This is a genomic window from Pseudomonas sp. P39-UII1 (genome assembly GCF_039672635.1).
Classification (GTDB): Bacteria; Pseudomonadota; Gammaproteobacteria; order Pseudomonadales; family Pseudomonadaceae; genus Aquipseudomonas.
Genome location: NZ_JBDFPP010000001.1, coordinates 395,644 through 563,750 on the forward strand (window position 1 = coordinate 395,644; position 168,107 = coordinate 563,750).

General features: G+C 63.3%; 147 protein-coding genes, 1 tRNA gene and 1 pseudogene (1 of these 149 running past the window's edge). 62 read left to right on the forward strand and 87 right to left on the reverse strand.

The window, feature by feature from the left end; translation table 11 throughout:
• From gcvP to ABEH27_RS01895, 5 genes are all read left to right on the forward strand, one after another.
• Window positions 1-1,789, forward strand: the 3' portion of a protein-coding gene (gene gcvP / locus ABEH27_RS01875; RefSeq protein WP_346611929.1) for an aminomethyl-transferring glycine dehydrogenase. 1,067 nt of this gene lie to the left of the window's left edge; the window shows 1,789 of its 2,856 coding nt (coding positions 1,068-2,856); the start codon falls outside the window, past its left edge; its stop codon occupies window positions 1,787-1,789.
• Between the two features lie 142 nt (window positions 1,790-1,931).
• On the forward strand, window positions 1,932-3,308 hold the full coding sequence (locus tag ABEH27_RS01880; protein WP_346611930.1) for an L-serine ammonia-lyase: 1,377 nt from the start codon (window positions 1,932-1,934) through the stop codon (window positions 3,306-3,308).
• Between the two features lie 27 nt (window positions 3,309-3,335).
• Window positions 3,336-4,457, forward strand: a complete 1,122-nt coding sequence (gcvT, locus tag ABEH27_RS01885) for a glycine cleavage system aminomethyltransferase GcvT (protein WP_346611931.1) — start codon at window positions 3,336-3,338, stop codon at window positions 4,455-4,457.
• Between the two features lie 357 nt (window positions 4,458-4,814).
• Window positions 4,815-5,027, forward strand: a complete 213-nt coding sequence (locus ABEH27_RS01890) for a cold-shock protein (protein WP_012316046.1) — start codon at window positions 4,815-4,817, stop codon at window positions 5,025-5,027.
• Between the two features lie 89 nt (window positions 5,028-5,116).
• Window positions 5,117-5,605, forward strand: coding sequence for an RDD family protein (locus ABEH27_RS01895; RefSeq protein ID WP_346611932.1), 489 nt, complete (start codon window positions 5,117-5,119; stop codon window positions 5,603-5,605).
• A 52-nt stretch (window positions 5,606-5,657) separates the two neighbouring features.
• Here ABEH27_RS01895 and lptG read toward each other — a convergent pair whose 3' ends face one another.
• On the reverse strand, window positions 5,658-6,719 hold the full coding sequence (gene lptG, locus ABEH27_RS01900) for an LPS export ABC transporter permease LptG (protein ID WP_346611933.1): 1,062 nt from the start codon (window positions 6,717-6,719) through the stop codon (window positions 5,658-5,660).
• On the reverse strand, window positions 6,712-7,827 hold the full coding sequence (gene lptF / locus ABEH27_RS01905) for an LPS export ABC transporter permease LptF (protein ID WP_346611934.1): 1,116 nt from the start codon (window positions 7,825-7,827) through the stop codon (window positions 6,712-6,714). The genes lptG and lptF overlap by 8 nt, the downstream gene beginning before the upstream one ends.
• A gap of 289 nt (window positions 7,828-8,116) precedes the next feature.
• On the opposite strand from lptF, the gene ABEH27_RS01910 reads away from it, so the two are divergent.
• The 5 genes from ABEH27_RS01910 (at window position 8,117) to rlmF (ending at window position 14,629) form a co-directional block, all read left to right on the forward strand.
• Complete coding sequence (locus ABEH27_RS01910) at window positions 8,117-9,610, forward strand: leucyl aminopeptidase (protein WP_346611935.1); 1,494 nt, start codon at window positions 8,117-8,119, stop codon at window positions 9,608-9,610.
• Window positions 9,611-9,660: 50 nt separating this feature from the next.
• A complete protein-coding gene (locus tag ABEH27_RS01915) occupies window positions 9,661-10,092 on the forward strand; it encodes a DNA polymerase III subunit chi (protein ID WP_346611936.1) in 432 nt (143 codons plus the stop codon).
• A 5-nt stretch (window positions 10,093-10,097) separates the two neighbouring features.
• Window positions 10,098-10,475, forward strand: a complete 378-nt coding sequence (locus ABEH27_RS01920; protein ID WP_346611937.1) for a DNA polymerase III subunit chi — start codon at window positions 10,098-10,100, stop codon at window positions 10,473-10,475.
• A gap of 185 nt (window positions 10,476-10,660) precedes the next feature.
• Window positions 10,661-13,507, forward strand: a complete 2,847-nt coding sequence (locus tag ABEH27_RS01925) for a valine--tRNA ligase (protein ID WP_346611938.1) — start codon at window positions 10,661-10,663, stop codon at window positions 13,505-13,507.
• Between the two features lie 171 nt (window positions 13,508-13,678).
• Window positions 13,679-14,629 carry a 23S rRNA (adenine(1618)-N(6))-methyltransferase RlmF gene (gene rlmF, locus ABEH27_RS01930; RefSeq protein ID WP_346611939.1) on the forward strand — a complete coding sequence of 317 codons (951 nt, stop codon included), beginning with the start codon at window positions 13,679-13,681 and terminating at the stop codon, window positions 14,627-14,629.
• 51 nt (window positions 14,630-14,680) lie between these two features.
• Here rlmF and ABEH27_RS01935 read toward each other — a convergent pair whose 3' ends face one another.
• Window positions 14,681-14,962, reverse strand: coding sequence for an HU family DNA-binding protein (locus ABEH27_RS01935; RefSeq protein WP_346611940.1), 282 nt, complete (start codon window positions 14,960-14,962; stop codon window positions 14,681-14,683).
• A 392-nt stretch (window positions 14,963-15,354) separates the two neighbouring features.
• On the opposite strand from ABEH27_RS01935, the gene yejK reads away from it, so the two are divergent.
• Window positions 15,355-16,362 (forward strand): nucleoid-associated protein YejK, encoded by a 1,008-nt coding sequence (gene yejK / locus ABEH27_RS01940; protein WP_346611941.1) that lies wholly within the window; start codon window positions 15,355-15,357, stop codon window positions 16,360-16,362.
• Here yejK and ABEH27_RS01945 read toward each other — a convergent pair whose 3' ends face one another.
• From ABEH27_RS01945 to ABEH27_RS01960, 4 genes are all read right to left on the reverse strand, one after another.
• A complete protein-coding gene (locus tag ABEH27_RS01945) occupies window positions 16,363-16,647 on the reverse strand; it encodes a GIY-YIG nuclease family protein (RefSeq protein WP_346611942.1) in 285 nt (94 codons plus the stop codon).
• Window positions 16,648-16,686: 39 nt separating this feature from the next.
• On the reverse strand, window positions 16,687-17,157 hold the full coding sequence (locus ABEH27_RS01950; protein WP_346611943.1) for a nuclear transport factor 2 family protein: 471 nt from the start codon (window positions 17,155-17,157) through the stop codon (window positions 16,687-16,689).
• Between the two features lie 79 nt (window positions 17,158-17,236).
• Window positions 17,237-18,514, reverse strand: coding sequence for an MFS transporter (locus tag ABEH27_RS01955; RefSeq protein WP_346611944.1), 1,278 nt, complete (start codon window positions 18,512-18,514; stop codon window positions 17,237-17,239).
• A gap of 13 nt (window positions 18,515-18,527) precedes the next feature.
• Window positions 18,528-19,178, reverse strand: a complete 651-nt coding sequence (locus ABEH27_RS01960; RefSeq protein ID WP_346611945.1) for a FadR/GntR family transcriptional regulator — start codon at window positions 19,176-19,178, stop codon at window positions 18,528-18,530.
• Between the two features lie 141 nt (window positions 19,179-19,319).
• Here ABEH27_RS01960 and ABEH27_RS01965 point away from each other — a divergent pair.
• Window positions 19,320-20,144 (forward strand): annotated as a pseudogene (locus ABEH27_RS01965) (alkaline phosphatase family protein); the annotation flags it as partial.
• A gap of 72 nt (window positions 20,145-20,216) precedes the next feature.
• Here the strand turns inward: ABEH27_RS01965 and hisC are convergent.
• The 10 genes from hisC to ABEH27_RS02015 all read right to left on the reverse strand — a co-directional run bounded on the left by hisC (window position 20,217) and on the right by ABEH27_RS02015 (window position 28,169).
• Window positions 20,217-21,263 carry a histidinol-phosphate transaminase gene (hisC, locus tag ABEH27_RS01970; RefSeq protein WP_346611946.1) on the reverse strand — a complete coding sequence of 349 codons (1,047 nt, stop codon included), beginning with the start codon at window positions 21,261-21,263 and terminating at the stop codon, window positions 20,217-20,219.
• A 2-nt stretch (window positions 21,264-21,265) separates the two neighbouring features.
• Window positions 21,266-22,591, reverse strand: coding sequence for a histidinol dehydrogenase (gene hisD / locus ABEH27_RS01975; protein ID WP_346611947.1), 1,326 nt, complete (start codon window positions 22,589-22,591; stop codon window positions 21,266-21,268).
• Between the two features lie 130 nt (window positions 22,592-22,721).
• On the reverse strand, window positions 22,722-23,357 hold the full coding sequence (gene hisG / locus ABEH27_RS01980) for an ATP phosphoribosyltransferase (RefSeq protein ID WP_346611948.1): 636 nt from the start codon (window positions 23,355-23,357) through the stop codon (window positions 22,722-22,724).
• A 117-nt stretch (window positions 23,358-23,474) separates the two neighbouring features.
• Window positions 23,475-24,740: a UDP-N-acetylglucosamine 1-carboxyvinyltransferase gene (murA, locus tag ABEH27_RS01985; protein ID WP_346611949.1), complete on the reverse strand. Its 1,266-nt coding sequence runs from the start codon at window positions 24,738-24,740 to the stop codon at window positions 23,475-23,477.
• A 23-nt stretch (window positions 24,741-24,763) separates the two neighbouring features.
• Window positions 24,764-25,003, reverse strand: a complete 240-nt coding sequence (locus ABEH27_RS01990; protein ID WP_019471361.1) for a BolA family protein — start codon at window positions 25,001-25,003, stop codon at window positions 24,764-24,766.
• Window positions 25,004-25,121: 118 nt separating this feature from the next.
• Window positions 25,122-25,424, reverse strand: a complete 303-nt coding sequence (locus ABEH27_RS01995) for an STAS domain-containing protein (RefSeq protein WP_346611950.1) — start codon at window positions 25,422-25,424, stop codon at window positions 25,122-25,124.
• The gene (locus tag ABEH27_RS02000) at window positions 25,421-26,068 is read right to left on the reverse strand and encodes an ABC transporter substrate-binding protein (RefSeq protein ID WP_346611951.1); all 648 of its coding nucleotides are present in this window, start codon (window positions 26,066-26,068) and stop codon (window positions 25,421-25,423) included. The genes ABEH27_RS01995 and ABEH27_RS02000 overlap by 4 nt, the downstream gene beginning before the upstream one ends.
• A gap of 9 nt (window positions 26,069-26,077) precedes the next feature.
• A complete protein-coding gene (gene mlaD / locus ABEH27_RS02005; RefSeq protein WP_346611952.1) occupies window positions 26,078-26,563 on the reverse strand; it encodes an outer membrane lipid asymmetry maintenance protein MlaD in 486 nt (161 codons plus the stop codon).
• Entirely contained in the window at window positions 26,563-27,360 is a 798-nt protein-coding gene (mlaE, locus tag ABEH27_RS02010; RefSeq protein WP_346611953.1) for a lipid asymmetry maintenance ABC transporter permease subunit MlaE, read from the reverse strand. Before mlaE ends, mlaD begins: the two co-directional genes overlap by 1 nt.
• Window positions 27,360-28,169: an ATP-binding cassette domain-containing protein gene (locus ABEH27_RS02015; RefSeq protein ID WP_043213285.1), complete on the reverse strand. Its 810-nt coding sequence runs from the start codon at window positions 28,167-28,169 to the stop codon at window positions 27,360-27,362. Before ABEH27_RS02015 ends, mlaE begins: the two co-directional genes overlap by 1 nt.
• A 247-nt stretch (window positions 28,170-28,416) precedes the next feature.
• On the opposite strand from ABEH27_RS02015, the gene ABEH27_RS02020 reads away from it, so the two are divergent.
• From ABEH27_RS02020 to ABEH27_RS02075, 12 genes are all read left to right on the forward strand, one after another.
• Entirely contained in the window at window positions 28,417-29,391 is a 975-nt protein-coding gene (locus ABEH27_RS02020; RefSeq protein WP_346611954.1) for a KpsF/GutQ family sugar-phosphate isomerase, read from the forward strand.
• Between the two features lie 15 nt (window positions 29,392-29,406).
• On the forward strand, window positions 29,407-29,931 hold the full coding sequence (locus ABEH27_RS02025; protein WP_346611955.1) for an HAD family hydrolase: 525 nt from the start codon (window positions 29,407-29,409) through the stop codon (window positions 29,929-29,931).
• Between the two features lie 8 nt (window positions 29,932-29,939).
• Window positions 29,940-30,512: an LPS export ABC transporter periplasmic protein LptC gene (gene lptC / locus ABEH27_RS02030; protein ID WP_346611956.1), complete on the forward strand. Its 573-nt coding sequence runs from the start codon at window positions 29,940-29,942 to the stop codon at window positions 30,510-30,512.
• The gene (lptA, locus tag ABEH27_RS02035; protein WP_346611957.1) at window positions 30,499-31,023 is read left to right on the forward strand and encodes a lipopolysaccharide transport periplasmic protein LptA; all 525 of its coding nucleotides are present in this window, start codon (window positions 30,499-30,501) and stop codon (window positions 31,021-31,023) included. Before lptC ends, lptA begins: the two co-directional genes overlap by 14 nt.
• Window positions 31,024-31,749, forward strand: coding sequence for an LPS export ABC transporter ATP-binding protein (lptB, locus tag ABEH27_RS02040; protein ID WP_346611958.1), 726 nt, complete (start codon window positions 31,024-31,026; stop codon window positions 31,747-31,749).
• Between the two features lie 174 nt (window positions 31,750-31,923).
• On the forward strand, window positions 31,924-33,417 hold the full coding sequence (locus ABEH27_RS02045) for an RNA polymerase factor sigma-54 (protein WP_346611959.1): 1,494 nt from the start codon (window positions 31,924-31,926) through the stop codon (window positions 33,415-33,417).
• Window positions 33,418-33,496: 79 nt separating this feature from the next.
• Window positions 33,497-33,805, forward strand: coding sequence for a ribosome-associated translation inhibitor RaiA (raiA, locus tag ABEH27_RS02050; RefSeq protein ID WP_016485037.1), 309 nt, complete (start codon window positions 33,497-33,499; stop codon window positions 33,803-33,805).
• A gap of 12 nt (window positions 33,806-33,817) precedes the next feature.
• Window positions 33,818-34,282, forward strand: a complete 465-nt coding sequence (gene ptsN / locus ABEH27_RS02055; RefSeq protein WP_346611960.1) for a PTS IIA-like nitrogen regulatory protein PtsN — start codon at window positions 33,818-33,820, stop codon at window positions 34,280-34,282.
• A gap of 2 nt (window positions 34,283-34,284) precedes the next feature.
• The gene (gene rapZ, locus ABEH27_RS02060) at window positions 34,285-35,139 is read left to right on the forward strand and encodes an RNase adapter RapZ (RefSeq protein ID WP_346611961.1); all 855 of its coding nucleotides are present in this window, start codon (window positions 34,285-34,287) and stop codon (window positions 35,137-35,139) included.
• A gap of 20 nt (window positions 35,140-35,159) precedes the next feature.
• Window positions 35,160-35,432 (forward strand): HPr family phosphocarrier protein, encoded by a 273-nt coding sequence (locus ABEH27_RS02065; RefSeq protein ID WP_046784446.1) that lies wholly within the window; start codon window positions 35,160-35,162, stop codon window positions 35,430-35,432.
• A gap of 89 nt (window positions 35,433-35,521) precedes the next feature.
• Entirely contained in the window at window positions 35,522-35,893 is a 372-nt protein-coding gene (locus ABEH27_RS02070; protein WP_346611962.1) for a type II toxin-antitoxin system RelE/ParE family toxin, read from the forward strand.
• Window positions 35,886-36,206 carry a helix-turn-helix transcriptional regulator gene (locus ABEH27_RS02075; RefSeq protein ID WP_346611963.1) on the forward strand — a complete coding sequence of 107 codons (321 nt, stop codon included), beginning with the start codon at window positions 35,886-35,888 and terminating at the stop codon, window positions 36,204-36,206. Before ABEH27_RS02070 ends, ABEH27_RS02075 begins: the two co-directional genes overlap by 8 nt.
• Window positions 36,207-36,248: 42 nt before the next feature.
• On the opposite strand, the gene ABEH27_RS02080 is transcribed toward ABEH27_RS02075, so the two are convergent.
• The 6 genes from ABEH27_RS02080 to pmbA all read right to left on the reverse strand — a co-directional run bounded on the left by ABEH27_RS02080 (window position 36,249) and on the right by pmbA (window position 41,501).
• Entirely contained in the window at window positions 36,249-37,142 is an 894-nt protein-coding gene (locus tag ABEH27_RS02080; RefSeq protein ID WP_346611964.1) for a ZIP family metal transporter, read from the reverse strand.
• 11 nt (window positions 37,143-37,153) lie between these two features.
• A complete protein-coding gene (locus tag ABEH27_RS02085) occupies window positions 37,154-37,765 on the reverse strand; it encodes a superoxide dismutase (RefSeq protein ID WP_346611965.1) in 612 nt (203 codons plus the stop codon).
• Between the two features lies 1 nt (window position 37,766).
• The gene (locus tag ABEH27_RS02090; protein WP_346611966.1) at window positions 37,767-38,228 is read right to left on the reverse strand and encodes a hypothetical protein; all 462 of its coding nucleotides are present in this window, start codon (window positions 38,226-38,228) and stop codon (window positions 37,767-37,769) included.
• A 27-nt stretch (window positions 38,229-38,255) separates the two neighbouring features.
• Window positions 38,256-39,632 (reverse strand): class II fumarate hydratase, encoded by a 1,377-nt coding sequence (locus tag ABEH27_RS02095; RefSeq protein ID WP_346611967.1) that lies wholly within the window; start codon window positions 39,630-39,632, stop codon window positions 38,256-38,258.
• A complete protein-coding gene (locus ABEH27_RS02100) occupies window positions 39,625-40,026 on the reverse strand; it encodes a FagA protein (protein ID WP_346611968.1) in 402 nt (133 codons plus the stop codon). Before ABEH27_RS02100 ends, ABEH27_RS02095 begins: the two co-directional genes overlap by 8 nt.
• A gap of 128 nt (window positions 40,027-40,154) precedes the next feature.
• Window positions 40,155-41,501, reverse strand: a complete 1,347-nt coding sequence (gene pmbA, locus ABEH27_RS02105) for a metalloprotease PmbA (protein ID WP_346611969.1) — start codon at window positions 41,499-41,501, stop codon at window positions 40,155-40,157.
• A 108-nt stretch (window positions 41,502-41,609) separates the two neighbouring features.
• Between pmbA and yjgA the strand changes: the two genes are divergently transcribed.
• The gene (gene yjgA / locus ABEH27_RS02110; RefSeq protein WP_346611970.1) at window positions 41,610-42,131 is read left to right on the forward strand and encodes a ribosome biogenesis factor YjgA; all 522 of its coding nucleotides are present in this window, start codon (window positions 41,610-41,612) and stop codon (window positions 42,129-42,131) included.
• Between the two features lie 125 nt (window positions 42,132-42,256).
• On the opposite strand, the gene tldD is transcribed toward yjgA, so the two are convergent.
• The 8 genes from tldD to mreB form a co-directional block, all read right to left on the reverse strand.
• Window positions 42,257-43,696, reverse strand: a complete 1,440-nt coding sequence (gene tldD, locus ABEH27_RS02115; protein WP_346611971.1) for a metalloprotease TldD — start codon at window positions 43,694-43,696, stop codon at window positions 42,257-42,259.
• 2 nt (window positions 43,697-43,698) lie between these two features.
• Window positions 43,699-44,550: a carbon-nitrogen hydrolase family protein gene (locus tag ABEH27_RS02120; RefSeq protein ID WP_346611972.1), complete on the reverse strand. Its 852-nt coding sequence runs from the start codon at window positions 44,548-44,550 to the stop codon at window positions 43,699-43,701.
• Window positions 44,551-44,562: 12 nt separating this feature from the next.
• A complete protein-coding gene (locus tag ABEH27_RS02125) occupies window positions 44,563-48,372 on the reverse strand; it encodes a YhdP family protein (RefSeq protein ID WP_346611973.1) in 3,810 nt (1,269 codons plus the stop codon).
• Window positions 48,373-48,460: 88 nt separating this feature from the next.
• A complete protein-coding gene (gene rng, locus ABEH27_RS02130) occupies window positions 48,461-49,918 on the reverse strand; it encodes a ribonuclease G (RefSeq protein WP_346611974.1) in 1,458 nt (485 codons plus the stop codon).
• 54 nt (window positions 49,919-49,972) lie between these two features.
• Window positions 49,973-50,584: a Maf family protein gene (locus ABEH27_RS02135; RefSeq protein ID WP_346611975.1), complete on the reverse strand. Its 612-nt coding sequence runs from the start codon at window positions 50,582-50,584 to the stop codon at window positions 49,973-49,975.
• A 33-nt stretch (window positions 50,585-50,617) separates the two neighbouring features.
• Window positions 50,618-51,106: a rod shape-determining protein MreD gene (gene mreD, locus ABEH27_RS02140; protein WP_346611976.1), complete on the reverse strand. Its 489-nt coding sequence runs from the start codon at window positions 51,104-51,106 to the stop codon at window positions 50,618-50,620.
• On the reverse strand, window positions 51,106-52,146 hold the full coding sequence (mreC, locus tag ABEH27_RS02145; protein WP_346612069.1) for a rod shape-determining protein MreC: 1,041 nt from the start codon (window positions 52,144-52,146) through the stop codon (window positions 51,106-51,108). The genes mreD and mreC overlap by 1 nt, the downstream gene beginning before the upstream one ends.
• A gap of 162 nt (window positions 52,147-52,308) precedes the next feature.
• Window positions 52,309-53,346, reverse strand: a complete 1,038-nt coding sequence (mreB, locus tag ABEH27_RS02150; protein WP_003255163.1) for a rod shape-determining protein MreB — start codon at window positions 53,344-53,346, stop codon at window positions 52,309-52,311.
• A 204-nt stretch (window positions 53,347-53,550) separates the two neighbouring features.
• Here mreB and gatC point away from each other — a divergent pair, with 204 nt between their 5' ends.
• The 5 genes from gatC (at window position 53,551) to ABEH27_RS02175 (ending at window position 58,370) form a co-directional block, all read left to right on the forward strand.
• Window positions 53,551-53,838: an Asp-tRNA(Asn)/Glu-tRNA(Gln) amidotransferase subunit GatC gene (gene gatC / locus ABEH27_RS02155; protein WP_346611977.1), complete on the forward strand. Its 288-nt coding sequence runs from the start codon at window positions 53,551-53,553 to the stop codon at window positions 53,836-53,838.
• A gap of 15 nt (window positions 53,839-53,853) precedes the next feature.
• Window positions 53,854-55,305, forward strand: coding sequence for an Asp-tRNA(Asn)/Glu-tRNA(Gln) amidotransferase subunit GatA (gene gatA / locus ABEH27_RS02160; protein WP_346611978.1), 1,452 nt, complete (start codon window positions 53,854-53,856; stop codon window positions 55,303-55,305).
• Between the two features lie 11 nt (window positions 55,306-55,316).
• A complete protein-coding gene (gene gatB / locus ABEH27_RS02165; RefSeq protein WP_346611979.1) occupies window positions 55,317-56,762 on the forward strand; it encodes an Asp-tRNA(Asn)/Glu-tRNA(Gln) amidotransferase subunit GatB in 1,446 nt (481 codons plus the stop codon).
• A 128-nt stretch (window positions 56,763-56,890) separates the two neighbouring features.
• The gene (locus ABEH27_RS02170; RefSeq protein WP_346611980.1) at window positions 56,891-57,265 is read left to right on the forward strand and encodes a septal ring lytic transglycosylase RlpA family protein; all 375 of its coding nucleotides are present in this window, start codon (window positions 56,891-56,893) and stop codon (window positions 57,263-57,265) included.
• 61 nt (window positions 57,266-57,326) lie between these two features.
• Window positions 57,327-58,370, forward strand: a complete 1,044-nt coding sequence (locus ABEH27_RS02175; RefSeq protein ID WP_346612070.1) for a calcium/sodium antiporter — start codon at window positions 57,327-57,329, stop codon at window positions 58,368-58,370.
• A gap of 138 nt (window positions 58,371-58,508) precedes the next feature.
• Here ABEH27_RS02175 and ABEH27_RS02180 read toward each other — a convergent pair whose 3' ends face one another.
• From ABEH27_RS02180 to ABEH27_RS02195, 4 genes are all read right to left on the reverse strand, one after another.
• Window positions 58,509-59,864, reverse strand: a complete 1,356-nt coding sequence (locus ABEH27_RS02180; protein WP_346611981.1) for an amino acid permease — start codon at window positions 59,862-59,864, stop codon at window positions 58,509-58,511.
• Between the two features lie 56 nt (window positions 59,865-59,920).
• Window positions 59,921-60,862 (reverse strand): AEC family transporter, encoded by a 942-nt coding sequence (locus tag ABEH27_RS02185; RefSeq protein ID WP_346611982.1) that lies wholly within the window; start codon window positions 60,860-60,862, stop codon window positions 59,921-59,923.
• 216 nt (window positions 60,863-61,078) lie between these two features.
• Complete coding sequence (locus ABEH27_RS02190) at window positions 61,079-61,639, reverse strand: response regulator transcription factor (protein ID WP_346611983.1); 561 nt, start codon at window positions 61,637-61,639, stop codon at window positions 61,079-61,081.
• Window positions 61,639-62,895, reverse strand: coding sequence for an ATP-binding protein (locus ABEH27_RS02195; protein ID WP_346611984.1), 1,257 nt, complete (start codon window positions 62,893-62,895; stop codon window positions 61,639-61,641). Before ABEH27_RS02195 ends, ABEH27_RS02190 begins: the two co-directional genes overlap by 1 nt.
• 202 nt (window positions 62,896-63,097) lie before the next feature.
• On the opposite strand from ABEH27_RS02195, the gene ABEH27_RS02200 reads away from it, so the two are divergent.
• From ABEH27_RS02200 to ABEH27_RS02240, 9 genes are all read left to right on the forward strand, one after another.
• Window positions 63,098-63,814: an SIMPL domain-containing protein gene (locus ABEH27_RS02200; RefSeq protein WP_346611985.1), complete on the forward strand. Its 717-nt coding sequence runs from the start codon at window positions 63,098-63,100 to the stop codon at window positions 63,812-63,814.
• A 303-nt stretch (window positions 63,815-64,117) separates the two neighbouring features.
• Window positions 64,118-65,743 (forward strand): ABC transporter substrate-binding protein, encoded by a 1,626-nt coding sequence (locus tag ABEH27_RS02205; protein ID WP_346611986.1) that lies wholly within the window; start codon window positions 64,118-64,120, stop codon window positions 65,741-65,743.
• Between the two features lie 125 nt (window positions 65,744-65,868).
• Window positions 65,869-67,461 (forward strand): ABC transporter substrate-binding protein, encoded by a 1,593-nt coding sequence (locus tag ABEH27_RS02210; protein WP_346611987.1) that lies wholly within the window; start codon window positions 65,869-65,871, stop codon window positions 67,459-67,461.
• 149 nt (window positions 67,462-67,610) lie between these two features.
• Window positions 67,611-68,990: an OprD family porin gene (locus tag ABEH27_RS02215; RefSeq protein WP_346611988.1), complete on the forward strand. Its 1,380-nt coding sequence runs from the start codon at window positions 67,611-67,613 to the stop codon at window positions 68,988-68,990.
• 73 nt (window positions 68,991-69,063) lie between these two features.
• The gene (locus ABEH27_RS02220; RefSeq protein ID WP_346611989.1) at window positions 69,064-70,659 is read left to right on the forward strand and encodes an ABC transporter substrate-binding protein; all 1,596 of its coding nucleotides are present in this window, start codon (window positions 69,064-69,066) and stop codon (window positions 70,657-70,659) included.
• A 76-nt stretch (window positions 70,660-70,735) separates the two neighbouring features.
• Window positions 70,736-71,746 carry an ABC transporter permease subunit gene (locus ABEH27_RS02225; protein WP_016485006.1) on the forward strand — a complete coding sequence of 337 codons (1,011 nt, stop codon included), beginning with the start codon at window positions 70,736-70,738 and terminating at the stop codon, window positions 71,744-71,746.
• 10 nt (window positions 71,747-71,756) lie between these two features.
• A complete protein-coding gene (locus ABEH27_RS02230) occupies window positions 71,757-72,683 on the forward strand; it encodes an ABC transporter permease subunit (RefSeq protein WP_346611990.1) in 927 nt (308 codons plus the stop codon).
• Between the two features lie 10 nt (window positions 72,684-72,693).
• The gene (locus ABEH27_RS02235) at window positions 72,694-73,662 is read left to right on the forward strand and encodes an ABC transporter ATP-binding protein (RefSeq protein ID WP_346611991.1); all 969 of its coding nucleotides are present in this window, start codon (window positions 72,694-72,696) and stop codon (window positions 73,660-73,662) included.
• Window positions 73,662-74,630 (forward strand): peptide ABC transporter ATP-binding protein, encoded by a 969-nt coding sequence (locus ABEH27_RS02240; RefSeq protein WP_346611992.1) that lies wholly within the window; start codon window positions 73,662-73,664, stop codon window positions 74,628-74,630. Before ABEH27_RS02235 ends, ABEH27_RS02240 begins: the two co-directional genes overlap by 1 nt.
• Window positions 74,631-74,819: 189 nt before the next feature.
• Here ABEH27_RS02240 and ABEH27_RS02245 read toward each other — a convergent pair whose 3' ends face one another.
• Together ABEH27_RS02245 and ABEH27_RS02250 are read right to left on the reverse strand one after the other, a co-directional pair.
• Window positions 74,820-75,707: a hypothetical protein gene (locus ABEH27_RS02245; RefSeq protein WP_346611993.1), complete on the reverse strand. Its 888-nt coding sequence runs from the start codon at window positions 75,705-75,707 to the stop codon at window positions 74,820-74,822.
• Window positions 75,708-76,559: 852 nt separating this feature from the next.
• Window positions 76,560-77,087: a hypothetical protein gene (locus ABEH27_RS02250; protein ID WP_346611994.1), complete on the reverse strand. Its 528-nt coding sequence runs from the start codon at window positions 77,085-77,087 to the stop codon at window positions 76,560-76,562.
• 239 nt (window positions 77,088-77,326) lie between these two features.
• On the opposite strand from ABEH27_RS02250, the gene ABEH27_RS02255 reads away from it, so the two are divergent.
• From ABEH27_RS02255 to ABEH27_RS02270, 4 genes are all read left to right on the forward strand, one after another.
• Window positions 77,327-78,127, forward strand: a complete 801-nt coding sequence (locus ABEH27_RS02255) for a nuclear transport factor 2 family protein (RefSeq protein ID WP_346611995.1) — start codon at window positions 77,327-77,329, stop codon at window positions 78,125-78,127.
• 65 nt (window positions 78,128-78,192) lie between these two features.
• Complete coding sequence (locus tag ABEH27_RS02260) at window positions 78,193-79,599, forward strand: FAD-dependent oxidoreductase (protein WP_346611996.1); 1,407 nt, start codon at window positions 78,193-78,195, stop codon at window positions 79,597-79,599.
• Window positions 79,600-79,631: 32 nt separating this feature from the next.
• Window positions 79,632-79,973, forward strand: a complete 342-nt coding sequence (locus tag ABEH27_RS02265; protein ID WP_346611997.1) for a cupin domain-containing protein — start codon at window positions 79,632-79,634, stop codon at window positions 79,971-79,973.
• 52 nt (window positions 79,974-80,025) lie between these two features.
• Window positions 80,026-81,105 carry a polyamine ABC transporter substrate-binding protein gene (locus ABEH27_RS02270; RefSeq protein WP_346611998.1) on the forward strand — a complete coding sequence of 360 codons (1,080 nt, stop codon included), beginning with the start codon at window positions 80,026-80,028 and terminating at the stop codon, window positions 81,103-81,105.
• Between the two features lie 153 nt (window positions 81,106-81,258).
• Here ABEH27_RS02270 and ABEH27_RS02275 read toward each other — a convergent pair whose 3' ends face one another.
• On the reverse strand, window positions 81,259-82,842 hold the full coding sequence (locus tag ABEH27_RS02275; RefSeq protein ID WP_346611999.1) for a peptide chain release factor 3: 1,584 nt from the start codon (window positions 82,840-82,842) through the stop codon (window positions 81,259-81,261).
• Window positions 82,843-83,319: 477 nt separating this feature from the next.
• Here ABEH27_RS02275 and ABEH27_RS02280 point away from each other — a divergent pair, with 477 nt between their 5' ends.
• Genes ABEH27_RS02280 through ABEH27_RS02295 form a run of 4 tightly spaced genes read left to right on the forward strand, consistent with a single transcriptional unit; the run spans window position 83,320 to window position 86,761 of the window.
• The gene (locus tag ABEH27_RS02280) at window positions 83,320-84,033 is read left to right on the forward strand and encodes an ABC transporter permease (RefSeq protein WP_346612000.1); all 714 of its coding nucleotides are present in this window, start codon (window positions 83,320-83,322) and stop codon (window positions 84,031-84,033) included.
• A 12-nt stretch (window positions 84,034-84,045) separates the two neighbouring features.
• Entirely contained in the window at window positions 84,046-84,957 is a 912-nt protein-coding gene (locus tag ABEH27_RS02285; RefSeq protein ID WP_346612001.1) for a glycine betaine ABC transporter substrate-binding protein, read from the forward strand.
• Window positions 84,954-85,607 carry an ABC transporter permease gene (locus ABEH27_RS02290; protein ID WP_008090677.1) on the forward strand — a complete coding sequence of 218 codons (654 nt, stop codon included), beginning with the start codon at window positions 84,954-84,956 and terminating at the stop codon, window positions 85,605-85,607. The genes ABEH27_RS02285 and ABEH27_RS02290 overlap by 4 nt, the downstream gene beginning before the upstream one ends.
• Complete coding sequence (locus tag ABEH27_RS02295) at window positions 85,604-86,761, forward strand: ABC transporter ATP-binding protein (protein WP_346612002.1); 1,158 nt, start codon at window positions 85,604-85,606, stop codon at window positions 86,759-86,761. The genes ABEH27_RS02290 and ABEH27_RS02295 overlap by 4 nt, the downstream gene beginning before the upstream one ends.
• 121 nt (window positions 86,762-86,882) lie before the next feature.
• Here ABEH27_RS02295 and ABEH27_RS02300 read toward each other — a convergent pair whose 3' ends face one another.
• The 3 genes from ABEH27_RS02300 to ABEH27_RS02310 form a co-directional block, all read right to left on the reverse strand.
• Window positions 86,883-89,312, reverse strand: a complete 2,430-nt coding sequence (locus ABEH27_RS02300) for a TonB-dependent siderophore receptor (protein WP_346612003.1) — start codon at window positions 89,310-89,312, stop codon at window positions 86,883-86,885.
• A 108-nt stretch (window positions 89,313-89,420) separates the two neighbouring features.
• A complete protein-coding gene (locus tag ABEH27_RS02305; protein ID WP_346612004.1) occupies window positions 89,421-90,383 on the reverse strand; it encodes a FecR family protein in 963 nt (320 codons plus the stop codon).
• 17 nt (window positions 90,384-90,400) lie between these two features.
• Window positions 90,401-90,889, reverse strand: a complete 489-nt coding sequence (locus tag ABEH27_RS02310; protein WP_346612005.1) for a sigma-70 family RNA polymerase sigma factor — start codon at window positions 90,887-90,889, stop codon at window positions 90,401-90,403.
• A 504-nt stretch (window positions 90,890-91,393) separates the two neighbouring features.
• Here ABEH27_RS02310 and ABEH27_RS02315 point away from each other — a divergent pair.
• A complete protein-coding gene (locus ABEH27_RS02315) occupies window positions 91,394-92,557 on the forward strand; it encodes a type III PLP-dependent enzyme (protein WP_346612006.1) in 1,164 nt (387 codons plus the stop codon).
• A 151-nt stretch (window positions 92,558-92,708) separates the two neighbouring features.
• Here ABEH27_RS02315 and ABEH27_RS02320 read toward each other — a convergent pair whose 3' ends face one another.
• Together ABEH27_RS02320 and ABEH27_RS02325 are read right to left on the reverse strand one after the other, a co-directional pair.
• Window positions 92,709-93,458: a tetratricopeptide repeat protein gene (locus ABEH27_RS02320; RefSeq protein WP_346612007.1), complete on the reverse strand. Its 750-nt coding sequence runs from the start codon at window positions 93,456-93,458 to the stop codon at window positions 92,709-92,711.
• A gap of 3 nt (window positions 93,459-93,461) precedes the next feature.
• Entirely contained in the window at window positions 93,462-94,142 is a 681-nt protein-coding gene (locus ABEH27_RS02325; RefSeq protein ID WP_346612009.1) for a Fe2+-dependent dioxygenase, read from the reverse strand.
• Window positions 94,143-94,363: 221 nt separating this feature from the next.
• Between ABEH27_RS02325 and ABEH27_RS02330 the strand changes: the two genes are divergently transcribed.
• A complete protein-coding gene (locus tag ABEH27_RS02330) occupies window positions 94,364-96,676 on the forward strand; it encodes a TonB-dependent siderophore receptor (RefSeq protein WP_346612010.1) in 2,313 nt (770 codons plus the stop codon).
• 102 nt (window positions 96,677-96,778) lie between these two features.
• Window positions 96,779-99,334, forward strand: coding sequence for a sulfite reductase flavoprotein subunit alpha (locus ABEH27_RS02335; protein ID WP_346612011.1), 2,556 nt, complete (start codon window positions 96,779-96,781; stop codon window positions 99,332-99,334).
• 118 nt (window positions 99,335-99,452) lie between these two features.
• Here ABEH27_RS02335 and ABEH27_RS02340 read toward each other — a convergent pair whose 3' ends face one another.
• From ABEH27_RS02340 to trmJ, 21 genes are all read right to left on the reverse strand, one after another.
• The gene (locus ABEH27_RS02340) at window positions 99,453-100,244 is read right to left on the reverse strand and encodes an amidohydrolase (protein WP_346612012.1); all 792 of its coding nucleotides are present in this window, start codon (window positions 100,242-100,244) and stop codon (window positions 99,453-99,455) included.
• Window positions 100,232-101,380, reverse strand: a complete 1,149-nt coding sequence (locus ABEH27_RS02345; protein WP_346612013.1) for a pyridoxal phosphate-dependent aminotransferase — start codon at window positions 101,378-101,380, stop codon at window positions 100,232-100,234. The genes ABEH27_RS02340 and ABEH27_RS02345 overlap by 13 nt, the downstream gene beginning before the upstream one ends.
• A 209-nt stretch (window positions 101,381-101,589) precedes the next feature.
• Window positions 101,590-103,053 (reverse strand): ribosome biogenesis GTPase Der, encoded by a 1,464-nt coding sequence (der, locus tag ABEH27_RS02350; RefSeq protein ID WP_346612014.1) that lies wholly within the window; start codon window positions 103,051-103,053, stop codon window positions 101,590-101,592.
• 117 nt (window positions 103,054-103,170) lie between these two features.
• Complete coding sequence (gene bamB, locus ABEH27_RS02355) at window positions 103,171-104,313, reverse strand: outer membrane protein assembly factor BamB (protein ID WP_346612015.1); 1,143 nt, start codon at window positions 104,311-104,313, stop codon at window positions 103,171-103,173.
• A 1-nt stretch (window position 104,314) separates the two neighbouring features.
• Window positions 104,315-104,956, reverse strand: a complete 642-nt coding sequence (locus ABEH27_RS02360) for a tetratricopeptide repeat protein (protein ID WP_346612016.1) — start codon at window positions 104,954-104,956, stop codon at window positions 104,315-104,317.
• 39 nt (window positions 104,957-104,995) lie between these two features.
• Window positions 104,996-106,285, reverse strand: coding sequence for a histidine--tRNA ligase (hisS, locus tag ABEH27_RS02365; RefSeq protein ID WP_346612017.1), 1,290 nt, complete (start codon window positions 106,283-106,285; stop codon window positions 104,996-104,998).
• A gap of 24 nt (window positions 106,286-106,309) precedes the next feature.
• Window positions 106,310-107,419 carry a flavodoxin-dependent (E)-4-hydroxy-3-methylbut-2-enyl-diphosphate synthase gene (gene ispG / locus ABEH27_RS02370; protein WP_346612019.1) on the reverse strand — a complete coding sequence of 370 codons (1,110 nt, stop codon included), beginning with the start codon at window positions 107,417-107,419 and terminating at the stop codon, window positions 106,310-106,312.
• A 3-nt stretch (window positions 107,420-107,422) separates the two neighbouring features.
• Window positions 107,423-108,430, reverse strand: coding sequence for a RodZ domain-containing protein (locus ABEH27_RS02375; protein ID WP_346612020.1), 1,008 nt, complete (start codon window positions 108,428-108,430; stop codon window positions 107,423-107,425).
• A complete protein-coding gene (pilW, locus tag ABEH27_RS02380) occupies window positions 108,427-109,188 on the reverse strand; it encodes a type IV pilus biogenesis/stability protein PilW (protein ID WP_346612021.1) in 762 nt (253 codons plus the stop codon). Before pilW ends, ABEH27_RS02375 begins: the two co-directional genes overlap by 4 nt.
• Window positions 109,189-109,201: 13 nt before the next feature.
• On the reverse strand, window positions 109,202-110,347 hold the full coding sequence (rlmN, locus tag ABEH27_RS02385; RefSeq protein WP_346612022.1) for a 23S rRNA (adenine(2503)-C(2))-methyltransferase RlmN: 1,146 nt from the start codon (window positions 110,345-110,347) through the stop codon (window positions 109,202-109,204).
• A 28-nt stretch (window positions 110,348-110,375) separates the two neighbouring features.
• Window positions 110,376-110,801, reverse strand: a complete 426-nt coding sequence (gene ndk, locus ABEH27_RS02390) for a nucleoside-diphosphate kinase (protein WP_033701183.1) — start codon at window positions 110,799-110,801, stop codon at window positions 110,376-110,378.
• A gap of 89 nt (window positions 110,802-110,890) precedes the next feature.
• The gene (iscX, locus tag ABEH27_RS02395; RefSeq protein WP_016713204.1) at window positions 110,891-111,091 is read right to left on the reverse strand and encodes a Fe-S cluster assembly protein IscX; all 201 of its coding nucleotides are present in this window, start codon (window positions 111,089-111,091) and stop codon (window positions 110,891-110,893) included.
• Between the two features lie 10 nt (window positions 111,092-111,101).
• Complete coding sequence (gene fdx / locus ABEH27_RS02400; RefSeq protein ID WP_346612023.1) at window positions 111,102-111,443, reverse strand: ISC system 2Fe-2S type ferredoxin; 342 nt, start codon at window positions 111,441-111,443, stop codon at window positions 111,102-111,104.
• 3 nt (window positions 111,444-111,446) lie between these two features.
• Window positions 111,447-113,309, reverse strand: a complete 1,863-nt coding sequence (hscA, locus tag ABEH27_RS02405) for a Fe-S protein assembly chaperone HscA (RefSeq protein WP_346612024.1) — start codon at window positions 113,307-113,309, stop codon at window positions 111,447-111,449.
• Between the two features lie 42 nt (window positions 113,310-113,351).
• The gene (gene hscB / locus ABEH27_RS02410; RefSeq protein ID WP_016501398.1) at window positions 113,352-113,873 is read right to left on the reverse strand and encodes a co-chaperone HscB; all 522 of its coding nucleotides are present in this window, start codon (window positions 113,871-113,873) and stop codon (window positions 113,352-113,354) included.
• A gap of 8 nt (window positions 113,874-113,881) precedes the next feature.
• The gene (iscA, locus tag ABEH27_RS02415) at window positions 113,882-114,205 is read right to left on the reverse strand and encodes an iron-sulfur cluster assembly protein IscA (protein WP_346612025.1); all 324 of its coding nucleotides are present in this window, start codon (window positions 114,203-114,205) and stop codon (window positions 113,882-113,884) included.
• 32 nt (window positions 114,206-114,237) lie between these two features.
• The gene (iscU, locus tag ABEH27_RS02420; RefSeq protein ID WP_003248539.1) at window positions 114,238-114,624 is read right to left on the reverse strand and encodes a Fe-S cluster assembly scaffold IscU; all 387 of its coding nucleotides are present in this window, start codon (window positions 114,622-114,624) and stop codon (window positions 114,238-114,240) included.
• Window positions 114,625-114,670: 46 nt separating this feature from the next.
• Window positions 114,671-115,885, reverse strand: coding sequence for an IscS subfamily cysteine desulfurase (locus ABEH27_RS02425; RefSeq protein WP_346612026.1), 1,215 nt, complete (start codon window positions 115,883-115,885; stop codon window positions 114,671-114,673).
• Between the two features lie 49 nt (window positions 115,886-115,934).
• The gene (iscR, locus tag ABEH27_RS02430) at window positions 115,935-116,426 is read right to left on the reverse strand and encodes a Fe-S cluster assembly transcriptional regulator IscR (RefSeq protein WP_042111731.1); all 492 of its coding nucleotides are present in this window, start codon (window positions 116,424-116,426) and stop codon (window positions 115,935-115,937) included.
• A 180-nt stretch (window positions 116,427-116,606) separates the two neighbouring features.
• On the reverse strand, window positions 116,607-117,392 hold the full coding sequence (gene cysE, locus ABEH27_RS02435; RefSeq protein ID WP_346612027.1) for a serine O-acetyltransferase: 786 nt from the start codon (window positions 117,390-117,392) through the stop codon (window positions 116,607-116,609).
• Between the two features lie 3 nt (window positions 117,393-117,395).
• A complete protein-coding gene (gene trmJ, locus ABEH27_RS02440) occupies window positions 117,396-118,151 on the reverse strand; it encodes a tRNA (cytosine(32)/uridine(32)-2'-O)-methyltransferase TrmJ (protein WP_346612028.1) in 756 nt (251 codons plus the stop codon).
• Between the two features lie 151 nt (window positions 118,152-118,302).
• On the opposite strand from trmJ, the gene suhB reads away from it, so the two are divergent.
• Window positions 118,303-119,121, forward strand: a complete 819-nt coding sequence (suhB, locus tag ABEH27_RS02445; RefSeq protein WP_346612029.1) for an inositol-phosphate phosphatase — start codon at window positions 118,303-118,305, stop codon at window positions 119,119-119,121.
• 171 nt (window positions 119,122-119,292) lie between these two features.
• Here the strand turns inward: suhB and ABEH27_RS02450 are convergent, their stop codons facing one another.
• The 6 genes from ABEH27_RS02450 to queA form a co-directional block, all read right to left on the reverse strand.
• The gene (locus ABEH27_RS02450; RefSeq protein ID WP_346612030.1) at window positions 119,293-119,835 is read right to left on the reverse strand and encodes a glycine zipper 2TM domain-containing protein; all 543 of its coding nucleotides are present in this window, start codon (window positions 119,833-119,835) and stop codon (window positions 119,293-119,295) included.
• 121 nt (window positions 119,836-119,956) lie between these two features.
• Complete coding sequence (gene secF, locus ABEH27_RS02455; RefSeq protein ID WP_346612031.1) at window positions 119,957-120,865, reverse strand: protein translocase subunit SecF; 909 nt, start codon at window positions 120,863-120,865, stop codon at window positions 119,957-119,959.
• A 10-nt stretch (window positions 120,866-120,875) separates the two neighbouring features.
• Complete coding sequence (gene secD / locus ABEH27_RS02460; RefSeq protein WP_346612032.1) at window positions 120,876-122,738, reverse strand: protein translocase subunit SecD; 1,863 nt, start codon at window positions 122,736-122,738, stop codon at window positions 120,876-120,878.
• A 63-nt stretch (window positions 122,739-122,801) separates the two neighbouring features.
• Window positions 122,802-123,137 (reverse strand): preprotein translocase subunit YajC, encoded by a 336-nt coding sequence (yajC, locus tag ABEH27_RS02465; protein ID WP_056795769.1) that lies wholly within the window; start codon window positions 123,135-123,137, stop codon window positions 122,802-122,804.
• A 45-nt stretch (window positions 123,138-123,182) separates the two neighbouring features.
• Entirely contained in the window at window positions 123,183-124,298 is a 1,116-nt protein-coding gene (tgt, locus tag ABEH27_RS02470; RefSeq protein ID WP_346612071.1) for a tRNA guanosine(34) transglycosylase Tgt, read from the reverse strand.
• 14 nt (window positions 124,299-124,312) lie between these two features.
• A complete protein-coding gene (gene queA, locus ABEH27_RS02475) occupies window positions 124,313-125,362 on the reverse strand; it encodes a tRNA preQ1(34) S-adenosylmethionine ribosyltransferase-isomerase QueA (RefSeq protein WP_346612033.1) in 1,050 nt (349 codons plus the stop codon).
• Window positions 125,363-125,470: 108 nt separating this feature from the next.
• Here queA and ABEH27_RS02480 point away from each other — a divergent pair.
• Window positions 125,471-125,555 (forward strand) — tRNA-Leu (locus ABEH27_RS02480).
• Window positions 125,556-125,724: 169 nt separating this feature from the next.
• Window positions 125,725-126,789: a hypothetical protein gene (locus tag ABEH27_RS02485; RefSeq protein ID WP_346612034.1), complete on the forward strand. Its 1,065-nt coding sequence runs from the start codon at window positions 125,725-125,727 to the stop codon at window positions 126,787-126,789.
• 2 nt (window positions 126,790-126,791) lie between these two features.
• Here ABEH27_RS02485 and ABEH27_RS02490 read toward each other — a convergent pair whose 3' ends face one another.
• Window positions 126,792-126,899, reverse strand: a complete 108-nt coding sequence (locus tag ABEH27_RS02490; protein WP_346612035.1) for a winged helix-turn-helix domain-containing protein — start codon at window positions 126,897-126,899, stop codon at window positions 126,792-126,794.
• A gap of 304 nt (window positions 126,900-127,203) precedes the next feature.
• Here ABEH27_RS02490 and ABEH27_RS02495 point away from each other — a divergent pair, with 304 nt between their 5' ends.
• Both ABEH27_RS02495 and ABEH27_RS02500 read left to right on the forward strand, forming a co-directional pair.
• Window positions 127,204-127,851 (forward strand): trypsin-like peptidase domain-containing protein, encoded by a 648-nt coding sequence (locus ABEH27_RS02495; RefSeq protein ID WP_346612072.1) that lies wholly within the window; start codon window positions 127,204-127,206, stop codon window positions 127,849-127,851.
• Window positions 127,852-128,050: 199 nt separating this feature from the next.
• The gene (locus ABEH27_RS02500; RefSeq protein WP_346612036.1) at window positions 128,051-128,983 is read left to right on the forward strand and encodes a bestrophin family ion channel; all 933 of its coding nucleotides are present in this window, start codon (window positions 128,051-128,053) and stop codon (window positions 128,981-128,983) included.
• Here ABEH27_RS02500 and phnE read toward each other — a convergent pair.
• The 4 genes from phnE to ABEH27_RS02520 are packed head-to-tail and all read right to left on the reverse strand — an operon-like array spanning window position 128,946 to window position 132,176.
• Window positions 128,946-129,713 (reverse strand): phosphonate ABC transporter, permease protein PhnE, encoded by a 768-nt coding sequence (gene phnE, locus ABEH27_RS02505; RefSeq protein WP_346612037.1) that lies wholly within the window; start codon window positions 129,711-129,713, stop codon window positions 128,946-128,948. The genes ABEH27_RS02500 and phnE overlap by 38 nt on opposite strands.
• Entirely contained in the window at window positions 129,710-130,537 is an 828-nt protein-coding gene (locus ABEH27_RS02510; protein WP_346612038.1) for an ABC transporter permease, read from the reverse strand. The genes phnE and ABEH27_RS02510 overlap by 4 nt, the downstream gene beginning before the upstream one ends.
• Window positions 130,531-131,325, reverse strand: a complete 795-nt coding sequence (locus ABEH27_RS02515) for an ATP-binding cassette domain-containing protein (RefSeq protein WP_346612039.1) — start codon at window positions 131,323-131,325, stop codon at window positions 130,531-130,533. Before ABEH27_RS02515 ends, ABEH27_RS02510 begins: the two co-directional genes overlap by 7 nt.
• A complete protein-coding gene (locus tag ABEH27_RS02520) occupies window positions 131,322-132,176 on the reverse strand; it encodes a putative selenate ABC transporter substrate-binding protein (protein WP_346612040.1) in 855 nt (284 codons plus the stop codon). Before ABEH27_RS02520 ends, ABEH27_RS02515 begins: the two co-directional genes overlap by 4 nt.
• A 129-nt stretch (window positions 132,177-132,305) precedes the next feature.
• On the opposite strand from ABEH27_RS02520, the gene selD reads away from it, so the two are divergent.
• Together selD and mnmH are read left to right on the forward strand one after the other, a co-directional pair.
• A complete protein-coding gene (selD, locus tag ABEH27_RS02525) occupies window positions 132,306-133,340 on the forward strand; it encodes a selenide, water dikinase SelD (protein ID WP_346612042.1) in 1,035 nt (344 codons plus the stop codon).
• Complete coding sequence (gene mnmH, locus ABEH27_RS02530; protein ID WP_346612043.1) at window positions 133,340-134,458, forward strand: tRNA 2-selenouridine(34) synthase MnmH; 1,119 nt, start codon at window positions 133,340-133,342, stop codon at window positions 134,456-134,458. The genes selD and mnmH overlap by 1 nt, the downstream gene beginning before the upstream one ends.
• Window positions 134,459-134,557: 99 nt before the next feature.
• On the opposite strand, the gene ABEH27_RS02535 is transcribed toward mnmH, so the two are convergent.
• The 12 genes from ABEH27_RS02535 to hmpA all read right to left on the reverse strand — a co-directional run bounded on the left by ABEH27_RS02535 (window position 134,558) and on the right by hmpA (window position 145,748).
• Window positions 134,558-134,944, reverse strand: a complete 387-nt coding sequence (locus ABEH27_RS02535) for a lysozyme inhibitor LprI family protein (protein ID WP_346612044.1) — start codon at window positions 134,942-134,944, stop codon at window positions 134,558-134,560.
• Window positions 134,945-134,964: 20 nt separating this feature from the next.
• Window positions 134,965-135,504 (reverse strand): hypothetical protein, encoded by a 540-nt coding sequence (locus tag ABEH27_RS02540; RefSeq protein ID WP_346612046.1) that lies wholly within the window; start codon window positions 135,502-135,504, stop codon window positions 134,965-134,967.
• Window positions 135,501-136,064, reverse strand: coding sequence for a GNAT family N-acetyltransferase (locus ABEH27_RS02545; protein WP_258655312.1), 564 nt, complete (start codon window positions 136,062-136,064; stop codon window positions 135,501-135,503). The genes ABEH27_RS02540 and ABEH27_RS02545 overlap by 4 nt, the downstream gene beginning before the upstream one ends.
• 280 nt (window positions 136,065-136,344) lie before the next feature.
• The gene (locus ABEH27_RS02550) at window positions 136,345-136,728 is read right to left on the reverse strand and encodes a YkgJ family cysteine cluster protein (RefSeq protein WP_012316177.1); all 384 of its coding nucleotides are present in this window, start codon (window positions 136,726-136,728) and stop codon (window positions 136,345-136,347) included.
• A 150-nt stretch (window positions 136,729-136,878) separates the two neighbouring features.
• Window positions 136,879-138,087 carry an alanine transaminase gene (gene alaC, locus ABEH27_RS02555; protein WP_346612047.1) on the reverse strand — a complete coding sequence of 403 codons (1,209 nt, stop codon included), beginning with the start codon at window positions 138,085-138,087 and terminating at the stop codon, window positions 136,879-136,881.
• Between the two features lie 235 nt (window positions 138,088-138,322).
• A complete protein-coding gene (gene cyoE / locus ABEH27_RS02560) occupies window positions 138,323-139,210 on the reverse strand; it encodes a heme o synthase (RefSeq protein WP_346612048.1) in 888 nt (295 codons plus the stop codon).
• An 11-nt stretch (window positions 139,211-139,221) separates the two neighbouring features.
• A complete protein-coding gene (gene cyoD / locus ABEH27_RS02565; RefSeq protein ID WP_346612049.1) occupies window positions 139,222-139,554 on the reverse strand; it encodes a cytochrome o ubiquinol oxidase subunit IV in 333 nt (110 codons plus the stop codon).
• Window positions 139,554-140,177 carry a cytochrome o ubiquinol oxidase subunit III gene (gene cyoC / locus ABEH27_RS02570; RefSeq protein WP_346612050.1) on the reverse strand — a complete coding sequence of 208 codons (624 nt, stop codon included), beginning with the start codon at window positions 140,175-140,177 and terminating at the stop codon, window positions 139,554-139,556. The genes cyoD and cyoC overlap by 1 nt, the downstream gene beginning before the upstream one ends.
• 3 nt (window positions 140,178-140,180) lie before the next feature.
• Window positions 140,181-142,199 carry a cytochrome o ubiquinol oxidase subunit I gene (gene cyoB / locus ABEH27_RS02575; protein ID WP_346612051.1) on the reverse strand — a complete coding sequence of 673 codons (2,019 nt, stop codon included), beginning with the start codon at window positions 142,197-142,199 and terminating at the stop codon, window positions 140,181-140,183.
• A 3-nt stretch (window positions 142,200-142,202) separates the two neighbouring features.
• Complete coding sequence (gene cyoA / locus ABEH27_RS02580) at window positions 142,203-143,147, reverse strand: ubiquinol oxidase subunit II (RefSeq protein ID WP_346612052.1); 945 nt, start codon at window positions 143,145-143,147, stop codon at window positions 142,203-142,205.
• A gap of 558 nt (window positions 143,148-143,705) precedes the next feature.
• Window positions 143,706-144,212 carry a disulfide bond formation protein B gene (locus tag ABEH27_RS02585; protein WP_346612053.1) on the reverse strand — a complete coding sequence of 169 codons (507 nt, stop codon included), beginning with the start codon at window positions 144,210-144,212 and terminating at the stop codon, window positions 143,706-143,708.
• A gap of 357 nt (window positions 144,213-144,569) precedes the next feature.
• On the reverse strand, window positions 144,570-145,748 hold the full coding sequence (hmpA, locus tag ABEH27_RS02590) for an NO-inducible flavohemoprotein (RefSeq protein WP_346612054.1): 1,179 nt from the start codon (window positions 145,746-145,748) through the stop codon (window positions 144,570-144,572).
• 154 nt (window positions 145,749-145,902) lie between these two features.
• Here hmpA and norR point away from each other — a divergent pair, with 154 nt between their 5' ends.
• The 5 genes from norR to ABEH27_RS02615 all read left to right on the forward strand — a co-directional run bounded on the left by norR (window position 145,903) and on the right by ABEH27_RS02615 (window position 167,832).
• Entirely contained in the window at window positions 145,903-147,453 is a 1,551-nt protein-coding gene (gene norR / locus ABEH27_RS02595) for a nitric oxide reductase transcriptional regulator NorR (RefSeq protein WP_346612055.1), read from the forward strand.
• Window positions 147,454-147,647: 194 nt separating this feature from the next.
• Window positions 147,648-162,989, forward strand: coding sequence for a BapA/Bap/LapF family large adhesin (locus tag ABEH27_RS02600; protein WP_346612056.1), 15,342 nt, complete (start codon window positions 147,648-147,650; stop codon window positions 162,987-162,989).
• A gap of 63 nt (window positions 162,990-163,052) precedes the next feature.
• The gene (locus tag ABEH27_RS02605; RefSeq protein ID WP_346612057.1) at window positions 163,053-164,486 is read left to right on the forward strand and encodes a TolC family outer membrane protein; all 1,434 of its coding nucleotides are present in this window, start codon (window positions 163,053-163,055) and stop codon (window positions 164,484-164,486) included.
• Window positions 164,483-166,651: a type I secretion system permease/ATPase gene (locus tag ABEH27_RS02610; RefSeq protein WP_346612058.1), complete on the forward strand. Its 2,169-nt coding sequence runs from the start codon at window positions 164,483-164,485 to the stop codon at window positions 166,649-166,651. The genes ABEH27_RS02605 and ABEH27_RS02610 overlap by 4 nt, the downstream gene beginning before the upstream one ends.
• Window positions 166,648-167,832, forward strand: a complete 1,185-nt coding sequence (locus tag ABEH27_RS02615) for an HlyD family type I secretion periplasmic adaptor subunit (RefSeq protein ID WP_346612059.1) — start codon at window positions 166,648-166,650, stop codon at window positions 167,830-167,832. Before ABEH27_RS02610 ends, ABEH27_RS02615 begins: the two co-directional genes overlap by 4 nt.
• Window positions 167,833-168,107: the final 275 nt, after the last annotated feature.

Genomic DNA, 168,107 nt, shown 5'->3' on the forward strand with positions numbered 1-168,107 from the left:
CATCGCCGAGCGCACCCACGCGCTGACCGCCATTCTCGCCGCCGGCCTGAAAACCCTGGGCGTGGAGATGATCGGCGACACCGCTTTCGACACCCTGACCCTGGCCACCGGCAGCGCCACTGCCAGCCTGCACGACAAGGCTCGCGCTCAGCGCATCAACCTGCGCCAGGTCGACGCCGCCCACCTGGGCCTGTCGCTCGACGAAACCAGCACCCAGGCCGATGTCGAGGCGCTGTGGCAGCTGTTCGCAGGCGAACAGGCGCAACCCGACTTCGCCGCCCTGGCCGCCAGCACCGGCTCGCGCCTGCCGGCCACCCTGCTGCGCCAGTCGGCGATCCTCGAACACCCGGTGTTCAACCGCTACCACAGCGAAACCGAGCTGATGCGCTACCTGCGCCGCCTGGCCGACAAGGACCTGGCGCTGGACCGCAGCATGATCCCGCTGGGTTCGTGCACCATGAAGCTCAATGCCGCCAGCGAAATGATCCCGGTGACCTGGGCCGAATTCGGCAACCTGCACCCGTTCGCCCCGGCTGAGCAAAGCCAGGGCTACCAGCAGCTGACCACCGAGCTGGAAGCCATGCTGTGCGCCGCCACCGGCTATGATGCCGTGTCGCTGCAGCCCAACGCCGGTTCACAGGGCGAGTACGCGGGCCTTCTGGCCATCCGTGCCTACCACCGCAGCCGCGGCGACAGCCATCGCGACATCTGCCTGATCCCTTCTTCGGCCCACGGCACCAACCCGGCGACTGCGCACATGGCGGGCATGCGTGTGGTGGTCACCGCTTGTGACGCGCGTGGCAACGTCGATGTGGAGGACCTGCGCGCCAAGGCCATCGAGCACCGCGAACGCCTGGCCGCGATCATGATCACCTACCCGTCCACCCACGGCGTGTTCGAGGAGGCGATCGGCGAGATCTGCGCGATCATCCATGACAACGGCGGCCAGGTGTACATCGACGGCGCCAACATGAATGCCATGGTCGGCCTGTGCGCCCCGGGCAAGTTCGGCGGCGACGTTTCCCACCTGAACCTGCACAAGACCTTCTGCATCCCCCACGGCGGTGGCGGCCCGGGCGTTGGCCCGATTGGCGTCAAGTCGCACCTGGCACCGTTCCTGCCGGGCCACGCGCAGCTGGAAAACCGTGAGGGCGCCGTCTGCGCCGCGCCGTTCGGCAGTGCCAGCATCTTGCCGATCACCTGGATGTACATCCGCATGATGGGCGGTGCCGGCCTCAAGCGCGCCTCGCAGATGGCGATCCTCAACGCCAACTACATCGCCCGCCGGCTGGAAGAGCACTATCCTGTTCTGTATACCGGTGGCAATGGCCTGGTCGCCCACGAGTGCATCCTCGACCTGCGCCCGCTCAAGGACACCAGCGGCATCAGCGTCGATGACGTTGCCAAGCGCCTGATCGACTTCGGCTTCCACGCCCCGACCATGTCCTTCCCGGTGGCCGGTACGCTGATGATCGAACCGACCGAAAGCGAAGCCAAGGAAGAGCTGGACCGCTTCTGCGACGCGATGATCCAGATCCGCGAAGAGATTCGCGCCGTGGAAAACGGCAGCCTGGACAAGGACGACAACCCATTGAAGAACGCGCCGCATACCGCAGCCGAGCTGGTGGGCGAGTGGGCACATGGCTACAGCCGCGAACAGGCCGTCTACCCGCTGGCGAGTCTGGTGGAAAGCAAGTACTGGCCGCCGGTGGGCCGGGTAGACAACGTGTTTGGTGACCGCAACCTGGTGTGCGCCTGCCCGTCGATCGAGAGCTATCAGGACGCCTGACCAGGCTCTGCGGCCTCATCGCCGGCAAGCCGGCTCCCACAGGGTCTCCAGTGCTTCCCAGACTGGTGCAGTACCTGTAGGAGCTGGCTTGCCAGCGATCGAGTGCGCAGCACTCGCCTTTACTCTCCGGAGGGAACAAGCAATGTCCCTGAGCGTCTTCGACCTGTTCAAGATCGGCATCGGCCCCTCCAGTTCCCATACGGTCGGCCCGATGCGCGCCGCCGCGCGTTTTGCCGAAGGCCTGCGCCGTGACGGCCTGCTGGCCAGCACTGTCAGCGTCAAGGCCGAGCTGTATGGCTCGCTGGGCGCCACCGGCAAGGGCCACGGCAGCGACAAGGCGGTGTTGCTCGGCCTTGAAGGCGAGCACCCCGACACCGTCGATACCGAATCCATCCCCGCCCGCCTGCAGGCCATCCGCAGCAGCGGCCAGCTGCACCTGCTCGGCGAACACCAGATCGCCTTCGTCGAGAAGCAGCACCTGGCGATGATCCGCAAACCGCTGGCGTATCACCCCAACGGCATGATCTTCCGCGCCTTCGACGCCGCCGGATTGCAAATCCGCAGCCGCGAGTACTACTCGGTCGGCGGTGGTTTCGTGGTCGACCAAGATGCCGCCGGGCAGGACCGCATCGTCGAGGACAGCACCGTATTGACCTACCCGTTCACCACGGCCAAGGCGCTGCTCGGGCATTGCACCGCGCAGCACTTGTCGGTGAGCCAGGTGATGCTGGCCAACGAGGCCGCCTGGCGCCCGGAGGCCGAAACACGTGCTGGCCTGCTGCGGATCTGGCAGGTGATGCAGGACTGCGTCGAGGCCGGCTACCGGCATGAGGGCATCCTGCCCGGGGGGCTCAAGGTCAAGCGCCGCGCGCCGGCCCTGTACCGCCAACTCAGCCAGCACCCGGAAGCCAACCTGCGCGATGCGTTGTCGGTACTGGACTGGGTCAACCTGTACGCCCTCGCGGTAAACGAGGAAAACGCCTACGGCGGGCGCGTGGTCACCGCACCGACCAACGGGGCGGCGGGCATCGTCCCGGCCGTGCTGCACTACTACATGCGCTTCGTCCCGGGTGCCAGTGAGGACGGCGTGGTGCGCTTTCTGCTCACCGCTGCGGCGATCGGCATCCTGTACAAGGAAAACGCCTCGATTTCCGGGGCCGAGGTCGGCTGCCAGGGCGAGGTCGGCGTGGCCTGCTCGATGGCCGCCGGGGCCTTGTGCGAAGTGATGGGCGGCAGTGTGCAACAAGTGGAGAACGCCGCCGAGATTGGCATGGAACACAACCTCGGCCTGACCTGCGACCCCATTGGCGGGCTGGTCCAGGTGCCCTGCATCGAGCGCAACGCCATGGGTTCGGTGAAGGCCATCAATGCGGTGCGCATGGCCTTGCGCGGCGACGGGCAGCATTACGTGTCGCTCGACAAGGTCATCCGCACCATGCGCCAGACCGGCGCCGACATGAAAAGCAAATACAAGGAGACCGCCCGCGGCGGTCTGGCCGTCAACATCATCGAATGTTGACCCGACACTAAACCTGAGGAGTCACCGATGTCCGAAACACTGCACAAGACCCCGCTGCACGCCCTGCACCTGGAACTGGGCGCGCGCATGGTGCCATTCGCCGGCTTCGACATGCCGGTGCAGTACCCGCTGGGCGTGCTCAAGGAACACCTGCACACCCGCGAGCACGCCGGGCTGTTCGATGTCTCGCACATGGGCCAGATCATCCTGCGCGGCCGGGACGCAGCCCTGGCCCTGGAAAGCCTGGTGCCGGTGGATATCGTCGACTTGCCGGTAGGCATGCAGCGCTATGCCATGTTCACCAACGAGCATGGCGGTATCCTCGACGACCTGATGGTCGCCAACCTGGGTGACGACACGCTGTTCCTGGTTGTAAACGCCGCCTGCAAGGACCAGGACCTGGCCCACCTGCAGCAGCACATCGCTGGCCGGTGCGAGATTCAACCGCTGTTCGAGGAACGGGCGCTGCTCGCCCTGCAAGGCCCGGCAGCGGTCAAGGTGCTGGAGCGCCTGGCACCGGAAGTGGCTGGCATGACGTTCATGCAGTTCCGGCCTGTGACCCTGCTGGGTGAAGACTGCTTTGTCAGCCGTTCGGGCTACACCGGCGAAGACGGCTACGAGATTTCGGTACCGGTTGGCGCGGCCGAGGCCTTGGCCCGGCGCCTGCTGGCCGAGCCAGAAGTGCAGCCGATCGGCCTGGGCGCCCGCGACTCCTTGCGCCTTGAAGCGGGCCTGTGCCTGTATGGCCATGACATGAACACCGAGACCACGCCGGTCGAGGCCAGCCTGCTCTGGGCCGTTTCCAAGGTGCGTCGCGCCGACGGCGCACGTGCGGGCGGCTTCCCCGGTGCCGAGGCGATCTTTGCCCAGCAGCAAGCCGGCGTGGCGCGTAAGCGTGTAGGCCTGCTGCCGCAAGAACGCACGCCAGTGCGCGAAGGTGCAGAGATTGTCGACGCGTCGGATAAACCCGTTGGCAAAGTGTGCAGTGGCGGCTTTGGCCCGACACTTGGCGCGCCGGTTGCAATGGGTTATGTCGATATCGAACATGCCGCGCTCGACACCCCCTTGTTTGCACTCGTGCGCGGCAAGAAGGTTGCCTTGAAAGTCAGTAAAATGCCTTTTGTGGCGCAACGTTACTACCGCGGCTGAAGACATGACATGAGGTTTGCGGGAAGGTTCTACTTATTCGATTTCGAACCTTCCCAATAACTTTTGAACATGCCGCCAGGCCAGGCACCATGCCGTTTGCGACGTGCCAGCCGCTAGTCGAAAAAAGCGCGATTTTCCAGCTGACCCAGGGCTTGTTTTTTTCTTGGGAGTTGGCGTAGAGTCACAGCACTGTGTTTGCATGGGTCGCAACAGTTCGTGACCTGGGCCAGTAGCCGCAATTTGCTACAACCCGTTCGACGTGACTTACTTTCCTGCAACCCAGCCCAGTGATCTTTCACTTCTAAATAACGTGAAAGAAACTGTCATTAAAATTTAAGCTTCATAGGAAATAAGACAATGGCTGAGCGTCAGAACGGTACCGTCAAGTGGTTCAATGACGAAAAAGGTTACGGCTTCATCACCCCAGAAAGCGGTGCTGATCTGTTCGTGCACTTCCGTGCTATCGAAGGTAACGGCTTCAAGAGCCTGAAAGAAGGCCAGAAGGTCACTTTCGAAGCCGTCCAGGGCCAGAAAGGCCTGCAGGCTGACAAGGTTCAAGTCCTCGGCTAAGCCGCACGACTTCGAAGAAAGCCCCTGCCCCGTGCAGGGGCTTTTTTTTGCCCGTAGAATGGCGGCTTCGCCACTCGGAGCCGTCCTGCATGTCCAAACCTCTGCTGTCACCCCAGGGTGAATTCCCCCCGGTCGGCCTCGGCCGGCGCCTGGCGGCGATGTTCTACGATTTTCTGCTGTGCACGGCGCTGCTGATCGTCACCGCAGGCGCGTACAAGATGATCCAGATGACGGTCATCGGTGAGGCCCGCATGCGTGAGTTGACCGATGCCGGCGCATTGGATGGCGACCCGCTGCTGTCGACGATCCTGCTCTTTGCACTGTTCGGTTTTTTTGCCAAGTTCTGGACCCATGGCGGACAGACCCTGGGTATGCAGGTATGGGGCGTGCGTGTGCAGAACGCCGATGGCAGCGCAATCAGCCTGTGGCAGGCGCTGTTACGGTTTATCGTGTCGATTGCGTCGTGGCTGTGCCTGGGGCTGGGCTTCTTCTGGTCGTTGATCGACAAGCGCAAGCGCGGCTGGCATGACATCTACTCGGACACGCAACTGGTGAGGGTGCCGAAGCAGAAAAAATGACACTCACAAAAAAGCCGACCTCAAGGTCGGCTTTCGTGTATCGCTCAGGCTGTCATCCCGCCCGGCGCAATAACCAGACACCCGCCAGGGCACAGATGCCCGCCGGGATCAGCACCGCCAACAGGGGCGGGAAGCCGAACACCTGGCTTGAAGGGCCAAGCAGGTCGCCGGCAATACGGAACACGAAGCCCACCAGCACACCGGTGAACACGCGTTGGCCGAGCGTCACTGAACGCAGCGGGCCGAAGATGAAGGAAATCGCCATCAGCACCAATGCAGCGGTAACTGCCGGCTGCAGCACCTTGGTCCAGAACGCCAGCCAGTAACGGGCATTGTTCAGCCCCTGATCGGACAGGTAGTGGATATAGTCCCACAGGCCGGTGATCGACAGCGACTCCGGCGCCAGCACCACGGTGTTGAGCAGTTGTGGGGTGACCGAGACATCCCACTGCTCTTCCGGGCTTTTGATCACTTCGGTGTGGTCGCCACGGAAGTAAGTGGTGCTGACATCGTTGAGCACCCAGTGATCGTTCTCGTAGCGGGCGCGGCGGGCGAAGCTGGAGGTGACGATCTTGCGCTCGTCGTCGAAGCGATAGCGGGTCACACCCAACAGCAGGCCATTTGGCTGCACCGAGTTGATGTGCACGAATTCGTCGCCCTGGCGGTGCCACATGCCACGCTTGGAGCTCTGTGCCTCACCGCCACCCTGGGCCAGCGAACGGTCGGCCTGGGCCTTGTTCTCGCTGACCGGTGCCACGTATTCGCCGATCAGCAGGCCGACCAGCATCAGCACCAGCATCGGCTTCATTACCGCCCAGACGATACGCCCGATGGAGACGCCGGCGGCACGCATGATGGTCAGCTCGCTGTTGCTGGCCAGGCTGCCCAGGCCGATCAGGCAGCCGATCAGGGCCGCCATTGGCAACATGTCATAGAGCCGACGGGGCGCGGTGAGCAGCGTGAACCAGCCGGCATCCAGCACGGTGTAGGTGTCGCTCAGGTCGCTCATTTCATCGATGAAGGCGAACAGCGACGCCAACCCGAGAATAATGCCGAGCACGGCCAGAATGGCTACCAGCACACTCATGCCGATATAGCGGTCGAGCTTAACCATGGGCCACCTCCGCACGGCGGGCGGCGCGCTTGAGGCGCAGCGGCTCCCAGTACATCAGCGCAAGGCCGATGAGCAGGAACAGGCCATGCACCCACCACATGCCCAGGGCGATCGGCAGTTTGCCTTTCTCCAGGGCGCCACGAACGGAAATGAGCATCGTCAGGTAGGCCATGTACAGAAGAATCGCCGGCAGCAGCTTGAGGAAGCGGCCCTGGCGTGGGTTGACCCTGGCCAGCGGCACGGCCAGCAGGGTCACGATGAATACCAGGATCGGCAGCGAAATACGCCATTGCAGCTCGGCACGTTCGCGCAGCCCTTCCTGGCCGATGAGTTGCGAGGTGGGGATGGCTTCGCGCTCGGTCACTTCCTCGCTCACTTCCGGCTTGGGCAGCAGCACGCCGTAGGTGTCGTACTTGATCGCACGGTAGTCGGCCTGGCCCGGGTTGCCGTCATAGCGGTAGCCGTTCTGCAGGACCAGGTAGCGGTTGCCGTCGGCCTGTACTTCCTGGTGGCCCTTTTCGGCCACCAGCACAGACGGTGCACGGTCCTTGGTCTTGTCCTGGTTGAAGCGTTTTTCGGAGATGAACACACCGGTGAGGTTGCTGCGGTCATCGGTCAGCTGCTCGGTGTAGGTCACCCTGGAACCATCGCGCAAGGTCTGGAAGCGGCCCGGCACCAGGGTGTCGAACTCGGTCAGGGCGTCCTGCTGGCCAATGATCTTCTGCACCTGGGCAACACCCAGCGGCGCCAGGCTCAGGCTCAGCCACGCCACCAGCAGCGCGACCAGCGCAGCGGGTGCCATGGTCATGCCGAGCAGGCGTTGCTGGCTCATGCCAGTGGCCGAGAGCACGGTCATTTCGCTTTCCAGGTACAGCCGGCCGTAGGCCAGCAGAATGCCAAGGAACAGCCCCAGTGGCAGGATCAGTTGCAAGAAGCCAGGCAGGCGGAAGCCCATGATCAGGAACAGCACGCTCGGGTCGAGCACGCCCTGGGCCGCCTGGGCCAGGTACTTGATGAAGCGCCCGCTCATGATGATCACCAGCAGCACAGCGCTGACGGCGCTCAAGGTCACGAGGACCTCGCGGGACAGATAACGAAAGACGATCAAACCAGACACTCCTGGGTTGTCAGGGGCGGACTGCCTAACAAAGGCTTACGACAGCCAAGACCAATGCCGGTTCGCCGGGGGCGAACCTCCATGTAAAGTGCGCGCATTATCCTGTGATTGACTGCGCCTGTCACTTGGCCTCGCATGAACGCGGACAACGGGGTTGTCAGCACACTTGCCAGAGGCTCAAACTGGCAGCTTTTCCACTGGTACGCGACCACGCGGCCAGGCCCGCCCAGAGCGCGAGCGTTCAAAGCGCCAACTGCACAGATCATTCGGGGACCCTGACATGGAACTGGTTGTAAAAAGCGTAGCTGCTGCATCCGTAAAAACCGCCACTCTGGTCGTAGCGGTCGGTGAAGGGCGCAAGCTCGGCGCCGTGGCCAAAGCCGTCGACCAGGCTGCCGACGGCGCCATCAGCGCCGTACTCAAGCGTGGCGACCTGGCCGGCAAGCCCGGCCAGACCCTGCTGCTGCAAGGCCTGCCGGGCCTCAAGGCCGAGCGCGTGCTGCTGGTAGGCAGCGGCAAGGACGAAGCGCTCGGTGACCGCGCCTGGCGCAAACTGGTCGGCAGCGTCGCGGGCGTGCTCAAAGGCCTGAACGGCGCCGACGCCGTGCTGGCGCTGGACGACATCGCCGTCAACAACCGCGATGCCCATTACGGCAAATACCGCCTGCTGGCCGAAACCCTGCTCGACGGCGAATACGTGTTCGACCGTTTCAAGAGCCAGAAGGCCGAACCACGCGCCTTGAAAAAAATCACCCTGCTGGCCGAAAAAGCCGGCCTGGCCGAGGTCGAGCGTGCGGTCAAGCATGCCAGCGCCATCGCCACCGGCATGGCATTCACCCGCGACCTGGGCAACCTGCCGCCGAACCTGTGCCACCCAAGCTTCCTCGCCGAACAGGCCAAAGAGCTGGGCAAGGCCCACAAAGGCCTGAAGGTCGACGTGCTGGACGACAAGAAGATCAAGGACCTGGGCATGGGCGCGTTCTACGCGGTGGGCCAGGGCAGCGACCAGCCACCGCGCCTGATCGTGCTCAACTATCAGGGCGGCAAGAAGGCGGACAAGCCGTTCGTGCTGGTGGGCAAGGGCATTACCTTCGATACCGGCGGCATCAGCCTCAAGCCAGGCGCCGGCATGGACGAAATGAAGTACGACATGTGCGGCGCTGCCAGCGTGTTCGGCACCCTGCGCGCGGTCCTCGAGCTGCAACTGCCGATCAACCTGGTGTGCCTGCTGGCCTGTGCCGAGAACATGCCAAGCGGCGGCGCCACCCGCCCGGGCGACATCGTCACCACCATGAGCGGGCAGACCGTCGAAATTCTCAACACCGACGCCGAAGGCCGGCTGGTGCTGTGCGACACCCTGACCTACGCCGAGCGCTTCAAGCCGCAGGCGGTGATCGACATCGCCACCCTGACCGGCGCCTGCATCGTCGCCCTGGGCAGCCACACTTCGGGCCTGATGGGCAACAACGATGACCTGGTCAGCCAACTGCTCGACGCCGGCAAGCGTGCCGACGACCGCGCCTGGCAACTGCCGCTGTTCGACGAGTATCAGGAGCAGCTGGACAGCCCGTTCGCCGACATGGGCAACATCGGTGGGCCCAAGGCCGGCACCATCACAGCAGGCTGCTTCCTGTCGCGCTTCGCCAAGGCCTACAACTGGGCGCACCTGGACATCGCCGGCACCGCATGGGTTAGCGGTGGCAAGGACAAAGGCGCCACTGGCCGCCCGGTACCGCTGCTGACCCAGTACCTGCTCGATCGCGCCAGCGCGTGATGCCATAAGGCCGGTGGTGCCCCAGGCACTACCGGCCGGCAGACCGAACCATGAGCAAAGTCGATTTCTACATTCTGCCCACCGATGCGTTGTCGGCGCGGCTGGATTTCGCCTGCAAGCTGTGCGAGAAGGCCTGGCGCCTCGGCCACCGGGTCTATCTGCACTGCCAGGACGCCGAGCAGCGCAGCGAGCTAGACCTGCGCCTGTGGCGTTTCAAGGGTGAAGCCTTCGTGCCACATGACCTCGCCGAGCTGCATGCCGATGCGCCGGTGGCGCTGGGCCTGAGCGCCGAGAGTGCCGGCGAACACCGCGACCTGCTGATCAACCTGGGCGCCGATGTGCCCATCTTTGTCGGGCAGTTCGAGCGGGTGGCCGAGATCGTCGTCGAGGAGGCGACCATCCGCCAATCAGCCCGCGAACGATTCCGTTTCTACCGCGAACAGGGCTATGCTCTGCAAGACCACCGCTTACAGCGACTTTAACGACGATGGACAAGCCTTCCGCCCTACCCGATTCCGCCCATCTGCTCGACGACCTGGAGTCCATTCGCCAGCTGCTGGGCGATTCAGACCTGCAGCCGCCGCTACTGACCGAGACCGTGGAGCAGATCCCGCTGTTGCTGGACACACCGGCCGGCAACACCTTGCCAGCGCCTGAACCGATCGCCGCGCCCGCCGAGGCGGCGCCCGAAGAAGATTCGCAGACCCGCCGCCAGGACACCCTGCTGCACCTGGAAGCCGAGCTGCGCGCCGCAGCGCAATTGATCATGCAGGACGTGATCAATGACTTTACCCCGCATATCGAGACCGAGATCAAACGCCGCCTCGATGCCCGCATCGAGCGGTTGATCAAGCGCTCCGAGTAAGCCTATACCGGCCCCATCGCCGGCAAGCCGGTTCCCACAGGATTTGCCGCGCTGCAACCCGTGTGGGAGCCGGCTTGCCCGCGATGGGGCCAGGGCAGGCAACACAAGCACAGCTGTCGCCTCAGACCCCCACCTTGGTTATACTTCCCGGCTTTCCCGAATAAATGCACAGGGTCCCGCCGCGCATGGATAAGACCTACCAGCCGCACGCCATCGAAACTTCCTGGTACAACACCTGGGAGTCCGAGAACTATTTCGCTCCACAAGGTGCAGGCGAGTCCTACACCATCATGATCCCGCCACCGAACGTGACGGGTAGCCTGCACATGGGCCACGGTTTCAACAACGCGATCATGGACGCCCTGATCCGTTTCCGTCGCATGCAAGGCCGCGACACCCTGTGGCAGCCAGGCACCGACCACGCCGGTATCGCTACCCAGATGCTGGTCGAGCGTCAGCTCGAGGCCAAAGGCCAGAACCGTCACGACCTCGGCCGTGAAGCCTTCCTGGACAAGGTCTGGGAATGGAAGGAGCAGTCCGGCGGCAACATCAGCCGTCAGATCCGTCGCCTGGGCTCGTCGGTAGACTGGAGCCGCGAACGCTTCACCATGGATGACGGCTTGTCCGACGCCGTCAAGGAAGCCTTCGTGCGCCTGCACGAAGACGGCCTGATCTACCGCGGCAAGCGCCTGGTCAACTGGGACACCAAACTGCACACGGCCATCTCCGACCTCGAAGTGGAAAACCATGACGAGAAGGGCCACCTGTGGAACCTGCGCTACCCGCTGGCCGACGGCGCCAAAACCGCCGAAGGCAAAGACTACCTGGTAGTGGCCACCACCCGTCCGGAAACCCTGCTGGGTGACGCTGCGGTAGCCGTCAACCCGAACGATGAGCGCTACCAGGCGCTGATCGGCAAGTTCGTCGAACTGCCGCTGGTCGGCCGTCGCATCCCGATCATCGCCGATGATTACTGCGACCCTGAGTTCGGCACCGGCTGCGTGAAGATCACCCCGGCCCACGACTTCAACGACTATGAAGTCGGCAAGCGCCACAACCTGCCGCTGCTCAACATCTTCGACAAGAACGCCCTGGTGCTGCCTGCCGCCCAGGCCTTCAACCTCGACGGCAGCGTCAACGAGCAGGCCGACACCCGCCTGCCCGCCCAGTACGCTGGCCTCGACCGTTTCGTCGCGCGCAAGCAGATCGTCGCCGACATGGACGCCCAGGGCTTGCTGGTCAGCATCGACGACCACGCCCTGAAAGTGCCCAAAGGCGACCGCTCCGGTACCATCATCGAGCCGTGGCTGACCGACCAGTGGTACGTGTCCACCAAGCCGCTGGCCGAGCCTGCGATTGCGGCCGTGGAAGATGGCCGCATCCAGTTCGTGCCCAAGCAATACGAAAACATGTACTTCTCGTGGATGCGTGACATCCAGGACTGGTGCATCAGCCGTCAGCTGTGGTGGGGCCACCGTATCCCGGCCTGGTACGACGAGGCCGGCCAGGTCTATGTCGGCCGCGACGAAGCCGAAGTGCGCGCCAAGCACAACCTGGGTGCGGATGTGGTGCTGCGCCAGGACGACGACGTGCTCGACACGTGGTTCAGCTCGGGGCTGTGGACTTTCTCCACCCTCGGCTGGCCTGAGCAGACCGAATTCCTCAAGAAATTCCACTCCACCGACGTGCTGGTCACCGGCTTCGACATCATCTTCTTCTGGGTTGCCCGGATGATCATGCTGACGATGCACCTGATCAAGAACGAAGATGGCACCCCGCAGGTCCCGTTCAAGACCGTGTACGTGCACGGCCTGGTCCGTGACGGCCAGGGCCAGAAGATGTCCAAGTCCAAGGGCAACGTGCTGGACCCGCTGGACATCGTCGACGGCATCACCCTGGACGCCCTGCTGGAAAAACGCACCAGCGGCATGATGCAGCCAAAGCTTGCCGAGAAGATCGCCAAGCAGACCAAGGCCGAGTTCCCCGAAGGCATTGCCAGCTACGGTACCGACGCCCTGCGCTTCACCTTCTGCTCGCTGGCCTCTACCGGCCGCGACATCAAGTTCGACATGGGCCGCGTCGAAGGCTACCGCAACTTCTGCAACAAGATCTGGAACGCCGCCCGCTACGTGCTGGACAAGGGCGAGGACTGCGGCCAGAACGGCGAAGCCTACGAGCTGTCGCTGGCCGACCGCTGGATCATTTCGCAGCTGCAGCGCACCGAGGCCGAAGTGACCCGCCAGCTCGAGCAGTTCCGCTTCGACCTGGCCAGCCAGGCGCTGTACGAGTTCATCTGGAACCAGTACTGCGACTGGTACCTGGAGTTGTCCAAGCCGGTACTGTGGGACGAAAACGCCCCGGTCGAACGCGCCCGCGGCACCCGTCGCACCCTGGTGCGCGTACTGGAAGTGGCGCTGCGCCTGGCGCACCCGTTCATGCCGTTCATCACCGAAGAAATCTGGCAGCGCATCGCGCCGCTGGCCGGCATCGACGGCAAGACCATCATGCTGCAGCCGTGGCCGGTGGCGAACGACAGCCGCATCGACGCCGCCGCCGAAGGCGACATCGAATGGCTCAAGGAGCTGATGGTGGGCCTGCGCAACATTCGCGCCGAGATGAACATCGGGCCTGGCAAGCCATTGCCGCTGTTCCTGAAGAACGCCAACGCCGACGACCAGCGTCGCCTGCAGGAAAACGAAGCCCTGTTGAAGAAGCTGGCCAAGGTCGAGTCGTTCACCGTGCTCGGTGATGCCGACGAAGCCCCGCTGTCCGCTACCGCCCTGGTCGGCGACCTGCAGGTACTGGTGCCGATGGCTGGCCTGATCGACAAGGACGCCGAGCTGGCTCGCCTGAACAAGGAAATCCAGCGCCTGCAAGGCGAAGTGCAACGCGTGGGCGGCAAGCTGTCCAACGCCGCCTTCGTCGACAAGGCACCGCCTGCGGTGATCGAGAAGGAGCGCGCCAAGCTGGCTGAGGCCGAGCAGGCCCTGGCCAACTTCACCGAACAGCATGCGCGGATTGCGGCGCTGTAACCTGATATTGCTGATCTGACCGGCGAGGGCTTCGCCCTCGTTCGCGGCACAAGGCCGCTCCCACAGGATAGTGGTGCTATCGCCAACATCACTATCCTGTGGGAGCGGCCTTGTGCCGCGAATGGGCCGCACAGCGGCCCCACGGCCAGCGATGCTCATTTGGATTCAAGCATGACCCAGAAACCCACCCTGCACCCGCGCAACCGCCACCAGGGCCGCTACGACTTCCCCAGCCTGATCAAGGCGCACCCTGACCTGGCCCGCTTCACCATCACCAACCCCCACGGCAAACCCAGTATCGATTTCGCCAACCCTGAAGCCGTACGGGTGTTCAACCGTGCGCTGCTCAAGGCGCAGTACGGCATTCAGCACTGGGACATTCCCGCCGACTACCTGTGCCCGCCCATCCCTGGCCGCGCCGACTACCTGCACGTCGCCGCCGACCTGCTGGCCGAGGACAACGCCGGCGAGGTGCCCAGGGGTGCCCAGATACGCGCCCTGGACATCGGTGTGGGTGCCAACTGCATCTACCCCCTGCTCGGCCACAGCGATTACCGCTGGCGCTTCCTCGGCTCGGACATCGACCCGGTGGCCCTGGCCTCGGCCAAGGCGATCGTTCAGGCCAATGGCCTGAGCAAAGGCATAGCGCTGCGCCAGCAGGCCAACCCCAGGCACATCCTCGCAGGCTTGCTGCAAGCGGAGGAACGCTTCGACCTGACCCTGTGCAACCCACCCTTCCATGCCTCACGCGAGGAAGCCACCCGTGGCAGCCAGCGCAAGTGGAAGAACCTCGGCAAACAGGACCCCAAGCGCAAGCTGCCTGTGCTCAACTTCGGCGGGCAAAATAACGAGCTGTGGTGTGAGGGTGGCGAGATTCGTTTCGTCAGCCAACTGGTCGGCGAAAGCGTGCAATACGCGCAGCAGGTGCTGTGGTTCACCAGCCTGGTGTCCAAGGCCAGTAACCTGCCCGGCATCGAAGCGGCGCTGAAGAAGGCCGGCGCCAAGGCTGTGCGCATCATCGAGATGGGCCAGGGGCAGAAGCAGAGCCGCATGGTCGCCTGGAGCTTCCATGACACGGGCGCGCGCCAGGCCTGGCACGCCGCGCGTAAATCACAGGCATGAAAAAACCGCGCCCGGGCAAGCCGGGCGCGGTTTTGTCAAAGCTTCAACAAATTACTTGTTGACGGCGTCGGTCAGCGATTTGGCTGGGACGAACTTGACGACTTTCTTGGCAGCAATTTCGATGGCAGCGCCAGTCGAAGGGTTGCGGCCGGTACGGGCAGGACGCTCGGAGACTTTCAGCTTGCCGATGCCTGGCAGGGTGATTTCAGCGCCGTTTTCCAGTTGGTCGGCAACGATCTGGCCCAGTTGCTCCAGAGCGTTTTTGGCGGTGGCTTTCGGCTGAGCGATCGACTCGGCGATATCGGCAATCAGTTGGTCTTTGGTCAATGCCATGGTGGTGTTCCTTCCCTATCAAATTCAGTGGTTATGCAGCGCTCTACGACGTTATCGGGCCAGCCCCTGAATTCTGGAGGGCCGCGCCAATCGGGCATGTAGATGCGTAAATCGGCGTTTGGTTCGACACGGCGCAAGCACGCTGCCAGCAATGCGCCACCCGAGGTGCGCAAGACCGCGCAAAGCTACCACAGGAATGGATAAATATCCGCTGCCCGCATCAATTTAGTGCAGGTTTTTCGGGGGTTTTAGCCAAAATCGCAAAAAATTGAACAAAAAATCAACAACCGGCATTTCTGCCAACATCCGGCCACTGCATCACCTGCCGTCTGAGTTAAACTTGACGACTTTTGCAGCGCGGCGCCTGGCCGCCCCGACTCACCGAGAATTCCATGCCAATCCGTCACTGCATCGTTCACCTGATCGACAAGAAGCCCGATGGCAGCCCCGCCGTGCTCCATGCACGGGATACCGAGCTGGGCGCATCGGACGCTATCGAAAACCTGTTGGCCGACCTCAACGACAGCTACAACGCCAAGCAGGGCAAAGCCTGGGGGTTCTTCCACGGCGAATCCGGCGCCTACCCGCTGAGCGGCTGGCTGAAGCAGTACCTGGATGCGGAAAAGGACTTTGCGGCGTTCAGCCGCGTGGCCGTTGAACACCTGCAAAAGCTGATGGAAGAATCCAACCTCTCCACCGGCGGCCACGTCCTGTTCGCCCACTACCAGCAAGGCATGACCGATTACCTGGCCATCGCCCTGCTGCACCACAGTGAGGGCGTGGCCGTGAACGCCGAACTGGACGTGACGCCGTCGCGGCACCTGGACCTGGGCCAGCTGCACCTGGCGGCGCGCATCAACCTGTCGGAGTGGAAGAACAACCAGAACTCCAAACAGTACATCTCGTTCATCAAGGGCAAGAACGGCAAGAAGGTCTCGGACTACTTCCGCGACTTCATCGGCTGCCAGGAAGGCGTCGACGGCCCGGGTGAAACCCGCACCCTGCTCAAGGCCTTCAGCGATTTCGTCGAAAGCGAAGACCTGCCCGAAGAAGCCGCCCGCGAGAAGACCCAGACCCTGGTCGAGTACGCCACCAGCCAGACCAAACTGGGTGAGCCGGTGGCCCTGGATGAGCTGTCCAGCCTGATCGACGAAGACCGCCCCAAGGCGTTCTACGACCACATCCGCAACAAGGACTACGGCCTGTCGCCGGAGATTCCGGCGGACAAACGCACCCTCAACCAGTTCCGCCGCTTCACTGGCCGGGCCGAAGGCCTGTCGATCAGCTTCGAGGCGCACCTGCTGGGGGACAAGGTTGAATATGACGAGGTGGCCGGTACCTTGATCATCAAGGGCCTGCCAACGCAGCTGGTCGATCAGCTCAAGCGCCGCAAGGACTGATCAGCTGCCGGCATAGGAGGCGACCAACGCCTCCTTGGCCGACTTGCGCAGCTTCTTCACCAGCCGCTCCTGGCGCAATGCCTCGCCTTTGTCCGGCCATCGCTCCACATAGACCAGCGCCTGCGCCGGGCTGGTCTTGAAATACCGCGCCCCCTGCCCTTTCTGATGCGCCACGAACCGCCGCTGCGGGTCGTCACTAATGCCGCAGTACAGCGAACCATTGGCGGCACGCACCAGGTACACATACCAAGGTTTGCAAGTGGGGGTTTCGGCGGCTTCGCTCACGGGGCTTCTGACTGATCGCAAAGCCGACAGCTTAACCGCTCAGCGCGACTGCTGGAACGTGCGCAGCCCTTTGAACGCCTGCTGGCGCACCTTGTTCTGCAGCATCGGCGACCAGCCCAGCAGCACGCCCGGCACGCCCAGCGCCTGCCGCGACCAGCGCCACAGGTCGAAGTGGTCGTCATGCTGGCAGATCAGCCCGTCGCGGATGACGAACCGCGCCTGGATATCGTTGACCACCGTGCGGCCTGTCTGGCTGAACAGGTAAGTCGCCACCCAATGTGCCCCGGCGCTGCGCTCGTCGGCGCGAACCTGGTCGAAGGCCAGGGAAAAGTCCCTGGCGCGGGCGGTGAGCATCCGCCACATGTCGCCCGCATCGCGGCCGCGCAAGGTGCCGAACACGGGGTCGCTGAAAACGATGTCGTCGCTGTAGCAGGCCACCATGGCTTCGGCGTCCAGGCGCTGGAAGGCTTGATAGAAGCGGGTGATCAGATCGCGGTTGGCATCGCTCATGGGCTGGTGCGTCCTGGGATTGAAGGTTGCACGATAATCTGCCCCGATTGCTTTAGCCAGTGGCACTGGCTAAACAGTCTCAGACCTTCTCGCTGCTCACCTGCACATGCAGCGCCCGCCCTGCCCCCAACCCGAACACGATGGCGCCCACCCCCAGTACGGCGAAAATCCACCCCACCGCCGCCCAGCCACCGGTCAAGTCATGCACCAGGCCTACCGCAAACGGCCCCATGGACGCCAGGGTGTAACCCACACCCTGGGCCATGCTCGACAGGTTCGCAGCCACGTGGGCGTCCCTGGAACGCAGCACGATCAGCGTCAACGCCAGGGCAAACGTGCCGCCCTGCCCCAAGCCCAACAACACTGCCCAGCCCCACAGCCCTGAAAGCGGCGCGTACAGGCACCCGAACAGGCCAGCCAGGGTGATCAGCATGACCATGACGATCGCCAGTCGCTGGTCCTTGCCACGGGTAGCCAGCCAGGGTGCACTGAGCGAGCTGACCAGCTGCACGATCACCGAGCCGGACAACACCAGGCCAGCCTCGGTCGGGCTCAGGCCGCGGCCGATGAGAATCGACGGCAACCAGCCGAACACGATATACGCCAGCGACGATTGCAGCCCCATGTACAGGGTGACCTGCCAGGCCAGCGGATCACGCCACAAGCCACGCACCCTGTAGGCCACCTTGTGCAGGCCATGGCCCTGGCGCGCCTGGGGCAGCCAGACCAGCATTGCCAGCAGTGCCGGGACCATCCAGAAGCCCAGGCCGAGCGCCCAGCTGCCGTCAAAGTGCTGGGTCAACGGCACCGTGGCGCCAGCCGCCATGGCGGCCCCAAGGCACAGGGCCATGGTGTAGACACCGGTCAAGGTTCCCGCATGCCTGGGGAAGTCGCGCTTGACGATACCTGGCAACAGCACGCCGATGATGCCGATACTGGCGCCGGCCATCACACTGCCAATGAACACCCCGGTCTCGCCCAGCGTGCTGCGTACCACGATGCCCAGCGCCAGGGTCAGCAGAATGCCCAGGATCACCCGTTCGCTGCCAAAGCGCCGAGCAAGGATCGGCGCCAACGGGGCAAACAGCCCCAGGCACAGCACGGGCAATGTCGTCAGCAGACCCGCCTGCGAAGCACTCAGGCCAAGGCCTTCACTGACCAGGCCGAGCACAGGCGCCATGCTCGACAACGCCGGCCGCAGGTTCAGCGCCACCAGCACCAACCCCAGCAGTAGCAACCAGGGCCGCTTCAACAGCACAGGCTGCTGAACCTGGGCATCGTCGGCTTCGGCATCGATCAGCAGTTCATCGAATTCCCGCTCGGGGGCGGGGGTTTGGCGGGTCATTGGTTCGGCCATGGCCTTCTCGTTCTCAGGATTCGATGAGGGTCCGGCTCAGGCGCTTGGCCCGCTCCGGATCGCGTTGTTCGATGGCGTCGAGGATCTGCCCATGCAGGTCGAAGGTCGCCTGACAGCGCGGCACGCTGGTCATGTTGTGCTGCAGCGCGGTCGCCACTACACCCGAGAAATAGCGGTACAGCTCGCTAAGCGCCGGGTTGTGCGCCGCGTCGATCAGGCATTGGTGAAACACCAGGTCGCAGCTGACGTAGGCATCGACATCGCCATGAAAATGCTCGGCGCTACCCTCCAGGGCCGCGCGCAGGCGTTGCAGGTCGTCATCGGTGCGGCGTAGTGCTGCCAGGCCGATGGCCTCGGTTTCCAGGATGTGCCGGGTTTCCCGCGCCTGTTCCAGTGTGCAGCGCGACATCGCTTGCACAGCCTGCAGCGGGTCTTGGGACGTACGCAGATAACTGCCGTCACCCTGGCGGATTTCCACCAGCCCACTGAAGGCCAGAACGCGCATGGCTTCACGCACGGTATTACGGCTGATGCCCAACTGCAGGGCCAGTTCAGGCTCGGTGGGCAGGCGCTGCCCCACCTGCCAGTCGCCTTGAAGGATGCGCTCACGCATGCGCTCCACGGCGAGTTCGACCAGCGACCGTCTGGTCAATTCGCTGTTCATGTCCATTCAACCAATCATCCGATGAATACCCGTAGCTTAAGGGAGCACAGGCCGCGGATCAAATCACCTGGCAGTTTTACCAGTTGTGGGTGGGGCGCCCTGCTGCAACGCTGAGGTCATGTGAACTCAGGATGCCAAGCGATGCCTCGTTACCGAACGCTCTTGCTGCTCTGTGCCTTGCTGGTGGGTTGCGAGCCGACACCCCAGGCGCTTCAGCCCAAAACACTGATCGTGGGCCTGGATGGCGTGCAACTGAGCGAGTACGAAAAGCTGGGCGAGGCAAGCAACCTCAAGCGGCTGCATTATCGCAAGGCGTTCACCGGCGGTATTGCCGGCAGTGCGAGCGAGCAGCAGACGATAAGCGGGCCTGGGTGGATGACGCTGCTCACGGGGGAATGGGCCAACAAGCACGGTGTGACCTCCAACGCACTGCACCTGCGCGTCAGCCCTGACTACCCTAGCCTGTTCAAACAGCTGCGACGCGCGATGCCCAATGCCTACCTGGCCAGCGTGGTTAACTGGTCACCCATCAATACGGCTTTCCTGCTGGAAGACGCCCAGGATAGCAACGTGCGCGAAAGCGGCTTGTCCGACGAACTCGTCACGCAACGCGCCCTGGAAATCCTTGGCAATACCCCGGCCGACTTCACTTTCATTCAACTGGACGATCCCGATGCTGCGGGCCACCAGCACGGCTTCGGCCCCGACTATCAGCAAGCCTTGCGTAATGCTGACGCGCAGCTGGGCCGCTTGCTGGACAAAGTGGCCGAGCGCCAGCAACAGTACCCGCGCGAAGGCTGGCTGGTGATCGTCAGTACCGACCACGGGCGTGATGCATCAGGTGTTGGCCATGGAGGCCAGTCAGAAGGGGAAAGAACCATCTTCATCGCCAGCAACAAGCCGCTGGATGAAGCGCTTGGGGCACAGACATCGGTCGCCCCGATCGTGCTCCGTCACATGGGCATCAACCCAAATGCCGAGCAGCAATAGCCCACCCGACAATTGAGCGTTGGGGCCGCCGTGCGGCCCCAAAGGGTTTCAGCCCAGCGCGTCGATCAGCGCCTGGTTCATTTCCGGCGTACCAATGGTGATACGCAGGAACTGGGCGATACGCTGCTGTTTGAAGTGGCGCACGATCACCCCCTGTTCACGCAGGCGTGCGGCCAACTGCGCAGCATCTTCCTGCGGGTGGCGGGCGAAGATGAAGTTGGCGGCCGAGGGCAAGACTTCAAAGCCCTTGGCCGTCAGTTGCGCGACCAGCGCCTCACGGCTGTCGATCACCTTGCGGCAGGTCTCTTCGAAATAGGCCTGATCTTCGAAGGCTGCCGCTGCACCGACAATGGCCATGCGGTCCAGCGGGTAGGAGTTGAAGCTGTTCTTGATCCGCTCCAGCGCCTCGATCAGGTCCGGGTGGCCAACCGCCAGGCCAACGCGCAGGCCCGCCAGCGAGCGCGACTTCGACAGGGTCTGAGTCACCAGCAGGTTGTCGTAGCGGTCCACCAGGCTGATGGCCGTTTCGCCGCCAAAGTCGATGTAGGCTTCATCCACCACCACTACCGAGTCAGGGTTGGCTTGCAACAGCTGCTCGATCGCCTGCAGCGGCAACAGGCAGCCGGTTGGCGCATTGGGGTTGGGGAAGATGATCCCGGCATTGGGCTTGGCGTAGTCCTCGACACGGATCTGGAACTGCTCGTCCAGCGCCACCTGCTCGAACGCAATGCCGTACAGGCCGCAGTACACCGGGTAGAAGCTGTAGCTGACGTCCGGGAACAGCAGCGGGCCACCGTGTTGGAACAGGCCGTGGAAGATGTGCGCCAGCACCTCGTCCGAGCCGTTGCCGACAAACACCTGGCCGGTGGTTACACCGTAATATTCGGCCACTGCCTGCTTGAGCCGGTCACCGTTCGGGTCCGGGTACAAGCGCAGGTTGTCGTTGAGTTCGCCCCGCATGGCTTCCAGCGCCTTGGGCGACGGGCCATAGGGGTTCTCGTTGGTGTTCAGCTTGACCAACCGCGCCAGCTTGGGCTGCTCGCCCGGCACGTAAGGCACCAGGCCCTTGACGAAGGGGCTCCAGAATCGACTCATGCTCAGTTCCCCTTGTCTTGGGTCAGGATACGGTATTCGGCACTGCGGGCGTGGGCGGTCAGCGATTCACCACGGGCCAGAACCGAGGCGGTGTGGCCCAGTTCGGAGGCACCCTGCTCGGAGCAGAAGATGATCGACGAACGCTTCTGGAAGTCATACACCCCCAGTGGCGACGAGAAACGCGCCGTTCCGGAGGTGGGCAGCACGTGGTTGGGGCCGGCGCAGTAGTCGCCGAGCGCTTCGCTGGTGTGGCGGCCCATGAAGATCGCGCCGGCGTGGCGGATCTGCGGCAGCCAGGCCTGCGGGTCGGCGACCGACAGCTCAAGGTGCTCAGGCGCAATCCGGTTGGCCACCTCGATGGCTTGCTGCATGTCGCGCACCTGGATCAGCGCGCCACGGCCGTTGATGGATTTCTCGATGATCTCGGCGCGTTCCATGGTCGGCATCAGCTTGTCGATGCTAGCGGCGACGCGGTCGAGGAACTGGGCGTCCGGGCTTACCAGGATGGCCTGGGCATCTTCGTCATGCTCGGCCTGGGAGAACAGGTCCATGGCAATCCAGTCCGGATCGGTCTGGCCATCGCATACCACGAGGATTTCCGAAGGGCCGGCGATCATGTCGATACCGACCTGGCCAAACACGTGGCGCTTGGCGGTAGCCACGTAGATGTTGCCCGGGCCGACGATCTTGTCTACCTGCGGCACGCTTTCGGTGCCATAGGCCAGGGCGGCGACGGCCTGGGCACCGCCCACGGTGAACACCCGGTCGACACCGGCGATGCAGGCTGCGGCCAGCACCAGTTCGTTGACCTCACCCCGTGGGGTCGGTACCACCATGACCACCTCGGTCACGCCAGCGACCTTGGCTGGGATGGCGTTCATCAGTACCGACGAGGGGTACGACGCCTTGCCGCCCGGCACATACAGGCCGGCGCGGTCCAGCGGGGTGACCTTCTGGCCCAGCACGGTGCCATCGGCCTCGGTGTACTGCCAGGAGTCCTGTTTCTGCCGCTCGTGGTAGATGCGCACACGTTCGGCGGCTTTTTCCAGGGCGGCACGCTGGGTGTCGGTAATGCGGGTCAGGGCCAGTTCCAGGCGCTCACGGCCAAGGATGAGGTCGTCGATGGACGTGGCGTCGACGCCATCGAAACGCTGGGTGAATTCCACCAGCGCCGCATCGCCGCGTTCGCGCACGGCCTTGATGATGTCGAGCACGCGCTGGTTGACCGCATCATCGGACACACTTTCCCAGCTCAGCAGATGATCAAGATGTCGGGCGAAATCCGGATCAGCGGCGTTGAGACGGGCAATTGCAGTGGACACGGTCATGGCGAGGGCCTCGATTATTAGCGAATGCTCAGGCGCCCTAGGCTACCAGTCCATCCGCACGGGCACCCGAGAAAGTGGCTATGACGCGGATAGACGGGCGCGACAGCGAAGGCCGCGCGCAGAAAGAGTCTTAGCCGCGGTGTCGCGATTCAACAGCCTGACGCAGGGTGTCGATCAGGTTCTGGATGCGGGCGTGCTGCATCTTCATGGACGCCTTGTTGACCACCAGGCGCGAGCTGATCGTGGCGATCAGGTCCTGAGGCTCCAGGCCGTTGGCGCGCAGGGTGTTGCCGGTGTCGACCACGTCGATGATCTTGTCGGCGAGGTTGATCAGCGGCGCCAGCTCCATCGAGCCGTACAGCTTGATGATGTCGACCTGACGGCCCTGTTCGGCATAGTAACGTTTGGCTACGTTGACGAACTTGGTGGCGACGCGCAGACGGCCCTTGGGCTCGGGGGCGCCGGTGACACCTGCGGTCATCAGCTTGCATTGAGCGATCTGCAGGTCCAGGGGCTCGTACAGGCCCTGGCCGCCGTACTCCATCAACACGTCCTTGCCAGCCACACCGAGGTCGGCGGCACCATGCTCGACATAGGTCGGCACGTCAGTGGCGCGCACGATCAGCAGGCGCACGTCTTCCTGGGTGGTCGGGATGATCAGCTTGCGGCTCTTGTCCGGGTTCTCGGTCGGCACGATACCGGCCTCGGCCAGCAATGGCAGGGTATCGTCGAGGATGCGGCCTTTGGAAAGCGCGATGGTCAACATTGGAAACGTCGGTCCTTAAGCAGCTACTGCCGGCCGGGCGTTGGCCCGACCGCATTCAATTCGTGTGCGGGAGCAGGCTTGTCGAAGCCCGCCCCCACACGTGCGCCTGCGGCGCGACTAGCCCGGTACGCGACGGATTTTCGCGCCCAGCATCTGCAGTTTCTCTTCGATGCACTCGTAACCACGGTCGATGTGGTAGATGCGATCGATCAGGGTATCGCCTTCGGCGACCAGCGCCGACAGCACCAGGCTGGCGGAGGCACGCAGGTCGGTGGCCATGACCGGGGCACCCTTGAGCGCTGGCACGCCAGTGACGATGGCGGTGTTGCCCTCGACCTGGATCTGCGCGCCCATGCGGTGCATTTCGTACACGTGCATGAAGCGGTTTTCGAAGATCGTCTCGATCACAGCGCCGGTGCCTTCGGCAATGGCGTTCAGCGAAATGAACTGCGCCTGCATGTCGGTCGGGAACGCCGGGTACGGGGCGGTACGCAGGTTGACGGCTTTCGGCCGCTTGCCATGCATGTCCAGCTCGATCCAGTCTTCACCGGTAGTCAGGTCGGCACCGGCTTCCTTGAGCTTCTCCAGCACAGCCTCAAGGATGGTCGGGTCGGTGTCCTTGACCTTGACGCGGCCGCCGGTCACGGCAGCGGCGACCAGGTAGGTGCCGGTCTCGATACGGTCGGGCATGACGCGGTAGCTGGCCGAGTGCAGACGCTCGACGCCATCGATGGTGATGGTGTCGGTGCCGGCGCCCTGAACCTTGCCGCCCATGGCATTGATGAAGTTGGCCAGGTCGACCACTTCCGGCTCACGCGCGGCGTTTTGCAGCACGCTGCGGCCTTTGGCCAGGGCAGCGGCCATCATGATGTTCTCGGTACCGGTCACGCTGACGGTGTCGAAGAAGAAGTGTGCGCCGCGCAGGCCGCCTTCCGGGGCCTTGGCCTTGATGTAGCCACCTTCGACTTCGATCTTCGCGCCCATGGCTTCCAGGCCGCGGATGTGCAGGTCGACTGGGCGCGAACCAATGGCGCAACCGCCCGGCAGGGCCACTTCGGCCTCACCGAAACGGGCGACCATCGGGCCAAGCACCAGGATCGAAGCGCGCATGGTCTTGACCAGCTCGTACGGCGCGACCAGGGTCTTGATGGTGCGTGGGTCGATTTCCACCGCGAGCTTTTCGTCGATCACAGGCTCGATGCCCATGCGGCCGAACAGCTCGATCATGGTGGTGATGTCGTGCAGGTGCGGCAGGTTGCCTACGGTAACCGGGCCGTCAGCCAGCAGGGTCGCCGCCAGAATTGGCAGGGCTGCGTTTTTAGCACCCGAAATGCGGATCTCGCCGTCAAGGCGAGCGCCGCCAGTAATAATCAGTTTGTCCATTGGAGTCTCGCCGCCAAGTTGGCTCAGGTGCGCTCAGCCCAGGCTGCGCTGCTGAAAAATTTCATGGTTACCGCATGGATGCTGCCATTGGCGATCCAGGGATTAAGGTGAGCATAGATCGCCTGCTGACGTTTGACCGGGCTCAGGCCAGCCAACTCGTCGCTGATCACGTTCAACTGGAAGTTGCAGCCTTCGCCTTCAACTTCTACCCGGGATCCCGGCAATTTTTCTTCAAGGAAGCTCTTAACTTCTAGGGCCTGCATGCTCAACCTCAATCGGCGCCCGATGCGCACGGGTCGGCCATCATACAAAAAAGCCCCTCGCCTGCGAAGCCCAACGAGGGCGTACGCTGACCGAGGGGCCTCCATCAATGGCGAGCCATCAGCTCGCCAGCACTTCATCCAGGTCATAGACCCCGGCGATTTCCCGCATGTCCTCGGGCATGTCGCGTACCTCGCAAGCCTTGCCGGCGGCCTGACCATCACGAATGAACGCCAGCAACAGCGACAGGCCGACACTCGACGACTTTTCGACAGCCGAGCAATCGAGCACCAGGCGAGGCTCGCCAGAGGCGTCGATCAGCGCCTTGCCCTGCTTGCGCAAGGCCGGGCCGCTGCGGTAGTCCAGCACGCCGGCCAGGCGCATCACGCCCGGCTCGGCCATGCTTACGCCAGCCTCACTCATTTCACTTCCTTGTCCGGCGAGCTGTCGGCGGTCTGCTTGGCCTTGGCCACTTCACCCGCCCAACCGTCGATGGTCTTGTCCAGGTTGTTGCCGTTACGCTGCATGGCATCGGCGAACTGGTCACGGAACAGCTTGCCGATGTTGATGCCATTGACGATGACGTTACGCACCTTCCACTCGCCACCGAGGTTTTCCAGGGTGTACTGCACCGGGTACACGGCGCCGTTGTTGCCGGTCACCTTCATGCCGACGCTGGCGCGCTTGCCGTCATCGGCCTTGGCCGGGTCGACCACGATGCCCTGGTTGTTGTACTCGAGCAGGGCGTTGCCATAGAACTGCATCAGGCTGCGCTTGAAGTTTTCCTGGAAGCGCTGCATCTGCTCAGGCGTGGCCTTGCGCGAGTACTTGACGGTCATGATGCTCTTGGAGATGCCGTCGGCGTCCACCACCGGCCCAAGGATGCGGTTGAGGGCATCGTAGAACGCCTGTGGGTTGGACTTGTACTGTTCCTTGTTGGCCTTCAGGTCACCCAGCAGTTCGTTGGTCGTGCTCTGCACCACGTCATGGGGCGATTGCGCAGCCATCGTCAACAGGGGAAAGGCCGCCAGCAGGACCAGCAAGCCACGTCGCAGGATCGAAATCATGGAAACTCCTTAATTAGCCGGTTGCGCTTCTTTCGGTTCCTTGCCAACGGTGTTGAGCAGGAACTTGCCAATCAGATCTTCCAGCACCAGCGCCGACTGGGTGTCATGGATGGTCGCGCCATCCTTGAGCACCTGGTCTTCACCGCCCACGCTGATGCCGATGTACTTCTCGCCAAGCAAGCCGGCGGTCAGGATCGAGGCAGTGGAATCGGTCGGCAGGTTGTCGACCTTGCTGTCCAGCTGCAGCGTCACCCGACCGGTGTAGGAATCACGGTCCAGATCGATGGCGGTGACCTTGCCGATGGTCACACCGGCCATGGTCACTTTAGCTCTGACCGTCAAACCGGCGATATTGTCGAAGTACGCATAAACTTTATAGGTATCGCTGCTCGGGCTGGCAGACAGCCCGCTGACACGCAGGGCCAGCAGCAGCAACGCCAGGATCCCGGCCAGGAGGAACAGGCCGACACCGATTTCCAGGGTGCGGTTTTGCATCAGAAATCTCCAAACATCAAGGCGGTCAGAATAAAGTCCAGACCTAGAACTGCCAACGAGGCATAGACCACGGTCTTGGTGGTGGCACGGCTGATCCCCTCTGAGGTGGGCTCGCAGTCATACCCCTGGAATACGGCGATCCAGGTGGTGACGAAGGCGAACACCAGGCTCTTGACCAGCCCGTTGAGCACGTCGTCGGTAAAGGAAACGCTGTTCTGCATGTTGGCCCAGAACGAGCCTTCGTAGACGCCCAGCCAGTCCACCGCGACCCACGAGCCACCCCAGATGCCGACCACGCTGAAAATCAGTGCCAGCAGCGGCAACGAAATGAAACCGGCCCACAGGCGCGGCGCGACGATGTACTTGAGCGGGTCGACCCCGATCATCTCAAGGCTCGACAGCTGCTCGGTGGACTTCATGTTGCCGATTTCGGCAGTCAGGGCCGAACCTGCGCGGCCGGCGAACAGCAGCGCGGTGACCACCGGGCCGAGCTCGCGCAGCAGGGTCAGGGCAACCATCTGCCCGACCGCCTGTTCGGAGCCGTACTTGGCCAGGATGCTGTAGCCCTGCAGCGCCAGCACCATGCCGATGAACACCCCGGATACGGTGACGATCGCCAGCGACAGCACACCCACCGAATACAGCTGCTTGGTCAGCAGCTGGAAGCCACCGCCAATACCGCCGCGACCGACCAGCGCATGGAACAGGAACAGGCACGAGCGCCCGAGCACCGCCAGCACATCGATCGCCGAGCGACCGAACAGCCGGACACGTTCGAGTAAGGATTTTCTGCGCATCAACGCGCCCCCAGCAGATCGGCGCGGTAGTCTGGCGCAGGAAAGTGGAATGGCACCGGGCCGTCCGGGTCGCCCTTCATGAACTGGCGAATGCGCGGATTGTCCGAGCCCATCAGTTCGTCAGGCGTACCCTGCCCCAGCACCTGGCCGTCACCCACCACGTAGATGTAGTCGGCGATGCTGGCGGTTTCAGCCAGGTCGTGGGAGACGACGATACTGGTGATGCCCAACGCATCGTTGAGCAGGCGGATCAAGCGCACCAGAACGCCCATGGCGATCGGGTCCTGGCCGACGAACGGCTCGTCATACATGAGGATCTGCGGGTCCAGCGCAATCGCCCGGGCCAGCGCCACGCGGCGTTTCATGCCGCCGGACAGCTCGTCGGGCATCAGGTCGATGGCACCACGCAGGCCCACGGCCTGCAGTTTCATCAGCACGATGTCGCGGATCATTTCATCCGACAGCTGGGTGTGCACGCGCAGCGGGAACGCCACGTTCTCGAACACATCGAGGTCGGTGAACAGTGCGCCGCTCTGGAACAGCACGCCCATCTGCTTGCGCGCGTCGAACAGGTCGCTGCGCGACAGGCTCGGCAGGTTCTGCCCGGCCACCCACACCTCGCCGCTCGACGGACGCAGCTGCGCGCCCATCAGGCGCAACAGCGTGGTCTTGCCGCAACCCGACGGCCCCATGATGCCAGTGACCTTGCCTCGCGGGATACGTATGTCGACGTTGCTGAAAATGCTGCGCGAACCGCGCTTGAAGGTGACGCCCTTCAACTCGACCGCGTAGGCGCTATCCACACTCATCTAGACTCCTTGCTAGTGCAGCCTCGTCCTAGTTGACGCCGGCCCTCATCTTGAAGGCACACACGCCCCTGGCGGGCCGAATAGCGGCGAACTATAGCACCGCTGGCAGTGCCGCCCCAAGGGCATGGCAGCAGTCGTTCAGGCCAACGACAGGCTTTGATGACATTTCCCAGGGCAATCGAAAAGATGAGGCTTTCTTCCATTGCGGCTATAATCGCCGCCTTTTCATCAGGCATCGTTATTCGACATGAGCCAATCGAGTGAGCTGATCCAGTCCGCCCAGCGCACCCTGCGCCTGGAGATCGAGGCCGTTCAAGGCTTGACGGCCAGTATCGACGCCAACTTCGTCAAGGCCTGCGAGCTGATTCTGGCAAGCAAGGGCCGGGTCGTGGTGGTCGGCATGGGCAAGTCGGGCCACATCGGCAACAAGATTGCCGCCACGCTGGCCAGCACCGGCACGCCTGCGTTTTTCGTGCACCCGGCCGAGGCCAGCCACGGCGACATGGGCATGATCACCCGTGACGACGTGATTCTTGCCCTGTCCAACTCGGGCAGCACGGCCGAGATCATCACCTTGCTGCCGCTGATCAAACGCCTCGGCATTCAGTTGATCAGCCTGACCGGCAACCCGGATTCGCCGCTGGCCCAGGCTGCCGAAGTCAATCTTGACGCCCGCGTCGCCCAGGAAGCCTGCCCGCTGAACCTGGCACCCACCTCATCGACCACCGCGGCCCTGGTACTGGGCGACGCCCTGGCCATTGCGCTGCTGGAAGCCCGCGGCTTCACTGCCGAAGACTTCGCTTTCTCGCACCCTGGCGGCGCCCTCGGCCGTCGCCTGCTGCTGAAGGTGGAGAACGTCATGCACGCCGGCGACGAACTGCCGCAGGTAGTGCGCGGAACACTGCTCAAGGACGCGCTGCTGGAAATGTCCCGCAAAGGTTTGGGCATGACCGTGGTCCTTGAAGCAGACGGCAAGCTGGCCGGTATTTTCACTGACGGCGACCTGCGCCGCAGCCTGGATCGCAACATCGACATGCACACCACCCTCATCGATCAGGTGATGACCGTGCACGGCAAGACAGCCCGCGCCGAGATGCTCGCCGCCGAGGCGCTGAAAATCATGGAAGACCACAAGATCAATGCACTGGTGGTCGTGGACCACGACGATCGCCCCACCGGGGCGCTTAACATGCACGACCTGCTGCGCGCCGGGGTGATGTAAATGAGGACGACGCACATGAGCCAGGAATTGATGCAACGCGGCAAAGCCATCAAGCTCGCCGTATTCGATGTCGACGGCGTACTGACCGACGGTCGCCTGTACTTCCTTGAGGACGGCAGCGAGTTCAAGACCTTCAACACACTCGACGGCCAAGGCATCAAGATGCTCATGGCCTCGGGCGTGACCACCGCAATCATCAGCGGGCGCAAGACCCCCGTCGTTGAGCGCCGCGCCAAAAACCTTGGCATCCCGCACCTGTTTCAGGGCCGCGAGGACAAATTGGTGGTGCTCGACGGCCTGCTGGCCGAACTGGGCCTAAGCTATGAGCAGGTCGCTTATCTCGGTGACGACTTGCCCGACCTGCCGGTGATTCGCCGGGTGGGCCTGGGCATGGCGGTGGCCAGCGCCGCGCCTTTCGTCCGCCAGCACGCCCATGGCGTGACCCAGGCGCGCGGCGGTGAAGGTGCCGCGCGTGAATTCTGTGAACTGATCATGCAGGCCCAGGGCACCCTGGACGCTGCCAACGCCAACTATCTGTAAGGCTGCCCATGCTCAGCAAGAAAGTCCGCAATATCGTGCTGCTCGGGGCCATCGCCGCCCTGCTGGTGGCGGTCGGCTACTGGAATGTCAGCCCCGAGAGCTTCCTCGACCAGCCCGTGGCCCAGGTCGACGAAAGCGCCATCGACTACTACGCGATCAACGCCCACAGTGTGCAGTTCCTGCCCGATGGCAAGCTGCAATACGAAATGACTGCCGACAAGGTCGAACACCTCAAGGCCACCGAGGTCACACTGGTGACCACGCCCGACCTGCACATGTACCGCGGCACCGAATACCCCTGGCACGTGCAGAGCGTGCGCGCCGAGGTCAACCCGGATGGCACCGAGGTCGAACTGATCGACAACGTTCGCGTGGCGCGCACCGACGAAAAACAGCGTGAAACCATCATTACCAGCTCGCGCATGACCGTATTCCCACAGAAGCAATATGCGCAGACCGAGCAAGCCGTTAGAATCGACGGCGCCGGTGGTACAACCACGGGCAAGGGAATGAAAGCGTATTTGAAAGAAGGCAGGATGGACCTGCTCTCTAACGTAAGAGGACAGTATGAGGCTCGTTAAAACCCTCCCCCTTTTGCTCAGCCTGAGCGCAGCACTGGGAAGCGCGAGCGCCTTCGCCCTGCCGACCGACCGTGACCAGCCTATCCGCATCCAGGCCGACAACGCGCACCTGGACGACAAGCAAGGCGTGGCCACCTATACCGGTGACGTGATCATCACCCAAGGTTCGATGATGATCAAAGGCAACACCGTGACCATGACCCGCGCCGCCAACGGCGACATCGACGTGGTGACCTCGGTGGGCAACCTGGCCTACTTCGAGCAACAGCAGAGCGCCGCCAAGCCCGACAAGATGAAAGGCTGGGCCGTGACCATCCAGTACCAGGCACAGAAAGACACGGTGATCCTTACCGACCGTGCCAAGGTCGAGAACGAAGGCAACACCACCGAAGGCGAGAAGATCGTCTACAACACCAAGTCCCAGGTGGCGACCGCCGGTCGTGGCGGCAATGTCACTGCACCGCGTCAGCGCATCGACATGGTGATCCAGCCGAAGAAGAAGGCCGAGTAAATGGCAACCCTCAAAGCCCAGCACCTGGCCAAGAGCTACAAAGGGCGGCAAGTCGTGCGCGACGTCAGCCTTTCGATCGACAGCGGCCAGATCGTCGGCCTGCTCGGCCCCAACGGCGCCGGCAAGACCACCTGCTTCTACATGATCGTCGGCCTGGTCCAGGCCGACCAGGGCCGCGTTCTCATCGACAACCTGGATGTCAGCCACCAGCCCATGCACGGTCGCGCACGCGCCGGCATCGGCTATCTGCCGCAGGAAGCCTCGATCTTCCGCAAGCTGTCGGTGGCCGACAACATCATGGCCATCCTCGAGACCCGCAAGGAGCTCGACCGTGACGGCCGCCGCAAAGAGCTGGAAAGCCTGTTGCAGGAATTTCACATCAGCCACATCCGCGACAACCTCGGGATGAGCCTGTCCGGTGGCGAACGCCGCCGTGTCGAGATTGCCCGCGCCCTGGCGACCGCACCAAAGTTCATCCTGCTGGACGAACCTTTCGCCGGTGTCGACCCGATTTCGGTAGGCGACATCAAGCAGATCATCCACCACCTCAAGGCCAAAGGTATCGGGGTACTGATCACTGACCACAACGTCCGTGAAACCCTGGATATCTGCGAAACCGCCTACATCGTCAACGATGGCCAACTGATCGCAGAAGGCGACGCAGAGACCATCCTGGCCAACGAGCTGGTCAAGGAGGTTTACCTGGGGCACGAGTTCCGACTCTGATCTCCAGGCCGTGCCCGGAGCACTGCTTTGCGGCTTGACAGGGTTTAAGTTGTTACAGTGCTCTAGGCAAACGCTACAATTTAAGGCATAAAACTTGCTTGAATTTGGTGCTTCGGCGCCCTCGTGTAGTGGATGGCGCATGCGCGCCGGCGAACAAGGTATTAAGCCCCTGCCATGAAACCATCGCTCGTCCTAAAAATGGGCCAGCAACTGACGATGACACCGCAGTTGCAACAGGCCATCCGCCTACTTCAGCTCTCTACCCTGGACCTTCAGCAGGAAATCCAGGAAGCGCTGGAGTCCAATCCGATGCTCGAACGTCAGGAAGACGGCGACGACTTCGACAACAGCGACCCGATGGCGGACAACGCCGAGAACAAACCGGCCGCCGAAGTCCAGGACAACAGCTTCCAGGAAAGCACCGCGAGTGCCGAAAACCTGGAAGACGGTGAGTGGAACGAGCGAATCCCCAATGAGCTTCCGGTCGACACGGCCTGGGAAGACATCTACCAGACCAGCGCCAGCAGCCTGCCCAGCAACGATGACGACGAATGGGACTTCACCACCCGCACGTCGGCCGGCGAGAGCCTGCAAAGCCACCTGCTATGGCAGCTGAACCTGGCACCGATGTCCGATACCGACCGCCTGATCGCGGTTACCCTGATCGACAGCATCAACGGCCAGGGCTACCTGGAAGACACCCTCGAGGAAATCTGCGTCGGCTTCGATCCAGAGCTGGATATCGAACTCGACGAAGTGGAAGCGGTGCTGCATCGCATCCAGCAGTTCGAACCTGCCGGCATCGCGGCGCGCAACCTCGGCGAATGCCTGCTGCTGCAACTGCGCCAGCTGCCGGCCAGCACACCCTGGATGGCCGAGGCCAAGCGCCTGGTCACCGACTTCATCGACTTACTGGGTGGCCGCGACTACAGCCAGCTGATGCGGCGCATGAAGCTCAAGGAAGATGAACTGCGCCAGGTCATCGAGCTGGTGCAGAGCCTCAACCCGCGGCCTGGCTCGCAGATCGAGTCCAGCGAACCGGAATACGTGGTGCCCGATGTCATCGTGCGCAAGGACAGCGACCGCTGGCTGGTCGAACTGAACCAGGAGGCGATCCCGCGCCTGCGCGTCAACCCGCAGTACGCAGGCTTCGTGCGCCGCGCCGACACCAGCGCCGACAACACGTTCATGCGCAACCAGTTGCAGGAGGCGCGCTGGTTCATCAAGAGCCTGCAGAGCCGCAACGAGACGCTGATGAAGGTGGCCACGCAGATCGTCGAGCATCAACGCGGCTTTCTTGATCACGGTGACGAGGCGATGAAGCCCCTGGTGCTGCACGACATCGCCGAGGCGGTGGGCATGCACGAGTCGACCATTTCGCGGGTGACCACGCAGAAGTTCATGCACACGCCCCGCGGGATCTACGAACTGAAATACTTTTTCTCGAGCCACGTCAGCACCTCCGAAGGCGGAGAATGCTCGTCTACGGCGATCCGCGCGATCATCAAGAAACTGGTTGCGGCGGAAAATCAGAAAAAGCCATTGAGTGACAGCAAGATCGCTGGTTTACTGGAGGCACAAGGCATCCAGGTAGCCCGTCGCACCGTCGCCAAGTACCGCGAGTCCCTCGGCATAGCACCGTCGAGCGAGCGCAAGCGATTGATGTAGCGCCTGAGATGTGCCACAGCGTTTGTGGGGCAGGTGCAAGACCTGCCTCTTTATGCACGGGCAACAAAGGAGAAGCTGTATGCAAGTCAATATCAGTGGACAGCATGTAGAAGTCACCCAGCCGCTGCGCGATTACGTGCTTGAAAAGCTCGCCCGGGTGGAGAGTCACTTCGACAAGATCACCAACGTGCAGGTCATCATGAAGGTCGAGAAGCTGCAGCAGAAGGTCGAGGCGACCTTGCAGATTCCTGGCGGTGAAGTGGTTGCCAACGCCGAAGACCAAGACATGTATGCAGCGATCGACGCCCTGGCCGACAAGCTCGACCGCCAACTGAAAAAACACAAGGAAAAACAGCAAAGCCTGCTGCAAGGTGCAGCTGCCCGCTGATCCCCCTCATCCATGATCCGACTTGAAACCATCCTGACCCCCGGCCGTTCCCTCGTGAACGTGCCGGGCGGCAGCAAGAAGCGCGCCCTTGAAATGGTCGCCACCCTGATTGCCAAGCAAGTACCCGAGCTGGCGATGCAAGACGTCTTCGACAAGCTCATCGCTCGTGAAAAGCTCGGCTCCACCGGTTTCGGCAATGGCATCGCCATTCCCCATTGCCGGATCCAGGGATGCACTGCCCCTGTCAGCGCCCTGTTGCACCTGGACGCCCCGATCGACTACGACGCCATCGATGGTGCTCCGGTCGACCTGCTGTTCGTCCTGCTGGTGCCAGAGGCGGCCACTGACGCCCATCTCGAATTGCTGCGCCAGATTGCCAGCATGTTGGATCGCAAGGAGGTTCGCGATCGCCTGCGTGGCGCCGCCAGCAGCGAGGCCCTGTACCAGGTTGTCCTGGACGTACAGAACGAGCACTGAACATGCGCCTGATCATCGTCAGCGGCCGGTCCGGCTCCGGCAAGAGCACCGCCCTCGATGTACTGGAAGACAACGGCTTTTATTGCATCGATAACCTGCCCGCCGGCTTGCTGCCGCAGTTGGCGGAAAACGCACTGATCAATACCGAGCTGCTGCAGCCCAAAGTGGCGGTGTCAATCGACGCGCGCAACCTGCCAAGCCACTTGTCGCGCTTCCCCGAACTGCTCGCGGAAGCCCGTGGCCGTCATATCCAGTGCGATGTGCTATTCCTGGATGCCGACGAAGACACGCTGCTCAAGCGTTTCTCCGAAACCCGTCGCCGCCACCCGCTGACCAACGCCGACCGCTCGCTTGCTGAAGCGATACGCGTTGAAAGCGAACTACTGGGGCCGATCTCCGACCTTGCTGACCTGAAGATCGACACCACCAGCCTGAACCTCTATCAACTGCGCGACTCGATCAAGCTACGCCTGCTCAACCAGCCCGAGCCCGGCACCGCATTTCTGGTCGAGTCGTTCGGCTTCAAGCGTGGCATGCCGGTCGATGCCGACCTGGTGTTCGATGTACGCTGCCTGCCCAACCCGTATTGGAAGCCCGAGTTGCGCGAGCATTCCGGGCTGGAGCAGCCGGTCATCGACTACCTGGCCGCACAGCCGGATGTCGAGGAAATGTTCACGGACATTTCCACCTACCTGCTCAAGTGGCTGCCCCGCTTCGCCGCCAGCAATCGCGCCTACGTCACCATCGCCATTGGCTGCACGGGTGGCCACCACCGGTCGGTGTACATCACCGAACGCCTCGGTCAGTTGCTGCAACAGTCTCTGAAAAACGTCCAGGTCCGCCACCGCGACCTCTAGCCCACAGGATCCGCCCCACGATGCCCGCCCGCGAAATTACCATCATCAACAAGTTGGGCCTGCATGCCCGGGCGGCAGCCAAGTTCGTCGGCGTCGCCGGGCGCTTCCCCTGCCAGGTACGGGTCGGCCGCGCGCCCGACAAGCTGGTAGACGGCAAGAGCATCATGGCGGTGATGATGCTGGCGGCGGGCAAAGGTACTCAGGTGCACCTGCATACCGAGGGTGAGCAGGACAACGATGCGCTGGAGGCGCTGGTGGCGCTGATCAACAACTACTTCGACGAAGGCGAGTAAGCCCTCAAGTAACATCCCCTGCCAATTGTCAGGATGCAATCCGGGTTGATTGTCTTTATACCTAGATAGGTATAAATTGAGGCGATGTCATGGATGCTCCAAGACGAATCAAAGCGCTGTACTGGGTAGGGAGCAGCAAAAAAGATCTTCAGACACTCCCTGATGATGTTCAGGACATTTTCGGCTTTGCACTGCATCAGGCGCAGGAAGGTGGCAGGCATCAGCAAGCAAAGAGTCTCAAGGGATTCACCGGTGCGGGTGTACTGGAAGTGGTGGAAGACTTCAACCGCAGTACCTATCGCGCGGTGTACACCGTCAGCTTTGGCAGCGCGGTCTATGTTCTGCATTGCTTCCAGAAAAAGTCTACCACTGGGATCAAGACCTCCAGCTACGACATGGACATGATCAAGTCGCGGCTCAAGCTGGCTCAGGCGCATTCAAGAGGTGAAAAAGATGATTGAGATTGAAGAAGGTAGCGGCAACGTATACGCCGACCTGAACACTGCAGATGCAGGTGAAATGCTGGTGAAAGCACACTTGGCCAGCAAGATCTGCAGCATTCTCAAGGCGCGCCACCTGACCCAGATGCAGGCTGCGGCAGTACTTGGCCTCCCCCAACCCAAAGTGTCCGATATGATGCGAGGCAAGTTCCGCGGCATCAGTGAAACCAAGATGATCGATTGCCTTGCTCGCCTTGGCCGCGACGTTCAGATCGTGGTCAAAGCTGCACCTCGCTCCCGCCGAGAAGGACGAGTGGAAGTCATCTTCGCTTGAGCAAGGCCATAATGGCAAAGCGGCTCCTGCCACCTAAGCACTTCAAGACATCGCGGTGTCCATCACCATCATCAGGCAGAAGCCGACACACAGCCCCAGGCTCGCCAAGCGGTGATGCCCATTGCTGCGCGATTCGGGAATGATCTCCTGGGTTACCACCAGCAACATCGCACCTGCCGCACAGGCCAGGCCCAGCGGTAGCAGCAACTCAGCGACGTTCACCAACCATGCGCAGATTACCGCTGCCAGCGGCTCCACCAGCCCAGAGGCGGCACCGATCAGGAACGCCTTGAACCGCGGCATCCCCGCCCCTGCCAGTACCAGCGCAATGACCAAGCCCTCGGGCACGTCCTGCAAGGCTATGCCCATCGCCAGGCTGTCGGCATCGGCCATGCCGCCACCGGCCGACACGCCGATTGCCATGCCTTCGGGAATGTTGTGGGCGATGATGGCAATCACGAATAACCAGATCCGCGCAGCGATCACCGGCTGGTGTTCGCTGCCAGCCAACGCCTCGGGCGAAGCGCCCGACACTTTCAGATCGACAACGAACAGGCACAGCGCGCCGAACAGCAGGCCAAAACTGATCAGGCCGCCCGCCCCCCATGGGCTGAAGCCCAGGGACTGAGCGGCATTCAGCCCCGGTATGATCAGCGAGAACGCCGTCGCCGCCAGCATCACCCCGGCACCGAAACCCAGGAGGGTGTCGGCCAGGGCGACTGGCATGTTACGGATCACCAGCACCGGTACTGCGCCCAGCGCCGTACCCAGCGCGCACAATGCGCCCCCCTCAAGGGCGCGCAACATGCGCGGTTCCAGGTCCAGCCAGGCGATGCCCCGGGCCACCAGCAGGGCCGTACCGACCAAAAGCAGCAAAGTGCCTACCGCCAGCCGAAACAGGCGCACACTGCTGACAGACATCACCTCAGAACGCATACCGGGTCGACTCACTTGCTGGCTTCGAGATAACGGCGTTCCACTTGCGCCCAATCGATGACGTTATAGAACGCACCGATGTATTCCGGGCGACGATTCTGGTACTTCAGGTAGTAGGCATGTTCCCAGACGTCCAGGCCGAGAATCGGCGTATTGCCGTGCATCAGCGGGCTGTCCTGATTGCCGCTGCTTTCCACCAGCAGTTTTTTCTCAGGGGTGACGCTGAGCCATGCCCAGCCGCTACCGAAGCGGGTCAGCGCCGCTTTGGTGAAAGCTTCCTTGAACGCCTCGAAACCGCCCAGCTCGGCCTCGATGGCCTTGGCCACCTGGCCCTGTGGCTGGCCGCCGCCCTGTGGCGACATGACTTTCCAGAACAGCGAATGATTGGCATGACCACCACCATGGTTGGTCACCGCGCCACGCAGGTTTTCCGGCAACTGCTTGACCGCGCCGACCAGCTTTTCAACCGGCCATTCGGCCCACTCGGTACCTTCGACAGCCGCATTCAGGCCGTTGACGTAGGTCTGGTGGTGCTTGGTGTGGTGGATTTCCATGGTCTGGGTATCGATGTGCGGCTCGAGCGCATCGTAGGCATAGGGCAACGCAGGCAAGGTATGGGGCATATCAATGGATTCCGTAAGTTGGGGTACTGGACGACAGGTCCGTCTGCGCAGCCAGTTCGCTGGCTGCGGGCGCCTGGCGATTGAGCAGGCGCTCGGTGCGTGGATACTGGCCGTACTCGGCGATGAAACTCAGCAACTCGGTATAGGTGCGCCCGCTGTGGCGCAGCGCGGCATCCCGCAGCGCCTGGGGCAAGCGTGCCTCCTGGCTGGCCTGAAGCAGGCGCTGATGAGCGGCGCACAGGTAATCGGCGCTTTCCTGCGGCTGGTTCAGCCGCAGGTGCAGATCGGCCAGGTTGTGGTGGGCGATGACGAACGCCGCCACCGCTTCGTCGATGTCATGCCAGCGCTCGAACAGCACCTGGGCCAGGGCCAGGGCTTGCAGGTAGTACTCCCTCGCATCGACCAGCTCGCCTTGCTCAAACAAGCGGTTGGCGATTTCCGTGGTGCGTTTCCAGTGCTGCATGACTTGCCTCCTGCGCGCTGGCGCGGATCAGATGCCGCCAGCGGTGAGTTTTTCCGGGTCCAGCAGCGCCTCTAGCTGGTCGCGCGACAGGTCGGTGTGCTCCAGCGCCACGTCGATGATCGGCCGGCCCTGCTTGTAGGCGGTATTGGCGATTTCGGCGGCCTTGAGGTAGCCGATGATCGGGTTCAGCGCGGTGACCAGGATCGGGTTGCGGGCCAGTGCTTCCTTGAGCTTGCCTTCGTTGACCTTGAAGGTGGCAATGGCCTTGTCGGCCAGCAGGCGGCTGGCGTTGGCCATCAGCTCGATACTCTCAAGCAGGTTGCGGGCGATGACCGGCAGCATCACATTGAGCTCGAAGTTGCCCGACTGCCCCGCTACAGCGATGGTCGCGTCGTTCCCGATCACTTGCGCGGCGACCATGGCAGTGGCTTCCGGGATTACCGGGTTGACCTTGCCTGGCATGATCGATGAGCCCGGCTGCAGGCCTTGCAGTTCGATTTCCCCCAGGCCTGCGAGCGGGCCGGAGTTCATCCAGCGCAGGTCGTTGGCAATCTTCATCAACGCCACGGCAGTGGTCTTGAGCTGGCCAGACAGCGCAACAGCGGTGTCCTGCGAGCCGATCAGGGCGAACAGGTTCTGCCCTGGGGTGAATTCGACCCGGGTCAAGGCGCTCAGCTGACGGGCGAAACCGGCGGCGAACTGTGGGTGGGCGTTGATCCCGGTACCTACGGCAGTGCCGCCCTGGGCCAGGGCCTGCAGGCTCGGCAAGGTCGCTTCGATATGTGCCTTGGCGGCGTTGACCTGCGCAGCCCAACCGTCGAGCACCTGGCTCATGCGCACCGGCATGGCGTCCATCAGGTGGGTGCGGCCGGTCTTGACGTACTGATGCACCTGCACCGACTTGGCCTCGATCACCTGCACCAGGTGACCCAGTGCCGGCAGCAGCTGTTCATGAAGTGCCAGCGCGGCACTGACGTGAATGGTGGTCGGGATGATGTCATTGCTGCTCTGGCCACAGTTGACGTGGTCGTTGGCATTGACCGGCTCACTGTGCAGGCGGCTGGCAAGCGTCGCGATCACCTCGTTGGCATTCATGTTCGAGCTGGTGCCGGAGCCGGTCTGGTACACGTCGACCGGGAAGTGCTGGATGAAATCGCCAGCCAGCAGTTGTTCGACCGCCTTGACGATAGCCTGGCCCTGCCCTGCGCTGATCTGCTCCAGTTCGATGTTGGCCTTGGCCGCTGCGGCCTTGGCCAGCAGCAGGGCACGGATGAACTGGGCCGGCATGCGCTGGCCGCTGATCGGGAAGTTGTCGACCGCGCGCTGGGTCTGGGCGCCGTACAGGGCCTGGGCCGGCACCTGCAGTTCACCCATGCTGTCACGCTCGATACGGGTATCACTCATCATCAAATCCTTGCATCAGTTCATCGGGAGAAATCGATGGCAGCAACCGGCAGTTGGCCAGTTGCAGGGCGTAGGTCTGCCAGCGAAGGTTCTGTTCGCGGCGGTCGAGGTTGCGCAGGTCGAGCAACGGGCGCCAGGCCTGGTCCAGGCACAGGCAGCGCCAATGCCACGGCAACATGCGGTCGCAGGCGGTATCCAGCAGCAGGCGGAAAGAGGTCAGCGCCACCGTCCATGGCGAGGTTTCGGTACAGCACACCAGGTAGCGGCCTTCGGCCAGGTAGTGCTCGATCAGACGCGGCTCGTCAGGTTCGAGCGCGCAGCGGATGCGCCGGCTGAGCCAGCGCCAGTTTTCCAGGTAGGGCAGTTCGTGGAGGACGGTTTTCATGAACATCATCGCCGGAGTTACTGGATAATGATATTCATTATTAAGTGATAAACAGAATCACTTCAAGTGTGGATTGATGAAAGAAAAAACCCGGCGCGATGGCCGGGTTTCTGGAGCATGCTCGTAACGCCGAGTGTTCAGCTACCTGCAACGGTCATCCGCTCGATCAGCACCGAGCCCGTATGAATATTGCTACGGGTTTCAAGATCGCTGCCGATTGCGACAATTTGCTGGAACATATCCTTCATGTTGCCGGCGATGGTGACTTCCTGCACAGCGTGCTGGATCTCGCCATTCTCGACCCAGAAGCCCGCAGCACCGCGGGAATAATCGCCAGTAACCATGTTCAGGCCGTGGCCCATCAGCTCGGTGACCAACAAGCCGCGACCCATGCGCCGAATCAGCGCTGCCTGGTCCTCGACGCCGTGGGTGACGTACAGGTTGTGCACCCCACCCGAGTTGGCCGTGCTCGGCAGCCCCAGCTTGCGACCGGAGTAAGTGCCCAGCAGGTACGAGACCAATTCGCCTTTGTCGACGAACGGTTTGGCATAAGTCGCCAGGCCATCACCGTCGAACGCGGCACTGCCCAAGGCACGCGGGATGTGTGGGCGCTCATCGAGGGTCAGCCAGGTAGGGAACAGGCGCTGGCCCATGGCCCCCTCGAGGAAGGACGATTTGCGGTACAGATTGCCGCCGGAAATAGCCGACAGGAAGCTGCCGAACAGGCCGCCGGCCAGCTCGGCAGAGAACAGCACAGGTACTTCACAGGTTTTCACCGGGCGCGCACCCAGGCGGCTGGCGGCGCGCGCTGCAGCGCGCTGGCCAATGCTGCGCGGGTCGGCCAACAGGTTGCCCTGGCGGTTCACGTCATACCAGTAATCGCGCTGCATCTGCCCCTCGCCTTCGGCGATCATCACGCAGCTCAGGCTGTGCCGGGTCGATGCGTAGCCACCGATAAAACCATGGCTGTTGCCGTACACGCGGCACCCCTGGTGCGTATTGAGGGTAGTGCCATCGGCGTTGAGGATGCGCGGGTCGGCATCGAATGCTGCCGCCTCGCAGGCCAGCGCCATCTCGATGGCTTTCTCAGGCTCGATGTCCCAGTCATGGTAGAGGTCCAGGTCGGGGATATCGCGGGCCATCAGCGCCGCATCAGCCAGGCCCGAGCACTCGTCTTCGGAGGTGTGCTTGGCAATGGCCAAGGCAGCGGCAACGGTTTCGCGAATGGCGTCCGGGCCGCTGGCCGAGGTGCTGGCCGAGCCTTTGCGCTGGCCAACATAGAGGGTTATGCCAAAGCCTTGGTCGCGGTTGAATTCGACCGTCTCGACCTCGCGCTGACGCACCGTGGTGGACAGGCCCTGCTCCAGCGATACCGCCACTTCGCAGGCACTGGCGCCTTGCCGGCGCGCCTCGGCGATGATCGCTTCGACCTGCTCCTGCAACGCTGGCAGGTCTTTCGGGCCTACGCTCTGGACTGCACTCATGGTTTTCTCCACTCAAATTCTGCGTTCGGCGGGGGTCATTCTACGACCGGGCCGGACAAGCGGCCCCCGACTGGTTATCATGGCGGCGATTTCTAGCGGACTGCCACCATGGTTGATTCATACGACGACGCCTTCGACGGCGAAAAAAGCAAAACCCAGATCAAGCGCGAGCTGCATGCGCTGGTCGAACTCGGCGAACGCCTGACCACGGTCAAGGCCGATACCCTGGCACGCCTGCCGTTGACCGACGAGCTGCGCAAGGCCCTGGCCGAAGCCTGCAAGCACACCGCCCATGGCGCACGCAAACGGCACATGTCGTTTGTCGGCAAGCTGATGCGCGACCAGGACCTGGACGCCATCCACGCGGTGCTCGACCAGATCGACAGCTCCAGCCGCCAGTACAACGAGCGCTTCCACAGCCTGGAACGCTGGCGCGACCGCCTGATCGACGGTAACGACGAAGACCTCGAACGCTTCGTCAACGAGTACCCCGACACTGACCGTCAGCAGCTGCGCTCGCTGATCCGTCACGCCCAGCACGAAAAAGCGCGGAACAAACCGCCTGCCGCTGCGCGCAAGGTGTTCAAGTACATCCGCGACCTCGACGAGCTTCAGCGCGGCCTGCGCTGACGCCTGGCAAGTGGGGGCCTGTGGGAGCGGGCTTGCCCCGCGAACACCGGCGAAGCCGGTGCCAGCCACTACCGCGTGAGCTTCTTCGCGGGGCAAGCCCGCTCCCACAAAGCCCCCCAGCGCCATCAAGCCCCCGTGCCGCCCACAGTGATCGCGTCCAGCTTCAGCGTCGGCTGGCCAACGCCCACCGGCACCGACTGCCCATCCTTCCCGCATGTGCCCACGCCACTGTCCAGTGCCAGGTCGTTACCGACCATCGATACCCGGCTCATGGCCTCAGGCCCGTTGCCGATCAGCGTGGCGCCCTTCACCGGTGCAGTGATCTTGCCGTCTTCGATCAGGTAGGCTTCGCTGGTCGAGAACACGAACTTGCCGCTGGTGATATCCACCTGGCCGCCGCCCAGGTTGGCGCAGTAGATGCCTTTTTTCACCGAGGCGATGATTTCCTGCGGGTCGCTTTCGCCGGCACGCATGTAAGTGTTGGTCATGCGGGGCATCGGCAAGTGGGCGTAGGATTCGCGCCGGCCATTGCCGGTCACGGCCATGCCCATCAGGCGTGCATTGAGCTTGTCCTGCATGTAGCCCTTGAGCACACCGTTCTCGATCAGCGTGGTGCATTCGGTTGGGGTACCTTCGTCGTCGACACTCAACGAGCCACGGCGGCCTTCGAGGGTGCCATCGTCGACGATGGTGCACAGGCTCGAAGCGACCTTCTCGCCAATTCGGCCACTGAACGCCGAACTGCCTTTGCGGTTGAAATCGCCTTCCAGGCCATGCCCGACCGCTTCGTGCAGCAGCACGCCCGACCACCCCGAACCTAGCACCACCGGCAAGGTGCCGGCCGGCGCGGGGATCGCCTCAAGGTTCACCAGCGCCTGACGTAGCGCCTCACGGGCATAACCCATGACCCGCTCCTCGGTGAAGAAGCGGTAGTCGGTACGCCCGCCACCGCCCTGCCCGCCGCGCTCCCGGCGGCCATTCTGTTCAACGATGACGCTGACGTTGAAGCGCACCAGCGGCCGTACATCGGCAGCCAGGCTACCGTCGGCGGCGGCAATCAGAATGCGCTCCCAGACCCCGGCCATGCTCACGCTGACCTGCTGGATACGCGGGTCCAGCGCGCGCGTAGCAGCATCGACACGCTTGAGCAGTTCGACCTTTTCGGCGCGGCTGAGCACGTCCAGCGGGTTGTCCGGGGCATACAGGGCCGTGACGTCCTGGCTGCGGAAAGCCTGAACCGTGCCATTCTGGCCCGCGCGGGAAATCGACCGGGCGGCACGGGCAGCGGAGGTCAGCGCCTCGAGGTTGATCGCGTTGCTGTAGGCAAAACCGGTTTTTTCACCCGACTGGGCACGTACCCCGACGCCCTGGTCGAGGTTGAAGCTGCCCTCTTTGACGATGCCGTCCTCCAGCGCCCAGGTCTCCGAGATCTGGCCCTGGAAATACAGGTCGGCGGCATCGATGCCGGGGCCTGCCAGCTCGCCCAGCACAGCCTGCAGGCTGTCCAGGGTCAGTCCGCCTGGGGCCAGGAGCTGATCGCTGACGGTGGATAACATCTGGCTCATAGTCACTCCGAGGTGTGCGCAGGCCGCAAGGCGTCCTGCGAGAAAAAGCGCCGGTGCGAGGCAACCGGCATGCGCGCCCGAATGGACGCTTGTTCATTACTGTCGCGCTCGGTGAGCAATACCGCTTCGCCTTGCGCCTGTTCGGCGACAATCCGCCCCCAGGGGTCGATGATCGCCGCGTGGCCGTGGGTGTCCCGCGGGCCTGGATGGGTGCCGCCCTGGGCTGCAGCCAACACATAGCACTGGGTCTCGATGGCCCGGGCGCGAATCAGCACTTCCCAATGCGCAGCCCCTGTGACCGCAGTAAACGCGGCCGGTGCCGTGATCAGCTCCGCGCCGGCAGCGCGCAAGGCGCTGTACAACTCGGGAAAGCGCAGGTCATAGCATACGGTCAAACCCAGACGCCCGACCGGGGTATCGGCCACCACTACCTGAGCGCCATGGGCGTAGTCGTCGGACTCGCGGTAACGGCCACGGTTATCAGCCACATCCACGTCGAACAGGTGCAGCTTGTCGTAGCGCGCCACCACATCGCCGTGCTCATCGATCAGCAGCGAGCAGGCATGCGCCTTGGCCTCGGGCTGGTGCGCAGGCGGCAGCGGCAAGGTGCCGGCCACTATCCATAACCTGAGGTCGCGGGCCGTGCGTTTCAACCATGGCAGGATCGGGCCTTCACCCAGTGCTTCGGCACGGCCGATCGCGGCAGCGTCCTTTCGGCCCATCGCCGCGAAGTTCTCGGGCAGCACCGCCAACCGCGCACCACCAAGTGCCGCCTGCTCGAGCAGGGCACCCGCACGCTGCAGGTTGGCCAGCACATCGTCCTGGCTGACCATCTGGATGACCGCTACCTTCATGGGCACTCCTGACTACTTGTTGAAGGGTTTCACAAAGGTGATTCTAGGCTCTTTCCACGGCCCTTCGACGCGATAGTGCACGCTGGCGAAGCGCGAAACGCGGTCACCGATCAGCCGATCAACCAGGAACAGCGCGCCACCGACCGCTGGCGCGCCCACAATCAGGGCAGCGAGCGGCAGGTTATTGGTGACCGGCAGGGACACCTGCAGGTTGGCATTGACCCGGTCGCGAACCATGTCCAGGGTGCCGTCGAGCTCAAAGTTGCTCGAAGGGCCGGTCACGCTGATCGGCTCGCGGGTGACATAAACGCCGTCACTGGCCACCAGCAGGCCCTTGACCCGGTCATAGGCCAGGCCCTTGTCGAACAGGTCGGAAAAGTCCAGCCGCAGGCGCCGGCCGATGGAGTTGAAGTTGAGCAGGCCGAACACGCGCAAGGCCTGGGCTCCGCCCTCCACCTCAACGAACTGGCCAGTGCGCAGGGCCGCATCCATGCTCCCCGAGAAGCGCTTGAGGCCAACCCAGGCCGGCGAGCCCGGCCAACGGCCATCCACGTCCAGGCGGAAGTCACGGCTGGTCACGGTGGGCGCGAAGCCCCAAGCCTTGAGTACATCGGCCAGGTTCTTGCCATCCAGGCGGCCCTTGTACCAACTGCTGGTGGCACCCGTTTGCCCTTCCCACCCGCCGCTGCCGTCGATGTGCAGGCCTTTGAAGTCGAGGTCGATGTCCTGCGCCGCCACACCGCGAGCCGTCGGGCGCAGCTTCAGCGCCACGTTGCCGTACAGGTCGTCACCGCGGTATAGCTTGTCGATGGTCAGGTCCAGCGCCGGCACCTTGCGCGGGTCGAACGAGGCCAGCGGGTCGGGGCCTTCTTCGGCCTGTGCTTCTGCCGGGTCGGCTGCCGGCAGGCGCAGGGTTTGCAGGCGCACGGTCATCGCTGCGGCCTTGGCATCCGGCAGGCGTGCGTTACCGATGACTTCCTTGCTGTCCAGGCGCAGGTCCCACGCGGGGCCGCCACGGGCAAGGCGCACCACGGCCTGGTTGAGGTCCATGCCGAAGGCTTTCAGTTGGCCGATGCTCAGGTCGACGCTCTGCAGATTCTGTCGGGCATTACCGCCAGGGTCGTCACCCGCAAACCGAGCCATCTGCGCCTGCCACGGTTCCAGGTCCAGGCTTTCGAGGCGCCCGCGTACGCGCAAGCCCTGGCCCGCTGGCACCTGCGCTTCACCGGTGCCCAGCAGCAACTCGCCACGGCCCTGGTCCAGCTTGTCGCCCGGTGCTGCATAGGCAAAGCGGGCAAGGTTGGCATACGCCGCATCGAAACGCCGCTCCGTGCCCTGCAGGTTCATGCTGAAACGGCTGTCGCGGGTATCGGCCGCTGCCTTGCCGAACGGTGCCGGCAAGTCAATGGCCAGGCCCTTGAGCGATGAATTGACGCTGAGGCTGTTGTCGCGGCTGCCCAGGTTGATTTGCAACTGGTACGGAATATCGCCGGAAGCTGGCAAGTTCTGCTTGAACTTCAACCAGTCGGTAAGGGCCTGTAGCGACACCTGGCCACTGGCGTTGATGCGTGTCTGCATCTGGCCGGGCTGGCCTTCGGCGCTGATTTGCGCGGTGACAGGCTTGCCGAATGCCTGCAGGGCGATGTTCTTGCCACTCAACCCCTTGTCGATATCAAAGCTGAAGTCGCCTTTCAGGCGGTTCAGCTCAAGGCTCGGCGGTGCCACCTTGAGCCGGGCATCGGCGGTGGCGAAGTCGACCAGCACCTTCGGCTTCTCACCATGCGCCAACGGGATATCGAGTTTGACCTTGCCCTTGAGCGGCCCCTCGCCTTCCCAGCCGGCGAAGATCTCACCCGTACCGATCGGCGCTTCCTTGAGAATTTTCAGGCCATCGCCAAGCTTGCCGTCGAAATTGCCATCGAGATACAGGTGGCTGTGCTGCTCGCCCTCGACATGGGGGATATTCACGCTCACATCGCTGACCTGGGTATCCAGCAACAGCCCTTTGCTGGCCTTGATGCGCACGCCGCTGTCCTCGATCAGCACATCACCGTCCACATGCTGCACCTGCGGCCAGCCAGGCTGGAAGTCCAGTGCGGCATCGTGCACCTTGAAGAACAGGCTAATGCTGCGGGCTTCAGGGCTGGCACCGTGGTTCAGCGAGCCCTGATACTGGAAGTAGCCTTGATCGACGTTACCTTTGACGATGGCGCTGCGCAGCCACTCGTCGAGCGCCGGGCTGAGCACCTCGGGCAGGTATTTGGCGGTATAGCGGCCATCCCCCTCGGTCATGCCGACGCGCAAGTCCATGTAGCTCTCGCTGCCCTCCTTGAACAGCAGGCGGATCAGAAAATCGCCGGCGATCTTGCCCTCCTCGCCGAGTACCTTGAGGTAAGGGGCGACCAGGGTGAAGCCTTCTTTGTCCAGGGCATAGGTCAAGCGTGCGTTGGCTTTCTGGTAATGCCAGGGTTTGGCGAAGATCGGGTACAGGTGCAGCATGAATGCGTCAGTATCCAGGCGCAGCTCGCCATGCCCCAGGTCGCCGCTGATGCTGCCGCTCACATTGCCTGCCGCCGGGGCACCGTGATAGGCGTCAAAGCCGACCTTCTCTAGGTTGGCGGCGAACTGCAGCCGCTCGTTGCCTTCAGCCTTGGGGCGGATATCCAGGCGCACATTGCGCACGGCACCGGTCACCTTCAAGGCATCGACTACGGCCATGAGCTTGTCAGGCAACGGCGCCAAGGCATTGATCAGCGGGGTGAGCGGTGTGAGGTCGAGGCGGTCCGCCTGCACCTGCCAGGTCTCCCCTGCGGGGTCTTCGCCGGGGCGCTGACGCAGCTGCAGGTGAGACTCCCAACGGTCTTTGTCGATGCTGGCGGCAAGCGAGTCGACGACCACATCGAAGCCTTGCTCACGGCGCTGGAACCAGGCCGACACGGCCAGGTTGTCCAGGGTGACCGCCTTGCGTTCAGCATACGCTCCCCGCAGTTGAGGCGCATTGAGGCGGACCACCGCCTGTTCAAGTTGGCCTTTGCGCCAGTCGACCCAGAACTCGCCACCAGCACGCAGCGCCTCAGCCTGCCACTGGCCCAGCACGCGTGGCGGCAGCCAGCGTGCCCAGTCGCTTTGCGGCAGGCTCAGGTACGCTTCGACCTGGGCGTCACGCCACGCCTTGGCGGTGGCGCGGCTGCGCAGGTTGATCGCCAGTGGCTGGCCGTCTGGCAAGGTCGCGCGCAGGTCCAGCGCCTGGCGCGAGGCACCGGCCTGCAGGCCAAGGCTGACATAAGTCAGGGTCAGCGGTTCACGCTGCCAGGGCTGCAGGGTGACCTGGCTGTCGAAGACATCGATGCGCCCCAACTGGCGCAGTTGCTGCAGCAACGCTTCAGGGTCCAGTGGCGCGTCGTCCTTTCTCGGCAACCCTTCGAGGGCCCAGCCGCCCTGCTCGTCTTCACGAAGGATCAGTTGCAAGCCAGCCAACTGGATATGCGCCAGGCGCACTTCGCGAGACGTCAGGCTGGCCCACAGGTCGGGCACCAGCTTGACGTCATCCAGGCGCAGCGCCGAGGCGCCCTCGCCCAACTGCAGGTCACGCACACGCAGCATCGGCGCCAGGCCACTCCAGCGCCCTTCGAGTGCACCCACATGCACCGGCAGGCCCAACGCCTGCTCGGCCTTGCTTTCAAGGTCGGCGCGGTACTCGGCCACCAGTGGCACCAGCTCGCGCCCAAGGCTCACGTACAGCGCCACCAACACGGCCAGCAGTGCACAGATACCCAGGCCCCAGCGGGTCAAGGCGACAAGAACGCGGTTCAGACGTCCCATGGCCACTGCCCTCCAGGTCGTTTATCCATGATGGCTGGTAGTGCCGCTTTTGCCAGCCCGACCCACCTATGCCGCGAATCGAAAAGCCTCAGAGCAACACCACATCGTATTGTTCCTGCGAGTACATCGACTCGACCTGGAAGCGAATGGTTCGACCGATGAAGGCTTCCAGCTCGGCTACGTTCCCGGATTCCTCATCGAGCAGCCGGTCAACCACCTTCTGGTTGGCCAGTACCCGGTAGCCTTCAGCCTGATAAGCGCGGGCTTCGCGGAGGATTTCGCGGAAGATTTCATAACAGATGGTTTCGGGGGTCTTCAGCTTGCCCCGGCCCTGGCAGGCCACGCACGGCTCGCACAGCACCTGCTCGAGGCTCTCGCGGGTGCGCTTGCGGGTCATCTGCACCAAACCCAGCTCGGTGATGCCGATGATGTTGGTCTTGGCGTGATCGCGCTCGAGCTGCTTCTCCAGGGTACGCAGCACCTGGCGCTGATGCTCCTCGTCCTCCATGTCGATGAAGTCGATGATGATGATGCCGCCGATATTGCGCAGGCGCAGCTGCCGGGCAATGGCCGTGGCTGCTTCCAGGTTGGTCTTGAAGATGGTCTCTTCGAGGTTGCGGTGGCCGACGAAGGCGCCGGTGTTGACGTCGATGGTGGTCATCGCTTCGGCGGGGTCGACCACTAGGTAGCCACCGGACTTGAGCGGGACCTTGCGGTCCAGCGCCCGCTGGATTTCATCTTCGACGCCGTACAGGTCGAAAATCGGCCGCTCGCCAGGGTAATGTTCCAGACGGTCGGCGATCTCCGGCATCAGCTCGCCGACGAACTGCGTGGTTTTCTGGAAGGTTTCCCGCGAATCGATGCGGATTTTCTCGATCTTAGGGTTGACCAGGTCACGCAGGGTGCGCAGGGCCAGGCCAAGGTCTTCGTAGATGACCGTGGGCGCGCCGCAGGTCTGGATCTGGCTGCCGATCTGCTCCCACAGGCGGCGCAGGTAGCGGATGTCCTGCAGGATCTCTTCGGCACGCGCGCCTTCGGCTGCGGTCCGCAGGATGAAACCACCGGCATTCTTGATATCTTCACTGTCCATGCAGTCGCTGACCACCTGCTTGAGGCGGTCACGTTCGGCTTCATCTTCGATCTTCAGCGAAATGCCGACATGGCTGCTGCGCGGCATGTACACCAGGTAGCGCGACGGGATTGACAGCTGGGTGGTCAGGCGCGCGCCCTTGGTACCGATCGGGTCCTTGGTCACCTGCACCACCAGGGCCTGGCCCTCGTGCACCAGGGCGGTGATGGTCTCGACGGCAGAGCCTTCGCGCTGGGAAATTTCCGAGGCATGGATGAACGCAGCGCGCTCCAGGCCGATATCGACGAACGCCGCCTGCATGCCCGGCAGCACTCGCACCACCTTGCCCTTGTAGATATTGCCGACGATGCCGCGGCGCTGGGTACGCTCGACGTGCACTTCCTGCAACACCCCGTTTTCCACCACCGCCACACGTGACTCCATCGGGGTGATGTTGATCAGGATCTCTTCACTCATGGCAGGCTCTCGTCAAAGGTCTTCGGTAATGATGGATCGCGGGTGCCGGGCTGGCTACTGCTGCTTTGTTACCTCTGGCGAAAGCGCCGGTACCTGCCAGCAGGCAATACCGAATTGGGCGAGCAGTTCGGCCGTTTCGCTCAAGGGCAAACCGACCACTGCCGAATAGCTTCCCTGCAGGCCGGTCACGAATACCGCGCCCAGGCCCTGGATGGCATAGCCGCCGGCTTTATCCGCCGGTTCGCCGCTAGCCCAGTAGCGCGCGGCCTCTTCAGCGGTGATGGCGCGAAAACGCACGGTGCTGGTGACGCAGACGCTCAGGCTGCACTGGCCGTCGCTCAGCGCCACGGCAGTGAGCACCTGATGCTCACGGTTCGCCAGGTCAGCCAGCATGGCCAAGGCATCTTCGCGGTTTTCCGGCTTGCCGAGAATACGACCATCGAGCACCACTGCCGTATCTGCCCCAAGTACCACAGCCGCGCCGTCGAGCTGGGCCAGGCCAGCTTCGGCCTTGGCCTTGGCCAGGCGCTCGACATACGCCACGGCGCTTTCAGCGGGCAGCGGGGTTTCATCGATGGGGGCGCTGGTGACGGTGAACGGCACGCCGATCTGGGTCAGCAGTTCACGTCGACGGGGCGAGCCGGAGGCCAGGTAAAGTGGTTTCATGCAGACATCTCCCTGTCAGTGGTGGCAGCGCCGTCAGTTGATATGCAAGCGCCGGCGCAGATCGCGCAGGGCGAAACTGATCCAGGGCCAGAGCAAGGCGCTGATGACCGCCGACCAGACCAGGGCCAGAGTCGGCAGGCGGTTGCCGGTGAGTGCACTGAGCCACAGCTGGATCAGCTGGGCAATGCCGAAGATCACCAAAATCACCAGGCTCTGCTGCCACATCGGGAACATCCGCAGGCGCTGCTGCAGGGACAGCACCAGGAAGGTGATCAGGGTGAGGATCAGCGCGTTCTGCCCAAGCAACGTGCCGTACAGCACGTCCTCGGCCAGGCCGAGGACGAACGCGGTGGTCATGCCCACCTTGTTCGGCAGCGTCAGCGTCCAGAACGACACCAGCATCGCCAGCCACATGGGCCGGAACACTTCAAGGAATTGCGGCATGGGCGAAACGCTGAGCAGCAGGCCGATGGCGAACGTCAGCCAGATGACCCAACCGTGATTACGGCGCGCTTTGGCCATCATTGCCTCCGGGGTTGTGCAGGTGCCGCAGGCGCTGCGGCAGGGCTGGCAGGCGCTGCTGCCGGTGCTGCAGCGGCCGGGGCGGGTGTGGCGGGTGCGGGCGTGCCGGCCGGTGCAGCCTGGTCACCGCTTACGGCGGGCTGGGCGGGGTTCGCTGCCCCCTTGCGGTCGGCTTCTTCCTGGGCAAGCGCTGCGTCGGTGGCGCGCTGTTCCGGTGAACGCCGGTCACTGAACACCAGCAGCATGTAACGGCTGCGGTTGAGTGCGGCGGTCGGGATGGCGCGGACGATGGCGAACGGCTGACCGGAGTCGTGAATCACTTCGTTGACGGTAGCCACCGGGTAGCCGGCCGGGAAACGCTGCCCCATACCGGAGCTCACCAGCAGGTCGCCTTCCTTGATGTCGGCCGTGTCGGCCACGTGGCGCAGTTCCAGGCGCTCCGGGTTACCGGTGCCGCTGGCGATGGCGCGCAGGCCGTTACGGTTGACCTGCACCGGGATGCTGTGGGTGGTGTCGGTCAGCAGCAATACCCGAGAGGTGTAGGGCATCAGCTCGACCACCTGGCCCATCAGGCCACGGGCATCGAGCACCGGCTGGCCAAGGAACACGCCGTCGCGCTCCCCCTTGTTGATCAGGATGCGGTGGGTAAACGGGTTGGGGTCTACCCCGATCAGCTCGGCCACCTCGACCTTCTCGTTGACCAGCGCCGAAGAGTTGAGCAACTCGCGCAGGCGCACGTTCTGCTCGGTCAGGGCCGCCAGCTTCTGCAGGCGCCCCTGCAGCAGCAGGGCTTCGGTCTTGAGCTTCTCGTTTTCCGCGATCAGTTCGGTACGGCTGCCGAACTGGCCGGCCACGCCCTGCCACATGCGCTGCGGCAGGTCGGTGATCCAGTACGATTCCATGAGCACCAGGCCCATCTGGCTGCGCACGGGCTTGAGCATGTCGAAGCGTGCGTCGACCACCATCAGCGCGACCGACAGCACCACCAATACGAGCAGGCGAACGCCCAGTGAAGGGCCCTTGGAGAAAAGCGGTTTAATGGGCCGTTCCTCGTGGACGACTCAGGAGGTCATTGGACATGGGACAACGCACCAGCCTGGTTGCGGGTTGACGGAAACGACGCCCGAACGGACGCCAGCCCAGCACATACAGGTAGCACTGCGCGTGCTACCTGTAAACCGGGCGCTCAGATGCAGCGGTTATCACTCGCTGGAGAGCAGGTCCATCGCGTGCTTGTCCATCATCTCCAGGGCGCGACCGCCGCCACGGGCGACACAGGTCAGCGGGTCCTCGGCGACGATTACCGGCAGGCCGGTTTCCTGGGCCAGCAGCTTGTCGAGGTCACGCAGCAGCGCGCCACCACCGGTCAGCACCAGGCCACGCTCGGCGATGTCGGAAGCCAGCTCTGGCGGCGACTGCTCCAGGGCGCTCTTGACCGCCTGGACGATGGTCGCCAGGGATTCCTGCAGGGCTTCCAGTACTTCATTGGAATTCAGGGTGAAGGCACGTGGCACGCCTTCGGCCAGGTTGCGCCCGCGCACGTCGACTTCGCGCACTTCGCCGCCCGGGTAGGCGGTACCGATTTCCTGCTTGATGCGCTCGGCAGTGGATTCGCCGATCAGGCTGCCGTAGTTACGGCGCACGTAGGTGACGATGGCTTCGTCGAAACGGTCGCCGCCGACGCGGACGGACTCGGCGTAGACCACGCCGTTCAACGAGATCAGGGCGATTTCAGTGGTACCGCCACCGATATCGACGACCATCGAGCCACGCGCTTCTTCGACCGGCAGGCCGGCACCGATGGCAGCGGCCATCGGCTCTTCGATCAGGAACACTTCACGGGCACCGGCACCCAGGGCCGACTCGCGAATGGCGCGGCGCTCTACCTGGGTCGACTTGCACGGCACGCAGATCAGCACGCGAGGGCTGGGCTGCAGGAAGCTGTTTTCGTGAACCTTGTTGATGAAATACTGCAACATTTTTTCACAAACGCTGAAGTCGGCGATGACGCCGTCTTTCATCGGACGAATGGCAGCAATGTTGCCAGGCGTACGGCCCAGCATGCGTTTGGCTTCGGTACCGACGGCGACGACGCTTTTCTGGTTGCCGTGGGTACGGATGGCAACAACCGAGGGCTCATTCAGGACGATACCGCGCTCACGCACGTAAATAAGGGTGTTGGCAGTACCCAGGTCGATGGAGAGATCGCTGGAAAACATGCCACGCAGTTTCTTGAACATGGGAAAGTGACCCTGGGGAAAGCGTGGGTAAAAAAGTGCGGCAAACTCTAACAATGGCAGGGATTTTGGGCAAGGAGCCAATATGTTAAATTGGTCGTTTTTCCGAGCACGCCAGCAGATGATCGCGGCCGTATGACCGCCAAAATGCCGACATGTTCCTCATCACGGACCCTATTCCGTTCTTTGTATCCTCTGGAGATCCCCATGGCGCTTGAACGCTGCGACGTGGAAAAGATCGCCCATCTGGCCCGTCTGGGCCTGAATGAAGGCGAGCTGCCACGCATTACCGATGCACTGAACAGCATTCTCGGGCTGGTCGACCAGATGCAAGCGGTCGACACCACTGGCATCGAGCCCCTGGCCCACCCCCTGGAGGCCAGCCAGCGCCTGCGTCCCGACCAGGTCACCGAACGCAACCAGCGTGATGCCTACCAGGCCATCGCACCCTCGACCGAAAGCGGTCTGTACCTGGTTCCCAAAGTCATCGAGTAAGGGATAGAGCCTGCCATGCATCAATTGACCCTGGCCGAGATCGCTCGCGGACTCGCCGACAAGTCGTTTTCTTCCGAAGAGCTGACCGGCGCACTGCTGGCGCGCATTCAGCAACTCGACCCGCAACTCAACAGCTTCATCAGCGTCACCGAGGAGCTGGCCCTGGGCCAGGCCCGTGCCGCCGACGCCCGTCGCGCCGCTGGCGAGACCGGTGCGCTGCTGGGCGCGCCGATCGCCCACAAGGACCTGTTCTGCACCAACGGCGTTCGCACCAGCTGCGGCTCGAAGATGCTCGACAACTTCAAGGCGCCGTATGACGCGACCGTGGTCGCCAAGCTGGCCGAAGCCGGCATGGTCACTCTGGGCAAGACCAACATGGACGAATTCGCCATGGGTTCGGCCAACGAGTCCAGCCACTATGGCGCGGTGAAAAACCCGTGGAACCTCGAGCATGTGCCTGGCGGCTCGTCCGGTGGTTCGGCTGCAGCGGTCGCCGCGCGCCTGCTGCCGGCCACCACCGGTACCGACACTGGCGGCTCGATCCGACAGCCGGCCGCCCTGACCAACCTCACCGGCCTGAAGCCGACGTACGGTCGGGTATCGCGCTGGGGCATGATCGCCTACGCCTCCAGCCTCGACCAGGGTGGCCCGCTGGCGCGCACCGCTGAAGACTGCGCGCTGCTGCTGCAAGGCATGGCCGGGTTCGATACCAAGGACTCCACCAGCATCGATGAGCCGGTGCCGGATTACAGCGCCAACCTCAACGCCTCGCTGCAAGGCCTGCGCATCGGCCTGCCGAAGGAATACTTCGGTGCCGGCCTCGACCCGCGCATCGCCGAACTGGTGCAGGCCAGCGTCAAGGAGCTGGAAAAGCTCGGCGCGGTGGTCAAGGAAATCAGCCTGCCGAACATGCAGCACGCCATCCCGGCGTACTACGTGATCGCGCCTGCCGAAGCTTCGTCCAACCTGTCGCGTTTCGACGGCGTGCGCTTCGGCTACCGTTGCGAAGAGCCCAAAGACCTCACCGACCTGTACAAGCGCTCCCGTGGCGAAGGCTTCGGTGCCGAAGTGCAGCGCCGCATCATGGTCGGTACCTATGCCCTTTCGGCCGGCTACTACGACGCCTACTACGTCAAGGCGCAGCAGATCCGCCGCCTGATCAAGAACGACTTCATGACGGCCTTCGAAGGCGTTGACCTGATCCTCGGCCCGACCACGCCAAACCCGGCCTGGAAGCTCGGCGCCAAGAGCAGCGACCCGGTCGCCGCCTACCTCGAGGACGTCTACACCATTACCGCCAACCTGGCGGGCCTGCCGGGCCTGTCGATGCCAGCCGGCTTCGTCGATGGCCTGCCGGTCGGCGTGCAGCTGCTGGCCCCGTATTTCCAGGAAGGCCGCCTGCTCAACGTCGCGCACCGTTACCAGCAAGTCACCGACTGGCACACCCGCGCCCCCAACGGCTTCTGAGGAATTCACACATGCAATGGGAAGTTGTGATCGGGCTGGAAATTCACACCCAGCTGGCCACCCAGTCGAAGATCTTCTCCGGCAGCGCCACCACCTTCGGCTCCGAGCCGAACACCCAGGCCAGCCTGGTTGACCTGGGCATGCCCGGCGTACTGCCGGTGCTGAACCAGGAAGCCGTGCGCATGGCCTGCATGTTCGGCCTGGCGATCGATGCCGAAATCGGCAAGCGCAACGTGTTCGCGCGCAAGAACTACTTCTACCCCGACCTCCCCAAGGGCTACCAGATCAGCCAGATGGACCTGCCGATCGTCGGTAAGGGTCACCTGGACATCGCCCTTGAAGACGGCACCATCAAGCGCATCGGGGTAACCCGCGCGCACCTCGAAGAAGACGCCGGCAAGAGCCTGCACGAAGACTTCAGCGGCTCTACCGGCATCGACCTGAACCGCGCCGGCACCCCGCTGCTGGAAATCGTCTCCGAGCCGGACATGCGCAGCGCCAAGGAAGCCGTGGCCTACGTCAAGGCGATCCATGCACTGGTGCGCTACCTGGGCATCTGCGACGGCAACATGGCCGAAGGCTCGCTGCGCTGCGACTGCAACGTCTCGATCCGGCCCAAGGGCCAGGCCGAGTTCGGTACCCGCTGCGAGATCAAGAACGTCAACTCGTTCCGCTTCATCGAGCGCGCGATCAACAGCGAGATCCAGCGCCAGATCGACCTGATCGAGGACGGCGGCAAGGTCATCCAGGAAACCCGCCTGTACGACCCGAACAAGGACGAGACCCGCTCCATGCGCAGCAAGGAGGAAGCCAACGACTACCGTTACTTCCCCGACCCGGACCTGCTGCCGGTGGTCATCGAGGACAGCTTCCTCGAAACCATCCGCGCCGGCCTGCCAGAGCTGCCGCCGCAGAAGGTCGAGCGCTTCCAGAGCCAGTACGGCCTGTCGGCCTACGACGCCAACGTGCTGGCCTCCAGCCGCGAACAGGCGGACTACTTCGAGCAGGTGGTGAAGATTGGCGGCGATGCAAAACTGGCTGCCAACTGGGTGATGGTCGAGCTGGGCAGCCTGCTGAACAAGCTGGGTATCGAAATCGACCAGGCGCCGGTCAGCGCCGAGCAGCTCGGCGGCATGCTGCTGCGCATCCGCGACAACACCATCAGCGGCAAGATCGCCAAGACCGTGTTCGAGGCCATGGCCGCGGGTGAAGGCGATGCCGACAGCATCATCGAAAGCAAGGGCCTCAAGCAGGTCACCGACACCGGTGCAATCGACAAGATGCTCGACGAGATGCTCGCTGCCAACGCCGATCAGGTTGAACAGTACCGCGCCGCCGACGAGGCCAAGCGCGGCAAGATGTTCGGCTTCTTCGTCGGCCAGGCGATGAAGGCGTCGAAGGGCAAGGCCAACCCGGGGCAAGTGAACCAATTGCTCAAGGCCAAGCTCGAAGGGTGAGCTGAAAAAAGCGGCGAGGGCGTTGCCCTCGATCGCGGATGAATCCGCTCCTACCAGCACTGTGTAGGAGCGGATTTATCCGCGATGGGCCGCACAGCGGCCCCAACAGCAGCACCGGAGCATCCGATTTGCTAAGAAGATCCCTTACAACCCTCGCCCTCTTCTCCCTGCTGGCCGGCTGCGCCAGCCACGACATCGACCCCCGCGGCTACAACCAGACCGGTACCGCCTCCTATTACGGCTCGCGCCACCATGGCAAACGCACTGCCAGCGGCGAACCGTTCAACCAGCACGGCCTCACCGCTGCCCACCGCAGCCTGCCCTTCGGCAGCCGGGTACTGGTCACCAACCTCGCCAACCAGCGCAGCGTAGTGGTCCGCATCAACGACCGCGGCCCGCACACACGCGGTCGGCTGATCGACCTGTCACGTGCTGCAGCAGAAAAAATCGGCATGCTCCGTAGCGGAACGGCGCGCGTCCGGGTACAAGGTCTGAGCGACTGACCCAACTGGAGCCCACACCATTTTCGACCTGGCCACCCTTCCCACTTTCAGCCTCCTGCAACTGGGCGTAGCCCTGCTGTTGCTGGTCGGCGGCGCCGAACTGATGGTGCGCGCCGCCCTGCGCCTGGCCCAGCGCCTGCACGTTCGGCCATTGATCATCGGCCTGAGCCTGGTGGCGTTCGGCAGTACCGCGCCGCAACTGACCGTGAGCCTGCAGGCCGCCTACCAGGGCGCGCCCGACGTGGCCGTGGGCAGCGTGATCGGCAGCAATATCTTCAACGTGCTGGTGATTCTCGGCCTGGCAGCACTGATCATCCCGTTGCGGGTATCGCGCCAGCTGGTGCGCCTGGACATTCCACTGATGATCCTCGCCAGCGGGCTGGTGTATGCGCTGGCAGCCAACGGCCATCTCGGCCGCGTCGAAGGGTTGTTGCTGCTGCTTGGCCTGGCGGGCTACCTGGCCATGCTCTGGCACCAATCGCGGCACTATGCCCGTACCTACCCTGCCCCGCGCCCACTCACCAGCAGCGCCGGTCGCTTCTGGTCCGGCACGTTGTTGCAGATCGCCTTCGGCCTCGGCTTGTTGAGCCTGGCAGGGCATCTGCTATTGGAGGCGGCGGTCGAGGTGGCGACTGACCTTGGCTTGTCTGAGCGCATCATCGGCCTGACCGTGGTTGCCGTGTGCACCTCCCTGCCCGAATTGGCCGCAGCATTGATCGCTGCCCTGCGTGGCGAACGCGAGATCGCCGTGGGCACGGTGATTGGCAGTAATTTGTTCAACCTGCTGGCGGTGCTTGGCCTGACGGCATTGATTACGCCCATACCGCTGACCATCTCGCCCAACGCACTGGGTTTCGACCTGCCGGTGATGCTTGGCGTGGCGGCGCTGAGTTTGCCCGTGTTCTACTCCGGCTACCGCATCACCCGCGCTGAAGGGCTGGTGTTTCTGTGCCTGTACCTGGCCTACGGCCTGCACGTGGCGGCTTTTACCATGGGCATGCCGCTGGCCGGCCGCCTGGAGCGGCTGATGCTGTTCTACGTTCTGCCAGTGCTTGGTTTGGTGCTGCTGTATACCACCGTCCGTGCCTGGCGGCGGCAGCACTAACAGCGGGAAGGTCGTGTCGCGGCAGCGAAATGCATGCCTTGGGTTATTCGGCGCCTATGAAATCGAGCGCCGCGCGGGCGGCGCTCGATCTCAAGAGCGCTACATGATTCAAGACATGCGCCTCGAATCCCCCCTATCTCAAGCCTGCCGTGCCTTTTTCAAGCGAAACGCCACGTACAACAGCGCAATCCACCCCGGAATCAACATCACCGAAATCCGAATCGGCGGGGTCAGGTACATCACCACCAGAATCAGCACGATGAACGCCAGGCACAGGTAGTTGGTGAACGGGTGCCCCCAGCTCTGGTAGAACGGCGTGATACCCGCCGCCAGCTTGGCCTTGCGGAACTTCAGGTGGGTGATGCTGATGCTCGCCCAGTTGATCACCAACGCCGATACCGCCAGCGCCATCAGCAGGCCAAACGCCTCACCCGGCATCAGGTAGTTGATCAGCACGCACATGCCCGTGGCGAAGGCCGACACGCCCAGCGCCGTCAGTGGCACGCCGCTGCGGCTGACCTTGAGCAGCTGGCGTGGCGCATCACCCTGGCTGGCCAGGCCGAACAGCATGCGGCTGTTGGCGTACACGCAGCTGTTGTAGACCGACAGCGCGGCAGTCAGCACCACGATGTTGAGGATGGTCGCCACCAGGTCGCTGTCCAGTTCGTGGAAAATCATCACGAACGGGCTGCCGCCCTGCACCACCTTCTGCCACGGGTACAGCGACAGCAGCACTGCCAGCGCACCGATGTAGAAGATCAGGATGCGGTACACCACCTGGTTGGTTGCCTTGGGAATGCTCAGGCGCGGATTGTCCGCTTCGGCGGCAGTGATGCCCACCAGCTCCAGGCCACCAAAGGAGAACATGATCACCGCCAGCGCCATCACCAGGCCAGTGACACCGTTGGGGAAGAACCCACCGTATTGCCACAGGTTGGCCACGCTGGCATCCGGACCGCCGTGGCCACTGGTCAGCAGCCAGGCACCAAAGCCGATCATGCTGACGATGGCCACCACCTTGACCAAGGCGAACCAGAACTCCATCTCACCGTAGACCTTCACCTGGGTCAGGTTGATGAGGTTGATCACCACGAAGAAGATCGCCGCCGTGGCCCAGGTGGGAAACTCCGGCCACCAGTACTGCACATAGATGCCCACCGCCGTCAGCTCGGCCATGCCCACCAGCACATACACCACCCAGTAGTTCCAGCCCGAGACGAAGCCTGCGAACTCGCTCCAGTACTGGTGGGCAAAGTGGCTGAAACTGCCGGCGACCGGCTCTTCGACCACCATTTCACCGAGCTGGCGCATGATGAAGAAAGCCATCAGGCCAGCAATGGCATAGCCCAGCAAAACGGACGGGCCTGCCAGCTGGATGGTCTGGGCGATACCCAGGAACAACCCGGTACCAATGGCACCGCCCAGCGCGATCAACTGGATATGGCGATTCTTCAGCCCGCGCTGCAAGCGCTCGGGCGTGCTCTGGTCTTGCATGAAGTGTCCTTTAGCTCAGTGAGGCAGTGTTTTTTGTGTTGTTGGCAGCGAAGGATCTAGATCCACCCGCCCCACTGCAAGATGAAAATACCAATGTTGGTGGTGATCGCCGCCATTAGCGTGGTGATTACGATGATCGAGGCCGCCAACTCATGGTTGCCGTTGGCCGCTCGCGCCATGACATAACTGGCCGCCGCCGTCGGGCTGCCAATGTACAGGAACAGGATGCCCAGTTCGGCCCCGCGAAAACCACAGAGCCAGGCCCCGAGGGTGCCGATCAGCGGCAACCAGACCATCTTCACCAGGCTGACATCGATGGCCAGCTTGCCACTGTCGCGCAGCGCCGCCAGCGACAAGGTGCCGCCAATACAGATCAGCGCCAGCGGCAGGGTCATCTGCGCCAGGTAGTCGCCGGAGGTAAGCAGCCAGTTGGGCAGCGGTACCTGGCCGTAGGCCATCGGCGTGGCGACCAGCACGCTGATGATCAGCGGGTTGCTGAAGATGCTCTTGCAGATGCTCCACGGGTCGGACTTGAGGTCCGGGCTGTACACGGCCAGCACCACAGCGGACAGCGAGTTGTACATGAGGATCACAAGCCCGGCGAGCACCGCGCCCAGGGAGATACCGTAGTCGCCATAAAGGCTGGCGGCCAGCGCCAGGCCAATGACCCCGTTGTTGCCGCGAAATGCGCCTTGGGTGTAGATGCCACGGTCGGCCTGCGGGCAGCGCCAGATGGCCATGCCCCAGGCCACGGCAAAGCCCACCAGCGTGGCGACGACGAAGTAGAGGATGACACCGGGTTTGACGGCCGACGCCAGGTCGGCGTGGTAGATGCCAAGGAACAGCAGCGCGGGCATGCAGACGTTGAACACCAGCTGCGAGGCGACCCGGTTGAAATTGTCGTCGATCAGGTGGATGCGTTTGAGCAGTACGCCCATGAACAGCATGGCGAAGACCGGGGCCGTGATGTTCAGCGTCTGGATGAGAAGGGCGAGCATGCGCAAGCGATCCTGAAAGGGTTGCCGTTAGGGGGCTAATGATACGTCAACAGGCCAGGATTTGCGGGGATCAGCTTCAATATAAAGAAATTTCTGTCAGTACTGGCCCTATCGCCGGCAAGCCGCCTCCCACAGGTACCCCACTAAACCTGATGACTGTGGAGCACCTGTGGGAGCCGGCTTGCCGGCGATAGGGCCGGTACTGCCAGAATAAGTTCAGCGCCGGACGGGGCGCTTCTGCAGCTTGCGCTGCAACGTGCGCCGGTGCATGCCCAGCGCCCGCGCGGTGGCGGAGATGTTGCCTTCGTGCTCACCCAGTACGCGCTGGATGTGCTCCCACTGCAGGCGGTCCACCGACATCGGGTTTTCCGGCACCAGGGTGTCCAGGTCGGTGTGCTCCGAGAGCAGCGCCGCCAGCACATCGTCGGCATCGGCAGGCTTGCACAGGTAGTTGCAGGCACCGCGCTTGACCGCCTCCACCGCGGTGGCAATGCTCGAGTAACCGGTCAGGATCACCACGCGCATCTCTGGGTCCAGCTCCAGCAGCTTGGGCAGCAGCACCAGGCCGGAGTCGCCTTCCATCTTCAGGTCCAGCGTGGCGTAGTCGGGCAGGTCGTTCTGGGCCAGGACCAAGCCTTCTTCAGCGGAGCTCGCGGTGCTTACGCGAAAGCCCCGACGGCTCATGGCACGGGCCATGACCCGGGTGAAGGTGGCATCGTCATCCACCAGCAGCAGGTGCGGCAGCTCTTCGCTTTCGACCTGGTTTTCTTCGCTCATCATTCATCTCCTCGCGTGCCATGGGGCAGGCGCAGTTCGGTGAGGGTGCCACCCTGCTCATGACTATAGAGTTTCACCGAGCCGCCCGCACGGGTCACGCTGGCTTTGCTCAGGAACAGGCCCAGGCCGAAGCCTTTGCCCTTGGTGGTAATGAAGGGTTTGCCGATGGCTTCGGCAATGGCCGGCGGCACGCCGGGGCCATGGTCGCGGATGCTGATGACGATGTCCTGGGCGTCCCAGTCCAGGTGCACTTCCAGGTCATCGGGGCAGGCATCGGCGGCATTGTTCAGCAAATTCAGCAGCGCCTGGGTCAGGTCCGGGGGCGGCGTCAGGCGCGGCACCTGGCCGTCGCGCAAGCGCTGGAAGCGGTAGCTGGCTTCCGGGCGCATCAGGTGCCAACGGTTGAGGGCTTCATCGAGCCATTCGGTGACGTCCTGCTCGACCACGGCCAGCCGGCGGTTGGCTTCGGCGGCGCGGACCAGTTGCTGCAGCGTCTCTTTGCACAGTTTGACCTGATCCTGAAGGATCTGCAGGTCTTCCTGCAACAGCGGATCTTTGTGGTCCTGGCGCATTTCGTTAAGCAGCACGCTCATGGTCGCCAGCGGCGTGCCCAGCTCGTGTGCAGCACCTGCCGCCTGGGTGGCCACGGCCAGCAGCTGTTCATCGCGCAGGCTCTCTTCACGGCGTTCGGAGCGCAGTTGCTCCTGGCGGCGCAGCTCTTCGGCCATGCGCGCGGCGAAGAAGGTAATGACTGCAGCGGCCAGTGCGATGCTCAGCCACATGCCATAGACCTGCATCTTGTCCCGCGCCATCGGCAACCCTTCGAGCGGGTAGAACTGCACCAGCAGCATGCTGTAGGCGGTCAGCGCGATACCCGACAGAATCAGCGAGTAAAGCCAGGGCAAGGTCACTGCGGCGATGGCCAGCGGCACCAGGTAGTAGGAAACGAATGGGTTGGTCGAGCCGCCCGAGTAATACAGCAGGGCGCTGTGGATCAGCAGGTCGCAGGCCAGCTGCAGCGCATATTCAAGCTCGGTGACCGGCAGCGACAGGCGCAAGCGCAAGGCGGTGAACGCGCACAGCAAAGATGAAAGGGCCAGGGTCGCGGCCAACGAAAACCATGGCAGCGGCAGCAGTTCGGTCCAGTAGGCAACGCCCACGGAGCCGGCCTGGGCGGCCAGGACCAGAACCCGAATGACAGTCAGGCGCCAGAGGTTCTGGCGTGTAGCGGACAGCGGTTGTGCGGCGGCGAGCATGAGCTCTCCTGATGAGTGCTCCAGGAAAATCGGCTGGAGTATACCGAAGCCGGGCGGCCAGCTGCAGCGATGCGGCAAAGCGCCACACTTTGTCACAGGTTCATGATGGCACTTTTGAACCCACCACACTGTTCCCGGTCTTAAGGGCCATGCGTGGGATGGACGCCCAGAACCCACGCCTTTCATTGCCAAGGAGTACCACATGCATATCCCTCGTCGCGGCGCTGCCCTGATCCTCTCCTGCGGCCTGCTCGCCAGCCTGCCGGCGCTGGCGGCTGATGAGCCGCGCTATAACCAGGTATCGCTGCGTGCCGAAGTCAGCAAGGAAGTGCCGCGCGACCTGATGGTCGTGACCTTGTATAGCGAAGCGCAGAACACCGACCCGGGCAAGCTCGCCAAACAGATCACCGAAACCATGAACAAGGCCGTGCAACAGGCCCGCCAGGTCAAGGACGTGAAGATCAGCCAGGGCAGCCGTAACAGCTACCCGGTGTACGACAGCAAGGGCCAGAAGATCACCGGTTGGCGCGAACGTGCCGAACTGCGCCTGGAAAGCGCCGACTTCCCGGCCCTGTCGCAGCTCAGCGCCGACCTGCTGCAGGACCTGAAAATGGGCGGGATGGACTTCTCCATCGCGCCGGCTACTCGCAAAACCAGCGAGGACGAGCTGCTCAAGGATGCAGTCAACGCCTTCAAGGCACGTGCCCAGCTGGCGACCGAAGCGCTAGGTGGCAAGGGCTACAAGGTGGTCAGCCTGAACCTCAACAGCAGCGGCTACCCACGCCCTTACCTGCGCAGCGCCCCCATGGCGATGAAGGCCATGGGCGCGGATGAAGCCGCACCGGCTCCGGATATCGAAGCAGGCACCAGCGAAGTCAGCATGAATGCCGATGGGCTGATCGAAGTCCAGATGCCCTAAGCCTGTTCATCAGGGGCGCTAAGCGCCCCTTTCAGCAAATTTCAGACATTTCCTACGCACCAACAACGCGCATCCTACGTATATCCCTCCCCGAAATATTCTGCAAAAAGCCATCATTTTGCCCTCGCAAACGTTTAACTTCCGAGAAAGTTACATGGATGCGACATCCATGTACGCCCGTACTACTTTTCTGACGCCAACTATCCTTCGGAGTGTTGCATTGGGTACATCCCCTGCATAAGTATCCGCAGGTCGGCTCACGAGGCCACCTCAAACCAGAAAAATGACAACAATGAGGCCACCATGCTCAAACACGCAGTCATTCCGTTTCTGCTCGGCGCAGGCTTGCTCGGCGGCGCCCCGCTTGCCCACGCCGCGTCCAACCTGGTGTTCTGCTCCGAAGGCAGCCCGGCCGGTTTCGACCCGGGGCAATACACCACCGGAACCGACTTCGACGCCTCGGCCGAGACCGTGTTCAACCGCCTGACCCAGTTCGAACGGGGCGGCACCGCCGTCATCCCCGGCCTGGCGACCCAATGGGATGTGTCCGACGACGGCAAAACCTACACCTTCCACCTGCGTGAAGGCGTCAAGTTCCACACCACCGACTACTTCAAGCCAAGCCGCGAATTCAACGCCGACGACGTGCTGTTCACCTTCAACCGCATGCTCGACAAGAACCACCCGTTTCGTAAGGCCTACCCCACCGAATTCCCCTACTTCACCGACATGGGCATGGACAAGAACATCGCCAAGGTGGAGAAAGTAGACGCACACACCGTCAAGTTCTCCCTCAACGAAGTGGACGCCGCGTTCATCCAGAACCTGGCCATGAGCTTTGCTTCCGTGCAGTCGGCCGAGTACGCCGACCAGTTGCTCAAGGATGGCAAGGCCGCCGACATCAACCAGAAGCCGATCGGCACTGGCCCATTCGTGTTCAGCAAATACCAGAAGGACGCGCAGATCCGCTTCAAGGGCAACAAGGACTACTGGAAACCCGAGGACGTGAAGATCGACAACCTGATCTTCGCCATCACCACCGACGCCTCGGTGCGCATGCAGAAGCTGAAGAAGAACGAATGCCAGGTCACCCTGTTCCCGCGCCCGGCCGACATCGAGCCGCTAAAGGCCGACAAGAACCTGCAGATGCCGCAACAGGCCGGTTTCAACCTCGGCTACATCGCCTACAACGTGATGGACAAGATCAAGGGCAGCAACGAGCCCAACCCCATGGCCAAACTCGAAGTGCGCCAGGCACTGGACATGGCCGTAGACAAGCAGAAGATCATCGAATCGGTCTACCAGGGCGCCGGCCAGCTCGCCGTCAATGGCATGCCCCCGACCCAGTGGTCCTACGACACCAGCATCAAGGACGTGCCGTACGACCCGGAAAAGGCCAAGCAACTGCTCAAGCAAGCCGGCGTCAAGGAGGGCACCGAGATCACCCTGTGGGCCATGCCGGTGCAACGCCCGTATAACCCCAATGCCAAGCTGATGGCAGAGATGCTGCAGTCCGACTGGGCCAAGATCGGCATCAAGGCGAAGATCGTCAGTTACGAATGGGGCGAATACATCAAACGCTCCAAAGGCGGCGAACAGGGCGCCATGCTGATCGGCTGGAGCGGTGACAACGGTGACCCGGACAACTGGCTGGGCACCCTGTATGGCTGCGACGCCATCGACGGCAACAACTTCTCCAAGTGGTGCTACAAGCCCTACGACGACCTGATCAAGCAGGCCAAAGCTACCTCGGACCAGGCCAAGCGCACCGAGCTTTACCAAAAGGCGCAGCACATCCTCAAGGAGCAGGTGCCGATTACCCCGATCGCCCACTCCACGGTCTACCAGCCGAAGAGCGCCAAGGTGAAGGACTTCAAGATCAGCCCGTTTGCGCTGAACGCCTTCTACGGCGTCAGCGTAGAAAAATAGCCCCGGGCCACCCTCCGCCCCTCCCGTAAACCAAACCCGCCCCCGACGCTACCGCGCCGGGGTTGGGGTGCCTGTTGCCGCAATTCGTATCCCGAAGCAGTGCAACAGATGGAAAAGGATTTGCCATGCGCCATACAAAACTGTTTTGCAGCGTGCTCGCCCTGGGCCTGCTGGCCCCAGCCGGCGCCGCCCACGCCAAGAACCTGGTGTTCTGCTCCGAGGGCAGCCCAGCCGGGTTCGACACCGCCCAATACACCAGCGCCACCGACAATGATGCGGCCGAACCGCTCTACAACCGCCTGGTGGAGTTCGAACGCGGCGGCACAGCGGTGCACCCCGCACTGGCGAGCAAATGGGAGGTTTCCGGCGACGGCCTGCGTTACACCTTCCACTTGCGCGAGGGCGTGAAATTTCACGCCAACAAGGCCTTCACCCCCACCCGCGACTTCAACGCCGACGACGTGCTGTTCACCTTCAACCGCATGCTCGACAAGGGCCACCCGTTCCGCCAGGCCTACCCCACCGAGTTCCCCTACTTCGTCAGCATGGGCCTGGACAAGAACATCGCCCGGGTCGAAAAGACCGGCCCGCTAACTGTCGTGTTCAGCCTGAACACAGTCGATGCCGCGTTCATTCAGAACCTGGCGATGAGCTTCGCATCGATACTGTCGGCGGAATATGCCGAGCAATTGATGGCCAGCGGCCGCCCCAGCGACATCAACCAGCAACCCATCGGCACCGGCCCGTTCGTGTTCCAGCGTTACCAGAAGGATTCGCAGATCCGCTTCAAGGGCAACAAGGAGTATTGGGCGCCGGATGAAGTGAAGATCGACAACCTGGTGTTCTCGATCAACACCGACCCTTCGGTGCGCATCCAGAAGCTGCGCCGCAACGAATGCCAGGTGACCTTGCACCCGCGCCCGGCCGACCTGCCGGCGCTCACGGCTGACAGCAAATTGCAGGTGCTGCAGCAGCCGGGCTTCAACCTCGGCTACATCGCCTACAACACCCAGCACCCTCCGTTCGACCGTCTGGAGGTGCGCCAGGCCATGGACATGGCGGTGAACAAACAGGCGATTCTGCAGGCGGTTTATCAGGACTCCGGCCAGCTGGCCGTGAACGCCATGCCGCCGACCCAGTGGTCCTACGACAACAGCCTCAAGGACGCACCCTTCGACCCGGAAAAGGCCCGGCAGCTGCTCAAGCAGGCCGGCGTCAAGGAAGGCACCGAGGTCACTTTGTGGGCCATGCCCGTGCAGCGCCCGTACAACCCCAACGCCAAGCTCATGGCCGAGATGCTCCAGGCCGACTGGAACAAGCTCGGCTTCAAGGTGCGCATCGTCAGTTACGAATGGGGCGAGTACCTCAAGCGCATGAAAAGTGGCGAGCACGATATCGCCCTGATCGGCTGGACCGGTGACAACGGTGACCCGGACAACTGGCTTGGCACCCTCTACAACTGCGATGCCATTGGCAGCAACAACTATTCGCTGTGGTGCGACCCGCAGTACGACAGCCTGGTCAAGCAGGCCAAACAGGTCACCGACCGCGAGCAGCGCACCGTGCTGTACCAGCAGGCCCAGCAGCGCCTCAAGCAGCAGGTGCCGATCACGCCGGTGGCGCATTCAACTGTGAACCAGCCGATCAGCATCAAGGTGGCCGATTTCAAGGTAAGCCCCTTTGGCCGCAATGACTTTTCTGGTGTGAGTGTTGATTGAGCGCTAGCCGGTGCTGGCCCTATCGCCGGCACGCCAACACAACTCCCCCGATTTTGCCCGGCAATCCCGGGCAACCCTGGCAACACCGCGAAAAAAACCGGCCCACAAGGCTAGGTAATAACTAAAAGAACAGAAAGGGAGCTTTAACCTTGAGACCATTCACCCTCACCGCGCTGGCCTTATCCATGGGCGCATGCTGCGCCATGGCCCAGGCCGAAACCCAAAGCCAGGACTACGTCCCGTTCAGCATCAAAGGCACCAGCGAACAGGACGAAGCAAAAGGCTTCATCGACGGCCAGAGCCTGTCCGGCAGCACCCGCAACTGGTACGCCCGCGAACGCGCCACCCGCGCCCCGCTGTGGAAGTACTACAAAAGCGACGGTAGCCGCCACGACACCCACAGCCGCGACAACTGGTTGCAAGGCACCATTCTCAACTACAGCTCGGGCTTCACCCAGGGCACCGTGGGCTTTGCGGTCGAAGCTGCCGGCTACAACGCCATTGCCCTGGAGCAGGGCCGCGCTGCCATCGCCGGCCCCAACAACCGCACCCTGACCCACAGTGACGGCGACCCCGTCGGCCAGTGGAGCAAGATGGGCCTGGCCAACGTCAAGGCGCGCGTGTCCAACACCACCTTGACCGTCGGCCGCCAGTCGGTGGACACACCGATGATCGCCTACATCGGCAACCGCGCGTTGCCTTCGAGCTTCCAGGGCGCATTTCTGCACAGCGCCGAATTCGACAACCTGTCGTTCGACCTGGGCACCTTCGACCGTGTGTCACCACGTACCGAACAGAGCCTCAGCAAGTTCCGCAGCGAGTACGGCGCCGCCGGCGTCGAGACCGACCGCGCCAGCACCACCGGGGTCAACTACCAGCCGCTCAAGAGCCTGACCACCAGCCTTTACGCCACCAAGGTCGACGACTTCTGGAACCAGTACTACTTCGGCGCCAACCACGTGTTGGGCGACAGCGCGGTGCTGAGCCTGACCACCGGCCTGAACTACTACAAGACCGTGGACGAAGGCAGCAAGAAGATGGGCGAGATCGACAACGACACCTACAGCCTGTCGCTCGGCCTCACCCATCAGGCCCATACCCTCAGCGCGTCCTGGCAGCAGGTCAACGGCAACGAATACTTCGACTACCTGCACGAAACCAACGGCATCTACCTGGCCAACTCGCTGCTCTCGGACTTCAACGGCCCGAACGAGAAATCCCTGCAGATTTCCTACGTGCTGAACATGGCCCCGTACGGTGTGCCGGGCCTCAAGTTCAACCTGTACAACGCACGCGGCTGGGGCATCGACGGCACCCATTACCGGGGCACTGCCTATGACGTCACCGGCATGGACGGCGAAACCCACTACGAGTGGGGCATCGGCACCAGCTACGCAGTGCAGAGCGGCGCGCTGAAAGACACCAGCATCCGCGCCACCTACACCGCGCACCGTGCCAGCAAGGCGCAGGCCGATGGCAGCCTGGACGAGCTGCGCATCGTCACCACCATTCCATTCAACATTCTCTGACCGCTGACGCCACGGTTCACCTACGCATGGGCCGTGGCGTCTACGCTGGAATCAATGCGAGCAAGGAGTTCACATGACATTGCTACCCCTGCGCGCTGCCCTGGCAGCGGTCATCCTCGGCGCCGCCGGCAACCTGGCGGCCAAGCCGCTGGTGGTGTGCACCGAAGCCAGCCCGGAAGGCTTCGACATCGTCCAGTACACCACGGCGGTCACCGCCGACGCCTCAGCCGAAACGCTATTCAACCGCCTGGTCGATTTCAGGCCCGGCACTACCGATATCGAACCCGCCCTGGCCGAGCGCTGGGACATCTCCGCCGATGGCCTGACCTACACCTTCCACCTGCGCCAAGGGGTGAAGTTCCACACCACCGACTACTTCACGCCGACCCGCGACTTCAACGCCGACGACGTGCTGTGGAGCCTGCGCCGCCAGCTCGACCCGAACCACCCGTGGCACGACAAGACCAGCGTCGGCTACCCGTATTTCGAGAGCATGGCCTTCAAGGACCTGCTCAAGTCGGTGGAAAAAACCGACGACCACACCGTGGTCATCACCCTTGCCCGCCCGGAAGCGCCGTTCCTGCGTGACATGGCCATGGCGTTCACGTCGATCTACTCCGCCGAGTACGGCGACCAATTGCTCAAGGCCGGCAAAACCGGCGACCTCAACAGCAAGCCGATTGGCACTGGCGCATTCATCTTCCAGCGTTACAACAAGGACGCCCAGGTGCGCTTCAAGGCCAACCCGGAGTACTTCCGTGGCAAGCCACCCGCCGACACCCTGGTGTTCGCCATCGCCACCGACAGCAACGTACGCCTGCAGAAGCTGCGCGCCAACGAGTGCCAGGTCGCGTTGTACCCCAAGCCGGATGACGTGCCCTCGATCAAGGCCGACACCAGGCTGAAGGTCGCCGAGATCGAAGCCCTGGTCACCGGCTATATCGCCATGAACACGGAACACAAGTACCTCAGCGACGTGCGCGTGCGCAAAGCCATCAACATGGCTTTCGACCGCCAGACCCACGTCGATCAGCTGTTCGGCAAGGGCAACGCGCTGGTCGGGGTCAACCCCTACCCGCCGACCATGATCGGCTACAACAATGACAACCAGAACCCGCCACGCGACCTGGCCAAAGCCCGTGAACTGCTCAAGCAGGCCGGTGTGCCGGAAGGCACGGTGATTACCCTGTTCACCCGCAACGGCGGCGGCCCGACCAACCCCAACCCGCGGCTGTCTGCCGAGATGCTGCAGGCGGACCTCGCCAAGATCGGCCTCAAGCTGGATATCCGGGTGATGGAATGGGCCGAGATGCTGCGCCGCGCCAAAAAAGGCGAGGCCGACCTGGTGTCCACGGGCTGGGCCGGCGACAACGGCGACCCGGACAATTTCCTCAGCCCCCTGCTCAGCTGCGACGCTGCAAAAACCGGCGAGAACTACGCGCGCTGGTGTAACTCGAAATTCCAGGAACTGATCACCCGCGCCCGCGAAGTGATCGACAACGACGAGCGTGCCAGGCTCTATGCCGAGGCATTGAAGGTGTACGATGACGACCAGCCCTGGATCAGCATGGCGCATCCGAAGATGTTCACTGCCATGCGTGACAACGTGGAGGGTTACGTGATCAACCCTCTGACCAACAACAACTTCGCCACCACCAAGGTGAAGTAGAACAACAACGATCGCCGGCAACCCACACGGGCACCGGCGGCACCGCCGTACAACGGCTGATGAGGTAACCCCGACAATGTTGAGTTTTATTGCCCGGCGCCTGGGCCTGCTGATTCCGACTTTTTTCGGCATCACCTTGCTGACCTTCGCGCTCATACGCCTGATCCCCGGCGACCCGGTGGAAGTGATGATGGGCGAGCGCAGGGTCGACCCCGAAATGCACGCCCAGGCCATGGAGCGCCTGGGCCTGAACAAGCCGCTGCCGGTCCAGTACCTGGACTACGTCGGCAAGCTGGCCCAGGGTGACCTGGGCGAGTCGCTGCGCACTCGCGAAAGCGTGTGGACCGAGTTCCTCACCCTGTTCCCCGCCACGCTGGAACTGGCCTTCGCCGCGCTGTTGTTCGCCGGCATCGTCGGCCTGCTGGCCGGGGTGATCGCGGCGCTCAAGCGCGGTTCGCTGTTCGACCATGGGGTCATGGGCATATCCCTGGCCGGCTACTCGATGCCGATCTTCTGGTGGGGCCTGATCCTGATCATGTTCTTCTCGGTAAGCCTGGGCTGGACGCCGGTGTCCGGGCGTATCGACCTGTTGTACGACATCGAGCCGAAAACCGGCTTCATGCTGATCGACACCCTGCTCAGCGACGAGGAAGGGGCGTTCAAGGATGCCGTGATGCACCTGATCCTGCCGGCCATCGTGCTCGGCACCATCCCGCTGGCGGTGATCGCCCGCATGACCCGCTCGTCGATGCTCGAAGTGCTGCGCGAAGACTACATCCGCACCGCCCGCGCCAAAGGCCTGTCGCCGGCCCGCGTGGTGTTCGTGCACGGCCTGCGCAATGCGCTGATCCCGGTGCTGACTGTATTCGGCCTGCAGGTCGGCACGCTGCTGGCCGGTGCGGTGCTCACCGAAACCATCTTTTCCTGGCCGGGCATCGGCAAGTGGCTGATCGAAGCCATCGGTGCCCGTGACTACCCCGTGGTCCAGAACGGCATCCTGTTGATCGCCTGCCTGGTGATCCTGGTCAACTTCGTCGTGGACATCCTCTACGGCCTGGCCAACCCACGCATCCGTCATCAGCGCTGAGGCCTTCGCCATGACTAGCCCGATTCCGAAACCCGTCACACCGGCCAGCCCGGTGGACCAAAGCTTGCTCTACCCCTCGCCGTACAAAGAATTCTGGCACGCCTTCGCGCAAAACAAGGGTGCCGTGATGGGCCTGGCGTTCATGTGCCTGGTGGTGTTCTGCGCGCTGTTCGCGCCATGGGTCGCACCGCACAACCCGAGCGAGCAGTACCGCGACTTCCTGCTGACGCCGCCGGTGTGGCTCGAAGGCGGTACCTGGCAATTCATCCTCGGCACCGACGAGCTCGGCCGCGACCTGCTCTCGCGGCTGATCCAGGGTGCGCGGCTGTCGCTGCTGATCGGCCTGTCGTCGGTGGTGATGTCGCTGATCCCGGGCATTCTGCTGGGCCTTTTGGCCGGCTTCTTCCCGAACTTCATCGGCCCATCGATCATGCGCCTGATGGACGTGATGCTGGCGCTGCCCTCGCTGCTGCTGGCCGTGGCGATCGTCGCCATTCTCGGCCCAGGCCTGATCAACACAGTGATCGCCATCGCCATCGTCTCCTTGCCCTCGTATGTGCGCCTGACCCGCGCCGCGGTGATGGGCGAACTCAACCGCGACTACGTCACCGCCGCACGCCTGGCCGGTGCCGGGCTGCCACGGCTGATGTTCGTCACCGTGCTGCCCAACTGCATGGCGCCGCTGATCGTGCAGGCAACCCTGAGCTTCTCCTCGGCCATCCTCGACGCTGCTGCACTGGGCTTCCTGGGCTTGGGCGTGCAACCGCCGACGCCTGAATGGGGGACCATGCTGGCCTCGGCCCGCGACTACATCGAGCGCGCCTGGTGGGTGGTGAGCCTACCCGGCCTGACCATTCTGCTCAGTGTGCTGGCCATCAACCTGATGGGCGACGGCCTGCGCGATGCGCTGGACCCGAAACTCAAGAACGCCGCCTGAGGAGAGCGCCATGTCACTGTTGCAGATCAACAACCTGAACGTGCGCTTCGGCGACGCCAACGCAGTACCGGTGGTGGACGGCCTGGACCTGGCGGTGGACGCTGGCGAGATCCTGGCCATCGTCGGCGAGTCCGGCTCGGGCAAATCGGTGACCATGATGGCCCTGATGGGCCTGATCGATGCGCCCGGGCGCATCACCGCCGATACGCTCACCTTCGACGGCACCGACATGCTCAAGCTCAGCGGCCGCCAGCGCCGCAAGGTGGTGGGCAAGGACATCGCCATGGTCTTCCAGGACCCGATGACCGCGTTGAACCCCAGCTACACCGTGGGCTTCCAGATAGAAGAAGTGCTGCGCCAGCACCTGGGCCTCAAAGGCAAGGCGGCGCGCCAGCGGGCGCTGGAGCTGCTGAAAAAAGTCGAGATCCCGGCTGCCGAAAGCCGCCTGGACGCCTACCCGCACCAGTTGTCCGGCGGCATGAGCCAGCGCGTGGCGATCGCCATGGCAATTGCCGGCGAGCCTAAGCTACTGATCGCCGACGAGCCGACCACGGCCCTCGACGTGACCATCCAGGCGCAGATCATGGAGCTGCTGGTCAACCTGCAGAAGGAGCGCAACATGGCGCTCATCCTGATCACCCACGACCTTGCCGTGGTCGCCGAAACCGCCAAGCGGGTCTGCGTGATGTACGCCGGCCAAGCGGTGGAAGTGGGCCAGGTGCCGGAGCTGTTCGACGTGCCGGCACACCCTTACAGCGAGGCGCTGCTGGCAGCGATCCCCGAACACAGCATTGGTGCCGAACGCCTGGCGACTCTGCCCGGCATCGTGCCCGGCCGCTACGACCGCCCCGCCGGCTGCCTGCTGTCGCCACGCTGCCCCTATGTGCAGGACAACTGCCGGCGCCAGCGCCCGCCTCTCGCCCCTCAGGCTCATAGCCTGGTGCGTTGCTTCTACCCGCTGAACCAGGAGGTGGCGTGATGGCCGTCGTACTTACCGCCCGGGAGCTGACCCGGCATTACGAAGTCTCCCGCGGGCTGTTCAAGGGCCACGCCCTGGTGCGCGCGCTCAATGGTGTGTCGTTCGAACTGGAGGCCGGCAAGACCCTGGCTGTCGTAGGCGAATCCGGCTGTGGCAAATCGACATTGGCACGCGCCCTGACCTTGATCGAAGAGCCGTCCTCAGGCTCGTTGCAGATCGACGGCACCGAGGTGACGGGCGCCAGCAAAAGCGAGCGCAAGCAGTTGCGTCGCGATGTGCAGATGGTGTTCCAGAGCCCCTATGCCTCGCTCAACCCCCGGCAGAAAATCGGCGACCAATTGGCCGAGCCGCTGCTGATCAACACGTCGCTGAGCAAGGCCGAGCGGCGCGAGAAAGTGCAGAAGATGATGGAACAAGTCGGCCTGCGCCCGGAGCACTACCAGCGCTACCCGCACATGTTCTCGGGCGGCCAGCGCCAGCGTATCGCCTTGGCCCGGGCGATGATGCTGCAACCGAAAGTACTGGTGGCTGACGAGCCGACTTCCGCGCTGGACGTGTCGATCCAGGCGCAGGTACTGAACCTGTTCATGGACCTGCAGAAGGAATTCAACACGGCGTATGTGTTCATTTCGCACAACCTGGCCGTAGTGCGGCATGTGGCGGATCAGGTGTTGGTGATGTACCTGGGCCGGCCAGCGGAGATGGGGCCGAAGGCGGATATCTACGAGAAGCCGCTGCATCCGTATACCCAGGCATTGCTGTCGGCGACACCGGCGATTCACCCGGACCCCTTGAAGCCGAAGATCCGCATTGCAGGGGAGTTGCCCAACCCGCTGAACCCGCCGGATGGGTGTGCGTTTCACAAGCGGTGCCCTTATGCGACGGAGCGGTGCGGCGTTGAAGTGCCGGCGTTCAGGCCGGTCGGCAGCCGGCAAGTTGCCTGCCATTATGCGGAGCAGTTTCTCTAGACCGGTGTGAAATTCATCGCGGGCAAGCCCGCTCCTACACGTTCAGCGCCTGTAGGAGCGGGCTTGCCCGCGATGGGCCGCAAAGCGGCCCCAAGCAATTCAATGCATGAATATCGCAATCAGGATGATCACCGGAATCGGTACCCCAAGCATCCACAGCAGTAATGAGCGCATGTTGTTTCTCCTTACTTAACGTTGAACGGTTCGACGCGCGGTGTAACCCATTTCATCCCCTTCCAGCCATTGCACATGATCACGCTGACGGCCACCGTACAGCGCCGCAAGGCTGGCAAAGAACGCACCACACAACAGCGCAACGAAGGTCCACAGCGCGGTCCATGCCGCTACCTTGGCAGCGGTATCCGCAGCTTGTTTCGCCTGCACTTTGGCTTGTTCAACCTGAGCGAACACCTGGTCGACGCGCGCCTCGGCCTCGGCCTGGCTCAGCCGTGTACGTTGCGCCACCAGTTGCGCGAGGTAAGTGCGATCGCCTTCGGCAAGGGTGCCTTCGGTTATCGACCTGGCGATGATCCGCGCCGCAACGCCGTTGGCGGCGTCATCGCTGACCGGGGCCGGGCCGTCACTGCGGAACAGGCTATCGACGAAATACCCGTTCGGGTCAGGCTTGGGTGCCATGCTTGCAGCTGCCCCCACGGCGGTTGCACCCGCCTGCACGCCTGCACCGGCCAGGCCACCGACTGTACCCACGATCAACATCGCGGCCACCAAGGTGGCCACTGCCCAGGAGAGGAAGCCATGGGCTGTATCGCGGAAATACACTTCGTCACCATGCAGGTTGGCCCATTTAACCCGCAACCGGCCGGCAATGTAGCCACCAAGGCCGGAAGCGAGAATCTGGGTCAGCAACAGCCAGATGATCGTTGAGATGCCCAACGCCTTGGCGCTCGCGCCTTCATTGGCCCAAGGCGAGGTGGCAGCAAAGCCCAGACCCGCACCGAGCACCACGAGGATGAGTGAAAGAGACGCCGCAGTAGCGGCACCGGCAAAGATCGCTGCCCATGACACGCCTGAGCGTGACTGGGTATCGGCATACGGATAATCGGCAGAGGGGATCATGATGTGTTCGCCTTTGTTGTGAGCAACAGGTCCTAGTCGCGCTACTACCGCTGCAGACGCTGTGCCACATGTGTCAAAAAATGACTCCCTGCAAATTCAAGGTGTTAGCTTCATTCGCTAATTTTTGATCGTGCAAAAAACCCGGATCGCGGTTAGCGCCTCAGGGTTTATGCAATGCGTGCGGGTTATTGGCCGCAAAGCGGCCTCAAGACAAGGCCGCCCCAGGAGGGTAACGGCAAACCTATGTAGACACGGGCACGTCCCAGCCTCCATCCGCGCCCCTTTCGAGTTGCTGGTGATCGCCCCCTAACGCTGTCAGCATCCCTGTACGCCGGTCCAGTGACCGACCGTCCGGATACACGGTGTGCCCACTCGCGTGAGAGACACGACCATCAGGGTGGGTCAGTGTGCTCCGCTTGCCTATCGAGCCATCCTCATAGGTGGCAGTCCCCTCCATATAAAAATGATTGGCACCCACATGACGAAAAACGTACTCACCCCGAGCATCGAGGTAGATCTCGGTGCCGGGCACTTGGTCGTCCAGCACCCTCTCCCCCCAATCAACAGAGGATGAGCGCCCCTTTCTAGGCTCGAAGAGCGCGTCAACACCTCTCCTGAATATCAATCGCACTAAAACGTTTCTTTTAGGACGGTCAACGAGTGCTTCATCTGGAAATCTCCACAGCCCCTCTTCGAAGGGCTCAAGGCCTGTGGTATCGAACCCCGGTTCCACAGGTTGCCAATTTCCATCGGTGTCTTGCACTTCCCACCCTGGATCAGTTGATAATGCATCCACCATAGCGTTCGACTCCTGAAGTTAGGATTGGCCCCGTCGCTGGCTGTTCAGCCCTCTCAAAGCGTGACGACCACTTTGCCATCTTCATCAAATTCCCCTTGCACTTCTGCGCCGTCTGGCAGCGTCACGATCCTGCTCGCCCGGTTATAGGATGCACCGTTCTCATACTTCACGTTCCCATCCGGCGTCGAAACACTGCCATCGGGGTGTTTTATTTCCGTGTCCGTTGCGATTGATCCATCTATATATATAAATGTCCCATCCGAGTTCTGTTGGCTGTCTTTAGGGTGTTGGAATACATTCCCCTGAATTTCATCGACAACTATCTGGACAGCAACAGGCGCGATGAAGTGTTCCAAAAATGCCTCGCCAGCTTCCGAAACCACACCTTTAAGTCGACGCCCCCTGATGCGCCCTCCGATACGGCCCGGCTTTATCCGCTTCTTCCTGCGAAACCCACCCCCTGATTTTAACGCTGCATACTCTGGTGCATCGGGATCAAAATCCTGCGACATAATTACCCAGTCACCATTCGGGTTAAGCATTTCCCACTCGCCTTCTTCCCATTCACTGTCTTCAAACATATCGACCGCCTCTGCACTTTAGTCATTTAGATTCATAACAACGCAGTCGCTCATGGCCAGCACCGCTAGCCCTGAACCTGCGTGCAAGAGCAAACTAAAGTTCGGCCATTGCTTTAAGCACCCGTAAATAATTCCATCACAATGCAAGCCCCGACATTTCGCTATATCCGATCGCTTGAATTGTTATTCCAATTCATGCAGTCTGCTGCTATCCCACTGCAAATGCCGACACTTCCACCATGCTTCAACCTGACGGTCCCGAACACACGGCAGCTACCAGAGAGACCGTGCTGCGCTACCACCTGTGCTGGAAGCACCGCGACCTCGACGGCGTGATCGCGCTCTATCACCCCGACGTCCAGTACCACGATTTCTTCCAGAACCGCGTGCTCGGCTACCAAGCGCTGCGCGACTATGTGCGCGCCTGCCTGCCACACGAGGCCGGCGAGGATATCGTCCACAGCGACCGCATCCGGGTCGACGGCTGCACGGCGTTCATTCAGTACCAGGTCACGGTGCAGGGTGGTGAGGGCTTGGTGGCGTTCCAATCGAGCGAGGCGATCACGGTCAAGGACGGGCTGATCTGGCGGGTCAACGAATACGCCACGCTGGTCCGCCAGAACAGCCAGGGCCTGGCCAGCAGCGGCCCACGCCCGGCCACCAGCCGCCTGGGCCTGTCGCCGCGGCAGCTGTCGACCATGGCCCAGGACCTGGAGCACTACTTTCAGCGCCAGCGGCCCTACCTCGACCCGGAGCTGGACCTGCAGCAGGTCGCCGACGCCAGTGGCTACAGCCGTAACCAGATCTCCTACCTGCTCAACCAGGTGCTCGGGCAAAGCTTCTACCGCTACGTCAACCAGGCCCGTCTGCAGCACCTGATGGCCAGCCTGAACGATGACAGCGTGGAAGCGACGATCGACGACCTGGCCTTCAGCGCCGGCTTCAATTCCCTGTCGGCGTTCTACAAGTGCTTTCGCCAACACACAGGGCTCACGCCCAAGGCCTACCTCAAGCAAATTTCCCTGCGTGCACGCACGTAGGACAGCCCTCCCCCAACGCCACTAGCATCGCCCACAGACCTTGACGGAATGTGGAGCCGAACCCGATGCAACCCCTGCGCACACTCAGCCTGTGGATGGACCAGCTCGACGAGCCGCTGTGTGCCCGCCCGGCGCTGCGCGAAGACCTCGAGGTCGACGTCTGCATCATCGGCGCGGGCTACACCGGCCTGTGGACGGCGTACTATCTCAAGCGCCAGGCCCCTCACCTGAACATTGCGGTGATCGAGGCCAACATCGCAGGCTTCGGTGCTTCTGGGCGCAACGGCGGTTGGCTGATGGGCAACCTGCTCGGCGAGGACCGTCTGCTCGCCACCCTGTCGCCGCAGCAACGCCGCGCCAGCATCGACCTGCTGCACGGCATCCCCGATGAAGTGCACGCCGTGCTGCAACGTGAAGCCATCGACTGCGACTACCGCAAAGGCGGCGTGCTGTACTGCGCCGCCCGCTACCCGGAACAGGAGCGCAGCCTGCGCGCCTACCTCGACGACCTGTACCGCCAAGGCATGACCGAGGATGACTACCGCTGGCTGCGCCCCGATCAGCTGGATGGGCAGTTGCGCGTGAGTAACGCCTACGGCGCGATCTACAGCCCGCACACCGCGACCATCCAGCCGGCCAAGCTGGTGCGTGGCCTGGCCCGAGCGGTGGAGGCGCTGGGCGTCCCGATCTACGAGAACACCCCCGCCGTCGACTGGCAGCCCGGTGAAGTACGTGCGCCACTGGCGCGCGTGCGCTGCCAGTGGATGGTGCCTGCCGTCGAGGGCTACGCCGCCAGCCTGCCGCCGCTGGGCAAGCATCAGTTGCCGGTGCAGAGCTTGCTGGTGGCGACCGAACCGCTACCCGAATCGGCCTGGGAGCAGATCGGCCTTGCCCAGGGCCAGGCCTTCAGTGAAAGCAGCCGCCAGGTCACCTACGGCCAGCGCACCGCCGACAACCGCCTGGTATTCGGCGCCCGCGGCGGCTACCGCTTTGGTGGCCGCCTGCGCGAGGACTTCACCCTCACCGAGGCCGAAGTCGAACTGCGCCGCTACTTGTTCGGCGAGCTGTTCCCGCAGCTCAAGCACGTGCGCATCACCCATTCCTGGGGCGGCAACCTGGGCATGGCGCGGCGCTTCCGCCCGCACATGCTGTGCGACCGCCAGCGCGGCATTGCCCTGGCCGGCGGCTACGGCGGCGAAGGGGTCGGCGCCACCAACCTCGGCGGGCGCACCCTGGCCGCGTTGATTCTGGGCCAGCACAACGAACTGACGGCACAACCCTGGGTGCTCGACAACCGCCCCGTGTCGAGCCTCGCCGCCTGGCCACCCGAACCCTGCCGCTGGCTCGGCTACAACGCGATCATCCAGAGCTTCGTCCACGAGGACCGGACCCTCGCCAACCCCGCCAGCGCGCCGTGGAGGCGGCGCCTGGCCAGTTCCCTCGCAGACTTCATGGAAGGCTTCATGCACTGACTTCCCTTTCACCTACACAGGATCCACCGGTCATGAGCATCACCCAGTTCAAACACACCGACAGCGCCGTGCTGGAAAGCTCCAACCCAGTCGCAGTCCCCCTCGGCGAGCCCGTTGCAGTGGCGTCGGTCACCTGCGTGGAGCGCAGCGATGGCGTCGAAACCGGCATCTGGGAATGCACACCCGGGCGCTGGCGGCGGCAGATCGTGCAACAGGAGTTCTGCCACATCATCAAGGGCCGTTGCACCTTCACCCCCGACGGCGGCGAGCCCCTCTACATAGAAGCCGGAGACGCATTGATGCTACCGGCCAACAGCATGGGTATCTGGGACATCCAGGAGACCGTGCGCAAGACTTACGTGCTGATTTTCTGATCCGCTGATCGCCTGCCTTCGATAACAACAGACAAAGCAAGGTAAACCCGACATGCGCACCTTCCTTCTCGCACCCCTGATGCTGGCTGCCAGCGTGGCCAGCGCCACCGACACGGTGAAAATCTACAACTGGTCCAGCTACGTCGCCCCCGACACCCTGAAGAACTTCCAGCAAGCCACCGGCATCGTGCCGACCTACGACGTGTACGACAGCAACGAAACCCTCGACGGCAAGCTGATGACCGGCAACTCCGGCTACGACGTGGTGTTCCCCTCCAACCACTTCATGGCCCGGCAGGTCCAGGGCAAGGCGCTGAAGCGCCTGGACAAATCGCAGCTGCCCAACTGGCACAACCTCAACCCGGTGCTGCTCAAGGCGCTGGAAGTGAACGACCCGGGCAACCAGTACGGTTTCCCTTACCTGTGGGGCAGCACTGGCATCGGCTACAACATCGACAAGGTCAAGGCGGTGCTGGGCGACAACGCGCCGGTCGGCTCGTGGGACCTGATCTTCAAGCCGGAGTACATGAGCAAGCTGAAAAGCTGTGGCGTAGCGGTGTTGGACAACGGCCCCGAGCTGCTGCCGATCGCCCTGCATTACCTGGGCTTGCCGCACCACAGCCAGGACCCGAAGGATTACCAGAAGGCCAAGGATTTGCTGATGAAGGTGCGGCCGTACATCAGCTACTTCCATTCATCCAAGTACACGGGTGACCTGGCCAATGGCGATATCTGCGTGGTGGTCGGTTTCTCGGGTGACGTGCTGCAGGCGAAAAACCGCGCCGACGAAGCGAAGAACGGCGTGAAGGTGGGGTACTCGATTCCCAAGGAAGGGGCGCCGATGTGGTTCGACATGGTGGCCATGCCGGCCGATGCGCCGGATGAGAAGGCGGGGTATGCCTACATGAACTACCTGCTGCAGCCGGAGGTGATGGCCAACATCAGCAACCATGTGCAGTACGCCAACGGCAACCTCAAGGCTGACAGCCTGGTGGACCCGGCGATGAAGGGCAATACGATGATCTACCCCAGTGACGAGGTGATGGGCAAGTTGTATGCGCTGGAGGCGATGCCGGCCAAGATCGACCGCATTCGCACCCGGATCTGGACCAGTATCAAAGCCGGGAACTGAGCCCCGTGTAGTTTTCACTGGCCTCATCGCTGGCAAGCCAGCCCCCACAGGAACTGCACAAGCCTGCAGGGCTGTGCTTATCCTTGTGGGAGCTGGCTTGCCGGCGATGAGGCCAGATCAGACAACACAACTGCCTGATCTGGCGTCTGAGGATCAGTGGTGCTCGCGAGTAGCGCGGAATTTCACATCCGGCCAGCGCTCTTCCATCAGCGACAGATTGACCCGGGTCGGGGCCAGGTAGGTCAGGTGACCGCCACCGTCGATGGCCAGGTTTTCCATGGCCTTGACCTGGAATTCCTCGAGCTTCTTCTTGTCATCGCAGCTGATCCAGCGCGCCGACCAGACGGTGATCGGCTCGTAGGCACACTCCACCTTGTACTCTTCCTTCAGGCGGCTGGCGACCACGTCGAACTGCAGCACACCGACCGCACCCAGGATGATGTCGTTGCTGCGCTCCGGGAAGAACACCTGGGTGGCGCCCTCCTCGGCCAGCTGCTGCAGGCCCTGGCGCAGTTGCTTGGACTTGAGCGGGTCTTTCAGGCGCACGCGGCGGAACAGTTCCGGAGCGAAGTGCGGAATACCGGTGAAGCCCAGCGCTTCGCCTTCGGTGAAGGTGTCGCCGATCTGGATGGTGCCGTGGTTGTGCAGGCCGATGATGTCGCCGGCGTAGGCTTCTTCGAGCTGCTCACGCTCGGACGAGAAGAACGTCAGGGCGTCACCGATGCGCAGGTCCTTGCCCGTACGCACGTGGCGCATCTTCATGCCCTTCTCGTACTTGCCCGAGCAGATGCGCATGAAGGCGATACGGTCGCGGTGTTTCGGGTCCATGTTCGCCTGGATCTTGAACACGAAGCCCGAGAACTTCTCTTCCACCGGCTCCACGGTACGCTCATGGGCGACACGGGCCAGCGGGCGCGGGGCCCAGTCGACAACAGCGTCGAGCACATGGTCGACGCCGAAGTTGCCCAGGGCGGTACCGAAGAACACCGGCGTCAGCTGGCCGTTGATGAACTCGTCCTGGTCGAACTCATGGCAGGCACCCTGTACCAGCTCGAGCTGCTCGATGAAGCGATCGTATTCATCACCCAGGTGCGCACGGGCTTCATCGGAGTCGAGCTTCTCGATGATCTTGACCTCGGTACGCTCGTGGCCGTGGCCCGGGGTGTAGACGATGATGTAGTCGCCGGCCAGGTGGTACACGCCCTTGAAGTCGCGGTAGCAACCGATCGGCCAGGTGATCGGCGCGGCCTTGATCTTCAGTACCGCCTCGATTTCGTCGAGCAGTTCGATCGGGTCGCGGATGTCACGGTCGAGTTTGTTGATGAAGCTGACGATGGGCGTGTCGCGCAGGCGGCAGACATCCATCAGGGCGATGGTCCGCGGCTCTACACCTTTACCGCCGTCGAGCACCATCAGCGCCGAGTCCACTGCGGTCAGGGTGCGGTAGGTGTCTTCCGAGAAGTCTTCGTGGCCGGGGGTGTCGAGCAGGTTGATCATGTGCTCGCGGTACGGGAACTGCATCACCGAGGTGGTGATGGAGATGCCGCGCTGCTTCTCCATTTCCATCCAGTCGGAAGTGGCGTGGCGGTCGGACTTGCGCGACTTCACGGTACCGGCGACGGCAATGGCCTTGCCCATCAGCAGGAGCTTCTCGGTGATGGTGGTCTTACCGGCGTCGGGGTGGGAAATAATTGCGAAAGTGCGGCGCTTCGCGACTTCGGCGGCCTGTTTGGTCATGGGAAATCGCCTGACTGGGGGATTCAAAAAGGGGCGATATCATACCTGAAGTGAGGCACTCGACCAAAGCCCAAGTCATCGGCAACCTCACTGGTCCGCGCAGAGGCCCGGATCGACTCCACCAATCCTCAATAACTCGTTATTTCAGGACAAATGGCCACAGGCCAGTTATTTCAACGCCTTCAGCGCATTAAGTCGCTGTTTTCTCTCGCCAAATTTCTACCCAACCAGTGATTAACACTGGCCAAATGCCGCCCCAGATGGGAACCTTTACGCCCTCGGAGACGTCCACTCCCCTGCAACCCGCTTCGGTTAGGGACTGGTTTCATCAGCTTTTTCGGGCCCGACGGGGTTCGGCTCATGGCCTGATCGCAGCCCTCGGTTGCTTCACGCTGCTACTCGCGAACACACCACTCGCTGCCAGGTATGGCCGGCCAAAAAAAGAGTGTGCTCGCCGACAACACAAGGAGTCCGCCTGTGGCTACACGCTACGGAAAAGGGCTGTTGGGATGCGCCACCGTGCTCGTCATCCTGGCCCTGCTGATCCACTGGATCGGCATCGACACGATTGCGCGCTACCGCGACGATCTTGGGTTCTACCTGCAAGCGCACCTGGTCCTGGTGCTGGCTTCGATGGCGGCGGCGTTGGCCGTGGGCATCCCCGCCGGCATTGCGTTGAGTCGACCGCACTGGGTCGACAAAGCCGAGCGCTTCATGCAGTTCTTCAACGTTGGCAACACCATCCCCCCCTTGGCCGTTCTGGCCATCGCCCTGAGTATCCTGGGCATCGGCGCCGGGCCTGCGATCTTCGCGCTGTTTCTCGCCTCCCTCCTGCCCATCGTGCGCAACACCTACGAAGGCCTGAAAAACGTCCCCGCCTCGCTCAAGGAAGCCGCCACCGGCATTGGCATGACCCCGCGCCAGCAACTGTGGCAAGTGGAGTTGCCCAATGCCGTGCCGATCATCGTCGGCGGTGTGCGCGTGGCCCTGGCGCTCAATGTGGGTACCGCGCCGCTGGCGTTCCTGATCGGCGCCAACAGCCTGGGCAGCCTGATCTTCCCCGGCATTGCCCTGAACAACCAGCCACAGCTGCTGCTGGGCGCGGCCTGTACCGCGCTGCTGGCACTGGTGCTGGATGCCGCGGTGAGTTTCTCCAGCAAGCGCTGGCTGGAACGTGGCCTGGCCCAATAAAAGAGGGAACGTATGAAGAAGAGAATCGCCTTGCTGCTGGGCGCGGCCCTGCTGTTCGCAGGACTTGCCCAGGCCGCGGACAAACCGCTGGTACGCATCGGCGCGCGGGTGTTCACCGAACAGACCGTGCTCGCCGAAATCACCGCCCAATACCTGCGCGCCAATGGCTTCGACGTGCGCGTGACCACCGGCCTTGGCAGCAGCATCGCCCGCCAGGCCCAGGAAACCGGCCAACTCGACCTGATGTGGGAATACACCGGGGTGTCGCTGGTGTCCTATAACCACATCGACGAGCGTATGCCCAGTGCCGAGGCCACCTACGCCAAGGTCAAGGAGCTGGATGCAAAGAAAGACCTGATCTGGCTGACCCCGTCGAAATTCAGCAACACCTATGCCCTCGGCCTGCCGAAGCAGGTCGCCGAGGCCTACCCGCAGATCAATTCGATCAGCGACCTCAACCAGGTGCTGCGCGACGAGAGCAAGCGTAATCACCTGGTGGCCCTGGACACCGAGTTCGCCAACCGCCCCGACGGCCTGGTCGGGCTGAAGGAGATGTACGACCTGCAAGTCGGCCGCGCCAACATCCGCCAGATGGACGCGGGCCTGGTCTACACGGCCATGCACAACAACCAGGTGTTCGCTGGCCTGGTCTACACCACTGACGGTCGCCTGAGCGCGTTCAACCTCAAGCTGCTCGAGGACGACAAGCACTACTTCCCCGACTACACCGCCGCCCCCGTGGTGCGCAAGGCAGTGCTCGACGCCAACCCGCAACTGGTCGCCCTGCTCAAGCCACTGGCCGAGCAGCTCGATGACGAGACCATGCGCCAGCTCAATGCCAAGGTCGATGTGGAACACCAGAGCCCGACGGCGGTGGCCGCCGCGTTCCTCAAAGAGCATCCCCTCAAGGAGGTACAGCCATGAGCCTGCTCGACACGTTCGCCCACCTCGACTGGGCCCAGGTGCTGCAACTGACCTGGCAGCACATCATGCTGGTCGGCATCGCCGTCAGCCTGGCGATCCTCGTTGGCGTACCGCTGGGCATTCTGATGACCCGCTTCCCGGCCGTGGCCGGGCCGCTGCAGGCCAGCGCCACGGTGCTGCTGACCATCCCGTCGATCGCCCTGTTCGGGCTGCTGCTGCCGTTCTACTCCAAGTTCGGCCAGGGGCTGGGGCCATTGCCTGCAATCACGGCGGTGTTCCTTTATTCGCTGCTGCCGATCCTGCGCAACACGTACCTGGCCCTGACCAACGTCGAGCCCGGCATCCGTGAAGCCGCACGCGGCATCGGCATGACCTTCGGCCAGCGCCTGCGCATGGTCGAGCTGCCCATCGCGGTGCCGGTGATCCTCGCTGGCGTGCGCACCGCCGTAGTGATGAACATCGGCGTCATGACCATTGCCGCGACCATCGGTGCCGGTGGCCTGGGCGTACTCATCCTCACTTCCATCAGCCGCAGCGACATGTCGATGCTGCTGGTCGGCGCCGTGCTGGTCAGCCTGCTGGCGATCATCGCCGACCTGCTCCTGCAAACCCTGCAACGTGCCCTGACTCCAGAAGGACTGCGCTCATGATCGAACTCAAGAACCTCAGCAAGACCTTCAACGTCAACGGCAAGGACGTAAAAGCCGTCGACTCGGTCAGCCTGACCGTCAACGAAGGCGAAATCTGCGTGTTCCTCGGCCCTTCTGGCTGCGGCAAGAGCACCACGCTGAAAATGATCAACCGCCTGATCACGCCGACCTCCGGCCAGGTCTTCATCAACGGTGAAGACACCAGCGGGCTGGATGAAGTGACCCTGCGCCGCCGCATCGGCTACGTCATCCAGCAAATCGGCCTGTTCCCCAACATGACCATCGAAGAGAACATCACCGTGGTCCCGCGCCTGCTCGGCTGGGACAAGCAGCGTTGCCACGAGCGCGCCCGCGAGCTGATGAGCATGATCAAGCTCGAGCCCAAACAGTACCTGCAGCGCTACCCACGTGAGCTGTCCGGTGGCCAGCAACAGCGCATCGGCGTGATCCGCGCGCTGGCAGCCGATGCTCCGGTATTGTTGATGGACGAACCCTTCGGTGCGGTCGACCCGATCAACCGCGAGATGATCCAGAACGAGTTCTTCGAGATGCAGCGGGCGCTGAACAAGACCGTGATCATGGTCAGCCACGACATCGACGAAGCGATCAAGCTTGGCGACAAGATCGCCATCTTCCGCGCCGGCAAGCTGCTGCAGCTGGACCACCCGGACACCCTGCTGGCGCACCCGGTGGATGACTTCGTGAGCAACTTCGTCGGCCAGGACAGCACCTTGAAACGCTTGCTGCTGGTGCGTGCCGAGGATGCCGCGGACAACGCGCCGTCGGTGAGCCCGGAGACGCCGGTGAGCGATGCGCTGGAGTTGCTGGACGAGCACGACCGCCGTTATGTGGTGGTGACCGATGCGCAGAACAAGGCACTGGGCTATGTACGCCGGCGCGACATGCACCGCCAGCAAGGCACGTGCGGTGACTTCCTGCGCCAATTCAATGCCACCGCTTCCCATGATGAGCATCTGCGCATCCTGTTGTCGCGGATGTACGAGTTCAACCGTTCGTGGTTGCCGGTGCTGGATGCCGAACAGGTGTTCCTGGGCGAGGTGACGCAGGAGTCGATTGCGGCTTACCTGAGCTCGGGGAGATCGCGGGGGGCGAAGACCAGTATCGTTTCACCGGCTGAGGCGGTGGTTTCCTGACCTTTGGGGGCGCTTTGCGCCCCAATCGCCGGCAAGCCGGCTCCCACAGGGACCTCCACAGTCTCAAGCCCTGCGCAGTACCTGTGGGAGCCGGCTTGCCGGCGATTGGGGCGCCGCGGTATCAGAACCCTACACTGGCCTGCACATAGAAGGTCCGCGGCTCACCTACATAAAGGCCAGCATTGTTGTCGCTGGAGCGGGTGAAGTACTGCTTGTCGAACAGGTTCTTCACCCCCGCCGCCAGCTTCAGGTTGGACAGCTTCGGCCCGAAGTCGTAGCCCCCCCGGGCATGCCAGGTCACGTAGCCTGGGATGTCGCCATACTGCCCATCGGCGCTCGGCTCGGTGATGTAGTCGCCATTGAAGCTGCCATCGGCATTGATCCCGGTACCCGGTGCGCGCTGCTTGGATTGGGCGTAGGCATCCAGGTTCCAGGTCCAGCGGTTGACCTCGTAACGCACGCCGGCGGTGGCCACCTGACGTGAATAGAACGGCAGGTCGCGGCCTTTGAAGCCAGGAATCTCGCCTTCATACGTGGCGCGGGTGTAGGTGTAACCGCCGTTCACCGACAGGCCCTCCAGACGCGCGTCCAGGCCAGCCAGGTCATAACGCACCGAGGCCTCGATGCCCTGGTGCTTGGTGGCGCCCAGGTTGGTCCAGCCCACATCGTTGCTGATGTACTGCAGTTCGTCATCGAAGTCGATGTAGAACGCCGTCAGCTCCCCGGCGAACCCGCCATTGTCGTACCGCGTACCGACCTCGTAGGTCTTGGCCTTTTCCGGCTCCAGGCCATTGGCGGTGCTGTTGCCGGTGCCACCCTGGCCCAGTTGGAAGTACTGCAGGCTGCCGAACGAGGTCTCGTAGTTGGCGAATACCTTCCAGGCATCGGAAATGTGGTACATCACGCTCAACGCCGGCAACGGCTCGTTGCTGGTGATGCTGCGTTTCTTCTCGGCCACCGGGCGGTTGTTGGCGTCCAGTACCGGGCGGTCGCGCCAGTCGGTGTTGATGTGCTCGAAGCGGATGCCCGGGGTGATGGTCCAGTTGCCGACATCGATCTTGTCATCGATGTAGTAGGCGCTTGCCTCGGTACCGCCGCTGCGGTCCTGGAACACGTGGCCGTCGGAGGTGGGGGTGACGGTCGGTACGTTGTCGATCAGCGCCAGGCGGGTCGACTGCTCGCGCATGGCTTCTTTCAGGTAGCGGTAGCCGACGCTGACTTCCTGGGTGGTCGGGCCGGCAAAGAAGATCCGCGACAGCCGCGGCTCGATGGCGAAGGTGTGGTAGTTGCGCGGGTACGACGACAGGGTCTTCATGTCACGCGCGGCGATGGCGCTGCCGCGGAAACTGTCGGTGTAGTAGGTCAGCACTTCGAACTGGGTGGCGTCGTCGAGTTGGCGCTGCCACTTGAACGACACGTCCTTGCGCCGGCCGGCAAAGTAGTCGTAGTCGCGCAGCGACTGGTACGGGTTGCTGTCGTACTGCGCCTGGGTCAGGCCGCCCGGCATGTCGGCACGGCCATCGTAGTAATGGAAGTTCAGCCAGAACTCGTCGACGTCGGTGGGTGCCCAGTGGGTCTTGAGGATGACGTCGTCGATGTCGTTACCATTGTTGCTCTCACGGTAGCCGTTGCCGTTCACGCCGGTGTACAGCAGCGCCACGCCCATGCCGTTGTCGGCAGTACCGCCGACGAAGGCAGATTCGGTGTGCTTCCAGCCCCCGCGCTGCGAGGTTTCCAGGGTGGTGGACAGCTCTGCCGAGGCTTTCTCCGGGATTGCCCGGGTGACGAAGTTGATCACCCCGCCGACGTTTTGCGGGCCATAGCGCACGGAGCCTGCGCCCCGTACCACGTCGATGCTGTCGAGATTGCCCGAGGAGATCGGCGCCATCGACAACTGCGGCTGGCCATAAGGGGCGAAGGCGGCCGGGATGCCATCGATCAGCACCGTCGAGCGCGGCGACAGGCGCGACGTCAGGCCGCGCACGCCAACGTTCAGCGACAGGTCGCTGCCACCGGTGCCGTTGGAGTCCTGCACCTGCACGCCCGGGATGCCGCGCAGTACATCGCGCACGTTCATCGCGCCCTGCTCCACCATGGCTTCGCGACGCACCACGGTGCGCGCGCCGGGGTGGTTCTGCACCACCGCCTGGTCGGCGTCGCCCAGCCAGTCGCCGACCACCTTGATGTCGGTGGGTGCCAGCTCCAGGCTACCGCTGCCCAGGTCCAGGGTGGTCGGCAACGGCTTTACCACCACGGTGTCCTGGGACATCTCGAACGTCAGCCCGCTGCCTTGCAGCAACTGTTGCAGCGCCTGCACCGGCGCCAGCGTGCCGGACACCGCCGGGGCCTGTTTGCCCGCCACCAGTTCAGGGCTGTAGAACAGCTGCAGGTTGGTCTGCTGGCCCAGTTGGCTCAGCGCCGAGGCCAATGGTTGGGCCTGGATGTGGATTGCGCTGCCAGCCTGTTCGGCGTGGCTGTTTACGGCCACGGCAGCGACCGCAAGGGCCAGCGCCAGGGCGCGCAGGCGTGGCAGAGGTTTGTTGTTGTTCACGTCGTCAAGGCATCCTGAAGTTCGGGATAAACGCCAACCGCATGCAAATGGAAATGCTTGGCAGTTGCAGCTGGCGAGGAAGACGAACGAGCTGAAAAAAACCTGAATCTATTTCGCGATTATTTCGCGAGAACCGTCTTCATGGGTTTTGACGGCTACCGGCAGGATGCTCGGCAGGGCGCGTAACAGGGCATCGGTGTCGTCGGTGCTGAAGGTACTGGACAGGCGCAGCTGCGCTACCTTGCCAGGGGCTACACGCAACGGCTGGGTGCGGTAGCGCGAAACTTCGGCCACAACGTCGGCCAGGGTGGCGTTGTCGAACACCAGTTTGCCCTGGCGCCAGGCGGTCAGCGCAGCGGTATCCACCGCATGAGGCGCTGCCACTTTGCCTCGTGCATCTATATGCGCACCCAGGCCTGCGGTCAGTTGCGCCAGCGAAGCGTCCTTGCCCTGCACGCGAACCGAACCCTGCTCCACCGCTACACGGGTGGCAGCCGAGTCCAGCCGCACATCGAAGCGGGTGCCCGTGACGGTCACGCTGCCCTGAGCGGTATCGACCACGAATGGCCGCCCGCTGTCGTGGGCGACGGTGAACATCACTTCGCCGGCATCCAGCTGAATATGCCGACGGCCCGTGCTGAAATCGACCTGCAGCTGGGTACCGCCGTTGAGCTCCAGCCGCGAGCCGTCCGGCAATTCGACCTGGCGGCGCTCGGCAAAGGCTGTCTGCAAGTGGTCCTGGTGGTTGAGCTGCTGGTGTTGCCAGCCAGCCCAGCCCAGCCCCAGGGCAAGCACTGCGATACCGGCCGCCAAGGCCTGGCGCACCAAGCGCCGGCGTGGCAATTGCTGCACGGGCTCGGGCTGGCACAACGCATCCAGGCGCTGGCGTGGGATGTAGCCGGCGGCGCGCCACAGGTTGGCGAGCTGCTGGTATTCGTCACGGTGTTGCGGGTCAGCCTCCTGCCAGGCGCGCAGCTGTGCCTGCAGCCCGGCATCCTCCGGTGCGTCCTGCATGCGGGCGAACCATGCGGCCGCCTGCTCGCGGACGGTATCGGTACCGTGCTGTTTCATGGGGAAGGTCTCCTGACTCATGGTGCCGACACATCCAGGTGCTCACGCAGATGTCGGAGCGTGCGGATCATATACTTTTCGACCATGTTCTTGGTCAAACCCATGCGCTCGGCGATCTCGGCCTGGGTCAAACCTTCGAGCTTCTGCCAGATGAACACCCGGCGGCAGTTGAGCGGCAGCTCGGCCAGCGCCCGCTCGACACTGTCGGCCAGTTCCAGGGCGTGCACATAGGCCTCCGGGTCGCCACTGCTGGTGGCGCTTTCATCGAATGCTTCCAATTCCAGCGCCTGGCGCCGGTCTTCACGGCGAAAACCGTCCACTGCAATGTTGCGTGCGGTCTGGTGAAGGTAGGCGCGTGGCTGCTCTACCTGCTGGCGCGGGTTTTCCAGCACCCTGACAAAGGCATCGTGGGTGAGGTCTTCGGCCTGCTGACGACTGCGCAGCTTGCGCGTCCAGGTGCCGATCAGCTCATGGTAGTGGTCGAGGAAGCCTTTGTGTCCAGACACGGTCGGGGTCGTCAGGGAGGCAGAGAAGGGTGCGAATAGTAATGTTTCTCATCAAAATCGGCAAATCCGCCAGTCGGTAGCAAAAAAAATTTGCGGATTTCATGGACCGACGTGCCAGAAAAATGTGGCCATAAATATGAACACCACTGGCCCCATCGCGGGCAAGCCTGCTCCTACAGCAATAGCGCAGCCCCGTAGGCGCGGGCTTGCCCGCGATAGGGTCGACACGGTCCATTCCACAATTTTTTACGCTTGTGAACACTGGGGGAACATCTGCCGGTCACACGAGTCGTTTATTCAAACGATAGGGCCGCAATCCACGACGAACACCGCCGGATTGCCTGTTGATCTTGCTTTCTTCACGCCCTAAAGTGCGCGCCGAACGTCCATGCTGGAAACGATCCATCCGGCTCAAGTACTGAGTAGGCGAACCAAAGTGGGGATACGGAGGACGTTCAGTTTGCAGCCACTTATCTTTTCAGTTTGCCCATGGAGTCCCTGAGCATGTCGATCCAGGTCGAAGACTATTTCGCACGCGACACCTTCCAGAAAATGAAGGCGTTCGCCGACAAGCAAGAAACCCCGTTCGTACTCATCGATACCCAGATGATCAGCCAGGCCTATGACGACCTGCGCGCCGGTTTCGAATTTGCCAAGGTCTACTACGCGGTCAAGGCCAACCCGGCGGTCGAGATCATCGACCTGCTGAAAGACAAAGGTTCGAGCTTCGACATCGCCTCGATCTACGAGCTGGACAAGGTAATGGGCCGCGGCGTCAGCGCCGACCGTATCAGCTACGGCAACACCATCAAGAAGTCCAAGGACATCCGCTACTTCTACGAGAAGGGCGTGCGCCTGTATGCCACCGACTCGGAAGCCGACCTGCGCAACATCGCCAAGGCCGCACCGGGCTCCAAGGTTTACGTGCGTATCCTCACCGAAGGCTCCACCACGGCCGACTGGCCGCTGTCCCGCAAGTTCGGCTGCCAGACCGACATGGCCATGGACCTGCTGATCCTCGCCCGTGACCTGGGCCTGGTGCCTTACGGCATCTCCTTCCACGTGGGTTCGCAGCAGCGCGACATCAGCGTGTGGGATGCCGCCATCGCCAAGGTCAAGGTGATCTTCGAGCGCCTGAAGGAAGAAGACGGCATCGAGCTCAAGCTGATCAACATGGGTGGCGGCTTCCCGGCCAACTACATCACCCGTACCAATAGCCTCGAGACCTACGCTGAAGAGATCATCCGCTTCCTTAAGGAAGACTTCGGTGACGACCTGCCGGAAATCATCCTCGAGCCAGGCCGTTCGCTGATCGCCAACGCCGGCATCCTGGTCAGCGAGGTGGTGCTGGTAGCACGCAAGTCGCGCACCGCGGTCGAGCGCTGGGTGTACACCGACGTGGGCAAATTCTCCGGCCTGATCGAAACCATGGACGAGTCCATCAAGTTCCCGATCTGGACCGAGAAGAAAGGCGAGATGGAAGAAGTGGTGATCGCAGGCCCTACCTGCGACAGCGCCGACATCATGTACGAGCATTACAAGTACGGCCTGCCGCTGAACCTGGCCATTGGTGACCGCCTGTACTGGCTGTCGACCGGTGCCTACACCACCAGCTACAGCGCGGTGGAATTCAACGGCTTCCCGCCGCTGAAGGCGTACTACCTGTAACGCAGAACGGGGCCGCAAGGCCCCGTTTCGTTATGCCTGTACCGGCCCTATCGCCGGCAAGCCGGCTCCCACATGAAAGTGCACAAGTCTCAAGCCTTGAGCGCTACCTGTGGGAGCCGGCTTGCCGGCGATAGGGCCAGTGCCGACACCATCACACTTCGCGCTGTGCTATCTCTTCGGCATACCGCGCCGCAAAGGCCATCATCACTGGCCCCGCCCCCTGCAAGGTCACCAACGCACTGCGCAGGAAATTCATGTTCCCCTCAACCCGCGCCTGCTCCAGCCACTGCCCCGCCTCGGCTAGCTGGCCACGCTCGACCAGCACCAACGCCAGGCTGAACATACCACGGAAATCTCCCGCTTCGGCCGAGCGCCGATACCAGCGCACGGCCCGCGCCGGGCTGGGCGCCGTTGCGATACCCTGCTCAAGGTATCGACCGTACAGGTTCATCGATTTGGCATGCCCCTGCTGCGCAGCCTTCTCGTAGCACAGCAGTGCCTGCGCCTGATTGGCCGGCACCCCACGCCCAGTGGCCAGCAGGTTGCCAAGGTTATACAGGCCCCAATCCAACCCGGCATCGGCTGCGCGCGCATAGTGAACCGCAGCCTGCGGCAAACTCACCTCGCCGCCCCACCCATGCTCCAGGCAACGCCCGAGCATGTTGTGCGCCATGGCACTGCCACCTTGTGCAGCAATACCGAACCAGCGCCGGGCAACGCCCGCATCGGCTTCGATGCCCCGGCCGTCGAGGAGGATCTGCCCGAGCAGCAACTGCGCCTCGTTCACCCCCTGCCCTGCCGCCGCGAGAATCGCCTGGGCGGCCTTGCCGGGGCTTTCTTCGAGCATGGCCTTGAGGCCTGCGACATCCATCACTTCTTCACGACGCAACTGGTAAGACACGGTTCAGACCTCAGCCCAGCGGCGCAGCAGGTTGTGGTAGGTGCCGGTCAGCTGCAGCAGCGAGGGGTGCTCGGGTACATCGGCAGTCAGTTGCTGGATGGCATTGTCCATCTCGAACAGCAATGCCCGCTGGCTGTCCTCGCGGACCAGGCTCTGGGTCCAGAAGAAGGCGGCATAGCGCACGCCACGGGTCACCGGGTTGACCTTGTGCAGGCTGGTGCCGGGGTACAGCACCAGGTCGCCAGCGGCCAGTTTGATCTGCTGCACGCCGTAGGTGTCCTGGATCACTAACTCGCCACCGTCATAACTGTCAGGGTCACTGAGGAACAGCGTCGAGGACAGGTCGGTACGCACCCGCTCCGGGCTGCCCTTGGGCTGCCGCAGGGCGTTATCGATGTGAAAGCCGAAATTGCCACCCTCGCGGTAGCAATTGATCAACGGCGGGAACACCTTGTGTGGCAGCGCCGCCGACATGAATCGCGGCGTCTTCCACAGGCGCTCGATCAGCGCGCTGCCGATCTCCTTCGCCAGCGCATGGCCTTCTGGCAGCTGCAGATTGTGCTTGGCCTTGGCCGACTGGTACCCGGCCGTGACCTTGCCATCGGCCCAGTCGGCTTGCTCCAGGGCCTCGCGAATGCGGGCGAGCTCGTCGGCGTCGAACAAGCCGGGGATGTGAAGCAGCATGGCGGCGGCACCGTCAAGGAATGTAAAGGCGCCAATGATATTGATTCCCTTTTGCGCTGCACAAGCCCTTTCGGCGCGTTAGACGTTTCAGCGCATGTAAACCGTAAAGAGAATTTGTAAAGATTGTAAATTCCTAGTGAATGGTAACGAATCTCAATTGTTAGTTACAATCGCTTACACTATGATCCGCGGCCTTCACACCTTGGGGAAGGTCCATAACAATGCGTCCATACGTGCCAGCTGCAGTGTCTTCACCTCGCCTGATCGTAACCGCCATCGGCGTCGCCCTCAGCGCATCGTCGGCCTACGCCGCCGACCCAGCCACCAATAACGCCGTCACCCTCGACGCCACCAGCGTCAACGGCAAGGCTGAACAGGCCAGCACCGATTACAAGGTCGAGAAAGCCTCCTCGCAGAAGTACACCGCACCGTTGGTGGACACCCCACGCTCGGTTACCGTGATCCCACAGCAGGTGATCAAGGACACCAACGCCCTGAGCCTGCAGGATGCCCTGCGCACCGTACCCGGCATCACCTTTGGTGCTGGCGAAGGCGGCAACCCGCAAGGCGACCGCCCGTTCATCCGCGGCTTCGACGCCCAGGGCGACACCTACCTGGACGGCGTGCGTGATACCGGCGCGCAAACCCGTGAAATCTTCGCCATCGAATCGGTCGAAGTGGCCAAAGGCCCGAACTCGGCCATTGGCGGCCGCGGTGCGGCAGGCGGCACCATCAACCTGGTGAGCAAGCGCGCGCACCTGGGCAACTCTCTGGACGGCGCCTGGACTTGGGGCAGCGACCAGACCCAGCGTTACACCTTCGATGGCAACTACCAGTTCAGCGACACCGTTGCCGGCCGTCTCAACCTGATGACCCACGAAAGCAACGTTGCCGGCCGTGACAAGGTCAACTACGACCGTTGGGGCATTGCCCCGTCCCTGGCCTTTGGCCTGGGCACGCCAACCCGCGTCAACCTCGACTACTACCACCTGGAAAGCGACGACCTGCCGGACTCGGGCATCCCGTACACTATCCCGACCGGTGGCAGCGGCGCGCGCACCTCGGCACACCCGAGCAAGCCGTACGACGGCGGCGACAGTGACAATTTCTACGGCCTGACCGGTCGCGACTTCCGCAAGAGCCGCGTCGACATCGCGACCTTCGCCATCGAACACGACCTGACCGACTCGCTGACAGTCAAGAACACCCTGCGTCACGGCAACAGCATGCAGGACTACATCCTGACCCAGCCTGACGACAGCAAGGGCAACGTCAACAACGGCAGCCTCTGGCGGCGCGCCAACTCCCGTGTGGGCAATACTGCGACCACCACCAACCAGACCGACCTGTTCGGCGAGTTCTACCTGGGCGGTTTGAAGAACAGCTTCTCCACCGGTATCGAGCTGAGCCGTGAGGAAAGCAAGCGTTCGTCGTACACGGTCGACACCGACACTGTCCCAGGCGGCGCCGCGAACTCCAACTGCACCCCGAGCATGATCGGCGCCAGCAGCGGCTACAACTGCACCTCGCTGAGCAATCCGAACCCGGACGACCCGTGGAACGGCAACATTGCGCGCAACTACGCCGGCACCGATACCAAGAGCAACACCCGCGCTATCTACGTCTTCGACACCCTCGAGCTGACGCCTGAGTGGCTGCTGAACATGGGCCTGCGCTACGATCACTTCGACACCCAGTACCGTACCTATGACGCTGCTGGCGCCACTGTGGTAAACGCCAAGGGCGTTGCCTCCAAGGGCCGCGACACCAGCGAATTCGTCACCGGCCAGTTGGGCCTGGTGTGGAAACCGGCCGACAATGGCAGCATCTACGTTTCCTACGCCACCTCCGCGACACCCCCAGGTGCAATGCTGGGTGAAGGCACCGAAGGCAACCCGCTGGGCAACACCAGCGACCGCGCTGGCAACCTGCTGTCCAGCGATATGGAGCCAGAAGAAACCACCAACTACGAAATCGGCACCAAGTGGGACCTGCTCGACCAGCGCCTGTCCCTGGCCGCTGCGCTGTTCCGCACCGAGAAGGAAAACGCCCGCGTCCAGGTGGACACCACCAGCTACGAAAACGTTGGCGAAACCCGCGTGCAGGGCATCGAGCTGTCGGCCAGCGGCAAGCTGACCGACAAGTGGCAGGTGTTCGCCGGCTACACCTACATGCAGGCTCGCCAGATCGACGGCGGCCCGCTGGGCAAGGCCAACGACGGCAACCAGCTGCCGAACACGCCGAACAACAGTGCAAGCCTGTGGACCACTTACTCGATCACGCCGAAGCTGACCGTCGGTGGCGGCGCCTTCTACGTGGATGACGTCTACGGCAGCGTGGCCAACACCACCATGGTCGACAGCTACGTACGCTACGACGCCATGGCAGCCTACAAGCTGACCAAGAACGTCGACCTGCAGCTGAACGTGCAGAACCTGACCAACGAGGTGTACTACGACAAGGCGTTCTCCACCCACTTCGCCAACCAGGCGGCGGGCCGGACCGCATTGCTGACCACCAGCGTCCACTTCTGAAGCAGCACCCCCAAGCCCCGTTCATTCCAGTGAGCGGGGCTTTTGCGTATCAAGGCATAATGCACGCCGCACAGGTTGCGGCAGCAAGACAAGGTGATCGATGTGGTGAAGAAGACACTGTTCCAATTGCACTGGTTCTTTGGCATCACCGCCGGCCTGGTGCTGGCCTTGATGGGCATTACCGGTGCGTTGTACTCGTTCCAGGAAGAACTGCTGCGCGCGTTCAATGGCGATGTGCTCAAAGTCGAGGTGCGCCCGCAGGGCGTGCTGCCGCCGGCGGAGTTGGTGCAGCGGGTCGAAGCCGCCCAAGGCGACAAGGTATCGATGTTGTGGGTGGATGTGCGCGACGGCAATGCCGCACGCGTCTTCTTCACCCCTGCCCCCGGCGAACGCCGTGGCGAGCTGCGCTATGCCGACCCGTACACCGGCGAGCTCAAGGGTGAAGTCGCCGGGCAGGGTTTCTTCAACCTGATGCTCACCCTGCACCGCTTCCTGGCGATGGGCGACACTGGCCGGCAGATCACCGGCGCCTGCACCCTCATGCTGGTGTTCTTCTGCTTGTCCGGCCTGTACCTGCGCTGGCCGCGCAAGGCGCTGAACTGGCGCACCTGGCTGACCTTCGACTGGGCCAAGAAAGGCCGTGCCTTCAACTGGGACCTGCACGCTGTGGCAGGTACCTGGTGCCTGCTGTTTTACCTGCTGTTCGCGCTGACCGGCCTGTTCTGGTCCTACGAGTGGTACCGCGAAGGCCTGAACAAGCTGCTGGCCGACGCGCCCGCTGCAGGCCAGCAGCAAAAACGGGGTGAAGGCCGTGGCCGGCACGGGCCGCAGAAAGTCGACAAGAATGCACCGCCGCTGGTGGTCGATTACGACGCCATCTGGGCCAACCTCAAGGATGCTGCGGGCCCAGGCCTGGCCATGTACAACCTGCGCCTGCCGCCGGCTGGCGGTCAGCCGGCCAACCTCTTCTACCTGCTCGACAATGCTGCGCACCCACGTGCGTTCAACACCCTGGTCCTCGACCCGGCCACCGGCCAGGTGAAAAACCACGACCGCTACACCGACAAATCCTTCAAGGCGCAGCTGCTGCAGAGTGTTTACGCCTTGCACGTGGGCGAATACTTCGGCTTGCCGGGGCGCATCATCGTCACCATCGCCAGCCTGACCATGCCGCTGTTCTTCGTGACAGGTTGGTTGCTGTACCTCGACCGCCGTCGCAAGAAGCGCCAGGTGCGCGCCGCCCGGGGCAACGTCGCCAGCAGCACCGGCAGCGGCGACAGCTGGTTGATCGGTTTCGCCAGCCAGAGCGGTTTCGCCGAGCAATTGGCCTGGCAGAGCGCCGGCCAACTGCAAGCTGCCGGCTTGCCGGTGCAGGTGCGGGCGTTGGCTGAGCTGGGCGAAGAGGACCTGCGCCAGGCGCGCCGCGCGCTGTTCGTGGTCAGCACCTTTGGTGATGGCGAAGCGCCGGACAGCGCCCGTGCCTTCGAGCGAAAGGTGCTGGGCCAGCCCTGGTCGCTGAACGGCCTGAGCTATGCCGTGCTGGCCCTAGGCGACCGCCAGTACCCGCACTTTTGCGGCTTTGCCCGTCGCCTGCAGGCCTGGCTCGGCGAGCGAGGGGCCAGCAGTGCCTTCAGCCCGGTGGAAGTCGACAACGCCGACCAGGCCGCCTTGCAGCAGTGGCAGCAGGAACTGGCGCAGCTCACGGGTGCACAACCCGTTGCCGCGTGGCAGCCGCCAACGTTCGGCAGCTGGAGCCTGGTCAAGCGCACCTTGCTCAACCCGGGCAGCCAGGGCCAACCGGTCTACCTGCTCGGCCTGCGCCCGGACGCGCCCGCCAGCTGGGAGGCCGGGGACCTGGTAGAGATCCTGCCGCTCAATGGTCAGCCACGGGTCGAGGCTTTCCTCAATGGCATGGCACTGGATGCCAACGCGAGGGTGCAGCTCGACGGCCTGAACGAGACGCTCGGCCAGGCCTTGGCTGGCCGCCAGTTACCGACGCGCCGCGACCACCTGATCGGCTTGCAGCCGCAGGCACTTGTCGATGCGCTGGTACCGATCGGCAGCCGTGAATACTCCATCGCCTCGATCGCCAGCGACGGTGTGCTGGAGCTGATCGTGCGCCAGGAACGCCACCCCGACGGCAACCTTGGTCTGGGCTCTGGCTGGCTGACCGAATATCTACCTGTAAACGGTACCCTGAGCCTGCGCCTGCGGCGTAACAGTGGCTTCCATCTGCCTGAGGCCGTTGCGCCGATGATTTTGATCGGCAACGGCACTGGCATGGCGGGCCTGCGCAGCCTGTTGCGCGCGCGGGTCAATGCCGGTGAACAGCGCAACTGGCTGCTGTTCGGTGAACGTAACCGCGCCCATGACCTGCTGTGTGGCGATGAGCTGCAAGCCTGGCTCGACAACGGCGACCTCGCCCGGCTAGACCTGGCGTTTTCGCGCGACCAGGCCGAGAAGGTGTATGTGCAGGACGTGCTGCTGCAGCAGGCCGAGGCATTCAAGCGCTGGGTGGCCGATGGCGCTTGCGTGTATGTCTGTGGAAGCCTGCAGGGCATGGCCGCCGGCGTCGATGCGGCGCTCAAGGGCATCCTTGGCGAAGACGTGGTCGAGCAGTTGATCGAGGATGGGCGTTATCGGCGGGATGTTTACTGAACACGAATTGATGGGTTAGTACCCGGGGCAAGCCCGCTCCCCCCGGTTCACCGCTTAAGCTGAGTGCTGCGGTGAACCTGTGGGAGCGGGCTTGCCCCGCGAAAAGGCAGGTACTGGCTTAATGCAGCTCGAAGGTATCGGCATCCAGGTTGGCCGGGAAGCGGGTTCGGTAAGCCGCCAGTTCAGCAGCCCGCAGCACCACGGTAAACACCCCATCCGCCTCACCGGCACTCAACAGGCTCTCGCCCTGAAAGTCCAGCACCTGACTGTCGCCTGAATAGGCAAAGCCCTTGCCATCGGTACCCACGCGGTTCACCGCCGCCACGAAGCACAGGTTCTCGATACCCCGCGCCGGCAGCAGGCGGTTCCAGTGCTGGCGGCGGGCCGCCGGCCAGTTGGCGGTGTACAGCAGCAGGTCGGTGTCCTGCGAATCACGGCTCCATACCGGGAAGCGCAGGTCGTAGCAGATCAGCGGGCGCACGCGCCATCCCTTGATTTCGAACTGTACCTGGCGCTCGCCGGGGGTGTAATGCTTGTGCTCGCCCGCCATGCGGAAAAGGTGGCGCTTGTCGTAATGCAGGATCTCACCGTCGGGGCGTGCCCAGAGCAGGCGGTTGCGGTGGCTGCCATCGGCGGCCTGGATGATCACGCTGCCGGTGACCACGGCGTTGATCCGTTTGGCCTGAGCCTTGAGCCATTTATAGGTCGGGCCGTTCTCAGGCTCGGCCAGGCTCTCCGACTCCATGGAAAAACCGGTGGTGAACATTTCGGGCAGGATCACCAGGTCGGCATCGCCTGCCTGGTCGAGCAATACCTCGAAATGCGCATAGTTGGCTTCGCGGTCGTGCCAGGCCAGCGTGGTTTGCACCAAGGCGATTTTCAGGTTGGGCAGTGCACTCAGATCGCGCATAGTTTTTCCGCTGCCTGACGCAGCGTCTCCTCACGTTTGGCAAAGCACAGGCGCACCAGGCGTTGCTCGGGGATGGGTTGCTGGTAGAACACCGATACCGGGATGGTCGCCACGCCGTGTTCACGGGTCAGCCACAAGGCCATGTCGACGTCGTTCAGGTCGGGGCGGATCTGCGAATAGTCCACCAGCTGGAAATAGGTGCCCGCGGTGCGGGTAAAGCTGAAGCGTGAGCCTTCGAGCAGGTCGCAGAACAGGTCGCGCTTGGCCTGGTAGAAAGCCGGCAGCTCATCGATGTGCTCGGGGTGCTCGGCCATGAAGTCGGCCAATGCGCATTGCAGGGGCGTCACGCCGCAGAAGTTGACGTACTGGTGCACCTTGCGCATTTCGGCGCTCAAGCCCGGCGGAGCGATCACGTAGCCGGTCTTCCAGCCGGTCACATGGTAGGTCTTGCCGAACGAACTGACCACGAAGGCTCGGCTGTACAGCTCGGCATGGGCCAATACGCTGGCGTGGCGTACGCCGTCGTACACCAGGTGCTCGTAGACTTCGTCGCTGATCAGGTAGATCTCGCGGTCGGCGATCAGCCGGGCCAGCTGGTCGAGGTCTTCACGGGTGATCAGGGCGCCACTGGGATTGTGTGGCGAATTGAGGATGACCATGCGCGTGCGCGGGCTCAAGGCATCGCTGAACTTCTGCCAGTCGATGCGCAAGTCGCCGTCACTCAGTTGCACATGCACGCAACGGCCCCCAGCCAGCTCCACGGATGGCTCATAGCTGTCGTAGCAGGGGTCGAAGACGATGACCTCGTCACCGGGGTGAATCACCGCCTGAATCGCGCAGAAGATCGCCTCGGTGGCGCCCGGGGTGATGGTCACTTCCTGGTCGGCATCGACCTTGGCCCCGTACAGGCGCTCGACTTTGGCGGCCACCTGCTGGCGCAGGGCCGGCAAGCCCGTCATCGGCGCGTACTGGTTATGCCCGGCCGACACATGGCGGCCGACTGCATCGAGCAGTGCCTGCGGGCCATTGAAGTCGGGGAAACCCTGGGAGAGATTGAGCGCGCCAGTCTGCACTGCGAGCTGGGACATGGTGGTGAAGATGGTCGTGCCGACATTCGGCAGTTTGCTGCGGATCATGGAGCCCTCTTTCCTGGGGTTTATCCGGCACGGGGTGGAGTCCGAGCATAGCGGATCGAGCAGTCAGGAAAAAGGTTGAAACAATAGCGGGATTGCGTTGGATCAAAGGGCCTCTGTGGGAGCGGGCTTGCCCCGCGAACACGGGCGAAGCCCGTGCCATCCATCGCGTTGCCTGCTTCGCGGGGCAAGCCGCTCCCAAATGATGCTACTTAGCGCTTGTCGCGGCGCTTCTTCTCGGCCTTCTTGTGGTGCGACATCAAGCGGCGTTTCTTGTTGACCTGGCGGTCGGTGAGGGTGTTTTTCTTGCCCTCATACGGGTTTTCACCGCCCTTGTACTCGATGCGGATCGGCGTACCGACCAGTTTGAGCACGCGGCGGTAGGTGTTTTCCAGGTAACGCGAGTACGACTTGGGAATGCTCTCGGTCTGGTTGCCGTGGATCACGATCAGCGGCGGGTTGGCACCACCCAGGTGGGCATAACGCAGCTTGATGCGGCGGCCGTTGACCAGCGGCGGTTGGTGCTCGCTGACGGCATCTTCGAGAATCTGCGTCAGACGGCTGGTCGGCCAGCGGGTGACCGCCGACTTGAACGCGGCCTGCACCGACTTGTACAGGTTGCCAACGCCCGTGCCGTGCAGCGCGGAGATGAAGTGAATATCGGCGAAGTCGACGAAGAACAGCCGGCGCTCCAGCTCGGTCTTCACGTAGGCGCGTTCGCCTGGCTCCATGCCATCCCACTTGTTCAGGGCGATGACGATGGCGCGGCCGGCTTCGAGGGCAAAGCCCAGCAGGTTGAGGTCGTGGTCGACCACACCTTCGCGGGCGTCCATGACGAAGATCACCACGTTGGCGTCCTTGATCGCCTGCAGTGTCTTCACCACCGAGAACTTTTCGACTTCCTCGTGGATCTTGCCGCGCTTGCGCACCCCGGCGGTGTCGATGAAGGTGTACTTGTCACCATCGCGCTCGAACGGGATGTAGATACTGTCGCGGGTAGTACCCGGCTCGTCGTAGACCACCACACGCTCTTCACCGAGCATGCGGTTGACCAGGGTCGACTTGCCCACGTTGGGGCGGCCGATGATGGCGATCTTGATGCCATCCTTTTCGCTTGGGCCAGGAATGCGTACGGCTTCCTCGCCTTCGGCGACGTTCTGGTCGAGGGCTTCTTCCTCGGCATCACGCGGCAGGTGACCGAGCACGGCTTCCATCAGGGCGTTGATACCACGGCCCTGGGAGCCCGCCACTGGAATGGCGTTGCCCATGCCCATCGGCGAGAACTCGGCGCGGGCAACATCGGGGTCGATGTTGTCGATCTTGTTGGCGACCAGGATTGCCGCCTTGTTGCGCTTGCGCAGGTGCTCGGCAATCATCTGGTCTGCCGCAGTCATGCCAGCGCGGGCATCGACCAGGAACAGCACATAGTCAGCTTCTTCGATGGCCATGAGCGACTGCTCGGCCATTTTCTCGTCCATGCCCACTTCGTCACCGGTGATACCACCGGTGTCGATCAGGATGAAGGAGCGACCCTGCCAGCTGGCATCACCATACTGGCGGTCACGGGTCAAACCCGACAGGTCACCGACGATGGCATCGCGGGTTTTGGTCAGGCGGTTGAACATGGTGGATTTGCCGACGTTCGGCCGTCCCACCAGGGCGATTACGGGAACCATGCGGCTCTCCACTCTTGAATTCTTGAAAATGCAAAGGCCGCTGCAAGGCAGCGGCCGGAGTTCGGGCGGCGTGTCCTACGCCGCAACTCAAGGCCTGTAGCGGCCTTGAGCATAGCTTCAGCGGATGGTCAGTGCCTCGAGCTTGCCGCTGTTGCCGAAGACATAGATGGTGTCGCCGACCACCAGGGGCCGGGCGCGCAGGCCATCACTGTCGATACGCTCACGGCCGACGAAACGGCCGTCGACCTGGCTGAGCAGGTGCAGGTAACCCTCAAAGTCACCTACAGCCACGTAGCTGGAGAACACTTCAGGTGCCGACAACTGACGGCGTGCCATCGAGTCGTTGGTCCACAGGGCGCTGGAAGAGCGCTCGTCGACGCTCTCGACGGTGCCAGAAGCTTCGCTGACATAGACGTTACCGTAACCCTGGGCGACACCCACGTAGCTGGAAGCATCACGCTGCCAGACCACACGGCCGCTTTCCAGGTCCAGGCCCGCTACACGGCCCTGGTAGGTGCTGACGTACAGGGTACCACCCGACAGCAGCAAGCCGCCGTCGATATCGACCACACGGTCCAATTCGGAACGGCCCTGCGGGATAGCCACACGGCTTTCCCACACGGGTACGCCGTTGTTGATATCCACCGCCACCACCTTGCCGGTGGACAGGCCAGCAACGGCCAGTCGGTTGGTGGCGATCGGCGCACCGGTACCACGCAGGGTCAGTACGGCCGGGGTGTTTTCGTAGATCCAGCGGCGGTCGCCGGTTGCGGCATCCAGGCCGATCAGGCGATCGTCCTGGGTCTGCACCACCACGACATCACCGTTGTTGGCAGGTGGCGCCAGGACTTCACTGGTAACGCGTGAACGCCAGCGCTCTTCGCCGGTGCTGGAGTCCAGGGCAATCACTTCACCCTTGAGGGTGCCGAGCATGACCAGGCCATAGCCTACGCCGACTGCGCCGGAAACAGGCAGCTCCAGGTCCTTCTTCCACACCACGTCACCGGTATTGCGGTCGAGGGCGAAGACTTCGCCGTTGACGTCGGAGGCGTAGATGCGGTCGTTCTCGATGGCCGGTACCAGGGTGTTGTAAGTCTCACCCTGGCCGTCACCGATCGAACGGCTCCACTGCTTCTTCAGCACCACTTCTTCGGTGAACTTGGTCAGCTCGGCCGGAGGCAGTTCCTTCTTGCTGTTGCTGCTGCAACCTGCGGCCAGTACGGCCAGGGTCAGCACTGCTGCTTGTTTCCAACCGATCACGTCACGCGTCCCCTTTGGCCAAGTCATCCAGCTTCAGTTGCAGGCCACCGACCGCCGCTTCATTAGACAGCGCAGCCTTGGCTTTTTCATAAGCGCTGTGGGCATCGTCGGCGCGGCCCAGCTGCACCAGCAAGTCACCCTTCAATTCTTCACGGCTGGCCAGAAACGCCTTGTCAGCGTCGCCGTCAAGCAGCTTGAGCGCATCTTCGGCCTTGTCCTGGGCTGCGAGTACGCGTGCCAGGCGCTGGCGCGAGATTTCGCCCAGGGTCACGTCGGCCGGCTTGTCCAGCACGGCCTTGAGTTCGGCAGCGGCGTCGTCGAGCTTGCCGCTTTCTACCGCGACCTTGGCCACGAACAGGCTGCCGTACTGGGCATAGGCGGTACCGCCGAACTCGCTCTTGAGCTTGCCGGACAGTTCAGCGACCTTGGTCGCGTCTGGCTGGCCGCTCGGCGTCAGGCTGGTTTCCAGCAGGGCCTGATACAGCTGCGAGGCGCCTTGCGACTGGTTGTTCTGGTACTTGTGCCAGGTATTCCAGCCCAGCACCACCACACCGGCCAGCAGCGCGCCGGTCAGCAGCGGCTTGCCGTTGCGGTTCCACCAGTCCTTGACCCCTGCCAGGTCATCATCATCAGTACTCGACACCCCAATACTCCTTTTCGCCTATTCGCTTGTTGAACCGCGTTACGCCTGAGCGATCGCGGTTTCCAGGTGCTCAGCCAGAGCATCCCAGGCAATGTTCTGTTGTTCGCCCTGACCACGCAGGGGCTTCAGGCCGATCTCTTGCTTGGCCAGTTCGTCGTCGCCCAGAATCAGCGCGAACAGCGCGCCGCTCTTGTCGGCTTTCTTGAACTGGCTCTTGAAGCTGCCGCCGCCGGCGTTGACCGCCAGGCGCAGGCCAGGCAGGTGATCACGCAGGCGTTCGGACAGGCGCAGGCCGGCCAGTTCGGCCTGCTCGCCGAAGGCGCACAGGTAGACGTCGATCTGGCGGTTGATGGACTCCGGCACCTTGCCGAGGGTTTCCAGCAGCAGAATCAGGCGCTCGATACCCATGGCGAAGCCAACACCCGGGGTCGGCTTGCCGCCCATCTGCTCGACCAGGCCGTCGTAGCGGCCACCGGCGCAGACAGTGCCCTGGGCGCCGAGCTTGTCGGTTACCCACTCGAACACGGTCTTGCTGTAGTAGTCCAGGCCACGCACCAGCTTGGTGTTGATCACGAACGGGATACCGGCGGCGTCGAGGCGGGCCTTGAGGCCCTCGAAGTGCACGCGGGAATCTTCGTCGAGGTAGTCTTCCAGCTTCGGCGCGCCAACCAGCACCGCCTGGGTGCCCTGGTCCTTGCTGTCGAGGATGCGCAGCGGGTTGCTCTTGAGGCGGCGCTGGCTGTCTTCGTCGAGCTGCTCCAGGCGCGCCGAGAGAAACTCGACCAGCGCGTCACGGTAGCGGGCACGGGCTTCGCTGGTGCCCAGGCTGTTCAGCTCGAGCTTGACCGCGTCCTGGATGCCCAGCAGGCCCCACAGGCGCCAGGTCAGCATGATCAGTTCGGCATCGATGTCCGGGCCGTCCAGGTTGAACACTTCCACGCCGATCTGATGGAACTGGCGGTAGCGGCCTTTTTGCGGGCGCTCGTGGCGGAACATCTGGCCGATGTACCACAGCTTCTGCACCTGGCCGTTGCCGGTAATGCCATGTTCCAGCACGGCACGCACGCAGGCGGCGGTGCCCTCAGGGCGCAAGGTCAGCGAATCGCCGTTGCGGTCCTCAAAGGTGTACATCTCTTTTTCGACGATATCGGTGACTTCACCGATGGAGCGCTTGAACAGCTCGGTGAACTCGACGATCGGCGTGCGGATCTGGCTGTACCCATAGGTGTCCAGCAGGCCGGCAACGGTGCTCTCGAAGTAGCGCCACAGCGGCGACTGCTCTGGCAGGATGTCGTTCATGCCACGGATGGCTTGCAGCGATTTGCTCACGAAAAGTCCTTACGAATCTGTGTGTCAGCCGCGGGCGATCAGCGCCGCGTCGGCTTCGACCTTTTCGGCCGCTTTCTGGCGGATGAGCTTTTCCAGCTCATCGACCAGGTTGTCATTGGTCAGCTTCTGCGCCGGCTTGCCGTCGATGTAGATCAGGTTCGGCGTACCGCCGGTAAGCCCCACGTGGGCTTCCTTGGCTTCGCCAGGGCCGTTGACCACGCAACCGATCACCGCCACGTCCAGCGGTACCAGCAGGTCTTCCAGGCGCCCTTCCAGCTCGTTCATGGTCTTGACCACATCGAAGTTCTGCCGCGAGCAGCTCGGGCAGGCGATGAAGTTGATGCCACGCGAACGCAGGTGCAGCGACTTGAGGATGTCGTAGCCGACCTTCACCTCTTCAACCGGGTCGGCAGCCAGCGAGATACGAATGGTATCGCCGATGCCTTCGGCCAGCAGCATACCGAGGCCAACGGCGGATTTCACCGTCCCCGAGCGCAGGCCACCGGCTTCGGTGATGCCCAGGTGCAGCGGCTGGACGATCTGCTTGGCCAGCAAGCGGTAGGCTTCGACGGCCATGAACACGTCGGAGGCCTTGACGCTGACCTTGAAGTCCTGGAAGTCCAGACGGTCGAGGTGCTCGACGTGGCGCAGGGCCGACTCCACCAACGCAGCCGGGGTAGGCTCGCCGTACTTCTTCTGCAGGTCCTTTTCCAGCGAGCCTGCGTTGACACCGATACGGATCGGAATGCCCCGGTCGCGCGCGGCATCGACCACCGCGCGCACACGGTCTTCACGGCCGATGTTGCCCGGGTTGATCCGCAGGCAATCAACGCCCAGTTCGGCCACGCGCAGTGCGATCTTGTAGTCGAAGTGGATGTCGGCGACCAGCGGCACGCTGACCAGTTGCTTGATCTTGCCGAAGGCCTCGGCAGCGTCCATGTCTGGTACCGAGACGCGAACGATGTCGACGCCGGCATCGACCAGGCGCTGGATCTGCCCTACGGTGGCGGCGACATCGTTGGTGTCGGTGTTGGTCATGCTCTGTACAGCGATGGGCGCATCACCACCCACCGGTACATTGCCGACCCAGATTTTGCGGGATTCGCGACGTTTGATCGGAGATTCGCCGTGCATGACTTACTGTCCCAACTTCAGGCGAGCAGTCTCGCCACTGGTGAACGGGGCAACATCGACGGGCTGGCCGTTGTAGCTGACCTGGGCGCCGCGGGCGAAGCCCAGGCGCACCGCGAACGGCGGCTTGCCGGTCAGTTCCAGGCTGTCCCCCTTGCGCTTGATGGCGCTGAACAGCACCTTGCCGTTGCCGTCGGAGACCTGGGTCCAGCAATCGGCGACGAACTGGATCGCGACCTTGGCACTGCCTGCCGGTACGGCGGCAGGCTCGGCGGCGGCGACCGCCGGCACGCTGCCGACAGGTGCGGCCTGGGCTACAGGGGCGGCAGGTGCAACGGGTGCTGCAGCCGGTGCTGCGGTTTGTGCAGGTGCTTGCTGTACAGGCGCAGACGGTGCGGCAGCCGGGGCGGCCTCGCTGCCGGCGCCGGCAACGGGCTCGGCAGGGGCCTGCTCCAGCGGCAGCGGCGCGCTCTCGCCCTGCTGGCCTACGCTCACGGCCTGGTCTTCAGGCTCGTCCAGCGGGTGAATCTGGGTGGTACCGTCGGCGCTTTCGACTTCGACATGTTCCAGGGCGATCTTGGCCAGGTCCTTGCCGGGCAGGCTGCCCTGGTCCTGCCACCAGATGAAGCTGCCGCCGACCACGGCGACCAGCAGCAACAGGCTCACACCGCGCAGGATGTTGTGCGACAGGCGCACCGGCTCTTCGATGCGGCCCAGCGAATGCACTTCACTGCCCTTGGCATGCGTGCCGGTGTACTGGTCGAACGCCTCGACCAGTGGCGCCTGGTCGAGGTCCATGAGTTTGGCGTAGGCGCGGATATAACCACGGGCGAAGGTATGCCCTGGCAGCTTGTCGAAGGCGCCGGATTCCACGTGGTTCAGCGAACTTACGGTGAGGTTCAGCTTGCGGGCGACCTCGGCTTGCGACCACTCCCGTTTTTCGCGGGCCTGGCGCAACAGCTCGCCGGGGTTCTGGCCAGTCGCTGCTGCTACTTCGGGATGCGCGGCTTTCATCGTTGCTCCGACAGGTATTGCTGATATTCCGGCGTACCGGGATAAAGTCGTTGTAATTGCTGGCCCAGGTCGGCCAGTGTGCCCTGCTCGTCGAACACCCGGGCAAGACGGCTGCCCAGCAGGAGGCTGCGGGCACTGTGATCGCTCACCTGGCTGAAACGATCGTAGTAGTCCCGGGCCGGCACATAATGCCTGTTTTCGTAGGACAACTCAGCCATTTCCAGCAACGCCCTGGGTTGCCGCTGATTGAGTTGCAGGGCCTTGGTCAGATACGTGTGTGCCTGGTCACGGTTGTCGAGCTGCAGGGCCGTCAGGCCAAGGTTCTCGTACACCCGCGAACGTTCAGGATACAGGGTATCGGCGCTGGCCAGACGAAACATCTGCTCGGCTTCGGCAAAACGCTGCTGAGCATATAGGAAACTGCCGTAGTTGTTGCGAATTCGCGTGTCGTTGGGGCGTGCCGACAGCGCTTTTTTGAAGTGAGTCTCGGCCAGTGCCGGCTCGCCTTCGGCCTGGAACACCACGGCCAGGGCGGCGTGGGCGTCGGCATCACGGGCGTCCAGCGCCAGTGCCTGGCCCAGCGGGGCCTTGGCCTGCTCGGTCAAACCTTGTTGCAAATAGCCAAGCCCCAGCTGCACATAGGCGCGCCCGGCCTCCACTCGCCCCTGGCGATTGGCCAGAGGGTCGTTCGCGCCGCCCGATACGCATCCGGCCAGCAGCGACAGTGCGAAGATCGACAGCGCGGCGCGCAGGCTCATGACAGGCCCTGGCTCAGTGGCGCACTGCGCTGTCTTGCAGCTCGGCGTCGGCAGACAACTGGCGTACGGCGATGTAGCGCTCGCTGCGGCGGGTGCGATCATTGACCTGACCGACCAGCTGACCACAGGCGGCGTCGATGTCTTCGCCGCGGGTGGTGCGCGTGGTCACGTTGAAGCCGCCGTGGTGCAGCATGTCCTGGAAGCGGCGGATAGCATTGTTGCTAGGGCGCTCGTAACCGGAGTGCGGGAACGGGTTGAACGGGATCAGGTTGATCTTGCACGGCACATCGCGCAGCAGCTCGATCATCTGCGCGGCGTGTTCGGGCTGGTCGTTGACGTCCTTGAGCAGGGTGTACTCGACCGTCAGCACGCGCTTGCCACCCAGGGTGGCCATGTAGCCCATGCACGATTCCAGCAGCACCTTCAGCGGGTACTTCTTGTTGATCGGTACCAACTGGTTGCGCAGTTCGTCGTTTGGCGCGTGCAGCGACAGGGCCAGCGACACATCGATGTGCTTGGCCAGTTCGTCGATCATCGGCACCACGCCCGAGGTGGACAGCGTGACGCGACGCTTGGAAATGCCATAGCCCAGATCATCCATCATGATCTTCATGGCGGCGATGACATTGTCGAAATTCAGCAGAGGCTCGCCCATGCCCATCATGACCACGTTGGTAATCGCGCGGTCGACTTTGGCCGGGACGGTCCCGAAAGATTTGTTCGCAAGCCACACCTGGCCAATCACTTCGGCGGCGGTGAGGTTGCTGTTGAAGCCTTGCTTGCCGGTGGAGCAGAAACTGCAGTCCAGGGCGCAGCCGGCTTGCGACGATACGCACAGGGTGCCGCGATCGTCGGTGGGAATGTAGACGGTCTCGACGCAGCTGCCGGAGGCAACGCGGATCACCCACTTGCGGGTGCCGTCGGCGGAAATGTCTTCACTGACCACTTCCGGTGGGCGAATTTCGGCAACAGCCTCGAGCTTTTCGCGCAAGGCCTTGCCGACGTTCGTCATGGCGGCGAAATCATCGACGCCAAAATGGTGAATCCATTTCATCACCTGGCCGGCACGGAAGCGTTTCTCCCCGATCGAGTCGAAGAATTGTTCCATTTCCGGCTGGGTCAGGCCCAACAGGTTGATTTTGCCAGTAGATGTCGTCATGGATTCACCCTCACCCGTAAGCTTTCGCTTAGCGAGTGGTTACCTCGGTAGCAGCGAAGAAGTAAGCGATTTCGCGAGCAGCAGCAGCTTCGGAGTCCGAACCGTGAACGGCGTTGGCGTCGATCGACTCGGCGAAGTCAGCACGGATGGTGCCGGCAGCAGCTTCTTTAGGGTTGGTAGCGCCCATCAGCTCGCGGTTCAGAGCGATGGCGTTTTCGCCTTCCAGAACCTGAACGACAACCGGACCGGAAGTCATGAAGGCAACCAGGTCGCCGAAGAAGCCGCGCTCGCTGTGCTCAGCGTAGAAGCCTTCGGCTTCGGCTTTGGACAGTTGCTTGATTTTCGAAGCAACGATTTTCAGGCCGGCGTCTTCGAAGCGAGTGGTGATCTTGCCGATGACGTTTTTGGCTACGGCGTCAGGCTTGATGATCGAGAAAGTACGTTGAACAGCCATGGAAAACTCCAGAATATGAGTGTTGCGAAAAATTAAACCCGCGAATTATACGCGGGTTCCAGGGGATTGCCTAACCTGCAGCGTCGCGCTTAGTCGGCTTCATCAATCCAGGCCGCCTGGATGGCCTCGAGCACTTTCTCACCGCCGCGTGACGGATCGTCGCTGAACTCTGGCAATGCCAGCACCCAGCGGTGCAGATCGACGAAATTCACATAACGAGGATCGACTTCCGGCTTGCTTTCCGCAAGCTGGATGGCGATCTCAAGTACATCAATCCATTTCAGGCTCATGGGGCTGACCTCAGTGCGGCGCTTCGGCAGCGTGGTTGAGCGAATACTTGGGAATCTCGATGGTCAGGTCTTGATCACCCACGACCACCTGGCAGCCGAGGCGCGACTGGGCCTCCAGGCCCCAGGCCTTGTCCAGCATGTCTTCTTCCAGCTCGTCCGCCTCTTCCAGCGAATCGAAACCTTTGCGAACAATACAGTGGCAAGTGGTGCAGGCCTTGACGCCACCGCAGGCGCTTTCCATCTCGATGTGATGGTCGTGCGCCAGCTCCAGGATGTTGGTCCCGGCCTCGACCTCCACGGTCAGCCCCTCAGGGCAGAACTTCTCATGCGGCAGGAATGTCACCAGCGGCATCGATTACTCCTCGATCTCATTCAGGTTGCGCCCGGCCAGTGCGGCTTTGACCGTCGAATCAAGGCGACGGGCGGCAAATGCATCGGTCACCTGCGACAGACGCTTGGTCTGTTGCTCGATGGCAGGGCCATCGGTGCCGGTCAGCAAATCACGTAGTTCTTGCATCTGGAATTCGATGGCTTCGCGCTCTTCGCTGCTGAGCAGGCGCTCGCCGTCGGCGTCCAGGGCGCCCTGTACGGCTTCGAGCAGGCGCTCGCCGTCGACCTGATGCTCACGCAACTGGCGGGCCTGCTTGTCGGTGCCGGCGTGCTCGAAGGAGTCCTTGAGCATGCGCGCGATCTCGCCATCGGTCAGGCCGTAGGACGGCTTGACCTGGATGCTGGCCTCAACGCCCGAACCCAGTTCGCGGGCCGCGACACTCAGCAGGCCGTCGGCATCGACCTGGAAGGTCACGCGGATTTTCGCCGCCCCTGCAACCATCGCCGGAATGCCGCGCAGCTCGAAGCGCGCCAGCGAGCGGCAGTCGCTGATCAGTTCACGCTCGCCCTGCAGCACATGGATCATCATGGCCGACTGGCCATCTTTGTAGGTGGTGAATTCCTGGGCACGCGCCACCGGAATGGTGGTATTGCGCGGGATCACCTTCTCCATCAGCCCACCCATGGTCTCAAGCCCCAGGGACAGCGGGATGACGTCGAGCAGCAGCAGTTCGCCACCTTCGCGGCGGTTGCCAGCCAGAGTATCGGCCTGGATGGCGGCACCGATGGCGACCACCTGATCAGGGTCGATCGAGGTCAGCGGGGTGCGGCCGAACAGCGCGCCGACCGCCTCACGCACACGCGGTACACGGGTCGAACCACCCACCATGACCACCGCACCTACCTCCTCCAGCTCGACACCGCTGTCGCGCACGGCGCGGCGGCAGGCCTTGAGGCTGCGGGCGATCAGCGGCTCGATCATGGCATCGAAGGCGGCTCGGCTGAGCTCGCCCTGCCAGGCACCATGGCTGACGCTGACCGCATCGGCGTCGGTCAGGGCTTCTTTGGCGGCGCAGGCGGCCTGCAACAACTGGCGCTGGGTACCCGGGTCGAGGTCGGAAGACAGCCCAGCCTGTTCGATGATCCAACCGGCAATGGCGTGGTCGAAGTCATCGCCACCCAGGGCGGTATCGCCACCGGTGGCCAGCACCTCGAACACACCGGCAGTCAGGCGCAGAATCGATATATCGAAAGTACCGCCACCCAGGTCGTAGATTGCCACCAGGCCTTCGGCATTCTGGTCCAGCCCGTAGGCAACGGCAGCGGCAGTCGGCTCGTTGAGCAGGCGCAGCACGTTCAGGCCGGCCAGCTTGGCCGCATCTTTGGTCGCCTGGCGCTGGGCATCATCGAAATAGGCTGGCACGGTGATCACCGCCCCCACCAGATCACCACCCAGGGTTTCTTCGGCGCGCTCGCGCAGCACCTTGAGAATGTCGGCAGACACTTCCACCGGGCTCTTCGGCCCCTGGACAGTATCGATGAACGGCATGTGCGATTCGCCGCCAATGAAGCGGTACGGCAGCTGCTCGCCGAGTTGCTTGACGTCAGCCAGGCCGCGCCCCATCAGGCGCTTGACGGACAGGATGGTGTTCAGCGGGTCACTGGCGGCCGCCTCGCGCGCGGCCAGGCCGACGTCGTTGTGGCCAGCCAGGTAGCGCACCGCCGAGGGCAGAATGACGTTGCCCTGCACATCCGGCAGGGGCTCGCTGCGACCGCTGCGCACGGCAGCGACCAGAGAATTGGTGGTACCCAGGTCGATACCCACCGCCAGGCGGCGCTGGTGCGGCTGAGGGCTTTGACCGGGTTCGGCGATCTGCAGTAGGGCCATGCTTATCTGAATACCTTAGGCGTCATCACGGGAAACGCCGGGTTAATCGTCGAGGCGCTCTTCCAGTTGGCGCACTTCTTGGGCGAGCTTGTCGAGGAACTGCATGCGGCGCATCAGGCGTTCGGCCTTGTCGCGCTCGGCAGGCACATCCCAGCAGGCGGCGAAATCCTCGTTCAGCGTGTCCTGAGCACCTTTGAGGCGCTTCTTGAACACGGCAACACCATCGAGGTCGGCTTCGTCCTGCAGCTCTTCGAGCTCTTCGCGCCACTGCATCTGCTGCAGAAGGAAATCAGGGTCGTGGACCGTGACTTCCTGAGGCACTTCGTGGCCACCGATGGCCAGCAGATAGCGGGCACGGCGCGGCGCGCTGCGCAGCGTCTGGTAGGCATCGTTGAGGGCCGCGGACTTCTCCAGCGCTACCCGCTGCTCACGCTCGGAAGCGTCAGCAAAGCGGTCAGGATGGACCTCGCGGGCCAGCTCGCGGTAGCGAGTGGCCAGTTTGTCGAGGTCCAACCGGAAGCACGGCTGGAGATCAAACAGGGCGTAATGACAAGGAGTACCCACGGCCAGCCTCAAACGTTGAAGCTTTCGCCGCAGCCACACTCACCGCGCACGTTGGGGTTGTTGAACTTGAAGCCTTCGTTCAACCCTTCCTTGACGAAGTCGAGCTCGGTGCCATCGAGATACACCAGGCTCTTGGGGTCGATGATGACCTTCACGCCGTGGCTCTCGAACACCTGGTCTTCGCCCGCCACTTCGTCGACGAACTCCAGCACGTAGGCCAGGCCCGAGCAGCCGGTGGTGCGTACGGCCAGGCGAATGCCTTCACCCTTGCCGCGCCCTTCCAGGGAACGCCGCACGTGGTTGGCGGCGGCTTCTGTCATGCTGATAGCCATCGGAACTCCTTACGTCTTACCTTGCAGGCGACTTAGATCAAGCCTTTTTTCTGCTTGTAATCGCGAACAGCTGCCTTGATGGCATCTTCTGCGAGTACCGAGCAGTGGATCTTCACTGGCGGCAACGCCAGTTCTTCCGCCAGCTGGGTGTTCTTGATGGTTTCGGCTTCGTCCAGGGTCTTGCCCTTCATCCACTCGGTGGCGAGGGAGCTGGAAGCGATGGCCGAACCGCAGCCGTAAGTCTTGAACTTGGCGTCTTCGATGACGCCTTGCTCGTTGACCTTGATCTGCAGACGCATCACGTCACCGCACGCTGGGGCGCCGACCATGCCGGTACCGACATCCGGGTCCTCGGCATTCATCTTGCCGACGTTGCGTGGGTTTTCGTAGTGGTCGATGACCTTTTCACTGTATGCCATGGTGCAATTCCTTCCTCATCAGGGAGCCGCTCTTGCCGGCGACTGCTTAGTGGGCGGCCCACTCGATCTTGGAGATGTCAACGCCGTCTTTGTACATGTCCCACAGCGGCGACAGCTCACGCAGTTTGTTAACGGCCTCGCAGACTTTCTGCGCGGCGTAGTCGACTTCTTCTTCGCTGGTAAAGCGGCCGAAGGAGAAGCGGATCGAGCTGTGCGCCAGCTCGTCGTTACGGCCCAGAGCGCGCAGTACATACGACGGCTCGAGCGAAGCGGAGGTGCAGGCCGAACCGGACGATACGGCGATGTCTTTCAGCGACATCAGCAGCGACTCGCCTTCGACGTAGTTGAAGCTCAGGTTCAGGTTGTGTGGCACGCGAGCGGTGCTGCTGCCGTTGACGTACAGCTCTTCGAGGTCCGAGACCTGCTTGAAGAAGCGGTCGCTCAAGGCCTTGATGCGCACGTTTTCGGCGGCCATTTCCTGCTTGGCAATGGCGAAGGCTTCGCCCATGCCAACGATCTGGTGGGTCGGCAGGGTGCCCGAACGCATGCCGCGCTCATGACCACCGCCGTGGATGATGGCTTCCAGACGCACACGCGGCTTGCGGCTGACGTACAGCGCGCCAATACCTTTCGGGCCGTAGACTTTGTGCGCCGAGAACGACATCAGGTCGACCTTGAGCTTTTGCAGGTCGATTTCGACCTTGCCGGCCGACTGGGCGGCGTCGACATGGAACAGCACGCCGCGCGAACGGGTCAGTTCACCGATGGCGGCGATGTCGTTGATCGAGCCGACTTCGTTGTTGACGTGCATCAGCGAGACCAGAATGGTGTCATCGCGCAATGCTGCCTCGACCTGAGCCGGGGTGACGATGCCGTCTGCGCCTGGCTCGAGGTAGGTCACTTCGAAACCTTCGCGCTCGAGCTGGCGAGCGGTATCCAGGACCGCCTTGTGCTCGATCTTGGAGGTGATGATGTGCTTGCCCTTGGTCTGATAGAAGTGCGCCACGCCTTTCAGTGCGAGGTTGTCGGACTCGGTGGCACCGCTGGTCCAGACGATCTCGCGCGGATCGGCGTTGATCAGCTCGGCGACCTGGCGGCGACCGTTCTCGACCGCTTCTTCGGCTTTCCAGCCGAACACGTGGGAGCGCGAGGCCGGGTTACCGAAGTTACCGTCGACCAGCAGGCAGTCGGCCATTTTCTGGGCGACACGGGGATCGACCGGCGTGGTCGCGGAGTAATCGAGGTAGATCGGCAACTTCATTGAGTATCTCCTATCAGGCGGTGGCGTCGCTCGTCGTCACTGTTAACGGTCAGTCGACGGCGGACGTCTCAATCTTGTCCAGCTGGGCAGAACGGCCTGCGACACGACGCAGGTCCTGGCGCTGGGCGACTTCCTGCACTTCACGGCGCATGACGAGGTCGGCCAGGCTGATGCCGCTGAGAAATTCGTGGATCTGCTGGCTGAGGTCGCACCACAGGTGGTGGGTCAGGCAGGTATCACCGGCATGGCAGTCCCCAAGCCCCTGGCAACGGGTGGCATCAACCGATTCGTTGACCGCGTCGATGACCTGGGCTACCTGGATGGTTTCCATGCCGCGCGACAGCTGATAGCCACCACCCGGACCGCGCACGCTGGAAACCAGACTGCTGCGGCGCAGCTTGGCGAACAGCTGCTCCAGATAAGAGAGGGAAATGCCCTGGCGCTCGGAAATGTCGGCCAAAGACACCGGCCCATGCTGCGCGTGCAACGCCAGGTCAAGCATGGCTGTCACGGCGTATCGGCCTTTGGTAGTCAGTCGCATGGCTATTGGGTACCACGGGAGTTACAGGATGTGAGCGAGTATGCGATTCCCGAGCATTTAAGTCAACTATTAGACCTACTGCTTTAGTCGGGTTTGGCAGCTGGAAGGCGGGCGCGATTGTAGCAGCTAAGGGGCGTGAGCACACGCCCCTTATGTCAGGATGCCTTTACGGCGGCGCAATCAATGCGACTGAACGTCGCGCTGTGGCGCCTGCGCGGCCTCGCTGAAATCATCGTCCGGCAGGGCCGGCAGTTCCTTGGCGCAGTAGTCGCTGCCCATCTTGGTCAGCGCACCGCACATGCCTTCCAGGCGCTCGTCCACTGCCTGCAGATGGTCGAGCATCTGGCCGATGGCCCGCGCCACCGGGTCAGGCATGTCGCCACTGACGCCATAGGCATCGAAACCGATCTTCTCGGCCATGGCTTTGCGCCTGGCCTCAAGCTCGCTGTCTTCGCTCTTGACGATGATCCGCCCCGGGATACCCACTGCAGTCGCACCCGCTGGCACTGCCTTGGTGACCACCGCGTTGGAGCCGATCTTGGCCCCGGCGCCGACGGTGAACGGGCCGAGCACCTTGGCGCCCGCCCCTACCACCACGCCGTTTTCCAAGGTCGGGTGACGCTTGCCCTTGTTCCAGCTGGTGCCACCCAGGGTCACACCCTGGTACAGGGTAACGTCGTCACCGATTTCGGCGGTTTCGCCGATCACGATGCCCATGCCGTGGTCAATGAAAAAGCGGCGGCCGATAGTTGCGCCGGGGTGGATCTCGATCCCGGTCATCCAGCGGCCGAAGTTCGACACCAGCCGGGCCAGCCACTTGAAGTCGCGCCTCCACAGCGCATTACCAAGGCGGTGCAGCCAGATGGCGTGCATGCCCGGGTAGCAGGTCAATACCTCGAAGGCGTTGCGCGCCGCTGGGTCGCGATGAAAAACACTCTGGATATCTTCACGCAGACGTTCGAACATCTGTCAGCCCTTCCTTTTATGCGGCTCGCCCCGTGCGACCTTCTGGGTCTCGGTGAGGATGCCGCGCAAAATGCTCATTTCCGGACGCTCTACCGAGCTTCGCCCATACAGCCGGCGCAGGCGCGCCATGAGGTGCTTGGGTTTCTCGGGGTCAAGGAAGCCGATGTCCACCAGGGTTTTCTCCAGGTGTTCGTAGAACAGCTCCATTTCGTCCATGGTCGCCAGCTCGCTGGCGTCGACCTTCTCGTCTTGCGGCGCCGAACCTTCAGCAGCCAGCCAGGCCATGCGCACCTCGTAAGAGAGCACCTGGACGGCGGCAGCCAGGTTCAGCGAACTGAAGCCGGGGTTCGAGTGAATGTGCACGTGGAAGTGACATCGCTGCAGCTCTTCGTTGGTCAGGCCGGCGTGCTCGCGCCCGAACACCAGGGCGATTTCTTCACCGCCGACGGCATGCGCCACGGCCTTGGCCCCACATTCACGGGGGTCGATCAAGGGCCAGGGGATGCTGCGCTCACGGGCGCTGGTGCCCATCACCAGGCTGCATCCGACCAGCGCCTGCTCGAGGCTGTCGACCACCTGGGCACTGGCCAGCACATCATCGGCGCCCGAGGCGCGCGCACTGGCCTCGGCGGCCGGGAATTCCTTGGGCTGCACCAGCACCAGGCGCGACAAGCCCATGTTTTTCATGGCACGCGCAGCGCCGCCGATGTTGCCGGGGTGGCTGGTATTGACCAGAACAACACGAATATTTTGCAGCAAGGTGTTGTGCTCACAGATGCGGGTTTTAGAGGTTTCGATCTTACAGAACCGACCAGCGTAACGCTATGAAAGCAAATGTGACACTTCTTCCGCCAAAATTTTCTGCTAGAATGATCGGCTTTCTTCTTTAACATCTCCAGGTGACCCGCCCATGCAGCCTATGCTGAATATCGCCCTGCGCGCCGCTCGCAGCGCCAGTGAACTGATTTTCCGCTCCATCGAACGCCTGGATAGCATCAAGGTGGACGAGAAAGAGGCTAAGGACTACGTTTCCGAGGTTGATCGCGCCGCCGAGCAGAAGATCGTCGACGCACTGCGCAAGGCCTACCCGAACCACTCCATTCAGGGTGAAGAGACGGGCATGCACGCGGGCACCGGCGAAGAGGGCAAGGACTACCTGTGGATCATCGACCCGCTGGACGGTACCACCAACTTCCTGCGCGGCATCCCGCACTTCGCCGTCAGCATTGCCTGCAAATACCGTGGCCGCCTTGAACACGCCGTCGTTCTCGACCCAGTACGCCAGGAAGAATTCACCGCCAGCCGTGGCCGTGGCGCCCAGCTCAATGGCCGTCGCCTGCGCGTCAGCTCGCGCACCAGCCTCGACGGCGCCCTGCTGGGCACCGGCTTCCCGTTCCGTGACAGCCAGATGGCCGACCTGGACAACTACCTGGGCATGTTCCGCGCCCTGACTGGCCAGACTGCCGGCATCCGCCGCGCCGGCTCCGCCAGCCTGGACCTGGCCTACGTGGCCGCCGGCCGTTTCGACGCCTTCTGGGAGTCGGGCCTGTCCGAGTGGGACATGGCAGCCGGTGTGCTGCTGATCCAGGAAGCAGGTGGCCTGGTGAGCGACTTCAACGGTGGCCACGACTTCCTCGACAAGGGCCACATCGTCGCCGGCAACATCAAGTGCTTCAAGGCCGTGCTGACTGCCATCCAGCCGCACCTGCCAGAAAGCATGAAGCGCTAAGCGCCTAGTGCATAAAAAAAGCATCCGTCGAGGATGCTTTTTTTTGCCTGCCATTTGTAGCGCCTGGAGCGGCCTCTTCGCGGGGCAAGCCCGCTCCCACAGGTTTTGCATTGCTGCAGACCTTGTGGGAGCGGGCCTGCCCCGCGAAGAGGCCAGTTCAAACTACACACATCACTGGCCAGCTTCGCTGAGGATCAACTTGCCATTCTTGTCCAGCGGAATGGTCGAGCCGGGCTCGCGATCCATCTTCACCTTGCCCACCTGATCACCAATGGAATAGGTCACGTTGTACCCAACGACCTTCTCACTGATGTCATTGACCGTGTTGCAACGGGTTTGCGTGGTGGTGTAGGTATCACGCTGCTGCATGCCTTCCTGCACCTTGTTGCCGGCATAACCACCGCCGACTGCACCGGCCACGGTAGCAATCTTCTTGCCAGTGCCGCCACCAATCTGGTTACCCAGCAAGCCACCCGCCAGGGCACCGACCACGGTACCGGCGATCTGGTGCTGGTCCTTGACCGGCGCCTGACGCGTTACAGCCACGTCCTTGCACACTTCACGCGGGGTTTTCACCTGCTGCTTGATCGGCTGCACGTCAGTCACCTCGGCGACCTCAGGGCCTTTGTTCACCAAGCTGTAGGTCGCCACAGCACCTCCGGCAGTAACACCGACAGCACCCAGCACCGCACCCACCAGCATTGATTTATTCACGTGAACCTCCTGATCGTACCGGCGGGTATCAACCCGCGCTTCTCCCAGCCTTGGAGCAAAAAAAAAGCCGCGAGTTCAACACTCGCGGCTTTCGTGCGCCAAACGGCGCAGGGCATAACCCTTACGGACGGTCGTCCACACCCTCAGCCTTGACCGGTGGGATCAGGTCTTCGCTGTTCAGGTTCAGCCAGATCAGCACCACGTTGGCGATGTATATCGACGAGTAGGTACCGGCCATGACGCCGATGAACAGCGCCAGCGAGAAGCCGAACAGGTTGTCACCACCGAAGAACAGCAGCGCGGCGATGGCCAGCAGGGTAGATACCGAGGTGGCGATGGTGCGCAGCAGGGTCTGGGTGGTCGAGACGTTGATGTTCTCGATCAGCGATGCCTTGCGCATTACACGGAAGTTCTCACGCACCCGGTCGAACACGACGATGGTGTCGTTCAGCGAGTAACCGATGATCGCCAATACCGCCGCCAGCACGGTCAGGTCGAAGGTGATCTGGAAGAACGACAGGATCCCCATGGTCACGACCACGTCGTGCACTAGCGAAATGATCGCACCCACGGCGAATTTCCACTGGAAGCGGAAGGCCAGGTAGAGCAATACGCCACCCAGCGCCAGGAGCATGCCCAGGCCACCCTGGTCGCGCAGCTCCTCACCCACCTGCGGGCCGACGAACTCGACTCGCTTGAGTGTGGCCGGGTTGTCACCGCCTGCCTGCTGCAGGGCCGCCGCAACCTTGCTACCCAGTTGCGGGTCATCGCCCGGCATGCGCACCAGCAGGTCGGTGGTCGCACCGAAGCTCTGCACGATGGCCTCGTGGAAGCCCGACTCGACCAGCTCGGCGCGCACCGCCTTGAGATCCGCCGGGCGCTCGTAGGTCAGCTCGATGAGCGTACCGCCGGTGAAGTCCAGGCCGAAGTTCAGGCCCTTTTGCCACCAGCTGAACAACGCCAGTACGGTCAACAGGACGGTGATGGCGAACGCAACGTTGCGCACGCCCATGAAGTTGATGGTTTTCATGGTTATTCCCTCAAACCCACAGCTTCTTGATGTCACGCCCGCCGCAGGTCAGGTTGACCATTGCGCGGGTCACCATGACGGCGGTGAACATCGAGGTGAAAATCCCGAGGGACATGGTAACCGCGAAGCCCTTGACCGGGCCGGTACCCATGGCGAACAGGATACCGCCGACCAGCAGGCTGGTCAGGTTGGCGTCGATGATCGCGGTGTAGGCACGGCTGAAACCTTCGTGGATGGCGCGCTGCACCGACATGCCGTTTTTCAGCTCTTCGCGAATCCGCGAGAAGATCAGCACGTTGGCGTCGACCGCCATACCCATGGTCAGCACGATACCGGCGATACCCGGCAGGGTCAGGGTCGCGCCCAGCAGCGACATCAGGGCCAGCAGCAGGATCATGTTGCCAGTCAGCGCGATGGTGGCGATCACGCCAAACCCGCGGTAGATGGCAATGATGAACAGCGAGACGAACAGCATGCCCCACAGCGATGCATCGATACCCTTGGTGATGTTGTCGGCACCCAGGCTCGGGCCAATGGTACGTTCCTCAGCGAAGTACATCGGCGCAGCCAGACCACCGGCACGCAGCAGCAGGGCCAGCTCGGACGATTCGCCCTGGCCGTTGAGGCCGGTGATGCGGAACTGGCTGCCCAGCGGCGACTGGATGGTCGCCAGGCTGATGATCTTCTTCTCTTCCTGGAAGCTCTGTACGGCAACTTCCTTCTCGACGCCGTCGACGGTCTGCTTGACGTAGCGGGTGACCGGCTTCTGCTCGATGAAGATCACCGCCATGCTGCGCCCGACATTGCTGCGCGTTGCGCGGCTCATCAGCTCGCCACCGTGGCCGTCGAGGCGAATGTTCACCTGCGGGCGACCGTGCTCGTCGAAGCTGGCCTGGGCGTCGGTAACCTGGTCACCGGTGATGATCAGGCCGCGCTCGACCGGTGCGGAACGGCCGCCCTCACGGAACTCGAAGACCTCGGTGGTGGCTTTGGACGCACCTGGCTCGGCGCCGAAGCGGAACTCGAGGTTGGCGGTCTTGCCGAGAATACGCTTGGCTTCGGCAGTGTCCTGCACGCCTGGCAGTTCGACCACGATGCGGTTGGCGCCCTGGCGCTGCACCAGCGGCTCGGCCACGCCCAGCTCGTTGACGCGGTTGCGCACGGTGGTGAGGTTCTGCTTGATCGAGTATTCGCGGATCTCGGCGACTTTCGCCTGAGTCAGCGCCAGACGCAGCACGGCGAGGTCGTTGCGCTCGGTGGTGGTCAGGTCGAAATCACTGAAATTCTTGCGGATCAGGGCACGTGCCTGTTCGCGGGTAGCATCGTCGGCGAAGCCCAGCATGATGCCGCCATCCTGCTGAGGCAGGCTGCGGTAGCGGACGCGCTCTTTGCGCAGCAAGGTCTTGACCTCGCCTTCATAGACTTTCATGCGGGCGCTCATGGCCTTGTCCATGTCCACTTCCAGCAGGAAGTGCACACCACCGGACAGGTCCAGGCCCAGCTTCATCGGGCTTGCGCCCACATTACGCAACCATTGCGGAGTAGTCTGGGCCAGGTTCAGGGCCACGACGTAATCATCGCCCAGTGCCTTGCGCACTACATCCTTGGCTGGCAGTTGGTCTTCCTGGTTGGTCAGACGCACCAGCCCGCTGCCCTTCTCACCCAGGCTCGCGCCTTTGACGGTGATACCGGCTTCGGTCAGCGCCTTGCTGACGCGATCGAGGTCGGCCTGGTTCACCTGCAGCGCCGAGCTGGCACCGCTGATCTGCACCGCCGGGTCATCCGGGTAAAGGTTGGGAGCGGAATAAATAAAACCGATCGCCAGTACCAGCACGATCAGTGCGTATTTCCACAGAGGGTATTTGTTCAGCATCACGCCGCCCGTTCAAGACGCGGGGCGCGTTGCGCGCCCCGACTGGAAAAATAAACCGGTAACTCAGATAGCCTTGAGCGTACCTTTTGGCAGGGTCGCGGCAATCGCGCCCTTCTGGAACTTCAGCTCGACGGTGTCGGATACTTCCAGGACCACGAAATCGTCGGAAACCTTGACGATCTTGCCGGCGATGCCGCCGTTGGTGACAACTTCGTCACCTTTCTGCAAGTTGCCCAGCAGGTTTTTCTGCTCTTTGGCGCGTTTAGCCTGCGGGCGCCAGATCATCAAGTAGAAGATGACCAGGAAACCGACCAGGAAAATCCACTCGAAGCCGGTGCCGGCAGGGCCAGCGGCGGGTGCTGCAGCGTCCGCGTAGGCGGCGGGGATCAAGAAGCTCATTGGGCACTCCAGTTGCTTAAGTTTTAATTAGTTTGGTGCGAACAGTCAGTCCAAAGGCGGCACAGGCAGCCCGCGCTTGGCATAGAAGGCGTCGACAAAGGCGGCCAATTTACCCTGTTGAATAGCCTCGCGTAAACCGGCCATCAAGCGCTGGTAATGGCGCAAGTTGTGGATGGTATTCAGCATGCTGCTCAGCATTTCGCCGCACTTGTCCAGGTGATGCAGATAGGCGCGGGAGAAGTTGCTGCAGGTGTAGCAGTCACAGGTCGGATCCAGCGGCGAATCATCGTGGCGATGGAACGCATTGCGGATCTTGATCACGCCTGTATCGACGAACAGATGGCCGTTGCGCGCGTTACGCGTCGGCATCACGCAGTCGAACATGTCAACGCCGCGGCGCACACCCTCAACGAGATCTTCCGGTTTGCCTACCCCCATAAGGTAACGAGGTTTGTCAGCAGGCATCAGCGCTGGCAGGTAATCCAGCACCTTGATCATTTCATGCTTGGGCTCGCCCACCGACAGGCCGCCGATGGCCAGGCCGTCGAAGTCGATGTTGACCAGTGCTTCCAGCGAGCGCTTGCGCAGGTCTTCGTACATCCCACCCTGCACGATACCGAACAGCGCCGCCGTGTTGTCAGCGTGGGCGTTCTTGGAGCGCTGGGCCCAGCGCAGCGACAGCTCCATGGAGGTGCGCGCCACATCGTGCTCGGCCGGGTACGGGGTGCACTCGTCGAAGATCATCACGATGTCCGAACCCAGGTCGCGCTGCACCTGCATGGACTCTTCCGGGCCCATGAACACCTTGGAGCCGTCGACCGGCGAGGCGAAGGTCACGCCCTCCTCCTTGATTTTGCGCATGGCGCCCAGGCTGAACACCTGGAAACCACCGGAATCGGTGAGGATAGGGCCTTTCCATTGCATGAAATCGTGCAAGCCGTTGTGCTTCTTGACCACTTCGGTACCTGGGCGCAGCCACAGGTGGAAGGTGTTGCCGAGGATGATCTCGGCACCGGTGGCCTCGATGTCACGCGGCAGCATGCCCTTGACCGTGCCATAGGTGCCCACCGGCATGAACGCCGGGGTCTCGACCGTGCCACGAGGGAAGGTCAGGCGGCCACGACGGGCTTTACCGTCGGTGGCCAGCAGTTCGAAGGACATACGACAGGTGCGACTCATGCTTGATCCTCTGGGCCGCGTGGCGCCGGATTGCGGGTGATGAACATGGCATCACCGTAACTGAAGAAGCGGTAACCGTGTTCGACCGCTGCCGCGTAGGCAGCCATGGTTTCGGGGTAACCGGCGAACGCCGAGACCAGCATCAACAGCGTGGACTCCGGCAGGTGGAAGTTGGTGACCAGGGCATCGACCACGTGGAACGGCCGGCCCGGGTAGATGAAGATATCAGTGTCGCCGCTGAAGGCCTTGAGCACGCCATCGCGCGCCGCGCTTTCCAGCGAACGCACGCTGGTGGTGCCGACCGCGATCACCCGGCCACCGCGAGCGCGGCAGGCTTCGATGGCATCGACCACATCCTGGCTCACTTCGAGCCACTCTTTATGCATGTGGTGGTCTTCGATCTTGTCGACCCGCACCGGCTGGAAGGTACCCGCACCGACGTGCAGGGTAACGAAGGCGCGTTCCACGCCCTTGGCTGCGATCTGTTCCAGCAGCGCTTCGTCGAAGTGCAGCCCCGCCGTTGGCGCGGCCACGGCGCCAGCGCGTTCGGCGTAGACGGTCTGGTAGCGCTCACGGTCGGCGCCCTCGTCCGGGCGGTCGATGTACGGCGGCAACGGCATGTGCCCGACGCGTTCAAGCAGTGGCAGCACCTCTTCGGTGAAGCGCAGTTCGAACAGCGTTTCGTGGCGCGCGACCATTTCGGCCTCGCCACCGCCGTCGATGAGGATCACCGCGCCTTCCTTGGGCGCCTTGCTGGCACGCACATGGGCCAGCACGCGGTGGCTGTCGAGCACGCGCTCGACCAGCACTTCCAGCTTGCCACCGGAGGCTTTCTGGCCAAACAACCGCGCCGGGATCACCCGGGTGTTGTTGAACACCATCAGGTCGCCGGGGCGCAAGTAGTCGAGCAGGTCGGTAAACCGCTTGTGCGCCAGCGCCCCGCTCGGCCCATCGAGGACCAGCAGACGGCTGCCATGGCGCTCGGCCAAAGGGTGGCGAGCGATCAGGGAATCGGGGAGTTCGAAGGAAAAATCGGCGACGCGCATGATGATGTTCGGGTTCGGCAGGGCCGGGAAGTTTAGCCCAATGTGTGAAAATTGACCATGAAAGCCGATTGACCGACCTCCAGCACCTCTCTATACTGCGCGCCACACGCCCTGATGGCGGAATTGGTAGACGCGGCGGATTCAAAATCCGTTTTCGAAAGGAGTGGGAGTTCGAGTCTCCCTCGGGGCACCAAAATCCGGAAAAAACCGACCTTATGGTCGGTTTTTTTGTGCCTGCAGTATGACCAAGCGGCCGCTCGCCCGACGCTAGGGCCCCACTGCCCCTAGGCAAGATTGCCAACTCGCTCCTGCCCCCCACCGCCCTAACCTGGCTCCTCCCCTCTTGATCAAGGAGCCACGACATGAAAAAGAGCCTGCCATTTGCCTTGGCCGCTACCCTCTCAACCCTGGCCTGCCCCCTGGCCGCTGCATCGTCATCCGTTCACGCCAGCACCGTTCATCACTACACAGGTAAATGCCTCGACGCGGCGCATCACGCTGCCCTGGACGTGAACTGTGAGGTGTCCGCCGTTACCAGAGTCGGTGAACAGCTGTTTTTTGCCAATGACAAACCCATCAAGGGGAACGACACATCCTCGGTTTTCTCCATTGGCCTGAAAGCGCCTGAGGGCCTGGCCCGCTTGCCTTTCAAATTCGACCACCTCGAATACGCACGCGGCCCATTGATCGAAGCGGCACAGAAGCTCGAAGGCCTGACGACAATCACACTCGAAGATACGCACTACGTGATCGCAAGCAGTGCCTTCACTCGGGCGGAAAACCCTGCGTTCAACAAGATCCTGTACTGGCCCGTGGATAGGCCGGCTGACGCCAGGCAGCTTGGCGAAGTGGCGGCCATGCGCAAGCAGATCAGCACTATCGTGCGCGAGCCCTTCTTCCAGGTCGAAGGCGCAGCCATGGGCCCTGACGGCTCGCTCCTCCTCGGTATTCGCCAGCAGGGCCGCGACTACACGACGGCGTACCCAGTGTTCACCATCGTGCAAGCCCCAATCCGCTTGCAAGCGGGTGAATTGGTGATTGCTGGCGATTTCAGACTGGCCTACCAGTTCACCCCGCGCGTACAGGGCGATGACCGACCACTGGGCCTTTCCAGCCTGGAATACGACCCCTTCAACGAGCGCCTGCTGGCAACCACCAGCTACGAGCAGGGTGACAGGATTGGTGGCTATTTGTGGACGTTGCCGATGTCACTACTTGAGCCGGGCGGGCCCGGTACTGCACAGCTGGTACTAAGCCAGGACGGCACGCCCTTGTGGTTCGATAACAAACCGGAAGGTGTTGTGGCGTTGGATGCCAGACACGTGTTGGTGGTTCATGATGACGACCGCGTTCAGGTCGCAGACTCCGCGCATGGCAAGGCCAAGAAGCCCAATGAATTCGCCTATAGCGTGATTGAATTGCCGTGAAGTCAACGCACCACTGTGGACCAGCTCGCATTGACGCGCTCGGCGATGTCGCGTGACCCGAGGCTCTGATTGTCCTGCAGAACTCTCAGAATTTTATTTGGCAATGTCATGGCGTCTCCGGATATAGCTCAATGCAGCTCAATGCAGCTCAATGCAGCTCAATGAGCCGAACCTAGGCGCCCCATCACTGCAAGCACTTCATAACCCGCCAATTTGACGCCAGCCCAACGACCACGGGCGCTCCAGCCATGCCTGGAATCTATTGGCCATCATCTGGCCCCCTACCTAAGATGTCATTCATCAGATATATGCAGAAAGTATTGCCAGCGTGATGGCTCTTAGCCATATTTGCGCTCCCATTTTTTAACCCATGTGCAAATCATGAAGACAACTGTGCCCTGTCTGGCGGCAATGATGCTGCTGAGTGGGTGCAATGGAATGCCAACGTCGTACGTTTCAAACCCCGTCTACGATCAAGCGTTCGTAGTCACCTCGGGCGCACCGCTGCCCATGCTGCTGATGGCTACTGCCATTCAGTGGAACGAAGACTACGCCGTGACCGCCAAACACACCCCCTTCCTGCGCAATGTGGTCCACGAGGGCCTTGGTGACGTGGTGTTCTTCAAGCACAAGGCCACCCAGGTGCCGCTCTGGCGCCAGTACGTGCCTGGCGAGTCGGTGACGGCGGTCGGGTTCAACAGCCTGATGATGCCGGTGCAGGGCAAGGGCCACACACTGCAGTCGCTGGTGCGGTTGGAAGGCACGCCGGGCAGCGTGTTCTATTCGGTGCACGATGGCCCTATGGTCAAGGGCATGTCGGGTGGCCCGGTGTTTGCCGACGACGGCAGGGTGGTCGGGATCAACGTCGCGTTTATCGCCAAGGAAGGGATCGATGCGCGCAATCGGCCGGACCTGGCGGACAAGGCGCGGGTCAGCGTGTTCATGTCGTTCAGTGAAATCGACAAGGAATGGCGCCGGTTCCAGTACCTGGCTCACAAAACCAAGCCCAATGCCGTGCCTGCTGCGGTGAAGGGCTATGTGGCGGTGGTTGCCAAGCCTTGAATCCGGGTGGGTCAGGGGGTGCAATGCCGCTGCTGGCATGTGATGTTGCCCTAGGGCTCTTCGCGGTAACGCCCGCGAAGAGCCGCGTGCCATTGAGCTAATCACACACTTCCAGTTACACCCTACGACGAACAGCACAGAACCTTGCCAGCCCCTCAGCGTCCGATCCTTCATGCCCACCCTTTCGAGGTACCCCCGCGTGAAAGAGATCATCGCCCGCAAGTACCGCCTGGTGGTGAAAACCTTCGGCTACATCGGCTGGTCCCTGTTCTGGCTGCTGATCTGGGATGTACTGGTCACCATCGATTTCATGCTGTTCTTCAACAGCAAATTCACCCTGCCCCTCATGCCACTGACATTGCTGGGTTCGGCATTGGTGGTGCTGGTGAGCTTTCGCAACAGCAGCGCCTACAACCGTTGGTGGGAGGCCCGCACGTTATGGGGCGCGCTGGTGAACAGTTCGCGCAGCTTTGCCCGGCAGACGCTGACACTGATCGACGACCCGGCTGACGGGCTGAACCCGACCAAAGCCACCTTGCTGCGCCGCCATATTGCTTACGTGAACTGCCTGGCAGCGCACCTGAAGGGCGAAAAATGCCCGGATGAACTCATGGCATTCATCCCGCCGGGGGAGTTCGAGCGGCGTAATCGGTCGAACAACTTCGCCAACGATATCCTCAGCGGCTCCGCGGCCCTGCTGGCGCGAGAATACAAGGCCGGCCGGCTCGACAGCATTCGCCTGGCGCGGCTGGAGTCGACGCTGGTGGACCTGTCCAATGCCCAGGGCGGCATGGAGCGTATCGCCAACACGCCACTGCCCTACCCTTACGTGTACTTTCCGCGGCTTTTCATCTCGTTGTTCTGCCTGATCGTACCGATCGGGCTGGTGGAGTCGCTGGGTTGGTTTACCCCGCTGGCGTCGACCGTGGTGGGGTTCATGCTGCTGGCCATCGAGCGCATCGGCACCGACCTGCAGAGCCCGTTCCGCTTCAGTGAGCACCAGATCCAGATGGACACGATTTGCGAGACCATCGAGCGCAACCTGGAGTCGATGCAGCGCGAAGCGCAATGTGGGGAGTTGATGGCAGACGCTGTCATGCCCGCACATAGCGCTGGCGCATCAGGTCACTGAACCCATCCACCAGCAGTACCAGCACCAGCATCGCAATGATCACGGTGCTGGCCTGCGCCTCCTGGAACAGGCTCAGCGTGGTGTAGAGCATCTGCCCCAGGCCACCGGCCCCTACAAAGCCAAGCACACTGGCCATGCGGATGTTGTTTTCCCAGCGGTACAGGCTGTAGGCCAACAACTGCGGCCACAGGTTGGGCAAGGTGCCGAAACAGAACGCAGCGACCTGCCCGCCGCCCTGCAGGCGGATAGCGGCAGCCGGCTCTGCCGGTGCGTTCTCCAACGCTTCGGCGAACAACCGCCCCAACACCCCAGACGTGTGCAATGCCAGCGCAAGCGTCCCGGCATTCGGCCCTAGCCCCGCCGCCAGCACCGTCAGCGCAGCCCAGACCAACTCAGGGATGGCGCGCAATGCATTGAGCAGCAGGCGCGCTGCTGACTGCAGCGGCCAGCCGAATCGCCCCGCTGCAGGCAATGCCAGGAGCAGGCCCAGGGCCATGGCCAGCAACGTGCCCAAGCCCGACATTGCCAGGGTCTCCAGGGCACCGTGCGCAACTGCCTGCAAGTGCTCGGCAGACAAGTCAGGGTGCAAAAAACGCCCTGCATACGCCCCCATCTGCCCCAGCCCGCCATTACCTGTCAGCGCCTTCAGGTCCAGTTCCAGATAGCTGAACGCGGCGAACACCGCTGCGACAATCGCGCCAACTACGAGAAAGTTGAGCACTCGGTTCATGCCAGCCTCCCCCGCAGAAAGCGGCTGAGCAGGTCAGCCAACAGCACCAGGCCGAAGAAGGCCAGCAGGATACTCGCCACCTCGCCTCCCGCGAACATGCGCATGGACAAGTCGATCTGCTGCCCGAGGCCGCCGGCCCCGACGAACCCCATCACCACTGAAGCGCGGATCGCGCACTCCCACCGGTACACGGTGTACGACACCACCTCCGCCAAGGCGCTTGGCAGGATGCCGTAAAAAAATGCCGTCAGCCGCCCGCTGCCCGCTTGCAGCAAGGCATGCGCCGGGCGCTGGTCGACCGATTCGAAGATTTCCGCATAGACCTTGCCGAGCATGCCGCTGTAGGTAATGGCAATGGCCAGCACCCCAGCGGTCGGCCCCAGGCCCACAGCCCGTACGAACAGCAATGCCCATACGATCTCCGGCACGCTGCGCAGGAAGATCAGCAGGCCGCGAACCGGCATACGCAGCAGCCGCGACAACACACCGGCACGGCCACCGCGCGAGGCGGCTCGCAACGACAAAGCGCGGCTAGCCAACAAGCTTGTAGGAATGGCCAACAGCAACGCAAAGGCCATGCCGGCAGTGGCCACGGCCAAGGTCTGCAGCGTGGCCTCGTAGAGCAGCTTGAGGAATTCGGCATCATGCGCCGGTGGCCAGAAGGCGCTGGTGAAAGCGGCAATCTGTTGGCGGTTTTCCGCCTGCAGCAGTACGCCGGGGTTCAGCTCGCTCAACCGTACCCCAGGCCATACCACGGCCAGGGCAAGCAGGGTTAGCATCAGCCGCGTGAATGCGGCCGGGTCGCGGGTGTGCGCTTTCAACATCTGGGGATCTGCACGGCCAGGGTCGGCCCTTGCGCCGGTTGCGAAGCAAACTGCTCGTTGGCGTACAAAGCGTCCAGCATCGGGTCTGTCACAGCGTCGGCCGGGCAGTCGAACACCACCTGCCCCTCACGAATACCGATTACCCGCGGAAAATGCGCCAAGGCCAGCTCAACCGCATGCAGGCTGGCCACAAGGGTGACGCCATCGGCTTGGGCATGGCGGTTGAGCAAAGCCAGGCTGTGGTCGGCCAGCACCGGGTCCATGGCCGACACCGGCTCGTCAGCCAGCAGTAACTCGGGGCGCTGGTATAACACTCGGGCGATACCGACCCGCTGCAACTGGCCGCCGGACAGTTGCCCGCACTGCACGAACAGCTTTTCCGCCAGCCCCAGCTCGGCCAACACCTGCCGTGCGCCTGGCACATCGGTGGGATACACCAGGTTGAACAACCCCTGCAACGTGCCCCACTGCCCCAGGCGGCCCGCCAGCACCGCTGTCACCACCCGCTGGCGAGGCGGCAAGGGCGGCGCCTGATGAACCAGCCCGATCCGCGCGCGCAAGCGCTGGCGTGCCCTGGCAGACAGCGCCCAGGGCTGCTCGCCGAACAGCACCAGGCGCCCGGCGCTGGGCTGCACGGCCGTGGCCATCAGGTGCAACAGGCTGGATTTGCCGGCCCCGGAAGGGCCGATGATCGCCACCCGCTCACCCTTGGTTATACGCAAGGATACGGACTCCAGCGCGCGCACCTGGCCATGGCGCAGGCCGGCGTTGTGCAGGTCGATAGTCACTTGAGCAGGCCGGCCTCACGTGCCGCCTGCTCGGTGCCCTGGTAATTCTCAGGCTTGGTCTCGATGAAGCGGCTGGCGGCCTGCAGGTCGAGAATCGCTTTATGGTCGGGCTTGGCGGGGTCCAGATCGAGGAAGGCTTGCTTGATCTTCTCCTTCAGGGCCGGCTCCATGTTGCCGCGCACGGTCCAGTTGTAGTCGTAATATTCCGGCGTGGTGGCAAACACCTTGACCTTGCCGGTATCGACCTTGCCGGCATCGACCAGCTTCTGCCACACGCTGGCGTTGAGCACGCCACCGTCGACCTTGCCAGCCTGCACCCAGGCCACAGTGGCGTCGTGGGCACCGGAATAGGCCACGCGGCTGAAATAGCTCTCAGGCTTGATGTTGTCTTCCTTGAGCATGAAATAGCGCGGCATCAGGCTGCCCGAGGTAGACGAGATGGAGCCGAAGGCAAACGATTTGCCCTTGAGGTCGGCCAGGCTCTTCACATCGGGGTTGGCGGTGATGAACTTGGAGGTGAACTTGGCATCCTGTTCACGCTGCACCAGAGGCGTGGCTTTCGGGTCTTTCAAATGCACCTGGACGAAGGTGAACCCGCCCAGCCAGGCCATGTCCAGGCGGTCACTGGCCAAGGACTCGACCACCGCCGGGTAATCGGCAACCGGCACGAACTTAACCTCCATGCCCAGCTGCTGCGACAGGTACTTGCCCAGCGGCTCGAACTTGCGCAGCAACTCGGTCGGCGCTTCGTCGGGGATGGCACTGACCCGCAGGGTTTCAGCGGCCTGGGCGACAACGGCACAGCAGGACAGGACCAGGCCGGCGGCGAGCGCCATTGGGCGTTTGAGCATGGGAAGACTCCGGTTCAATAGCGGGGGGAATGGGCGACGATCCGCGCCGCGCGTGGAAAGTATAAGGGCGCATGGCACAAAGGCCAGCTTTGCTACAATCGCGCAACAATTTGATTCCCTGAGGTGCGTATGAGCGAGCCGATTCGCCTGACCCAGTACAGCCACGGTGCTGGCTGTGGCTGCAAGATCTCCCCCAAGGTACTGGATGTGATCCTGGCCGAAAGCGGCGCGCAAGCCCTGGACCCCAAGCTGTGGGTCGGCAACGCATCGCGCGACGACGCTGCCGTCTACGCCCTGGACGACGAGCGCGGCGTGGTCTCCACCACCGACTTTTTCATGCCGATCGTCGATGACCCCTACGATTTCGGGCGCATCGCCGCCACCAACGCCATCAGCGACATCTACGCCATGGGCGGCGACCCGCTGATGGCCATCGCCATCCTCGGTTGGCCGGTCAACGTGCTGCCACCGGAGGTCGCCCGCGAAGTGATCCGCGGTGGGCGCGCCGTGTGCGCCGAAGCCGGCATCCCGCTGGCGGGTGGTCACTCCATCGACGCCCCAGAGCCGATCTTCGGCCTGGCCGTCACCGGCGTGGTCAGCAAACGCCATCTCAAGCGCAATGACACCGCCACCGCAGGCTGCCGCCTGTACCTGACCAAACCCTTGGGTATCGGCATTCTTACTACCGCCGAGAAAAAGGCCAAACTGCGCGAGCAGGACCAAGGCCTGGCCCGTGACTGGATGTGCACTCTCAACACCCCCGGCAGCCGGTTCGGCAAGCTCGATGGGGTCAAGGCCATGACCGACGTGACCGGCTTCGGCCTGCTTGGCCACCTGGTCGAACTGGCCGAAGGCAGCGGCCTGACCGCACACCTGGACTATGCCGCCGTTCCTCGCCTGGCCAGCGTCGAGCACTACTTGGCGCAGGGTTGCATCCCCGGTGGCACCCTGCGCAACTTCGAAAGCTACGGGCACAAGATCGGCCCGCTCAGCGATGATCAGAAGCACCTGCTGTGCGATCCGCAGACCAGCGGTGGCTTGCTGGTGGCCGTCAGCGCCGAAGGTGAGGAGGAATTCCTCGCCGTGGCTGCCGAGCTGGGCCTCACGCTCTCGCCGATCGGCACATTGGCCGAGCGACAGCGCCACGCAGTCGAGGTGAGCTGATGCGCCCCGATTGCACCGATTTCCGCCAGCTGTTCCTCGACGACGCGCCCATGATGGACATGCGCGCGCCCATCGAATTTGCCAAGGGCGCCTTCCCCGGCGTGGTCAATCTGCCGTTGATGACTGACCAGGAGCGGCAAAAAGTCGGCACCTGCTACAAGCAGCAAGGCCAGGCCGCAGCCATCACCCTCGGCCACCAACTGGTCAGCGGTACCACCAAGCGTGAGCGCCTGCACGCCTGGGCCAGCTTCGCCCGGGCCAACCCCAACGGCTACCTTTACTGCTTTCGCGGTGGCTTGCGTTCACTGATCGTCCAGCAGTGGCTGCGCGATGAGGCCGGTATCGATTACCCGCGAATCAGCGGCGGTTACAAGGCGCTGCGCACCTTCCTGCTGGAAACCACCGAACAGGCTGTCGAACAGTGCGACTTCGTCCTGCTGGGCGGCCTGACCGGCACGGGCAAGACCGATGTGCTGCACCAGCTGAACAACGTGCTCGACCTTGAAGGCCAAGCCAACCACCGCGGCTCCAGTTTCGGCAAGCGCGCCACCGCGCAGCCGGCGCAGATCGACTTCGAGAACAAGCTCGCCATCGATGTACTGAAGAAACGTGCCCGTGGCATCGAGCAGTTCGTGCTGGAAGATGAAGGCCGCATCGTTGGCAGCTGCACGGTGCCATTGGCGTTGTACCAAGGCATGCAGCAGTACCCGATGGTATGGCTGGAGGACAGCTTCGAGAACCGTGTGGAACGCATCCTGCGCGACTACGTAATCAACCTGTGCGCCGAGTTCGTCACGCTGCACGGTGAGCAGCTCGGCCATCGGCTATTCGCCGAGCGCATGCTGCAGAGCATGGCCAATATTCAGAAGCGCCTGGGTGGCGAGCGGTTCCAGCGCCTGTCCCAGATTCTGCGCCAGGCACTGGACGAGCAGCAGCAGTGCGGTGCAATAGACCTGCACCGCGGGTGGATCGAGGGTTTGTTGAAGGAATATTACGACCCGATGTATGCCTACCAGCGTGACGCCAAGGCTGACCGGATCGAGTTTGCCGGGGATGCGCTGGAGGTGCGCGAGTACCTCAAGGCCCGGGCGCTGCGCGGTGCTCACATGAATAAATAGGGCCGCTTAGCGCCCCATCGCCGACAAGCCAGCGCCTACAGGTACTGCGCCAACCGTCATAGGAGCGGGTTACCCGCGAAAAGGCCCGCCCAGGCAACATCACTGCCCTGGGCTGAGCACCCGCTCCAGCTCCGCCGCCCGCTCACGTGTCATGTCCATCATGCACATGGCACCTTCAAGCTGGGCCATCGTCCCGCCACTCGCCTGCACGTGGAATTTGCAGTTACCATCGCGGTAAGCGATCCACTGCCGCTGTACGTCGCGCAGGCTTTTGCGCGGCGCTGCTTCGAGCTTGGCGAGCAGTTGCTTGTAGACCCTGTTCAATTGCGCATCCTGCAGCTGGGTCTCGGCCTGAATGCAGCCGCTCATCGCAACCGTGCTGGATGCGTTGTCCATGCACTGGGTATAGGTGGGCGAGTTATCCCCAGCCATCGCCATCGGCGTACCCAACGCCAGGGCCAGGCCCATCAGGTACTGCTTGTTCATCGCAACCCTCCTGGTGAACTTCAAAACGCTTGCGGCTGCTCTGGCGGCATCAGCACCTTGCCCGGCTCGAAACGCAGCGACGGCATTTGTGTGGCGGCATACACAGCCAGCGCAAGGGCTGCTATCAGCGCCACGTCGAGCCAACGCCAAGCTGGCATGTCCTGGGCGTTGCGCGCCTTGCAAACATGCCACGCCTGCCCCGCACAAAACACCACAATAGACGCAAACCACAGATAGAAACCGGCACCAAAGCCTGTGCGATCCTGGAAGTCGTAGCTGATGTTGTCCGGCAGACGTTCAATGCCGAAGCTGCTGGCCGCCAGGTACAGCGCACCCAAGCCAGCCACCAGCGCCAAGCGCCGGAAGCGTCGATGGGCCAGGATCGCCACCGCCAGCAACGGGTTGGCAAACCACTGAAACAAGCCGAATGGAATGCCCCACGGCCCGTATAGCAGCATCTGCAGGGCCGGCATGTGCCTGCCGGCGGTCATCAACGCGCCATCGAAACATAAGCCGAGCAGATACAGGGCGAGGCTGAAGGTGAGGTAGAAAGCCGTCATGCAACCGGTGGCTCGAGCAGCAACCCGTATATACCAGAATCGGACAGCTCACCCGCCACGCACCAGCGCGCCCGCAGCGTGCCTTCAAGCACAAAGCCTTGGCGTTCAAGGGTACGCGCCGAACCTTGGTTGCGTGGGTCGATTTCACCTTCCAGGCGGCGCATGTGCAGGGTGTGGGCGAGGTAGTCGATGAAGCATGTCAGCGCCTCGTCCATGTAACCCCTGCCCTGCACGGCACTGGCCAGGCAGTAGCCGATTTCGCCCCTGCGGGACACATCGTCGATGTTGAACAGCTGGACCATGCCGATCAGGTCGCCGTTGTCACGGCGGTACATGCCCAGCTTGAGCTGATCACCATTGGCATAGGCTTCGCGGTCAGCGGCCAGGGCGCTTTCGGCCTCGGCCAGGTCTTGCCAAGGGGCGTGGTGCCAGTAACGCATGACCTCGGGGTCGGCCATGATCGTCAGCCATTGTTCGGCATCGGCATGGCGCATCGGCCGCAACTGCAGGCGCGGGCTGTCGAGGCAGAGGTCGCTGGGGAAACTGCGGGGTGGGGTCACGCCGGATCTCCTGTCCATTGCTGGGGAGGTGGCAGTGTAACGTTATGTAGGTCGCCGGGGCAGGTCTTGAGTTATAGGGTGTATTTGAGATCGAGCGCCGCCCGCGCGGCGCATCGCGAAGCGCTTGCCTTGGGATCTTCAGCGCCCTTTAGATCGAGCGCTGCAACTCTCGCGACGAACACCCTTCAGGCCCCTTGGGCTTCGGTGTTCAGGTAGAGCTGGAGGTGCCTGAAAGGGGCTGCCTGAACTGGCGATAGGGCAAGCGCAGCCGCAAAAGCCATCAGGCAACCTCGGCCCCATCATCCGGCCAATGCGGCTCATTGGCCCCCGGCGGGGTCAGCGGTGGCAGGCCATAGGCCGCGCGGGCATCGTCGCAGCTGGGGTTGTGCACACCCCCCTCCCACGACGCTTCGAACTCGCGGCAGGGGCTTGAGCGGTTGGCGTAGATGGTGCACGCCACCTCGGTGCCGATCTCGCCCTTGAGGCTGACACAGCGGCAGGGCTTGGCATCGGTGCCGATCATGGCTACCCGAGTGGGGTTGATCTGCACCACCAGGTCGTCAGGCACAACGCCCCCGGCAGACTGGCATTCGCCCCAGAAGAAGGACACACGGAAATACCCGCAGCAGGCGCCGCAGTCAAGGCAAGGGTTATATTCGGACATGATGGCACGGAGGGAAGGTTATTGTTATCGGGGCAGGCCCGCGGCGCCATTTGTAATCGAAGCGAGGTCGGCTGAGAAGAGGGGCAGCGAAAAATAGTTCGCCGTCGATCCGGCAAGCAACAGGGGCCGTGTGACGGCCCCTGTTCAGCGCTATTTGCGGCTCAGGCCATCGGCCCGGAACATCTGCCGGATGCCGCGGATTGCCTGGCGAATCCGATCCTGGTTTTCGATCAGGGCAAAGCGCACGTGGTCGTCGCCGTAATCACCGAAACCGACCCCAGGCGAAACACAGACCTTGGCTTCGGCCAGCAGCTTCTTGGCGAACTCCAACGACCCCAGGTGGGCGTACTGCTCAGGGATCTTCGCCCACACGTACATCGACGCCTTGGGGTTCTCGACCATCCAGCCCAGTTCGTGCAGCCCTTTCACCAGCAGGTTGCGGCGCTGGCGATACTGCTCGGCAATGTCCCGTACGCACTGCTGGTCGCCTTCCAGCGCGGCAATGGCCGCCACTTGTAGCGGTGTGAAGGTGCCGTAGTCGTGGTAGCTCTTGATCCGCGCCAGGGCGCTGACCAGCTCGGGGTTACCGACCATGAAGCCGATCCGCCAGCCCGCCATGTTGTAGCTCTTGGACAGGGTGAAGAACTCCACCGCAATGTCCTTGGCCCCTGGTACCTGCATGATCGACGGGGCTTTCCAGCCGTCATAGACGATGTCGGCGTAGGCCAGGTCATGCACCACCAGCACGTCGTACTGCTTGGCCAAGGCCACCACACGCTCGAAGAAGTCCAGTTCCACGCATTGCGCGGTCGGGTTGGACGGGAAGCCGAGGATCATCATCTTCGGCTTGGGGATCGACTCGCGAATGGCCCGCTCGAGTTCGTTGAAGAAGTCGACACCCGGCACCAGTGGCACCGAGCGCACCTGGGCACCGGCGATGACCGCGCCATAGATGTGGATCGGGTAGCTCGGGTTGGGCACCAGCACCGTGTCACCCTGATCGAGCGTGGCCAGCATCAGGTGAGCCAGGCCTTCCTTGGAGCCGATGGTGACGATGGCTTCGCTTTCCGGGTCGATGTCGACCTCGTAGCGTTCCTTGTACCAATTCGAAATGGCCCGGCGCAGGCGCGGGATGCCGCGGGACGTGGAGTAGCCATGGGTGTCTTCACGCTGAGCGACCTGCACCAGCTTTTCGACGATGTGCGGCGGCGTGGCACCGTCTGGGTTGCCCATGCTCAGGTCGATGATGTCCTCGCCACGGCGGCGGGCGGCCATCTTGAGCTCGGCGGTGATGTTGAAGACGTAAGGGGGAAGACGATCGATGCGCGCGAAGCGGCGCGGCGAACCTGGGTTGGCCATGGTTTCCTCGGCAAGACGTAAGCGCCCGGAACCGTCCGAGCGACGCTGGCCGCTGCGGCGGCCGAGTCAGACAATAATGCCGCACAAGATATCTTGTAAAGGAAAATATCCCGTTTTATGTCAGGTTTTCAGGGCCTTATTTCGAATCCTTTCAGTTAACAGGACTGACGGTAATTACAGCCCATAAAAAAACCCCGGCACAAAGGCCGGGGTTTTTCTGTAACAGGCAGCTGTATCAGCGCGCGTAGGTCATCAGCACGTCCGCGGCAGTCTGGCTATCCACCGACATCATCACGCTCAGGGCAGTAACGGTGAGGATGGAGAAGCCGAATACCTTGCGGGCCCACTTGCTGTCGTCCTCGGCCTTGTAGCCACCCCACGCCATGTACAGCCAGTACAGGCCCATGGCAGCTGCCACGGCCAGGTAGCCGAGGCCGGCGTAACCGCCGAGGGTAAGCATCAGGGTGGCGAGCACGAAGGCCAGCACGTACAGCACGATCTGCTTCTTCGCCGCGAGGATGCCGCGTGCCACCGGCAGGACCGGAATGTTGGCAGCGCTGTAATCCTTGAAGCGGAAGATGGCGATCGCAAAGCTGTGCGGCATCTGCCACAGGCTGAACATCACCAGCAGGGTCACTGCAGCCAGGTCGAAGCTGTTGCTCACGGCGCAGTAGCCGATCACCGGAGGCATGGCACCGGACAGGCTGCCAACCAAGGTGCCGTGCACCGATTTGCGCTTCAGCCAGAGGCTGTAGAAACCGACGTAGACGACGAACCCGATGAGCGCGCAGAACGCCGACAGCGGGTTGGCCTGGACATACAGCAGGCTGAAGCCGGCCACCCCGAGGAGGGTGGCGTAGATCAGCGCGAGGGGCAGCGACATGCCGCCCTGGACCATGACGCGGTTCTTGGTACGTTCCATCTTGATGTCGATGTCACGGTCGATGCAGTTGTTGAACACGCAACCAGACGCGACTACCAGGGAAGTACCGATCACCACCGCCAGGAACAGGGCGAAGTCTACATGGCCCTTCGAGGCAAGGAAGAAACCGCCTGCCACGGAAAGCACGTTACCGAAAATGATCCCCGGTTTGGTGATTTGGATAAAGTGCTTAACGGACATGCAGTCTTACCTCACTTGGCCATCATTTCGAAGTGGATGCTGAACATGATCCACAGCGACAGGCCGACCAGCAGTGCAATCACCATAGCGGTGAACAGGAACGTCGACACGTTGGAACGCTGCTCTTTCGAGCGGTCCATGTGCAGGAAGTACACGAGGTGCACTACCACCTGGATGACGGCCATGGCCACCACGACCAGGACGGTCAGGTTCTTCGGCAGGCTTGGGAACATCACCAGGCCGAACGGGATCGCGGTCAGGATGATCGACAGGATAAAGCCGACCATGTAGGACTTGACGCTACCGTGGTTACCTTCGTGATGAGTGTCGTGTGCGTTAGCCATTACAGAACCCCCAGCAGGTAAACGACGGTGAATACGCAGATCCAGACCACGTCCAGGAAGTGCCAGAACAGGCTCAGGCAGCTCATGCGGGTCTTGGCGGTCGGCGTGATGCCGTGCTTGCTGATCTGGTACATCATGATTGCCATCCAGATCAGGCCGGCGGTCACGTGCAGGCCGTGGGTACCTACCAGGGCGAAGAAGCCCGACAGGAAGCCACTGCGCTGCGGGCCGAAGCCCTCAGCGATCAGGTGATGGAATTCGTAGATTTCCATCGCGATGAAGCCAGCACCGAACAGGAAGGTCACTGCCAACCAGCCCAGCACGCCTGCCTTGTTGCCGGCGAACATCTTCAGCATGGCGAAGCCGAAGGTGATCGAGGACAGCAGGAGGAACGCGGTTTCAACCAGCACGAAGTCGAGCTGGAAGATGTCATGACCCGACGGGCCGCCGGCAAAACTGCCGGACAGCACCGCGTAGGTGGCGAAGAGCGACGCAAACAGGATGCAGTCGGTCATCAGGTACAGCCAGAAACCCAGTACGGTCATCTGGCCCGAGTCGTGGTGGTGGTCGTCATGCCCATGGTCGTGACCATGAGCACCGCCGTGTATTACTTGACTGGACATTGATTACACCCGCTCAAACGATTCGACACGTGCGCCGGCAGGCAGAGCACCTGCTTTGGCCAGCGCTTGCATGCGCTCGCCTTCGATGCGCGCCACTTCTTCGGCCGGAACCATGTAGCCCTGGTCGTCACGTGCGGCGTGGCGAACGAAGACAGCGATGGTTGCAACCAGGCTTGCGCCAACCAGCCACCAGATGTGCCAGATGAAGGCAAAGCCGAAGACGGTCAGGAGCAGACCCATGAACAAACCGGTAGCGGTGTTGCTCGGCATGTGGATGGCGTCGAACTTGGTTGCCGGCTTGTAAGCAGCACCGGTTTCCTTGGTTTCATGCCATGCATCCAGACCAACCTGCTCAGGCATGTGGGCGAAGTTGTAGAACGGAGGTGGCGACGAAGTCGACCATTCCAGAGTACGACCGCCCCATGGGTCGCCGGTCACGTCCAGGTTCTGGTTGCGGTCGCGGACCGAAACGAAGATCTGGATCAGCTGGCAAGCGATACCGAACAGGATCAGTACGGCGCCGACGACGGCTACGTACAGGTAGGGTTCCCACAGTGGGTTATCGGAGTGGTTCAGACGACGGGTCATGCCCATGAAGCCCAGGGCGTACAGCGGCATGAACGCAACGTAGAAGCCCGAGATCCAGAACCAGAAGGCAGCTTTGCCCCACTTCTCGTTCAGGGTGAAACCGAAGGCTTTCGGGAACCAGTAGGCGAAGCCGGCGATGTAGCCGAATACCGCACCACCGATGATCACGTTGTGGAAGTGAGCAATTACGAACAGGCTGTTGTGCAGGACGAAGTCAGCACCTGGTACAGCCAGCAGAACGCCGGTCATGCCACCGATCGAGAAGGTGATCATGAAGCCCAGGGTCCACAGCATCGGTGCGGTGAAACGCACACGGCCCTGGTACATGGTGAACAGCCAGTTGAACAGCTTCACACCCGTCGGGATGGAGATCAGCATCGTCGCCAGGCCGAAGAAGGTGTTGACGCTGGCGCCGGCACCCATGGTGAAGAAGTGGTGCAGCCATACCGCGAAGCCCAGGATGGCGATTGCGCCCGATGCGTAGATCATCGAGTGGTGGCCAAACAGACGCTTGCCGGAGAAGGTCGAAGTCACTTCCGAGAACACGCCGAAGGCCGGCAGGATCAGGATGTAAACCTCAGGGTGACCCCACGCCCAGAACAGGTTGACGTACATCATCGGGTTCCCACCAAGCTCGTTGGTGAAAATGTGGAAGTCCAGATAACGGTCAACAGTCAGCAGAGCGAGTGCAGCGGTCAGGATCGGGAAGGAAGCAACGATCAGTACGTTGGCCCAGGTGCAGGTCCAGGTGAAGATCGGCATGTCCATCAGTTTCATGCCAGGTGCGCGCATCTTCATCACGGTGACGAGGAAGTTCACACCGGTAAGCGTCGTACCCAAGCCGGATAGCTGTAGCGCCCAGATGTAGTAGTCGACACCCACCCCAGGGCTGTACTGAATACCCGCGAGCGGCGGATAGGCAACCCAACCGGTCTTGGCGAATTCGCCGACGCCCAGGGAGATGTTGACCAGCAGCACGCCTGCCAGCAGCAGGTAGAAGCTCAGGGAGTTCAGGAACGGGAAGGCAACGTCACGCGCACCGATCTGCAGAGGAACCGCAAGGTTCATCAGGCCGGTGAAGAACGGCATCGCCATGAAGATGATCATGATCACACCGTGAGCGGTGAAGATCTGGTCATAGTGTTCAGGCGGCAGATAGCCTTCGGAGCCGCCGGTAGCAGCAGCCAGCTGTGTACGCATCATGATGGCGTCGGCAAAGCCGCGCAGCAGCATGATCATCGCGACGATGATGTACATCACCCCGATTTTCTTGTGGTCGACAGTCGTCAGCCACTCGGTCCACAAGTAGGTCCACTTGCGGAAATAGGTGATAAGGCCGACGACAGCGATACCGCCGAGCGCGATCATGGCAAGCGTCACCATGACTATCGGCTCGTGATAGGGTATCGCCTCCAGGCTTAATTTACCGAACATCTCTTACTCCTCTGCACCGGCAGCTGGTTGCGTACTCGATTCCACACCCGTGGTGGTGGCCAGATCTTTGCTGCCTGCTTCTTCGTGGACCGGCTTGCCGCGGTTCATGCCTTCGTACTTGTCGACGATGGTCTGGAACAGCTCCGCTGGCGCCTCGCTGTACAGCGCGACTGGGTTGTATTCGCTAGGCTTGGCCAGTGCTTCGTACTCGGCCTTGCCCAGTTTCAGAGGCGACTGCTTCACTTCGGCGACCCACTTGTCGAAGTCTTCCTGAGAGGTTGCAGTAGCCTTGAATTTCATGCCGGTGAAGCCAGCGCCGCTGTAGTTGGCGCTGATACCGTCGAACTCGCCGTTTTCGTTGGCGATCAGGTGCAGCTTGGTGGTCATGCCGGCCATGGCGTAGATCTGGCCGCCCAGGCCCGGGATGAAGAACGAGTTCATCACGGCGTCGGAAGTGACGCGGAAGTTGACCGGGGTGTTAGCCGGGAAGTTGATCTTGTTGACCGTCGCGATGCCCTGCTCCGGGTAGATGAACAGCCACTTCCAGTCCAGTGCGACCACGTCGATCTGGATCGGCTTGACGTCGGAGTCCAGCGGACGGTACGGGTCCAGCTTGTGGGTGGACTTGTAGGTGACATAACCCAGGGCAATGATGATCAGGATCGGGATGATCCACACCGCAGCCTCGATCTTGGTCGAATGCGACCAGTCAGGCGTGTAGGTGGCCGCCTTGTTGGAAGCACGGTACTTCCAGGCGAACGCCACGGTCATGATGATGACCGGGATCACCACCAGCAGCATCAGGCCGGTAGCGATGAGGATGAGGTTCTTTTGCTCAATGCCGACCTGACCCTTCGGGTCGAGCAGGGTCCAGTTGCACCCACTGAGTAAAAGCATGCCTAAAAAGGGCAATATGCCAAACAGTCTGGGGTAACGCTTTTTACTCATCTCACGACCTCTAGATCAGCTTGCTTCAATGCAATTTGTGTTTTGGTAGCCAGCACTTCGTCCTGCCAAGTGAGGCATTTCGCGCCCGTACTCGCTCCTGCCTGGGGTCCGACTGCAGGACCTTGGCTCAAGCGTGTTAGCGGTGCTTATGGTTTCGTAGGCAACAGGCCTGTACTTCAGACCAAGTCCATTTGGTGCGGGAAAACGCGGAGGGGTATCCGCCCGGTATCGCCGCTGGGCGAAACTTGACGAAGTCAGCAAAAGAAAGCGCTGGGGCTTCCTTCAATCCTGCGACTCGCAAGCAGTGCCGAACGGAAATTGGGGGCGATTGTAGTGAGGTCGCCAACCCTTGACTATGACTTATTGAGCAACAGTCTTTTACAGAATGCGTAACAATAGGGTGCGATTATTCAACTTCGCGACAGTTTGTCGCACCCCGCTTGATAGCCCTCAAACCCGCATCCTGCAAGGCTTTGTGGTTGATCTGAAGCAAGCGGGAGGCAACTTTTCCCTTCTGTCTGTGGGTGCAAAAGACCACAGCGAAATCGGGACTTATGTCTAAGGCCGGCGCCGGTTGCGGTAGATACCCAGCGGAACCAGAATGGCGGTCAGCACAAACGCTACCAGTGCCCACTGCGCCAGCGACAAGCCGAGGATCGGCGGGTATGGCGTGCTGCAGAAGCCGTCGACCTGGAATGCCAGCGGCCAGAGCTTGGCCAGCGGCAGGTCGTCGACGATCGGCTGCAGGGTGTCGATACCGCAGCTGACCATGGGGTTGGCGAGTATATACACATGGTTGCCAGCCGCAACGATTCCGCCAATTGCACTCAGCACCACCAGCCCCTCGAACACGGTCAGGCTGCGCCGCCCGGGCATCGCCGCGGCAATGAAGGCGAAGATGGCAATAAAGAGCAGCGCATAGCGCTGCAGGATGCACAACGGGCACGGTGCCTCGCCTAACACTACCTGCATGTATAGCGCACCGCCGATCAGGGCAAGGCAGATCACCCCCAGCAGCACCAGAAAGCGCCGTTCCCGATTCAGGCGCGATAGTTGTTCGTTCATTGCCGATTCCTTCGATGGATAGGTGGCAGCGTGATCCGCCTGCCTGGGCGCAAGTCTACACGCAGGTTTGGCCATTAGCGTGTCGAGGAAGCGGCGAGACAACGCAGCGCAGGGCTATCCGGTGATGGCTTCAGACCGGCAGCGGTGACGTCGGTTCAACGCCGGCCGGCAAAAAAGCGGCTGCCCAGGTGCCGCGCAGGGACAAGCCCCTCGACACCCGGGAGTGAAGGATACAGTGATTAAAGGAGGATTAAAGATGAACGATGGCTGGAGAAGGTTTCATTTTTCCTTATATAAAGGTTGCTTGCTCCGGCCCCATCGCCGGCAAGCCGGCGATGGGGCAATGCAGTCAGCCCATCATTCCAAAGCCGCCGCCGGCCCGAAGAATTCATAGCGGCTCTGCTGCTCCGGCACACCCAGGCCTTTCAGGTGGCGCTTGATCACCGCCATGAAGCCCTTGGGCCCAAGGAAGTACGCATCCACATCACGCTCGCCTGGCATCCACTCACCCAGCAGGTCCTGGCTCAGCAGCCCAACCGCATGGGCGCCACGCGAAGCGTCATCCTCGGCATAGCAATAGAAGCGCTTGAGCTGGGGGTGACGCTCCGCCAGCCCGTCGATCCAGTCACGGAATGCATGCACCTGCGCGTTACGTGCACAATGAATGAAGTGCACCGGGCGCCGGGTCTCGAGGGCAGCTTCGAGCATGGCCAGGGTTGGGGTGATGCCAACGCCGCCGCTGATCAGCACCAGCGGCTTGTCGCTGGCAGCCAGGGTGAAGTCGCCGGAAGGCGGGAACAGCTGCAGTGTTTCACCGACGACAAATTCGTCATGCAGGTAGCTGGAGACTTTGCCACCCTCCTCACGTTTGACACTGATGCGGTATTGCGTGCCATCGCACAGGGCCGACAGCGAGTAGTTGCGGCGCTGTTCGGCACCGTCGATGAACAGCTGCAAACCAATGTACTGGCCGGGTTCGGCCTTGAGCACCGGCTTGCCATCAACAGGCGCGAAGTAGAAGGAAACGATCTCGCTGCTTTCGCGCTCGCGGCGTACCAGGCGGAATTCGCGGGTACCGCGCCAGCCGCCAGTGGCCTGCTCTTTCTGCTTATAAAGGCCTTCCTCGGCGCCGATGAGGATATCGGCCAGTTGCCCGTAGGCCGCGCCCCAGGCCGCGATCACTTCAGGGGTAGCGATTTCCTTGCCAAGCACCTCTTCGATAGCCCGCAGCAGGCAGCTGCCGACAATCGGGTAATGCTCCGGCAGAATCTGCAAGGCAACATGCTTGTTGATGATCTGCCCGACCAGACCGCCAAGTTGCTCCAACTGGTCGATGTGGCGCGCGTACATCAGCACGCCGTTGGCCAGTGCACGCGGTTGGTCGCCGCTGGCCTGGTGGGCCTGGTTGAACAGTGGGCGCACTTCGGGATACTCGTTGAGCATCATCTTGTAGAAGTGGGTGGTCAGCGCTTCGCCGCCGGTTTCAAGCAGGGGGACAGTGGCTTTGATGATTGCACGTTGTTCGGAACTGAGCATTTGCAACGACTCCTGAGCCTGGGCTTCAAATGGTTAACCCAGTCATTTCATCAATCGTGCCAACTCTTGAGGCCAGTGAAATCAGGGCATTGACTAAGTTCATGTCAAAAAGACCCACCCCGGCGTATAGTCATAATGACCAACAGGAGTCTTTATGACCGCAAAACCGCTGCTTACCGCACTGCTCCCCCTGGTCAGCGACCTGTCACGCGACCTGCCTGACCAGGAGCGCTATCGCCGCTTGCTGCAGGCCATGCGTAGCTTGCTGCCTTGCGACGCGGCAGCGTTGCTGCGCCTGGATGGCGAATGGCTGGTACCGCTGGCCGTGGATGGGCTTTCTGCTGATACCTTGGGCCGGCGCTTCAAGGTCAGCGAGCACCCGCGCTTCCAGATCCTGCTCGGCCGCGCCGAGCCCACACGCTTTGCCAGTGACTCCGAGCTGCCCGACCCTTATGACGGCCTGGTCAACGTGCCTGACGCCGACCTGGAGGTGCACGACTGCATGGGCTGCCCGCTGATGGTCGACGAGCGCCCGTGGGGCCTGGTGACGCTCGACGCCCTCACCCCCGGCCAGTTTCAAAGCCTGGAGCTGGATGCCTTGCAGGCCTTCGCCAGCCTGGCCGCCGCCACCGTTACCGTGGCTGAACGCATCGAACACCTGGCCTTGCGCGCCGAGGACGAACACCACCGCGCCGAAATCTATCGCCAGGCCAGCGGCCAAGGCAAAGAGCTGATCGGCCAAAGCCCGGCTCACAAGCGCTTGCTGGAAGAAATCCGCCTCGTCGGCGGCAGTGACCTGACCGTACTGATCACTGGCGAAACGGGCGTAGGCAAGGAGCTGGTGGCCCAGGCCCTGCACCAGGCCAGCAACCGTGCCGACAAACCCTTGATCAGCCTGAACTGCGCCGCGCTACCCGACACGCTGGTGGAAAGCGAACTGTTCGGCCACGTGCGCGGGGCCTTTACCGGCGCCCACGGCGAGCGCCGCGGCAAATTCGAACTGGCCAACGGGGGCACGCTGTTTCTCGATGAGGTGGGCGAGCTGCCACTGACCGTGCAGGCCAAGTTGCTGCGGGTACTGCAGAGCGGGCAACTGCAGCGCCTGGGCTCAGACCGCGAGCACCAGGTCGACGTACGCCTGATTGCGGCAACCAACCGTGACCTGGCCGCCGAGGTGCGCAACGGCAACTACCGCGCCGACTTCTACCACCGCCTCAGCGTCTACCCATTGCAGGTGCCGCCATTGCGCGAACGTGGGCGTGATGTGCTGTTATTGGCAGGTTATTTCCTCGAACAGAATCGATCACGCCTGGGCCTGAACAGCCTGCGCTTGAGCAGCGAAGCCCAGGCAGCCCTGCTGGCCTACGACTGGCCGGGCAACGTGCGGGAGCTGGAGCACCTGATCGGCCGCTCCGCCCTCAAGGCCATGGGCCAGCACCGAGATCGGCCGCGCATCCTCACCCTGGAGGCTGATGATATGGACCTTCGCCCCGTGGCAGCCGTGCCTCAATCCCCCTCCCCTGCACCGCTACCCGCCCCGTCTTTGCCCGAAGGTGGCTTGCGCGAAGCGACCGACCGCTACCAGCGCCAGGTGATCGAAGCCTGCCTGCAACGCCACCAGGACAACTGGGCGGCGGCCGCACGCGAACTGGGCCTGGACCGCGCCAACCTTAGCCGCCTGGCTCGTCGCTTAGGCCTGCGCTAGACCCGTCCCTACCAAAGGATTAACCCATAAAGCCTCTGGTTGCTTCCCATCGGACTGCTATATCTCCTCTACCACCGGTAACAGGGCCGTTACACGGCCTAGCTGCGCGCAATCGATTCCGCTAGCGGGAAAGGTTGCGCCAGCCAGAGGGCGCACAAGCCGCCCCTAGTACCGCACACCAGCAGGGAGCATCCATGGACAACATCGTCGTCGCCGATAAGCAATCCGCAGTCGCCACCCAGAGCGCCTTCGGCAATATCACGCTCAACAGCCCGGGTGTCGTTCAGATGCCTGTCGCTCCCGACCAGGTGGCAACCGTCACCCGGCGTGGCCAGGACCTTATCGTCACGCTCAAATCAGGGGAAAAGGTCACCGTTGGCAACTTCTTCGCGGTGGACCAGGCGGGCGTCGGCAGTGACATGGTCTTTGTCGGCGAAGATGGCACCCTGTGGCACGCGAACTACGACCCGGTCGCCTTCACCGGTTTCACCTTCGACGAAGTGGCCTCGCTGGATGAACTGGTAGCCGGTATTGGTGTTGCCGGCAGCGCCACACCGACCTGGGCGATTGCCGGGCTCAGCCTGCTGGGCGTCGGCGGTGCGGCGGCTGCCGCTGACAGCGGCGGTGGCGGCGGCAGCAGCGGTGGTGGTTCCGAGCCGGGTGAAACTACCCCCCCTGCCACGCCCATCGACCTGCTGGTATCGCCAGATGGTCTGCGCCTGACGGGGCGTGGTGAAGCAGGCTCCACGGTGAACGTACGTGATGCCGCCGGCAACCTGGTAGGCACGGGTACCGTAGGCGCCGACGGCACCTTCGATGTCACGTTGACCACACCCCAGGCCAACGGGCAGAACCTGGATGTGACCCTCACCGATGCCGCCGGCAACACTTCACAGGCCGGCGTCATCACCGCGCCGGATGTCACCCCGCCTGCAGCGCCGAGCGAGTTGGTCGTCAACGGGCAAGGCACCACGCTCACCGGCCGCGCCGAGCCGGGCTCCACCGTGCAAGTGCGTGGCGCCGACGGTGCCGTGCTGGGCACCGCCGTGGCAGGTGCCGATGGGCAGTTCAGTATCACCCTGCAACCTGCGCAAACTGATGGCCAGGCACTGCAAGTCACTGCCCAGGACGCTGCGGGCAATACTTCGACGGCAGGCAATGTCACCGCGCCCGATATCGGCGGCGGCGACTCCACCCCTCCCGACGCACCGACGGACCTTGTAATCGGCTTGGCCGGTGCACAGCTCAGCGGTCGCGGCGAAGCAGGCGCCACCGTGCAGGTGCGGGATGCTGACGGCAACGTGCTGGCCACCGGCACTGTTGGCCAGGACGGTAGCTTCCAGGTCACTCTGGACCCGGCCGTCAAGGACGGCAGCACTGTGCAAGTCGTGCTCACCGATGCCGCCGGCAACGTTTCGCAGCCTGGCTCGGTCACTTCGCCGGACCTGCAGGCACCCGATCAACCTACCGACCTGGCGCTGGCCGACGGCACCACACTGACCGGCCGCGGTGAGCCTGGCACAACCGTGCAGGTGCGCGACGCCAACGGTAGTGTGATCGGTACCGGTCAAGTCGGCTCGGACGGCAGCTTCAACCTCACCCTGTCCCCAGCCCAGGCCAACGGCGAAGCGCTGGACGTGCGCTTGGTCGATGCCGCCGGCAACAGCTCGGCGCCCCTTGAATTCGATGCGCCGGACATCACCCCGCCGGCACTGGTCAGCAACATCGTGGTGGGTGCCGATGGGCTGCAGCTGGCAGGCCGCGGCGAAGCCGGTGCCACGGTGCAAGTGCGCGATGCCGAGGGCAACGTGATTGGCAGTGGTGTCGTGAGCGCCAATGGCACGTTCGTGATCGACCTCGCCCCCGCGGCACAACCCGGCGCTCAGCTGAGCCTGGTGCAGGTGGATGCCGCCGGCAACACTTCGCCCTCACTGGCATACGAAGTGCCGCTGACCTCGGTACCGCCCAGCCCGGACGACCTGGTCGTCGCCGATGACGGTTCCAGCGTCACCGGTACTGCCCCGGCCGGCAGCCGTGTCGAAGTGCGTGATGCCAATGGCACAGTGGTCGGTAGCGTGGTGGTCGGCCCTGATGGCACCTTCACCGTCGTGCTCGAACCGGCGCAAGCCAATGGCGAATTGCTCGACGTGGTGGCGATCGATGGCAATGGCACCTCGTCCCTGCCGGCCCAAGTGACTGCTCCCGACATCACCGCACCCGCTGCTCCGAGCGAACTGGCCGTCAGCGCCGACGGCAGCGTGGTCACCGGCCGTGCCGAACCTGGCAGCACCGTGCGTGTGCTGGCCGCCGACGGCACCACCGTGCTCGGCACTGTCGTAGTCGGTGAGACCGGCGCCTTCAGCATCACCCTCGACCCACCCCAGGTGGACGGCGAACAACTGCAGGTCACTGCCACCGACGCCGCAGGCAATGCTTCGACCGCAGGCAGTGTCACCGCGCCGGACATCGACGGCGGCGACACCACTGCGCCTGATGCACCAACCGAACTGGTGATCGGCCTGGCCGGCGCGCAAATCAGCGGCCGCGGCGAAGTCGGTGCCGCTGTGGAAGTACGTGATGCAAACGGCAACGTGCTGGCCAGCGGCACCGTTGGCCCGGATGGCAGCTTCCAGATCAGCCTGGACCCAGCCGTCAACGACGGCAGCACCCTGCAAGTCGTGCTCACCGATGCGGCGGGCAATGCCTCCCAGCCTGGCTCGGTCACCTCGCCAGACCTGCAGGCACCCGAGCAGCCCACAGACCTGGCGCTGGCCGACGGCATCACCCTGACCGGCCGTGGCGAACCCGGCGCAACCGTGCAAGTACGTGACGCCGAAGGCACCGTGATCGGCACCGGCCAAGTCGGCCCGGACGGCAGCTTCAACTTCACCCTGTCCCCGGCCCAGGCCAATGGCGAAGCGCTGGACGTGCGCCTGGTCGATGCGGCCGGCAACAGCTCCACGCCGCTGCAGTTCGACGCACCGGACATCACCGCGCCGGCCGAAGTCAGCAATATCGTGGTCGGCAATGATGGCCTGGCCCTCAGCGGCCGTGGCGAACCCGGTGCCACCGTCGAAGTGCGGGACGCCGATGGCAACCTGATCGGCACCGGCGAAGTGCTGGCCAACGGCACCTTCCTGATCGACCTCAGCCCTGCTGCACAACCTGGTGCTCAGCTGAGCCTGGTGCAGACCGACCCAAGCGGCAATGCCTCCGAAGCCCTGCAGTTCGAAGTACCCCTGGTCCCTGCCCCGGACAGTCCGACCGACCTGGTCATCGCCGCCGACGGCAGCAGCATCACGGGTAACGGCCCCGTGGGCAGCACCATCGAAGTGCGCGACGCTGATGGCACGCTGATCGGCACGGTCGTGGTTGGCCTCGATGGCACCTTTACCGTGCCGCTGGCGCCAGCCCAGGCCAACGGTGAATTGCTCGACGTAACGGCAGTCGATGCCAGTGGTGCGGCCTCCCTGCCCGCCCAGGTCACTGCGCCCGATATCACCGCCCCAACCACCCCAAGCGAACTGGCTGTCAGCGCCGATGGCTCGGTGGTCACCGGCCGTGCCGAGCCTGGCAGCACTGTACGTGTGCTGGCTGCCGATGGCACCACCGTGCTCGGCACTGTCGTAGTCGGTGAGACCGGCGCCTTCAGCATCACCCTCGACCCACCCCAGGTGGACGGCGAACAACTGCAGGTCACTGCCACCGACGCCGCAGGCAATGCTTCGACCGCAGGCAGTGTCACCGCGCCGGACATCGACGGCGGCGACACCACTGCGCCTGATGCACCAACCGAACTGGTGATCGGCCTGGCCGGCGCGCAAATCAGCGGCCGCGGCGAAGTCGGTGCCGCTGTGGAAGTACGTGATGCAAACGGCAACGTGCTGGCCAGCGGCACCGTTGGCCCGGATGGCAGCTTCCAGATCACCCTGGACCCAGCCGTCAACGACGGCAGCACCCTGCAAGTCGTGCTCACCGATGCGGCGGGTAATGCCTCCCAGCCTGGCTCGGTCACCTCGTCCGACCTGCAGGCACCCGAGCAGCCCACAGACCTGGCGCTGGCCGACGGCATCACCCTGACCGGCCGTGGCGAGCCTGGCGCAACCGTGCAGGTGCGTGACGCCGAAGGCACCGTGATCGGCACCGGCCAAGTCGGCCCGGACGGCAGCTTCAACTTCACCCTCTCCCCGGCCCAGGCCAATGGCGAAGCGCTGGACGTGCGCTTGGTCGATGCCGCCGGCAACACGTCCACCCCACTGCAGTTCGACGCACCCGACATCACCGCGCCCGCCGAAGTCAGCAATATCGTGGTCGGCAATGATGGCCTGGCCCTCAGCGGTCGTGGCGAAGCTGGTGCCACCGTCGAAGTGCGGGACGCCGATGGCAACCTGATCGGCACCGGCGAAGTGCTGGCCAACGGCACCTTCCTGATCGACCTCAACCCTGCTGCACAACCCGGCGCACAGCTGAGCCTGGTACAGACCGACCCAAGCGGCAACGCCTCCGAAGCGCTGCAATTCGAAGTACCCCTGGTTCCAGCCCCGGACAGCCCGACCGACCTGGTCATCGCCGCCGACGGCAGCAGCATTACCGGCAGTGCCACAGTGGGCAGCCGTGTCGAAGTGCACGACGCCAACGGTGTGCTGGTGGGCAGCGTGGTGGTCGGTGCTGAAGGTACCTTCACCGTCGTGCTCAACCCGGCGCAAGCCAACGGCGAGCTGCTCGACGTGAGTGCAGTCGATGGCAACGGCGCGTCGTCCGTACCTGCCCAAGTCACCGCGCCTGACATCACCGCGCCAGCCATTCCGAGCGAACTTGCCGTGAGCGCTGATGGCAGCGTGGTCACCGGCCGTGCCGAGCCAGGCAGCACCGTGCGGGTGCTGGCGGCCGACGGCAGCACCGTATTGGGCAGCGTCGTGGTCGGTGAAACCGGTGCCTTCAGCGTCACCCTCGACCCGCCACAAGTCGATGGCGAACAACTGCAGGTCACCGCGACCGACACCGCGGGCAATGCCTCGACTGCCGGCAACGTCACCGCACCCGATATCGACACCGGTGGCGGTGATATCACTGCACCAGACGCACCGACCAACCTGGTCATCAGTGCCGATGGCCGCACGGTCTCCGGCCGTGGTGAAGCCGGCGCGACAGTGACCGTGGTAAACGATCAAGGGCAAGAGATAGGGACTGGCACGGTACTGCCTGACGGCAGCTTTACCCTGCAGCTGGACACACCGGTGATCGATGGGTCGTCGCTGCAAGTGACCCTGACCGATGCCGCGGGCAACGTGTCGCAACCGAGCCCGCTGACTGCCCCGGACCTGGTAGCGCCGGAGCAACCCACCGACCTTACCCTGACCGCGGGTGAAACCCTGACCGGCAGTGCTGAACCCGGTGCCCGGGTAGAGGTGCGCGACGCCAACGGCACGGTCATTGGCAGCACCATCGTCGAGCTGGACGGCACCTTCAGCGTCACCCTCGACCCTGTCCAGGCCAACGGCGAAGCACTGGCCGTCACGGTGACCGATGCCGACGGCAACAGCTCCGCTCCGTTGGCCTTCACTGCACCGGATATCACTGCCCCCGACATCATCACCAATGTGATAGCGGGCGCGGGTAGCGTGGTGATTTCCGGCCGCGGTGAACCCGGCGCTTCGGTCGAAGTGCGCAACGCCGATGGCGGCGTGATCGGGACGGGTACCGTAACCCCGAACGGCACTTTCCTGGTCGAGTTGGACGCGCCGCTCAACGCGGGCGAGTCCATCGTGCTGGTGCAAACCGACGCTGCGGGCAACGCATCGGTCGGCCTCGGCATCATCGTGCCGCAGATACCGGTTCCAGAAAGCCCGGCCGGCTTGGTGGTGGCAGCCGACGGCACGTCCATCAGCGGTACTGCCCCGGTAGGCAGCCTGGTTGAAGTGCGCGATGCCCAAGGCAATGTGCTGGGCAGCGTGCAAGCGGGTAACGATGGCAACTTCACCATCGCCCTGACACCGGCGCAGGCCAACGGCGAACTGCTCGACGTGGTGGCCATCGACGCCGATGGCAACAGCTCGTTGCCGACCCAGATCAGCGCCCCTGACATCACCCCACCGAACCAAGCCACCGACCTGGTACTCAGTGCCGATGGCGTGACCCTTACCGGCCGTGGCGAGCCCGGCACCAGCGTGCAGGTCAGCAATGCCCAGGGCACACCGCTGGGCACTGCCATCGTCGGCCCGAACGGTACCTTCACGCTCACCCTGAGCCCGGCCCAGACCGATGGCCAGGAGCTCGACGTCGTGCTGCGCGACGCCGCAGGCAACACTTCGACCGCCACCCTCATCGCACCCGACCTGGACGGCCCGCTGCAACCTTCCGGGCTGGCCATCGACAGCGCCGGCATCCACCTCACCGGCACAGGCCAGACCGGCTCGACCGTTACCGTGCGCGCTGCCGACGGCACCGTGCTGGGTACCACCACGGTCGGCGCCGACGGGCGCTTCGACGTTACCGTCAGCCCACCCCAACGCAATGGTGAAAGCCTGACCGTTGAGGCCACCGACAACCTCGGTAACAGCGCTGGCCCGGTCGATTTCACTGCGCCCGACAGCACCCCACCGCAAGTCGTCGGCACACCGAGCATCGATGACACCGGCACTACCGTGACCGGCACCGGCGAACCGGGCGCCACCGTCACCGTGCGGGGCCCCGATGGTACCGAACTGGGCAGCGCCGTGGTGGCCGACAACGGCAACTTCGAGATCACCCTGAACCCACCGCAGACCAACGGCCAGGCGTTGACCCTGGAGCAACGCGACCCGACCGGCAACGTGTCGGCCGCAGTCGACCTGCCAGCGCCGGACACCGAAACACCTGATGCCCCAACCGGCCTGACCCTGTCCGCCGATGGCACCCTCGTCAGCGGTACCGGTGAACCCGGTGCCCAAGTGAGCGTCACCGGCACCGGCGGCGCAGTGCTGGGCACCGCCGTGGTGCAAGCCGATGGCAGCTTCCGCGTGACCATCGACCCGCCGCAGCTCAACGGCCAGACGCTGGCCATTACTCAGGCGGATGCCGCTGGTAATGCCTCCGAAGCTGGCACCGTCACTGCCAATGACCTTGAAGCTCCACTGCCTGCAGAAGGCCTGGGGTTGAGCCTGGACGGCAGCGTGCTCACAGGCCAAGGCGAACCCGGCGCCACCGTGCAAGTGCGCGATGCCAACGGGCAACTGCTGGGCGATGCCGTGGTGGAAACCGACGGTAGCTTCAGCGTCACCCTCACCCCGGCCCAGACCAATGGTGAGGTACTGTCGGTCGTCCTCACCGACGATGCCGGCAATGCTTCGCCGTCGGCGACCTTCACCGCCGATGACACCACTGGCCCCGCTACCCCGACCGGCCTGCAAGTCAGCGCCGACGGCACCACCCTGCAAGGCAGCGGCGAAGCAGGCTCGACCGTTGAGGTACGCAATGCCAACGGCGACCTGCTGGGCACCGTCGTGGTGCCCGTGGGCGGCACCTTCAGCGTGGCGCTTGCGCCTGCGCAGCTGGACGGCCAGCTGCTCGACGTCACCCTCACCGACGCCGCTGGCAATGCGTCCACTGCCGGCCAGGCCACCGCACCGGACCTCACCCCACCGGCACTGCCGACCGATGTGGCCGTCAGCGCTGATGGCAGCGCAGTGACCGGCAATGCACCCGGTGCAAGCTCGGTAACCGTGACGACACCTGACGGCACGGTGATCAGCGTGCCGGTAGAAGGCGACGGCAGCTTCACGGTGCCGCTGGCACCTGCGCTGACCAATGGCGAAACCGTAAGCGTGGTGGTCACCGATGCCGCGGGCAACCCGTCGGCGTCGTCCACCGTAACCGCACCAGACACCACGCCACCGGCCGCGGCCACCGACATTACGGTCAGCCCGGATGGCGGCACCATCGGCGGCACCGCCGAACCCGGCAGCACCGTCATCGTGCGCGATGGCACCACCGAACTGGGTACCGGCACCGCCGGCCCGGACGGCACCTTCGTGATCCCCATCACCCCGCCGCTGGCCAGCGGCGACACCGCGCAGGTTGTGGTACGTGATGGCGGCGGCAACGAAACCTCAGTCGACGTGGCGGGCCCTGACGGCACCGAAGTCGCCACGCCGAGCGACCTGGCAATCAGCGCCGATGGCTTCATCCTCACCGGCGAAGGCACTGTGGGCTCGCTGATCACCGTGACGTCCGGCGGCACTACGCTGGGCACCGCCACGGTGGGCAGCGACGGTACCTTCCGGGTGTTCTTCAGCAACGCCCAGCTCAATGCCCAGACCTTGCAAGTCAGCGCCCGCCTGTCGGCAGGCGGCAAGCCGTCCGTGCCGGCCACAGTGGTGGCAGAAGACACCACCGCACCGGATGCACCCGACCAGCTCGTCCTCGACCGCACCGGTAGCACCCTTACCGGCCGCGGCGAGGTGGGCGCGACCGTGCGTGTGGTGGACGCCCAAGGCAACGAGGTAGGCAGCGCCACCGTCGGCAGCAACGGCCTGTTCAGCATCAGCCTGGCCCCGCCGCAGGCCAACGCCCAGAACCTCACCATTACCCAAGCCGACGCCGCCGGCAACACGTCACTCGCCGCTACCCTGCAGGCGCCTGACCTGCAGGCACCGGGCGTGGCGACCGGCCTGAGCCTGAACAGCGCAGCCACCGTGGTCAGCGGCCAGGGCGAAGCGGGCGCAACGGTGACCGTGCGCGACGCCAGTGGCGCGGTCCTGGCCACCGGTACGGTCAATGCGAATGGCCAGTTCCAGATCACCCTGCCGAATGCGCAGACCACCGGCAGCCCGTTGCAGGTCACGCTCAGCGATGCCGCAGGCAACGTGTCTGGCCCTGCCAGCCTGGCAACCCCTGACCGCACACCACCAGCAGCGGTCGGCAACCCGGTACTCAGCGCCGACGGCAAACAGTTGTCCGGTAGCGGTGAAGTCGGCGCCACCGTGCAGGTGCGCAACGCCGCCGGCACTGTGGTGGGCACCTCCACCGTCGGTGCCGATGGCCGCTTCACGGTGACCTTCGACACACCACAGGCGACCGGCCAAGCCATCGGCGTCAGCCAGGTGGATGCAGCGGGCAACACTTCGCCGGCGATCACCCTCAGCACACCGGACCTCGCCCCACCGGCGCCACTCACCAACGTTGCGCTGAACAACAACGGCCTGACCCTCAGCGGCCTGGGTGAAGCGGGCGCCACCGTGACCGTGCGCGGCCCCGATGGCACCATCATCGGCACGGGCCTGGTGGCCGCCAATGGCAGCTTTACCCTGACCCTGACCAGTGCGCAGCTCAATGCCCAGCAGTTGAGCGTGACCCAGACCGACGCGGGCAACAATACCTCGACCGCTGTTGCGGTCACCGCGCCCGACCTCACCCCACCCGCAGCACCGACCGCGTTGGCCTTGGCCGGTACCGGCCTGCAGCTGAGCGGCAGTGCCGAAGCCGGCAGCACGGTCACCGTGCGTGATGCCGCGGGCAACGTGCTGGGCAGCGCAGTGGCCAGCAGCAATGGCACCTTCCAGGTCACCCTGAGCAGTGCCCAGACCAACGGCCAGACCTTGCAGGTAACCGCCACCGATGCGGCCGGCAACGTGTCGCCGATTGCGCCATACACCGCGGCCGATACCACACCACCTGCCGCCGTCGCCAACCTGGCCGTCGCCGCCGATGGCACCACCCTGACCGGTACTGGCGAAGTGGGCGCCACGGTGACCGTGCGCGCGGCGGATGGCACCTCGCTGGGCACCGTCGCGGTGGGCAGTGACGGCGCCTTCACGGTCACCCTCACGCCTGCGGCGATCGCGGGTGAAAGCCTCAGCGTGACCCAGACCGACGCAGCGCAGAACACCTCGCCGACGCAGAACGTCACCGCGCCGGGCAACCTGGCACCGGACACGCCCGAAAACCTCGCCCTGTCTGCCGATGGCCTGGTGGTCACCGGTACCGCCGCGCCGGGCACCGCGGTCAATGTCTACGGCCCTAACGGCGTGTTGCTGGGCACCGCGCCGGTCGGTAACGATGGCAACTTCACGGTTAACCTGGGCAACGCCCAGGCCAATGGTGAAGTGCTGCACGTCAGCGCCGTGGGCACCGATGGCAGTGCTTCGTTGCCAGCCACCTTGCAGGCGCCGGACACCACTGCGCCGCTGCCGCTGACCAACCTGGTGCTGGCCAGTGACGGCCTGACCCTCACCGGCCGTGGTGAGTCGGGCGCCACTGTTACCGTGATCGGTCAAGGCGGTGTCGAGCTTGGCACCGGTGTCGTCGATGCCAATGGCAACTTCAGCATTGGCCTGGGCATCGCGCAGATCAATGGCGAACTACTGAGCGCACAGCAAACCGACGCGGCAGGCAATGAGTCCAACAGCGTCAGCCTGACTGCGCCTGACCGTGTGGCCCCGGATGCCGCGACCAACCTTGCCTTTGCCGGCGGTGGCAGCCTGCTCAATGGCACCGGCGAGGCCGGCAGCACTGTCAAAGTGCTCGCCGCCGATGGCAGCGTGCTGGGCACGGCAGTCGTGCGTGCCGACGGCAGCTTCCAGGTCAACCTCAACGCACCCCAGGCCAACGGCCAGCAGGTGCAGGTGGTGCTGACCGATGCTGCGGGCAACCAGTCGAACCCCAGCGCGATCACCGCGCTGGATACCACCCCACCGGCCGTGCTGACCGAACTGGCAATCTCGAGCGACGGCGTTACCCTCACCGGCCGCGGCGAGGCTGGCGCGACCGTGACGGTCACCAATGCCGCCGGCGACGAAATCGGCACTACGCTGGTGGATGCCAGCGGCAACTTCACCGTCATCCTCAACCCGGCCCTGGGCAACGCCGAGCTGCTCAGCCTGACCCAGGCCGACGCAGCCGGCAACGTGTCGGCGGTCGCGAACCTGCAAACACCTGACTTCACCCCACCGGCCATCCTCACCGAGGTCGCCATCAGCGACGATGGCAGCGTGGTCACTGGCCGCGGCGAAGTGGGTGCGACGGTTACCGTGACCGACGCCAACGGCAATGCGCTGGGCACCACCCAGGTGCTCGCCGACGGCAGCTTCCGCGTCGAGCTGTCACCGGCGCAGATCAACCAGCAAGTGCTGTCGGTGCAACAGGCCGACCCACCCGGCAACATCAGTGCGCCGGTCGCGGTCACAGCACCGGACCTCACGCCGCCTGAGGCGGCAACCGAGCTGCGCCTGAACGCCGCCGGCGATCAGCTCAGCGGCATCGGCGAAGCGGGCACCACAGTGCGCGTGTACCTCGGTACCGATGAGATCGGTGTTGCCACGGTGGCTGCCAACGGCACCTTCGTGGTGGACCTGAGCTCGCCGCAACTGAACGGCGAACTGCTGCAGGTAACCCTCGAGGACGCCAGCGAGAACCTCTCGCCGATCAGCACGATCACGGCCACCGACACCACGCCACCGGCCACGGTCATCGCCACCCTCAACGACAGCGGCACGCAGCTGGTCGGTACCGGTGAAGCTGGCGCACGCGTCACGGTCATGAACGACCGTGGCGACATGGTCGGCCAAGGCGTGATCGACCCGGACGGTGTACTGGTACTCAACCTCACCACGCCGCAAATCAACGGCGAGGTGCTGACTGTCATTGCCCAGGACGCTGCAGGCAACCCTTCAGCGCCCCTGCAGGTCACGGCGCCAGACCTGGTGCCACCGGTCCAGCCTGCGGAGCTTGCCCTCAACCCGTTGGGCACGGTACTGACGGGTACCGGCGAACCCGGCACCACCATCACCGTGCGTGGCCCGGACAACACCGTGGTCGGCAGCATCGAAGTGGAGGCCGACGGTACCTTCAGCGTGCCGCTGAACCCGGCGCAGAACAACGGTCAGCTGCTGACTGTGGTCTCCACCGATGACGCCGGCAACGCTTCGCTGCCCGCCACGCTGCTGGCCGCCGATACCTCACCGCCAGCGGTAGTCACCAACCTGGCTATCAACACCGACTACAACGTGCTTACCGGGCGCGGCGAAGCCGGCGCAACGGTTACCGTCAGCCAGGCAGGCACTGTGTTGGGTACGGCACTGGTTGACGCCAGTGGCAATTTCTCGGTCAACCTGTCGCCAGCGCCGGGCTCGGTCGCAACCCTGGGCGTGACGCAAAGCGATGGCATCAACACCTCGGCGGTAGCGACGTACGTCACCCCGCTGATCCCACCACCTGCACCACCTGCCAACGTGGAACTGGGCGCAGACGGCCTGACCCTGACCGGTACTGCGACATCTGGCGCCTCCATCCGAGTCTACGATGCCGCGGGCACCTTGATCGGTACGGGCGCTGCCAACCTCAATGGCGGCTTCACCCTGCAACTGAACACGGCGCAGCTCGATGGGCAGTACCTCTCGGTGACAGCCGTGGCGCTGGTGGGTGGCGAATCGCAACCGGTGTTCCTGCAGGCGGCCGATATCACCGCACCGGCCAACCCGGTGGTCACTGCCCTGTCGGCCAACGGCCTGGTCCTCACCGGTACGGGTGAAGCCGGTGCCACCGTCACCGTGCGCGATGCCGGCGGCAACGTGCTGGGTACCGCCGTGGTCAATGCCGGTGGTGCGTTCAGCATCAACCTGGCCAGCGCACAGCTCAACGGCCAGGTGCTCGGGGTGACCCAGGCCGATGCCGCAACCAATGTGTCGGGCAGCACCAGCTTCACCGCGCCGGACTATCAGGCACCGACCGCACCGACCGACCTGGCAGTGACTGGCGGCGGCACCGTGCTGACCGGCAGAGGTGAGCCGGGTGCGACGGTAACCGTCACCGGCCCGAGCGGCGCGTTGGGGACTGCCGTGGTTCAAGCCGACGGCACCTTCAGCGTCACCCTCACCACCACCCAGAACGATGGGCAAGTGCTGGTCGTGCGCCAGACCGACGCCGGCCTCAACCAATCGGGCAGTGCCAGCGTCACCGCGCCGGACACCACGCCGCCCGCCGCGCCCGTGGCGGCGATCAACGCCAACGGTACCGCAGTGAGCGGCTCTGGCCAGATCGGCAGCACCGTCACCGTGCGCAACAGCGCCGGTACCGTGCTGGGCACCGCGACAGTCGGCGCCAACGGCCTGTTCGTGGTCAGCCTGGCGGCGGCACAGGTGGACAACCAGGCGCTCACCGTTACCCTCACCGATGGTGCAGGCAATGTCTCGACCGGGACTGCGCTGACCGCGCCGGACATCACCCCACCGGCGGCCGCCAGCAACCTGGTGATCAGCGCCGACGGCAGCACCCTCACCGGCAGCGGTGAGCCCGGTGCGACCGTTACCGTGCGCAGCTCCAGCGGCCTGGTGCAAACCGCGACGGTACAGCCCAACGGCAGCTTCACCGTGACCTTCAGCCCTGCCCAGGATAACGGCCAGACGCTGACGGTCACCCTCACCGACCCACGCAACAACGTGTCCGGCAACGCCAACATCACCGCCCCGGATGTGGATGCCAATGCCCCGGTCATCGCCAGCGACAACCTGGCCACGGCCACCGTCAACCTGGCGCCGGTCACCGCATCGCAAACCTTCAACGACAGCTTCACCACCCTGATCTCGGGCTTCAGCAAGACCTTCACCTGGACCGTCGGGGCCGGGACCACGGTGGACCCAACCCTGACGCTGACCACCAACAGTGTGCTGGCGTTGCTCAACAACTCCACGTTCACCTTGCAGGTGAAAGACGCCAGCGGCGCCTGGGTGACCATCGCCACTGGCGGCAGCCAGGGCTTGCTTGACCTGATCGTGCTGCCGCTGGGGCTGCGCGTCGATATCGGCGAGCTGCAGGCGGGTGAGTACCGGCTGACCGTCGGCAGCGGTGGTATCGGCCTGGTGACCCAAGTCACCACCACGCTGGACATCGAAACCACCAGCCTTACGCAGTTCACCGGCACCGGCACTGCCGCGACCGGCAACGTCATCACCGACCCGGGCACCGACGGCACCACCGACTCCCGCGGCCCCGACAGCGGCGCCGTGCTGCAAGTGCTGAAAAACGGCAGCTATGTGGCAGCAGGCGCCGGCACCACGGTGCAGGGCCAGTACGGCACCCTGGTGATCAACGCCGACGGCAGCTACACCTACACCCCCAACGCCAGCCCTTCCAGCGTTGGCAAGGTCGATGTGTTCAGCTACCAACTGGTGCACCCGAACGGCCTGACCGATGCCGCCAACCTCTACGTGCGCATCGACAGCCCGCAAGCCTCGGAGATCTGGAGCGACAGCAACCTCAGCGCGCCGGCCACGGTGGTGGATGCGGTCAACGACATCGACAGCACCAACATCACGCTGGCCAACCGCGTCGATACCAGCAGCGCCAACCTGGGCACACTCAGCCTGCCTGTGATCGGCTCCCGCCAAGGCATCTACACCACCACGGTAGCCGCCGACACCAGCGCCGACCTGCAAGTGGTGGTCAACTCGACCAACCTGCTGACCCTGCTCGGCAACACCACCATCGCCCTGTACAAGCTCAACACCGGCACTGGCCAGTACGTGCTGGTGCAGTCGGTGCCGGGCAGCTCGCTGCTCACCTTGCTGGGCGGTGGCGCAGGCTACACCTTCACAGGCCAGGGTGCCGGCAGTTACCAGGTCCGCGTCAACTCCAGCGGCATCGGGTTGCTGAGTTCGATCACCACCAGCCTCAACACCACCACCACGCATCTCAACGAGTTCGTGGTCAGCAACTACACCGCCGTCAGCGGCAACCTGATTACCGACGCCGGCGGCGCCGACAACCTGGGCTCTGCGCTGACGGTACTGAGCGTGCTGACGGCCGCCAACACCTACACCATCCCTGGCTACAACGGGGTCAGTGTGGTCGGCACCTATGGCACGCTGCTGGTGCAGGCGGACGGCAGCTACACCTACACCCTCAAAAGTGGACTGACCTCGGCGGTGATCGGCCAGCACGACACCTTCACCTACGAGCTGACCCACCCCAACGGCACCACCGACACCGCCACCCTGACCGTCAACCTGGACAACGCTGCGGGCCTGACCACGTTCTCGGCGCTGGCCGATAACAGCGACGACAGCAGCGCCGTGGCCAGCGTTGCGGCGGCCGCCTCCAGCGAGGTGATCGCCGGCACCGACGGCAACGACCACCTCGATGGCAGCCAGGGTGGCCACATCACGCTGGAAGGAGGTGCAGGCGATGACACCCTGGTGGTGGTCGACCAGAACTTCGCCAGCGTCGAGGGCGGCACCGGCACCGACACCCTGCTGTGGGGTGGCGGCGATGCCAGCATCGACCTGGGCAACCTGGTCGGGCGGGTCCACGACATCGAGGTCATCGACCTCAACGACACCAGCTCGGTGGCGCTGACCCTCAACCTTGCGGATGTGGTGGCCATTACCGAAACCAGCAACAACACCCTGTTGATCAAGGGTGATGACAAGGATTCGGTGCACATGACCGACACCTGGAACCTCACCGGGAACCAGACAGCCGACGGGATCGACTATAACCAATACACGGCCCAGGAGGATCCGAGCCACCACTTGTGGGTGCAAAACGGCATCCATGTCGTCTGAGGCCGCAGTAACCCGCCGGGCGTCACGCCCGGCGGCAAGGACGATCAGCAGTAAGGGAATTATGTGAAGCGAAGCAGTCCGCTGACACCGCTGTTGCTGGGAGCCTTCGGGCTCCTGGTGCTGAACACCAACCTGGCTGCCCACGCAGCCGATGACATAGATCCCAAGCTGCGCAGTATCGGGCCGTCGCTGTTACGGGACGCCCCCGATGCCATCCCCGCCCGCCCACCCTCCGGCCAGGCCGCCAGCAATGGCGACCGCCTGGGGTTGGCTGAAGCGGTGGTGGCAGCCGCACAGTGGCACCCGAGCATCGCCGAAGCCATCGGCAACCTGTACAAGCAAGGCGAAGGCATCAACGTAGCCCGCGCCGGTTACTACCCACAGATTTCCGGCGGTATCCGCACCGGTTATGACACAGGTTACGGCGGCGACCGCAGCAGCCAGGCATTGAACCTGTCGCTGAAACAGATGCTTTACGATTTCGGCAAGGTCGACAGCGCCGTCGATGCGGCCCACGCGGCCGCCGCCCGCGCCCAGGCCAACATCCTGCTGGTGGTCGACGACCTGGCGCGTGATACCGCTTACGCCTGGATCGAAACCCGCCGCTACGAGCAGCTCATGGTGATTGCCCGCGAGCAGATCCGTGGCGTGGGCGACATCGCCGGCATGGCGCGCCAGCGCAGCGACATGGGCGCCAGCACCCGCTCTGACGTGGTGCAGGCCGAGTCCCGCGTGGAGGGTGCGCGCGCGACCCTCGAAGAATACCAAGCGCAGTACGAGCGCTGGCGGTCGATCCTCGCAGCCCTGCTCGGCCGCGTAGCGCCGCCCGCACTGGCCGAAGAAACACCGCCCGAACTGGCCCAGGCGTGCAAGCGCCCGGCAAGCGGCGACGACCGCCTGCCCGCGGTGCTCATGGCGCTGGCCCTGCGCGCGCAGTCCAGGGCGGAGCTGGCGCAGGCCAAGGCCGAAGCCTACCCGACCCTGTCGCTGCAGCCGCAGGTCAACCACTACCTTGACGACGACTACAACCGCGACAACAACCGCATCGACCGCACCCAGGCGGGCATCTACCTGAACCTCGAAGTGCCCATCTACCAAGGCGGTGCCATCAGCGCCCGCAGCCGCGCCGCCGGCCATGCCCTGACCGCCGCCGACTCCGCCGAAGACGCCGCACGCCTGCAAGCCCGCCGCGGCCTGGCCGAAGCCATGGCGCAGACCTCGGGGCTGGGCCGCCGGCTGAGCTCGCTGGAAGCACGCCAGGTGAGCATCAAGGAAGCCCGTGAGCTGTACGGCCGGCAGTACCTGGACCTGGGCACGCGGCCGCTGCTCGACCTGCTCAACGCCGAGCAGGAAATCTATCAGTCACGTTTCGAGCTCGCCGGCACGCAATCCGACCTGCTGCGCCTGGATGTCGACTGCCTGTACAACACCGGTGCCCTGCGCATGGCCTTCGGCCTTGAAGGGCGCAACCTGCAAGGTGTGGAGATCGAGCCATGAACGATACCGTCAACCTGAGCCAAGCCAGCCAGCAGCAGCCCCCCGAGCAAGCCGTGGTCCACCGCCCGGACCTCGGGCCGTGGCTGGAAGTCATGCTGCAGGTCGCCCACCACTATCGCCTGGATGTCTCGCCCCAGCGCATCCGCCTGGCGGCCGTGGAAGATGCCCGCCCGCTGGACGAGATCCTCCGCCACATGGCGCGCCAGGCCGGCCTGGCACTGCGCTTTGTGCGCTTCGACGCCAAGGCCCTGCGGCAATGGCGTACGCCGCTGGTACTGGAACTCGACGACGGCCAGCTGGCCGTGGTCGAGGCCGTGACCGAGGCCGATGAGCTGGCTGTGGTGTTCGCTGGCGACCAGAGCCTGACCTCACGCCTGCCCCGCGAAGCGCTCGAAGGGCGCATCAACCGCGTTGCGCTGATGCGCCCGGCGCGGCCACTGCGCGACGTGCGCACCGACGACTACACCGCACCCTACGACCGCCACTGGTTCGCCCGCATCGTGCTGCGCGACCTGCGCCCGTACGGGCAGGTGATGGTCGCCTCGCTGGTGGCCAACGTGCTGGCGTTGGCCGGCGTACTGTTTTCCATGCAGGTGTACGACCGGGTCATCCCCGCCGAATCCCTGCCAACCCTGTACGTGCTGTTCGGCGGCGTGGTGCTGGCGCTGGTGTTCGACTTCAGCATGCGCCTGCTGCGCCTGAAGGTCACCGACCTGCTCGGCAAGCGCGCCGACTTGCGGGTGTCGGACCTGGTCTACGGCCACGCCCTGCGCCTGCGCAATTCGGCACGGCCCAAATCCACCGGCTCGTTCATTTCGCAGTTGCGCGAACTGGAGTCGATCCGCGACTTGATCACCTCCAGCACCGCTACCGCGCTGGCCGACCTGCCGTTCTTCCTGTTGTTCCTGTTCGTGTTCTGGCTGATCGGCGGCGTGCTGGTGTTCATTCCGCTGGTAGCCCTGTTGGCCATGCTTTTGCCGGGCCTGCTGGCGCAACGCCGGCTGGCACGCCTGGCCAACGCCTCGATGCGCGAGTCGTCGCTGCGCAACGCCATGCTGGTAGAGAGCATCCAGGGCCTGGACGAGATCAAGGCGCTACAGGCCGAAGCGCGCTTCGAGCGCCAGTGGAACCAGTACAACGCCGCCTGCGCGCACACCAACCTGCATCTGCGCACCCTCACCAATGGCCTGGTGACCTGGACCCAGAACGTGCAAGGCGCAGTGTTTGCCGTGGTCATCGTCATTGGCGCGCCCATGGTGATTGCCGGCGACCTCACCACCGGCAGCCTGGTGGCAGCGTCGATGCTGTCCTCGCGCATGATGGCGCCGCTGGCCCAGCTCACCCATGTACTGACCCGCTGGCAGCAAGCCAAGGTGGCACTGCAAGGCCTGGACAAGCTGATGCAGTCGCCGGTCGACCACCCCGAAGGCGAAGCGCGGGTGCACCTGCCGGCCATCCGCGGCGAGTATCGGCTGCGCCAGGCCAACTTCCGCTACGACGCCGAGGCGCCACCGGTGCTGAACATCGGCCAGCTGGACATCCAGCCCGGCGAACGCATTGCCGTGCTGGGGCGCAATGGTGCCGGCAAGTCGACCCTGCTGCAGGCACTGGGCGGCGCGATGGACCTGGTGCAAGGCGAAGTCACCCTGGATGGTATCGCCCTTGCCCACCTCGACCCTGCCGACCTGCGCCGTGACGTGGGCCTGTTGCCACAGTATTCGCGGCTGTTCCACGGCACCCTGCGCGAGAACCTCACCCTGGGTGCCGGCCAGGCCAGCGACCAGGAACTGGTGGCCGCGCTGGCCGCCACCGGCGCCCTGGACTTCGTGCGCCGCCTGCCCAAAGGCATGGACCACCTGATCCTCGAGGGCGGTATCGGCCTTTCCGGCGGTCAGCGCCAGGCCCTGGTGCTGTCGCGCCTGCTGGTGCGCCAGCCGCAGATACTGCTGCTGGACGAACCCACCGCCTCGCTGGACGACATGACCGAGCGCAAGCTGCTGGATAACCTGGACCGCTTCTGCCAGGGCCGTACCCTGGTGATCGCCACCCACCGCTTGAGCGTGCTGCAACGGGTCGAGCGGATCATCGTGCTCGATGGTGGGCGCATCGTCATCGACGACAAGCGCGACGCCGCACTGGCCAAACTGCAAGGAGCGCAGGCATGAGCAACCATGAACTCCCCGCCTCCTACCTGGATGGCCAGGACGACCAGGCCGTGCTGCGCGCGGGCCGGGTCATCACCGTGTGCGCGCTGATGCTTGCGGCCTTTCTGGGCTGGGCGGCCTGGTTCGAAGTGACCGAAGTGTCCACCGGCACCGGCAAGGTGATCCCAAGCTCCCGAGAGCAGGTGATCCAGTCGTTCGAAGGCGGCATCATCGCCGAGATGAACGTGGCCGAAGGCGACATGGTCGAGCGCGGCCAGATACTCGCCCAGCTGGACCCGACCAAGACGGCCTCCAGCGTTGGTGAGAGCGAGGCCAAGTACCGCGCGGCCAAGGCCAGCGTGGCGCGCCTGCGCGCCGAGGTCACCGGCAAACCGTTGGTGTTCCCCGACAGCCTGCGCGACTCGGCCGACCTGATCGACGCCGAAACTGCGCTGTACCAGACCCGCCGCCGCGGCCTGGAACAGACCCTGGCCGGCATCGAGGACTCGCTGCGGCTGGTGCGCAGCGAGCTGAAAATCACCGAGAACCTGGCCAAGATGGGGGCTTCCAGCCGCGTCGAAGTGATCCGCCTGAATCGCCAGCGCTCGGAGCTCGAGCTCAAGGCCAACGAGGCACGCTCCGATTACCTGGTACGCGCCCGTGAAGAGCTGGCCAAGGCCAGCGCCGAAGCCGACAGCCTGTCGGAGGTGATCCGCGGGCGCAGCGACTCGCTGACCCGCCTGACCCTGCGCTCCCCCGTGCGCGGCATCGTCAAGGACATCGAGGTAAACACGCTGGGCGGCGTAGTGCAGCCGGGTGGGCAGGTGATGAAGATCGTGCCGATGGATGAACGGCTGCTGATCGAAACCCGCATCGCCCCCCGCGATATCGCCTTCATCCACCCCGACCAGGCGGCCAAGGTGAAGATCAGCGCCTATGACTATTCGGTGTACGGCGGGCTGGATGGCAAGGTGGTGGGGATTTCACCGGACACCCTGCAGGATGAAGTGAAACCGGAGATCTACTACTACCGGGTGTTCATCCGCACCGAGCAGGACAGCCTGCAGAACAAGGCAGGCAAGCACTTCGCGATCGTGCCCGGGATGATTGCCACGGTCGATATCCGCACCGGTGAGAAGACCATTCTCGATTACCTGATCAAGCCGCTGAACCGCGCCAAGGAGGCCTTGCGCGAGCGCTAGGGGCCGCTGCGCGGCCATCGCCGGCAAGCCGGCTCCCACAGAACAATCGCTACCTTACTGATTTGGCGGGGATCCTGGAGGAGCGGCTTCAGCCGCGAACACCGGCGAAGCCGGTGCCATCCACCGCGGCGCCTGCTTCGCGGCTGAAGCCGCTCCTTGTATCTCGACTTTCGCCTCCCAAGAGGCGAAAGTTCTCGACTGATCATCGAGGGAAGGTCTTGAAGCGGAGCCGCTCCTAGGGCATCGAGCCCGTACTGTAGATGACGCTCTGGCCT

What these genes read in the sequence shown, in the direction of transcription:
- ABEH27_RS01880 (WP_346611930.1), top strand. Translation starts at nt 1,932, where the DNA reads ATGTCCCTGAGCGTCTTCGACCTGTTCAAGATCGGCATCGGCCCCTCC.
- gcvT (WP_346611931.1), top strand. Translation starts at nt 3,336, where the DNA reads ATGTCCGAAACACTGCACAAGACCCCGCTGCACGCCCTGCACCTGGAA.
- ABEH27_RS01890 (WP_012316046.1), top strand. Translation starts at nt 4,815, where the DNA reads ATGGCTGAGCGTCAGAACGGTACCGTCAAGTGGTTCAATGACGAAAAA.
- ABEH27_RS01895 (WP_346611932.1), top strand. Translation starts at nt 5,117, where the DNA reads ATGTCCAAACCTCTGCTGTCACCCCAGGGTGAATTCCCCCCGGTCGGC.
- lptG (WP_346611933.1), bottom strand. Translation starts at nt 6,719, where the DNA reads ATGGTTAAGCTCGACCGCTATATCGGCATGAGTGTGCTGGTAGCCATT.
- ABEH27_RS01910 (WP_346611935.1), top strand. Translation starts at nt 8,117, where the DNA reads ATGGAACTGGTTGTAAAAAGCGTAGCTGCTGCATCCGTAAAAACCGCC.
- ABEH27_RS01915 (WP_346611936.1), top strand. Translation starts at nt 9,661, where the DNA reads ATGAGCAAAGTCGATTTCTACATTCTGCCCACCGATGCGTTGTCGGCG.
- ABEH27_RS01920 (WP_346611937.1), top strand. Translation starts at nt 10,098, where the DNA reads ATGGACAAGCCTTCCGCCCTACCCGATTCCGCCCATCTGCTCGACGAC.
- ABEH27_RS01925 (WP_346611938.1), top strand. Translation starts at nt 10,661, where the DNA reads ATGGATAAGACCTACCAGCCGCACGCCATCGAAACTTCCTGGTACAAC.
- rlmF (WP_346611939.1), top strand. Translation starts at nt 13,679, where the DNA reads ATGACCCAGAAACCCACCCTGCACCCGCGCAACCGCCACCAGGGCCGC.
- ABEH27_RS01935 (WP_346611940.1), bottom strand. Translation starts at nt 14,962, where the DNA reads ATGGCATTGACCAAAGACCAACTGATTGCCGATATCGCCGAGTCGATC.
- yejK (WP_346611941.1), top strand. Translation starts at nt 15,355, where the DNA reads ATGCCAATCCGTCACTGCATCGTTCACCTGATCGACAAGAAGCCCGAT.
- ABEH27_RS01950 (WP_346611943.1), bottom strand. Translation starts at nt 17,157, where the DNA reads ATGAGCGATGCCAACCGCGATCTGATCACCCGCTTCTATCAAGCCTTC.
- ABEH27_RS01955 (WP_346611944.1), bottom strand. Translation starts at nt 18,514, where the DNA reads ATGGCCGAACCAATGACCCGCCAAACCCCCGCCCCCGAGCGGGAATTC.
- ABEH27_RS01960 (WP_346611945.1), bottom strand. Translation starts at nt 19,178, where the DNA reads ATGAACAGCGAATTGACCAGACGGTCGCTGGTCGAACTCGCCGTGGAG.
- hisC (WP_346611946.1), bottom strand. Translation starts at nt 21,263, where the DNA reads ATGAGTCGATTCTGGAGCCCCTTCGTCAAGGGCCTGGTGCCTTACGTG.
- hisD (WP_346611947.1), bottom strand. Translation starts at nt 22,591, where the DNA reads ATGACCGTGTCCACTGCAATTGCCCGTCTCAACGCCGCTGATCCGGAT.
- hisG (WP_346611948.1), bottom strand. Translation starts at nt 23,357, where the DNA reads ATGTTGACCATCGCGCTTTCCAAAGGCCGCATCCTCGACGATACCCTG.
- murA (WP_346611949.1), bottom strand. Translation starts at nt 24,740, where the DNA reads ATGGACAAACTGATTATTACTGGCGGCGCTCGCCTTGACGGCGAGATC.
- ABEH27_RS01990 (WP_019471361.1), bottom strand. Translation starts at nt 25,003, where the DNA reads ATGCAGGCCCTAGAAGTTAAGAGCTTCCTTGAAGAAAAATTGCCGGGA.
- ABEH27_RS01995 (WP_346611950.1), bottom strand. Translation starts at nt 25,424, where the DNA reads ATGAGTGAGGCTGGCGTAAGCATGGCCGAGCCGGGCGTGATGCGCCTG.
- ABEH27_RS02000 (WP_346611951.1), bottom strand. Translation starts at nt 26,068, where the DNA reads ATGATTTCGATCCTGCGACGTGGCTTGCTGGTCCTGCTGGCGGCCTTT.
- mlaD (WP_346611952.1), bottom strand. Translation starts at nt 26,563, where the DNA reads ATGCAAAACCGCACCCTGGAAATCGGTGTCGGCCTGTTCCTCCTGGCC.
- mlaE (WP_346611953.1), bottom strand. Translation starts at nt 27,360, where the DNA reads ATGCGCAGAAAATCCTTACTCGAACGTGTCCGGCTGTTCGGTCGCTCG.
- ABEH27_RS02015 (WP_043213285.1), bottom strand. Translation starts at nt 28,169, where the DNA reads ATGAGTGTGGATAGCGCCTACGCGGTCGAGTTGAAGGGCGTCACCTTC.
- ABEH27_RS02020 (WP_346611954.1), top strand. Translation starts at nt 28,417, where the DNA reads ATGAGCCAATCGAGTGAGCTGATCCAGTCCGCCCAGCGCACCCTGCGC.
- ABEH27_RS02025 (WP_346611955.1), top strand. Translation starts at nt 29,407, where the DNA reads ATGAGCCAGGAATTGATGCAACGCGGCAAAGCCATCAAGCTCGCCGTA.
- lptC (WP_346611956.1), top strand. Translation starts at nt 29,940, where the DNA reads ATGCTCAGCAAGAAAGTCCGCAATATCGTGCTGCTCGGGGCCATCGCC.
- lptA (WP_346611957.1), top strand. Translation starts at nt 30,499, where the DNA reads ATGAGGCTCGTTAAAACCCTCCCCCTTTTGCTCAGCCTGAGCGCAGCA.
- lptB (WP_346611958.1), top strand. Translation starts at nt 31,024, where the DNA reads ATGGCAACCCTCAAAGCCCAGCACCTGGCCAAGAGCTACAAAGGGCGG.
- ABEH27_RS02045 (WP_346611959.1), top strand. Translation starts at nt 31,924, where the DNA reads ATGAAACCATCGCTCGTCCTAAAAATGGGCCAGCAACTGACGATGACA.
- raiA (WP_016485037.1), top strand. Translation starts at nt 33,497, where the DNA reads ATGCAAGTCAATATCAGTGGACAGCATGTAGAAGTCACCCAGCCGCTG.
- ptsN (WP_346611960.1), top strand. Translation starts at nt 33,818, where the DNA reads ATGATCCGACTTGAAACCATCCTGACCCCCGGCCGTTCCCTCGTGAAC.
- rapZ (WP_346611961.1), top strand. Translation starts at nt 34,285, where the DNA reads ATGCGCCTGATCATCGTCAGCGGCCGGTCCGGCTCCGGCAAGAGCACC.
- ABEH27_RS02065 (WP_046784446.1), top strand. Translation starts at nt 35,160, where the DNA reads ATGCCCGCCCGCGAAATTACCATCATCAACAAGTTGGGCCTGCATGCC.
- ABEH27_RS02070 (WP_346611962.1), top strand. Translation starts at nt 35,522, where the DNA reads ATGGATGCTCCAAGACGAATCAAAGCGCTGTACTGGGTAGGGAGCAGC.
- ABEH27_RS02075 (WP_346611963.1), top strand. Translation starts at nt 35,886, where the DNA reads ATGATTGAGATTGAAGAAGGTAGCGGCAACGTATACGCCGACCTGAAC.
- ABEH27_RS02080 (WP_346611964.1), bottom strand. Translation starts at nt 37,142, where the DNA reads ATGCGTTCTGAGGTGATGTCTGTCAGCAGTGTGCGCCTGTTTCGGCTG.
- ABEH27_RS02085 (WP_346611965.1), bottom strand. Translation starts at nt 37,765, where the DNA reads ATGCCCCATACCTTGCCTGCGTTGCCCTATGCCTACGATGCGCTCGAG.
- ABEH27_RS02090 (WP_346611966.1), bottom strand. Translation starts at nt 38,228, where the DNA reads ATGCAGCACTGGAAACGCACCACGGAAATCGCCAACCGCTTGTTTGAG.
- ABEH27_RS02095 (WP_346611967.1), bottom strand. Translation starts at nt 39,632, where the DNA reads ATGAGTGATACCCGTATCGAGCGTGACAGCATGGGTGAACTGCAGGTG.
- ABEH27_RS02100 (WP_346611968.1), bottom strand. Translation starts at nt 40,026, where the DNA reads ATGATGTTCATGAAAACCGTCCTCCACGAACTGCCCTACCTGGAAAAC.
- pmbA (WP_346611969.1), bottom strand. Translation starts at nt 41,501, where the DNA reads ATGAGTGCAGTCCAGAGCGTAGGCCCGAAAGACCTGCCAGCGTTGCAG.
- yjgA (WP_346611970.1), top strand. Translation starts at nt 41,610, where the DNA reads ATGGTTGATTCATACGACGACGCCTTCGACGGCGAAAAAAGCAAAACC.
- tldD (WP_346611971.1), bottom strand. Translation starts at nt 43,696, where the DNA reads ATGAGCCAGATGTTATCCACCGTCAGCGATCAGCTCCTGGCCCCAGGC.
- ABEH27_RS02120 (WP_346611972.1), bottom strand. Translation starts at nt 44,550, where the DNA reads ATGAAGGTAGCGGTCATCCAGATGGTCAGCCAGGACGATGTGCTGGCC.
- ABEH27_RS02125 (WP_346611973.1), bottom strand. Translation starts at nt 48,372, where the DNA reads ATGGGACGTCTGAACCGCGTTCTTGTCGCCTTGACCCGCTGGGGCCTG.
- rng (WP_346611974.1), bottom strand. Translation starts at nt 49,918, where the DNA reads ATGAGTGAAGAGATCCTGATCAACATCACCCCGATGGAGTCACGTGTG.
- ABEH27_RS02135 (WP_346611975.1), bottom strand. Translation starts at nt 50,584, where the DNA reads ATGAAACCACTTTACCTGGCCTCCGGCTCGCCCCGTCGACGTGAACTG.
- mreD (WP_346611976.1), bottom strand. Translation starts at nt 51,106, where the DNA reads ATGGCCAAAGCGCGCCGTAATCACGGTTGGGTCATCTGGCTGACGTTC.
- mreB (WP_003255163.1), bottom strand. Translation starts at nt 53,346, where the DNA reads ATGTTCAAGAAACTGCGTGGCATGTTTTCCAGCGATCTCTCCATCGAC.
- gatC (WP_346611977.1), top strand. Translation starts at nt 53,551, where the DNA reads ATGGCGCTTGAACGCTGCGACGTGGAAAAGATCGCCCATCTGGCCCGT.
- gatA (WP_346611978.1), top strand. Translation starts at nt 53,854, where the DNA reads ATGCATCAATTGACCCTGGCCGAGATCGCTCGCGGACTCGCCGACAAG.
- gatB (WP_346611979.1), top strand. Translation starts at nt 55,317, where the DNA reads ATGCAATGGGAAGTTGTGATCGGGCTGGAAATTCACACCCAGCTGGCC.
- ABEH27_RS02180 (WP_346611981.1), bottom strand. Translation starts at nt 59,864, where the DNA reads ATGCAAGACCAGAGCACGCCCGAGCGCTTGCAGCGCGGGCTGAAGAAT.
- ABEH27_RS02185 (WP_346611982.1), bottom strand. Translation starts at nt 60,862, where the DNA reads ATGCTCGCCCTTCTCATCCAGACGCTGAACATCACGGCCCCGGTCTTC.
- ABEH27_RS02190 (WP_346611983.1), bottom strand. Translation starts at nt 61,639, where the DNA reads ATGAGCGAAGAAAACCAGGTCGAAAGCGAAGAGCTGCCGCACCTGCTG.
- ABEH27_RS02195 (WP_346611984.1), bottom strand. Translation starts at nt 62,895, where the DNA reads ATGCTCGCCGCCGCACAACCGCTGTCCGCTACACGCCAGAACCTCTGG.
- ABEH27_RS02200 (WP_346611985.1), top strand. Translation starts at nt 63,098, where the DNA reads ATGCATATCCCTCGTCGCGGCGCTGCCCTGATCCTCTCCTGCGGCCTG.
- ABEH27_RS02205 (WP_346611986.1), top strand. Translation starts at nt 64,118, where the DNA reads ATGCTCAAACACGCAGTCATTCCGTTTCTGCTCGGCGCAGGCTTGCTC.
- ABEH27_RS02210 (WP_346611987.1), top strand. Translation starts at nt 65,869, where the DNA reads ATGCGCCATACAAAACTGTTTTGCAGCGTGCTCGCCCTGGGCCTGCTG.
- ABEH27_RS02220 (WP_346611989.1), top strand. Translation starts at nt 69,064, where the DNA reads ATGACATTGCTACCCCTGCGCGCTGCCCTGGCAGCGGTCATCCTCGGC.
- ABEH27_RS02225 (WP_016485006.1), top strand. Translation starts at nt 70,736, where the DNA reads ATGTTGAGTTTTATTGCCCGGCGCCTGGGCCTGCTGATTCCGACTTTT.
- ABEH27_RS02230 (WP_346611990.1), top strand. Translation starts at nt 71,757, where the DNA reads ATGACTAGCCCGATTCCGAAACCCGTCACACCGGCCAGCCCGGTGGAC.
- ABEH27_RS02235 (WP_346611991.1), top strand. Translation starts at nt 72,694, where the DNA reads ATGTCACTGTTGCAGATCAACAACCTGAACGTGCGCTTCGGCGACGCC.
- ABEH27_RS02240 (WP_346611992.1), top strand. Translation starts at nt 73,662, where the DNA reads ATGGCCGTCGTACTTACCGCCCGGGAGCTGACCCGGCATTACGAAGTC.
- ABEH27_RS02245 (WP_346611993.1), bottom strand. Translation starts at nt 75,707, where the DNA reads ATGATCCCCTCTGCCGATTATCCGTATGCCGATACCCAGTCACGCTCA.
- ABEH27_RS02250 (WP_346611994.1), bottom strand. Translation starts at nt 77,087, where the DNA reads ATGTTTGAAGACAGTGAATGGGAAGAAGGCGAGTGGGAAATGCTTAAC.
- ABEH27_RS02255 (WP_346611995.1), top strand. Translation starts at nt 77,327, where the DNA reads ATGCTTCAACCTGACGGTCCCGAACACACGGCAGCTACCAGAGAGACC.
- ABEH27_RS02260 (WP_346611996.1), top strand. Translation starts at nt 78,193, where the DNA reads ATGCAACCCCTGCGCACACTCAGCCTGTGGATGGACCAGCTCGACGAG.
- ABEH27_RS02265 (WP_346611997.1), top strand. Translation starts at nt 79,632, where the DNA reads ATGAGCATCACCCAGTTCAAACACACCGACAGCGCCGTGCTGGAAAGC.
- ABEH27_RS02270 (WP_346611998.1), top strand. Translation starts at nt 80,026, where the DNA reads ATGCGCACCTTCCTTCTCGCACCCCTGATGCTGGCTGCCAGCGTGGCC.
- ABEH27_RS02275 (WP_346611999.1), bottom strand. Translation starts at nt 82,842, where the DNA reads ATGACCAAACAGGCCGCCGAAGTCGCGAAGCGCCGCACTTTCGCAATT.
- ABEH27_RS02285 (WP_346612001.1), top strand. Translation starts at nt 84,046, where the DNA reads ATGAAGAAGAGAATCGCCTTGCTGCTGGGCGCGGCCCTGCTGTTCGCA.
- ABEH27_RS02290 (WP_008090677.1), top strand. Translation starts at nt 84,954, where the DNA reads ATGAGCCTGCTCGACACGTTCGCCCACCTCGACTGGGCCCAGGTGCTG.
- ABEH27_RS02295 (WP_346612002.1), top strand. Translation starts at nt 85,604, where the DNA reads ATGATCGAACTCAAGAACCTCAGCAAGACCTTCAACGTCAACGGCAAG.
- ABEH27_RS02305 (WP_346612004.1), bottom strand. Translation starts at nt 90,383, where the DNA reads ATGAAACAGCACGGTACCGATACCGTCCGCGAGCAGGCGGCCGCATGG.
- ABEH27_RS02315 (WP_346612006.1), top strand. Translation starts at nt 91,394, where the DNA reads ATGTCGATCCAGGTCGAAGACTATTTCGCACGCGACACCTTCCAGAAA.
- ABEH27_RS02325 (WP_346612009.1), bottom strand. Translation starts at nt 94,142, where the DNA reads ATGCTGCTTCACATCCCCGGCTTGTTCGACGCCGACGAGCTCGCCCGC.
- ABEH27_RS02330 (WP_346612010.1), top strand. Translation starts at nt 94,364, where the DNA reads ATGCGTCCATACGTGCCAGCTGCAGTGTCTTCACCTCGCCTGATCGTA.
- ABEH27_RS02340 (WP_346612012.1), bottom strand. Translation starts at nt 100,244, where the DNA reads ATGCGCGATCTGAGTGCACTGCCCAACCTGAAAATCGCCTTGGTGCAA.
- ABEH27_RS02345 (WP_346612013.1), bottom strand. Translation starts at nt 101,380, where the DNA reads ATGATCCGCAGCAAACTGCCGAATGTCGGCACGACCATCTTCACCACC.
- der (WP_346612014.1), bottom strand. Translation starts at nt 103,053, where the DNA reads ATGGTTCCCGTAATCGCCCTGGTGGGACGGCCGAACGTCGGCAAATCC.
- ispG (WP_346612019.1), bottom strand. Translation starts at nt 107,419, where the DNA reads ATGCACGGCGAATCTCCGATCAAACGTCGCGAATCCCGCAAAATCTGG.
- ABEH27_RS02375 (WP_346612020.1), bottom strand. Translation starts at nt 108,430, where the DNA reads ATGAAAGCCGCGCATCCCGAAGTAGCAGCAGCGACTGGCCAGAACCCC.
- pilW (WP_346612021.1), bottom strand. Translation starts at nt 109,188, where the DNA reads ATGAGCCTGCGCGCCGCGCTGTCGATCTTCGCACTGTCGCTGCTGGCC.
- rlmN (WP_346612022.1), bottom strand. Translation starts at nt 110,347, where the DNA reads ATGACGACATCTACTGGCAAAATCAACCTGTTGGGCCTGACCCAGCCG.
- ndk (WP_033701183.1), bottom strand. Translation starts at nt 110,801, where the DNA reads ATGGCTGTTCAACGTACTTTCTCGATCATCAAGCCTGACGCCGTAGCC.
- iscX (WP_016713204.1), bottom strand. Translation starts at nt 111,091, where the DNA reads ATGAGCCTGAAATGGATTGATGTACTTGAGATCGCCATCCAGCTTGCG.
- fdx (WP_346612023.1), bottom strand. Translation starts at nt 111,443, where the DNA reads ATGCCGCTGGTGACATTCCTGCCGCATGAGAAGTTCTGCCCTGAGGGG.
- hscA (WP_346612024.1), bottom strand. Translation starts at nt 113,309, where the DNA reads ATGGCCCTACTGCAGATCGCCGAACCCGGTCAAAGCCCTCAGCCGCAC.
- iscA (WP_346612025.1), bottom strand. Translation starts at nt 114,205, where the DNA reads ATGGCTATCAGCATGACAGAAGCCGCCGCCAACCACGTGCGGCGTTCC.
- iscU (WP_003248539.1), bottom strand. Translation starts at nt 114,624, where the DNA reads ATGGCATACAGTGAAAAGGTCATCGACCACTACGAAAACCCACGCAAC.
- ABEH27_RS02425 (WP_346612026.1), bottom strand. Translation starts at nt 115,885, where the DNA reads ATGAAGTTGCCGATCTACCTCGATTACTCCGCGACCACGCCGGTCGAT.
- iscR (WP_042111731.1), bottom strand. Translation starts at nt 116,426, where the DNA reads ATGCGACTGACTACCAAAGGCCGATACGCCGTGACAGCCATGCTTGAC.
- cysE (WP_346612027.1), bottom strand. Translation starts at nt 117,392, where the DNA reads ATGTTCGAACGTCTGCGTGAAGATATCCAGAGTGTTTTTCATCGCGAC.
- suhB (WP_346612029.1), top strand. Translation starts at nt 118,303, where the DNA reads ATGCAGCCTATGCTGAATATCGCCCTGCGCGCCGCTCGCAGCGCCAGT.
- secF (WP_346612031.1), bottom strand. Translation starts at nt 120,865, where the DNA reads ATGAAAACCATCAACTTCATGGGCGTGCGCAACGTTGCGTTCGCCATC.
- secD (WP_346612032.1), bottom strand. Translation starts at nt 122,738, where the DNA reads ATGCTGAACAAATACCCTCTGTGGAAATACGCACTGATCGTGCTGGTA.
- yajC (WP_056795769.1), bottom strand. Translation starts at nt 123,137, where the DNA reads ATGAGCTTCTTGATCCCCGCCGCCTACGCGGACGCTGCAGCACCCGCC.
- tgt (WP_346612071.1), bottom strand. Translation starts at nt 124,298, where the DNA reads ATGTCCTTCGAACTGCTGGCCACCGACGGTAAAGCCCGTCGTGGCCGC.
- queA (WP_346612033.1), bottom strand. Translation starts at nt 125,362, where the DNA reads ATGCGCGTCGCCGATTTTTCCTTCGAACTCCCCGATTCCCTGATCGCT.
- ABEH27_RS02485 (WP_346612034.1), top strand. Translation starts at nt 125,725, where the DNA reads ATGAAAAAGAGCCTGCCATTTGCCTTGGCCGCTACCCTCTCAACCCTG.
- ABEH27_RS02490 (WP_346612035.1), bottom strand. Translation starts at nt 126,899, where the DNA reads ATGACATTGCCAAATAAAATTCTGAGAGTTCTGCAGGACAATCAGAGC.
- ABEH27_RS02495 (WP_346612072.1), top strand. Translation starts at nt 127,204, where the DNA reads ATGCTGCTGAGTGGGTGCAATGGAATGCCAACGTCGTACGTTTCAAAC.
- phnE (WP_346612037.1), bottom strand. Translation starts at nt 129,713, where the DNA reads ATGAACCGAGTGCTCAACTTTCTCGTAGTTGGCGCGATTGTCGCAGCG.
- ABEH27_RS02510 (WP_346612038.1), bottom strand. Translation starts at nt 130,537, where the DNA reads ATGTTGAAAGCGCACACCCGCGACCCGGCCGCATTCACGCGGCTGATG.
- ABEH27_RS02520 (WP_346612040.1), bottom strand. Translation starts at nt 132,176, where the DNA reads ATGCTCAAACGCCCAATGGCGCTCGCCGCCGGCCTGGTCCTGTCCTGC.
- selD (WP_346612042.1), top strand. Translation starts at nt 132,306, where the DNA reads ATGAGCGAGCCGATTCGCCTGACCCAGTACAGCCACGGTGCTGGCTGT.
- mnmH (WP_346612043.1), top strand. Translation starts at nt 133,340, where the DNA reads ATGCGCCCCGATTGCACCGATTTCCGCCAGCTGTTCCTCGACGACGCG.
- ABEH27_RS02535 (WP_346612044.1), bottom strand. Translation starts at nt 134,944, where the DNA reads ATGAACAAGCAGTACCTGATGGGCCTGGCCCTGGCGTTGGGTACGCCG.
- ABEH27_RS02540 (WP_346612046.1), bottom strand. Translation starts at nt 135,504, where the DNA reads ATGACGGCTTTCTACCTCACCTTCAGCCTCGCCCTGTATCTGCTCGGC.
- ABEH27_RS02550 (WP_012316177.1), bottom strand. Translation starts at nt 136,728, where the DNA reads ATGTCCGAATATAACCCTTGCCTTGACTGCGGCGCCTGCTGCGGGTAT.
- alaC (WP_346612047.1), bottom strand. Translation starts at nt 138,087, where the DNA reads ATGGCCAACCCAGGTTCGCCGCGCCGCTTCGCGCGCATCGATCGTCTT.
- cyoE (WP_346612048.1), bottom strand. Translation starts at nt 139,210, where the DNA reads ATGTCCGTTAAGCACTTTATCCAAATCACCAAACCGGGGATCATTTTC.
- cyoD (WP_346612049.1), bottom strand. Translation starts at nt 139,554, where the DNA reads ATGGCTAACGCACACGACACTCATCACGAAGGTAACCACGGTAGCGTC.
- cyoC (WP_346612050.1), bottom strand. Translation starts at nt 140,177, where the DNA reads ATGTCCAGTCAAGTAATACACGGCGGTGCTCATGGTCACGACCATGGG.
- cyoB (WP_346612051.1), bottom strand. Translation starts at nt 142,199, where the DNA reads ATGTTCGGTAAATTAAGCCTGGAGGCGATACCCTATCACGAGCCGATA.
- cyoA (WP_346612052.1), bottom strand. Translation starts at nt 143,147, where the DNA reads ATGAGTAAAAAGCGTTACCCCAGACTGTTTGGCATATTGCCCTTTTTA.
- ABEH27_RS02585 (WP_346612053.1), bottom strand. Translation starts at nt 144,212, where the DNA reads ATGAACGAACAACTATCGCGCCTGAATCGGGAACGGCGCTTTCTGGTG.
- hmpA (WP_346612054.1), bottom strand. Translation starts at nt 145,748, where the DNA reads ATGCTCAGTTCCGAACAACGTGCAATCATCAAAGCCACTGTCCCCCTG.
- norR (WP_346612055.1), top strand. Translation starts at nt 145,903, where the DNA reads ATGACCGCAAAACCGCTGCTTACCGCACTGCTCCCCCTGGTCAGCGAC.
- ABEH27_RS02600 (WP_346612056.1), top strand. Translation starts at nt 147,648, where the DNA reads ATGGACAACATCGTCGTCGCCGATAAGCAATCCGCAGTCGCCACCCAG.
- ABEH27_RS02610 (WP_346612058.1), top strand. Translation starts at nt 164,483, where the DNA reads ATGAACGATACCGTCAACCTGAGCCAAGCCAGCCAGCAGCAGCCCCCC.
- ABEH27_RS02615 (WP_346612059.1), top strand. Translation starts at nt 166,648, where the DNA reads ATGAGCAACCATGAACTCCCCGCCTCCTACCTGGATGGCCAGGACGAC.